This is a genomic window from Tenacibaculum sp. Bg11-29 (assembly GCF_002836595.1).
Classification (GTDB): Bacteria; Bacteroidota; Bacteroidia; order Flavobacteriales; family Flavobacteriaceae; genus Polaribacter.
This window is the reverse complement of the sequence record NZ_PJBB01000003.1, coordinates 1,576,374-1,807,059: the sequence shown is the minus strand read 5'-3', so window position 1 is coordinate 1,807,059 and position 230,686 is coordinate 1,576,374. Positions and strand designations below refer to the sequence as shown.

Sequence of the window (230,686 nt, the reverse complement as noted above, 5' to 3'; positions counted from 1 at the left end):
TAAAATTTCCGAAAATGATTTTCTTCAAAAATTCACAGGTATTATTGTGGCTGTAGAACAATCTGAAGAAAACTCACCTATAGAAAAAAATTCAAATATTACCCAAACTATTGTAGTAAGTGCATTAATATTATTAGCTTCATTTGTTGTTTATCAAAATACAACCTCTTTATTTACCCCTATCCATTTAATTTTATCGGTAATTGGTGTTGTAATTAGTATTGCTATCATAAAACAAGAATTAGGTTTAAAAACAACAATAGGTGATGCTTTTTGTTCTGGTACTGATGATAAAAAAGACTGTGATGCTGTATTAACTTCTAAAGGGGCAGAAATATTTAAAAACTATAAATTAAGTGATTTTAGTATTTTGTACTTTACTGGGTTAACTCTCTTGACTTTTCTTCAAGCTACTAACCCGACAATCTCATATACTATAAGTTTGATTGCAATCCCTGTTACCTTATACTCTTTATACTACCAATACGCTGTTATAAAAAAATGGTGTTTACTTTGTTTAAGTATTGTAGGAGTATTATGGTTACAAGCTTTAATTCCTGTAATTACAAATACTTATAACACTAATTTCATAATTACAGATGTCATTGTTTTTAGCTTAGTAGCATTAGCTAACTGGTTATCTTGGTACTACCTAAAACCTTTGTTTACTGATATTCATCAGTTAAAGAAAGAAAAAATTGAAAACGTAAAATTTAAAAGAAATTATACCTTATTTGATAGTTTATTACAAAAAGCTCCATTATTAAATACTCAAATAGAAAACTGTAAAGAAATAATTTTTGGAAACCCCAATTCGAACTTAGAAATTGTAATAGTAACCAACCCTTTTTGTGGACACTGTAAACCTGTTCATAAACATATTGATGAAATATTACACAGATATCATCAAAATGTAAAAATAATTACTCGTTTTACTATTAATGCAGACGATAAAGAGAATAATTTAGTTAAAGTAACTAGTAAATTACTAGAAATTCATGATAAAAAAGGAGAGGTTACATGCCTAGAAGCGATGTCTGAGATATATGAAGATGGAAACACAGATGCTTGGTTAAAAAAATGGGGAAATTGCAATAATGTAAACTACTATATTTCTGAATTAGAAAAAGGAAGTAACTGGTGTGCAGAAAATGCTATTAATTTTACTCCAGAAATATTAATAAACGGAAAATCTTTTCCAAAAGAATATAACAGAACAGATTTAATCTTTTTTATTGAAGAATTAGAAGAAAACAATCAACCATTGGTAATGGTCTAAATTTATAAAAACAAAGCCCTAAAAGGGCTTTGCATTTTTAAACAAAATTCTCTCGCGAAGAATAGACACAAAGGTGAGTGTCTCTAAATGTTCACCGCAAAAGTAATTATTAATATTATTATAATGAAAAAAACAATTTTAAATTTTGGTAAGGCTTTAAATAAAGCGGAACAACAGTCTATTAATGGAGGTAGAAAACAATGTGATTCAAATCACGATGGTGTATGTGAAGATTCTGGCAGGCATTGTGCTGAATTATACTGTAATTTTATGCCTTTTTAATAAATCATGAGAAAATCAATTCTAAACTTAGGTAAAGTTTTAAATAAAACAGAACAGAAAAAAATTAACGGTGGTAGGCCTACTTTTTGTGAAAATCATCAAGATTGCCCAGGTGGTTTTGGTTGTTGCTATGAACAAATGTTTTGTAGAACAAATGATTACTTTACGAACGGGTATTGTCATAACCAATAAAAAACATTTAAATAGTCCTATTTTTTCACATAAAAAACAATCTCTTATCAATATAGATTAGGTATGACAAAATAGACTACAATTAATATATGAAAAAATATATTTTGGACTTCTATAAAGTTTTTAAATAAAACAAACTGCAAAGTTCTAAAAAGGCCTTTGCAGTTTGAATAAAATTATTTCTTGTAAAGAATAGACGCATACGGTGGCTGTTTTTAAATATTCACTAAATAAACAATGTTAATAATTTAGTTATGAAAAAGTCAATTTTAAATATAGGTAAGGCTTTAAACAAAGCGGAGCAACAAACGATTAATGGTGGGTATGCCCCAGTGGGGTGCTATTATAATATTCAGTGTTTACATGAATATGGTAATGATGCCTTTTGTGATGACGGAGGTCATTGTGTAATTGGATAATTTTTCATTAAAAAATCGAAAAAATAAAGAGCTTAGTTTCTTTTAGTCGAATTTCATTATCAATAGTTTTAATAAAATAATAATAATTTTTGAAAAAATTTCCAAATTTCCAACAAACAGAAGCCAAAGACTGTGGACCTACTTGTATAAAGATCATATCCAAACACTATGGTAAAACAATTAACACCCAACAACTACGAAAACTAAGTGAAACCACTAGAGAAGGTAGTAGTTTACTAGGTTTAAGTGATGCCGTGGAATCTATGGGGTTCAAATCTTTAGGGATAAAATTATCATATAATAAACTGCAAGAAGCTCCATTACCATGTATACTACATTGGAATAAAAATCACTATGTAGTACTTTATAAAATTAAAAAAGACTCTATTTATATTTCCGATCCTGCTCATGGATTAATCTCTTTTACCAAAGCAGAGTTTATTCAATCTTGGATTGGTAACAATGCTAATGAAAATACAGAAGAAGGTATTGCTTTATTAGTAGAACCTACCCCTCGTTTTTATAATGAAGAATTTGAAGAAGATGAAAAATTTGGATTCTCTTTTATATTCAAATACTTATTCAAATACAAAAAATTTATAGTACAGCTTATTATAGGACTGCTTGCTGGAAGTTTATTGCAACTAATACTTCCGTTCTTAACACAAAGTATTGTGGATGTTGGTATTAAAAACCAAGATTTAAACTTTATATATTTAATCTTATTTGCTCAATTATTTTTGTTTGTTGGTAAAGCTTCTTTAGAAATTATTCGAAGTTGGATTTTACTGCACTTAAGTACTCGAATAAATATTTCATTAATCTCTGATTTTTTTATAAAATTAATGAAACTACCCATCTCCTATTTCGATGTAAGAATGACTGGAGATTTATTACAAAGAATTAATGATCATAAACGAATAGAACGAATATTAACTACTTCTTCTTTAACTGTTTTATTTTCTTTTTTCAACCTAATTATTTTCAGTTTAGTACTAGGCTATTATAGTTTACAAATTTTTGGAGTATTCGTTATTGGAAGTATTTTATACTTCGGATGGGTCTTATTTTTCTTCAAAAAAAGAAAAGAATTAGACTATAAACGATTCTCACAAGTAAGTCAAGAACAAAGTAAAGTAATTGAACTTATTAACGGAATGCAAGAAATTAAGCTACACAATGCCGAACGCCGAATGCGTTGGAACTGGGAATATGTACAAGCTCGATTATTTAAAGTAGCTACTAAAAGTTTAGCGTTAGAACAAACTCAAAGTGTAGGTTCTAATTTTATTAATGAACTAAAGAATATGTTCATAACTGTACTTTCTGCTAAGTTGGTGATTGACGGCGATATTACATTGGGTATGATGATGGCAATTAGTTATATCGTTGGGCAATTAAATGGCCCAATTACACAATTAATTAATTTCATGCGTGACGTACAAGATGCTCAAATATCTATTGATAGGCTTGGTGAAATTCATAATATGGAAGATGAAGAAAAACCTGGTGATGAAAAAATTACACATATTCCTGAAAATGCAGTTATAAAATTAAATAACATTTCATTTAGATATACGGGCGGATTAGAACCTGTGCTTAACGACTTATCTTTAGAAATACCAGCGAATAAAACCACAGCCATTGTTGGAGTTAGTGGTAGTGGAAAAACTACTTTAATGAAATTATTACTTGGGTTCTATCAAGTAGATAAAGGAGATATTATGGTAAATAATTTTAACCTGAAAAATATCTCTCAAAAAGAATGGAGAAGAAACTGTGGAGTCGTAATGCAAGAAGGATATATTTTCAATGATTCTATTGCTAAAAACATTGCCGTAGGTGAAGATTATGTTGATAAAGAAAAATTAGCACATGCTATAAATGTAGCTAATATAGCAGATTATATAGAAGGTCTCCCGCTTGGTTACAATACTAAAATAGGTAGTGAAGGTAACGGATTGAGTACTGGACAAAAACAACGACTACTTATTGCTAGGTCTGTATATAAAAATCCACGATTCTTGTTTTTTGACGAAGCTACTTCTGCCCTAGATGCTAATAATGAAAAGGTAATTATGGGAAAATTGAATGAGTTCTTCTCTGATAAAACAGCAGTTGTAATTGCTCACAGATTAAGTACAGTGAAAAATGCACATCAAATAGTGGTATTAGATAAAGGGAAAATTATCGAAAAGGGTACGCATGAAGAATTAATAAAACTAAAAGGAAGTTACCATCATCTAGTTAAAAATCAACTAGATTTAGGTAAATAAAATATATAAACGTCATTACGAGAAGAGAAGCGACGAAGTAATCTTATCAACACAAACAAGATTGCTTCATTTCATTCTCAATGACAAAAGCATTCTCTCGCGAGGAATAGACACAAACCTTGAGTGTCTTTAAATGATCAAGGGGTTAATCAAATTTAAATTATTTAAAAATGAAAAAATCAATTTTAAACTTAGGTAAATCTTTAAATAAAGCAGAACAAAAATCAATTAATGGTGGAATTGGACCTGTATGTAGATCAGGTTATTTTAACGATCAAGATACTTGTCGTAAAGGTTATCACCCTCACCCTATCTACGGTGCTGTTGCTTGCTGTAGAGATTAAGACTCTCACTTTAATAACAAATACCCCCTTTATTACCTTAAAATAATCAAGGATTTAATTAAACTATAACTATGAAAAAATCAATTTTAAACTTAGGTAAAACTTTAAATAAAGCGGAACAAAAAAACATTAATGGAAACGGTCCTATACCTAGTCTTAGAGTGTGTGAATGTTCGACCCCAGGAATCCCTGATTTCCTACCTTGCGACTGGAAACATCGTAGTATTTTTTGCGATGGGAAAATAAAAAACATATAAACAAAACCTTAAACTATTTAACAAATTAAGGTTTATTTAAAAAATAATCAATGAAAAAACAAATTTTAAACTTAGGAAAAACTTTAAATAGAGTAGAACAAAAAGAAATTAATGGTGGTTTTGGTTGTACCCAATTCCCTATAAGTTTATGTTTTGGTCCTATTCCAGGTTGCTTGCCTTGTAATCAAATACAAAATTATCCAGGCGCTGACAGATGTGTTATAATGGATATTAGTTGTGATTCTGGTGAAACTAATTAAAAAATTCACTCTTATTACCAATAATAAGAGGGGAATAATATTCCCCTCTATTACAATACTTTAAAAATATTACATGCCACAAAATAATCAAGAAATAGAAATACGAAGTGATGAGGTTCAAGAAATTTTGAGCCATGTACCAAATTGGATGATTCGATGGGGTAATACTTTATTTTTAGGCTTAATTTTAATGCTACTATTTATTACATGGTTTGTAAAATATCCTGATGTTATTTCTTCTGAGGTCATGGTAACAACCTCTTTTCCTCCTGAAAAAATATACGCTAAATCAACAGGTCAGTTTGAAGTATTCTTAACTAGTGAAGACAAAAATGTTTATGTAAATGAAATATTGGCTGTCATAGAAAATAGCGCTTCTTATAAAGACGTATTACTTTTAAAAAGTATTACAGATACAATAACATTTCACCATAATCAGTTTTCTTTCCCTATTGAAAAACTTCCGTTTCTTATTTTAGGAGACATTACCACTAGTTTTTCGCAGTTTGAAAACGACTATTCTGAATATATTTTAAATAACAAACTTACCCCATATAAATCGGAGACCTTTGCCAACAGAATGTCAGTAATTGAGGCAAAAGGGCGATTACAAATTCTATTATCACAAAAAAACCTTAACAGAAAAGAATTAGAATTTAAAGAAAAAGACCTTAACAGAAATAAAAAAATGTTTATGCAAGGGGTTATTTCAGCCAAAGAAAAAGAACAAAAAGAAATAGAGTTTTTACAATCTAAAAGATCTTACAAAGGTCTAGAAGCATCTATCTCTCAAATTAGAGAACTTATAAATAATTCTGCTAAAAACTTAGAAGGTACTTCAATTAAAAAAACTCAAAACGATACTCGTTTAAAAAAGAAAGCGATTCAATCGTTCCTATATTTAAAAAAAGCAATAAAAGATTGGGAAAAACAATATGCATTAACTTCATCTATTAATGGTAAAGTATCATTTTTATCATTTTGGAATAAAAGCCAAACTGTAAAAACAGGTGAATTAATCTTTATTATTATACCTACTAAAAACAATTCTTTTATAGGGAAAATTAAAGCGCCTGCTGCAAACTCGGGAAAAATAAAAAAAGGACAAAAAGTACAAATAAAACTTTTGAATTACCCTTCTGATGAATTTGGTGAATTAAACGGAAAAGTACTTTCTATCTCTCAAGTACCAAATTTAAAAGGTAATTACCTAATCGACGTTGAATTACCACAAGATTTAAAAACAACTTACGATAAAAAAATAGCTTTCAGACAAGAAATGAAAGGTACTGCTGATATCGTAACTGAAGATTTACGATTGATTGAACGTTTTTTCTATCAATTAAGAAACATCATTAAATAAAAAATTCTCTCTCAAAAAATAGACATAAACCTTGAATGTCTTTAAATGATCAAGGATTTAATCAAATTTAAATTATTTAAAAAATGAAAAAATCAATTTTAAACCTAGGTAAAGCTTTAAACAAAGTAGAGCAAAAAGAAATTAATGGTGGTATAAATCAATGCAATACTTATTCTGGTCCTATTTATTATGACGAAAATAATTGTGATGCTTTTAATGCTTTACCTTTATACCATCAAAAATGTGTTATGGTACATGTTTATTGTTTTCCAAGATAAAAACAAAAGAAGAAGCTTAATTAATATAAAACATAAAATCTAATTATTTAGATAAAACACTCTCGCGAAGAGTAGACACAAACCTTGAGTGTCTTTAAATAATCAAGGATTTAATCAAATTTAAATTATTTAAAAATGAAAAAATCAATTTTAAACTTAGGTAAAGCTTTAAATAAAGCGGAACAAAAAGAAATTAATGGAGGTATCGGATTTGGTTCTTGTACAGGAAGTGGTAGCAGATGTTGTGTACAAACCCCAAGGGGACAATTTTGCGATGCTGGTAGATGTACCCGACATGGTTGTCTTTGGTATTAATTTCCCAGTTTTTTTTTAAAAAAAACTTTTATAAAATTAAAGCGAACTTTTGTTCGCTTTTTTTTATAACTAATTATTTTTATTTGCACAAAAGGATTAAATTAGCAAGCTTGCTAAAAAAGTAAATTTAGCATTGTAAATTGTTACATTAATTTAAAAGCGTATGAGTATGAATGATGACAGAAAAATAAAAGAAAAATTACAACCAAAAACTTGGAATGAAATAAAAACAAACGATTCTTGGGCTATTTTTAAAATCATGGCAGAATTTGTTGAAGGCTATGAAAAATTAAGTAAAATTGGCCCTTGTGTATCGATTTTTGGTTCTGCTCGAACAAAACCGGGTGATAAATATTACGAATTAGCAGAAGAAGTTGCTTATAAATTAACTCAAAATGGTTTTGGTGTAATTACTGGTGGTGGTCCAGGAATTATGGAAGCAGGAAACAAAGGTGCAAACCGTGGCAAAGGTGTTTCTGTTGGTTTAAATATAGAATTACCTTTCGAACAACATGATAATCCTTGGATTGACCCAGGTAAGAGTTTAGATTTTGATTACTTTTTTGTTCGTAAAGTAATGTTTGTAAAATACTCTCAAGGCTTTGTAGTTATGCCTGGTGGTTTCGGAACTTTAGATGAATTATTTGAAGCAATCACTTTAATTCAAACAAATAAAATTGGTCGTTTCCCGATTGTTTTAGTTGGGAAAAAATTCTGGGGAGGTTTATTAGACTGGATTAAAAACACGTTAATTGAAGAAGGAAATATTAGTGAAAAAGATCTAAATTTATTTAGAGTTGTTGACACTGCTGATGAAGCTATAGATCATTTAAATAAATTCTATGCAAAGCATCAATTAAAACCAAACTTCTAAAATAATTACAATTAAAGCTTATTGAATAATATTCAATAAGCTTTAATCATTTTAACTTTGAGACACAAATTATTCTTTTTTTTATCTTTCACTTTTTTGTACTGTTATACACTAACAGCACAAACAAATACTATTGAAATAAAAGCAAAACTCGACGATAAAAACGACTTGCTTCTTATTCAACAAAAAACTGTTTTTTATAACACTTCTTCAGAAAATTTAAACTCAATATTTCTTCATAATTGGGCAAATAGTTATAAAGACAACGACACACCTTTAGGAAAACGCTTTATAGAAGATTACAATAAAAAATTTTACTTCTCAAAAAAAAAAGATAGAGGTTATTCAAAAATTCACAACCTATCTATAAACTACCAACAAGTTTCTTTTAAAGAAATAAAAAATAAATCAGATATAGTTGAAGTATCTCTAAATAAAACGCTAAAACCTAAAGACAGTTTAATTCTATCAACAACATACACTGTAAAAATTCCTAGTGCAAAATTTACAGGATACGGAAAAATAAAAAATGGTTATCATTTACGTTTCTGGCACATAGTTCCTACTATATATAAAGAAAAATGGCAGTTAATGAGTAATTTAAATCTTAATGATTTATATCAAGATCTAACTAACTATACAATAAGTATTGATGTTCCTAAAAAATATACAGTTGAGAGTAATTTATATCAATATAAAACAAAGGAAAAAAATATTATAAATTATCATTTAGTAGGAAAAAGAAAGAAAGATATTATTCTTCATGTTAATTCTCTTAATAAATTTATCTCTTTTAAAACAAAAAAGAAAGAAATAAAAACTAATGCTTATTTGAAAAGTATTCCCCGTGATACTACTTCAAAAATCATAAATAAACAAATTAAATTTATTGAAGGTTTCATAGGAAAACACCCACATACAGAGATATTTATTGATGCTACTACCATTAATAAAAACTCATTGCATGAAATATACGGTCTACCTTATTGGTTAAAACCTTTTCCTAAAAATTTTAGATGGGAAATTAATTTTTTTAAAGCTCTTACTAAAAAATATATTGATGATGTTTTAATATTAAATCAAAGAATAGATTACTGGCTTACGGATGGCTTAGAAACTTTTTTAATGATGAAATATATTAAAGAATACTACCCTAATACGACTATATTGGGAAAATATTCTAAATACTGGCCACTAAAAACATATAATATATCTAAACTAAAACAACTTGAAAAATATGCTTTTGTCTATCAATTTAGTGCACGTAAATTCTATGATCAATCCTTAACAACACCTTCAGATTCTCTTTCAAACTTTAATAGAAAAATTGTTAGTAAATATAAAGCAGGCTTAGGCTTATTATATCTTCAAGATTTTATAGGAGGAGATACTTTAGTTAAATCAGTAAAAGAGTTTTATTCAAAAAACCAATTAAAATTAAGTAACAGTAATAGTTTTAAAAAAACCCTTCAAAAAAACTCTTCAAAAGACTTAAAATGGTTTTTTAACGATTACATAAAAACAAATAAAAAAATTGATTATAAAATATCTAAAATAACTAGCACAAAAAACAAAGACTCTTTAGAAGTTACAATTAAAAACAAAAGAAATTTCTCATCTCCTATTGCTTTATATGGAATACAAAAACAGCAAATAAAATTTAAAACATGGGTTACAGGAACTGACTCTTCTAAAACAATTAAAATCAAAAAAGGTGATTTTAATAAACTCGCTTTAAATTATGAAAATAGCTACCCTGAATACAACTCGTTAGATAATTTTAGAAAAATAAACAATAACCTAATAAACAAACCACTTCAATTTAGATTTTTAAAGGATATAGAAAACCCATATTACAATCAATTATTTTACTATCCTGACTTTAAATACAACTTATATGATGGACTTATATTAGGCGTAAACATTCATAACAAATCTATTGTAAATCATAATTTCGAGTTTAGTTTAACACCAAATTACAGTACTAAAAGTAATAATTTCACCGGATCATATTCATTGGCTTACAATCATTTTTTTAATAAATCTAAAATTTATAAAATTCGATATGGTTTTGGTGGCAGCAATTTTCATCATGCTCCCGAACTTGAGTATAAAACTTTCTCTCCATTCATAAGCATTCTCTTTAGACGAAATACACTTCGTGACATTGGTTTGAAAACTTTTACCACTCGTTTGATTAGTATTAATAAGCAAACTAAACTGGGAGAGATTAAAACTAATAGAGACAAATACAATATTTTAAACTTACGGTATATCCACTACAAATTTGATGCTATTAACAGGATTCAATACGCTATAAATGCCGAATTTAACTCAAAATTTAGCAAAATAACAACCGATTTTCGTTTTCGTCGTTTTTTTGCAGAAGATAGAAGTTATGAATTTCGTTTTTTTGGTGGGGTTTTCTTATCTAATAAAACCGATGGAGATTATTTTAGTTTCGGACTAAATAGTGGTTCTGATTATTTATTTGAACAAAATTTATTTGGGCGATCAGAAAACAATGGCATCTTTAGTCAGCAATTTGTTGTTGGTCAAGGAGGCTTCAAGTCTAAATTCAATAGTCCTCAATTTTCAAACAGTCTAATAGCTTCATTAAACACAAGTGTTAGTGTTTGGAAATGGGCAGAAATATATAATGACTTTGCTTATTTAAAAAACAAAAAAAATTCTCCAAGGTTTTTTTATGAAAACGGAGTCCGGCTAAACTTCATTCCTAATATTTTTGAATTTTACTTACCTATATATACTAATGAAGGGTTTGAAGTTACAAAAGAAGCCTATCCTACAAAAATAAGATTTGTTATTACAACTAGTGTTGACAGAATTTACAATTTCATTAGAAGAGGCTTATTATAGATACTTCAACAAATCTTCTTTTTTCGCTCTTTTTTTGAAGAATATTCAATGAAAGTTGAAATTTTTAAATTTCAACTAAAAAAACTATCTTTGTGACTATCCCAAAATAGAGAACCATGACGCAAAAGACCGAAGTAACTAACACTCAACAACTTTCTTTTCAAGATTTCAAAAATGAAGTTTTAAACGACTATAGAGTTGCTCGAATAAGTAGAGAGTGTAGTTTGTTAGGACGTAGAGAAGTTTTAACAGGTAAAGCTAAATTCGGTATTTTTGGTGATGGTAAAGAAGTGCCACAATTAGCAATGGCAAAAGCTTTTAAAAATGGGGATTTTCGTTCTGGTTATTATAGAGATCAAACCTTTATGATGGCTATTGGTCAATTATCACCTCAACAATTTTTTGCAGGATTATATGGTCACTCAGATATTAATGCAGAACCAATGTCTGCTGGTCGTCAAATGGGTGGTCATTTCGCTACACATTCTTTAGATGAAAACGGGCAATGGAAAAATTTAACTGCTCAAAAAAACTCATCTGCTGATATTTCTCCAACTGCTGGTCAAATGCCACGTTTATTAGGTTTAGCACAGGCTTCTAAAATTTATAGAAATGTAAAAGGGTTAGAAAATTTTACTGATTTTTCTAATAAAGGAAACGAAGTCGCTTGGGGTACCATTGGTAATGCAAGTACTTCTGAAGGTTTATTTTTTGAAACTATTAATGCTGCTGGTGTTTTACAAGTACCGATGGTTATGAATGTTTGGGATGATGAGTATGGTATTTCTGTTCACGCCAAATATCAAACAACAAAAGAAAGTATTTCTGAAATTTTAAAAGGATTTCAAAAAGAAAATGATACTAACGGATATGAAATTTTTGTAGTTAATGGTTGGGATTATGTACAATTAGTAGATATTTATAATAAAGCTTCTAAAATTGCTAGAGAACAACACATACCTGTATTAATTCATGTAAAAGAATTAACACAACCACAAGGGCATTCTACTTCTGGATCTCACGAAAGATATAAATCTGCTGAACGTTTAAAATGGGAACAAGAATTTGATTGTCTTACTCAAATGCGTAAATGGATTTTAGAATTTGAATTAGAAGATGAAAACGGAGGTATTTTAAAGTTTATTGATTCAGAAGAAGAGTTAATAAAAATAGATAAAGAATCTAAAAAAGAAGTTAGTAAAGCTAAACGTGATGCATGGAGTGCATACTCAAATGAAATAAAATCTGAAGTTGCTATTGCTATAGATTTATTAGAAAAAGTAGCTCAGAAAAGTAATAACGGTTCTTTTATTACAAAATATAAGAATGATTTAGCCGCTATAGACGAACCTATCAGAAAAGATCTTTTAGTTGCTACTCGTAAAGCATTACGTTACTTAAAAGATGAAAAATTTGCAGAAAAAATAACATTGCAAAACTTTATTAAATTATCAATAGATAATGCGGCTGTTAAATTTTCTTCTCATTTATTAAGCGAAACAGCACTTGCTACCAAAAACGTACCTTCTGAAGTACCTACTTATGCTACCGAAAAAAAATTGGTCGATGCTCGTGTTATAATGCGTGACAATTTTGATGCTATTTTTAAAAAATATCCAGAGACTTTAATTTTTGGTGAAGATGCTGGTTATATAGGTGATGTAAATCAAGGTTTAGAAGGCTTACAAGAAAAATATGGTGAGTTAAGAGTTTCAGATACAGGTATTCGTGAAGCTACTATTTTAGGACAGGGTATTGGAATGGCAATGCGTGGTTTACGTCCGATTGCTGAGATTCAATACTTAGACTATTTATTGTATGCTTTGCAAATAATGAGTGATGATTTAGCAACACTTCGTTATCGTACTTTTGGTAAGCAAAAAGCACCGTTAATTATCCGTACACGAGGTCACCGCTTAGAAGGTATTTGGCATTCTGGTTCTCCTATGGGAGGAATTATAAATAATATACGTGGAATTCATGTTTTAGTTCCTAGAAACATGACTAAAGCTGCTGGTTTTTATAACACTTTATTAGAAGGTGATGACCCTGCTTTAGTTATTGAATGTTTAAACGGATATCGTTTAAAAGAAGAATTACCAACCAACTTAGGTGAGTTTAAAACTCCAATTGGTGTTGTAGAAACTATAAAAGAAGGAGCTGACCTTACTGTTATTTCTTACGGTTCTACTTTACGAATTATTGAAGAGGCTGCTAAAGATTTAACACAAGTTGGTATTGATATAGAAATTATAGATGCACAAAGTTTACTACCTTTTGATTTAAATCATGACACAGTAAAATCTGTAGCTAAAACAAATCGTTTATTAGTAGTTGATGAGGATGTTCCTGGTGGGGCTTCAGCTTATTTATTACAAGAAATTGTTGAAAATCAGAATGGGTACAAGCATTTAGATAGCAAACCTCAAACATTAACAGCAAAAGCACACAGGCCTTCTTATGGTACTGACGGAGATTATTTTTCTAAGCCTTCTGCTGAAGATATTTTCGAAAAAGTATACGAAATTATGAATGAAGCAAATCCTACAAAATTTAAAGACTTGTATTAAAAATACTATATAAAAACAAAAAAGCCTTTTAGAAAAAATTCTAAAAGGCTTTTTCGTTTTTATGTCTAAAATCTAAGACTTAGGCTCTTCTTCTACCTTAACATCCTTTACATCAATCTCTTTATTTCTTAACTCGTAATCTTTAATTTTACCTTCTATAATACTTACAAACTTAGAAGATGATAAATCTGGGTTACCAATCACTTCTTGTAATGCTTTGATTCTTTCTGTCATTGTTGATTTTTTGATTGCTGAACTCGCAAATTTTGCAGTTGCAATATCAATCTCATCATTTGTTATATTTGATGATTTTATCCAACCTTCTTCAACATACTCACCTTCTGCTCTTTTACCTTTTACCTTCATCCAATCACCCTGATTTTCTGTTACAGCTATAATATCCATTACACTGTACTTCTTTTCAGTTTTTGTTAGTAAATCTGGTCTTTTATAAACATTTGCTGATTCAAGCATAGCTCCAACCTTACCATTTACAGCTAAAAAGGTAGCTCTTGTCCACCCTTCTTTACCATCAGTTAACTTAACTTTATAATACTGTTTTTTTGATTTACTATCAGTAATTTCTTCTCCAGTAAAAGCTACTTTCTCTCCTAAACTCATTGAAGTTATCCACTTTCCTTTTGATGATGGAGTTTCTCTTATAGATAATTTATCTAATAAACAGATAGCACTTGTAGTTGGTGCTTTAACTTTTTCTGCTTGCTCACCTTTTTCTGTTATATTTTTTTCAGATTCGTTAGACTTACCTGTTTCTTTACATGCTGCAAACAAAGAGGATACTAAAACAATTGCAATAAATACTTTTTTCATTTTTTATTATTTTTTTTACAAATATATGAGTTTTATTAATATCTATTTAAAAGCACCTAATTGAAATCTCATTATATTTTCATTTGTTCAATAAGGTATTACTTAATCTGCTTTTTAAAAAAGTTTTTTTACAATTTATCGTTCCGTTTACGCGTATTTTCTCAAATCAATAACATAGTTACTACACGTATTTTAATTATTCCTATTCTAAAATTAAATAGAATTAATTACAATTTCTTTTAACGAACGCATTTTAACCAGTCTTTTTAATTTTTTTGATTTTGTTAGTTTCTCTTCTGCTTTGTTTTTTTCTGAATTAGTTGCTGTCTTTTTCGGCCATATATGAAACCCGCCTATCATAGTATCCCGAAAGCCTGCTTTCATCCTTTCAAACAAAGCTGCATCAATTCCTGGCGGCATTTGCACTATATTTTCCCAAACACCCCATATTCCTTGCTCGTCAATATCTCCATTATATTTTATCTGATGGGTTGCATAACGTTTTATCATTGCTACTTTAAATGTTTTTAAACAGTAATTACCTTTCCATGTATATGAGGCAATATCATCTGTTCCATTACCTGAGATAATTCCTTTTTTAAAGACTAAATTAATTTCCATTTTATGCTGTTCAGAAGATTTATTATAACAATAAAACCCCTCCCATTCTCCACTTGGTAAAAACTGGTGAGTTTCTGTTTCTTCTTTATTTTTATTAATCTTTAGCATATTATTCTTTTAAAAATTACAGAGGTAAGTAGATAGTTACTTATATTTTAATTGAAACATCTTGAGGAATGTTTGATTGAGCGTAGTCGAAACCTATTTATAACAAACTAATAGTTCTCGACTCCGCTCGAACTGATAATAAAAACCATACTAATTTAACTACCTACCTCTAAAAATTATATTACTTTAAACTGTGTAACAAAGTCATCTTTAATGTCTTTATAACTATTTGTACAATATATATGATTTATAGTTTCTTTTAATTCATCAAAACCATAGTTAAATTGTGCATGCGTTACATATAAAGAAACATTTAGTGCTCCTTGTTTTTTTAATTCTTCTGCTAAAAATTTAAACGTTCTACCTCCATCAGCTAAATCATCAACAATTAAACATTCTTTTCCCTTAACATCTCCCTGAATACTTATTACAGGTACTCCGTTTACTCTTACTTTATTTGACGGTACCAAATCTGCATTTAACTTCTCCGCAATTTCGTGAGTCGTTTTATAAGCACCTGCGTCTGGACTTATTAATATCGGACTTCCTATTTTAAAGTATGCTTTCTTAACGTATTCAAAATTCTTTAATTCTACTGAATTATTAATTAAAGCTAAACTTATTGAGCTGTGTGGATGCAATATTTCAACACTATCAAAATTTAGTGAGTTAATAAAATTGGCTATTATTTTTAAATCGAAAGATTCTCCAGTATTAAAACGCCTGTCTGATCGCTGACCAATTAAACAAGTAATTGTTAATATTGCTATCGCATTTTTATTTGTAACATTAACAGCGTCCCAAGCTTCTTTTACAGCTGCTATTCGAAATAAATCTTCGTAAGAATTTCCTCTAATTTTAATATGTAAATCTCCCGTTTCTATAATTTTAGCGGCAACTTGTCCGTCTTTAAACTTCTTTATTTCGTATTTCATCTATCAATCTTTTTAAATTTACATATGCTTCTTTTAAACCTGCTCTATCATCTAATAAAATATTATAGTATGGTTTTCGCGTATTCATTAACGGGTTCTCATTTATTAAATCATACGGTATTTTTCTGTTTTCTAAATCTATTTTTACTCTTTCTAAATCTTTTCCTTCATTTGCTGTAAACAAAATCATAGTAAACCCTAAAGATTTACACTCTTGTAATAATTTAATTATTGTGGTAAAATCGATTCCAACCTTATGATAATCGAACACCGTATTATCGTAATCAAAAGCGACAAAAAGACTTTTATGTGCTATATAATCTGTTTTTAACCGATTATAAAAATCAAAATCTAATACATTCATTTATATATTTTTTCATTAAAACTGTTTGCAATTTCTTCTAAATAGGAGCTATTTTCAATGTTATTTATCATAAACAAAGGAATCTCTTTTAAACCAAATCTCCCAGCCATAATACCAGCAGTAATTGATGCAATAGAATCTACATCACCACCTAATAAAACAGCTTTTTTTAATGCATCAAAAGCATTTGTGGCGTTTTTAAGAATATAAAGAACAGCACCCGTTGTAAATTTTGAATCTGAAGGAACTCCGTTTATCCCTGGTAAGAAATAAGGAGCTTCTATTGGTTGATTACCACATAAAATGGTTAATTCTTCAGCACTTAAATTTTCATAGACTCCTATTTTATTTACTTCTATCAAATAGCTTTTATATTCATCATTTAATATTACCTTATCAAAGCAATATTCTATAATATTTGCTGGATCACCTTTTTTAACGATTATATACTCTGATGCTCTAGCGATACATTGACTTGATAATATTGCGTTTATATTTGGGTGTGTAGCATTTGCATTTATTAAAGCATATTCATTTATTAAATTCTCATCTAATAACCCCAAAAAAACAGCTCTCATTGCAGGAGCATTACCAGGGTTAGGTCTATCTCTCTGAAAATCTCGAACCTCTTCTATTGTTTTGTATCCTGAATAATACCAACTCATAGATCCATGACCATTTCTTCCGTGCCCTTTAATTTCTATTCCCTTATCATACTCTTCTTTCCATTTCCGAACTAATAAATCTTCCGAAAACGGTTCTTTAGATATTAGGGCATTGATTAATCCAATAGTCATTTCTGTATCATCAGTATAATCCCATTCTTTATAATTTTTAGTAAAAATTTCCTTTTTCTCTTTAGCTACTTTTATCTGACCTCTAGCATTTACGAATCTAGAAAAATCAACATGCTCTCTTATCCAATTCCTATCCTGAAATTCTACACCTGCACCAAACGCATCACCAATAGCTGTACCAATAAGTATTTCCTTAATCATAAAAGTTATAGGTTTATATTATCTTCTAAATCAACCTTATTTAAGAAATTTGTTATCGCATCCTTCAATAATGTATTTGAATTACCATAACTCACTATTTTAACATCTAATGGAGCGTTTTTAAACTTATCTAGCACTTTAACTAACGATTCAACTATCCAATCTGTTTCATTACCAAATGCTCCACCGCCTACTAAAGTTAAAAAAACTTTATTGGAACTATACTTATTCATATTTATCATAGCCGCATACAAAGTAGCTTCGTATGTTGCTTCTAAAATTACTCTTGCGAAACTTTCCCAATAAAATGATTCAATATCAGAATAAGCAACTGGTAATGCTGAACAATACACTTGAGAAACAATTTGTTTTTCTTCTGCAATAGTCACTTCTGTATTCCATTGAATACCAACATTTAATTTCCCCTTTAAATATTCTCTTTCTTTTTGATTTAGCTTACCTAGTTGTTTATTTACATTTAAAAGCCCTTCTTGACTTAACAAAGCATATCCGTTACTCATTTTCCATAACAGTAAGTCTTCATTATTTAATTCTTCTCCTATATCACTTAAACAATCAATTTGATTTTCAGACGTTTGACCAACTTTACCATTAACTTTTGCAAAATAATTTCTATATATTGTTCCTGCTCCACAAGCAATAGCACATGCTGGCCCTTGTGTAAAGTCTCTTTCATAAATATCAACTCCTTTTTCAGGTGTAATATTTGGCCCAACCATTTCTAATAGATTAAACTGTGACGCTGCTTGAAAAAGCGCATTTTTATTATTCAAATCACAATGCAAATCTTGTACGTTTGTTACAATTTCAGATACTTTTATCTTACCTTTTAATTTGTTTTCGAATAATTTAGTTCTTAAATTCTCTAAAGAAACAACTTCTAACTCACCGAATTGAAAGGATTTATTATTTTTTTTTGAAATGATATTGTGCCCATCAATAAGTATATTATTCTTCACATTCTCATGTGAAATCTCTTTAAAACCTGTTAATTTTTCAAACCACATAAGCTCATTTTATACACTTTCATTTATACGTCCTCTAACATCTTGTAATGTTACCTCATTTAAAAAGGCACCGTCTTTATATATGATTTGCAACTCTCCTTGCGCTTCTTCTTCAACAGAAACTTGATCTACCAAAACATATTCATCATCAACCAAATCTACTTTTACCAATCCTTTTGCAGATTTCTTTATTCCGTCATCTGTAATTGGATCTTTAAAAATTTCTCTTCGTTCTCCGTTTACTACAACTGAAGTTGCTTTCATAGCAAATCCAAAAGTATCTCTTGTATTAAATTGATATGTAAAAGAACCAATACCTAAAACAACATTTGTAGATGCAAACCCTTTATCATGTAATCTTTTACATATTTGCTCTGCTCTTTCTGTTGTTATACTATCGCCATAAATAGCACCAATGTGCTTATCTAAAACTTTAAATCCTTCCTTATTTACTGTACCTCCAAAAATATCCCAAAGTAATTCTACTACTCCTTTTTCTTGTGGTGTTGTTCCGTTTATACTTTGATTTTCTCCACAAATAATGTCTACAGGATCTCCACTATCAGGTCTTATTACCAACTTACCATCTCTAGATAAAACCTCTTCTTTTAATTTTGGTAAATAATCGGTAAGCACTTTCCATAAATCCCAAGTATCACTTACTACAGATAATATTCCTGTTGGATATGTATTCATTAATGCTCTAAATGTACCTATTTCATCATCTTTTGTTCCAGCACACATTACAGAATGTTCTGTTGCGTTTACAGAGCCAACTACAAAGCCTTTTGCATTGTAATATTTACGTAATCCACTAATAACAGGAAGTGTGTCTGACCCCATAAAAACACTTGCATGTCCCATACCTGAAGATAAAGCACTTTGTAAACCTCCCATTCCTCTCATTGAAAAATCATGCCCTTGAAAATCTATAAAAGCGACATTTTCACTATCGGTTAATAATGCCCATTTTTTAAAGATTCGTTTATATAAAATAGCTATTGTAGCCGATGTCATTGGTTGCCATAGCATGGTAGATAATATAGTTTCTAAAAAATTGGTTATCCAATAAAAATCTTTGTGTGTATTTACAACAGTAAGCATAGGAACTCTAATTGGCACTTCTACTCCTTCTTGTAATGATTTAACTTTTATTGGTAAATATTGTAAATCGTGTAATTGTTCGTAATGAGTTACATCATATTCAGCTCCTAGGTATAAAGAAAGCTCTTCTTTAATTTCGTTACAAACCTCTTCTTTATTTTTCGAAAAGAAATTGTCTTTAAAATAATCGTGTAACCATTTAATAACATATTGCTGTCCGAAAGAAACAACTTTATCACATCCTTTAGGTGCATATTTATTACTTCTTGGTGTCCAATTAGAATAAACTTCTTCTGTTCCTTTTGGGTATTGTTGGTGGTGTCCTGTTTTATAACCGTCGGTTAATAATAATCCATTCATAGAAACAATGTTTTAGTTTGCGTAATTATGACACAAATATATAATGTATTTTAATTTTAAACTAATTTTATTTGCGTTATTTTAACACAAATTAATGAAATCACTGAATATAAGTAACTAAACCTCAAAAACAATTCCCTCTTTTTTAAGTTGAAAGTATCTTTTTTCATTAAATTGAAATAAATTTGCGGGCCTACCAGAGCCTTTTGATACTTTTTCATCAAGCTCATCAAGTACGTTTAATCCAATAATTTTCTTTCTAAAATTTCTTCTATCAACATCTCTACCTAAAAGAGTTGTGTATAATTTTTCTAAATCTGAAAACGGAAATTTTGCGTCGAGTAGTTCAAACCCCAAAGGTTCATAAGTAATTTTCCCTTGTAATCTTTCTATAGCAGCTTTCAGTATTTCTTTATGATCAAAAGATAAATCTGGTAATTCATCAATATTAAACCATTCAGCTTGTTCAGCATCAGTTGAAGCTTTTACTCTAAAAGCATTAGGCCGTACTAATCCAAAATAAGCAATTGATACTACTCTAGCTCTTGGATCTCTATCTGGTGACCCAAACGTATACAACTGCTCTAAATAGTTAATCTTTACACCTGTTTCCTCTTTAAGTTCTCTCTCTACAGCTTCTTCTAATGATTCTGTATTTAAAACAAAACCACCAGGTATCGCCCATTTGCCTTTAAAAGGTTCGTATTTTCTTTTTATAAGTAATATTGATATAACACCTGCTTCATAACCAAAAACAACTGCATCTACTGATAGTTTTATAGATTGCTCACTCATGTATATGTGTAATTTACACACAAAAATAGTTAAATTTATGCTCTCAACAAATGATTCCCTATTGCGCATTGTAAACAACGTTTTTCTGTACAGTAATTATTTTTAAGTTCTAATAAAGCTTGACTATCAAAAGCGCTGGTTATACCAATTTTTAAATCAGAAAACTTATCAATAATTGAATTCTTTTCTGGTTTAATTTGCTTAATTAATTTAAAGAAATCTTCTTCATTAACTTCTTCTCCCTTACTTTGTTTGTATACAAATTGTAAAGGTATAATGGTATTTATAAGTAATAAATCAACAAATGATTTTGTGAGTTTTTTCAATGTTTTTTTTGATTCAGTCTCAAACGTATAATGTTCTTTCCAAAAATCATTTACTTCAACTGAAAACAAACTATAAAAATCTTCTATTTTATTCAATTGCATTAATTTAGAAAACAAATTTTGATGTTTATGAAACAATGCCACTAACTGAGCAATTCGAATGGTTGGAAAATTTGTGGGACGCATTCTAAAAAACTGAAATAAATTATTCGAAATGGGTTCTAAATTATGTTTATGCTTTAAATAATCATACTCTTTTTTTAATTGAATGAAATATTCATTTTCTATATCCTTTTCTAAAAAACCTGCTTGACCAAATAATAAAGCAGAAAGCTCCTGTTCGTTAAAGCAAACTTTTCTTAGAGTAGAAAAACTAAACGATTGCACTAATTGTAGAAAAGCGTCTCCATTTATTTTTAATCCAAAATTTCTAGCTAATAATTGAAATAATACAGCTTCATAATCATTATTTGAGCGTGATAATAGTTCTTTTATTAAAACTGATTTATTTTCTAACCGTTCTACATACAATCGCTCTAACCAATTGTTCATTAAAAAAGAATCAACATTAACTATCTCCTTTTCACAAGGAATCCAACGTAATGTTTTATAAAATAAATTATGATAATTACCCAATAAATCTTCATTAACTAAACTCTTTAATTCAAGAGTTGGCATTGGTTTATTATTTTTCATAAACACCTCTGAATCATGGCACCAAACCACATGCAAAATCACCGCGTCGTAATTCTCATCATTTTCATGCTTATGTGCATACCAATCGGAAGAATTGATATGAATTTCAACATTACCAGCCCATAATTGATCGTTTATTTTTAACTGAGCGTTTAAAAAATCAGGACCTGAATTATTATTATGAGCTCCAGGTTTAATTATCTGAATGGTTTCATTTAATTCAGATTTCAAATTATTTACATCAAACAATTTGTATTGCCACATAAAATGTAGAAATTCTTCTTTCATAACCGTAAATTAGCAATTATTTTACGACTATCAAGATATGAAAAATATTTATAAATCACTTTTTATCAGCGGATTTCCCGTTTTTTCTTTAATTATTTTTATCAAAACAATTATAAATATTGATTTTAACATCAATGAAATAGGGCTCTTAATTTCATCTCTTACTGTTATTGTTTTCTTTTCAATGTTATTTATAAAACCAGTAGCAAGAACAACGAAAAATTTGCAATTCTACTCAACTTTTATTGTTATCGGTTTTCTTTTAAATCTTTTTAATTTCGAACAAAAATCGCTTCTTATAGCAGTAATTTTAACTTTAGGTTGGTTAGCATATTTAACTTGGTATTCTTCTTTTAACTTCAGAGACACTTCAATTTTAGATATAGGAAAAACACTTCCTAATTTTATTCTTAAGAACAACCAAGGAGAAGATATCTCAATAGATAATTTACCTGGTGATTTTAATATATTCATTTTTTACCGTGGAAATTGGTGTCCGCTTTGTATGGCTCAAATACAGGAAGTTGTAGACCAATACAAGGAAATAGAAAAACGAAATACTACTATGGTTTTAGTAAGTTCTCAACCTCACAAATACACTGAAAAATTAGCAAAAAAACATAAAGTCCCTTTTCAATTTTTAGTAGACAGCGATAATATTGTTGCGAAACAACTTGGTATTCTTCATAAAAACGGATTACCCGCAGGGTTTCAAGTTTTTGGTTACGACACTGATGTTGTTTTACCAACTGTTATTATTACTAACAAAAACAATAAAATTATTTTTGCCGATTTAACCGATAATTACCGAGTACGACCAGAACCAGAGACTTTTATTAAAGTTATAGACAACTATAACAATTAAATTTATTACCATAAATTTTTAAAATAGTTAAACATTAATTTTTCTTAAAAGCAATTGTAGTTTTGCTTTATAAATAATATAATAATAAAATGAATAGTATAGAAAGTTTACAATGGCGTTATGCTGTTAAAAAATTCGACGAAAATAAATCACTCTCAGAAATACAAATAAATACACTAAAAGAAGCTTTTAATTTAACTGCCACTTCTTACGGATTGCAACCTGTTAAAATGTTAGTAATTAAGAATAAAGAAATTCAACAAAAATTAGTTGAACATTCTTGGAATCAACCACAAGTACTACAAGCTTCACACGTATTAGTTTTATGTATTCCTAAAGAGTATACCATAAAAGATATAGATACTTATTTTTCATTAGTAAAAACTACTAGAAATACTCCTGATGAAATTTTAAATCCTTTTAAAGAAATGCTGATTTCTTCTATTGGTAACAAATCACAAGAGGAATTAAAAGTTTGGAATAAAAACCAAGCATATATAGCTTTAGGTAATTTAATGACAGTTGCCGCAAATGAACAAATAGATTCGTGCCCTATGGAAGGTTTTGTTCCTGAAAAATATGATGAAATTTTAGAATTAGATCAGCATAACTTAACGTCTGTTTTAGTATTACCTGTTGGTTTTAGAGCTGAAGATGATTATATGAAAGATTTAATAAAAGTTCGTAAAAAAACGGAAGAAGTTATTATTGAATTTTAGTGCTCTTTGTCAGTTTGAGTAGAGTAGAAAGATACCAACTCCCCTCAAACTGACATTTATTAAACTTATTACATTTAATTTATAATTACAAATTAGTACATTCGTAATTCATAATTAAACTGTATGCAACCACTACATATATTACTCCTTATTCTTGCCTATTTTGGTGTATTAATTCTTATTTCTTACATCACTGGTAAATCAGCAAACAACAACACTTTTTTTAAAGCAGATAATTCTTCTCCTTGGTATTTAGTTGCCTTTGGTATGATTGGCGCTTCATTATCTGGAGTTACTTTTATTTCGGTGCCTGGTTGGGTAGAAGGGCAACAGATGAGTTACATGCAAATGGTATTAGGCTATGTTGTTGGTTACGCCGTTATTGGTTTAGTTCTACTTCCTCTTTACTACCGATTAAACCTTACTTCTATTTATACCTATTTAGAAGATCGTTTTGGAAGATATTCGTATAAAACAGGCGCCTCTTTCTTTTTACTCTCAAGAACTGTTGGTGCAGCTTTTCGTTTATTTTTAGTAGCCAATGTATTACAGTTAATTCTGTTTGATGCATACGGAATTCCATTTTGGGTAACTGTAACGATAACTATTTTGTTAATTTGGTTATATACTTTTAAAGGAGGAATAAAAACAATTGTTTGGACAGATACCTTGCAAACCTTATTTATGTTGATTGCCGTAGGCGTTTGTATAGTCACTATTAAAGACGCAATGCAAATTGATAGTTTATTCTCATATATTTCAGAAAACAAATTATCTAAAATGTTCTTTTTTGAAGACCCTAAAGCTGGAAATTATTTCTGGAACAGATTCTTTTCTGGAGCATTTATAGCCATTGTAATGACAGGTTTAGACCAAGATATGATGCAAAAAAACTTAACTTGTCGTAATATAAAAGACGCCCAAAAGAATATTTTTTGGTTTACCATCGTTTTAGTGATCGTAAATTTTTTCTTTTTAGCTTTGGGAATATTATTAACTGATTATGCTGCTACAAATGGAATTGAAGCTCATAAAGATCAATTATTTCCGATGATTGCTATGAGTGGTGATTTAGGATTAGTTGCTTCATTATTCTTTTTACTTGGATTAATTGCGGCTGCATACTCAAGTGCAGACAGTGCTTTAACCTCTTTAACAACTTCGTTTAGTATTGATATTTTAGAAATTGACAAAAAAGAAGATAATCTAGAAAAAGAGAAAATTCGTAAAAAAATACATATCTTATTTTCATTTGTATTAATCGCTACTATTTTAATTTTTAAATATTTTATTGCAGATGCTAGTGTAATTGCTAAGATATTTCAATTTGCTGGGTACACATATGGTCCTTTACTAGGTTTATATGCCTTCGGCTTATTTACAAAATTAAAAGTAAAAGATAATTTAGTTCCTATAATTTGTATAGTCTCTCCTATTCTTACTTATTTAATAAGTCTTTTTAGTAAAGCGCAATTAAATTTCGATTTCGGCTTCTTTGTCTTAGTTCTTAACGGACTTATTACTTTCTTAGGATTATTAGCTATAAAACAACAAAAGGATGCCTAAAAAAGGGAAAGCAAAAAACACTGCCAATAAAGCGAAGCATACTCGTTTAATGAAGCAAAAAGAAAACAAGGTAAAACTTGAAAAACAGCAAAATAAAGAGCGTTTAAAAGCACTTGTTAAAAAAATAAATGAACAAAAAGAAAATGACAGCACAAAGTATAATTAATAAATTCGATTTAATAGAACATCCTGAAGGTGGTTTTTATAAAGAAACTTATAGAAGTGAAGGAATTATAGAAAACAAAAATTTAGTATCTAATTTTATAGGAGACAGAAATTATAGCACCTGTATATACTTTTTATTGACATCTGAAAAATTCTCGGCTTTTCATAAAATAAATCAAGATGAAATTTGGCATTTCTATAAAGGAACAACCTTAAAGTTACACATGATTTCCCCTAAAGGAGATTATTCGTTTATATTTATCGGAAACAATTTAAAAAACAACGAGGAACCACAATTTACAGTACCAGCGGGCTATTGGTTTGCTGCTGAAATTTTACAGGATAATTCTTATGCTTTTACAGGTTGCACTGTAGCTCCTGGTTTTGATTTCAAGGATTTTATTTTACCAAAAAGAGAAGAATTAACAACACTTTTCCCTCAACATATAGGTATTATTACGAAACTTACGCATCATTAAGTTCTTGTAAATTTATTTTTCTATTAATGTTTTGTTTTACTAATGTTGAATATTTAGTATCTATAAAAAATCAGAAATTAATCAAAAACATACAAAAATGGAATATTTTGATAAAATAAAGTGGAGTGTCATTTGGAATATTATTAAAGAAATTGTGCTACCTCACACAGGTACCTTAATTTTTAACACCTTTATCTTTTTATTTCTCGGCTTTTTTATATCACTTTTTTACATTGTCGTTCTACATAAAAAGAAGATTTTAAAAAGAAAACCAAAATATTATAATTGGGGAGTAAAGCTGTATATTCCAATGCTTATTATTGCGTTTCTATTTCTTTTTGGGCATATTGGTTTTATTACTGGTATATACAAGATTCTGAATGAAGAAAATAAAACTATCACATCTAGCATTTATAATAATATTCTTAAACTATCTTTTGAATCTGAAAAAAGTAAAAATGATTTTATTGTTAAATTACAGCAATCAGCAATAGAGGCTAAAGATGATTCCAATGCTCTGGTAGAATCTTTAAAAATAACAACAACAGCATATAACACAGGATATTCTGTTATCGATGATAATAAAAACAAAATAGCTGCCTTTCTAATTGATAAATATGGAAATGATATTTATAAAATAGCTGTCTACGGAATGCTTAATGTTGCTGGATCAAAAACGCATGTTACTATTAACAAGTCATTATCATATGAGGAATTTAGCACAGGAATGGATTTCTTATTAAATGTAGGATATAAAGACATTGAACAAGGAATAAAAGATAAATTAATAAAATGGTTTGATTATTTACTATACGATCAATATAAATCTTTGGTTTTGTTTCAGTTAATTTTATTACTCATTATTATCTGTCTGCCATTAATCGAATTCTTTATTTATAAAAAATGGGTAGCACCAAAATATTCTAACCAACGTATCGAAAAGGAATTACTACAACAGTAAGTATTTCTCAATAAAAGGTCTAAAATAGAAGGTAGACGAATTCTTAAATAAAGAAAGATTAACTCTTATCTTTAAATTTTAAAATATCAAACAGGTTGCCTTAATTTAATTTTTACCTGTAACAAGATTTGATAACAAGATATTCCGTAAAATGACTACAAAATTTCAAATGAAAAATAAACTTCTCTTAGTACTAACAATTAGTTATTTATTAATTTCTTGTAATAATACTACTGAAAAAACAATTGATAAAACCAGTAATGCATTACCAAACGGAAAACGTTTAATTGTAGAGAAGACAAATAAAGAAACCAAATCTATAGGTATTTTTAGTAAACATAATTACGGAACCTCACATCATTTTATTTATAAAGTATCAATAAAACCAGGAGATATTAATTGGAACGGAGGAACAGCAGAACCTAAACAGCTTGTTTTTAAGAATGATACAACCTACATACGTTACCTTAAAAAAAAGCGCATAAATATAAAGTATATTGACTCATTAGATGGTACTGTTAAGTATAAACATAAGTCAGAGATACACGTTTTTTTTCAAAAACATATAGATAATCGTTATTTTTTCAACCTTTTAGGTGATGATTATTGGGTAGATATTTCGTTAAATAATTACGAAGCTGTAAAAAAACTGGGTAATGAATACATTATACCTAATGACAATGAATATTCTTTAGATTCTGTTATCAAGTAATAAACCTATTAAATAATCTAAATTATTTCTGTGTAATATATGTTGCTATTTTTTAATACTTTTATAAAAAAATAGCGCCTAAAAGATGATTCAAATTAAAGAAATTTTTAGATTAAGATATTACTACATCATTACTATACTTTTATTTACAGCTTGTAGTCAAGCAAAAAAAACAACACCTAAAACTAATTTTTGCTCGAATATTCATCGAGATGAAAGCATTACTCTTTCTAAAGAACTAAAGGAATTTGAAAAGCTTATGCAAACAAAAACTGGTGTGTACGTTCTAGAAGATGGTAGTGGTTCAATGGTAGCTAGAGCTTGGTTAACTGAATATGCTGAAAAAACTATAGATATTCAATACTTTATTTTCTCAACAGATAATGTAGGACTTATTGCTTGTGATTACTTAATAAAAGCTGCTGATCGTGGAGTTAAAGTAAGAATTATTGTTGATGACATTATGGTTGATTCTGACATTCAAGACATTTTAACCTTTAATTCTCATAAGAATATTACTGTAAAAGTATATAATCCAGGTGTTAATTTAGGAAAGAATATTTTTGACAAGGTTCATAAATTTGCAACAGATTTTAGATCTGCAAATCAACGTATGCATAATAAAACATTTGTAGTTGACGGTAAGGTTGTAATTACAGGTGGTCGTAATATTGCTGATGAATATTTTGATTATGATCATGAATACAATTTTAGAGATCGTGATATTTTATTAATAGGTAAAGAGTCAGAAAAAGTTAACAAATCATTTGAACAGTTCTGGAACAGTCCGTTAAGTAAGAAGATTACTAGTATAATAAGTGACAAACCTGAAAATGTTTTATTAGAAAATAGGTTTGATAACTTACATGAGTATGCATGTAATCCCGCTAATTTTTGGCCACAAATAAGATCAAGAATAAAAAATCTACCTGCTACGTTTGCAACCATTAAGAACTCAGGGAAATTAACATGGTTAGATGATGTAAAATTTATTTCTGACAATCCTGGTAAAAATGATGGAAAGCATGGTTTAGAAGGTGGTGGTGTTTCAACCACAGCTTTAATTGATTTAGTTAAAAAAGCTAAATCATCTATAGATATACAAACACCCTATTTAATTACCACTAAATTAGCCCAAAATCTATTTAAAGAAGCTGTAGACAGAGGTGTTAAAATTAGAATACTTACCAATAGTTTGGCTTCAACAGATAATTTAGAAGCTTTTAGTAGTTATCAAACAGATAGAAAAAAACTACTAAAAACAGGTATTAGAATATTTGAATTTCGCCCAGATGCAGCAGAAAGAACAAAAATAATGACAGGTGAGTTACAAGAAAAACTAGATCACAAACCTACATTTGGTCTTCATGCAAAGTCTATGATTATCGATAAACAAATAACTGTTATTGGTACATTTAATCTTGATCCTAGGAGCGCTAATTTAAATACTGAATGTATTGCTATTGTTAATTCTAGTAAAGTCTCTAAAGGTGTACTAAAAGGCATGGAAATAGAGTTTAAACCTGAAAACTCATGGGAAACAACTTTAAATTTTAATCCAGACGCTGAAGTGGATAATTATAAACGTTTAAAAACCTGGACAAGAAAGATAATTCCAAAAGAAATATTATAACATACAAAAGGCCTCTATTATTAGCTATAATACAACATTCATAAAAAGAATAAATCCATTAAATCACTACTGAGAAACCTATACATATTAATTAATCTAAAGTTAGAGCACAAAAAAACCGAACGGATGTCGTTCGGTTTCTTTATTTTATAATTTAGATAATTATTAAATTCCGTAGAAAGATTTCATATTATCTTCAATATTTGAAGCTTTTTTAACAGCCTCATACATTTGATATGTTTTATTTTTTCTTTCGTTTACTAAACGTTTTCTAAAGCTATCATAATTAGGTAAAGCAGTTGGTAATTCTTTTGATGATACTTCAAAAGCAAATACTCCTTTATCTCCTACAACATTTTTTACTACAGCTTTCTCTTTCGAATTTAACATTGCTCCGATTACTTTCGGCTCATTACCAACACCAGATAATAAAGGTGAGTTTAAATTAACTGCTGTCGCATTTCTTACTGTTTGACTTACTGATTTTGCTATTTCAGCTAAAGTAGCTCCGCTAATTTTAGCTTCAATCATTTTAGCTTTCTTTTCGTTCACTAAAATAGGTCGAACTCCTGCAACTGCTTTTTCAACTGGCATTAAACCTTTTTCAGTTTTACCTGTTAAAACAGCTACAACATATCCTCCTTCAACATCAAAACGCTTAGAAGCTCCTTTGTTTATCTCTTTACCAAAAGACCAAGTAATAATCTCTCTTTCTTTACCAATACCTGGTACTGTTTCATCTAACGACTTTAAACCTATTGCAGGTTGAGAGGTTAATTTTTCATCTTTTACTATTGCATCAAAACTTTTACCTTTTGCTAATGCTAAAGCAAATGTTTCAGCATTTTGAAAAACAGTATTCTCTGTTGCTTCTGAAGCTTCAACCTTACGACCAAATGTTACTAATTTCACAACTGGTTGAAAATTATTTTGGTCCTCAATTTTAATAACATGAAATCCGAATTGAGTTTTAACAACTCCTAAATCCCCTTTTTTACCTTGAAATACAAAATCTCTAAATGAAGGCACCATTCTGTTATAACCAAACCAGTCGTAAAAACCTTCTTTCTCTACAGATCCTTTGTCTGAAGAAAATTCTTTTACTAAAGCTACAAATTTAGAATTATCAGCTTTTATAACAGTTAACAAACTATCTGCTGTAACTTTTGCTTCAGCTTCTGTTTTAGTTGGTTCATCTCCACTAGGACTTGCTCCTATAAAAGATATTAAAATATGACGTGCTTGGGCTGAATCAGGTAACTGACTAACCTCGGTAATTTTAGATAATTTAAATTGATCAGCATCCTTATAAGGTCCAAAAACATCACCTTCTTTACCACTAAATATTTCTTCAGCAATTACCTGTGGTACTTGCGATTTAAATTTAATGTTTTCATCTAAAGCGACATCAGAATCATTTTCTGCTAAAAACTCAGCGTAATCCGTTGCATTCTTTAATCCTTTTACCGATACATTACCAGAAGTAACAGCATCTTCAATTAATTTTGCAACTTCAGCTTTAATTGCCATTTCATCTTCAGTAGTTGCCTTAATATCAAACTTGACAAAATTAATGTCTCTTGATGCTTCTACTTGAAAATCTTGTTTGTGACTGTTAATGTAATTTTTAACATCACTATTTTTTATTACAACAGCGCTATCTGCTATTGATGTGTATGGTACATATACAAATTTAGCATTCACTTTTGTGTTCTCATTTAAATACTGTGCTTCACCTTCTTTTAAAGAAGCTCCTAAACCAGACGCTACTAAATTATCATAGGTAGTTTTTTCTATATTATTCTTTAATGAATTCATATAGTTTTGCCAAGCCTTCCATTCTTCTCCATTTACCTCTTTAATAGTAGCTAAATGTGCTTTAAGCTTATTTTTATCGAAAAGACCAGAAGATTGAAATCTTGCATCACCTTGTAAAGATGGAGATTCATATAACGCATTCATAATATCTGCATCACCTACAGTGATACCAGATTCTTCTAATTGTGTTTTATAAATTCTCTGCCTAATTAAATTGTTCCAAACAGTTTTTGCTGCTTGCATTTCAGAAACACTACTACCTGTTTGTGCTTTATAGGCATCTAAAGCTTCAGCAAATTCTTGACGAGAGATTGTTTCTCCGTTTACTTCACCAATTTCATTTACTTTACTTGCACTAAAAAAATCTGATATTGTAGAAGGGTCTAATACAAAAGCAAAAAGTGCTAAACCAATTACAAGAATTAAGAACATTGAGCGTTCTCTAATCTTCGATAAAATTGCCATACGTTATTTTATTTTATTAACAGTGTGCGAAAATACAATTTCACATTAAATAATGCAATATTTTTCAAGGCTGATTTTAAGGTAATTCACTTTATTTTAGAATAAAACACGTTTTATTCTTCTTTAGAAACGACTTTAAAGTGAAGATCATCTATTTTTGTTGCACTTACTTTTAAAATTTTAATTTGAAATTTATCAATCATTAAAACTTCATCTTGTGCAGGAATTGTCTCGGTATGATTAATAATAAAACCTCCTAAAGTTTCGTAAGCGTCTTCTTTTGGTATATTCAAATCATACTCCTCGTTTAAGTAATCTACTTCTAATCGTGCAGAGAAGTTAAACTCTTGATCATTTATTTTTTCTTCTAACAATTCTTGGTTATCATGTTCATCTTCAATTTCACCAAACAATTCTTCAACAATATCCTCAACAGTAACAATACCAGAAGTACCACCATACTCATCAACAACTAAAGCAATACTTTTTCTTTTTTTTATTAAACTGTTTAAAACATCGTTTATAATCATCGATTCAGGAACGAACTCTACAGGTAGTAATATTGATTTAATTGTTCTTGGTTTTTTAAATAATTCAAAAGAATTTACATATCCTAAAATATCGTCTAAAGAATTTTTATATACTAATATTTTAGACAACCCTGTTCCTATAAACTTCTCTTTAAGGCTACTTACAGACTCATGTAAATCGATCGCTACAACTTCTGTACGAGGCACCATAATTTCTCTCGCTTTTACTTTGTGAAACTCTAAAGCATTTTGAAAAATTTGAATTTCAGAATCTATTGTATCTTCCTCATTACCACCATCTAATTGTTGCAAAATATAATTCCCTAATTCTTCTTTACTGAATTCTGTTTTAGCTTCGTCTTCTTGTATTCTAAAAAACAGAAATAGAAAAAAGTTTGAAATTTTAGTGATAACCCATGTTATTCCATAAAATAACAGATAAAAAATATATGCAGGAACAACAAAAATTTTAAGTGTTTCATTTGCATAAATTCTAAATATTGTTTTTGGTAAAAACTCAGCAGTTACTAATATTATAAGTGTTGATAGTATTGTTTGTGTTAACAAACTTAAATCATCTAATAGGTAATTTACTACTGTAATATTTGTTGGCAATATTGTTTGAAATGAATTCATTAATAATTGCCCCATAAAATAACTGTATACTACCAAAGCAACATTATTACCAACTAACATTGTGGTAATAAATTTAGATGACTTTTCGGTAAGTATCGCTAAAATTTTAGGTAAAAATCCTTCTCTTTTTTTCTCTAACTCAATATGAAGTTTATTTGCTGAAACAAAAGCAATTTCCATACCTGAGAAGAAGGCTGAAAATAATATAGAAACAAAAATTATGATAATTTCAGATTGCATTAACGTTGCTGATTTCTTTTTTCTATTTTTCTTCTAAAGTGTCGTTTAAAAAAGAATATTAAACTAATAAAGATAGCAAATCCAAACATAATAAATGCTTCTTGCCTATCAGAATTCCATCTAAGAATTCCTTCAATAAAAAAAATAATCCCAATCACAAGGTATCCGTATTGTAAATATTTCCAAAATGTATTCATTATAATCCGTCTGCTTTAGTTTCTATATCTCCTGTTATATCTTTAGCAATCCATTTTTTTAAATTCTCTTTTGATTCAAAACCAAAACCATTAATAACACCATTAGGTGTTGTTAATCGAAAACCATCTTCAGTAAAAAAATAATGTTCTTTCTGATCCCAAAATAATTGGTTGGTTTCTAATTTTGTTTTTTCGCTGTGATTAAAGATAACCACATTCCCTCTAATCTCAGAAACTTTAGTTTTAGGATATGCTAATGCATAATTACCACTAACTGTAGTAGAATCTTTTCCTGTTTTATCTATTGAGACAATCTTAATTCCTTTTGGAAATTCATTATATGGATGTTCATTACGATTAGAAAAATCGTAAAAAATAGGCGCTTTTGTTTTTGACACTATCCTACCTGAGTCTTTTTTAATGTGATAAATATTTTTAGCTGTTCCTAAAGGTAAATTTTTATCTGCTAGGAAATCTCGCACTTCTTTTTTAGAATTAGTACAAGAAAAAAGCATTGCCACCATAAAGATGGTAGCAATGCTATTATATATATTTATTGAAAATTGTTTCATTCGATATTTTTAAGGAATACGAACAGTTTCTCCTATCCAACATCCAATTTTATGAGATGCTCCTGAAGAAACACCTTTTTGAAAAATTAATTTTTTCGATGGCATATTCTTTCTATAACTAGAAATATATCTTCCTGCTCCACAACCTGGATCTACTTTTTTAGCTTTTAAAGCTTTATTTAAAGCTGCTACGTATACCATTCTTTTTTCAAATTCATCACTACCACAAGAGTTTGCACTCTTTTGATATAAACTAGCTATAAATAAATATGCTTTACCCATGTTAGGGTTATATCTTAATGCTTCATAAGCTAAAGCTCTTGCTCTACTTCCTCTAGCATTTTGAGCTTCTCTTAATTTATACTTTGCCTTTTTAAATGGATCTGTTTCTAAATTAAATGCTTTTTTCTTCATTTCTGCAGCACCTCTTTTATCTCCATTTTTAACTAATACTCCAGCTAAGAAGTTATAAGCATCGGCTGATTGAGTTGCTTCAGCATAAGAATTTGCTAATTTTTCAAATAAAGGATCTGTTTGACAACCTTTATTATACATTCTAGATACTGCTCTTTTTAACCAAACACCATCCGTTTTATTCGCTTCAAAATCTCTAGTGTAAATTGGTATTAACCTTTCACATGTTGCTAATTTAGAAATCATCGCATCCAAACCTCCTTCAACCTGACCTAATGCAGAAGAATTAATCGTATATCCTTTTAATCTTTTGGCTTCTTTTAATCCTATTGTACCTAAAGAATCTTTCTCCTGTAATAAAGTTATTTTTTTACTGTAACCATCTAATTTTACTTGTACAGACTCCATTACATCATCATAAGTATCAAATACTTTTTGTGGATTGGTATCTTTATTTTCTTCTGTAACTGATTTAAAGTATCTAAAAATATTTTTTACTCCCATATCTTTAGGAGAAATATCATAAGCCTTCTTTAAAATAACAAAAATTTCAGCATCAGTAGCTAATTTATTTTTAACTAAATAAGTTGCGTAATCACTATGTGCTTTTGCAGCCCCTTTTGCTGGAAAATTTATTAGTCTAGTTTCATATATTTTTTTTGCTAAAACAGGATCTTTTAACTTACCAGCTACTTTTGCTCCAATTTTATAGATATTAACTGACAACTTAGGACAATTCTGAAGTAAGTACTCTAAATTTACTTTAGCTTCTTCAGATTTACCTGTGTTGGCATCTCCTTTAAAAAGATTATATTTTATATTACATTCTTGACTTGCTTGTGCATTTGCCCCCACGACAGCTACAAACAAAAATAGTCCTGTTAATATGTAAGTAATTTTCTTCATTTTGTCTCAGTTTTTATTAATCTATTCTTGTTTTTACAAACCATTTAATATCATTTAAAGATAAACTCATTCTAATATTAAAATAGTTTTCTTTTACTAAACTATTATTGGTTGTTCCTTTTTGCCCGTATTCAAATCCAATATTTACATTCGATAATTGTCTTGGCAATGGCAATCCTAATCCAACATTTATGCCAAAGTCTTTAACTTTAGTAAAATCATTACCAGCTTTTACTAGTAGTCCTGTATCTTCAAAACGTAAACCAGCCCTATAAGTAACTCTATCCCAGTAACTTGATATAGAATTCATCTTCGGAAGATAATAACCTCCTATTGAAAATTTACTTGAATCATCATATTTGTAAGTTCCTCCATTAGATATTAGTGAATTATTTGTACTTAATGCACTTTGAAATTGCTGATTAACTCCTACATACCATTTATTTTCTTTTCCTAAACCAAAACCGAAAATACTTTTCACAGGCATATTTATATCTCCATTAACTGTTCTATTAAATAATTCATCTCTTGGAACTTCATTTCCTGTTGATAATGATAATGAATACATTTTTTCGTTTCCTTTTGCAGAAAAATCACTTTGTAAAGTAATTGAAGCCCCTGTATGTAATTGCAACTTATTTTTTAACTCTCTGTTATATTGCGCTCCTAATTTAAATTGACCTCCTTTAATGTTAATCGTCTCCTCGTGCTTAGTAGCCAAAACAACATCTGTTCTTTGATTTAAAACACTATTTTCTAAATTACCAAAAACAAAACCAGCTTCTACACCTAAAGAAAGCCCTTTAGCAGCATACATACCAAAACTAGCATATATCTTATTAGTTCCTCCTTCTCCACTAAACAAAGTAATATTACTTGTATTTTCGTTATCCAACAAAGAATAACCTACTGATGAAAATGGTTGTAATCCTATTGATAAACCAGCCTTACTACCTATAGGAAATCCTAAGGATATATAACGCAAATTTGTTGACTTACCTGATTGAGAAGTATTCCCTTCTTTAAGAGTTAAAAAATTTAAACTTCCTCCAATAGCATAAGTTGCTGCTCTTAAGTTTGCATTTGCAGCAGGGTTTGTAAAATTTAAATGATATGTATCTTTTAAAGCGACACCAATACCTCCCATAGAAGCTTGTTCTACGGTTAAAGATTCAAAATTTTCTCCAATTCCAAAGTAAGAATAAGGTGATGCACTATTTTTTTGCGCTGTTATTGCTATTGTACTAAATACAAATACTCCTAATATAAACTTCTTAATCATTCGCTAAATTGTATGTCAAAACTGTATGTAATCCTTCCAAAACAAAATTTGGATGGGCAAATATGCCACTTTTTAATTGTTTAGCCAAGAAATATGTGTCTCCTCCTGTTAAAACTATTGTTAAATCCTTATACTTAGACTTATATTGATTAATAACCCCCGCTATTTCATTACATACACCGTTTATAACTCCAGAGTGTATTGACGTATTTGTATTAACTCCGATAAAACTAGAAATTTCTTTTGTTTCTAACAATGGTAATTTTGATGTAAAGCTATTTAATGCTTTATATCTCATTACTATCCCTGGTGATATTGCTCCTCCTAGATACTCTTTTTCTTTATTAACAAAATCAAAAGTCATACAAGTACCTGCATCAATAACTAAAACATTTTTATTTGGGTATTTTATTATTGCTGCTGAAATCAATGCTATTCGATCAACTCCTAATGTTTTTGGTGATTCGTATAAATTATTAAAAGGAACTTTAGTTTCACTATTCAGGAATATTGGATTCAATAAACGAACTAATTCTTGCTGCGTTTTATCTGAAAAAGTTACCACAGAAGAGATAATGGAAGCCGAAACAGAAAAATTATTCATTATTTTTTTTAATTCTGGTATAATTTTTAACCTCTTAAAAGTGAAAACTTCTTTAATTCTATTTAATTCAAAAACAGCTACTTTAACTCTAGTATTACCTACATCGATAATTAAATTCATATCTATATTTCTTAAAAAATCAAATTTACGTTACATTTTTTTAATAAAAATGTTTTGTATAATTAAAAATCCATTGTATATTTGCATCCGCTTAACGAAAGTAGCAAACTGGTGCCTTAGCTCAGTTGGTAGAGCAAAGGACTGAAAATCCTTGTGTCCCTGGTTCGATTCCTGGAGGCACCACAATAAAACTATTAATACTAGTTCTATTTGTTACTTTTAAAAAGCATTAATTGGTGCCTTAGCTCAGTTGGTAGAGCAAAGGACTGAAAATCCTTGTGTCCCTGGTTCGATTCCTGGAGGCACCACCATCAAAACTCGAACTTATGTTCGAGTTTTGTTTTTTATATCAGTTTATTAAATACAGAAAAGGAGCTATTATTTTAAATAATAGCTCCTTTTCTGTATTTAACTTAAAATATTATTTCAATTTAAACTTCATTTCTATAGGTAAATGATCAGAAGCTTGACCAAAATCGTTTAACACCCTACCATTTACATATTCGATTGACTTCTCTGTGTAAAAAATATAATCTATTCGCTCATATAAGTCTTTTGTATCAAAAGTATTTTCTGGATCATCAATATTAAAAGCTGCGTTTCCTATTCCATCTTCCTTAAGTAATTTTTGCACAACAGCATCTTTATCTCTTGCTTTTGAATTAAAATCGCCTAGTAATATTGTTGGATACTTGTTTTTGTACTCATTAAAAACTTTTAGAACATACTCAAACTGACGAGCACGTGTAGCTTTATCAAAAGCTTCTAAATGAATATTTATTACAATTACTTCTTTCCCCTCTAACACAACCTTAACAACCTGCAATAAGCGCTCTAAGTATAATGCATCTCTATAAAAAGGATTATCTGGTACTCGTTCTAAAACAATACGTTCGTAATCTTTTAATTTATATTTACTTAATATTGATTGGCCTGAAATAATTTTTCCGAAATGCATACTTGGTGGCCAATAAGGAAATGGCACATATCGTTCATCCCAATTTACACCTCTTGCAGCATAATTATATCCTAATTTCATAAATTCTTTTTCTTGATCTACTTCATAAGATCTCGATGCATTGTAATCAATCTCTTGAAATGCAATAATATCTGGATTCACCTTCTTAAGTTCTTCTTCTACTTTCTTTAAATTACCTTCAAATAATTTTTTTGATTTTGCTACGGGTAAATTATTTGTCATTCCACTTAAATAACCAACATTATAAGTAACAATACTATATACTGAATCATTATTTACTTTTACATAATTCTCATTTTCTACTAATTTAGAATACTCCGCTTCATTCATTGTTGGAGATGATGCCCAGAAAAAAAAGATTAAAACTGCTACTAAAATAAAAACTAGAAACTTCAATAAAAAGCCAATTATATTTTTCATAAAAAAATTAAAAAAATGTTAAAACTACTTTCAAATTTAAACTTTTTTAAATAAGCATAGTCATAGATGTATAAATAAAAACTTAAATATTATAAAAATGAAAAAAATAATAGCAGTATTAATTTTAGCAGTTGGTTTTACAGTAACAACTCAGGCACAAAAAGGAAAAAGAAATAAATTAGAAAAATTAACGGTAAAACAACAAACAGAATTAGCAGTTAAAAAAATGACTTTACAGTTAGATTTAACGACTACTCAACAACGTGAAATAAAACCTTTATTAGCTGAGAAAATTACACAACGTAAAATTATGCACGAAAAAAGGAAAGCCATGAAAGAGAACGGTGAAAAGCGAGTGAGATTATCTGCTGACGAACGTTTTAAAAGAGAAAGCAAAATACTTGATAACAAAATTGCTTTTAAAGCTGAAATGAAGCGCGTATTAAATAAGCAACAATATGAACGCTTTGAAAAAATGAGTGCTCGAAAAACACATAAAGCTAAAAAAAGAATGAAAAAAAAAAAACATAGAAAAGATTCTAAACAATAATAGTAATGGATTGATTTTGATTGAAACCTCAGTTTTGAAAACAAAACTGAGGTTTCTTATTTTATTCCTCTTCTTTAAACCAGCTTGAGTATTTCACATAATTATTAGCTATTCTATCTATTTCTCCTGAAATTAATTTTTTTGAAATATCTTTCACTTTTTTAGCAGGAACACCTGCATATATACTTCCGCTTTCTATCCTGGTATTTTTTGTTACTACTGCACCAGCAGCTACAATTGAATTTGACTCTACTACACAATCATCCATAATTATACTCCCCATACCTATTAAAACATTGTCATGTATTGTACAGCCATGAACTAATGCATTATGCCCTATAGATACGTTATTCCCAATCGTAGTAGGTGATTTTTGATAGGTTGCATGAATCACTGCACCGTCTTGAATATTCACCTTATTACCTATTTTAATGTAATGCACATCACCTCTTATGACTGTATTAAACCATACACTACATTCTTTACCCATTTGTACATCACCAACAATTGTTGCATTTTCTGCCACATAACAATCATCTGGAATTTGTGGTGACTTTCCGTTTACTGCTTTTATAATTTTCATCTGTTTATTACTATTTAAAATAAGATAATAAGTTTGCTTTCTTTGAAGAAGAAACCAGCACCTCTTTTCCGTTTGATAAGATTACGCTTCCTCCTTTTCCTTTTTTATATTTTACTACTTCGTTTACATTTACTAAATACGATTTATGAACCCTAGCAAAGGAACTTTCTTTTAAAAGGTCTTCAAAATGCTTTAATGTTTTACTTACCAACTTTTTAGTATTCTTAAAGTAAATTTCAGTATAGTTATCATCAGCCTTACAAAAAAGGATATCACTTATAGTAATAACCTCAAAACCGTCTTGTTGCGGAATTGTTATTTTACTTAAGCCCACACTACTTTTAGGCGTTAAAACAATATTTTCTAATTCTTTTTCTTTTTCTTTTATTTCTGTAACCAAACTTACCCCCTTAATTAATTCATCTATTGAAATTGGCTTTAACAAATAGTAAGTTGCTTGATTATTTAAAGCTTCAATCGCATAATGATCATAAGCGGTTACAAAAATGGTTTCAAATGTTTGAATCTCAATTTTTTCCAGCAAATCAAACCCACTTCCATAAGGCATTTCAACATCTAAAAACACCAAATCTAATTCGTTTTCTTCTATTAATTTTTGTCCCTCTTCAATATTACTTGCTTCTCCTAACAATTGAACAGTAGGACAGTATTTTGATATATAATTTCGTAAAATATCTCTACCAATAGCTTCATCTTCAATTATGATTGCTTTTAACTTCATAATTAATTTTTCTTTAAAATAAGTTCAACTTTAGTTCCGCTTCCATCTTCAAAAACATCAGAAACTGAAACCTTTATTTTTTCTTTATACATATTATTTAAAATAGCTATTCGATTTTGAATAGTACTCATTCCTTTCGACTTTTGTTTTAATTGATGTTTTGTTTTTATTTCTACAGATTTCTTACGCCCAACTCCATCATCTTGTACGCTAATTAGAATTGAATCAGCTGTTTTTTGGAATATAGCAATAGTTAAATTTCCTTTTTCCTTTTTATATCGAAGCCCATGCCAAATAGCATTTTCTATATATGGTTGCAATAACATAGGTGGTATGGAATAACTATTTAATTTAATTTGCTCATCTACAGATATACTATAATCAAACTTATCTTTAAATCGATTATGTTCTAATTTAACATACAATTCTAATAATTCAATTTCTTTTACTAGCGGAATAAAATCTTCATCTGAGTTCTCTAATACTGATCTCATTAAAACTGAAAATTCTGACAAATACCTATTAGCACTACGCTCATCATTAACTGCTATAAAATTATTAACTGAATTTAAAGCATTGAAAATAAAATGTGGATTCATTTGCGAACGCATCGATTTTAATGCCAATAAATTATTTGCCAATTTTTGTTGTTTATTCGTTCTAAACATAAAATAAGCCAATAAACTCATTAATACACAACCTGCAATAAGTGAATAAATAATGATTTTTTGCTGTTTGTTGCTTTCCTTAATTAATTGTTGATCTTTATAAGCTAAACTTATTTTACTATCTGTTAATTGTTTATCCTTTTCTAAACTTGTAATTCTACTTTGACTTTCTGATATTTTTTTCCCAAAACGTTTTACTTGCTGTATTTCTTGTTCCTTTTTAGAATACAATGTATCTACTAATTTCACAAAATCTTGATATGTTTCTAACGCCTTTGTATAATCTCCAACAGTAGCATAAACTTCTGAAAGTTTACGTGTTGCATCTTTCTCAATAATTAAATCTTCATTTTTATTAGCATCCTTTATACTCTTCTTTAAAAAAGGAATTGCTTCACTATATGATTCTTTTTGAATATATGCTGTTCCTATTTTATAATTAATCTTTTGAGAGGTTATTGAATCTACTAGTGATTCTTTCTCATCAACTTCCATAATAATATCATCAGCCTCTTCTAAACTCTCTTTACGTAATTTTATTTCTTCATCATATCTTGCTGATTTATTATAAAAATCAGCCACTTTTTGTTGTTCTTTTAAAGACCTTTTTTGATTTTCTTTTGATGCTAATTTTAATGAGTTTTTAAAATACCCATCAGCTTTTTGAACATTTCCTTGTGCTGCAAAAACCTGTGCTAACTTCGAATTTAAATCTGTTACCTTAGGGGTTACCTGATTACTTTTTGATATTTTTAAGGCTTTGCTGTAACTATCTTTTGCCTTTTTATAACTTTTTAAAGCCATAAAAACGTCTCCCAAACCTTCATGTGCTTTTAACTTTTCGTAATCACTTAACCTACTTTTTAAACTTTCTTGATAACTACCTTCACTTTCAGTATACTTTTTTAATAAAAATTGTGATTTAGCCAGTAGTAACCTAACACTTGAAGTTGAATTTTCTTTTAAAGAAATTTTATAATTCTCAACAGCCAAATCATATTGTTTCCAATAAAAATAAACATCTCCTAACTCCTTGTAAGTAATAGCTCTTCTATTTTTAGATGAAGCGTTTAATAGCATTTTTTCAATAGCTGCTAAGCTTTTATTAATGTCTTTTTTCTTGTAAAATTTTACTGAATCTAAATATTTAGGATATGAATCTTTTTTCTTTTGACGGTAAGAGCTAAATTTAGATACTCGCTTCTGTGTAAAGTCTTGTACTAAAACCTTAACATCTTCATTATCTTTAATTGTATAAAAAATAGTTTCAAAACCATCATGAGATACGACTAACTGATTTCCTGCTTTTGCTTTTACGATATACTTTCTATCTATATTAGAAAACTTAAAAACACGACCATTTACCTCTACAAGTGCATCTTTAATTGGTTGACTCGTATTATTATCAATAACTTCTACTTTCACAAAAAACTCTTGCCCCATTTCTTTAAAGTCTTGGGAGAAAACTGAAGAAAAGGCTAGTAAAAATACCGTTAATACTATTTTTAAAAAATTGTTCATATTTTATTTATTACTGTAAACATACATACAATAAATGAGTTCAGAAAATAGCTCTTCTTAAAAATCACGACTATTAAACACTTAAAAACAGCTCTCACTCATTTTACGAACAACTTTACTCATTCAACCTACCCGTTTCCTCATTATTGATTTTTTAAAAAGAAAGTTGGTAGTAGTTTTGATACCATAAATAACAAGATATGAAAGCAATACAAATTATAATCATTCTATTTTTATCATCTACAATTTTTGGTCAAACTATAAAAGACAATACTCCATTTATTGAAGTTACAGGAAAAGTTGAACTAGAGATAAGTCCAGATGAAATCTATTTAGATATTTCTTTAAAAGAAAGCATTAAAAATGGAAAAAAAACAACATTAGATAAGTTAGAAGATTGCTTAAAAGAAGAGTTAGAGATTATTGGAATACCTAAAGAGTGTTTATTTATTTCTGATATTAACTCGGTAATTGCTAAAACAGGATGGTGGACAAAAGAAATATTATCTACTGGTAAATATTCATTAAAAATAACCAGTCCAAAAAAACTTAAAGAAGCTTTTAAAATTTTTAAAAAACTTAAAATTACAGATGTTCGTATTACAAAAGCAACACATTCTAAATTAGATTTTTATAAAAAGAAAAATAGAATTGCAGCAATTAAAGCCGCAAAAGAAAAAGCTGACTATTTATTAAACGCAATAAATGCCAACACAGGAAAGCCTTTAAAAATAAATGAAACAAACCACGATTTACAAAATTTCGCACAATTAAACTATGTAAATAATTCACCTAACAGATACGAAAGCAGTATTTCAAAATCATATAAGAAAGGTATAGTTCAGTTTGAAAATATTAAACTAACGTCTTCTATCTATGTAATTTTTGAAATAAAATAAAACATTAAATACATTAATAACATAAAACAATAAATTATGAAAACTTATATATTAAAAGCACTATTCATTTTTACTATTCTAATTACTAAAATTGGATATTCAACTAATTCTGAAAACAAAACAAAAAAACAAACAACTAAAGTAGCTTTATTACTAGATACCAGCAGTAGTATGAGTGGGCTTATTAACCAAGCAAAAGCGCAATTATGGGAAATCATTAACGAATTATCGCACGCAAAATGTAATGGAGAAACACCAAAATTAGAAATTGCGTTATATGAATATGGTAACGACAAACTTTCTTCTAGTGAAGGTTATATTCGCCAAGCATTACAGTTTACCAGTAATTTAGATGATGTTTCAGAGCATTTATTCTCTTTAACTACTAATGGGGGAAGTGAATTCTGCGGACAAGTAATTCAAACGTCTATAAATGAATTAGAATGGGGAGGCAATAACAGTGATTTAAAAATGATTTTTATTGCAGGAAACGAACCTTTTACACAAGGTAAATTAAACTACAAAGATGCTATTACCAACGCTAAAGAAAAAGATATAACTGTTAACACTATTTTTTGTGGAGATTACAATCAAGGTGTTTCTGGGATGTGGCAAGATGGAGCTGTTTATGGTGGTGGAGATTATATGACTATTAATCATAATAAAAACATTGTTCATATTGTAACTCCTTATGACAGCAACATTCTTATTTTAAATAAAAAACTAAACAAAACATACATTCATTACGGAAATTCGGGGCATTCAAAATACAGTAATCAAGCAAAACAAGATGCTAATGCAGCAACTTTAGATGAAGTTGTAATTGTAAAACGTGCTATTAGTAAAAGCTCTAAACTATATAAAAATACTGAATGGGATTTGGTAGATGCTTCAGAAGAAAAAGAAATTGATTATAACACTTTAAAGAAAAAACAGTTACCTAAAAACTTACAAACTAAATCATCTAAAGAAATAAAAAAATATGTCGATGCTAAACGTAAAGAACGAATAGAGATTCAAGGTAAAATTCAAGAATTAAATAAAAAAAGAAAACAATACGTTACTAAGAAACAAAAAGAAAGTTCTAACAAAAATGAATTAGAAAGTGTAATGATTAAAGCGATAAAAAAACAAGCTAGAAAGAAAAAATATTCTTGGTAAAATTAAGCTATTAAAACTTCGTCATTACGAGCTAAGTAAATTAACATTCTTAATCGGGGGCACTTTTAAGTTAAAACTTCTCGTAATGACTTTTTTAATACTTAAAAATTACAACTTATAAATAGTATAAAAAAAGCTCGGGATTAATTTAATCCCGAGCTTTTTTTTTATTTTAATAACAAATCTTGTCCAACACTAATTTCATTCGTATTCAATCCATTTGCTCTTTTTAAATTCGCAACAGATATATTATGCCTTCTTGCTATTGAATACAACGTATCTCCCTTTTGTACTTTATAAGATTTAACCTTAATCTGGTTACCCTTATTTAGTTTTCTAGCGCCCATCCTGTCATAAACAGTCAAATTATATTTTTTAATAATCGTTATCAGTTTTTGCGGATACCTCTTATCAGTTGCATAACCAGCACGCCTTAAACCATAAGCCCAATCTTTATAATTCTGGTTTCCTAATTTAAATAAACTAGCATAGCGTTTTCTTGAAATTAAAAACTGCGAATGATCTTCATATGATGTTTCAGGGTATTTATACTTTCTAAAGCACTCCCCTTTTTCATCATCATCATGCGTAACACTTTTACCTTTCCATCCTTTATGACATTTTATACCAAAGTGATTGTTTGATCTTATTGCCAACTTACTTCTTCCACTACCCGATTCTAATACTCCTTGCGCTAAAGTTATACTTGCAGGAATGTTATGCTCATGCATTTTTTTAACAGCAATACGTGCAAATTTCTGAATGTATGCTACCGTATGATTTGAATTTGTTTTTAACGGTTTTTCTATTTGTTCTAATTGTGGTAACTCAGGATATACTTCTTCCTTTTCTTGAAGTACCACTTTTTTATGACTTCTATTTACTACATTTTTATTTGAACCACAGCTCACTATAAAAACAGCGCATGTTACTATATAAAAAACTAATCTTATTCTCATTAAACGTTTATTAAATCTTTATTTTTATTCTTTAACTTTTCATTTACTCCTGCAATCCCTTGTAAACCTCCTGTATGAATTACTAAAACTTTAGAATTTTCAGGAAACTCATTTCTTGCTATTTTATCTAAAATACCAAACATCATTTTTCCGGTATATATTGGATCTACCGAAAGCCCTGTTTGCTCTTTTAATTCATTTATAAAACGAATTAAATCCGTATTATATTTTCCATAACCTCCAAAATGGTACGTAGTATCTAAACACCAATTATCCTTTTTTGTTGCTAATTGCTGAATCTCTTTTGTTAGAAAATCACCTTTTAAAGCTGGGAATCCAATAATATTTTGATGTGTTTTTGCTGAATTTATTAAACCTGAAATTGTTCCTCCAGTTCCTATTGCGCAACAAATATAATCGAATTTATTATCTTCCTCAATTAAGATTTCTTCACAACCTTTTATCGCTAAATCATTAGTTCCTCCTTCTGGTACTAAATAAAAATCACCAAACTCTTCTTTTAATTCATTAATAAAATATTCAGAAGTTTTGTTTCTATATTTTTCTCTCGATACAAACTTAAACTGCATTCCACTTTTATTAGCTTCTCTTAGTGTTGCATTACTTGCTAATGTTTTGGCTACGTCTTTACCCAACTCATCTCCTCGAATAATTCCAATGGTTTTAAAACCAGATAAACTACCTGCTACAGCCGTTGCAACAATATGATTAGAAAACGCACCTCCAAAGGTTAACAATGTTTTTTTTTGTAAACTTTTAGCCTTTGCAATATTATATTTAAGTTTTCTAAATTTATTACCCGAAACAAACGGGTGAATTTCATCTTCTCTTTTTACAAACAGTGCCACTTTTTTTTCTTCTAAAATGGGAAGAAATATTTGTTCATTTTTTGTAACAAAAACTTGATTAAAAAAAGAATTATCAATAGTATTCAAGGTAGAAATTTTGTTTCGGTAAAAATACTAGAATTTTAAATGAATTAGCGATTATTCTAAACTTGATTTTCTAACAAAAAAACACGAACTTGGCTACGTATCCTTAGTTTATTACAAGACTAACAAATAACAATAATTAAAATAAATTCATATTCTTAAAACATGGATAATAAATTTAACATTGCAGTACTTATTGATGGTGATAATGCCCAACCAAAGTTACTAAAAGAGATAATTGAAGAAGTTTCTAAATATGGTAAAGCAACCATACGAAGAATATATGGTGATTGGACTAGCCAGCAAATGAATAGTTGGAAGGCAATTATTAACCAACATTCTATAAGTCCGATTCAAAAATTTTCTTACACTACTGGAAAAAACTCAACAGATGGTTCTTTAATAATAGATGCTATGGACATTTTACACGGAAAAAACATTGAAGGTTTTTGCATTGTTTCTAGTGACAGTGATTATACAGGACTTGCAAAAAGAATTAGAGAGCAAGGATTATTTGTAATGGGTATTGGCGAGAAAAAAACACCTGAAGCATTTGTAAAGTCGTGTGAAGTTTTCACTTATACCGAAAATATAAAAGACGAACAAAATGAAATAACAAAACTTAAATCAACAAAAGAAACAGCTAACAAGAAAGTTAAAGAGATAATAGAGAAAGTTAAATTATCTAAAGAAGATTTAAAAACAATAGATAAAGCTTTTGATATTTCAACTAACGAAGAAGAAAACGCCTACATTTCAACTTTAGGTGTAAATATTAGAAAAATAGATCCCAGTTTTGACCCAAGAAGTTATGGTTTTAAAAACCTCACTAAACTTTTTGAAAACATCGATAAATTTGAAGTTATAAAAAACGAAGTTCGTGGATTAAATCATCCTTTATTACGAATGAAATAAAAACACATTTAATGTAATTAACCTTTTCAAGGTTAACTTTTTAACAAAAAAATACAGATTTTAATTCTAAAAAAACGAAACTATATCCTTAATGTTGTAAAATATTAAAAACAACCTTAGATTTAAAAAATAAATTGTACAATTGATCTTAGTTTCCTTACTTAACATAGCAATATTACAAGGTATAGTTTTAGGTGCTATTCTTTTACGATCACCTTTTTTCAAAAATGAGACTAATAAATATTTGGCCTATGCTATTTTTACGCTTTCTATTTCTTTATTAAATTTTGTTCTTGACGAAACAGCAGCGTATATTTCTTATCCGCTTTTACGCTTTTTTGACATTATAGATTCAGCACTTTTATTTCCTGTTTTTATTTTTTTATATGTCAGTTATCAAGTTAATCATCAACTAAAATATTCTAAAAAATCATATTGCTTATTTCTTCCTTTTATACTCTCAATTATCTATAGTATAGCAGACGAATGTATCTCAGAAAATATACCTGTTAACAACTTCAATACGTTAACATTTATTAACAATCTGTTTGGTTTTATTATCTTTCTAATTACATTGTTCTTTATTCCCTTTATTTTATTTAAGACACTTAAATCCATTAAGTTTTCAACTAATAATCAAGAAAAAAAATGGCTAACATACTTGTGGCTTTTTGAAGTGTTTTTTTTAACATCGTGGTTAATTACTATTATTTTGAGTTTGTTTATTGAATCTGAAATATCCAACGCAATGCATATAATAGCTTTATTTACTACATTACTAATTCATTGGGTAGCTTACTTTGGAGTCTATAAATTTAAATTAGCCAACGATCAGCAAAAAATTAGACTCATACTTAATCTTAGAAACCAAAAAAAAACTTCTGTACCAATCTCTAAAACAACACAATTAAAACAAAAAGAACATTCAAAATCACCAGAATACAATAGCTATTTTAAAAAACTTGAGCTTCTTTGCGCTAATCAAAAAATTTATAGAGACAACACTTTAGATAGAAATAAAATAGCAGAAATGCTTGGAATTAGCCCGAGTTACATCTCACAAATCGTAAATTCAAGCACAGGTAATAATTTTACTACTTACATTAATCACTATCGTGTAGAAGATGTTAAACAGTTTATTTTAGACAAGGAATTTGAAAACTACAGTTTATTAGCAATTGGCTTAGAGTCTGGTTTTTCTTCAAAAACAACCTATTACAATTCTTTCAAAAAAATAACAAGTATAACACCAAATGCCTACCGAAAAAATCATCAGTAGGCATTTATGTATAATATATAAGTATTAAAACTTTAAAAACTAGAAACCTGTTCTTCTATTTTTTCCCAATCGCTCATTAAATTTTCAAGAGAAGCTTTTTTAGCTTTGTATTTTTCAAAGAAATTTGGTCGAGAAGAAACTTCATCATAGTTATTTGCCAACTCTAAATCTATTTTAGCAATTTCAGCTTCTAAATCAGCAATATCACGTTCAGTTTTAGAAAGTTTATTCTTAAGTTTTTTTAACTCTTTTTCTTGTTCTCTAGATAATTGATGTGCTTCTTTTTTATCCGTAGGTTTTTCAACTTTAACAACCGTTCTTTTCTCAGCCTCTCTAAGATTTTCCATTTTATGTTGTTCTAAGAAATAATCAATATCTCCTAAATACTCTTTAATTACTTTGTCTTTAAACCCATAAACTGTTGATGTTAAGCCTTGTAAAAAATCTCTATCATGAGAAACAACAATTAGCGTTCCATCAAAGTTTTTTAATGCCGTTTTTAATACAGTTTTAGAGGCAATATCTAAGTGATTTGTTGGCTCATCCATTACCAACACATTAAATGGTGATAGTAATAATTTACACAATGCTAAACGATTACGCTCTCCACCTGATAATATTTTCGCCTTTTTATCTACAGCATCTCCACCAAATAAAAATGACCCTAACATATCTCTAACACGCATTCTGTTACCATCTGAAGCTGCATCTTCCATAATTTCTAAAACAGTCTTTTCTGGCGGTAATTCTTCTGATTGGTTTTGTGCAAAATATCCAATCTCTACATTGTGCCCTAATTTTAGGTTTCCTATAAACGGAATTTCTCCTACCATCATTTTTGCTAACGTAGATTTTCCTTGACCATTTTGACCTACAAATGCGATTTTGCTATTACGCTCAATCATTAAGTCGACATCTTCTAAAACGTGCTTATCTCCGTAGCTTTTACATAAACCATCAGCTTCAACAATAATTTTACCTGGCTCTTTAGAAATGTTAAAACGAACATTCATTGCCGCATTATCATCTCCATCAACTTCAATAATCTGAACTTTATCAAGTTGCTTCATTAACGATTGCGCCATCGAAGCCTTACTTGCTTTTGCCTTAAATTTATTTATTAAGTGTTGCTTTTGCTTAATCTCTTTTTCTTGATTCTTTTGTGCTTGTAGCTGCTTTTCTTTAATTTCAGCTCTTAATACCAAAAACTGAGAATATGGTTTTTTATAATCATATATCTGACCCAAAGAAATTTCTATAGTCCTATTAGTTACATTATCTAAAAACATTTTATCGTGCGAAACTAACACAATTGCTCCTGAATACGATTTTAAAAAATTTTCTAACCAAATAATCGATTCAATATCTAAGTGATTCGTTGGCTCATCTAATAGTAAAATATCATTATCCTGTAATAATAACTTTGCTAATTCAATACGCATTCTCCAACCTCCAGAAAAAGTATTCGTTAATTTATCAAAATCTTCACGTTGAAAACCTAAACCTTGTAAAATTTTCTCAGTATCTCCTTGGTAATTGTATCCTCCTAAAAGTTCATAACGTTCAGTAAGGTCTGTTAGATCTACAATTAACTGGCTATATTCTTCACTTTCATAATCAGTTCTTGTAGCTAATTGATTGTTAATATGATCTAACTTTAACTCAATTTCTTTTATTTCAACAAAAGCTTGATACGCTTCTTCTAAAATAGTTCTTCCCTCTACAAAATCTATATCCTGACGTAAGAATCCCATACGAATATCTTTATCGAAAGCCATGGTACCACCACTGGTTTCAATATCTTTAGAAAGCACTTTTAATAGTGTAGATTTACCTGCACCGTTCTTACCTATCAAACCGATTCTATCCCCCTTGTTTAACTTAAATGTGATTCCTGAAAACAAATCAGATCCCATAAAAGAAACCGATAAATTGTGTACGTTTAACATATTTTTTTGCGTAATTTTGAACGACGCAAAGCTACTTAAATTATGATTAATAAAGGAACAAAGTTATATAGTGTTTTAAAAGGTAAATGTCCTCGTTGTCACGAAGGTGAATTCTTTAAACATAGCGTTACAATTAATCCAAAAAAAATCACGAAACTATATGATAATTGTCCAAAATGTAATTTAAAATACATGATGGAGCCTTCTTTTTTCTTTGGTGCTATGTATGTAAACTACGCCATAGCTGTAGCCTTATTTGTAGGAGTTTTTATTATTGCTAAAATGCTTTTTGGTTTAACCATATTACAAAGTTTTATAGCAATCGTAGTTGTTTCTTTCTTATTAACTCCTTTTAGCTTACGCCTATCTAGAATAATCTGGATAAATATGTTTATTAGTTTTCGTAAAGATTCTACCTTAAAAGAATAATTAAGCATCAAATCGTTTAATATCTATTTCCTTATCTAATTCTTCTCCATTTTCTAAATGGTTGAAAAGATTTTTAGCTATCGTTGGTCCAATCATAACCCCACGAGTTCCTAATCCATTTAAGACAATTAATGCTTTGTGATCAGGGTGTATACCTACCATAGGTCTCCTATCATTTACTGTTGGTCTAATTCCTGCTGTATGATCTGTTACCGTATAAGGAACAGTAATTACTTTTTTAAGTTTATCTTCTAATTCTTTTCTTGCTTCTTCTGTTGGATTACATGTTTTATCCGTCCAATTAAAGGTAGCACCGACTTTATATAAATCATTTCCTAAAGGCATTACAAAAGCACTAGATTTTAATAAAAAATCTATATTTAAATCAGGAGCATGTATTGTTATTGTTTCTCCTTTTGCTTCATTTAATGGTAAATGATTAAAGAATGGATTTTCAGTGATACCAAATCCTTCACTAAAAACAATTTTACTTGCATTTATATTTTTATAATTAACACCATCATCTGTGATATTTAATTCTGTATAATTAAATGTCTCTGAGATTAATATACCTGATTTATCAATATATTCTCTATATGATCTAACTAATAAAGCAGTATCTATTCTTCCAGTACCTGTAAGCTCTCCAAAACCCAATTCACCAATAACACCATCAATTTTTTCTTTACTTACAACTGGATTCATGTAATGAGATAAAGTTGGCTTATCTAAAGCTAAAAACCAATTATTCTCATCTCCAACGCTACTAAACGCCTTTTTAATTGAAAATTTATAATCTAGTTTTACGTTTAGCTTTTTTTCTAAGCTTTTATAGAAAGGTTCTGACGTTACTATTTGCTGATGCGCATTCCAAACAGCATTAAAACGCTTTAAAATTACAGGGTTATAGACACCTCCTGCAACTATAGATGAAGTTTGAGAATTATTTTCAAAAATAACAAATGATTTTTTTGCATTTAATAACTCTTCTGCAAAAGCAATTCCTGCTAAACCTAAACCTACTATAATATAATCTACGTTAGTTTTCATGGCCCAAAAGTAATATTTATTACAATAAAAAAGAGCTTGCAAAGCAAGCTCTTTTAAATCTTTTTATGAATATGATAATTAATAATTCCACATATCCATTTCTCTGTCACGTATTCCTTCTTTAACTCTATCAGCTTCTAATAATTGAAATAATGAATTACCTCGAACATAATCTTTAATAGATCTATCTCCATAAATATTTTCTTCTTTCATTATTGTCGAAGTAAATCTTCTAGCATTTAACAAGTTATCGTACGATAATGGTTGTGCAGAATTTATTGGATTAAATACTTTAGATGAATGTAACGTTTTTCTTGCATCTGGAAAAAATACCCAGAACAGTTCGTAAACAGCCTCTTTATCATCAATTTCTTCAACTCCCAATGTTTGAACATCAGGTCCCATTGGCGCTAAAGCCAACATACGGTACTTTAATTCTCCACCTCGTTTATCGAAATACCAAAGACCTTTAATTAAATACCCTTTAATATCAGTAGATTGAACAGAATAAGGATCCATGTTACCATAACCGTCATCACGCTCGTTATATGTTAATTGTTTAATTTGTTCCATTCCGATCTTAGTAGTAAAATAAGAATCACTATATACTTCTTTTATTTCACCTTTTTGAATACCTTTTAACAATGTATCAAATAACGAACGACGTGTTAAACCTGCATTTGTGGTATCAATTGGATAATAATAAGGTAAATTAATTTTTTGATTTAAATCAACGTATTCCCATACTACTTTAGACCATAACACATCTCTATCACTAATATAGCCATAAGGAAGTGGTTTGTCATCTTCTGAAGCAATTTGAGCTTCAGATTTAAACCCTATCTCTTCTACCTTCTTAGAATTTAAAAGGTTAGCTTGTGCACTTGCAGTACTTATAGTAGCAAGAGCAAATAAAACCATATAAAAACGCATCCAATTCATACTTTAAATTTTTTACTTATTAATTTGTAATTTCGATACTAACTGGTAATACTTTTCTAATCTTATAATTAGAACCAGAAACCGATGCTTTAATATCATAAATAGTAATTACATCATTTCTTCTAGCTTTACCTAGTGCTTGTTTTGCTCTAGCTGATAAAGTTCTACCATTAACAGGTATTGTTACCTGACCTGGCACTTTAATCTTAAAACTATGTACATTTAATTTTAAATCGAATAAAAAATCTGGTAAACCAGCAGCAACGCTAATTCTAGCTAAACTTGCTTTAGGCATTTTTACTGTACCATACTGACCTCTCACCATACCTACAGCTGGTGGTATGTCTTTAATTCTGTATTTTTTTGGTGTACTAATTTTACCTCCTCCTGGTAACGTTGCAGATACTCTAATAGTTACCTCACTTCCTTTACCTGGATACATTGCATATCTATCACCTTTAACTCTTTTTAAACCTGGTGCAGATGCAGAAACTTTATTTCCTGAAACTCCTGGTACAGATATTGTTAACGGGTTAGATAAACCACGATATACTACATTCATTTTATCAGCAGATACAACTGCTTGATTTGGCTTAGGAATTACTGAATAACCTCCTAATATAGGAATTGTAACTAAAGAATCATTTTCCATAAATTGGAATTCTCCTTTTAATTCTTTATCTCCTACTGTACCAGCTGGTCCATCTAAAATAACTTGTCCTGCTTGAATTTTGTCAGCTGGCATTTCTTCTCCGTTAAGAATAACTTTCTCAGCTGTTAAATTAGGGTCATTTTTTCCTAAAACGATTTTACCTGATAATTTCTCACCTGGGTAATATGCGTTTTTCTCAAAAACTACCATTGCTTCGTAATTCTTTAAAGATACTGCACTTTCTAATTCACCCTGTAATAAAGCGGTTAATGCATCAGCCTCAGTAGTTTTAATATCTGCCTGAATTTGTGTTAACTTAGTTAGTGATGCTATTAAAGGAAAACCTTCATAGTTGTATTTTAACCAGTCTATTTTTTTTCCGTCTTTATTCGTAACATCATTAGTACTAAAACGAGCTGAAACTACACTAGATAATTCTGACTCACCTAAAACACCTAAAGACTCTTCTCTAAATTGATTTACTTTGTCTACAAATTCTTTACCTTTTGGTGTAATTTTTCCGCTAGCGAAAAAATATTGATCTAAAAAACCAGACTTATCCATAGACTCATAAGCTTTCTTATCTTCTATTTCAGTAGTCATTTGAGTTTTTAAATCTCCGATATATGCAAAAAATTCATCTGCCATACCTCTAAGCTTATCAGTTTTCACTTTAGCTTCACCATATTGCTTTGCTTGCTCAGATGCTTTTAATGCTAAAATTTCATATGATGCATTATTTTTCTCGGTAGCTCTAGTATTAGATTCCGATAATTTCTCATTCATTAATCCAAATGCTGATAGAACTTCTTTACTCATGTTCATCGCTAACATCGAAATGAATACAAGGTACATTAAGTTTACCATCCTTTGCCTTGGTGACTGTTTTCCTCCTGCCATCTTAAATTAGTTTGTTTAGTTAATAAAAATTAGATAAACTAATTGATTATTTAGTTGACATAGCTGTTAACATTCCACCATATACTCCATTTAAAGAAGATAAGTTTGTTGCTAATGATTCCATTTGCTCTTGTAAACGTGTTGTATTTTCAACTAAAGCAGAGTTTATATCAGCTTGTTTCCCTGCGCTTTCAACTTGCGTAGCATACAATCCGTTTAAAGATTCTAATTTAGCAGCTGCCATTGACATTTGCTCGTTATATTGGTTTGTTGAAGATACAGTTGCCGATGTTGCAGTTAATCCTTCTGCTGCACCTTGGAAATTTTTAATACTATCTCCTAAACTAGAGATTAAAGTAGAATCTAACTTCGCTTCTTTTAAAATATCATCTAATTTTTGAGATAACATACTTTGTGCATCCTGTGGCGCTTCAATTCCACCTTTTTTCCCTGTAGATTCGCTTCCTGCTAATTCTGGATATACTTTTGACCAATCTAATTCTTCTTCAATAGGTTCAAATGCTGATATAGCAAAAATAATTGCTTCTACAACTAAACCTAATGTTAACATCACACCCCCTGTTAAAGGTCCGATTTTAAAGTGCATGATTTTAAATAAAGCTCCAAGTATTACTACTGATGCTCCTAAACCATAAGCCATGTTAAAAATTTTCTTAGTTGATTTTGATTGTGCCATTTTCTTTTATTTTTAGGGGATTAATATTTATTCTTAATTTACTTATTTATTTTTACTTGTACCTAGGAAATCTTGTACTGTTCTAAATCCAATGTAACTTCTTGCTGTATCTGCATATTCCCAATCACGAGAACTTACTTCTAGAAAATAAGCTACATCTTTCCATGAACCTCCACGGATAATTTTTCTACGATTTTCTTTTATCTCAACGTTAGGATTCATTGTTGACCCCATATAGTAAGACATTTGATTGTATGCTGTATTTGTCCATTCTGATACATTACCAGCCATATTAAACAAACCATATTCGTTTGGATTATAAGATTCTGCCTCAACAGTATATAATGCTCCATCAGCGGCATAATCTCCACGTACTGGTTTAAAGTTTGCTAAAAAGCAACCTCTATCACTTGTTGTACTTGGTCCACCCCAAGGGTATTTACCGAAATTTAAACCTCCACGAGCTGCATATTCCCATTCTGCTTCAGTTGGTAATCTAAATGAAGGAACTAATCCTAATTTTTTCTTAGATCGTTGGAAATTGTTTTTAGTTTGTGTTCTCCAATGACAAAAAGCCTTTGCTTGGTTCCAAGTAACTCCAACTACAGGGTAGTTTTCATAAGCCTTATGTGCAAAATACTCTTGATGCATTGGGTCATTATATGAGTAATTAAAATCCTTAATCCACACTGTGGTATCAGGGTATACATTAATTACTTCATCTTTCATAAAGTCTTTTCTATTTTTCCCTGTCTTAGCTGCTTGCTCATTATCAAACCAATAATATCTGTAGTTTAATAATTTTGTATTAAAGGTTCTTATTCCATTTAAAGACTCTTCTTTTTTAAGATATAAAGAATCCATTACTTCAACATAATCAGTATCAGGATATTCTTGTTGAACCCAAACAAGCTCTTCTTGCCAGTTTAATGGCTTTAAAGAATCTAGTCCTTCACCTAATTCATAATAGTTTTCACGCATATACTTTGCATATGGTGATTCGTTTACAGTATCTTTTGAAGCGAATGCATATAATTGAATACCTGATGCATTCTTACCTGCATTTGCTACATCATCTTCTCCTCCTCCAGAAAACTCAGCTTGATATGCTAATTTTGTTCTTGTTATAGAGTCTCTTACCCAAAAAACAAATTGCTTATACTCACTATTAGTAATTTCAGATTCATCCATATAAAATGGTTGTACTGTAACTGTTTTTGTTGGCGCGTTCATTGCCCCTAAAGGATCTTCATCTTGTTTTCCCATGGTAAACGAACCTCCAGGTATCTTAGCCATTCCATACGGTTTTTCTGCAAACCATTTTCTTTTTGACTTTTCTCCTATCAACTCACCTCTATCACCACTTGAACCACAAGCGTAAATTAGAGATATTAATAATGCAAACACTGTTATTTTTTTCATATTATTCTTTCTTATAAAAAGAGGGCGTAAACCTATTATTTTTTTCATTAAAAAACAATTACCTGATATATTTTTTTTAAAACTAAAAATTAATACACTATTATACAAGCTTTTGTAATGCTTTAAACCATCTATCTGGCATCTTATGCTTTAATGCTTGCTCATAATCTCTATAGTTACAAGGTATTAACGCATGTCTTTTGTGTTTATTATTCGAGATTAAATTTATTTCCATCCACCAACGACCACTTTTATCACTTTTATAAAAATTTATAGGATCATCATCACTTAAAAGTACCGTAAATTTCTGGTAACTTTCTTTTGTTACAAATGGATAATCTTTAGCCCTAGCATTAACACCTTCAATAAAATACCATATAACTTGAGCTATTAAACTTGCTGTTTGATAATTTGAATCGAACCTGCTACTATATTCATAGACACCAAAAGAAGTAACTTTGTCACTTATTCCTGCATATCTTGCTATCGCACAAATATCTTCTCCATAAAAACCATTAGGAGAAGCATTGTTATTTGCTGGGGCTTCACTTTGCCTCACACAACCAATATCTATACTAACTAGATCAGCATCTCTCATTATTGGTTCGACTAAAGTTACATCTTTTACTTCACCTAACCTAAAGGTATCAAAATATAATTTGTCTAACAAATCTATTTCTTCTTGTGAATTAAAATAAGTTTGGTAGCCTATATTACTATAATTAAACAAATTATTAGGCTGCTCCATAATAACTTTACTTAAAAATGAATTAGAAGATAACTCATCATCTATAGCGCCTAAATCAAAACGACTATCCACTGACACTAAATTTACAGTTTGTTCCAAAGAATCATATCCACGATAATTAGCATAAGTAATATCTTGACTACCTCCAATTATAACCGGAATTATTTTTCTTTTCAGTAAGTATTCAATTGTGTTTTGTACCGCAAAGTAAGTATCTTTAAGTGTACTTCCTTGCTCTATATTTCCTAAATCGGCTATTTTAGTATTCCAATTCCCAGGAAATAGTTCATATAGTTTTTCACGAATGTAATGCAGCTCTTCTCCACAACCTTCGTTGTTTTGAGCACCTCTACCATCTTTCACTCCTAAAATAGCAATATCCACTTCTGATAAATCAGGAAAGCCATTTTCTTCTGTATGTATATCAATATTTTGACCTAACGAAGAAACTGGTTGCGACATTAAATGCACAACCGTAGTATTTTTTATAGGGGTAAAAAAACTGAAATTCATCTTTAAAAGGGGATATTAAAGTGTTTGCAATATAGTAAACTATTTTTCTTCTGAAAGCAACTTTATTTCTTTTTTGTAACTTTCTTTTTAACTGTTTTCTTTTTTACAACTTTCTTCTTAGCTACTTTCTTTTTAGGTGTTTTAGCTTCAATTAACTTAACAGCCTCTTCTTTTGTCATTTTTTCAATTTCTGTAGTCTTAGGTAATTCAACCTTAATCTTACCTTTAATCACATTAAAACGACCCCAACGTGCTTTTTCTACCCTAATTTCAACATCTTCCCAATTATGAAGTACTTTATCTATTTCCTTTTGTTTTTTCGCTTCTATTAATTCAATAATATCATCATCAGAAAGATTATCAAAATCGTATTTCTTATTTACATTAATAAAAATTGAATTCCATTTTAAGAAAGGGCCAAAACGACCAACTCCTTTTTGTACAGGTAAATCTTCGTAATGATAAATTGGTGCATCTGCTTTTTGCTTTACTACAATTAACTCTTCAGCTCTCGCTAAATCAACCTCCATTGGGTTCTCACCTTTATCTAAAGAAACAAACATAGCTCCAAAACGAATATAAGGTCCGAAACGCCCATTAGAAACAATTACTTCTTCATCTTGAAAAGAGCCTAAAGTTTTTGGAAGCAAGAATAACTCTAAAGCTTCTTCCATCGTAATTGTACCTAAATGCTGATCTTTATTTAAACTTGCGAATACTTTTTCTTCATCTTCGGGGGCTCCAATTTGCGCTATTGGTCCGAATTTACCTAAACGAACTAAAACTGTTTTACCAGATTCTGGATGCTTCCCTAAAATACGCTCACCACTTTCTCTTTCAGCATTCTCCTGAACATCTGCTACTGTTTTATGAAAATCACCATAGAAGCCTTTTATCATTTCTATCCAATCTTCATCTCCTTCTGAAATATCATCAAAAGATGATTCTACTTTTGCAGTAAATCCAAAATCCAAAATGTTTGAAAAATTTGCAACTAAAAAATCGTTTACTATATTTCCTATATCTGTAGGAATTAATTTATTTTTATTTGATCCTGTTTTTTCAGTTAAAATCTGATTTTTTACAGCTCCTGCTGACAAAATCATTTGCTCATAACTTCTCTCTACACCTTCATCTTCCCCTTTTTCTACATAACCTCTTCTTTGAACTGTAGAAATTGTTGGTGCATAGGTAGATGGTCTACCAATACCTAATTCTTCTAATTGCTTTACCAAAGATGCTTCTGTAAAACGGTAAGGTGGACTTGTAAATCTTTGAGTTGCATTTATAAAAGTATACTCTAAATTCTCTCCAACTTTTAAATTTGGAAGCATTCCTGCTTGTTCTTCATCTTCATTATCATTTCCTTCTAAATACACTTTTAAGAAACCTTCAAACTTAATCATCTCACCATTTGCCGTGAATATTTTTGAGTTTTCAGAGTTTTCTATCTTAAAATTAGTTCTCTCTAATTGAGCATCACTCATTTGAGAAGCTAACGTTCTTTTCCAAATTAAATCATACAATCTATTTTGATCATACTCGCTATTAATAGAATGCATTTTCATGCTTGTAGGACGAATTGCTTCATGGGCCTCTTGAGCACCTTTTGCCTTCGTTTTAAAAACACGTTGCTTACTATATTCTGCTCCGTAATAATTAGTAATTTCTTCTTCAGCAGCATTTCTAGCATCTACAGATAAGTTTACACTATCTGTTCTCATATAAGTAATTAAACCTGCTTCATATAAACGCTGTGCAACTTGCATTGTTTTGGCAACAGGAAAACCTAATTTCCTAGATGCTTCTTGTTGTAATGTTGACGTTGTAAATGGTGCTGCTGGTGATTTTTTCGCTGGCTTTTTTGTTAATTCTGCTATTGAAAAATTAGCTTCTGCACACGACTTTAAGAAATCTTCTGCAGATTTTTTAGAGTCGAAGTTTTTTGGAATCGTAGCTTTAAAAGTTTTTCCTTCATTATTAGAAAACTCAGCAATTACTTTATAATGTGTTTCAGATGTAAATCCCTGAACACTTCTTTCTTTTTCAACAATTAATCTTACAGCAACAGATTGAACTCTACCTGCTGATAAACCTCCTTTTACTTTACGCCATAAAACTGGAGATAATTCATACCCAACAAGCCTATCTAAAACTCTACGTGCTTGTTGTGCATTTACCATATTGTAGTCTATATCTCTTGGATTTTCGACTGCTTTTAAAATGGCATTTTTTGTAATTTCATGAAAAACAATACGTTTTGTATTCTCATCCTTTAATTTTAGTTGCTCTTTTAAGTGCCATGCAATTGCTTCTCCTTCTCGATCCTCATCACTCGCTAACCAAACAGTTTCTGCTTTTTTAGCTAAAGCTCTTAACTTTTTAACAACTGGCTTTTTATCATCAGAAACAATATACTTCGGACTAAAATCTCCATCAACATCAATTCCTAACTCTTTAGATGGTAAATCTGCAATATGACCATAACTAGACTCTACTTGAAAATCTTTGCCTAAAAACTTTTCAATCGTTTTTGCCTTTGCAGGTGACTCAACTATAACTAAATTTTTTGCCATATCTCTCTTCAATTATCTTTTTCACATCATATAAATAATGATGCTTTTCAATTTGCAAAAGTAGAATCTTTTTTTTAAAAAAAAATTATTTGTTACACTTTACGCATAAAAACTATAATTATTTGATAATAATTTTATGCCAATTTGTCACCTACTATCTGTTTTGGTTGTATCTTTGCAATCGTTTTTAATATGAATATGGAGCACACTGAAAAGGTTATAGATGAACAAATACAAGGGCAAGCTCTTGTTACTAATAAGAAAAAAGAGAACACTAAAAAATTATTTATAGAAAGTTACGGTTGTCAAATGAACATGAACGACAGCGAAATAGTAGCTTCTATTTTAGCAGAACAAGGCTTTAATACCACGCAAGTTTTAGAAGAAGCTGATTTAGTTTTAGTAAATACTTGCTCTATCAGAGAAAAAGCTGAAACAACCATTCGTAAACGTTTACAAAAATACAATGCCGTTAAAAAAGTAAACCCAACTATGAAAGTTGGAGTTTTAGGTTGTATGGCAGAGCGTTTAAAAGAAAAATTTTTAGAAGAAGAAAAAATTGTTGATTTGGTTGTTGGACCAGATGCTTATAGAGATTTACCTAATTTATTAGAAGAAATTGATGCTGGTAGAGATGCTATAAATGTAATTTTATCAAAAGAAGAAACCTATGGTGATGTAGCTCCGGTTCGTTTGAATTCTAACGGAGTCTCAGCATTTGTATCTATTACCCGTGGATGTGACAATATGTGTACTTTTTGCGTTGTTCCGTTTACGCGAGGACGTGAAAGAAGTAGAGATCCAAAAAGTGTTTTAGAAGAAATTAAGTCGATGAGCGACCAAAATTTTAAAGAAATCACTTTATTAGGTCAAAATGTAGATAGCTATTTATGGTATGGTGGTGGATTGAAAAAAGATTTCAACAAAGCTTCTGAAATGGCGCAAGCTACCGCAGTAGATTTTTCTCAGTTATTAGATATGGCTGCAATTGAATTCCCTAAAATGAGATTCCGTTTTGCAACGTCTAACCCACAAGACATGAGCTTAGACGTTATTCATACAATGGCAAAACACAAAAACATTTGTAAATACCTTCATTTACCCGTGCAAAGTGGAAGTAATAATATGTTAAAAGCCATGAACCGTCAACACACCCGTGAAGAATACAAAGAATTGGTTGACAATATCTTTAGAATTATTCCAGAAATGTCTTTATCACAAGATATGATTGTTGGTTTTTGTGGAGAAACTGAACAAGATCATCAAGACACATTAGATCTAATGAGATATGTAAAATATGATTTTGGTTTTATGTTTGCATACTCTGAAAGGCCTGGAACTTTGGCTGCTAAAAAAATGCCAGACGATGTGCCATTTGACACAAAGAAAAGACGCTTACAAGAAATTATAGATTTACAACAAGAACACGCTCTATACAGAACACAACAACATTTAGGAAAAGTTGAAGAATTTTTAATTGAAGGAACTTCTAAAAAGAACCCGAATGAATGGAAAGCTAGAAACACACAGAATACAGTGGCTGTTTTCCCTAAAGAAAATTACAAGTTAGGTGAATTTGTTATGATAAAAATAGAAGACTGTACTTCTGCAACTTTAAAAGGAACTGTTATTGGATATTCAGATAATAATTAAAAAACAAGCTTCAAAGCAGCAAAACTTCAAAATATAAAACTCAAATTAGATCTTGAATTTGCTCATATTTTTACTTTGAAACTTTGTAACTATAAAAAAATGGAAAACCTACAAGCTATAAAACAACGTTTTGGTATTATCGGAAACGATATGCATTTAAACCGTGCTATCGAAAAAGCAATTCGTGTCGCTCCAACTGACATTTCAGTCTTAGTTACAGGAGAAAGCGGTGTAGGAAAAGAAAACATACCTAAGATAATTCATCAATTATCACACAGAAAGCATGCAAAATACATTGCAGTAAATTGTGGTGCTATTCCTGAAGGAACTATTGATAGTGAATTATTTGGTCATGAAAAAGGTGCTTTTACAGGAGCAACAGCTTCTCGTAAAGGATATTTTGAAGTTACTGATGGAGGTACTATTTTTTTAGATGAAGTAGGTGAATTACCATTAACTACACAAGTACGTTTATTGCGTGTTCTAGAAAATGGTGAGTTTATAAAAGTAGGATCATCTCAAGTGCAAAAAACTGATGTTCGTATTGTAGCTGCTACAAATGTAAATATGCAGCAAGCGATTTCTAAAGAAAAATTTAGAGAAGACTTATATTATCGTTTAAGTACTATTGAAATTGATTTACCCGCTTTACGTGATAGAAATGAAGATATTCATTTATTGTTTAGGAAATTCGCTTCAGATTTTGCTCAAAAATATAGAATGCCTACTATTCGACTAGATGAAAATGCTGTAAAAGTATTATTAAACTACCGTTTTCCAGGTAATATTCGTCAGTTAAGAAATTTAGCAGAACAGATTTCGGTTGTAGAAGAAAGTCGTTTAATTACAGTAGAAAAACTAATTCAATACCTTCCTAAAAACAAAGGGAATTTGCCTGCTGTTGTTGGAGAAAAATCTAGTAATTCAGATTTTGCCAACGAACGAGATATTATGTATAAAATCTTGTTTGACATGCGAAATGACATTAACGATCTAAAAAAACTAACGCTCGATTTAATGCAAAATGGGGACTCCGAACAAGTAAAAGAAGAAAACCATGGGCTAATAGAGCGAATTTATCAAAAACAAGAACAACCAGAATCTCAAAACATTGAGGTTGTTCAAATTCCGCAATCTTCTTCAGCTCAAAACAATTACGAATATGCTGAAACTATTGAAGAAGATGAAAATTTATCATTACAAGAAAAGGAAATTGAAATGATACGAAAATCTTTAGAAAAAAACAGCAATAAACGTAAGTTAGCTGCTAAAGAACTAGGAATCTCTGAACGAACATTATATAGAAAGATAAAACAGTACGATTTATAAAATCGTATATTACATTATAACACATGAATTGTTTATTTTTGATTTTATGAAAAAACTTTTTTATAGCCTTATTTTCATTACCACAACAATTATAATGATAAGTTGTGGAGCTTATTCGTTTACTGGTGGAAATACTGGAAAAGCAAAAACGATACAAATTGATTTTTTCCAAAATCAAGCCCCCTTAATAGAGCCTACTCTAAGCCAAAGATTTACACAAGATTTACGCGATTTATTTACACGTCAAACCAATTTAACATTAGTAAATTCTTCAGGTGATTTGCATTTTTCAGGTGAAATTACTGATTATAGAATTACACCAATGAGCGCAACTGCAAACCAAACAGCTGCACAAAACCGATTAACGATTACCGTAAATGTTATTTATGAAAATAGGTTAGAAGAAAAAGATAATTTTGAAAAAAGTTTTTCTTTTTACCATGATTATGCTGCTACCGAACAACTAACAAGTGTTGTATTAGATACAGCTTTAAAAGAAATTCTAGAAAGAATTACGCAAGATATTTTTAATGCTTCAGTTGCAAAATGGTAAAACGTTGAATAAAGAAAAATACATACAAATATTAAAAAAACCAGCATTTATTTCGCAAGAAAATAGCGCTGAGTTAAAAAATATTATTAAGTTACACCCTTATTTTCAATCAGCAAAAGCACTACATTTAAAAATATTAAAAGCTCAAGAAAGCTATAAATATAATAACGAATTAAAACTTACAGCAGCCCAAACTACAGATCGCACTGTTTTATTCGATTTTATTACCTCTAAGACTTTTAAGGAAGTTCCTGTTAAAAAAGAAGAGAAGATAAGTTTAAAAGAAATTCTTCTTCCTAACAAAAAACCAACGTTAGTTGCTACTATAAAAAAGGATTTAGCTATTGGAAAACCACTAGCATTTACCCAAGATGAATCCTTCTCTTTTAATCAATGGCTACAGCTCTCTTCTGAAACCACAATCACCAGAGATAAGCCTATAATTAAAGAAAAGTTATCACCGACTAAAAGCACTGGTAAAAATGCAATTATTGATCGTTTTATAGAAACATCACCGAAAATACCTAAACGAAGTAAAACAAGTCCTACAGAAGTTAAAGTTGTTGAAAAGAAACAAAACTCGCAATTAGCAACCGAAACATTAGCTAAAGTTTACCTTGAGCAAAAGAAATATGAAAGTGCTATACAAGCTTATAAAATATTAAGTTTGAAATATCCAGAAAAAAGTGGTTTCTTTGCAGACCAAATTAAAAGAATACAAATTTTACAAAAAAATAAATAATGACAACTTATACTCTACTTTTGGTGTTAATATTGATTGTTGCAATAGCATTAATCTTAATCGTAATGGTACAAAACCCTAAAGGTGGCGGATTATCTTCTTCTTTTGGAGGTGGTGGAGCTCAAAACATTGGTGGTGTACAAAATACTAATAGTTTTTTAGACAAAGCTACTTGGACTTTATCTATTGCAATGTTTGCCTTAATTTTAATAGCAAATTTTGCAATACCTAGAGGTAATACTGCTGATGCACCTCAATTAAATAGTGCCTTAGAAAATGTAGAAACTACTAGTCCTGCATCTACACCATCAGCAAACGATACAACAAAAGATAGCGTTAAGTAATCTTAGTTAATATAAATATAAAAAATGCCAACGTAAATGACACGTTGGCATTTTTTATATACATAATTTAAAGTTATTTAGAAAAATTGGCATAAAACTTCTAATGGCATAATTTCTGACTATTTTTATAACTCAAAACAAACACTTAATCATAATTTATATAAAATGGGATTAAACATAAAACCTTTAGCTGATAGAGTTCTTATAGAACCAGCTGCAGCAGAAACTACTACAGCATCAGGACTTATCATTCCTGATAATGCAAAAGAAAAACCTCAAAAAGGAACCGTTGTTGCCGCAGGAAACGGAACAAAAGACGAGCCTTTAACCGTTAAAGTTGGTGATACTGTTTTATACGGTAAATACGCCGGTACAGAATTAAAACATGAAGGAAGTGATTATTTAATCATGAGAGAAAGCGATATTTTCGCAATTATCTAAACTCCTTCTTCTGTTTTTAGCTTAAAAACACAATTAAAGTAATTAGTAAATTATTCATTTAGTTTAAACGAAAGTTTCAAAAACTAAAAGACAAAACATACATAAAATGGCAAAGGATATAAAATTTGATGTTGATGCTCGTGACGGTTTAAAACGTGGAGTTGATGCATTAGCAAATGCAGTAAAAGTAACATTAGGACCTAAAGGGCGTAATGTAATTATTTCTAAATCTTTCGGAGCACCACACGTAACTAAAGATGGTGTTACTGTAGCAAAAGAAATTGAACTTGAAGATCCTTTAGAGAACATGGGAGCTCAAATGGTAAAAGAAGTTGCTTCTAAAACGAACGATTTAGCTGGTGATGGTACTACAACAGCTACAGTATTAGCTCAGGCTATCGTTAAAGAAGGTTTAAAAAACGTTGCTGCAGGTGCAAATCCAATGGATTTAAAGCGCGGTATTGACAAAGCTGTTAAAGCAATTACTGCTGATTTAGCTAAGCAAGCTAAAAAAGTTGGTGATTCTTCAGAAAAAATACAACAAATTGCATCTATCTCTGCAAACAATGATAAAATTATTGGAGATTTAATTGCTACTGCTTTTGGTAAAGTTGGTAAAGAAGGTGTTATTACTGTTGAAGAAGCTAAAGGAATGGATACCTATGTAGACGTTGTAGAAGGTATGCAATTTGACAGAGGTTATTTATCTCCTTACTTTGTTACTGATGCTGATAAAATGGTTGCTGAATTAGACAATCCATATATTTTATTATTCGACAAAAAGATTTCTAACTTACAAGAAATTCTTCCAATATTAGAACCTGTTTCTCAATCAGGAAGACCTTTATTAATTATTGCTGAAGATGTTGACGGACAAGCATTAGCTACTTTAGTGGTAAATAAATTACGTGGTGGTTTAAAAATTGCTGCAGTAAAGGCTCCAGGATTTGGAGACCGCAGAAAAGCAATGTTAGAAGATATTTCTATCTTAACTGGTGGAACTGTAATTTCTGAAGAAAGAGGTTTTTCTTTAGAGAACGCAACTTTAGATTTATTAGGAACAGCTGAAACAGTTACTATTGATAAAGACAATACTACTATTGTTAATGGTTCTGGTGATGAAACACAAATTAAAGCACGTGTTAATCAAATTAAATCTCAAATTGAAACTACTACTTCTGATTACGATCGTGAAAAATTACAAGAACGTTTAGCTAAGTTAGCTGGCGGTGTTGCTGTTTTATATGTTGGTGCTGCTTCTGAAGTAGAAATGAAAGAAAAGAAAGATCGTGTTGATGATGCTTTACATGCAACTCGTGCAGCTGTAGAAGAAGGTATCGTTGCTGGTGGTGGTGTTGCTTTAGTTCGCGCTAAAAAAGTACTAGAAGCTATTGAAACTGAAAACTTAGACGAAACTACTGGTGTTCAAATTGTAAACAAAGCAATTGAATCTCCATTACGCACTATTGTTGAAAATGCAGGAGGAGAAGGTTCTGTAGTAATCAATAAAGTTTTAGAAGGTAAAAAGGATTTTGGTTATGATGCTAAATCTGAAGCATATGTAAATATGTTAGATGCTGGTATTATAGACCCTAAAAAAGTAACTCGTGTTGCTTTAGAGAATGCAGCTTCTGTAGCAGGTATGATCTTAACAACTGAATGTGCTTTAATAGATATTAAAGAAGATGCTCCTGCAATGCCTCCAATGGGTGGTGGAATGCCAGGAATGATGTAGTAACGAGTTATTACAAGTAAGTATAAAATTTATAAACCCCAAGAATAATCTTGGGGTTTTGTTTTAGTATTAATCTCTTACTAATCGAACAATTATTTTAATTACAACAAAGGCTATAAAAACATAAGTCCATACTGAGGTTTCACCTCCCTCTCCCCCATCATCGTTATCATAATCTTTATATCTTGCTTTAGCTATCGCTTTTTGTTCTTCTTTTGGATCAATTAAAAACTCATTACATTGATTTTCAAAAGTAGGTTTTCCACCTGTTAAAGAACATACGATACCAATATCGCTGAATTTTCTTTTTGTGCATACTTTACAATACTGCAATTTTTCGTTTAATTCCATAATTCACACCACTTTATTTTAGTTGCTAAAATACCGTTTTATGTCAAATTAATATTAAACAGGCTTAATCTATAATAACTCTAAACTATATTTTCCTTTCTACAACATAGTCTATCATTTGTTGCAATGAGCTTTTATATACTGATTCGGGGAAGTTTTCGAGTATTGCCAATGCCTTGTCTTTATACCCATGCATTTTAGTTGTAGCATATTCCAATCCGCCATTAGTATTTACAAAAGCAATAACTTCTTTTACTCGTTTTTTATTAGTGTTGTGCTTTTTTACAGAATTTATTAACCAAGACTTTTCCTTTTTAGAACAATTATTCAACGTATAAATTAACGGAAGTGTCATTTTTTGCTCTTTAATATCTATTCCTGTAGGCTTACCTATTTCATCTTCAGTATAATCAAATAAATCATCTTTAATTTGAAAAGCAATACCTATATATTCTCCAAATTTTCTCATTTTTTGAACAACCTCATTACTTGCTCCTACTGATGCTGCTCCAATACCACAACAAGCTGCGATTAAAGTTGCTGTTTTTTGGCGAATAATATCAAAGTAAATTTCTTCTGTAATATCTAGCTTACGTGCTTTTTCTATTTGAAGTAATTCTCCTTCACTCATTTCTCGTACAGCAATAGAAATTAGCTTTAAAATATCAAAATCTTCATTATCAATAGAGAGTAACAATCCTTTTGACAATAAAAAATCACCTACTAAAACAGCTATTTTATTTTTCCAAAGAGCATTTACCGAAAAGAAACCACGTCGACGATTACTATCATCAACCACGTCATCATGAACCAAAGTTGCCGTATGAATTAACTCTACCACAGAAGCTCCACGGTAAGTACGTTCATCAAATCCTCCGTCTGAAACCATTTTAGCCACCAAAAAAACAAACATTGGTCGCATTTGTTTTCCTTTTCGGCGAACTATGTAATAAGTAATTCTATTTAATAACGGAACTTTAGATAACATAGCATCTTTGAATTTTGTTTCAAAGAGTTCCATCTCATTCTTAATAGGAAGTTTTATTTGCTCTACTGGTTTCATTAATACTGAAGTAAATTCAAGTTAAAAGTAAAAGTAATTGTTTTCTTAAATATGAAACAACAAAAACACCATTTTATGTTGTTTTTATTGGAAAACTACTTTAATCTATGATTGGTTTATATTTACATAGCACCATAAAACATATAAATATGAATACAACAGAAAAACATTTAAAAACAAGAACTATTACTTTTGTAATTATCTTTATTGTATTTATATCTCTTGGCTACTTACTTATGGTCGATTTTAATCTGGCTTCATTTAGTAAATCTCAACCAAATTACCAAGTTAACAGATCTTGTTTAGGTAACCCTGTATTACTACCTTATGCATTTATTGGATTTCCTTTAATCATTTTTTTAGGTATTGTTGACGTTTTAACACTAACTATCTTAAAAAAAATAACTTTAAAAAAATTAATCATTAATTTTTTAATTTTATTATTCTCCTTTTTATTAACCTTAATCTTGCCTTGGTAATTAATTTAAACTAGTGCTTACTTTACTCATAAATATTAAATACATTTGAACTGCTTTAAATTAGAGAATCTATTTTAATTTAATATTAAAAACATCTTACTAAATAAATTACTATGCAAAACATTCATTTTCCTGTTAATTTTGAGTTTAAAACTTCTTCATTAGCTAATGATTTTACAGCTACTGACAGTAGTGGTAAAGCTATTGCTTATGTTCGTCAAAAAATGTTTAAACTTAAAGAAGATATTAGCGTATATGATAACGAAACAAAATCGAAAATAAACTACAAAATTAAAGCTGATAAATGGCTAGATTTTTCTACTGCTTATTCTTTTTCAAATGACAAAGGTTTAGAGTTTGGAAAAGTTGTAAGAAAAGGTTGGAAATCTATATGGAATGTCCACTATCAAATTATTGATCAACATCAGAAACAACAATATGTTATTAACGAAGAAAACCCTTGGGTAAAAGTTTTAGACTCTTTATTAGGTGAAATCCCTATTCTAAACTTTTTTACAGGATACTTTTTCAACCCTACCTACCTCGTTAAAGATATGCAAGGTAAAACCATTGTTAAACTTAAAAAACTAAAATCTTTCTTAGGTAAAAGCTTCGAAGTTTCTAAAGTTGGTGAATTAGATACTGACGATGATGACAGAGTAATGCTAGCCTTAATGATGTTTGTTTTACTAGAAAGAAGAAGAGGATAAAGACTTCTTATAGGATAAAAAAAGAGATGAATTAATTTATCTCTTTTTTTATCCTATCTTTTTTTTAAAGCTAGCTATTTACACCATAAGTTCCCTAATCTCTGTAAACGTCAAAATAGATCAATCTCTTTACCTAAAGATTTCTACTCATGAAAACCAACTTATTTTTCTGCTATTTTATATTCTTTTAATAACCACAATTATTACACAGGATAAACCCATGAATTTTCCTGATGATTTTGTTGATTCTTATGAAGGTGAAATTGTTATTAATAATAGTAAAGGTCACACAGAAATCCCTATAGAATTTCACTTAAAGAAAACTTCTATTACTAACAAATACGACTACATTATTGTATATAATAAACAACCTAGAAATTATACATTAATTGTTATTGATAAAAAAAAGGCATCTATAATATTGATGAAAATAATGGAATCCTTTTACCTGCTAAACTTCACAACAATATACTTTATAGCTTTTTTTAAGGTTCAAGGAAACTTTTTAAGTTCTCGATTAACTTTCCAAAAGGATTTATTAAATTTTGAAATATTATTTAGCGCCACAAAAAACAAAATTATTACAGGTCGCAATACATCTAAAAAAATACCCGAAGTAATTGGTTACCCAATAACAACAATTCAGAATGCTCTTTTAATTTAAAAGTAAATCACTATGCTTTATTTGCTAATTGACCACAAGCGGCATCAATATCTTTTCCACGAGAACGCCTAACATTTACGGTAATATCATGCATTTCTAAGTTAGAAATATAATTATTTATTGCCTCAGGGCTTGCTTGTTGAAACTCAACATCGCCAATAGGGTTGTATTCTATTAAGTTTACTTTACAAGGAACGTATTTACAAAATTGAATTAAAGCACTAATATCTTCTTTCCTATCGTTTATTCCTCCCCAAACTACATATTCATATGTAATCATTCTTTCAGTTTTCTCATACCAATATTCTAAAGCCTCTCTTAAGTCTTTTAAAGGAAAAGTAGCATTAAAAGGCATAATAGATGTACGAACCTCATCAATTGCAGAATGCAACGAAACAGCCAAGTTAAACTTCACCTCATCATCTGCCATTTTCTTTATTATTTTAGGCACACCTGAAGTAGAAACAGTTATACGTTTAGGAGACATACCTAAACCTTCTGGAGACGTAATTTTATCAATTGATTTAATTACGTTGTTATAATTCATTAAAGGCTCTCCCATCCCCATGAAAACAACATTAGAAAGCTTCTTATTGTAATACAATAGACTTTCTTTGTTGATCGCTGCTACCTGATCGAAAATTTCATCAGGATTCAGGTTTCGCATTCTTTTTAAACGTGAAGTTGCGCAAAACCTACAATCTAAACTACAACCAACTTGACTAGAAACACAAGCTGTAGTTCTTGTTTTTGTAGGTATTAAAACCGATTCAACAACTAAACCATCATGTAAACGAACAGCATTTTTTACGGTTCCATCTTTACTACGCTGCATTGTATCAACCTCAATATGGTTAATTACAAAGTTTTCATCCAACATTTTTCGTGTATCTTTCGATAAATTCGTCATATCATCGAACGAATGTGCCGATTTACTCCACAACCATTCATATATTTGATTACCACGAAATGCCTTATCTCCATTCTCTACAAAAAAATCACGTAATTGTTCTTTTGTTAATGCGCGTATGTCTTTTTTCTTAACTTCCATCAGGTGCAAAAATACATAAAACCTCACAAGTAATCTTGTGAGGTTTTATAAATCGTTTTATTATATATATTATAAAATCAACATCGCATCTCCATACGAATGAAATTTATATTTTTCTTTAATTGCTTCTTTGTAAGCTTCCATCATAAAATCATGACCTGCAAAAGCAGAAACGGTCATCATTAAAGTTGATTTAGGTGTATGAAAGTTAGTTATCATAGCGTTTGCAATACTAAAATCAAATGGAGGGAAAATAAATTTATTTGTCCACCCTTCAAATTCTTTTAATTTACGCTTAGAGGTAATTGATGATTCTGTTGCTCTCATAACAGTTGTACCAACAGCACATACTCTTTTCTTTTTTGCGATGGCATTATTTACCATATCTGCAGTAGCTTGAGTTACCTTAATTTTTTCAGAATCCATTTTATGCTTCGATAAATCTTCTACCTCAACTGGATTAAATGTACCTAACCCTACATGTAATGTAGTTTCAGCAAAATCTATTCCTTTAATCTCTAAACGTTTCATTAAATGTTTAGAAAAATGTAAACCTGCTGCTGGAGCTGCTACAGCACCTTCATGTTTTGCGTAAATTGTTTGGTAACGATCTTCGTCTGTTGCCTCAACGTCACGCTTTATATACTTAGGTAATGGTGTTTCTCCTAATTTCACCAATTTATCTCTAAACTCTTCGTAAGGCCCATCATATAAGAAACGTAATGTTCTACCACGTGATGTTGTATTATCAATAACTTCAGCTACTAAACTTTCGTCGTCTCCAAAGAATAATTTATTTCCTATTCTAATCTTTCTTGCTGGATCTACTAATACATCCCATAAACGATTTTCAGCATTTAATTCACGTAATAAAAATACTTCAATACGAGCTCCAGTTTTTTCTTTATTCCCGTACATACGAGCAGGAAAAACCTTTGTATTGTTTAACATCATTACATCACCTTCATCAAAATAATTGATTACATCTTTAAATAATTTATGTTCAATTTTTTGAGTATCTCTATGTAACACCATTAAACGTGCTTCATCTCTATGCTCTGAAGGATATTCTGCTAATAATTCTTCTGGTAATTCAAAACTAAAATTTGATAATTTCATTTATTTTTTTTTCTTACGTGGGCAAATATACGATTTGGAGATAGGCCTTGTCAAGTGATTCGCCTTTTATTTTACCTCAATAGTTTCTAAACCTACTTGTTGCATATCTTTCCAAAAGTTTCGATACGATTTAGTTACGACTTCTGCATGTAAAATAATGATTGGTATTTTTAATGCCAAAGGCGCAAATGCCATTGCCATTCTATGGTCATTATAGGTAGCAATTTTTATATTCTCATTTAGTTTCTCTGACTCCTTTAAGTGTAAACTTTCATTGGTAACATTAATTGTTGCTCCTAATTTAGTTAACTCTTCTTTTAGCGCCTCTAATCGATCAGTTTCTTTTATTTTTAAAGTATGAAGCCCTGATAAATCACAAGCTATTCCTAATCCAAAACAAGTTACTGCAATCGTTTGAGCAATATCAGGAGCGTTCTTTAAATCTTCAATTAAAACGGTTGAATTATGTTTTTCTTTTTTTGTTAAAACAATTGAATTTTCTTTAAAAGTAGTTGTTACTCCAAAATGTTCATAAATTTTAGCTAAACAACTATCTCCTTGTAAACTATCTTTTTTATAGGCTGATAATTTAACAGTAGCTCCTATTTGACTCAAAGCTATTAATGAATAAAAATAAGATGCTGAACTCCAATCTGACTCTACAACAATGTTTTGTTCTGAACTAACTTCTTGTGCTTGAATACTTATAATATTCTCATTAAATTTTGCAACAACACCTATTTGATGTAGTAGTTTTAATGTCATATTAATATAAGGAACTGAAGTAATTTTTCCTTTTAATTCAATTTCTAGTCCGTTTTTTAAACTCGGAGCAATTAACATTAATGCTGAAATATATTGACTACTTACATTTCCATCAATAGCAACTTTATCTTTTACTATTTTGCTTCCTGTAATTTTTATTGGTGGATACCCTTCTTTCTCTACATACTCAATAGTTGCTCCTAAATCACGAAGTGCATTTACCAAAATTTCAATAGGGCGATTATGCATTCGTTCTGACCCTTGTAATATTTTGGTTTTACCTTCTTGCGTTGCAAAAAAAGCTGTTAAAAAACGCATTGCTGTTCCTGCATGGCCAATATCAGCTATTTGGTTACTTGAAGATAGTGCTTCTTGTAAATGATGTGTATCGTCTGAATCTGATAGATTATTAATCGTTACATTAGTAAATAGTTGTTGTATTATTAACAATCTATTCGATTCACTTTTTGAACCAGAAATAATTACTTCTGAAGTAATTTTATGGTTTTTATTGGTTGTAAGTTGTAAGTTCATTGTTATTTAGTTTTTTAAAACTAATCTTTACTTTGTTTTTTTATTAACTACATATACTGCATATAAAATACTAACAGTTGCTTTAGTTAACCAAAAACGTTTCCATTTACCTTCTGAAAAATTAATCGTATTTACTATTTCAAAGTCTCCTGAAAACAAGGCTCCTCCACTATTTACTACTATTGAAAATAATGCGACAAAAACTAAAAAAGGAACACCAACTTTAAGTACATTGACCCAAAAACTTCCTTTCTTTATCTTTTTAAGTAAACTCATTTATTTTAGTTTTTCGTTGTTGTGATGACGATCGTGATCACGTTTTGTTTTTATATCTAATTTTTTATCAAAAGCTTCTTGAAGATTTATGCCTGTTTGATTTGCTAAACACAGTACTACAAACATAACATCGGCAAGTTCTTCTCCTAAATCTTTGTTTTTGTCACTCTCTTTTTCGCTCTGCTCTCCATAACGTCGAGCAATAATTCGCGCAACTTCTCCTACTTCTTCTGTTAATTGTGCCATGTTTGTTAATTCGTTAAAATAACGAACTCCATGGTTTTTTATCCAATTATCAACTTCTTTTTGAGCGTTTTGTATATCCATTTTTATTCCTATGTTTAAAATTCAAATATAAATATTTCTTTTGGGCTAATTTATTCGCCAAGGCGGATTTTTTCTATTCTTGCCTGCTTTAAACAAAATAATTTTATTGCCATCAGGATCTAACAAATGTGCTTCTCTCCATAACCATGTTTCATCTTTTGGTAATTGAGAAAACACAATTCCTTTATCTTGAAGTTCTTCAACTAATTTATCTAAATTTTCATCTTCAAAATATACTTTAATACAATCGCCTTTTGGTAATTCATCTACTTTATGAACAGAAAAAGTAGCATCACCATCTGGTACTTCAAAGCGAACATATCTAGGGCTTGCATCTACAATAAGATGCAAACCTAGTTTTATATAAAATATTGTTGATTCTTCTACATTTAAAGACGGGATTGTAATTTGATTTAAATTCATTTTTTTACCTTTTCTTGCTTAACAACTCTTGTTAAGATAAATAAAAAGAATAAGCCTATTACTGATATTAAGGTTACAATCCACCATGTTTTATCAAAGCCTAAAGCAGCTACCATTTGCATTCCTGAGTTGTGCCCAAAAATATGGGCTAAAGAAAATGCAATACTATAATATGCCATATACTCTCCTTGATTTCCTTTTTTAGCTCTCTCCATTACAAAGGCATTCGAAAACGGAAAAGCAATCATTTCTCCTATCGTCATAAATAACATTCCTACAATTAAAATACCTACCCAACCAGTTAAGTTTAATACTAAAAAACTTATTCCTGTTAAAAACAAACCAACGAACATTAAGCGTTCTTTTGAGTACTTACTTTCTTCTAACCATTTTATTAATGGCATTTCTAATAAGAAAATTAAAAATCCGTTTAATCCCATTAGTAAACCAATTTCTAGTTCCGATAAATGGTGTGCATCTTTATAATACAATGGTATTGTTGAAAAATATTGCAAGAACACAAATCCAAAAATAAACATCGCAACAAAAAACACCCAAAATGCCTTATCTGAAAATACAGAAACTGGATTCTCTACTTTTACCTCATCTAATACTTTCGCTTTTTTAGGATTCAATACTTTTACGAGTAATAATGTAGCTAAAATACAGGTAATACCATCTACCCAAAACAACCCACCATAACTTAACGAGGTTATGATAATCCCTCCTACTGCTGGCCCTGCAGAAAAACCTAAATTAATTGCTAAACGTATAAGTGTTACCGAACGTGTTTTATTTTCTGGTTTACTATAAGCACTTAAAGCCACAAACATTGCTGGTCTAAAAGTATCCGCCACCAACATTACTAAAAATATACCAATACAAAACCCGTAAAACGTAGTTACAAATTGTAACGCAATAAATAACAATCCTGTTAAGAACAAACTTGTTTTCATTACTTTATACGACCCTATTTTATCGGTTAACCTTCCTCCTAACCAAGATCCTAATACCGACCCTGCTCCGAAACAGCTCATAATCCAACCTACATCTTTTAAACTAAAATCTAAATCTTTGGTTAAATACAACGACAAAAACGGAATTACCATTGTACCTGCTCTATTTATTAATGTGATTAGAGCCAACCACCATACTTCTTTCGAGAGACCTTTAAAAGTATCTAAATAATTAAAATATAGTTTTTTCATAATATGTGTGGTTTAGTGGTTTTGAGTTTGATCTAAAAATAAAAAGCCCGACTGTGAAGTCGGGCTTTTTATAATTGATATATTTTATATTTAAATAATCATAATACATAAATAGCCCGACATGTACCGTATCTCACGGTCCATTTACATTGCTTATATGTATTAAAAATTGTCATTTTATCTTAATTGAAGTTGTAAACTTATAAAAAAAACATATACGCCTAACATTAAGGAATATATAAATTCATTTTTATACTCATTCTAAACAAGCGTAATCTCAATTTAGGTGCAACTTATTTGGCATAATCGATAAGAAAACTTTTTTAAAGAAACATTTAATCCATTCATCGATACAAAAAGGTTATTCAACTTTTAAAAAAATATTTTCTTTATTACTCAGGTATCTTTGGAGTATAAATGAAACATAAAGTAAATCTCTTCTAGCAAAAACAGAGGTCACTAAAAAGAAACATTTTTTAAAAAGGAGTATCAATATTTAAAAACCTTTGTGTAAAAAATTATTAAATCGCTAAACCTACTATTTTACGATTTTATACAAATTATTTTAATTAGCTAGTATCGTTTTTAAATGAAACTAGCATTATATTAAAAAGAATCCCCATTCTTTATCTTATTAGGTGCGAATGTAAACTGAGTAATTTTAGCTTGCATTCGTTACCTCTCCTTTATGTTATAAAATACACTCTCTACTAATTAACTCAACTTTATCTATCAATCTCAAATCTATTAAAAGGTTAAACATTACTTTATTTTAAAAAAGCTGTTATGCTTTTTAATAACGCTGGTCGTTTATATTCATTTTTGGTTCTTTACGTTAACCCAATAAAAAATTCTAGGTTCTAGTAACAAATAATATTTGATAGCATCTAAATAATTACCTATAAAACTATTTTTAAAATTTTTAAAAATTGCTTTAAAAGCTACATTTAATCCGTTTATCTATACAAAAAAGCCTCTCATCTTTAATATAAGTTTTTATTTAGGTTGTTGTAATATCTTTGAAGTATAAATGAAACATAAAGTAAATCTTGCCAAACAGATAAAGATCACTAAAAAGAAACATTTATTATAAAAACCTTTTGTGCAATTATATTTTATTGAATCGCTAAACATACTACTTTTCGATTTTATACAAAATTGGTTTACTTGGCGTAGCATCATTTTCAAATGGAGCTATCATTAAGTTTAAAAAATAACCCCGCCTTTTATATCATTAGGTACCAATGTAAACTCAGTAATTGTAGCTTACATTCGTAACCTTTCCTTAGTATTCCAAAAAGCATTATGTGCTAATAATTCATCTTTTCTTTACCTACTAATCACAAATCTATAAATAGATTTTAAATATTACTCTTTTAAAGAAAAGCAGTTCCTTTTCTAATAATCATACTGATTTACATACAAACTTTTCTTTATAAAGATAAGAACTCACACCTCTCCTACAAAACATAAAAAACTAATAAACAACACTTTAAACACCATTCCTTTTAAATTTAAAAACTGGTTTAATGGCTACATTTAATCCATTTATCTATACAAAAAAGCCTCTCATCTTTAATATAAGTTTTTATTTAGGTTGTTGTAATATCTTTGAAGTATAAATGAAACATAAAGTAAATCTTGCCAAACAGATAAAGATCACTAAAAAGAAACATTTATTATAAAAACCTTTTGTACAATTATATTTTATTAAATCGCTAAACCTACTACTTTTCGATTTTATACAAAATTGGTTTACTTGGCGTAGCATCGTTTTCAAATGGAGCTATCATTAAGTTTAAAAAATAATCCCCGTCTTTTATTTCATTAGGTACGAATGTAAACTCAGTAATTGTAGCTTGCATTCGTAACCTACCCTTAGTATTCCAAAAAGCATTGTGGGCTAATAATCCACCCTCATCTTTTTCTTGATCTACCGAAGGTAAATCTATTAATAAATGCTCAACATTACTTTCTTTTAAAAATATAGCTGCGGCTTCTAATAAATATGGCGGATTTGTATTTGAATATTTCGCCGATATTTTATTATCTGAATTTGGTAAAGTTCTAATTACTATTGCTTCTACACTCTTACCATTTAAAGCTTTTTCTAGTTGTTCTTTGGTAATAACAAAATCTCCATTTTTTAACTCTTTAGGCGTAATTGTTACCACCTCAGCTAAAAAGAAAAATCTATTTAAATTTTTATTAACAGAATACACTTCTTTGGTAATATGACCAACACACTCGGTATGTGTTATATGCGCATGCGGATTGAATGATATATTATTAAAATTAACATCTGCTCCTTCTGCTACACTACCTACCCAATCTCCTGACGTAACAGGTGAAATCTTTGGATCCTCTAAATACCATGCATTTACATTTTCTTTTGAAACATCTATTGCTATAGAAATATCTAAGGGTTTAGATAAATCTATTTGATATTTTTTTGATTTGTGTTGTATCTCTGCAATCATATTTTATTATTTAACTATAAATAATTCTGAAGCTAAACCATCTGCTAAAAACTTTCCTTTTGGAGTGGTTTTTAATACTCTATCTTCATTATATTTCGATAAAGAAGATACAGATTGCTTCGTTTCTCTCGCAATAACGAGTAAACCTTCATCTATAAACTTCTTTGACGAAATTACTAATTGTTCTCTAAATTCTTCAGCTACTTTATTTAATGAAACGCCCCAAATAGTTCGCAAACCAGTCATTAAATATTCATTAAACTGATCTTCTTTTGTTAGTTCTTCACTTTCATTCGGTAAATTACCTTCTTGAAGCTCTTTTATATATTTTGCGTTATTCGCTATATTCCAACTACGATGTGTTTTACTAAACGAATGTGCCGACGGACCAATACCGATGTACTTTTTACCCAACCAATAACTTGTATTATGTTTTGAAAAATAATCAGGCTTTCCAAAATTTGATATCTCGTAATGTACAAATCCGTTTTTAGCGGTTTCTGCTACCAAAATATCAAAATGCTCTTTTGCTTCGGTTTCATCTGGTGCGGGATATTTTCCGTTTTTCACAAAACTATCTAGTACCGTTTTAGGTTCAACTGTTAAGGCATAACTTGAAATATGATTCACGCCAAAATCAAACGCTATTTGTAAGTTCTCTTTCCAACGTTTGTTACTCATATTCGGAACACCATAAATTAAATCCACCGTAATATTATCAAAATAGCGAGTCGCCATAGACAAACATTCTTTTGCTTCTCTTGAATTATGCGCACGATTCATACTTTTTAAATCTTCTTCAAAAAAAGATTGTACACCAATACTTAATCTATTAATTGGTGATTTTGCTAATTCTAAAATTTTAGCTTCAGATAAATCATCTGGATTCGCTTCTAAAGTAATCTCAGGGTTTTCAATTACGGTATAATTCTGATGAATTGCTTTTAATAACGTTTCTATTTCTTCTTTTGACAGTAAAGAAGGTGTTCCTCCCCCGAAATAAATAGTTTCTATGGTTTCGTTTACTAATTCTTCTTTACGTAGCTCCAGCTCTTTTACCATGCACAACACCAACTCATCTTTCTTCTTTAAAGATGTTGAGAAGTGGAAATCGCAATAAAAACATGCTTGCTTGCAAAACGGTATGTGTAAATAGATTCCTGCCAAATTAGTTTAGTAAGTTTTTATCTTTTTTATAATGATAAATAAATTGCTCTACGTTTTCTTGTTCTGACGGTCTATTTCTCATTGAAAAAGACGCCCTATAATTAATATCTATTTTTTTTATTAATTCAGGTTTATGTTCTTCAATTCTTTTATAAACAAGGTCTACATCAATTAAAGTTGTCATATACTCGTAATTTTGTTTTTCTAAATCAATAAAAAAACCTGTAGTGGAAAAAGCGGGAAAGTTTCTTATTAATTTTAATATATTTTGAAAGCTTTTAGTATTATTATCGATGTATTTATTAAATGAATCTTTATCATTCTCTTCCCATAAAGACATCATCATTTTATAATGGGAATGCTCTTTTGTTAAATCGTAAAAAAAAGGAATAGGTTTGCCTAAATATTCTTCTTTTGTTTTACGTACAATCAACTTCTCTAATTCCTTTTTAATTGCTGTTTTTAATTCAATTGTCCTTGTAAAATAACACAAGTGGTAAAGACTTAACTTTTTTGCTAATTCAATAATACCTTCACTATTATTATTTTTATCTAAAATAGAAGCAATTAACTCTATCATTTTTAATAAGTAGGTCGACCCAAAAATATCTTTTTCTGTCTTTGGAAATAAATTTAAATTTGAAAATATGAAATCATAGAAAAACATATGATTTATACTATCTTCAATTATTAAGTCTTCTATAACACTGTAAAAACGATGAGCTTCTAAATTATATTTATCTCTCAAATCAATAAGAGCACTTTCTAACTCTTTTTCATTTTTATCAATTAGATATTGAAGTATTTTCCTGTTTTTTACAACAGAAACTTTTCCCTCCATATGATATGAAAAATATTTCTCAAAATGTTCTATAGAATTTACCCTTAAACCTTTTTGTCTTAATTTAACATAATCTACGTTTTTCTCCAGCCTTTGCTCTAATAAATCATCATATTCATCTGGAAATAATAACCTTATAATATTATTAGATTCTCCTGTGAGTATTTCATAGCTGTCTCCCAGACCCCCAGCTTCTCCAAAAAAATCAACAATTGTTATTGTTTTTTTCTCTGAATTAAGAAAATTATATTTTTTTATATAATTAAAAACATTGCTATATTTTACTTTTAGATACTCAATCCAAAGTAAATCTCTTAGATTAACTTCTTCGCCTATTGCAAAAGCACTCACAAAAAAACTATTAAGAACCCTTATTATTTCTCTACCGTTATTAAAATACGATACTCTAAAATCTCTTCCAATTTCTTTAAATTCTTCTTTTTTACTATCTAAGAAACCTAAATTTTTAATTATTATTTCAAGTTTTGTTTTGAAAAACTCTTTAAAATCTGTAGTTTCAATTTTTGGTAAATGAATTGGAATATTAATTATCTTTTCCAAAAACAACTCACCATCTTCACTACCTTCTCCATAACGTTGCCCAATTGCTTTAGCAACATGATCTTTATCTAAGGCTATGATATACACAAAATTACTAAAGTTGGCATTTAATTTTATCAGCTTTAAAATAGTATATATTTCTTCTTTATCAAGACGATCAATATCATCTATAAATACGACAATTTTATATTTAGAATTCTTTAGTTTAGTATTTATTGCTTCAATTAACTTATCTAAAGTTATATCCTTTTTCTTAAAAACATTTGCTAAAGAATAGATTATTCTTGTAGCTAATCCTACTTTTCCTTTTAGCTTTATTTTCTCTATGTAATTATAATACTCTGTTATTCTTTTAGCTATTTTTTGAACTTCAGTATCTTGTTCTACAAACATCATTTTTGAAAGCCCATTAAAAAAATCAAAAAGCATTCCATCTTCGGTACTATACCTCCAAGGATTAAAATGATATTTTAAAATTCCTTTTTGCCCTTCTACTTTTTCACCTAAATCAATTTGCTTTTCAACTAAATTTAAAAATGACGTTTTACCCTCACCCCATTTACCATAAATACCAATAGTTAAAGGTTCTGTATTATCTGAATTATTTTGAATTATCTTTTGAACTTTTTTAGCATAATGCCTAAAGTTGAAAAAGTCATCTTCATTTTTATCTATCGGGGAACTATTAATAAAACTCATCTTTTATCTATTTCTTAACTCTTTTTTCATTCTGCTTTACAAACGCTGCCCAACCTGTATAATTTTTACCGCCAACAACTCTACCTGAGTTGTAATGATGACAAACCGCTGCAGCTAAACCATCAGTTGCATCTAAGTTTTTAGGTAAGGTTTTTAAGTTTAATAACGATTTTAGCATTAACGCGACTTGTTCTTTACTAGATTTTCCGTTACCAGTAATTGCCATTTTTATTTTAAGTGGTGCATATTCTGTAACAGGAATATCACGTGATAATGCTGCTGCCATTGCCACACCTTGTGCACGCCCTAACTTTAGCATCGACTGTACGTTTTTACCAAAAAAAGGCGCTTCTAAAGCAACTTCATCTGGGTGATACGTATCTATTAATTCAATTGTACGCTCAAAAATTAATTTTAGTTTTATATAATGGTCGTCGTATTTTTTTAAAATCAATTCATTCATTTGAACGAATTCCATTTTTTTTCCTACAACTTTTATAATTCCAAACCCCATGATACTTGTACCTGGGTCAACACCTAATATGATTTTTTCTGTCTTCAAATTTTATTGTACTTTGTACAAACACAAAACTAATCAATTAAATCTTTTATGAGCGTATTTGGTTTACGTACTTCAAATCCTGCTTTTAACCGTTTCTTTTGGAAAAAACAATACAGTAGTAACTCTAAAGCAAAAATGTCAGTTGGTGGCATTATCTTAAAATCGCTTTTAATGTTATGTTTAGTTGTAGCTACAGCTTCTTATACTTGGCATTTGTTTTTTAACGCAGTAACTACTAAATGGTATACGGCTATCGGAATGTTTGTCGCTATTTTTTATAGTTTATTTATTTCTTTTAAACATAGTGCTGCTAAATACTTACTTCCTATCTATGCTTTAGCAAAAGGCTTTTTTTTAGGCGGAATTAGCGCTATTGCACATCAACGTTTTCCGAATTTACCTTTTCAAGCTATCGGAGTTACCTTGGTTACCTTTTTTGTTATGTTACTACTTTATAAATGGAAATTAATTCGTGTAACCAGAAAATTTAGAGCTATCATTATTACTGCCACAGCAAGTATTTTCATGTTTTATTTTATTGGATGGATTTTACGTTTTATAGGTATTAATGTTCCGTATTTATGGGGAACTTCTTGGTTTGCAATCGGGTTTAATGTTATTGCAGCAATTATTGCTTCTTTTAGTTTACTCCTCGATTTTTATTATATCGACAAGCAAGTTGGTCGCTACCCAAAGGAACGTGAATGGTTAGCTACTTGGGGATTATTAATTACCCTTGTTTGGTTGTATGTTGAAGTGTTACGATTAATGAAAAAATTAGCGATACGGTTTTAGTTTCATTCCGCAAAACCTAACTCTTATTCCAATAAATTACTTTCTTGTTACTTAATTAATAGTTAGCTCTTTTTTATTTCCTATTTTTCGAGAGTCTAATCAATAAAACTCACTATTATGGCAACCACTAAAATTTACAAAGGAACTCACTTTGGAAATGTTTCTAGCTCTACTAAAGCTAACACAAAAAAAACATTAAAAGAAAAGTCAGAGAGACCTTTGGCTCCTACCAATCTATCTGCTGTTGCAAATGGGACTGGAAACTCAACAAAAATAACTCTTGAGTGCACTATTTATGTATCTGAATCAAACATGCCTAAAAAAAATGGTAATGAAAACGATTATGCTAAAGAAATTGATTTTCAAATTTCTTATTCCGTTGACAATAACGATAAAGTAACAATCTATGTATCTAGAGATAATTCTTTTATTTCTTCATCTACTTTTTATGCCTATGTTGTACCTATTGGTTTCTCTCCTTCTGACATACCTAGATTAGGCGATAATTTTACTACAGTTGAAATTATTAATTGGGATGAAGATCCTGATGGTTCTCGAGGAACGGAGACAACAGTACAAAGACCTAGCTATTAGAAAACAAACAATATTAAAAAGAGTAGACCATTTTTTTAAGTAGTTTTGTATCCGACTAATCTTAAATAAATGACTGTTAAATACATTCAACTAGCTCTTCTACTCTTTTTTTATTCCCTATCTATTAAATCTCAAAAGAACAATTCTCAAAATTTTAAAAAATTAAAAGAAGAGATCACTAAGGTTTCAAATCAATTTGAATCTGATCTTCACTTTAAAAAGGCAAATATCTTTTTTGCCAAAAAAAAATGGGATTCCACGTTAATTTACACACAAAAACAACTTCTTGTAAGTAAAAATCAAACTCTAAAAAACTTCTCTCATTTTTTAAGAGGTTATAGTTTTGATAAAAAAAGAATATTTAAAGAAGCCGAAAACGAGTACAATCAAATTTCTAAAGAATTTAAACTATATGATTTGGTTGACACATATCTTGGATCATTAGCTTTAGAACAACGCAAATTTAAGAAAGCAATATCTCATTTTGAAGTTCTATTAGATTCTACTGAAAACGAATATAATATTAATAATAAAAGTTTTATAATTCATAACTTAGGACTATGCTATTTACATCTTAAGGAATTTGGAAAGGCAGAAAAATTCTTAAAAAAAAGTACAAACTTTCAAGAAATACAAAAAGACACCATTAAGCTAATCGGATGCTATGGGGATATGGCTACTTTACACTACGAACAGTATAAAGATAATTTAGCTATCCCTTATTTTGAAAAAGCTTATCAACTAGCAAAGCAAACAACTAATTTAGATTTAAAAAGATCTACTTCTAAAAATATGTCCGTTGTAGAAGAAAATCGTAAAAATTTTCAAAAAGCATTGATTTACAGGAAAGAAATGGAGCAATGGAAAGATTCTTTAAACGATCAAAATAGAATTTACGAAGTAGCTCAAAAAGAAAAAGAATTTGCTGTTAAGGAAAAACAAAAAGAGGTAAACATATTACAAGTTAAAAATGAACTACAAGCAACGCAACGTAACATCTTTTTATATGCTGCTATTGGTTTATTAGTACTTTTGGGTATTAGTTTTTATTTTTACAGAGAAAAAGTAAAACGAAATAAAATAATCGCCCTTCAAAAAGAAGATTTAGATATTTTAAACGCTACAAAAGACAAACTTTTCTCTATTGTTAGTCACGATTTACGTTCATCAGTAAATGCTTTAAAAACCAGTAATAGTGTTTTATTAGATAATTTAGCTTCTAAAAATATTGTCGCCCTCGGTAATTTATTGAAAAAAAATAGCGCTATTGTTAACGGAGCTTATGGTTTGTTAGATAATTTGTTGCATTGGGCATTGTCGCAAACCAAACAAGGGTATTTTGAAATAATGGCTACTCGTTTATTTTTTATGGTTGAGCAAATGGCATATAACTACAAACCATTAATGCTTGAGAAAAACATCCAGTTTGAAAACAAAGTACTAAAGAAAGCCATTGCTTTTGCCGATCAAGAATCATTAAAATTGATTATAAGAAACTTACTAGATAATGCCATAAAATTTTCTAATAAAGATGGAATCATCAAAGTATATTCAAGAAATGAGCAAGCAGATTATTGCGATTTAATTGTTGAAGATACAGGTATGGGAATGAGTAATAATACTCGTTTAAAACTTTTAGAAGATACATTACTTTTATCTAAAAAAGAACACGAAACAGTTATTGGAACCGGATTAGGATTGCAATTATGTAAAACAATGGTTAAAAAAAATAATGGTAAATTCTCTATAGAAAGTGAATTAGGCATAGGTACAAAAATGATTGTATCTTTACCTAAAAAACAAGATAATGGATAATGTTAATGTATTTATTATAGAAGACACACCTGCAGAAAGTGATCGTTTAATTAAAGTGCTAGAAGCCAACAATTATAACATTACAGGGGTTGCCCGAAATTTTAAAGAAGCATTAACTAAATTTTATCAAGTAAAGGTTGACATTGTTATTATAGATATTTTTTTAAATGGTGTCGCTGATGGTATTTCTTTTGCAGAAACAATTAGTATCATTCCTGAAGCGAGTAAACCTTTTGTTTTTTTAACGAGCTCAACAGATCGTGAAATTTTTAAAAGAGCAAAACTAACGCAACCTTTTAGTTATTTAATGAAACCTTTTAATGAACTAGAAGTACTATATGCCATAGAAATGGCAGTAGAAAAATTCTATGCGCAGACTGATGTTTTTTTAGATGACGAAGAAGATACTATTATAAGTGATGAATATTTATTTATAAAGAAAGGAAAATCTTTAAAAAAAGTAAGCATCTCTGATATTATTTATATTGAAGTAGAAGAAAAATATTGCAATATTATTACTGAAAAAGAAAAATTTGTAATCCTTATTTCATTAACAAAAATTCTAAAACTTTTAGATAACACTATATTTTATAGAACACACCGAAATTTTATTGTTAATATCGAAAAGATTATTGAAATTATTCCAGCAGATAATCTAATACTCTTACAAGGAAATTATAAAGCTACCCTTAGCGAAAAATATAAGAGTTTTTTAAAAAATGTACGTACCTTAAAATAAAAACGTTATCACGAGAAACGAAGTAATTTCTACACAACAAAACAAGAGCCTTAATAAATAGATTATTTCAATATATTGCATTTCTTTCGTACTAACGAAAGAACAATAAAAAACGTCATTACAAGGTACGAAGTAATCTTTCCAGAATAAAACAAGAGCCTTAATAAACAGATTACTGCAAGAATTTCTTTCCTTACAAGAACAGTTATAAAATCTCATACTCTTTTTTTCCTTTCTTATGGAAAAGAAGCTTCTCTTCGTTCCATTTTTTTTAATTCTCACCTATTCCTGAAGTAATTTTATATCAGAAATAAGACGCTAGCACATATTATTTCATTGTTTTTAAATAATTACAATTGTAGAAACCCAACCGTGTTTTCGGTAAATATTATAACTACACTTTACTATTTAACAACTAACCAAACTTATCTTTAAATGGAGCAGTAACCATTTTAAAAACGTGGCGGATTCCGAAAAGCCTTATGAGTAGGAAAACTAAAATTATTAATCATGTCAAAAACAATAAACATACTTAGCGTAATAGATGTAGAAACTATTTTACAACAAATACAAAACGGACGCTTAAAACCAGGAACTATGAGTAACCCAACTTATTTAGGTGCATGGAGTGCTTCTGATAATTATATATATATGATTACAGCCTTAGGTTTTATTGATACCGACTCAACCACTAGAGCGGGATCGGAATTAAGAGTAGATGCACGTATTGGAGATACCATTCAATGGGAATTAACATGTCCTGGTTCAGGATTACAACATAATGCTATTATAGCAAATGTTATTGTCGGAGATCAACCTTCTCCTCCTTCTTTAACACGTCCAGAAGAAAGATTAACCCTTAGAAAAATTTATGAACAAGCTAATAATGGCGGTTATCAATTAGTTCGTCAAAACGATTTTGTTTCAGATGTTTTAAATAACGGAATTACTCAATATTTTGTTGAATTTCAAATAATAAATACCACTGGTGAAAACCTAGGTTTCTTTAAATGGGATCCTTTTGTAAACGTAATGAGTGAAGATGCATATAAAGAAGCAAAAACTGCATTCTTAAAAAAGAAAGAAGCTGTATTAGCATAAAATCACCTCTTAAATTTAAACTAAAAAAACAAAATATTATGTCAACAACAATAAACACCGCAGTAGAAACAGTATATTTTAAAGGTACAATGGGCTTTGTTCCGAACCTTTTAGCAACGATCGTTAATTTTTCTTTATTAGTGCACCCAGAAGATCACACCGTAAGTGGAACTGTTACAATTAATGTAGGTACTGATAAAAAAACATACACAGGTAAAGTAACTGGAACTGTTTACTCAACTGGTTATAATGATATCGTTCGAGTACTAAGCTTAAATGGAAGTATTCCTTCTGATAACAAATTAACTCCACTTCAATTTCCTTTTGAAGCAAACATGGCCTTAAAAGCTGATTGGAGTGGTACTGGAGGTTTTTCTTTTCAAGGACAACACGAGGAAAAAGTACCTGTAACAGCAGATACCTTTAATTTATAAACCTAAAACAAAAGTTATGTCTACAAAAGTATTTCAATTATCAGCTTTAAGTCAAAATGATCCAGGAGCATCAGACGGGAGTGTATTAAGTTGTAAAATTATAGGAGTATGTAACGGAACATTACGTGAAGGCTCTTTTCCTGTAAATGAAAATGTTCAATTACCAATACCTCCAGGAGAAAATAAGTCAGCTCCAGCAACACCAACTTGGTTTTTAATACCAGAAAATGGTTTAGAAGGAAGTTTTACAATAGAGGTTTTTTCTCCAACAGATCCAACATACCCTAGTAAAACAATAGCTATTTCAGAAACAGATGTTAAAAACTGGGCTAAAGTGCCTTTTAATAACAGAGAAAATCAGATTTATCAAGACGGAGAATATGGTATTTTTGGCTTTGCTCAAGAAGGACCAATTTATACAATTACTGCAGGAGTTTTAAATCCTAGAAAAAACGGTAATTAATAACATGTGATAGTTCGTTTATATAATTTTAAACGTCATTTCAATTAAGGAATGATAAAAAATCAAATACTACTATTACAGTAAAAAACCTCAGATTTTAAAATCTGAGGTTTTTTTAATTTATTATAAAATGTCGTAATATATTACTCTTCGTACCCTAACATACCATCAATTGTATTTGCTGTTACCGAATGGTAGTTTGCTCGTGATTTCTTATAAATAGCCAATCCTTCAGTAACTTTGTTACTGTCTTTATAAGCTTTAAAAATAGTTGATACATACCAACGTCTACCAACACTTGTTAAGAAAGCCTCAATAGTAGTATCTACATTATTACCTCTATAATTATGTGTTATTGCTTTTTCAAACCAAACCATTGCTATGTATGAATTGGTTGAATTTGTTAAATTAAAAGTATTATCGATTATTGTTAATTGCTCAACTGTAATTTCTTTAGGGAAATTACGAACAAAATGTACCCATTCTTGCGTTGTCCAGTCTTTTGTTAAGACAGCCTCAATCTTATTTTTAGCTATAAATTCAGATAGTATTTTCTCTACACTACTAAATTTATCAGAAGTAATTATAGCTTGATTTTTTGGTACACCTGGTTTATAAATCCACTCTTTTGTATTAAATTCAATCTTATTTTTTTCTAAAAGATTCGTATTTAAATACGCTATAAATTTTTCTGTAGTCATTGTAGAAAAAGCATGCGTTTTAAAATAATTTTTCAAAAACACATCAAATTTTTCTCTACCTACAGTTTCTTCTAAAGTTCTAAGAAATAAGTATCCTTTATCATAAGCGATACTATTCATTCCGTCATCAGGATTACGACCTTTTAAATCAAGCTTTAACTTAGTATCATTAGGAGCATCTTTAAAACCTTCTAATTCATCTTCTAAATCTTGCCTCCCTATAAGTGCTAACATATTGGCTCTATCTTTACCATATAAAGCTTCCATAATACGTAGTTCAAAATAAACAGTAAATCCTTCGTTTAACCAGAAATCGTCCCAAGTAGCGTTTGTTACTAAATTACCTGACCACGAATGTGCTAATTCATGTGCTATTAAAGAAGTTAAACTCTTATCTCCTGCAATAACAGTAGGTGTCGCAAATGTTAAACGCGGGTTTTCCATTCCTCCAAAAGGAAAACTAGGAGGCAAAACAATAACATCAAACTGTTCCCAATCATAATCACCATATAAGTTTTCGGCAGCAGAAACCATTTTTTCCATGTCAGAGAACTCCTCATGAGCTTTGTCTAATACAGATTTTTCTGCATAAATACCTGTTCTTTTACTAACAGCTTTGTATTCTATATTTCCAACTGATAATGCTATTAAATATGGAGAAATAGCTTGTTTCATTTTAAAGTTATAAACGCCATCCGCTGTTTTAGTTTTTGGGTTTTCGGCACTCATTACAGCCATTAATGATGATGGTACTTTTACTGTTGCATTATAGGTAACTCTAACTTGTGGGCTATCTTGTATTGGTATCCAAGTACGTGTTAAAATAGCTTGTCCTTGTGTAAATAAAAACGGATCTGTTTTGTCTGCCGTTTGCTGCGGACTTAACCATTGTAAAGCTTCCGTTTTACTGGTGGTATTATAATTTACTGTTACCGTTTTTGTATTTGTAGTAATAGGAATTTTTAAAGCCTTACCTAGTTGTTTATTAAAATCTCCAAAAGAAAATTCAACTTTTTTTCCATCAGCTAATACACTATGAATTTCCAAAAATTTGGTATCTAATATAATCTCTGAAGCTTCATTATTTGTAATATTATATGTTGCGCTTCCTTTAATCTGTTTTGAATCGAAATCAACATCAATATCAAGATTTAGGTGTGTAACAACCGCTTCGTTAGGTTTAGAAAACGAGTGTGGTTCTTCTACATATTTTTTTACTTTTTTTTCCTCTTTCTTTAAATCTAAACAACTTGTTATACATATTAAGACTAAGAAACTTAATAAATTTATATTTTTCATGATGTGGTTTTGTGACACGAAAGTATTGTTATATTTTATAAGAATACTTTTATTGAATTAATATTTTCAATCCATTTTAAAATCAACCTTCAATAAAACAAGCTACATCGTTCCCCATAAACATTATAGCTGGCTTTAAAATACACTTATAAATATTATATAAAATTCGTTCCCTGTTTTCCCCTTCTTATGTATAAATTTTAGAGCCTCATTCCTTTTTTATAGAAATCTTCAACAAGCTAAACTACTTTTAAAAAAGAAAGCAAATAATACTTTTTATAACCTCAAAACTTACGAATATGAATGTATTAACAGTAAAATTCAAAAATGAAAGTAAACTACCTGATTCTGATGTATCTATTGGGTTTGTTCCCGGAGGAACTAATGCCTTTAATTTAAGTTACTCAGCTGGAAAAGATATTTTACCTCTAAATAAAACTAAAGAAAACGGTAATTGGTATAAATTAGAAGAACTACAAGATGGTGTTCAAATTGAAAACTTCAGTGGTCGTATTTACGTCTCTTACGGAGAAACATGGACGGTTTTAAAAGATGGTTACGAACCTGCTCAAAACATTACTGACCTTAATTTTTTTCTTAGGTACGATAAAATGGAATTAACCTTTAACGGTAAAGCTACTGATGTAGCAGATCTTACAAGTATTGACTATTGGAGTATTCCTATGAAATTAGAAACTTCTTATAAAAATACTTCAGTTCAAACTGATTTAGGTAATAAAAAAGGAGTTATATCAAGTCAAATATATAATGCCTTAAATATATTAACTACTCCACCAAAATCTGGGCAACCAAACGCAAAACCTGCTTTAGTTCCTGGTACATTTAAACAAAACACTGATCAACCTGGGTCTGGATTTGCTCGTATTATTGGCCCTTCTTCTTATCCACCAATTGGAGGAGTTCCAGTGATTCCATATAATCTTTTTAATGATTATTTAACTTTTTTAAATGAAAACTTCGGAAAAAATCCAATTGCAAACCCAATAGTAATTGAAGGGTTAGGTAATGGAATAATTGCTACTATTTCTGGGCATTTTAACGGAGTTGGTCCTAATGTACCTTCGTCTGGACCTAAAAGTGCTCAAGATTATAATTTAAAAGCTTCTATTGATACTGATTTGAATGTAACTTTAAAAGGTAAAATAGGTAGCACAGAAACTACAATGAAATTTACAAAAGCTAGTCTTATTAGCCCTATAGGTATTTATGGAGCGAATGCCGCGTTTTCTTTAAATAAAGGAAGTGAAGAGAACCCTGCTAATGATGTATATGGATGGATTACTGGTGATTTACTTGCTGGGTTTAATATAGGTGCCATAGGTTCAACCACTGAAATAAATAAAGAAAAAGTTGGTGCGATGAATAGTAGTGATTGGTTTAGTAAGGTACCTAACACAAAATTATTTTCGAACTTACAGAATAAAGCTACAAATTACAATCAATATGCGGCAGCTTTACAGCCATTATCTGATGCTTATAACTTTGCATATTCTGATCGTTTTTCAGCAGTTCAAATCTCTTTAAACCCTGCTACAGTTGATGAATTACAAATATCTTTTTTTAATGTAGAAACATTACTATAAAAGTAAATAGAAAAGCAGATTTTAAAAATCTGCTTTTCTATTATATTTCTAAAGATGTAAATTTAAATGTATTACCATCAAATAACCCTTTATCAGATAATTTTAAAGAAGGAATTACCAATAACGCCATAAATGATAAACTCATGTAAGGTGCACGTAACATACTTCCCATTTGTTTAGCCATTTCATCTAGTTCGGCATACGACTTACCTATCTCTTCAGCAGATTTATCACTCATAATTCCTGCCACAGGCAATGAAACTATTTTTTCTTCATGTTCAGTAACAGCACAAACCCCTCCTCTATTCTCAATTAATAAATTTACGGCTCTACAAATTGCTTGATCAGAAACCCCTACAGCTATAATATTATGCGAATCATGCCCTACAGAACTTGCTATAGCGCCTTCTTTTAATCCGAAATTTTTAATAAATGCAATTGAAGGTGCTGTATTTTTATAACGATTTACAACCGTCATTTTTAACACATCGTTTTGAGTGTTTGAAACTAAATTCCCATCTTTTATTAATGAATCTATTTCAATTTCATTCGTTACTAATTCTCCGTCTAAAGCTTCAATAACTCTAATTTTTTCTGCTGTAGATTTAAATTCAAAATCAGTAACGTTCTTTTTATCTGTATTAAAATTATTCAATACTTCAAAATCTACTGATTTCACAAAAGATCTTCCATTTTCAGCAACTAATTCACCGTTTATATACGTTTGTAAGACATTAAATTTTTCTAAACTATCAACAACAATAAAATCGGCATCATCTCCTTTTTCTAATAAACCAACATCTAAATTGTAATGTTTTACAGGGTTTAAACAAGCAGCTCTTAACACTTTAAAGATATCAATTCCTTTCGCTACTGCGCGTTCACATAACTGATTAATATGCCCTACTAATAAATCATCTGGATGCTTGTCATCTGAACAAAACATCATGTTTTCGAAATAATCAGGCAATAAATCTATTAATGCTTCGAAGTTTTTAGCAGCACTACCCTCACGAATAATCACTTTCATACCTTTTTGAAGCTTTTCTAAAGCTTCTTCATAGGTAAAGCATTCATGATCGGTTGTTATACCTGCCGATATATATTTAGTTACATCATCACCTCGTAAACCTGGTGCGTGCCCATCAATAGGTTTGTTATTGTTTTTTGCATGTTCAATCTTTTTTAATACTTCATCATCATCAAACAAAACACCTGGATAATTCATCATTTCAGCCAGATATTTAATATCCGGGTTTTCCATCATCAATTTTATGTCATCAGAATCAATTATTGCTCCTGCACTTTCAAAAGAAGTTGCTGGCACACACGATGGTGCTCCGAAATTAAATTTTAACGGAACTTTCTTTCCGTTTTCAATCATAAAATCTACGCCCTTTACTCCTAATACATTTGCTATTTCATGCGGATCAGAAACAGTTGCAACCGTACCATGAACAACTGCAATTTTCGCAAATTCTGAAGGTACTAGCATAGAGCTTTCTATATGAATATGAGCATCTACAAAACCAGGAAGAATATAATTTTCGGTAGTATGATTTATTGCTCGAATTTCTTTTATTTTCCCGTCTACAACTTCAACTTCTCCTTTATATATTCGTTTATTCTGTATATCAACTATATTTCCTTGTACAATCATCTTATTCATTTTAAAGTTACAAAAATAGGCAGTATTTGTGCAAAAAAAAAGCATCCTTTCGGATGCTTTTTTAAATTATTTTTTATCTGTAAAAGGATTATGAAATAGGCCCTCCAGCTAAAATTTCAGCATTTGCATTTTCTTCAAACTGTTTAAAGTTTTTTCTAAAAGAGTCTGCTAATTTGTGTGCTGTTTTATAATACTCTTCATCATTATTCCATGCTTGTCTTTGACTTAACATTTCTGTTGGAACACCTGAACATTTTCTTGGCTGTGCCAATCCGAATACAGAGTGTATATGATAGTTTTCTTTATTTACTTCACCTAAATCACCACTTAATGCTGCGTTAATCATAGCACGTGTATATTTAAGTTTCATTCTATGACCAATTCCATAAGGTCCTGCAGTCCATCCAGTATTTATTAACCAAACATTTACACCAGTTTCTTTCATTTTTTCGCTTAACATTTCTGCATAACGAGTTGGGTGTAATGGCATGAATGGTGCTCCGAAACAAGCTGAAAAACTTGGTAATGGTTCAGTAACTCCAGCTTCAGTTCCTGCAACTTTAGCAGTATAGCCTGAAATAAAGTGATATGCCGCTTGACCAGGTGTTAACCTAGAAATTGGAGGCAATACACCAAAAGCATCAGCTGTTAAGAAAAATATATTCTTAGGATTTTTACCTATAGATGGTGTTTGAATATTTTCAATATGGTCTATTGGGTAACTTACACGAGTATTTTGTGTAATTGATGTATTATGAAAATCTACATTTCCTTCAGCATCCATAACAACATTTTCAAGGATTGCTCCTTTTTTAATAGCTGCGTATATCTCTGGCTCTTTATCTTTAGAAAGATCGATTACTTTTGCATAACAACCTCCTTCAAAATTAAATACAGTATTTTCAGATGTCCAACCATGTTCATCGTCTCCAATTAAACTACGGTTAGGATCTGTAGATAACGTTGTTTTTCCTGTACCTGATAATCCGAAGAAAATAGCAGTATCACCTTCTTTCCCAATGTTTGCAGAACAGTGCATTGGTAATGTATTTTTAAATACAGGTAAAATAAAGTTTAATGCAGAAAAAATTCCTTTTTTGATTTCTCCAGTATAACCAGTTCCACCAATTAAAGCAATCTTTTTTCCGAAGTTTAAAATAGCAAAATTGTGTTGACGTGTTCCGTCAACTTCAGGATTTGCCATAAACCCAGGAGCATTAACTACTGTCCACTCAGGAGAAAAACCTTTTAATTCTTCTGCCGTTGGGCGTAAAAACATATTGTAAGCAAACATGTTACTCCAAGGATATTCATTTACGACTCTAATATTTAATTTATAGTCTTCATCTGCACATGCATAACTATCACGTACGAAAACTTCTTTATTAGAAAGGTAAGCTGTTACCTTATTATATAGTTTGTCAAATTTATCTGAATCGAAAGGTATGTTTATATCTCCCCACCAGATTTCATCCTTTGTTATATCGTCTTTAACGATAAAACGATCCATTGGTGAACGTCCAGTAAATTCACCAGTTTCAACAGCTAGTGCCCCTGAACTAGAATTTACTCCTTGTTTTTTTTCAATCGTTGTATCGTGTAATTCGTCTGATGTTAATTGATAACGAATCGTAGCTCCTTTAATTCCTAAGTTGTCTAACGATATCGTTTTCGTATCAAGATTTTTCATCTTAAATTAATTTAGTTGTGTTTAATTTGACACAAAAATAGTTCTTTTTGATTAAATTTATTAATCATTGAAAAAAATTATCAACTATTCTTTTTAATAACTTTTTTAAAAAACTGAAAAAACAGCACAGACCAACCTATTATTAACAAAAACCCTCCTAATGGAGTTACAAACCAAATTGATTTTGCTGGTACTTTTAATAAATGAATTACATAAATAGATCCCGAAAACAATATAATTCCCCCAATTAAAAAGAAACTAATCGTATTTTTTTGCTTCAAACTAAATTCTTTAAAGGTATTAGCAAAGAGTAGTAATAAAACATGAATGAATTGATATCTTACTGCTGTTTCAAAACTTTGCATCGCTTCTGGGGTTAATTTCGACTTCAGAGCATGTGCACCAAAGGCTCCAAGAACTACAGCGATAATTCCTAAGAGAGATGCTATTGTTAAATTTTTATACATTTATCTTGTTTTTGTTTAATTTTAAACTTTTTTAACGATATTGTGAGCTCAAATTTTAAGTTAACAAAAATACATTATAAATGAGAAACATATTAATTATTGGCGCTGGTAGATCGAGTTCATCTCTTATAAAATATTTACTAGATAAATCGACACAAGAAAACTTACAAATAACGATTGGTGATGTTTCAGTTAAAAATGCTAAAGCTATAATTAATAATCATAAAAATGCAACAGCTGTAGAGTTAGATGTTTTTAATGAAGCGCAACGTGTTAATGCTATAAAAAAAGCCGACATTGTTATTTCTATGCTTCCTGCACGTTTTCATATTGAGGTTGCTAAAGATTGTGTTACCCACAACAAACACATGGTTACAGCTTCTTATGTTTCTGATGAAATGAAAGCTTTAGATAAAGAAGCTAAAGCAAAAGGACTTGTTTTTATGAATGAGATTGGCTTAGATCCAGGAATAGATCATATGAGTGCCATGCAAATTATTGATAGAATTCATGATAATGGTGCTAAAATGCTATTATTTGAATCTTTTACTGGTGGATTAGTAGCTCCTGAAAGCGATACTAATTTATGGAACTATAAATTTACTTGGAATCCAAGAAACGTAGTTTTAGCAGGACAAGGTGGTGCAGCAATGTTTATTCAAGAAAATACTTATAAGTACATACCATATCATAAATTATTTAGAAGAACAGAATTTTTAGATATTGATGGTTACGGAAAATTTGAAGGCTATGCCAATCGTGATTCTTTAAAATACCGAAGTCTTTATAACCTAGAAAACATACCTACTATGTTCAGAGGTACTATTAGAAAAGTAGGTTTTTCTAGAGCTTGGAATGTTTTTGTTCAATTAGGAATGACTGACGATACTTACACTATTGAAGAATCAGAAAACATGAGCTATCGTGACTTTACAAACTTATTCTTAGCATACTCACCAAGTGATTCTGTAGAATTGAAATTTAGATCGTATTTAAAAATAGATCAAGATGATATTATGTGGGATAAATTTTTAGAATTAGACATCTTTAATCCTACTAAAATAATTGGATTAAAAAACGCTACTCCTGCTCAAATGTTGCAAAAAATACTTTCTGAAAAATGGACGCTTGAAGCTGATGATAAAGATATGATTGTTATGCAGCATAAGTTTGGATACGAACTAAATCAAGAAAAATACCAAATAGAAAGTAGTATGGTTATTAAAGGTGATGATCAAACATATACTGCAATGGCAAAAACAGTTGGTTTACCTGTTGCAATGGCTGCCTTAAAAATATTAAATAAAGAAATTACAACTCCTGGTGTTCAATTACCTATAAAAAAAGAAGTGTATGAACCTATTTTGAAAGAATTAGAAGAGTACGGAATTACATTTGCAGAAAAAAAAGCTCCCTATTTAGGATACAACCCCGAAACTATAAAAGGGTAAATGTAACTTTTTGAAAAAAACATTTCGTTAAATTAATTTAGGAGGCATCAGTAAACTGATGCCTCCTATTATTTTCTTCCTATTTAAGAAATAACTTGGTTTAAAATTCACTTTGCTCGAAATTCGCTTAGATAACAGATACAAAACCACTCATAATAAAATTAAAAAAATTAGCAATGAGAAAAGAGAGTTCAACAAATTTTATAAACAACCATACATTAGAAAATTATTGCAATGCTCATAAAATACTTTCACAAATTAGTGGAAGATGGAAACTCTCTATCATTTTTGCTTTATCTGAAAGTCAATTAAACTATTCTGATTTTAAAAAAAGATTACCAAACATAACAGACCGAATTCTAGCAAAACAGTTAAATGAACTGAAGAAAGATGAAATAATTGGAAATGAAAAAACTAAGTTAAAATCTGTCTATTTTCTAACAAAAAAAGGAAATGAAATGATGCGTATTTTAATCTCTTTCAAAAATTTCAACTCGAATTCTATTTAATTAAAAAACAACACGCTCTAAAAACTCTATCACCTCTCCGTTTGGACTATAAACAATACTATTCCGAACATTCAAATTCTTACTTTTATTACTTAAATCGATTGTCAAAACCCCCTCACTTAAATCTTTTGCTCCAGCGTTTATAGCTGAAATTCTTGCTTTTTCAGCATCTTTAACAACAAAACAAATATGCAAAATTGAGTTTTCTATAAATTCTTCCTCTTTATTTCTTTTTCTTCCTTGAGTGGGTATTTCAGCGTTTTTATCAAAAATTTCTATATAACTATTTATTTTAGAATTATAAAGCATACCCCCTCTTTCTAAATTATATTCAGGAAGTGACCAATCGTGAATTAAAGCAAAACCTAATTCTCTATAAAAATTAAGAGTAACTTGAAAATCTTGTGCTTTTATAGCATAGTGATGAAAAGCACTTATATTATCTGATAGCTTCATATTTTATTTTTAACAAAATTAGGACGTTAATCTCTAGAAAAAAAGGACTTACAAAATTGTTAGTTAATAAAATAATTATTCTATTCTACTATCTGAAATAGATAACTCATCACTTTAAAGTAATCTTATTATCTACAAATAATTTCTTGTTTTGTTTATAAAATATGTAGCTAATGTTACTTAATTATCTATAATTATAAATTATTTTTGTTTCTAAATTTATTTCTATATGGAAGACATGATATTTTATGATAGATTGCAGTTTGCATTCACTATCACATTTCACTACATATTCCCGCAATTAACAATGGGATTGTCTTTAATCATTGTTTATTTTAAATGGAAATACTTAAAAAACAAAGTAGAATCGTATAATAATGCTGCAAAATTTTTAATGAGCATTTTTGCCATTAATTTTACAATGGGCGTAGTTACAGGAATACCAATGGAGTTTCAATTTGGTACTAACTGGGCAAAATTTTCTGAACTTACAGGCTCCGTAATTGGCCAAACATTAGCCATGGAAGGAATGTTTTCATTCTTTTTAGAATCTTCTTTTTTAGCGCTATTTATTTTTGGTGAAAAATTAATGGGACAAAAACTACATTTCTTAACGGGTTTTTTAGTCTTTTTAGGTTCATGGGCTAGTGGTTGGTTTATCTTAGCTACTAACGCATGGATGCAACACCCTGTTGGTTATGAAATTTTAGAAAACGGAAAATTTGTATTAGAAAATTTCTCAGCTCTTTTTACCAACCCTTGGCTATTACCTGCTTTTTTACATAATCAAGTAGCCTCCGTTACCACCTCATCTTTTGTTGTTGCTAGTATTGGTGCCTTTTATATTCTAAGGAATAAAAATTTAAAATATGGTAAATTATTTTTAAAAACAGGCGTAATATTTGGCTTAGTATCAAGCTTACTACTAGCATTTCCTACAGGAGATTGGAATGCTAAAAACGTAGCGAAATATCAACCTGCATCTTTTGCTGCAATGGAGGGGATCTTTGAAACTGAAGAGGCTGGTGCCGAAATTGTTTTGATTGGACAACCTAATATGGTTGAAAAAAAATTAGATAATAAAATTGCTGTTCCTAACATACTAAGTTTTTTAACCTATCAAGAGTGGGATAAACAAATACCTGGAATGGATCAATTTAAAGAAGAGGAACTTCCCGACAATGTTCCTGCGCTTTATTACTCGTATCATATTATGGTTGGTTTGGGTACAATTTTTATAGCAATAATGAGCTTAGCTGTTTTCTTTTTATGGAGAAGGAAACTCTATACTCTAAAACCTTTATTGTGGGTTATAATGTTCTTAGTTCCATTTCCATATATTGCAAATATCACAGGCTGGTATACTGCCGAGCTAGGAAGACAACCATATTTAGTTTATGGCTTACTTAAAACAAGTGACGGAATTTCACCTACTGTTTCATCTGGTAATACTTTATTTACTCTTTTAGGTTTTGTTGCTTTATACATGCTACTTGGAGCACTATTTTTAGTATTAGTAGGTAAAACAATTCACCAAGGACCTAAACATCAAACACATTAATTATGGAAATATTTTGGTTTATAATAATTGCAATTGTTTTAGCTGTCTTTTTTATACTAGATGGATATGATTTCGGAGCAGGTATTATCCACTTGTTTATGGCTAAAACAGAAAAAGATAAAGAAGTAATTACTAAATCAGCTGGGTTATTTTGGGATTCTAATGAAGTTTGGCTTGTAGTTGCTGGCGGAATGCTTTTTATGGCCTTTCCAACATTTTATGCCTCAGTATTTAGCGGTTTTTACCTTCCTTTAATAATTGTACTCTGGCTAATTGTTTTCAGAGCCATTGGTTTAGAATTTAGAAGTCAGTTTAACTATCAAATGTGGAAAGATATTTGGGACAAATCATTTGGGGTTTCAAGCTTATTGCTAGCCTTGTTTTTTGGTATTGCCTTAGGAAACGTTGTTAGAGGTGTAAATTTAGGCGGTGTAGAAAATGGTATTTCACATTATGAAGGGCATTATTTTTTCTTACCGCTTTGGGATAGTAGTTTTAGTCCTCTTAGCGAAACCCCTGGTGTTATTGATTGGTTTACTATTGTTATAGGATTAATTGCAGTGGTTACCTTAGCTATTCATGGTGCTAATTGGATTGTTTTAAAAACAAATTCTTCGATTAATCAAAAGTTAAAAAAAACAGTTCTCAAGCTAAACATTGTGTTAGCAATATTAACAATATTTTCATTAGCCATTTGGCAAATTGTAAACCCTAATTCGTTAAACAATTTCACTAATAATCCATATTTATTAATATTCCCTATCATTTATTTAACAGGATTAATTGGATTGTTTTTTATAAAAAAAATGAATAAAGAAATATATCCTTTTGTATTCTCTACGTTATTAATCCTTGGCGGAATAACCTCTTCATTAGCCTCTATGTTTCCTGTAATTTTACCCTCTACAAATACTGTAAACGAATCATTAACCATATATAATACCGTTACAACTGCATATGGTTTATCTGTAGCAATGTATTGGGGTATTATTGGCTTTATCCTTCTTTTTGTATACATGATTATACAAAAGAAAATAATGGGCGGTAAAATAGACAAAATGGATTATGGTCATTAAATGTAAAGAAGTATGACAGCAACCTTAATGTCTCTAATTAGTATTCTTATTGGTATACTTGGAGCTAATATTACTGGACTCTATTTTAAAAAATATTCTTTTGGTCTTACAGGAAACACCATTGCAGGGGTTTTCGGGAGTGTATTCTTAAATAAATCATTCGGGCGATTAGGTTTTAGTCCTAAGTATATAATTGAGCTTAATAGTATTAACACTACCCTATTTATTATCAATATAATCGTGTCTTTTTTAGGTGGCATACTTGCTATTTTCTTAATTTACATGATAAAAAATAAGATGAATAAAACCTAGCCGTAATTTACTGCCTAAACATCTAAACGAACATAAAGTGAAATTCATTTATAGCGATCAGTAAATAATTACCTATATTTTAATTGGAACACTTTAAGGAATGTCTGGTTGAGCGCAGTCGAAACCTATTTTGACAGGCTAATAGTTCTAGACTGCGCTCGAACTGACAACAATAATTACATTAACCCACCTAAAAAACAAACACTTAACAACATATGTTTAACTACTAACCTCTATTCATTTATTTAAGAAAACATATTTAACCTTACTCGAAACTTATTTTCGAATAGCTTCGTCAATTATTGATATGACGAACTAAAACTCTACTTAATAAAGAAAGTTAAATACAATAAAAATTATTCGAATTTCATAATAAAATCATAACAAATGACAACCAACTTAATTGAATATATTAAACGTTATGTAGCTATTTCTGAAGGTGAAATTAACCTATTTAAATCCTATTTAAAACCAAGAGTTTTAAAGAAAAAAGAGTTTTTACTTAATGAAGGTCAAATTTGTAAATCGAGATATTTTATAACCAAAGGTTGTGTAAGACTATATTACATTAGTAACAAAGGAAACGAGCAAATTATACATTTCGGAATTGATAATTGGTGGATTACAGATTATGAGAGTTTAATAAACAAAACACCTTCTAATTTATACATTCAAGCAACAGAAAACACAACTCTTCTTGAACTAACCCAAGATAAATTTGATGAGCTATGTTTAAAATTACCACAAACTGAACAGTTATTTCGAAAAATAATGGAGAAAAGCTATATCGCTTCCCAAAAAAGAATTGAATACATGTTTAGCCTAACGGGAGAAGAATTATTTAATGATTTTATTGCTGCCAACCCTGATTTTACAAAAAGAGTACCTCAATACATGATTGCCTCCTATTTAGGCATGTCTCCTGAATTTGTTAGTAAGATAAAAAGAAAATAATTGCGCTTCTTAATCTTGATTAATATTTACCTTCTAACAATCGGTTAATTTTGCATTAAACCAATTTAAAATGAAAAAAATTATTTTAATCTGCATTATTAGTCTTAGCATTACTAGCTGCTCAAAGCAAAAAAAAAGTAATTCTAAAAAGATTAATACAACAGAAAATTTAACGCAAAATCACATTATGGAAAAAGTAATAGATAAAAATCTACCAACAATAGGTATACTTGTATTTGAAGGTGTAATAATTAATGAAGTAGTAGCCCCTTTAGATGTCTTTTCAAATCCGAATTCAGAAAACAAACACCTTTTTAACGTAATAACAATCGCTACCGAAAACAAAACCTACACCAGTGCTCATGGTTTAAAAATAACTCCTGATTATGTTATTGACAACATACCAAATTTAAAAGTTTTAGTAGTACCTAGCTCTTATAACCCAGCCGATCAAACATCTGACAAAAAATTAGTTAACTTTATAAAAGAACAAAATAAAACAACCGAATATATTGCAAGCCATTGTGCAGGCGCTTTTTTAATAGGTGAAACAGGAATAGCAGACGATAAAAAAATAGTAACTTACGTAACAGGCGGAGCGCAATTAAAAGCTGATTATCCTAAATTAAAAGTTGCTGATGACGCTACTACTTTAGTTGTTATAGATGGAAAATTTATTTCATCTAATGGAAGCTTAGTAAGCTATGTTGCTTCGTTTGATCTCTTAGAAAAGCTAACAAGTAAAGCGCATAGAAAATTTGTTGAGTCTTCAATTCTTTTTGACAGAATAAAGAAAAAATAAAATCTCTGACTAATAACGAAGAAATCACAAACTTTAATGATTTGTGCTTTCTTTGTATTTTCGTACTTACCCAAAAGTAGTACTAATTATCATAACTTTTACAACACCTTCGCTATAAAAAATAAAGACAATGACATTTAACGAAATTTGGAATAAGAATAAAAGTCATTTACTAAACTTTATTAAAACTAAGATTGATACGAAACACGTTGCAGAAGATATTTTACAGGAAGTTAGCCTTAAACTTTACGATAACTTAACTAAAAAAACGGTCATAAAAAACTATAAAAACTGGCTCTTTCAAGTTACTAGAAATAGCATTGTTGATTATTACAGAAAAAATAAAAAGCATACCGAAATAACTGTAAACACCTCAGAAACTAGTATCAATTCAAGCGCTTGTGTATGTGATTTATCAGAATTTGTAATTAAAAATTATTTACCTGAAAAATATAGCACACCGCTTTACTTAAGTGATATTGAACAAAAAAAGCAACAAGAAATAGCCGAAATACTAAATTTATCTTTAACAGCAACAAAATCGAGAATACAAAGGGGACGAAAAAAATTAAAAGAATTAATTACCAATTGTATTGATATATCCTACAATAAAAAAGGGCAAATTTCTGACTTTCAACTAAAAAACAACTGTGAACTACCACAAGAATTAAAAGATGAAATAAAAAGAATAAATTTAATGCCTTAAACCTGCGTCTTTTTACATATGCCATACGTCTACAAGAGAAAGTAAACAAATGAAACATAAAATAGTATCTTTAGCTGTAGTACCTTTCTTATTAATTTTAACAAGTTTTTTTTGTTATTTAACCATTACAAATCAATGGAATTTTGAAATAGCCTCCTTTTCTATTTTCTTATTCACTTTAATATATATTTTAATTTTAGAGCGAATTATTCCGTTGAAACAAAATTGGAACACCACTAAACAATCTATTTGGCCCGATATTAAACATTTTATATTTTCGGCAGCTATATTTGACGCTTTAGGAAAAATGATTGCAGTATCATTTGTTGTTTTTTTGCAAAAGAAATTATTTTTTCTAAATGATTTTTGGGATTCTGTACCTTTTCTTGCAACCTATGTTATTGCAAATTTAATTGGTGAATTTCTTCCGTATGTATACCATCGAGTTAGCCACATAGGTAATACGAATTCGTATTTAAGTACTTTTTTATGGAAAACACATGCTATTCATCATTTACCTTCCAGTTTAAATTGGTTTAAAACAAATTGGATTCACCCAGTGAATATGCTCTTAAATACGTTATTTAAAATGACACCTATTTTACTTTTAGGATTTAGTAAAGAAATTATTTTTCTGGTAGGCATTACTCATGTAGTAATTGCTTACATTTCTCATGCTAATATTAAAACACAAAAAAGTTTTATAGATTATATCATTGTAACCCCACAAATACATCATTTTCATCACAGTAAAAAACTAGAAGAAGCTAAAAATTTTAGTAATATATTTCCTTTTTGGGATTTACTATTTGGCACCTATTATAACAGAAAAGGAACCGTTGAAAAAGTTGGAATCGTAGAAAGTCACTCTATAGATTATCCTAAAAAAACCGAATATATTAAACAACTCACATTTCCTATAACCACCTTAAAAAACTGTTGTAAATAAAATTAAACGGTGTTAATTGGTACGATAGCAATTAACATCGTTTTTCGTTAATTCCTTCATCAAATAACTTGTATAATTACACTTCTTGTTGTTAATATTTATTTTATTAACTTTCTGTAAATTAACTGATTTAGCTTGACTGCTTCCTCTTTTACTTTTACTTTTGTGAAAAAAATAAAACCAACTAAGATTATATCCAATGATGAAAAATTTAATCATTTATAAAATTATTTTTTTACTTCTAATCCTTCAAGCTAATATTGTAAATGCCCAAAAAGTATTTAAAACTCCTTATGGTAGTAATAAAGCCGTTGGTAAATATGTTACCATAAATAAAGCTAAAATTTATTATGAAGAATATGGTAAAGGTGAGCCTTTACTAATAATACATAGCTGTGGTACCGATATTAAAGCAATGGAATATCAAATTAATTATTTTAAAGATAAATACAGAGTAATTACTGCCGACAGTAGAGGTCAAGGAAAATCTGAATTAAAAACAAGAAAATTAACCTACACTAAAATGGCTAAAGACTGGGAAGGTCTTATTAAGCATTTAAAGTTAGACTCAGTAAATATTCTTGGTTGGAGTGATGGCGGAATAACTGCTTTAAAAATAGCGATCCGTAACAAAACTAAGATTAAGAAAATAGTTACAATGGGCGTTAATTTAAGAATTGACAGTACTGCTGTTAACAATTGGGCTATAAAACAAGTTAAAGAAATGCGTAGTGAAACCTTAAAGATGATAAAAAAAGGTGATACGTCTAGAGACTGGAAAACTGAATTACAGCTAGATAATTTAATTTTAAACCAAAAAAGTTTAAGTCATGCTGATCTAAAAAAAATTAAATCAGAAGTTTTAGTTATTGTTGGTGATAGAGATATTATTAAAAACGAACACGCACTCGAAATATTTGATAATTTACAAAAAGGACAACTATGTATAATTCCTGGTTCTAACCACGGAACTCCTCGTAATAATTCAAAAATATTTAACGAAATTGCCAATAGGTTTCTTACCAAAAAATTTAGTTATCCAAAAAACAACTAATTACAACAAGAAATAACTTAAAAAAAAGAGGAACAGTTTTATAAAACTGTTCCTCTTTTTTTACATTTTTAAATAAAAATCTTTTGTAAGTTTTATATAGTCATCGGTATATTGGTGCCGTTCTTTCTCTATAATTAACACTTCGTTTTCAACCTCTTTTGCCTTAAAAGAAAACGCTAGTAAACTTCTTTTTATCTCAGTATTTTCATTGCCTTTTACATGGCAAGCCTTATTTAAAAATAAATTAGACTCCTTTGCTAATATCACAAAATTCTCTTCCTCTTTAAAAGGTATAATAACAGAGAACAATCCGTTTTCTGATAAAATTTCAGAAACTCCCTTTAATAATTCCTCAAAAGGTAGCGAAGAGGTAAAACGTGCTTTATTACGAGCTTCGTTTGCTGTTTCAAAATTATCGGTATAAAATGGCGGATTTGAAACAATAATATCATATTGCTCTTCTTCTTCAGCTATTTCTTTAGCAAATTCAACAAAAGAAGTATTATAACAAAACAAACGATCTCCCCAATCTGATTTTTCGAAATTATCAACTGTTTGCTCATAAGCATTCGCATCAATCTCTACAGCATCAATAGTCATCGCATCACTTCGCTGTGCTAACATTAACGAAATAACACCAGTGCCCGAACCAATATCTAAAATCGTATCTGGGTATGCTCCTAAAGAACACCAAGCACCTAACAAAACTGCATCTGTGCCAATTTTCATAGCCGTTTTATCTTGATGTACTGTAAACTCTTTAAACTTAAATGGTTTCATTTAGAAAAATCTTCCGATTATTTTATCTGCATTAAAAAATAAATACAAAATAACTATTAGCACTACTATTAAATATAATCCTTTTTTTGGTTGTGTTTTTTTCTTATTACCAAAACGTCTTTTAAATTCCATTTCTTATGCTACTATTAAATTACTGTTGTTATTAAAAACTATGCTAGTTTCGTTGCACGTAACATCTCTCTTTTTCCTGGAGGACCAGGTAAACGCTCTACCGTAAACCCAACAGCTTGCATTGCACGTCGCACACTGCCTTTTGCTGAATACGTTACTAATATTCCGTTTTCTTTTAAGGCTTCAAACATACGTTTAAATACTTCTTCTGTCCACAAATCTGGCTGATGTTCTGCTCCAAACGCATCAAAATATATTAAATCAAATTGTTCTTTATCATTAATATCCTTAAAAAATTGTTGTCGTTTTGTTAAGCTAAAATTTTGTGTAATTTCATGTTTTTCCTCCCAAGAAAGGGCATGCATTTTATTAAAAACGGCTTGCTCATTTTCAGCCTTTAACTCAGTAACATAATTTAATTTTAGTACTTCTTCTGCGACTACAGGATACGCTTCTACCCCAACATAATTTATTATTTTATTACTTTCTAAAAAAGTTATAAAACAATTTAAACCTGTACCGAAACCAATTTCTAAAATAGAAATTTCTTCTTTTTTTTGTAGTTCTAATCCGTTTTTTATAAAAACATGATATGCTTCTTGTATAGCGCCGTGTTTAGAGTGATACTGCTCATTCCAATCTGGTAAATGAATTGTTGTAGAGCCATCGGATGTAATAATTATTTCTCTTTTCAAATTAAGGTATTATCAGTTTTTTAATTCTTGGTATTGGCCCGGTACATCTATCTTTATGGCAAGCAATACATGCTGCTACTATTTTATTAAACTCTCTTTTTCGAGTATCTTTAGAAACCTGATTAAGATTTTTCTGTGCATCAATAAAAAAGGTTGCAAAAGTAGCAAACGTATCGTCTAAATCTGAAACATCAGTTAATTTTGCTGTATGTATTTTTAAATACGCTTTGTTAAAGTCTGTTATTTCTTTGCCTTCAATAATTTGCTTACGCACTTGCATGTTTCCTACATACATTAATCGCATTAAATTTGCCATTTCAGATGTCTTATACATCTTAAAAGAAGCAGGAATTTTGTCTATTATTTTTATTTGCCTTTTTGTTTTTTTAGCTTCGCAGCCCATCACTAAAAAACAAAAAAGTAATACTATACTTATATTATTTTTCATTTACTTTCGAAGCTAACAAAACACCATCAGCTAAAAATGAGTATGTAATCTTAGGTAATTTAATTTCAGCTATTTCTTCGTCTGATTTACCTGCATCTTTTGCATAATGCTGTAATTCTTTAACAGAAACTTCATTTTTAAAAGCTTTACCATTTAAAATAACTTCGCTACCCGCTGCATTAAAAGGCATAAAAAAAGCATAATCTTTAAATTTCACAAATGCTTTTTGATCATTCCCTAAAGATACTTTAATCCAACATCCTTTCTTTTGACAAACCTCATCTACTTCACCTACAAACTTCACATTAACGGTATCGTTAGTGTTCATGTTACCAAATATCTTAGCCATTTTTTGTTTGGTAATCGTATTTTCGTCTGAAATTTTTTCTCCAAAAGAAACAAATTCAGTTTTTAACATTTTCTCTTTTTCCTTTTTCGCTGTTTTACAAGCCATAAAAAACGCTCCTACAACCAAACATAATACTAGTATTCTTTTCATTTTCAAAATATTAAAATCAACGTATACACAAATATAATTATAATTAACGAAGTCGATACTTAAAACAAAAAATTATATAGCTAGTTTTAGTATCTTAGCATCGCTACAAAAACAGCGTTTTATGAACATAGAAATTCAATTAGCAGAGCAATCTAAAATAGATTCTGTAGATTTTAACAACTTATCTTTTGGTAGTGTTTTTTCTGATCACATGTTTGTTTGTGATTATATCGATGGAGAATGGAAAAACCCTTCTATTACACCTTATCAACCGATTTCATTAAACCCTTCTTCTAAAATTTTTCATTACGGACAATCGATCTTTGAAGGAATGAAAGCCTACAAAGATTCTGAAGAAAACACGATGTTGTTTCGTCCTTTAGATAATTGCAAGCGTTTAAATAAATCTGCTGAACGTTTAGTAATTCCTCAAATTCCTGAAGATATATTCATGAATGGTTTAAAAAAATTATTAGAAATTGATAACAAATGGATTCCTACAAATGAAGGGAGTTCTTTATATATCCGCCCTTTTATATTTGCTACAGGAGAAGGTTTTCACGCCTCACCGGCAGATTCTTATAAATTAATTATTTGTACTGCTCCTTCTGGTGCTTATTTCTCTGGAAAAATAAAAGTTTTAATTGAAGAAAAATATGCACGTGCAGCAAATGGTGGTGTTGGTTTTGCTAAAGCTGGTGGTAATTACGCAGCTCAGTTTTACCCAACTAAACTAGCTACAGAGAAAGGATATCAGCAAGTTATTTGGACTGATGACAATACCCACCAATATATTGAAGAAGCTGGTGCAATGAATATCTTCATTAGAATTAATGATACTTTAATAACAAGCCCAACAAGTGATCGTATTTTAGATGGTATTACTCGTAAGAGTATTCTTCAGATTGCAGAAGATGAAAATATACCTGTTGAAGTTCGAAAAATTACAGTTACTGAGGTTGTAGAAGCAGCTAAAAATGGTTCTTTAAAAGAAATGTTTGGAGCAGGAACTGCTGCTGTTATTTCTCCTATCTCTGGTTTTGGTTTTAAAGGAGAAGATTATAATATTCCTGAAATAGAAAATGGATATGCCACTAATTTAAAAAATCATATTACTGATATACAAACAAATAAGGCAGAAGACAAGCATAACTGGAGAGTTATAATTTAAGTTCTAAAAAAAAACTATCTTAGTAACTTAATAATCAATATTTTAAACTCCTACTTAAGGTAAATGAAAAATATTATACCCGCACTGTTATCAATAATTATAGGTTTTGCCTTATCTTTTTTTGGGTTAAGCACCTTTTTTAGTGATACTACAAAAACAACTCCGAAAGAAGTTATAGCTACAAAAAAAGAAACGCCAATAAAAGAAAAATCAGAAACACCTACTGAAGTCACAAAGACAGAGAACAATACTAAAAGTGTTGATACTAATGTAAATCTTACTAATATACAAGAGAATTTTAGTAATTGGAACACTTATCATAAAGAGAATATCGATTTAATGTCAACCTTTATTGCTCTTGATGATAAAGGGATTGTAATGGATAAGGGGATTTTCTTAACCTTATTACGAACTGGTGCATATATTTCTGTTAAATCAGAAAAAAAAGGAAAAACTCAATATCAACTAGTTGCTGTTAAAGAAAGTGCTGACGAAAAAATTAAAAAGGCAATTGTAAGTAAAGCTACCATTGCACACCACTACTTTAAAATGGAAGGAAAAAAACTTCCTAGCTATGATTTTGTAGATTTAGATGGAAATTCTCATAACAAAGAAGATACTAAAGGAAAAATAGTTGTTCTAAAATGCTGGTTTATTACCTGTAAGGTTTGTGTAGAAGAATTTCCAGAACTGAATGAATTAGTTGACAAATACAAAGACAATAATGTTGATTTCGTAAGTTTAGCCTTTGATGAAAAAGATAAACTTATTAAGTTTTTAGAAACCAAAACTTTTAAATATGTTACGATACCTAATCAGAAAAAATACATGTCTAAAAAATTAAAAGTAAAGCAATACCCTACACATCTTATTGTAGATTCTAGAGGTGTTATTATTAAAATGGTTAGTAATGTAAAAACCTTAACTTATGAACTAAATCGTATTTTAGGTAACTAATAAATTTTATAAATACCATAAAAAAAGTTCCTCTTTTAAAGAGGAACTTTTTTTATTGGTGTAAAATCTCATTTAAATTAGGCTTAAAATAATTAGGCCCTTTTAAAACCTTGCCATCTTCACGATAAATTGGCTTGCCGTCTTCGCCTAACTTACTCATATTACTTCGTTGAATTTCATTAAACACTTCTTCTATTTTATCTTGCATACCATGCTCGATAATTGTTCCGCACAAAATATACAACATGTCTCCTAAAGCATCAGCAACCTCAACTAAATCATTGTTTTTAGCAGCTTCTAAATACTCTTCATTTTCTTCTTTCATCAGCTCATAACGCAGCAATTTTCTATCTTCTGTTATAGCAACCGTTGGTTTGTCTTGAATATTTAATTTAAATGCTGAATGAAATTCATGTACTGCTTTTATTTTATTTTTCATTTTTATATAATTTGTAATGCTGTTTTAATTTTTTGAAAGTCAAAATTAGTCCAATCAACTATATGGCTTTTAATATTTTCTTGTTTAAAATCTATTAAATTCTTATTTCTAATTCCTAAAAAATGGATTCCTAAGTTTCTAGCTGTTTTTAAATCCCAAATTCCATCACCCACCGAAATAATGTTTTCAAATTCATTTACTTGAAAATATTCTCTTGCTTTATTAATTGCTGATTTTACGATATCCTCTCTAGTATAAATACTATTTGCGGATTCGACCAAAACTGGAACAAAATTAATAGTAGCTTGTTCTAACTTTATTAGTGCTGGTTTTAACAAAGAGCCTGTTGCAAAACAAATAGCATAATCTGTTTCTCTCATAAAAAAATCTACTACTTTTTTTGCTCCTTCAATTTCAACAGTTTCAGGTTCTTTTAAAAATAACGATGTCATTTTATCTTCAAAATCAGCAATAAAAGAGATCTCAAAATCCTTCTCGAAATTCGTTTCAAAATTTTGTTTTAAAATATAACTATCTGTTACATTTTTATAGCTTTTCCAATTCTTATTAATTTCTGTAATTCCAAAATTAATCATTGTATTTACAAAAGCTGTTTGATGTTGATTTTCGCTCTTCGTTAAGGTATCATCAATATCAAAAACTATTAAATTTTTCTTTTTCATCTAAGTCGCTATTTTTAATAATTGAGCAGGAACAATCTTTAAAACCCAAGCTATAAATCTCCATCTTTTAGATATATAAGCAGCTCTTTTCTTTTTATTAATTGCCGAGTATATTTGTTTTGTCGCTTTTTCTAAGGTAACCATCCAGAAAACCCCATCACCTAAAGCCATTGCTGTATCTATAAAACCAGGACGAATGTCTGTTACATAGACTTTCTTTGATTTAATTGTTTTTGTTTTGATATATAAACTTTCTAAATACGATTTTTGGTATGCCTTAGATGCAAAATATGAAGGTGCTTCTCTGTTACCTCGAAGCGAAGCTATTGATGAAATACCTACTAGGTGTCCAAATTGTTGTTTCTCAAACAAATTATAAGCTAAATCATATACTTTAGTTGCCCCTACTACATTTGTCTGTATTGTTTTATTCTCAATATCCCACTCTAGTTCAGTATTTACCTCGCCTACTCCTGATGAATGTATAACTAAGTGAACTTCGCCTAATTCTCTTACTATTTCATTAAAAACAATTTCAACCTCACCAACTTGTTGAATGTCATTTTTCTTTATAATAATTTGATTAGGATATTGCGCTTTTAATTCTTTGAGTTTAGCTAACCTTCTTCCTGTAATTGCTACTATAAAATTATCTTTTACTAATAATTCAGTTAATTTTTTTCCGATACCTGATGTAGCTCCAAAAACAATTGCCGTTTTAGTTTTATTCATTATAAATCATTCTTTAACTTTGCTAAAAATACAATTTTATGCTTATTCCTATCGCTGCAAAAATGTTTACTCCTGGAAGAATTGTTTTTGCTAGCTTATTTGTTATTGCTTTTATAGTTTTAATGATATACAGTTATAAAAAAGATGCAAAAAACAACAGCAAACATTATAAAAATGGCGCTATTTATGTAGCTGTCGGAATTATAACACTTATAGCTTTGTTATTTATTTCTAAATTTTTAATTAAAGGTTAATTTATCAATTCAACTTCACTTAATTTTCCGTGATCTAAAACAGTAAAGCCGTCTTCATTAAAATGAGATGAAGGGCTATACTTCATATTTATTTCTAGCTTCGAGAAATCATATGATGTTGCCTGATACACACTCTGCCCAAAAGATTCTTCATGATACTTAAGTAATATATATACTTTCGCATCCAACTTTTCTATTTCTTCATTTGAATATTTATGTAACGGACTTTCTTCACCTACTTCATGTACAACCGTCCAAACTGTTGGTAAGTACATTATTTTATCTCGTTCTAACTTTAATTCATGAAATGCTCTTTGATAGCGACCTTCTTTGTTTTTTTCATTTATTGATAACGTAACTTTAATTTCGGGTTCTATCATAATTGTTTTTCGATTATTCATTAATCGAAACATCAATGCCCTATGCTCTTTAAAATCTCTTAGTATTAAATTATCACTAAAACGAATTGCTGCTTTTGGTTTTGCAAATCTACCGTACAATAACCCTGTAATAAATGAAAAAGATAACAAGCCTAACATTGCTTGAAAAGCAGCTATTAAATTAGCTGTAATTCCTTTTGGAGCGATACCACCATAACCAACGGTTGTTAATGTTTGCGCACTAAAGAAAAAACCATTTAAAAAATCACCAAAAAAATTCCCAGTTGATGGTGTTATTTGTTCTATACCGATTAAAGTATACACAAAACCGAAAAGTATATTTAAAAAAGTATATCCTATAAAAACATAAAGAAAAAATCGACTCCACGACATTTCAACGAAATAAGTATATAAATCATCTACATTAAACTTTTTATTTACATGTATTACATTCGAACTTCCGTCTTTATTAATAATCCCTCTAACATTTTCATGAGAATTAAACCCAAAACCTGGGTCTTTAGTTTTTCTTGCCATCGTATTAATTTACTTTATAAAAATACAAAAACCGATGCTAAATAGCATCGGTTTTATAATTCAATTAAACTTCTTATTTAGTTTTTAACTGGTAAAAAACTATGGTTTCTAGCATAAAACTTCATTTGTTCTTCAAAAGTTTTAGGCTGTGTAACTTTTATATCAGTTATAGTTCCGTTTGCATCAGTAACCGGCACTAAAACAGGATTTACAAATCCGCTATAAGCCGCATCAGGAAATTTCTCATTTCGCTGTTTTACTTCTTTATGAATATCTTGATTTACTTTAACACCATAACCTTCAACTAAGGCTTTTGCAGCTTCAAAATCTCCTTCAGATTTAATTCTTTGTGCTTCTTTTAACAAACGTCCAAAAATTTCACGAAGCTTCATGTAATCATTTACAACAAAGTATGTTTTACCTTCTTTAGTAACCTGTTCTATTACATTATCTTTCTTTCCTTGCTCAAAAGACCAAGCAGATACCCATTGGCGGTTTACCATATGATCTTCTTCAATATCATCACCTAAATTAATTCGAATTAACTGCGTCATTAAACCGTTTCTAATATAACCATCATAAGCAGCTTTTCCTACTTTTTCCCAATCGCTCACTAAACCTAATTCTTGTAATTTAGGATCCATTAAATAATACAAACCAACTAAATCTGCTCTACCCTCTTCCATCGTAGATGCATAGTTTTTTAATGTTTCTTTTGGCTGCCCTACTCCTTCGTTTATCTTACCTGAAGCATGACCGATTACCTCATGTAAAGCGGTATGTAATTTATCTGCTAATTTACCGTACTCAAGTTCTAAAGCTATTTCTTCATCATCATGAGCAAACTCTTTTAAACGTCCTGATCCACCTGCACTATTGTAAGCTCCAATAATATTTCCTAATGAAACTGATTTTGATCCATGTTCTTGACGAATCCAATTATTATTTGGTAAATTTACTCCAATTGGTGTACTTGGCGATGCATCTCCTGCTTCACCTGCCACATTAACTGTTTTATAAGAAACACCTACCACATTCTTCTTTTTATGAGCTGGCAATAATGGAGCGTTATCCTCAAACCATTGTACGTTCTCCGATAAAACTTTCATCTTTTTAGACATATCAAAGTCTTTAATCTGCACTACAGTCTCATAAGAACCTCTATATCCTTTTGGGTCATTGTAAACTTCAATAAAACCATTTATCCAATCAATATTTCCTTCAGTAGAAGTAGCCCATGCAATGCAATATTTATCCCATACATCTAAACTACCTGTTTTATAATATTCTATTAATAAACCTAAAGCTATTCCTTGCTTTTCATTCTCTGCAACATCCTGAGCTTTCTCTAGCCAAAAAATTATAGTGTCAATTGCTTTACCATACATACCACAAGATTTCCAAACCTTTTCTACTAACTTTCCGTTTTCACGTACTAACTTAGAGTTTAATCCTGCTTCGATTGGTTGTTTTTCAGGACCTTTGTATGCTGTCTTATAAAAAGCTTCAACATCTTTACTCGTAATATCTGGCCCATAAAAGTTTATTGCTGATGCCAATACATTATCTACCCCTGCCTTCTTATTTACTTTTTTAGCATCTTTATCATTAAAAATAACATCTAAAGCTTCTGTTGATAAGGTAGTATTTGTATCCTTTAATAATCCTATTAAATACTCTTTAGAAAAAGTAGGCTTAATTTTATCATTAGAGTAATGGTGGTGAATTCCGTTTGAAAACCAAACACGTTTTAAATAAGTTGTGAAATTCTTAAAATCATTACTAGCGCTGTCTCCTTTATATTCGTTATTTATTTTTTCTAAAGCAGCTCTAATTTCAAGGTTGTGACGGTAGTTTTGATCCCACATAATATCACGACCTGCTAACCCTGCTTGCGTTAAATAATAAACTAATTCTTTTTCTTTTAATGTTAATTCTTCAAAACCAGGTATCTGATACCTTAACACCTTGATGTCAGCAAATTGCTCAACCTCGTGGTTAAATTTAGATTCCTCTTTAACCTCTTGCTTTACCTCTTGTTTTTGGTCTTTTTTACTCTCAACCCCACAAGAAACTAATACACTAACCGCTGCCGCAGTAAAAAGCATTTGTTTAAATTTCATTTTTATTATTTTAAATTGATTTTTCTGCTGATAAATGTACGAATTTTAAACTTCGTTATACCTAAAACAATCAGTTGTATGGTCATTTACCATCCCCATAGATTGCATATAAGCATAAATTACTGTAGACCCAACAAACTTAAATCCTCGTTTTTTTAAGTCTTTTGATATTTTATCAGACAAAGCTGTTGTAGCAGGAACTTCTTCTCGTTTATTAAAATGATTTACAATCGGTTTTCCGTCTGTATAACTCCAAAAGAATTTTGAAAAAGAGCCAAACTCTTTTTGAACATCCATAAAAAGTTTTGCATTTGTAATAGCACTTCTTATTTTTAATTTATTCCTTATAATCCCTGCATCCATAAGCAACTCTTCATACTTGCCCTCTCCATAGTTTGCTATTTTCTTATAATCGAAATTATTAAATGCTTTTTTAAAGTTTTCTCTTTTTTTTAAAATAGTTATCCAACTTAATCCTGCTTGAAAAGTTTCTAAAATCAAAAACTCAAATAATTCTGTATCATCAAAAGTTGGAACTCCCCATTCATTATCATGATACTCAATATACAAAGGGTCATTACTTACCCAAAAACATCTTTTCTTCATTTTTGCCTATTTAAAAATGAAAATTACTATTAAACAAGTTAAAAATCTATGAAAAATGGAATATTTTTTAGAACTTGTATGTTTACAAACTTTACCAATTATGAAAGCTTTAAAATATATTTTGATTTCTATTCTTTTTATAACTTTATTTTATGCTTGCGGTACAGCTCCTTTAAAAAGCAGTACGAATACTAAAGAACAACCTGTTGTTATTAAAAATGATAGCTTAGCTTATGAAATTATTATTTTTGATATTGGCTTTACCACTTATTTAAACACAATTGCAAAACCTGTTGGATATCATTCTGAAAGTTATTTAGAAAATAGAAATAGACGCTATGTTCCTATTTGGAATTCAAGAGTTAATAATTCTTTTAACTACGACAATAACATTTACGAGAACGTTATTGACTATAACTCACATATTAATTACGGCTACGAGGTAAATTACAAGCTTTTTAATTATTTTGAATTTGCACAACGTAAATATAGAATGGTATTACAATAATATTTTAAACTTCTAGTAAAACTGTATATTTGCTTAAAAAATTAACAGTATAATATGAAGTTTTTACGAAATTTACTAGCCTCTACTCTTGGCTTTTTTATAGCCCTCTTTTTAATATTTTTATTTTTTATAGCTATTGCTTCAATAATAGGATCTGAAGATGAAATTATTGTGAAATCAAATTCGATTTTAGAATTAGATTTATCTACTCCTATAAAAGATTACGCTCCAAAAGAAGATAACCCTTTTGCAGAAAAATTAGGATTAACTGACAATAAGTTAGCTTTAAATAAGATAATTAACGCTATTGAAAATGCAAAAACAGACACAAAAATTAAAGGTATTAGCATTAAAACTACTTATATAAATGCAGGTGTTGCACAAACGCAAGCTATTAGAGCAAAAATTGAAGATTTTAAAGAAAGTGGGAAATTCGTTTATGCATATAACGATGTGTATTCACAAAAAAACTACTACTTAAGTTCTGTTGCCGATAGTTTATTTTTAAATCCTGTTGGAGCAATAGATTTTAAAGGCTTATCTACTGAGGTATTATATTATAAAGACTTTGAAGATAAATATGGTGTTAAAATGGAGGTAATTCGTCATGGTAAATACAAAAGTGCGGTTGAACCATATTTAACTAATAAAATGAGTGATGCCAATCGAGAACAAACAACGTCTCTTTTAAAATCTATTTGGTCTGAAATTACTGGAGCTATTAGTAAAAGTAGAAACATTTCTATTGAACAATTAAATTTAATTGCGGATAATGCTAATGGTAGAAACGCTGCACTTTCGAAAGAAAACAACTTAATTGATGGTATTATTTATGAAGATGAATACAAAGAAAAACTAGCGTTACATACTGATAAAAAAATAAATACTATTTCTTTAGAAGACTATATTAATTCTGGAAAAGGAAGAATTTCTTCTACTGCCAAGAATAAAATTGCAGTTATTTATGCACAAGGTCAAATAATGTATGCTGAAGGAAATGAAAACATAATTGGACAAGGTATTATAAACAAAGCGATACGTAAAGCTAGAAAAGATAAAAATGTAAAAGCTATTGTATTACGAGTAAACTCTCCAGGCGGTAGTGCCTTAGCTTCTGAATTAATTTGGCGTGAGTTAGAATTGGCTAAAAAAGACAAACCTTTGGTTGTTTCTATGGGTAACTTAGCTGCTTCTGGTGGTTATTATATTGCTTGTAATGCTAATAAAATTGTAGCTGAACCTACAACTATTACAGGTTCTATAGGTGTTTTTGGGGCAATTCCTAACTTTAATAAGTTTGCTAGTGATATTGGTATTAACGCAGAACAAGTATCAACAAACAACAACCCTAATTATAGTGTTTTTGAACCTATGAATGATAAATTTTATAATGTAACCAAAGAAGGTGTTGAACACATATACACTACTTTTGTAAACCGTGTTGCAACAGGTCGTAATATGACTTTTGAGCAGGTAAATGAAATTGCTCAAGGTAGAGTTTGGACAGGTAAAGAGGCTCTTAAAAATGGATTAGTAGATAAACTAGGTAACTTAAATGATGCGATTGTTATAGCTGCTGAACTGGCTAATATTGAGTCTTATAAAACACGTAATTACCCAACTTATAAAAAAGAACTAAAGGATGTTTTAAAATTCTCACCTTTTGTAAAAGCATCTAAAGAAGAAATTTTAAAAGAGGCTTTAGGTGATGAAAATTATCAATTATATAATAACATCAATCAAATAAAAAATCTAAAAGGAATTCAAGCTAGAATGCCTTTTATTCTTCAAATAAAATAAGTTCAATAAAAAAGCCTTGACAATGTCAAGGCTTTTTTATTATAAAATTTTCTGATTATTTTACAATCCGAAACTTTCTTTTATTTTATCTACATAATCTAATTTCTCCCAAGTAAACGTTTCTACTTCTTGAGAAACTGTTTCACCCATTGGATTAGAAAAAGTAACTGTTTTCTTTTCTGATTTTCTTCCCATATGACCATATGCAGCAGTTTCAGAATAAATAGGTGTTCTTAATTTTAAACGCTGCTCTATAAAGTATGGACGCATATCAAAAATAGTTTCTACTATTTTACTTATTTCTCCATCTGTTTTATCAATTGTTGCTGTACCATATGTGTCTACGTTAATACTTGTTGGTTTTGCAACACCAATAGCATAAGAAACTTGCACTAAAATTTCTTTACATAAACCTGCAGCTACTAAATTCTTAGCAATATGACGAGTAGCATAAGCGCCAGAACGATCTACCTTAGAAGGATCCTTTCCAGAAAAAGCTCCACCTCCGTGTGCTCCTTTTCCTCCATAAGTATCTACAATAATTTTACGCCCTGTTAAACCTGTATCTCCATGAGGCCCTCCAATTACGAAAACACCTGTTGGGTTAATATGGTACGTAATACTATCTGTAAATAATTGTTGAATATGAACTGGTAATTTAGCCACTACTCTAGGAATTAGTATTTCTACAATATCCTTTTTTATCTTGGCTAACATTACATCATCATTCTTATCAAAATCATCATGTTGTGTAGAAATAACAATCGCATCAATTCTTTGCGGTACATTATCATCAGAATATTCAATAGTTACTTGAGATTTAGCATCTGGTCGTAAATAAGTAATATCCTTATTTTCTCTACGTAATTCAGCTAATTCAATTAACAAACGATGTGACAACTCCAATGCTAAAGGCATATAGTTTTCAGTCTCATCAGTTGCGTAACCAAACATCATTCCTTGATCTCCTGCTCCTTGATCTTCTGGATTTGCTCTTACAACACCCTGATTAATATCTGGTGACTGCTCATGAATTGCAGAAAAAACTCCACATGAACTACCATCAAACATATACTCACTTTTGGTATATCCGATTTTATTAATTACATCTCTTGCAATTTTTTGAACGTCTAAATATGTTTTAGACTTTACTTCTCCTGCTAACACTACTTGACCTGTAGTAACTAATGTTTCACAAGCAACTTTTGATTCTGAATCGAAAGCTAAAAAATTATCTATCAAAGCATCTGAAATTTGATCAGCTACTTTATCTGGGTGTCCTTCAGAAACACTTTCTGAGGTAAATAAATATGACATAAAACTTCTTTTTTAAATTAAATAAAAGAAAAACTTGGATTGCTTTGTCGTGTAAAGGAGTAGATAATTACTGCTTTAGCATTTTATTATGAACTTATGTTCAATGAGGTTGCAATCAGTCAAATTTTTCCTCAAATATTATGATGCGAAGTTATATATAATTTTACACACATAAAAACAAACTTGTAAGGAAATAGAAACTATTGATACTATGATAGTAAAAAGTAATTTTAGTGAAATTGTATTCGTGAAATTTTTGATTACTTTTGTATAACAGAAAGCGAGACATTAACTTAATTAAAATATAATAATATGGCTTTAGAAATTACAGATGCAAATTTCGATGAATTAGTATTAAAATCAGATAAACCAGTATTAGTTGACTTTTGGGCAGCATGGTGTGGACCTTGTAGAATGGTTGGACCAATTGTAGATGAAATTCATACTGAATACGATGGTAAAGCCGTTGTTGGTAAGGTTGATGTTGACAATAACCAAGAATTTGCAGCTAAGTATGGTGTAAGAAACATACCTACTGTATTAATATTTAAAAATGGTGAAGTTGTAGACAAACAAGTTGGTGCAGCTCCTAAAAAAGCATATACAGATAAAATTGATGCTGCTTTATAAATAGCACAATTCTAATATATTTTTAAAAAAGGTTTGGCTACGGTTAAACCTTTTTTTATTTTTAGAACTTAAACCTATTTATATGAAACAAATACTTGTTATTTTTCTTTTTACGATCTTACTAACTTCTTGTCAGGAAAAAAAACATTCAGAAATTCTAATTAAAAAAGGAATTTCATATGAGTTAGCAACTTATAGAAAACTACAAGTCACTGATGTAAAATACAAGTTAACTTTTAATATTCCTGAAGCAAAATCAGAGATAATTTCAAGTAAATTAAAACTATCTGTTACAATTAATGACCTTACAAATAACTTGATTCTTGATTTTAATGAACAAAAATCAAATATTAAATCAGTTATCGTTAATAATAAAAGCATTGAAGTTCTTCATACTAAAGAACACCTTATTATTAACAAAAAGCATATAATAAAAGGAGATAACTTCATCGAGATTGATTTTAATGCTGGTGAAATGTCATTAAACAGAAGCGATGATTTTTTATATACTTTACTAGTTCCTGATAGAGCCAGCACACTATTTCCTTGCTTTGACCAACCAGATATTAAAGCTAATTATACATTAACTATTACCGCACCAAAAGACTGGAAAGTTCTTTGCGGGGCATTTGAAACCACACAAGTTGATAAAGACAATTTTATTGAACATAATTTTAAGGAGTCTGATAAAATGAGTACCTATTTATTTTCTTTTGTAGCAGGAAAATTTAACGAAGCAGTTAAAAACCCTGGTGCTTTTGATATGCGCTTTTTGTATAGAGAAAACAATAAAAATAAAATAGAAGAAAATATTGGTGAAATATTTAACATCCATCAAAAATCTATTGATTATCTAGAAGAATACACTGCTTACAAATTTCCTTTTCAAAAAATGGATTTCGCCACCATTCCTCCTTTTCAGTATGGAGGAATGGAGCATGTTGGCGCAATACAATACAGAGAATCTTCTTTGTTTTTAGATAAAAACGCAACACAAAACAAAAAATTAAGAAGAGCTAAATTAATTGCCCATGAAACATCTCACATGTGGTTTGGTAATTTAGTTACCATGAAGTGGTTTAATGACGTTTGGATGAAAGAAGTATTTGCGAATTTTATAGCAGATAAAATAATGAATCCTGTATTCCCAGAAATAAATCACAACTTACAATTTACAATGGCGCACTACCCTAGCGCTTATTCAGAAGATAGAACACAAGGAACAAATGCAATACGACAAGATTTAGATAATCTCAAAAATGCAGGTTCTTTATATGGTCGAATCATCTACAATAAAGCTCCAATTATGATGCGTCAGCTAGAAGCCATCATCGGTAAAGAAGCTTTTAAAGAAGGTATGCAATCATACATTAAAAAATATGCTAATGGAAATGCCGATTGGAGTGAATTAGTTGCTATTCTTGATGAAAAATCACCAAAAGACATAAAAAAGTGGAGTGAGGTTTGGGTTAACAAATCTGGAAGGCCAATTATTTCTGACGCTATTAAATATAAAGACAATAAAATTACTTCTTTTAAAATTTATCAAAAAGCTGAAGATAACACCAATAAATTATGGTCACAAACCTTTAACGTCGGTTTTGTGTATGAAAAGGAAATAAAAACATTTAAAGTTAACTTATCTGATAAAGAGTTTGCTTTTAATAATGTAATTGGTTTAGAAAAACCAAAAACTATTATTTACAATTATGATGGTTTTGGGTACGGTATTTTCCCTATTGACAAAACCAATATTGAATTTTATAGAAATATTAAAGATGACCTAGCAAGAGGTTATACATATATTAATTTATATGAAAACTTTTTAAATAAAAAGGTAGCTTCTAAAGAAGCTTTTAATACCTTTTTAAATGGAATACTAGCTGAAAAGAATGAGTTAATAGCTAATTACCTCTCTGGCAGAATTAAGACTATTTATTGGTCTTTTTTAGACAAAGAAGAAAAAATAAATACTCAAGAAGAATTAGAAAAAAAAGTACTGAGCTTGTTAAATTCAGATATTTCTAAAAATTTAAAAAGAACGATTTTTGGACTATACCGTTCAATCGCTATTTCTAAAGAAGGAAAACAAACACTCTATTTATTATGGAAGAAAGAAAAGGAAATAAAAAACCTGTATATAAGTGAAAATGATTTTACCAGCTTAGCCTCTCTATTAGCCATATACAAACACCCAAAAACTTCTGAAATACTTACAGAGCAATTAACTAGAATTAACAATCCAGATAAATTAAAACGTTTTAAATGGCTACTACCTACCTTATCTAACAATGAAGTAACAAGAGATGCATTTATGATTAGTCTATTACAAAAAGAAAATAGAGAGAAAGAATCTTGGGTACAAGGAGCTCTAAACAATATACACCACCCTCTAAGACAAACATCAGCAATAAAACATTTTAAATCTTGTTTAGATATTTTAGAAGAAGTGCAATTAACTGGAGACATTTTCTTCCCAAAAGGATGGCTAAGTAGCTCTGTTGGTAAATACAACTCTAAAGAAGCTTTTATTATTTTACAACGCTTTTTTAAAGAAAACCCAAACTACAACCCAATTCTTAAAATGAAGCTGCTACAAACAGTTGATAATTTAACTAGGGCTCAAGAAATAAAAAAATAATGGATATAGAAAAACATGCTATTGGTAACATTGAATTACTAGCAAAACAAGTTGTAGAAGGTTTTATAACAGGTATGCATAAAAGTCCTTTTCATGGTTTTTCTGTAGAATTTTCTGAACACAAGTTATATAATAAAGGAGAAAGCACTCGTCACATAGATTGGAAGTTATTCGCTAAAACAGAAAAACTATATATAAAAAAATATGAAGAAGAAACTAATTTAAGATGTCATTTAATTATCGACAATTCTGCTTCTATGCACTACCCTATTATTAAAAACCAAGCATTCAATAATTTAAATAAAATTGGTTTTTCGGCAGTTGCTGCTGCTTCTTTAATGGAAATTTTAAAAAAACAACGAGATGCAGTAGGATTAAGTATTTATTCTGATACTTATGAATATTATGCTCCTGAAAAAGGAAGTGACCGTCATCGAAAAATGTTATTAAATCAATTAGACGGTTTAATTCGCTCTAATTCTAAAGCAACAACAGAAACACATCAATACCTACATGAAATAGCTGAGAACATTCATCGACGTTCCTTAATCTTTTTATTTACCGATATGTTTCAAACCACTAAGAATGAAGATGAGCTTTTTGATGCTTTAAGGCATTTAAAATTTAACAAACACGAGGTCATATTGTTTCATACCTATGATAAAAAGACAGAATTTTTATTCGATTTTGACAACAAACCAAAAAAATTCGTAGATATTGAAACAAAAGAAGAAATAAATTTACATGCCCATAATGTTCAACAAGACTACACTAAACTAAGTAAAAACTTCTTCAATAACTTAAAAAACAAATGCTTACAATACAAAATAGATTATATTCCTGTAGATATAAATGAAGGTTATGATAAAATACTAACAGCTTACCTTGTTCGCAGACAAAAAAATTACAATTAATTTCTTTTTTATTTTAAAAAAGTATCTATATTTGCACTCGCTTAGAGTAACGGTCTGGTAGTTCAGCTGGTTAGAATACCTGCCTGTCACGCAGGGGGTCGCGGGTTCGAGTCCCGTCCAGACCGCAAATTATCTAAGCGAAAAATAGTGCTATATATAGCAACGGTCTGGTAGTTCAGCTGGTTAGAATACCTGCCTGTCACGCAGGGGGTCGCGGGTTCGAGTCCCGTCCAGACCGCAAAATATATATAAGTAAAACACATTGCTACAAGCAACGGTCTGGTAGTTCAGCTGGTTAGAATACCTGCCTGTCACGCAGGGGGTCGCGGGTTCGAGTCCCGTCCAGACCGCAAAAAGCTTCTCATTTATTTGAGAAGCTTTTTTAGTTAAAATAATTAACTTCTTTTTAAATTAACATTAACAACTCGTTTAAAAGCTTCCCTCCTTTTTTTTCTACATTCGCATATTGTTAGTATTTTGATATACAATAAGATAAAACACACATAAATGAAGAAAATTTTATTACTCGCCTTACTCCTGGCTTTTAACTACAATACCATAGCGCAAACTATTAATTTAGAAACTCCCTTGCCAAGAGAACAAAGTATAAGAAAAGGAGTCTTAAAAAATGGTTTAACCTATTATATTCATAAAACAAGTATTACAAAAAACGTTGCTAGTTATTATATAATACAAAATGTAGGCTCTGTTTTAGAAAAAGATAATCAACAAGGATTAGCACACTTTTTAGAACATATGGCCTTTAACGGAACTAAAGATTTTCCAGGAAAAGGAATTTTAAATAAAATGCAAGAACATGGCCTTGTTTTTAGCGAAGATATTAATGCTTACACCTCTTTTGATGAAACTGTTTATAGGATAAACAATATACCTACATCTCCTGAATTGATAAACACAGGGCTATCTATTTTACATAATTGGTCTAATTACTTATCTTTAACTGAAAAAGAAATTGATTCAGAAAGAGGCGTTGTTAAAGAAGAATGGCGAACTCGCCAAAATGGTGATATGCGTGTAACCAAACAAACGATTGGCACAATGTTTAACAATGCTATATATTCAAAACGTTTACCTATTGGTAAAATGGATATTATAGAAAATTTTAAATATAAAGCTTTACGTGATTTCTATCATGACTGGTATAGAACAGATTTACAAGCTATAGCCATTATTGGCGATGTAAATGTCGATGAAATTGAAGCCAAAATAAAAACACTTTTCTCTACTATTCCTGCTGTAAAAAAACCTATCAAACGTACAAATACTCGCATTCCTGACAACAAAGAACTTATTTATGATATTGCAATGGATAAAGAAGTTACTTCTTCTAATATTTCCTTCGCTATTCGTCATAATAAATCTTTGAAAGACGAAACTATTTCAGATTTAAAAGAGAGTCTTTTAAATAACATGGTAACATCAATTATCTCTACAAGATTAAATGAGATTAATCAAAAAGCTGAATCACCTCTTTTATTTGCATCTGTTCGTTATGGTAGTTTCTCTAGAATGAACAATCAATTTAGCGCTCATATCGTACCTAAACCAAATATGCAACATAAGGGGTTCAAATTAGTAATTTCAGAAATTAACAGAGCTGTAAAATTTGGGTTTACTAAGGCTGAAATAACTAGAATTATTACTCAATACACAAGTTCTTACGAAAATCAGATTGCAGGGCTTGATAATAGAAGTCACCAACAAATTGTAGGAGGAATTAAGGCTAATTACTTAGAAAACTCTCAAATTACTGATATAAAAAAGGAATTTGAAATTGCTAAGTTGCTTTTCAGTAAATTAACTCAAAAAGAACTATTATCTCAAATACAAAAACTATATACTAACAATAACAGGTCTATAATTGTTACAGGAGTTAAAGGCAATAAAAATTTAACAAAAGAAGATGCTATTAAAATTATAAATACTGTTGAGAATGATAAAACATTAGAAGGGTACACAGAAGAAACGAATACAAAACCCTTAATGTCTGGTGTCAATTTAGTTTCTGGATCTATTACTTCAGAAAAAGAAAACAAAGAAATTGGCTCTACAATATTCACATTAAGTAATGGAATTAAAGTGCATTATAAATTCACTGACAAAAACAAAAACGATGTACAATTAAGTGCTGTTAGTTACGGAGGACAATCTTTATTAGATGATAAAGACTTACCTTCAACAGCATTACTAGCTAATATTATTCAAATGTCTGGTTTAGGTGAATTCTCTGCAATAGACTTACCAAAAATTTTAGCAGGTAAAAGTGCAATTTCAGAAGCAAGTATAGGTAATCTAAATGAAAATGTATCAGGTTCTTCTTCGACAAAAGATGTAGAAACAATGATGCAACTAGTTAATTTACGTTTTACAAAACCTCGTTTCGATAAAACTTCTTATGATGTTTTAATGCAACAAATAGATGCCTTTTTAATAAGGAAAAGTGAGCGAATTGAATCTAAAATGCAAGATAGCATAACTACTATTTTATATGGTAAAAATCACCCTACAAAGCGCTTATTTGATGAGAAATTAATATCTGAAATCTCTTTTGATAAAATGAAAAACATCTACACAAGTAGATTTGGTAATGCTGGAGATTTTATTTTCTTTATAGTAGGTGATGTAAAAAAAGAAATAATAAAACCTTTATTAGAAAAATATATTGCTAGTATACCAACAACAGATAAAAAAGAAAATTGGAAAAACAACTCAGTAAACTGGATAAACAATACAATAGACAAGGATGTGTATTTAGAAATGAAAGATCCTAAGACTTCTGTTTTTATAGCTATTAAAAACGACATGAAGTATTCTATAAAAAACTCAATACTAATGTCAGTAATTGGAGATATACTACAATTACGTTATACAGAATCCTTAAGAGAAGAAGAAGGAGGCACTTATGGAGCTACCGCGATAGGCTCTATTTCTAAAAGACCTATTCAAGAAGCTGTAATATCTGTAGATTTTAACTGTAATCCCGACCTTGCTGAAAAACTAATCGCTATTGTTCATAAAGAAATTAAAGCACTTGAAAAAGGGGATATTCGACAAGCAGATTTAGATAAAACACTTGCAAACTTTTTAAAATCTAGAGAAGAAAGCAAAAACTACAACAGCTTTCAAATGAACCTATTAAAAAACTTAGTACTAGAAGGCTACAATATCAACGATCCTAAGAACTATGAAGATATTGTAAAATCAATAACGATTGAGGATTTAAAAAATATAACAAAAAAATTATTGAAAAATAAAAAATCTTACGAGATTGTTTTTAAATCTAAAAAATAAAAACTAAGAACACCTCTAAACTGAGGTGTTTTTTATATCATCGTATTTATGTAGTTTGAAATAAATTAAGAATCTTAATTGAACCTTCATTTATATTCGAAAAATCTAAAAAAATACTGTTTACTATTTTTAAAATAATTGTTTTTTGTATAAAAACTTGTTTTTCTCATTTTAATCTTTAGATTTGTCATGTACAACAAAAACAAAAATGATGTTACAGAATATTTGGCAAGGTTTCTATTTTTACTTTTATTTTTTTAATAAGAGCTGAGACTTTATACCATATTTTTAACTAACAAATATAAATTATAAAGCCTCGACATATCGAGGCTTTTTTTTTGGACTAAAATGAAACAAACAACAATTGCAATACAAGGAGCAGAAGGCTCAAACCACCATAAGGTAGCACGAGATTTTTACGGAAAAGATGTTCCGCTAAAAGAATGCTTGTCTTTTGACTCACTGGTTGATAGCCTATTAGACAAAACAGCCAATAAAGGCATCATGGCTATAGAAAACACAATTGCAGGCTCTATAATTCCTAATTACGCATTAATTGACAATCATAATTTGCATATTATTGGTGAAGAGTATTTAAATATTCACCATCACCTAATGGCACTCCCTAATCAAAAAATTGCAGATATTAAAGAAGTTTGTTCACATCCAATGGCATTATTACAATGCAAAGAATTTTTTAAAAACTATAAGCACATAAAATTAATAGAAGATGTTGATACAGCTGAAGTAGCTAAAAGAATTTCACAGAATCAATTAAAAGGGGTTGCCGCTATTGCGCCAAAAATTGCCGCAGATATTTTTAACTTAGAAATAATCGAAGACGAGATTCAAACGATAAAAGACAATGCTACTCGATTCGTAATTGTACAAACCGAAATCCCTTATAACGGTATTGATCAAATAAATAAAGCTTCGCTAAAATTTCAATTAGATCATAAAAGAGGAAGTTTAGCTACTATTTTAAATGTACTTAGTGATTGTAAAATGAATTTAACCAAAATACAATCATTACCTGTTATAGAATCACCTTGGAAATATTCATTTTTTGTTGATGTAACTTTTGAAGAATATAAAGATTACGAAAAAGCAATAGCTATTATAGAAATAATGGCCTCTGAATTAAAAGTATTAGGAACATACAAAAACGGAAGAAAATGATTCAATCAGCAAAAAGATTAGATACCGTACAAGAATACTACTTCTCTAAAAAATTAAGAGAAGTTAGAGAGCTAGCAGCCTCAGGAAAACCAATTATAAATATGGGTATTGGAAGCCCTGATTTACAGCCTCCAACAAAAGTAATTACAGCAATTCAGCAAAGTTTTAATGATGCTGTAGCTCATAAATACCAAAGTTACCAAGGGTTACCAGAATTAAGAAACGCTATTGCTGAATTTTATGAGCAAAAATTTAATGTTATAGCAAATCCTACTAACGAAATACTCCCTTTAATGGGGAGTAAAGAAGGCATTATGCATATTTCTATGGCCTTTTTAAACGAAGGCGATCAAGTTTTAATTCCTAATCCAGGGTACCCAACCTATACTTCTGTTACAGAATTAGTTGGTGCAGAACCTTTATTTTATGAATTAGAAGAAACTAATAATTGGCAACCAAATATTAAAGCTTTAGAAACATTAGATTTAACTAAAGTAAAAATAATGTGGGTAAATTACCCCCATATGCCAACAGGTACCAATGCTTTAAAAGAAACATTCGAAAAACTAATCGCTTTTGGTAAAAAACATCAAATACTAATTATAAACGACAATCCATATAGCTTTATTTTAAACAACAATCCGTTGAGTATTTTACAAGTTGATGGGGCTAAAGATGTTGCTTTAGAATTAAATTCAATGAGTAAAACCTTTAACATGGCAGGATGGCGTGTTGGAATGGTTTTAGGTAACAGTACTTACATTAATGAAATTTTAAAAGTAAAAAGTAATATGGATTCTGGAATGTTTTACGGAATTCAGAAAGGAGCAATTGAAGCGCTACAGTTATCAGATGACTGGTTTAATCAACAAAATAAAATATACGAAGAAAGAAGATCTTTAATATTTAAGCTAGCTGATAAATTAAATTGCACATATAATCAAGATTCTACAGGACTGTTCGTTTGGGCGAAAATTCCAATAGGAAAAACATCTGAAGAAGTTACGGATGCTATTTTATACGACAAAGATATTTTTATTACACCAGGAACTGTTTTTGGTAGTCAAGGGGAGGGATATATTCGATTTTCATTATGTGTCTCAAAAGAAGTAATTAATAATGCTATCAACAGATTTTAGATGAACGTATTTGTAATAGGAATTGGATTGATTGGAGGTAGTATGGTCTTAGATATTAAACAAAAATATCCTAAAGCTGTTATTTATGGAATTGACAACAATAAAGATCATTTAGAGAAAGCAATTGAATTAGGTGTTATTGACATAAGAGCTACACTTGAAGATTTAGATAAAGCAGAAATTGTTATTGTTTCAATTCCGGTTGATGTTCAATTAAAGGTTATACCAAAAGTACTTGATTTAGTTTCTGATGAAGCATTGGTTTTCGACGTAGGATCTACTAAAGAAGATATTTGTAAAATTTTAGAAAATCATCCGAAAAGAAGAAATTATTTAGCAGCACACCCAATTGCAGGAACTGAGTTTTCTGGACCAACTGCTGCACACAATAATCTATTTCATAAAAAAACAAATATTATTTGTGAAGTAGAGAAAACAGCTTTTAAATTACAAGAAAAAGCGTTAGATATTTTTGCGAAATTAGGAATGCGTATTCGTTATATGGATGCAAAATCACATGATAAACATATAGCCTACGTATCACATTTATCACATATTAGTGCTTTTATGCTTGGTAAAACAGTTATTGAAAAAGAAAAAAACGAACGAGATATTTTTGACATGGCTGGTAGTGGGTTTGCCTCTACAGTACGTTTAGCAAAAAGTTCGCCAGCAATGTGGGCTCCTATTTTTGAACAAAACAAAACCAATGTAATTGAAACATTAAACGAATATATACATAATCTTCAGCAATTTAAAGAACTGATGATACAAAATGATTTTACTAAAATTCATAATGAAATGGAAAGTACAAATCACATTAAACAAATATTAAACGGCATAAAATAAAAGCCACAACAAGTAGAAAAATGGAAAATACAAAAGAATTAAAAACATGGTTGGATGATATGAAGCTTGCGCATCCACTAGTAATAGCAGGGCCTTGTAGTGCAGAAACCGAAGAGCAGGTTTTAAAAATTGCACACGAGTTAAAAGATTCTGATGTAAATTATTTCCGTGCGGGAATTTGGAAACCAAGAACGCGTCCAGGAAATTTCGAAGGTGTAGGTGCCTTAGGTTTAAAGTGGTTGCAAAAAGTAAAAGCAGAAACAGGAATGAAAACTTGTACTGAAGTCGCAAATGCTGCACACGTAAAATTAGCCTTAGAGCATGATGTTGATTTATTATGGATCGGAGCACGCTCTACAGTATCACCTTTTATCATGCAAGAAATTGCAGATGCTTTACAAGGAACAGATAAAATTGTACTGGTAAAAAATCCTGTAAACCCAGATTTAGCATTGTGGCTAGGTGGTATTGAAAGATTGTACACTGCCGGAATTAAAAATTTAGGAGCAATTCATAGAGGTTTTTCTACGTATGAGAAATCTAAATACAGAAATATTCCAGAATGGCAATTAGCTATTGAATTTCAAAATAGATTTCCAGATTTACCATTAATTTGTGATCCTTCTCATATTACTGGTAACAGAGAAATGATTTTTGATGTTTCTCAGACTGCTTTAGACTTAAATTTTGATGGTTTAATGATAGAAACTCATTTCGATCCAGACAACGCTTGGTCTGATGCTGCCCAACAAGTAACTCCTGATTCATTAAAACAAATCATGGAAGACTTAAAAATAAGAAAAGAAACAGAAACTGATTCTACTTACAGAGAGTCTTTAGATAATTTAAGAGCTCAAATAAATGTTGTTGATGGTCAACTAATAGAAATGTTAGGAAAAAGAATGACTGTTGCAGATAAAATTGGACTACTTAAAAAAGAGAAAAACGTTGCTGTTTTACAATCTAGACGTTGGAATGAAATTCTTGGCAACATGATTTTAGAAGGTGAAAGCAAAGGGTTAAGTGAAGAATTTGTTTTAAAAATGTTTAAAGCCATTCACCAAGAATCTATCAATCATCAAGAAAAAATAATCAAAGGATAATAAAATAACATTTTTTATTATACAATAATGAAGAAGGTTGCTTTTACGCAACCTTTTTTATTTATTATTTTTTTGTATTTTCATACAACCAAACTTATACTAAAATGCCCCCAATAAACACTATTGATGACGTAATTGAAACTTTACAAAAAATCATTAACGATACTCTTAAAAACAAAAGTACTTTAGGCTATTTTGCTACTCTTTATCTTAAAGTTACTCAAAAAGTTAAAGACGGAATCTTAAATAACTTCTTTGAGGATAATGTGAGAATGGAAAAGTTAGATGTAATTTTTGCTAAAAGATACATTAAAGCATACTATGATTATCAGAATAACCAACCTATAAGCGAATCATGGAACAAAGCGTTTAGCATTTCTACTCAATACTGGCCAACCGTTTTGCAACATTTACTTGTTGGTATGAATGCACACATCAACTTAGATTTAGGTGTTGCTGCTGCTCAAGTTTCTGAAGGAAAACCTATAGAAAATCTTAAAGGTGACTTCAATAAAATAAACGTGATTCTATCTTCATTAGTAGATGAAATTGAACAAGATTTAAGCACCATCTGGCCTTTTTTAAAAAAAATATTAAAATTCACTCATAAAATAGATACTTTTTTAATTGATTTCAGCATGAAACTAGCAAGAGATGGCGCTTGGAGTTTTGCTGTAAAATTGGCTTCTAAAACAGAAAACGATAAATTACAATTAATCAAAGAAAGAGATCAAAAAGTAGCACAGAAAGCAACTACTATAAATAATCTTGGTTTAATTCCTGAAATTCTATTTATGATAGTTAGAGTTGGTGAAAGAGGCTCTATTCCTGATAAAATAACTGACTTAGCACAAAAATAATTTTATTTACATTCATTTTTTATTCTCATCTTTGTTGCCATGACAGGAACGGTATATAAATCTACAGGAAGTTGGTATTTAGTAAAGCATGAACAAGTTTTATACAAATGCCGTATTAAAGGAAAATTCCGATTAAAAGGTATTAAAAGCACCAATCCTATCGCTGTTGGAGATAAAGTTGATTTTGATTTAGAAACCAACAATAATGAAGAAACTGGGGTTATCAATAATATTCATGAACGCGAAAATTTCATCGTTCGTAAATCTGTTAATTTATCAAAGCAAACTCATATTATTGCTTCTAATATTGATCAGGTTTTTTTATTAATTACGATTAACAACCCTCCTACTTTCACCACTTTTATAGATCGTTTCTTGGTATCTACAAGAGCGTATAGAATAGACACTATTTTAGTATTTAACAAAATAGATTCTTACGAAATAGAAGAGCGTGGTGAAATTTTATACTTAAAAGACATCTATGAAACTATAGGTTATAGATGTATAGAAGTTTCAGCAAAAGAAAATACAAATGTTGATCATATTAAAAAAATGATGTTAGATAAAACATCAATGTTTGTAGGTCATTCTGGAGTTGGAAAAACTACTTTAGTTAATGCGATTGATGCTAATTTAAACCTAAAAACAAAAGAAATTTCTGACCAACATAATCAAGGAAAACATACTACTACATTTGCAGAAATGTTCGATTTAAACCTCGAAAGTTCAAATGATGCAAGAATTATTGACACTCCGGGTATTAAAGGTTTTGGTGTTGTTGATATTGACAAAGAAGAACTAGGAGATTATTTTCCAGAGTTCTTCGCTTTAAAACAAGATTGTAAGTTTAATAATTGTATTCATGTTAACGAACCAAAGTGTGCGGTAAAAGACGCTTTAGAAGAAGATACTGTCTCGTGGTCTCGTTATAAAAGTTATTTACAAATTTTAGAAGGTGAAGAAGAACATTACCGAACTGATATTTGGGAAAAAGATCAAGAATAAATGAAAGCTGTTATTCAAAGAGTATCTAAGGCAAGTGTAACTATTAATAACGAAAAAGTTGCTAACATTAAAAGCGGACTATTAATTCTTCTTGGAATTGTAAATGAAGATACGCTAGAAGATATTAATTGGTTATCAAAAAAAATAACAAATCTTCGTATATTTAATGATGAAAACGGAGTAATGAGTACTTCTTTGCTTCAATCTGATGGAGAAGTAATTATTGTAAGTCAATTTACATTACAAGCCTCAACAAAAAAAGGTAATAGACCAAGTTATATTAAGGCTGCAAAGCCTGATATTTCAATTCCTTTATATGAACAATTTGTTAATCAATTTGAAATAAACTTAGGTAAAAAAGTACAAACAGGTGAGTTTGGAGCAGATATGAAAGTTGAGCTTATAAACGATGGGCCTGTAACTATTATTATTGATACTAAAAATAAGGTTTAAAACTTTATTTATGAAATTTATTGATATACATACTCATAATAACACGAATAGTGATTCAGTTTTATCTATTATAAACTCCTACCCTACCTCAATTAATTTCAGCCTTCCTTTCTCTATAGGAATTCATCCGTGGTACATAAAAGAAGAAACAATTAATGAGGAAGTTCTTTTTATAAAAGAAAAGCTATTATTAAAAGAATGTTATGCTATTGGAGAATGTGGTTTAGATAAATTGTCAGATGTAGATTACGCTATTCAATTAGCAGTTTTTAGAAAGCACATTAAACTATCTGAAGCACATAAGAAACCTTTAATTGTACATTGTGTAAAATCATTTCAAGATATATTACGTTTAAAAAAAGAATTAAGACCTATCCGAAAATGGATAATTCATGGTTTCCATAAAAATGAACAAATTGCTTCAGATTTAATAAAAAACGGATGCTTTTTATCCTTTGGAAAATCGTTAATAACCTCAACTAAGTTACAAGAAGTGTTTTTTAAGACTCCTTTAAATAAAATATTTTTGGAAACTGATGACTCTCTAATTGATATTGCTACTATTTATCAAAAAGCGAGTATCCTAAAAAATATTACAATCAACGAATTAAAAATAAACATACATCAAAATTTTAATAATATATTTATAACATGAGCTGGTTAGAAAGAACAGAATTACTAGTTAAAAAAGAAGGTATTGAAAAACTTCATAAAGCTAACATTTTAATTGTTGGTTTAGGTGGTGTTGGTTCTTTTGCTGCAGAGTTTATAGCAAGAGCTGGTGTTGGAAAAATGACTATTGTTGATGGTGATGTTTTTGATGAAACAAATAAAAATCGTCAGTTACCTGCACTGAATAGCACAATAGGTAAATCAAAAGTGTCCGTAATTGCTGATAGAATTAAAGATATAAATCCAAATATTGATTTGAAAGTACTAGAAGAGTTTTTATCACCTGACAGGGCATTTGAATTAGTTAGCAAAGAATATGATTATGTGTTAGATTGTATTGATAGTATTACTCCTAAAATTAATTTAATTGTTGCTGCTAGAAGAAAAAAAGTAAAATTAATTAGTGCGATGGGTGCAGGCGGAAAATTAGATGCAAGTAAAGTTGTTGTAAAAGACATTAGTAAAACTAAGAACTGTAGAATGGCTCGCGCTGTTAAAAAAAGATTAAAAGAATTAAACGTTAATAAAGGAGTTGCTGCTGTTTACTCAGAAGAAGTTCAAATTCCAGAAAGTTTACAACTCACAGACGGGAGCAACTTTAAAAAGTCTTTTTATGGGACCATTAGCTATATGCCTGCTGCTTTTGGCTTACAAGCAAGTTCTTTTGTTATTAATAAAATTTTAACAAGAGAATAATTTCCAAGGAAAATATATTTTATATATATTTGTTCTAAATAAAAATCAACCTTTAAAACAAATCATAATGAAAAAATCAATTTTAGCTATTGCTCTTATTGCAATTACCGCTGTTTCTTGTAAAACAGAAAAAAATAAAGTAACTGCTAACGAAGAAGTAAAAGATATTAAGAAAGTAGAAAATGTAATTAATTCTTACAAAGCAAATATTACTGAATCTACAGTTACTTGGAAAGGTAATAAACCAACAGGTTCTCATAACGGCGTTGTTAGTATAGCAAATGGATTATTTGACATTGAAAATGGTGTTCTTAAATCAGGTGAATTTGTAATTGATATGAAATCGATTACCAACACAGATATGGAAGCTGGTAAAGGAAAGGAAGATTTAGAAGGCCATTTAAAAGCAGGAGACTTTTTTGATGTTGAAAAATTCCCTACTGCTAAATTTGAAATAGCTAGCTCTGAAACAAAAGAAGGAAAACTACACGTAACTGGAAATTTAACTCTTAGAGGAACAACTAAAAGTATTACGATACCTGCTACAGTAACTGAAAACGAAGGGGTTGCTACATTTAAAAGTGATGTTTTTAGTATTGACAGAACTGATTTTGGTGTTACTTATAAATCTAAGAAAATTGATGCTGCTTTAAAAGATAAATTCATTAACGATTTAATGGAAATCTCATTTAATATTAAAGCTAAGAAATAATCTTAAATCTTTAAATAAAAGAAGGGTTGACAATGTCAACCCTTTTTTTATGCTTTTATAAATTCGTCTACCTCAAATAGCTCTTTAAAGTGTTTTAATATTCTTTCTTTTACTTCTTCTTCATTTATTTTTCTTCCCAGCTCTGCTTCCATTGACGTTACAGCTTTACCTCTAATTCCGCAAGGAATAATATTATCAAAATAACCTAGGTTTACATTTACATTTAAAGCAAAACCATGCATAGTAACCCATCTACTAGCACGAATTCCCATGGCACATATTTTTCTAGCAAATGGAGTTCCTACACTTAACCAAACACCTGTTTCACCATCGCTTCGCTCTCCTTTTAATCCATACTCAGCAATTGTTAATATAATTGACTCTTCTAATAATCGTAAATACTTATGTATATCAGTAAAAAAATTTTCTAAATCTATAATAGGGTAACCAACTATTTGTCCAGGTCCATGATATGTAATATCTCCTCCTCTGTTTATTTTATAAAAAGTTGCATTCTTTTCTTTTAATTTCTCTTCATTCAACAATAAATTACTGATATCACCTGATTTACCTAATGTATATACATGCGGGTGTTCAACAAATAAAAAATGATTAGGGGTTATAATTTCTTTACTACTATTTCTTTTTTCTCTCTTTAAAGAAACTACCTCATCTAATAACTGAGTTTGATAATCCCACGTTTCTTTATAATCTTTTTGTCCTAAATCGCTGACTGTTATTTTTTTATTCATAAATTTGCATTCTAACAATATCCCCCAAAGGTAGGGAAAAATAGCCTTAGACTGTTATATTTTACACCTATTAACTAGACACTTATGATTAAAAAAACCTTTCTTTTATTACTATTAATGCTTACACTTTTCTCAAGTAATTCATTTTCTCAGAACTACTGGAACAGTACAAGTAGAAAAAATATTAATTCTCAAAAAAATAAAATTTTAAGCAGAGGAAACACACCACAAGAATACGTTTTGGCTTCCTTAAACTTAAATAGTTTTAAAAATCACTTAAATTTAAAGTCAAAAAATAGTAAAAGCATAATTGCTTTACCAAATTCAGATGGAAAACTAAAAAGGTTTACGATAAAAGAAACTTCATATTTAGCTGCAGATTTAGCTGCTAAATTCCCAATGATTAAGACCTATTCTGCTCAAGGAGTTGATGATCCAACTGCGGTAGCAAAAATCAGTATAGGTATTGATGGGTTGCATGCAATTATCTTGTCAGGAAATGAGGGCACCACATATATTGACCCTTTTACCAAGAATAGAAAAGAATATATTATTTATAAAAGAAAGCATTTAAAATCAAATGAAAATGATTTTAGATGTGAAATAGAAAATTCTGTTAAAGAAATTATATCAACTCCTTCTTTAAATAGAAATGCTAATGATGGTAAATTAAGAACTTATAAAATTGCAATTGCTTGTACAGGTGAATATTCTCAATTTCATTTAAATAGACAAAATATTGATCAATCAGCAACTGATGCTGAAAAAAAAGCAGCTATTTTATCTGCTATGAACACAACTATGGCTCGTGTGAACGGAATTTACGAAAGAGACTTAGCTATGAGAATGATTATTGTAAGTGATAATGAAAAGTTAATATTTTTAGATGCTACGACTGATGGATTAACTAATGATGATTCTTATGCTTTAATTGAAGAAAGTCAACAAAAATGTGATAATATAATTGGCGATGCAAATTACGATATTGGTCATACTTTTAGTACTGGTGGAGGTGGACTAGCATCTCAAGGATTATGTGTTTCAGGAGTAAAAGGAAAAGGTATTACTGGTAATGGACAACCTATTTCTGACCCTTTTGACATTGATTATGTTGCGCATGAAATAGGTCATCAACTTGGTGCTGGTCATACTTTTAATGGAACAGCAGGTAATTGTGGAGGTAACATAGGTGCTACATCTGTAGAACCAGGAAGTGGTACAACAATAATGGCATATGCGGGTATTTGTTCCCCTCAAAATGTACAAAATAATAGTGATGATTATTTTCATGCTATAAGTATTGCTCAAATGTGGAATCATATTCAGTCAAATCCTGGCTGTGCTACAATAACCGACACAGGTAATGCTGCTCCAACTGCAAATGCGGGTACAGATTTTAGCATTCCTAAGTCTACTCCTTTTGTTTTAAAAGGAACTGCTACTGATGATCAAAATGTTTCTAGCTTAACGTATAATTGGGAACAAATTGACACAGAGAGTGCCCCTGTGCCACTTGTTTCAACAACTACTAAAGGCCCTGCCTTTAGATCATTACCCTCAACTTCGTCTCCTAATAGATATTTCCCAACTTTACCTAATGTTATAAATGATAGTTCAAATGAATGGGAAGTTCTTCCTTCAGTTGCCAGAGAACTTAACTTTTCACTTACTGTAAGAGATAATAACTCTGGAGGAGGTAGTTCTGCAAGAGACGACATAGAAGTTACAGTAACTGATGCTGAGCCATTCATTGTAAATGTTCCTAACTCAAATGTTTCATGGGGAACAGGATCTACCCAGACAATTACATGGAATAAAGGAACTACTGATATCGCTCCTATTAACTGTACTAAAGTAAATATTAAACTTTCAACTGATGGTGGTTTAACTTTTCCTATTTTAATTAAAGGGGATACTCCTAACGATGGAACAGAAGAAATTACAATACCAAATAATGCTACTTCTTCTGCAAGAATAATGGTAGAAGCTGCTGATAATATTTTTTACAATGTAAATACATCTAACTTTTCGATATTACCTAATCCTGATTTTACTATTACAAATACAACAGGTGATTTATCGATTTGTAATAAAGCTGTTAACAAACAAATTTTCGCAATTGATTATAAAACTTTAATAGGGTTTAATGAGAATGTGATTTTTACGGTTACTGGTACACCTACTAATTCAACTTTTACACTTACCCCTTCTACAACAACAACAAGCGGAATTATCAATTTAACTGTTAGTAACCTAAATAATAGTGTTATTGGTGATTACACAATGAAAGTAACAGCAACGTCTGCTTCAATTACTAAAAACATAGATATCCTTTTTAATATAAACGACAATCTTTGTAAATCTATAGGAAATACTGATTCTCAAATTAGCACTACTCTTGTTAACTTTGGGGAAATAAATAATACATCTACTAAAACTACTGGTTACTCAGATTACAAATCAATTACGACTGAAGTTATAAAAGGAAATAAATATACTTTAAAAACTTCAGCTAATACTGATGGTAATAAAACTGTAAAAACTTTTGCATGGATAGATTGGAATCAAAACTGTCTATTTGACGCAGAGGAACAATATGATTTAGGAGAAACAATTAATAAAAACGGAGCGACAAGTAAAAGTGGTTTAGAGATTACAATACCTACAACTGCATTTATAGGAACAACTACCTTAAGAGTATCATCTAAATTAACTAGCATAGGTGATCCAAAGTCATGTGAATTAAATTTCAATGGAGAAGTTGAAGATTATACAATAACTATTACTCCTACTTATACTTTTACAAATACAACAGGTCATTTATCTATTTGTAATAAAGCTGTTAATGAACTAAGTTACACTTTAGATTATAAAACTTTTAATGATTTTAATGAAGATGTTAGTTTCTCAGTTACAGGAACCCCTGCAAATACCACCAGTGTATTTGACCCAACTTCGTCAAATGGAAGTGGTTCTATTAATTTAACTCTTTCAAACTTAAATAATGCAACTGTAGGTGACTATACAATGTCAGTTACCGCAACCTCAGCTTCTATTACTAAATCAGTTGATATTCTTTTTAACGTTAATGATAATATTTGTAAATCTTCAGGTAATTTAGAATCACAAATAAGTCTTACTAATGTAAAATTTGGAGAAATAGATAATACTTCAACAAAATCAACTGGATATTCTGATTTTAGATCAATATCTACAGGTGTAGTAAGAGGAGAAAACTATGATTTAAATACAATTATTAATACAGACGGAGACAATACTGTAAAAACATATGCTTGGATTGACTGGAATCAAAATTGTTTATTTGATGCAAACGAGACTTATGATTTAACATCAAACACTAGCGCTATAACTATTCCGGAAGATGCTATACTTGGTTCAACAATATTACGTATTTCTGTAAAATTGAATGAATTTTCACAATCATGTAAATCTAATTTCAATGGAGAAGTTGAAGATTATACAATAAACGTTGAAGAAAGTTTTGCAACAAACACTACTTTATTTACTGATTTAAAAATAGGTAAAGTACCATTACCTTTAAATGAAAAACTAACAGTTCAGTTTAAAGTAAAAGTTAAAGATTTAATTACAATTCGATTATTTAATTTAACCGGTCGACTAATAGATACTCAAACCTTCTCGACAGTTTCAAGTAGATTTAATAAAGAAATTCAATTTACAAAAGTAAGTTCAGGAATGTACTTTATTCAAATTGAAAATGGAGGGCAGATAAAAACAAAAAAAATAATCATTAAATAAAAAAATGATTCACATAAAAAAGCGAGCTATTAAGCTCGCTTTTTTTTTGTGAATATAATTCAAAAACTACAAGTTATACTTTACTGTAAACATTGCTATTCTTGGCTGAATTGCATAAGTTGAATTACTTACATAAATATCGTTACTACTATTTTGATTCAATCCATTTGAATTTAACAAATTGGTTGCGCTTAATTTATATTCCCATTTACTATCTTTTTTCTGATACGTTAAATCAGCTCTTAAAAATCCGTATTCATCTATTGTTTCCCCTTGATTAACAACTTTATTAAAAGTGTATTTAGAAGTAAATATAAACTCCTTTAAAAGAAAAATATCTAAATTAGCATAAGGACTGTGAGTTGTAAACGTATTTTTAATTCCCCCAATATCAGAATTATTAATTGAGACATTATAACCTACATCAAAATTTGGTGATTTTTTAAAGTTCGTGCTAAATTTTGAAGTATATGACTGTGAAAATGTTTTTGTTAATCGATTAGAAACTACATTTGTTTGGCGGTTCGAAATCAAACTATTCGCTTTAGAGAGTGAAACATTAGCACCTACACGAACTTTAAATTTTCTAAAACTCTTTTGAAAATTTGCCCTTACTGAAATCGTTTCATCTGGAAAAGCTGAGTTAACAGATGTTCTCACACTATTTACATCGATAAATTGCGTATTGCTTTTTATTACATCAGTACGTTTACTATAATTTATTATTCCATAAACATTGGTGTAATTAAACATATTAAAACTAAAATAGTTTAAGTTCACATTGTGATATAAGGAATTTTCTAGCTCTCTATTTCCTGAATACAAGCTATTATAATTGTTAAACACATATCCTTCTGCTAACTGATTTACATCGGTAAAACTAGTTTGCATACTATATGTTAATCGTAAGGTTTCAGATTTTTTTAAACTTATTTTAATTGAAGCATCAGGCAATATTTTTGTGAAACTATTTTTCAATTCAGAACCTAACTGTGTATTTTTAGATACATAATTATGAACAGTAAACCCTTGATTAAAAGTAAAAACTCCTGTTATAAACTTGTAATGTAAACCCGCATAAACATCTCTAAATGTAAAATCTACATTATTGATCGTACTAGGTTGGGCTATTATACTTTTATTACCTCCTAAAATCTCAAAAATATCTGAATTAAATTGTTGATTACTTTGCGTCGTACCTAGAGTAATGTTTAAATTACTTTTAGGGTTTATCACATAAAAATAATCTAGTTTAGCATCAAATTTATTGGTTTTTATTCTTTTATTTTGCCCTAGGTTATACGGACTTGCATTTACATCTGCTCCTATTAAATTTGCAAAAGACAATTTTTCTAATTCTGCATTGTAAAAAGGATCTTCATCTTGCCATAAGTGCAGCGCTTCAAAAGCAAAAATATTTTTTTCATTTAAAGTATAATAATACTTCAAGTTCTGATTGATAGAAAACGGACTCTGCTCTGAAATTTGATTAATTGGCACTATTTCATCTGTCGCATTCAAGTACGTTCTTGACGATAATGTATTTTGGAATTGTTTTTGTTTCGAAATTTTAGCAAAAACATCATAATCAAACTGATTATTACTGTTTGGCTTGTAACTTAAACTTATTTTAAACAATCCCAAATCACTAATCTGATTGGTTGTGTTTTGAGTTTTTTCTGTATCAATATATTTTACTGATGAAGGGTTATTTACATCATATGCAGGTAAGTTATTTTTATCTATCCCTGCATTCGAGTATACACGATTTGTAGCCTCTTCCATATCAGTTTCATTTCCTGAATAAATTGCAAACCCACTTAAATCCCATGTTTTCTTAGGTGAATAACTAAAGTTAGCCGCTCCAAATTTAGATTCAATTTCTTTTGCCCTATTATTCTTCATCGTTAAAAAAGAAATATCACTAGAACCTACATTAAAATTTGTTCCATTACTTTCACTTAATCCTCTAACCCCCCCCGTAAACTTAAAATAATCTCTCCTTGTAAAAGATACCTCACCGATATCATTTATATCTGTTATAATGTTTACACTGTATTTTGGATTGTAATAAAATAATTTTGGTGTTACAATATATCTATTGTTTGTCATTCCTACTCCTAAACCAGCAGTTACCTCACCAAACCAAAAATTTTTCTTTCCTTCTTTTAGTTTGATATTAATTACAATGTTGTCTTCATTATCGGTTACACTACTCATTTGACCAACTTCACTATGATTTTTTAAAACCTGAATCTTATCAATTGCATCAGCAGGAATATTTTTGGTTGCTATTTTAGTATCACCATCAAAAAAATCTTTTCCTTCAACCATAATCTTCTTTACCGCTTTCCCTTCTACTTCAATTTCACCATCATCATTTACTTCAACTCCTGGAAGATTTTCTAATATATCTCCTAATTTTTTTTCAGTACCATTTTTAAAGCTATCAGCATTGTAAACAATCGTATCTCCCTTTATAGTTACGGGCATCTTGTAAGTAATATTTACCTCATCTAAGCTATCATCTTTTTTTAGACTAATGTTTTTTATGATATCGATTTCACCTGTTTTTACAATAACATCAGAAGTTCTAAATCCGATGTAACTCATCTTAATACTATAGGTAGCATTTTTTTTAAGATTAAGTTTAAAGTTACCTTTTGAATCTGTAAAACCATAAGAGTCTAGTTTTTTTGTAACGGTATTAATAGCAATTGCATTTGCCATTTCTAAAGGAACTCCAATACTATCTTTAACAACTCCTTTTAGTGTTATTTGGGCATTGGTTATCCATGTAGTCAATAAAAAGACTATCAATAATGTGTTTTTCATGTATAAATGTGTGTGATTTTATTTTCTTATTATTTAAAAAAGACCTCTTCCTCCATTTCTTTTACCTCCTTTAAAAACGCTCTTTCATTTCTTCCATTTTCACTTTCATGATATCGGTATATTCTTTTCTAGTAACTTTTTTTCCTCTTTCTGGTTTTCTTATTTCAATCTTCTCTGACGGATTCATTGTAATTTTCGAACACAAAACAGTTGTTCTTCCTTCATTAACTTCTAAAATCAACCCTGGTACCCCCCGTAATTCCCAGGACCATTACTAACAGGTACTTGCGGAATATATCAAGCAGTAACGACTATTTATTTTTTAACTTTTGTTGAATCTTTTCTCGCTTCATTACGTTTAGGTCTTCACGTGCTTCTCCAATCAAAAGCATTGTTTTTCTTTACTAGAGTTGCTTTATAACACGTATGTTTCATTTCCTTATTCTAAATTATATTTTCGACATCTTCAGAAATTAAAGACTTTTGTCCAAAATATTCTGTTGCTTTCACCATCTGAAAACTCACTGAATATGTGCGTTATACTTGTGCTAACATCGACTAATATTTCTTGTTCTTTGTAAACAGATTCTTCTCTTATAAAACTTAAAACAAAAGTTTTCCCAACATACTTTTCATACGCTACTTTATTTTTTTCACTACTAAGACGTGTCTCAACCTCCAAAATCATTATCTATAGTTGTTTTGACTTGTATATTACCTTACTTTGAAAATTAGCTTATGAAAAAAATGTAGTAGCTGCACATAGAAAAAAAGGTTGTAAACTTTTTTATTTTATAACACTTAATTACAATTGTGTGTTAAGTTTTGGAAAATAAAAAGGTTTAATACTACCCTTGTATTTGAATACTAAATGAATTTCCATCTTTGTTTTTACGCTTACTCTTAAAACGTTCTATCATCTCTTTTGAATGTTTACCCATAATTTCATCAAACTTTTTTTGTGTTACTTTTTTCCCTTTTGAAGGTTCTTTAATTTGAATTTTATCTGATGGATTAAGTATTATTTCAGAACAAACAATTGTTAATTTCCCATCTTGAATTTCTAAAATTAACCCTGGTAATCCCCAAAAACCTTCAGGACCATTGCTAACCAGAATCTGAGTGGTATACCAAGCTGTTGTAATTATCGATGTTTTTTCTTTTTTTTCTTCCTTTTTTCCATCTGTCATAGAAAAACTTATTCTTTCTTCTTCTCTACTTTTTGTAGCCTTATAACAAGTATAATTTCCTATATTTTTAGTTTCTCCTGACATTTCCCAACCAAAATCTTCTAGTTTATCTTTTATTAAAAAACGTTTTCCGCTAATTTCAGTTTTATTTATATATTGTTTCGTTGCAATGTTTTTATATAAAACATCTGTTCCTCCTCCACTTCCTGCTATTACCATCTTAAACCCTCCAGAGCTAGTTTGTGGTGCTGATAGTTTTTTATTTTGCGTATACGTAGATTCTGATTTACTAAAATTCAACGTATAAGTTTGTTGGAACTGTTTTCTTAATTGCTCTTGTATTTTCTTTTGCATATCTGACTTTGGAGCACCTTTTCTTACATCCATTTTAAAGTCTACTTTTCTAAAAGTTTTATAAGTAGCTTTTCCTTGAAAATTTTGAGCGTAAATTGTTGTTACTAAAAACAACATTATTAAAAATATACCTTTTTTCATTTTTATAATTTTTCTATTACTTTGATTACCTTTTTAGCAATTTCAATTGTTCCTTCTAGATCTGATAAACTTCCTTTTATCTCAAAACTATGTATGTTATTGTTCTTTACATTAAACCCTAGAATTATTTTTTTATCTTTATTTATGTTTTCATTGAAAACATCTTTAATATCATTCCAATTAATACTTTTCAGTTCTTCAACAGAAAATCTTAAAGAATTTATGTTGCTTTCTTTTATTTCTGCTGTTGTAATATTTTCCTGAGAGGAAATAACACCCGATATGCATACTAATAAAATGGTAATATTTTTTTTCATGGTTTCTCTATTTATATTTTACAATACAAAGATGAATATAGAAATTATCCTTTAAAGTTAACTAGTGTTAACTAGTGTTAAGCTGCTATTTTAATTACACTTAACTGACTATCTTTGAATTATGAAGAACCGAAAATATCGTTTGATTTTATATTTTATTACAATAACTATACTTGCCACAATTATCATACAATTGTATTGGAATTATAAAAATTACGCAGAAAATAAAAGACAAGTAACCAATGAGATTCAATTGAGTTTAGATAATGCTGTAGAAGAATATTATTCATCTTTAGCTAAAAATGATTTCTTAACAATAATAAACCCAAAAAACAATTATAGTCATGAAAAATCATTTAAAAATAGCTATGTTGGTGAAATTTTAAACAAAAAAACAAAAAAAAAATCTAAAAAAGAAAAGCCTAGAGTTACCATTAACAATTTTAAATTTAGCTCGGGAGACATGTCTAAAAGGCAAATAGATTCTATGATGAATTCAGCTAAAGAGTTTAATTTAGAGATCGATTCGTTAAGTAACAAAAAAGAAGATTCAACTATAATAGTTACTCAAAAAGGATATAATATTAAAACTGAAATAAAATATTTTAGAGGAAAAAGAGCAGCAGACAGTTTAAAATTTTTCACATATTTAAAACCTATATTTATTTCATTTCTGGATCAATCTGTTGAATATAAAAAAATAGATTCTTTAATTAAAAACCAATTAAAGCAAAAAAAAATTGATTTAAAAACAAGTTTTCATCATTTAAAAAATGATACACTTTTTCATGAAACAAAAAATTCTTTATTGAATTCTGATATATTTTCTGTAAGCTCCAAATCAACTTTTGTTAAAAAAAATGAAGCTTTCAAATTAATCTATAACAATCCAAATATTGAAACTTTAAAAAGAAGTTCTACAGGCATTCTGTTATCACTTTTACTGTCTCTTGCAGTTATTTCTAGTTTATTTTATTTATTAAAAATCATCAATCAACAAAAAGAATTAGCAGAAATTAAAAACGATCTAATCAGTAATATCACTCATGAATTTAAAACACCAATTACAACTATTTCAACTGCAATTGAAGCTATCGAAAGTTTTAACATGATTAATGATAAAGAGAAAACTAAAAAATACCTTTCAATTTCTTCTGGTCAGTTAAAGAAACTACAGCTAATGGTGGAGAAATTATTAGAAACTGCAACTTTAGATAGTGAAAACCTACTATTAAAAAAAGAACCCATTAATTTAATTGACTTGACCGATAAGCTTACTAAAAAACATCAATTAATTACGCCAAACAAAACTATTGAATTTTCAAGCAATATTACAGGGTTAGAAAAAAACATTGATCCTTTTCATTTTGAAAATGCTATTTCAAATTTGATTGATAATGCCATAAAATATGGGGGTAATAATATAGAAATCAATATTAATTCTGTTTTAAATAATTTAGAAATTTCTATAGCTGATAATGGAAAAGGAATTGAAAAAAATCAACAAGAAAAAATATTTGAAAAATTTTATCGGGTTCCAAAAGGAAATACACATGACGTAAAAGGTTTTGGAATTGGTTTATACTACACAAAAAAAATTATTGAAAAACATAATGGATCTATTTCTTTATTTTCTAATTCTAAGCAAACAGCTTTTAAAATAACATTACTTGATGACTAAAAAAATAAAAGTTTTATTAGCTGAAGATGAACCTAGTTTAGGACAAATTATAAAAGAAAGTTTAGAAACTAGAAATTTTGAAGTTTCTCATGCGTTAAATGGAGAAGAAGCTTATCATTTATATCAAAAAGAACAGCCCGAAATTTTAGTTTTAGATGTGATGATGCCAAAAAAAGATGGTTTTACATTAGCCAAAGAAATTCGGCAAGAAAACAAACATATTCCTATTATTTTTTTAACAGCAAAATCACAAACTAAAGATGTTTTAGAAGGATTTGAACATGGAGGAAATGACTATTTAAAGAAACCTTTTTCTATGGAAGAGTTAATTGTTCGTATTCATTCTTTATTAAATAGGAATCAGTTAAAAATAAGTTCCGAAAAAATAGTTATTGGTAATTTTATATTTAATCACAACAAACAAGCGTTATTTTTTAATTCAAAATCTGAATTACTAACTCATAGAGAGTCTGAATTACTCTTCCATCTTTTTAAAAATAAAAATGAGATACTAGACAGATCTTTTATCCTTAAAAAGCTATGGGGTAATGATGATTTCTTTAATGCAAGAAGTATGGACGTGTTTATTTCTAAACTAAGAAAAAAGTTAAAAAAAGATGAATCAATTCAAATAGTTAACATTCGTGGCTATGGTTATAAATTGATTTGTTAAAACCTTTTGAAATCCCTTTTTTTATGTAATTTTACAGTCTTGAAATTTAAAAACTATGCATGTAGCAATTGCCGGAAATATTGGCGCAGGTAAAACCACTTTAACCCAATTATTAGCAAAACATTATAACTGGGACCCTCATTTTGAATCTGTTGATGAAAATCCTTATTTAGATGATTTTTATGGAGAAATGGAAAGATGGTCTTTTAACCTACAAGTTTTCTTTTTAAATAGCCGCTTTCGTCAAGTTTTAGAATTAAGAAAATCTGGTAAAAAAATAATTCAAGACAGAACAATTTACGAAGATGCTCATATTTTTGCTCCTAACTTACACGCAATGGGCTTAATGACAAATCGTGATTATAGTAACTATTCATCATTATTCGAGTTAATGGAAAATTTGGTAACTCCACCAGATTTATTAATATATTTACGTGCTGATATTTCTACACTTGTAGGTCAAATACACAAACGTGGTCGTGAATACGAAAACTCAATTAGTATTGATTATTTAAGCCGATTAAACGAGCGCTACGAAGCTTGGGTTAGTAAATATACTAAAGGAAAGTTGTTAATTATTGATGTTGACAATTTAGATTTCGTTAAAAATCAAGAAGATTTAGGCTCTATTATTGATCGAATAGATGCTCAAATTAATGGTTTATTTTAAAATATTTTGTAATTTTTTTCATATTCTTATTACATTAACCTAACAGTACTCTTTCTTATATCCATCTGTTCTCTATAGCTATTCAATTTCACTTATTAAGTTATTTTCAGAAACCTTAGCTAGCGTTATAATATTAAGATACAAAATTAATATCTTAACCCGTATTTCATTAATAAAAAGCCAGCTAATTAAGCTTTATTACTCGATATTTAATTGAAGGCTTTTTGTGAATATACACAACCCATCTGACTATATTTCAAGAACTTAACACCTCCCTAGTCAAAAATTATCTGACACTATTATTAAGAAACTCTTTACATTGTTTTTAATATAGGTTTTATCTAAAAATAGTTTGTAGAAAATTGCCTTTTATCTGTTTTTGAATATAAATAATTAAAAATTCTAAAACCTATTCAATTGAGACAGATAATAAAATGTAATTACTTCAATTCCAATCATTATTGATGTTCTTTTTGAAAGGTTTCTTAAAAGGAATTTACCAACAATCTTATTATATTCTTTACAGAATCAATCAACAGTACAAAATATTTCTGTAATTTTAGGGAAGATTAACATATATATCCCCCGTTATTATAAAATGTCTAAGTATACGCTGATACGATTACTATTTGTAACTCTATTTGTATTTAATATTGGTTGTACCAATCAATCTAAACTAACAAATAACCAAGAAATTAAACTCTCTTATGAATGTTTTATTGATTACCATAACGCCTACAGTATACAAAAATTAGAAAAAATTCCATTTAAATATCTCTGTGATATTAACTTCCCTTTTTTTAATGGCAGTATATGGATTAAAATAAAACTAAGTAATCTATCTTATCAAAAAAAAGAGCTTGTTATTTTTAATAACGATATTATTAACAGGAGCTACAAATTTTATCAACTCGACACGAATAATAATAAAATTTATTTTACAGAAACGAATACTAGTAATGATAATCGTTCATTTAACTTTTCTAAACCTAACTTCAAAGTTACTTTAGCTCCCAATGAGGAATCTGTTTTTTTTATTCACGCTCAAAGTGACGGAAGAGCTATACGAGCAACTCCCTTAATAAAATCTCTCCCTGAATTTATTAAAACAGTTCGTAACGAAACCATTAAAAATATTTTCTTCTTCGGGGTTATTTTTATCATTCTTCTCATAAATATTTTTTATTGGACTCTTTTCAAAAAGAAAGTTTACTTATTTTATACATGTTATATCTTTTTCACCTCTCTATTTTACCTTGGTTTTGATGGTTATCTTTTTAATATTGGTCTTCCTTTATTTATAGTAGAACAACTAATTTTTGTTTTATTAAAATGTATGATTTTATTTCTTCTTTTATTTAGTGCTAATTTTTTAAATATTAATCACTCACACCCTAAATCCTACAAATTTTTAAAAAACAACTCTGCTCTATTAATGCTAGTAATATTAAGCTATCAAATATTATTTTGTACTAAAGAAATAGGTAAAATACACTTTATAGAGTTTGTTTTTGGGCTTCTATGGTTATCCTTACTAATTGTAATGATAATTACAGCTTCTAAAAAACAGAAAATGCAAACTCGTTATTATCTTATTGCAATGTTATTTGTTCTTTTTTTTGTTTTTATAGGTATTTTAAATATTTATTTTGCAACTGAAACAACTGGTAAATTTTACTTCAAAATTGGTACTACCATCGAATTTATAATCTTTACCTACACTACCGCAAAAATATTAGGTAAGAATAATGGTAAAACTTCATTATATGCACATCAAAAAGAGTTATTACAAAAGTCAAATAACGAATTACAATCAAAACTGATTAAAGCAAATAACAACCGCATTCAAAAATCAGATTTTCTAAGTATTTTTAAATTACTTGAATCAAATATAACTCGAGAAGAAGAGTGGGTCTCTTTTAAAAATAAATTTCAAGAGTTTAATCCTGATTTTTTCACAAACCTTTATGAAAAACACCCCAATTTAACTAAAACTGAAATTAGACTACTTACACTCGTAAAAATAGGTTTCACCCAAAAAGAAATCTCTAATATTTTATTTATTGCAGAAAGTAGTGTTAAAAAAGCCAAACAGCGAGTTAGAAAAAAAATTATTCTTTGTTCAAAAATTACCCTCACTAATTACTTAGCTACTTTTTAATTAAAATAAACCCCTTAAAAACAGGAGCTTTAATCATTTGTCTCCTCATTTGTCTCCCCTCCAAAATAAGATAAAATGGAAGTTTTTTTATAGGTTTGACAGTAAATAACCAAAAAAATTATTGAATACACTTCTTATTATAAAATTGTATTAAGTTAAGTGTAATAGATTATTGAACACATAATAATAGGCAGCCGAAAACACTATTATGTTAAAAAAACTGAAGAGTAGGTATCAATTAAAAGCTAAATAAATGCTACAAAAAACTTATTAATATAATATTTCTTAAAAATTTAAACCAATCTTAAAAATAAAAACATGAAAACTGTAAATCTATTTAAATCTCTAACTAGAGAAAAATTACAAACTATTAAAGGTGGTATAATTACTACTTCAAAACACACCACCGTTGTTGATCTAGGAAATGAAGACGATGAAGATGATGATGAAGGTGGTTGTTACTATAACAGGGCTTGCTACTGGAAAAACAAACACTAGTATTATGCCTTAATTATTAAAGACTGGTATTAACTAAATAATAACCCTATTTTATAACTTAAAGAAAATGAAAACTGTAAATCTATTTGAATCTCTAACTAGAGAAAAATTACAAACTATTAAAGGTGGTACAATTGCTACTTCAAAACACACTACCGTTGTTGATATAGAAGAGGAAGACGATGAAGATGATGATGAAGGTGGTGTTACTATGACAGGGCTTGCTACAGGAAAAACAAGTCCTATTATTAAAACTTAATTATTAAAGACTGGTATTAACTAAATACTAACCCTATTTTATAACTTAAAAAAAAGAAAATGAAAACTGTAAATCTATTTGAATCTCTAACTAGAGAAAAACTACAAACTATTAAAGGTGGTACAATTGCTACTTCAAAATACACTTCTATTGTCGACATAGATAATGAGGATGATGAGGATGATGAAGATGGTGGTATTACTATAACAGGGCTTGCTACAGGAAAAACAAGTCCTATTATTAAACCTTAATTATTAAAGACTGGTATTAACTAAATACTAACCCTATTTTATAACTTAAAACAAGAAAATGAAAACTGTAAATCTATTTGAATCTCTAACTAGAGAAAAGTTACAAACTATTAAAGGTGGTACAATTGCTACTTCAAAACACACTACTGTTGTTGATCTAGAGAATGAAGACGATGAAGACGATGATGAAGGTGGTGTTACTATAACAGGGCTTGCTACTGGAAAAACAAACACCAGTATTATGCCTTAAATATTAAAGACTGGTATTGACTAAATACTAACCCTATTTTATAACTTAAAACAAAAAAATGAAAACTGTAAATCTATTTGAATCTCTAACTAGAGAAAAGTTACAAACTATTAAAGGTGGTACAATTGCTACTTCAAAACACACTTCTATTGTTGATATAGATGATGAGGATGAAGAGGATGCGGATGATGATGAGATCACTGCTCCTATTGGTAGTATTACCATTCGAAAAACAAAACCTTAAAGTAAAAAAACCTGAGTTTTATACATTATTATAATTAAAATAATATTCAACAACATAAGGTTTCGAAATAATCAGTTGTATACTAGAATTTTACAACTAATTATAGGATCAAAAATATATTAATTTAAAAATATTAACATGAAATTTAGAATCATCTACCTTTTTGCTTTTATTGGATTTTTAGCATGTACAACAGAAGACAGTTTAGAAGAAATTAGTGAAAAAGAAATGCAAATTTTTAAAAAAACATCTTCTCTAGAGAAAAACAAAAAATCTCCTTGGTACTCCCCTACCATATCTGGTTGTGGAGAAGGATTCAAGGTTACAATACAAACGGGAACTGGTGGAAATGCTCCCTTAGATCAATTATTTTATTATCAAATATTTTTAGCTGATACTTACCCTGGAGGACCAATAGTAGATTCAGGAGCAATCTCTGGAGGAGAAAACACCAATTGGGTTTTAGAGCCATGTACAGAATATGTATTTGTTTTTTATAATACTTTTTCGTCTCCAACTATACCTGTAACAGGTATTTCAGATGGTTGTGGGGGAATATTTATTTGCTAGATAACTCAAAATAAATAATAACCTCATAGCAATTATAATTACTGTACAAGATATTTATAATTGATATAAGTATATCATAAACAATTTATTTTTCAAAAAAAAACAGACACCCATAATCAGTAATTAAATGTTATTACAAAAACTATAGGTAGCCGAAAATATAGTTTTTATTGATACAATAATTAAGAGTAGGCAATAAAATTAAATAATTATATTATGATTTCTTTTAAAAAATTTGAAAACAAAAAAACAGACCTAAGTAAAATTACTGGAGGGCTTCCTAACTATGAAGTAACTTCTGGTGTTGACAATGAAACAGGTGAAGATACTTCTGACTTAGTTGGAAGATGTTTTGGATCAAACCCCAATAATGGTACTTATGTTGATGCTAGTTACAGAAGAAGGTAATTCCTTTTCAATTATTAACCACCGTATAATACGGTGGTTTTATTAGTATAATAAATACTTAAATGCTTAAAAAAAAAGTAAAAAATCCAAAAATACTGATTATATCTTCTGAAGAAGATACTAATTTTAAAGCTATAACCGAATGGCTAATGCATTACAAAGCTGATTTCTTTTGTATTAACACCTATAAAGATACAGTAAGTATTCATGATTATGATATGCAAACACAAGCCCTATCTTTACTAATAGAAGAAAATGAAAAGGAATATATTTTAAATTTTAAAAAATTACAAACCGTATTTATACGAAATGGAATACTCAATTTTAAAATCAACCCTGTTTCTAATAATTCAATAAAAGATTCAATATTAGATTATATTCATTATTACGAACGTTCACTTAATGAATTTCTTGAATATCATTTTTGCACAAAATATAATGTAATAGGGTTATGGGGTGATGCCTTTATAAACAAACTTATTGTATTAGAACAAGCAAAAAAGATAGGTTTTAAGATTCCTGATACATACTTAAAAACAGAAATGAATACCTTAAATGATGAAACCTCTTATATTTCTAAGACACTTGCAGCACCGCTGATAACAGAATCTGAAACACAAAAATTCTTAACCTACACTGCAAGATTAGATAAATTATTATTTCCTGAAAAAATTATGACTTCGCTTATTCAAAAAGAAATTAAAAAATTATTTGAAATAAGAGTTTTCGTTTTTTTAAAGAAGGTGTATGCTATGGCTATTTTCTCTCAAATGAACAAAGAATCTGTTGTTGATTACCGTGTTTATAACAATGATAAACCATACTTAGACGAGCCATATATTATTCCAAACTCCCTAAAAGAAAAGTTATTTAATTTAATGGATGTTTTAAAATTAAATACTGGATCATTTGATTTTATGTACACAGAATCTGGTGAATACTATTTTTTAGAAGTAAACCCCGTTGGTCAATTCGGATATTTAGGAAAGGTTTGCGGTGTAGATTTAAATAAAGTAATTGCTGAAGAAATTATAGACTTATGAAAAACAAAAAGGAATATATAAAAATTATGAGGAAATATAAATTTCCTGCTGATGTTTTAAATGTTGGTGCTTTTTTAAAGAAAAGTAAGAAAAAAAAAGAAAGAAAATATTTCTACTCAGAAATAAGCAGAGCAAATTGGAGTTCTTTTATAGCTCCTACAAAAAAAATAATTTAACCATGTACGGAATTTCAACAGGTATAACAATAACCAAAGGACACAAACAAAGTATACTTGCTAATTTCAAAAATGGAGACATGTTTCATTTAGATAATAATGAGATAACCGAAATTGACAAATTAATAACACAACGTTTTTTTAAAAAAAAAGACATATCTATCGAATTATTTATTTTTTTATCAGAAAATAGAATGATTTATAAAATTCAACAAGGCATTGAACAACACTTTCCTAAACAAAAACAGATATATGAATCTAAACATAAAATTGAGTACCTAACGCTAACTTATTCAAATATTACCTATTTAAACAAAACTATTCAAATATGTAATACCCTTAAAATACCTAGCCTACTCATTCAAGTAAACGATAATATAATTGATCTGTTAGAAAAATTAATAGAAAAAAAAACCTATCCAGAATCAGTAACAATAATAACTAATAATAAATCCATTTTAGCTAGAAAAAACCTTTTTAGAATATTAATTACTGAAGAAAACCTTGGTTCGTTTACAAACAGAGATACTATTGATTTAAATTACCCTCTATTTATAGAATCTCATTCTTATCATAACTATTTTAATAAAAAAATCCATATCACTTTTAATGGTGAGATTAAAAACACTCCTGAATCACCTGAATCATTTGCAAACCTTAAAGAAAAAGATTTTACAGAAAAAATTTCAAAAGCAATTATTAGTAAAAAATTTCAAAAATACTGGAAAGTACATAAAGATATATGTGATGTTTGTAAAAATTGTGAATTCAGATACATGTGTGTAGATAATAGAATTCCACAGCAACGAAAATTAAATGAATGGTACCACAAAACGGAATGTAATTATAATCCATTTATTGCAAAATGGAAAAAAGAAAAAGGATATAAATCTCTTGAAAAAACAGGAGTTATAAGTAATCATAATAAGTTTTTCATAAGTCATTTAGAAAAAAAGACTTGCTAAAAAACTTATTCTAACCCTCTTTTAAATTCACTTAATAAAATAGCCGTTGCTGTAGCAACATTTAAACTTTCTGTTTGTTGATTTTCTCCAAATCGTGGTATTGTTAACTTATGCTTTACTATTTCTGATACTTCGTTTGAAATACCGTTTGCTTCGTTACCCATAACAAGGATTGCTTTTTCAGGCAGCGATACTTTATATACATTACTACCCTCCATATCTGCGGTATAAACAGGTAACTTAGTATTTGATAAAAACTCTGGTAAATCAACATAAGAAATATTAACTCTTGTTAAAGACCCCATAGTAGATTGCACAACTTTTTGATTATAACAATCAACTGTATTCTTCGAGCAAACCAATTCTGAAATACCAAACCAATCACACAAACGAATAATGGTTCCTAAATTACCGGGATCATTCACTTCATCTAAAGCTACAGTAAAGTTATCTTTATTTACATTAATCTTTTCAGGTATTTTAAACAACCCTAAAACTTTATTAGGATTCTTTAATGTGCTAATTTTTTTTAATTCCAAATCTGTAATAACTGTAAAATCTACCTCGCTAAGTGCTAAAAAAGATTCATCTGTAGTAAAAATATGTGATACTTTAATAGTAGAACTTAACAACTCCATTATTACCTTTATCCCTTCAGCTACAAATAAATTATGCTTCTGTCTATACTTTTTTTGCTGTAAACTTGTTATTAACTTCAGGTTGTTTTTAGATAAACTCATTATTATTTTTTTAACACATTATAACCACTAAAAAACAGTATTTTTGATATTTAAAACACGAGCCGTAAAGTTAATGAAAAAACTTTCTTCCTTCTTTTTATTAGTAATATTATTCAGTTCGTGTAGTACGATAAAATATGTAAAAGAAAATGAATTATTGCTATCAAAAAACACTATTTATGTTGATAGTATAAAAAATTCAAATGAAAGTATTACTGAATTCTTACTACAACAGCCTAATGCTAAAGCTTTAGGTATACCACTATCTTTATATTTTTATAACCTAGGAAATCCTGATGCTCCAGAAACCCCAAGTGAATGGGGTAAAAAACATTTAAAAGCCTATTCTTTTTTTAAAAAAACATTTTCAGAAAAACAAAGTATTTCTGTTGCTAAAACTTTTATTGGCTTAAATCAATGGTTTTTAAATAGCGGTCAGGCACCGATTATTATTAATGATAAAAAGACAAAAAAAACAGTAGCTAGTCTAACTTCCTATTTCCTAACAGAAGGTTATTTCAAATCAAAAATCACTTCAAAAAAGGACACTATTGGTAAAAGAAAAGGAGAAATATCTTATTTTATTACTAAAGGAAAACCTTCTTTTTTAGGCACTATTAATTCTAAAATATCTTCTCCTGTATTAAATTCTTTATACAGCCAATCAAAACAAAAAAGTTTTCTTAAATCTGGTAACCAATATAAAGATGGTAACTTCATTAAAGAAGCAAACCGTTTAGTAAAATTATTTAGAAACAAAGGAATATATCATTTTAATGAAAATTATATTTCATTTGAAATTGATACACTTATAAACTATGAAAAAACAGCTGTTGAAATTAACATTTCAGACAGAGTTATTCCTTTTAAAATTCAAAAAATAAAAAAGATTAATATTTATACTGATTACACTTATAATAAAAGAGATTCAGTTCATAATGATACAATGCAATATAAAGGCTTTAATTTTTATGCTCACAAAAAATTAAAATACAATCCAAAATACTTATCTCAATCATTATTTATTAAACCTAACACAGTTTATAGTGATTCCTTAAAGAATTTAACAAGAACACACCTAAGAGGTTTAAAAAACTTTAAATCAACCTCTATTCGTTATAATGAATTAAGTGACGATGAACTAGAAGCTAATATATTTTTAACACCTATTGAAAAATACACTTTAGGTTTTGATACAGAATTATCTCGCTCAAATATTCGTAATTTTGATGTTTCTTTAAAGTTTTCTTTAATAAATAGAAATACATTTAAAGGTTCTGAAATTTTTAAACTCTCAACTTTCGGTTCTTATTTTAATTCAAACAACGGTCCTGGGTGGGAAATTGGTGCTGACGTTTCTTTAGAGGTTCCTCGTTTTATGGCTCCTTTCGGTTTACATAAGTTTGTTCCTAAAAGAATGTCTCCTAGAACAAAATTTTTCGTTGGTGGGGGGATTCAGAAAAATATAGGTTTAGATAAGCAAAACATCTCTGTTGGTTTAGATTACAAATGGAATTTCAACAAAAAAAAATCTATCCAATTAGAATTATTTAATACTCAATATATTCGAAACTTAAATGTTGAAAATTATTTTAATGTTTACTCTTCAGAATATTCAAAGCTAAAAGAAGTAGATAACGCAACTACTACATATACACTCCCCTCTAGTGATTCTCCAAATGTTTTGCAATTTATGAGGAATGTTATTAATGATAGTTCTTTTGCTACTACGAATCCTTTAGAGTACCGAAGTAATCTTAACATTTTTAATAGATATAACATTATTACTTCTGATTTTTTAATTCCAGAAATCGCATATAGCTTCACATACAACAATCAAGAAAACATTAAAGATGCTAATTTTTCTTTTTTAAAACTGAGAATTGCCAACTCTGGAAATGTTATGGGTCTATTATCAAAAAAAATAAATAGTAGAGGTCAAAAAACTGTTTTTAAAATACCTATTGCCCAATATTTCAAAACCGACATTGAATATAAAAAGTATTGGAACTTAGGTAACAATACTGTATTAGCTCATAGAACTTTTTTAGGTGCCATTATTACTTACGATAAATCAAGTATTCCTTTTTCTCGTAGTTATTTTGCTGGAGGATCAAATGACATTAGGGCTTGGAGAACTTACGACTTAGGGCCAGGAGCTCGACAACCTGGATTAGAGTATAATATTGGTAGTTTAAAATTTTTATCAAGTTTCGAATACCGATTTGATTTATTAGGTTCTTTAAAAGGGGCTTTATTTGTTGATGCTGGTAATATTTGGGACATTACCAATTCTCAATACATAGAAGAATCTTCTAAATTTAAAAACATTAAATCATTAACCAATATGGCAGTTGGTGCTGGTTTTGGTTTTAGATATGACTTTAAGTTTTTAATTGCCCGATTAGACCTAGGCTTAAAAGTACATGAACCTTACCTAAATAATAATAAATGGTTTAAAAACTTTAATTTCTCTAGTTCTGTTTTAAATATTGGTATTAACTACCCTTTCTAACTACAACGTTATCGCTAAAAATTATCGCATTTTTGCTAAAAAAGTGTAAATTTGTCGTTCAAAACAACCATTAACTAAAAATTAAATAATGATAAAAGCTGGAGTCGCAACTGGAAAAGAAGTTCAAGAAATATTTCAATTAGCTAAAGATAAAAACTTCGCTTTACCCGCTGTGAATGTTGTAGGTTCTAGTACGGTAAACACTGTTTTAGAAACCGCAAAAGAATTAAACGCTCCTGTAATTATTCAATTTTCTAATGGAGGAGCACAATTCAATGCTGGAAAAGGATTATCAAATGAAAACCATAAAGCTGCTATAGTTGGAGCTGTTGCTGGAGCAAAACACGTTCATTTATTAGCAGAGGCCTATGGTATACCTGTAATTCTACACACAGATCATGCAGCTAAAAAATTATTACCTTGGATTGATGGTTTACTAGATGCTAGTGAGCAATTTTACAAAGAAACAGGAAAATCTCTTTATAGCTCTCATATGATTGACTTATCAGAAGAGCCTATTGAAGAAAATATTGAGATTTGTAAAGCATATTTAGCTCGTATGAGTAAAATAGGAATGACTTTAGAAATTGAATTAGGTATTACTGGAGGTGAAGAAGATGGTGTTGACAACTCTGATGTAGACGTTTCTAAGTTATATACTCAACCCGAAGAAGTAGCTTTTGCTTATGAAGAATTAATGAAAGTAAGCGATCAATTTACAATTGCTGCTGCTTTTGGTAATGTTCATGGTGTTTACAAGCCAGGTAACGTAAAATTAACTCCAAAAATTTTAAAGAACTCTCAAGAATACATCTCAGAGAAGTACAATGTTCCTAACAATTCAATTGATTTTGTTTTTCACGGAGGATCAGGTTCTACTTTAGAAGAAATTAGAGAGGCTATTGGGTATGGTGTTATTAAAATGAATATAGATACTGACTTACAGTATGCTTTTACAGAAGGGGCACGTGATTATATATTAGAGAAAAAAGAATATTTAGCTAGTCAAATTGGAAACCCTGACGGAGCAGATCAACCAAATAAAAAATACTATGACCCTCGTAAATGGTTACGAGAAGGTGAATTAACTTTTAAAGCGCGTTTAAAAAAGGCTTTTGAAGATTTAAATAATGTAAACACACTATAAGAACTCTAATTTTAGAGTAACGAAGCACTTAGAACCTTCTAAGTGCTTTTTTTTATTTATAAAAAGTAAAGTTCATAAAAATAATTTACATTTGTCGTCACCCCTTCTCATTAATATGAATGAGTTAATCAATAATAAACAACAAAATATAAACTAAACTATGGCTTGGTTTAAACGTAAAGACAAGGGTATTCAAACCCCAACAGAAGAAAAAAAAGACACACCTAAAGGCTTATGGTATAAAACACCAAGCGGTAAGGTAATTGATACTGAAGAACTAAAAAAGAACTTATATGTAAGTCCAGAAGATGGATATCATGTTCGTATTGGAAGTCATGAGTATTTTGAACTTTTTTTTGATGATAATAAATTTAAAGAATTAAACTCTAAACTAACATCAAAGGATCCTTTAAAGTTCGAAGACACTAAAAAATACCCAGATCGTTTAAAAGCTGCTCAGAAAAAAACAGGTTTAAAAGACGCTGTTCGTACAGCTGTAGGAAAATCTAATGGTAAAGACATTGTTGTTGCTTCTATGGATTTTGCTTTTATCGGTGGATCAATGGGAAGTGTTGTAGGTGAAAAAATAGCCAGAGCTATTGACTATTCTATTAAAAACAAACTTCCTTTCTTAATGGTTTCAAAATCTGGAGGTGCACGTATGATGGAGGCTTCTTTATCATTAATGCAATTGGTAAAAACTTCTGCAAAATTAGCGCAATTAGCAGATGCTAAAATTCCATATATATCATTATGTACTGATCCAACAACAGGAGGAACGACAGCTTCGTTTGCAATGCTAGGTGATATTAATATCGCTGAACCAAATGCTTTAATTGCTTTTGCTGGACCACGTGTTGTTAAAGATACTACTGGTAAAGAACTACCTGAAGGTTTCCAACGTTCTGAATTTGTTTTAGAACATGGATTCTTAGATGGAATCTACGAGCGTAAAAACTTAAAAAAACAAATAAATTTATATATAGATTTGATACAAAATCAACCTATAAGAGCATAAATTTAAGAGCCAGCATTTGCTGGCTTTTTTGTTTCATTTACGTAACAAAAAACACGTATTCCTATACATTTCAAATTAAAAATTATTTGTACATTTGCAGCTTCGATGAATAGCTCATTGATGTACATAAAAATCATTTAAATAATATTGGAATGTATTTAACAAAAGAAGTAAAAGAAGGATTATTCGAAAAACACGGTAAAGGTAAAGCTGATACTGGTACTTCGGAAGGACAAATCGCATTGTTCACTTTTAGAATCAACCACTTAACAGAGCACTTAAAAAAGAATCGTAAAGATTTTAACACAGAGCGTTCATTAGTAAAGATGGTAGGTAAACGTAGAAGTTTACTAGATTACTTAAAGAAAACTGAAATCAACAGATATCGTGCGATTATCATAGAATTAGGAATTAGAAAATAATTCTTACAAAAAAGAGGCTCTATAAACGTGCCTCTTTTTTTTTTAAAAAAAATTCATTTCTATCTAACTAATAGAAATTTATATAAAAAACTCAAAATTTTTAACAACAATTTTGAATTTCCATTGCAACAACAAACAATAACAACACAACAACAAACAATTTAAAAATTTAGAATTAAAATTTATGATTCCAAAAGTATTTAGAGAGGTCATTGACCTTGGAGATGGAAGAACCATCTCATTAGAAACCGGTAAATTAGCAAAACAAGCACACGGTTCGGTTGTTGTTCAAATGGGAAAAGCAATGTTGTTATGTACAGTAGTATCTAACTATAAACAAAGTCCTGTAGATTTTTTACCTTTAACGGTAGACTATAGAGAAAAATTTGCTGCCGCAGGAAGATATCCTGGAGGATTCTTTAAAAGAGAAGCAAGACCAAGTGATGGAGAAGTATTAACAATGCGTTTAGTAGACCGTGTTTTACGTCCATTATTTCCAAAAGATTACCATTCAGAAGTACAAGTAATGATCCAATTAATGTCTCATGATGAAGATGTTATGCCAGATGCATTAGCAGGTTTAGCAGCATCAGCAGCTATTCAATTATCTGATTTCCCTTTCGAATGCCCTATTTCTGAAGCACGTGTTGCAAGAGTAAATGGTGAATTCGTTATCAATCCAAATAGAGCACAATTAGCTGAATCTGACATCGATATGATGATTGGAGCTTCTGCAGATTCTGTAATGATGGTTGAAGGTGAAATGGATGAAATTTCTGAAGAAGAAATGGCAGACGCAATTAAATTTGCTCACGAATCTATTAAGATTCAATGTGCTGCTCAAGTTCGTTTAGCTGAAGCTTTCGGTAAGAAAGAAACTAGAGAATACGAAGGAGAAAGAGAAGACGAAGAATTAGCTGTAAAAATAAATGACTTTTGTTACGACAAATGTTATGCAATTGCTAAAAAAGGAACTTCTAAAGCAGAACGTTCAGCTGCTTTTTCTGAAGTAAAAGAAGAATTAAAAGCTTCATTCACAGAAGAAGAATTAGCAGAATATGGTGATTTAGTTGGGAAATATTTCAACAAATCTCAAAAAGTAGCAATCCGTGAATTAACTTTATCGGAAGGTTTACGTTTAGATGGTCGTAAGACTGATGAAATCAGACCAATTTGGTGTGAGGTAGATTATTTACCATCAACACATGGTTCTTCAATTTTTACTCGTGGAGAAACTCAAGCATTAGCTACTGTTACTTTAGGTACATCAAGAGATGCTAATAAAATAGATATGCCATCTTACGAAGGTGAAGAGAACTTCTATTTACACTATAACTTCCCTCCTTTTTGTACAGGTGAAGCAAGACCATTAAGAGGAACTTCAAGAAGAGAAGTTGGTCATGGTAACTTAGCCCAACGTGGATTAAAAGGAATGATTCCAGATGATTGTCCTTATACAGTAAGAGTTGTATCTGAAGTTTTAGAATCTAACGGTTCTTCTTCAATGGCTACTGTTTGTGCTGGTACAATGGCTTTAATGGATGCAGGTGTTAAAATGACAAGACCTGTTTCTGGTATTGCAATGGGATTAATTTCTGACGGAGATCGTTACGCAGTTTTATCTGATATTTTAGGTGATGAAGATCACTTAGGAGATATGGACTTTAAAGTAACTGGTACTTCTGAAGGAATTACTGCTTGTCAAATGGATATTAAAGTAAAAGGGTTAGGTTACGAAATTTTAGTGAATGCACTAAAACAAGCTCGTGATGGTCGTTTACATATTTTAGGGAAATTAACTGATACTATTTCTTCTGCAAACGAAGAGGTTAAAGAGCATGCTCCTAAAATGATTAACAGACGTATTCCTAATGATATGATTGGTGCATTTATTGGGCCAGGAGGTAAACATATTCAAGAATTACAGAAAGAAACAGGAACTACTATTGTAATTACTGAAGACGCTGTAACTGAAGAAGGAATTATCGAAATTTTAGGAACAGATCCAGCAGGAATTGAGCAAGTTATTACTCGTATCGAGTCAATGTTGTTTAAGCCGCAAGTTGGTAGCGCTTACGAAGTAAAAGTAATTAAAATGCTAGATTTTGGTGCTGTTGTAGAATATGCAGAAGCTCCAGGAAACGAAGTTTTATTACACGTTAGTGAATTAGCTTGGGAACGTACAGAAAATGTATCTGATGTAGTTAACATGGGAGATGTTTTTGATGTGAAGTACTTTGGTCAAGACCCTAGAACTCGTAAAGAAAAAGTTTCTCGTAAAGCATTGTTGCCAAAACCAGAAGGTTATGTAGCAAGACCACCTAGAGATGACAAACGTTCTGGTGGACGTGATAACAGAAGCAGAGATAATCGTCGTGACGATAGAAAGCCTAGAGAAGACAGAAAACCTAGAGAAGAGAAAAAAGAAGATTAAATAATATTTTTCTTATAAATTCAAAAAAGGCAACCAAATGGTTGCCTTTTTTTTATTCAAAAGTTATTACTGAAAAAAAAGTTATCCTTCTTACTAAAGAATTTGTTATTAGATCATCCCCAATAACCTATCATAAACTTTACTTTAAAAGAGGATACACTATATAAACAAGAACACACTATTATACCCTACTTTATTTAAAATTTTTAAAATCACTAACCTAATCAATTTTCTAAATAATTCTTTTTTAAAGCATACTTGGTTAAACCTGCAATATTTCTAACATTTAATTTAATCATTAGATTTTTTCTATAACTCTCTATTGTATGCTTACTCAAAAATAATTTATTTGCTATTTCTTGTGTTGTAAACTCTTGAGCAATAAAAGTAATTACCTGTTTTTCTCTTTCAGTTAATTTTACACCTTCTTCTTTTTTCTTTGATAATCTATTCTCTAAATAAATTTCTTTTATCTCTCTTGAAAAATATTTTTCTCCATTTAAAATTGTTCGAATAGCCTTAGATAGCTCTTCTTTTTCTGCATTTTTAGGTACATAACCATCTACATCATCGTTTATTAAAGTATCTATCATTTTAGCATTCAAATGCATACTAACTACTAATGTTTTAACAGCCTCTTTTCTTTCTTTAATTGCCTTATTTAAGGCTATACCATCAATCTTAGGCATCGTAATGTCTGTAATAACAAGGTCTATTTTTTTATCCTTATTATTTTCCATGTACTTTAAAACTTCTTCTCCATCTTTACCCGTGAATAAAATATGATATTCTTTTATAGATTCAAAAATACTTTGTAGACCATCTAAGAACATTTTATGATCGTCTACTATAATTAAATTATACTTCATATTTATTATCTATTTCTATGTTAATAATAGTTCCTCTTCCTTTTCTAGAATCAATTAGTAATTGTCCATGTATTTTATCTAACCTACTCTTTATGTTAGTATACCCCAAACCTTCTTTTTGTTCTGAAGGATTAAACCCTATTCCGTTATCTTCAAAAAGAATATTTAGTATTTGTAAGTCAGACAAACTTATACTTAGCTCCATAAATGATGCATTTGCATGTTTAAGAGTATTTGTAATTAATTCTTGAATAATTTTAAACACTTCTGATTTTACCTCTTCAGGTAACTCATCTATTTTTTGTTTTGGGTATATAGTTAAAGATGTAGTTATATCACTTGAATTTCCAATATTATTTAAATATGTTTCAATTGTATCACAAAACTTACTATCATCTTTCTTTTTAGGAATCAGTGAGTGAGAGATATTTCTTACCTCTTTATAAGTATCGTCTATTTGAATACGAACCTTTTTTATATGATCTATATTAGAAACTTTAGGACTACCTAACTGAAGTTTAATAGCCGCTAAATTACCTCCAATACTATCGTGTAATTCTTGCGCTATTCTTTCTCTTTCTATATCTCTTCCTTCAATATTTGCTTTAATTAGTTCTAATTCTTTTTCTTTATATAATGTTGTTACTTTTTGTTGGTTTATCTCTTTCTCTTTTTTATTTAACTCACTTTGAGCTTGAAGCCTTAAATAATAATTAATTAATAACCCAACTACAGCTACAAGGATAATTAAAAAAGATATTAAAATATATTTTTTGTTGCTTTTTTCAGTTTTTAAATTAACTTCTTGTATCTCTTGATCTTTTTTTAGTAAAACAATCTCTTTTTCTTTTTTTATAGTTTCGTATTTAACTTCTAACTCATTAATTTTTTCTTCTTTTTCTAATTTACTAATAGAATCTTTTATTTTAAAGTACTTTGAATTATGATAAAAAGCTTCTTTGTAATTTAATTGTTCTAACGCTATTATTTTTAGTTTTTTATAAAGCTCTTGTTGCTGTCCTAATAATTTTAATTCTAAAGCATCATTAAGTGCAATACTGTAAACTAAACGGGCATTTTTATAATCTTTTAAGTATATCATTATATTACCAATACCAATACTTGCTTCAATTTTTATTTGATGAAACCCTTCTTTGTCACTAATTGCTATTACTTCTCTATAAAGTTTTTTTGCTTTCTTTATTTTTTTTTGCTTTTGTGCATTATTAGCTAAGCTTAAAAGAATTGACGACCTAGCTTGTATATTATCATCTGCTAAACTCATGTTATATGCCTTTTTAAGAAAATTATTAGAAGCCTTATAATCTTTAAGTTCTCCATAAATCATTCCTATATTTATATAACTACCGTATATAATTTCCTTATCTTCAGTATAGGTTAAACATTCTTTAAAAGCACTTAACGCTTTTAAAGAATTCTTATCATTATAATACACCAAAGCTAACCCATGTGTATTAGCATAATAAGAATATTTTTCATTAAATTTCTGAGCTTCTTCGATACCTTTTATATACCACTTCTTACTTTCACTGAGTAAGCCTTTTTTACTATAATTTTTTCCTAAAAGATTATAAATAGTTGATTTTCGTTTAGACTTTAAAGAATCCCCTCCTTCTGTATTATAACTGAGAGATTGTTTTGCGTAAATTATTGAAGAATCTATAGCTACTTTTCTATTAAAGTAGTATGCTAATATCATACTACTATTCATTAAAGCATATTTAGATTTAGTAGTTTTTTTTAAATCTTTAGCGATTATATATGCTTTTTCTTTTTCATTATTATTTAACAGATAAATAGCCTCATAAATAATTTCTTTTTCACTCTTTATTCCGTTTTCATTTAATCGATCTGTTTGACAAACACATACTTTCGTAAATAAAAATGAACATACTACAAAACACCTAAAGATAAATTTAACCATAATCAAAAATAGTCATTTATATAAATATATAAAATCACTCTGTAAAAATATAACTGTAATAAAGATCAAAAAACTTTATTAGAAACAAATGAATTCCTAGATGCTTTTTGTTTCTTTGCTGTCTATATATTATGTAATTGAAAATACAGAGAACAACATATTTTTCTTTAGGCACCAATGAAGGTGATAAGCTAAGTAATTTACAGGAAGCGATAAATTTAATTTACCAAGAAATTGGAGTTATTTTAAAAATTGCATCAGTTTATAAAACCCCTTCTTATGGTTTTACTGGTAATAATTTTTACAATACTTGTATTAAAGTATCTACACATCTTCCTCCTGAGCAATTAATTTCAAAATTATTATCTATTGAAAAAAAGATAGGTAGAATTCGAACCAACAGTAATGAATATTCTAATAGAGTTATTGATATTGACATTTTACTTTTTGATGATGAAATTATTTTTTCAGAAAACCTTATCGTACCTCATCCACGAATGTTAGAGCGTAAATTTGTTTTAGTTCCCTTAACTGAAATTGCCAAAAAATTAAATCATCCAATAGAAAAAAAATCTATCTCGTCTTGTTTAGAAAACTGTTCAGATAATTCAATTATTTCTGTACTTGAAGAGCAACTTATAAGACCTATTCCTATTACTGAAAAATATAATTATATTGCTATTGAAGGAAATATTGGGGCAGGAAAAACGTCATTAGCTAAAATGATGTCTGACGAGTTTAACACAAAAACGGTGTTAGAGCGTTTTGCTGACAATCCTTTTTTACCAAAATTCTATGAAGATAACGAACGCTATGCTTTCCCTTTAGAAATGAGCTTTTTAGCTGACAGATATCAACAATTAACAGATGACTTAGCACAATTTGATTTATTTAAAAATTTTATAGTTTCTGATTATTATATTTTTAAATCATTAATTTTTGCACAAATTACCTTGCAAAAAGATGAGTATAAATTATACAGAAAAATGTTCGATTTGATGTATAAAGAAATCACTAAACCCGATTTATATATTTATTTATACCAAAATACTGAACGTTTATTAAAAAACATAAAAAAAAGAGGAAGAGATTACGAGCAAAACATAGAAGCTGATTATTTGCAAAAAATACATGATGGATACATTAATTTCATTAAAACACAACCTAATCTAAACATCTTAATTATTGATGTATCTGATTTAGACTTTGTAAAAAACAATGAAGATTATCAATTTATAATTAATGAGATTAAAAATTACAACGCATAAAAAAAGCAGCTTAAAAGCTGCTTTTTTTATTTTTTCAATTCTAATTTCTCTGCAAAGTAATCACAAAAATCTCGCATGGTAGCACTCATTTTCTCATCATTAGTAGCTTTCTCAAATGACCCTGCCATAGACACTAATGTTTGATGATAAAACTGTTTCATTTCATCTACAGGCATATCTTTCGTCCACAAATCCATACGTAAAGTGTCTTTTTTCTTATGATCCCAAACAGATAACATTATAGCCTTAGAAGCCTCACCGTTAATTCCACCATCTTCTGCATTCCATGTAATTTTTTCAGGTATTTTATTTTCGTCTAAGCCTACTTTAAATATTATTTTCGAAGTATGTTCTATCGCCATTATCTCTTTGGTTTATATTTTGAGTTTTTGAAGATTTCCTCTTCACTTGTTTGTAATAACTGCTGCAAAGATACATCATTCTTTTGCATGTACGAACGTACTATTTGCCAACCAACCCATTCACCCAAACCACCTGGTGATTGATTATCTTGCTCCATATAAAACTTAGAAAAAGGAGCAACATCTAAAAAACGTTTATCAAGCTCTTTACTTGTACTATATAACATGTTTTTTTCAATAAAATATTTCCAAATTGATTCTTCATTTTTTTCTACCCAATCAAACTTAATCTTTGTATAACCAATTTTTATTTTGTCAGATACCTTAGGTAAATATGCATCAAGTAAATACATTTTCTTACCTTTATAAATCATTTTATCTATAAAACTTCGTTGTTTCACAGGGAAAAAATGCGCATTTATTATTGATTCTGCCACATCTACAATAATATGTTCTTTCTCATTATTCTGTTTTATATAAGCAGGATAATCATTATAAAATCTGTGCTCTTTACCTAGGTAAGCATCTAAAGAAATCAACAACAAGCTATCTGCATATACAATTCGATTATCATAATCAATATTTGTTAGCATGGTTATTACTCTCGGGCTTTTAAATTTAGGGTTATAATACTTTAAATGCTTAAAAAAAGAAGTTAATTCCCCCCTTAAATCATCTAGCGTATTATATACTTTTTGTGTTTCTTCATACAATTCTATTTCATCTTTATTTTTAAGTTTATTTACCCAAACACTGTCGGGTTGAGATGGAAATAAAAATAGATATTTCTTTTTCGTTTTTTCTAAGTTTTCTGGTTTCGTATTATAAAAATCGATATCAAAACGATCTATAACCGTGTTAACCTTAATATTAGACACATCAACTTCTAAATTAAAAGCAACCTCTTTTTTACAAGAATTTAACCCTAAAACTAAAACACAAAGTGTTAAAAATTTTCTCATGAACTTTAGTATATTTACATTCAATTTTTACAACGCCGAAATTACTAAAATAGTTTATATGAATATTATATAAACTCTTATAAAATATATTTGATTATGAATACACCCAAAGTTTCAGAACACATTGTACAATGGTTAAAAGACTATGCAACCAACTCAGGAGTTAAGGGGTTTGTAGTCGGTATTTCTGGTGGTATTGATAGTGCTGTAACCTCAACTTTATGTGCAAAAACCGGTTTACCTACTTTATGTATTGAACTACCTATTCATCAAGCAGAAAGCCAAGTAAATAGAGCAAATGAACATATTAAACAATTAAAACAGCGTTTTAGTAATGTTTCTGAAGCTGAAGTAAATTTAACAACCACCTTTGAAGATTTTAAAATGGTAGTTCCTAAAATTGAATCATCTGCAAAAACAGCTTTAGCTTTAGCTAATACTCGAGCTCGTTTACGTATGACAACGCTATATTATTTTGCAGGGTTACATAGTTTATTAGTTGCCGGAACAGGTAATAAAGTAGAAGATTTCGGTGTAGGTTTTTACACTAAATATGGTGATGGAGGAGTTGATTTAAGTCCAATAGCCGATTTGGTTAAATCTGAGGTTTTTTCTTTAGGCGAATACTTAGAAGTACCTAAATCTATTCAAAAAGCGCAGCCAACAGATGGTTTGTTTGGTGATAGCAGAACTGATGAAGAACAAATTGGAGCTTCTTATGATGAATTAGAATGGGCTATGAAAATGCAAATCGCAGGGAAAACAAATATTGATTTTTCTGATAGAAAATTAGAAGTATTTAAAATATACACACGCCTCAACCGAATTAATCAACATAAGATGATCCCTATTCCTGTTTGTGAAGTACCTAGTAACTTAAAGTAAATTTACTAACATCATTTGACGTTTAATTTTTTGGTATGCTTGCTTTTTGTATCCGTTAGATATTCTAAAAGGCAAAATTATAAATAGTCTTAATAACTCGAAAAATTGTAGCACTTTTTTCATAATTGTTTTTCTTTCTTTTTTCGGAACAAAATTACAAAAAAAAATACAATTATAAAATTTTGTTAAATTTATATATATTAAACTACACGGTTTAATTTTTCAAAAAGACGCTTTTTTAAATCAGTGTAATTTGATATTTCTTCTAAGTCTAACGCTACGTTTTGTGTTTGAACTTCGTGTATTATCTCTTTTATTTTTTCTTCTATTAAAACCCTTCTAATATTTAGTATGGCATCAGATACCAATTTAGGAAGTATTTTTTTTGTTTCTGTAACAAATATTTCTTTTCGCTCCCAATCACTTAAAGAGTACTTTTCTTCATCCATTAAAATATTAGTAACTAAACTAGATATATCTTGATTTTCATGCATAATCAATTGATCTATCGAAATTTTTTCATTTTGATTTAATTGATGAACTAATTGATAATACGTTAATTTAAAGATTTCATTAGCAAACTCAATTTCATCTTCTTGTAAATTTAAATACAACTCGTTTGACACTGTATTCTGGTACTCCTCCTTTTCTATAACAGTACGACCTTTATCATCTACACCATCTACCCAATTTACAAACTCAACCATTTCATTGCCATACAGCAATAATATTCTGATAATTTCTTTTTCAAGAATATTTAGTTGATCAATTTTTTGACGTCCTTTTTTACCACCTTTCACAAGTCCCATTGAAGATTTTTCTTCCTTATGAGAATACTCTCTTGATGGTTGATTTAAATTACGATTTTGACTATCTTTATTAGATTTGACTAATCCTTTATTTAGTAATTGCGCCAATTCACTAAACAAAACACGTTCAGAGATATCCATAATACGAGCACATTCTTGCACGTATACTTCTCTTTGAATACCATCAGGTATTTTAGAGATACTAGTAACAATATCGCGAATTAAGCCTGCTTTCTTAACAGGATCATTCGCTGCCTCTTTCATTAATAAAGACACTTTAAACTCAATAAAATCTTGTGATTTTTCTTCTAAAAATTCTTTTAACTCTTTTGTTGAATGCGATTTGGCAAAACTATCAGGGTCTTCTCCTTCTGGAAAAGAAACAACTTTTACATTCATTCCTTGTTCTAGAATTAAATCAATACCTCTTATAGAAGCTCTAATTCCAGCTGCATCACCATCAAACAGCACAGTAATATTTTTGGTTAAACGATTTACTAATCTAATCTGATCAGAAGTTAGTGCAGTACCTGAAGATGCAACTACATTTTCTATTCCTGATTGATAAAAAGAAATTACATCTGTATATCCTTCAACTAAATAACAGTTATCTTGTTTTGCTATTTCTTTCTTTGCATGATAAATTCCGTATAAAATTTTACTTTTATGGTAAATATCACTTTCTGGTGAGTTTAAATATTTTGCTGCTTTTTTATCATTGGTAAGTATTCTACCTCCAAAACCCAAAATACGTCCGGACATACTGTGTATTGGAAATAATACACGTCCCTTAAATCGATCGAATTTTTTAAGTTGTGGCCCTCCTTCTTTTACAATTGTTAACCCTGTAGATTTTAAATACTTTAAATCATAACCTTTGGCTAATGCAGCATCTGTAAAATTACTCCACTCATCTTTACAATATCCTAAATCGAATTTTTCTATAATATCCTCCCTAAAACCTCTTTCTTTGAAATAAGACAATCCTATTGCTCTTCCTTTTTGAGTGTTCATTAGCACATCATGAAAGTAATCTTTAGCAAATTTAGATGCTAAAAACATACTCTCTCTCTCGTTCATCTGCTCTTTTTGCTCGTCAGACTGCTCAGTTTCTTCTATTTCAATATTATATTTTTTAGCTAACCACTTTATAGCCTCAGGATATGTATAATGCTCATGTTCCATTAAAAAAGAAACAGCATTTCCTCCTTTACCAGTACTAAAGTCTTTCCAAATTTGTTTTACAGGTGACACCATAAAAGATGGAGTTCGTTCGTCTGTAAATGGGCTTAAGCCCTTAAAACTACTTCCTGATTTTTTAAGTTGTACAAACTCCCCTATTACTTCCTCTACTTGGGATGCTTCAAATACTTTTTCTATTGTTTGTTGCGTTATCATATAATGTAAAATACAGCCTACAAATATACTCGTTTAGATGCTCTTTTATCAAAAATAAATATCTTAACCTTTTATTTGTTAAAAACATATAAATATCTAGTTTTGTTAAAATTTTTTATCATGAAAAAAACTGTATCCCACTTTCTTTTATTTTTATTAACCTTTAACATATTTTCTCAGGAAACCATTGATATTAAAGACATTGGTCTTGAAGAATGTTTGATTGATTTGGACATCGATTCTAATGGTTTAAATGGAAATATTTTGGTGAGTGATGCCAAATATGTCATTAATTTAAATATTAATGATCCAATAACAAATAAGTTATTGCCTAACGTACATTCTAAAATTAAAAATTTGGGAGGTCTTGAACACTTTCCTAACTTAAAACGTTTGGATTGTTTTGGAAACGAGATTACACAAATAGACTTATCTAAAAGTACATCTATCACTTTTTTAAATTGTAGTGAAAATAAAATAGAACGTTTAGATCTTAGTAATAATACTGAATTAGTATATGTAAGCTGTGACGGTAATAAGTTAAATTCTTTAATTATTGGAGATAATCCTAACCTTAAAAGTTTATACACTAGTTTTAATGAACTAACAACTTTAAATGTTAAGTCTTGTACTAAGCTAGAAAGCTTAGATACAACAGGAAATCAAATGAATAGTATTATCGTAAATGACACACAATTGAATAAAATACCAGAAGGATGGTATAAAGATGAAAATGTTGTTTACACAAAAAATGCGAATAGTATAAAAAGTATTCATGAAGAAAATGTTAAAGAAGAAAGCAAACCTGTTACAACTGTTCAATCAGAAACTAAAGCACCACAACCTGTAATAAACAACCAACCTAAAGAAAGTGCTGCTAATTATTATGAAAAATTTCAACTTTCTGTTGTTTCTGAGTATGACAAATTAGTACTAGCTGCTAATCATACACAAAGTAAAAAGAATGAATTACAACAGAAATACAGCTTAAACCCTAAACAACTTTCACAGTGGATAACTAAGTATTCAAACTTACTAACTACAAACAAGATCATTGTTAAAGGAGTCGATGTAGGAGCTCCTCAAAAATATACTGCTACTTATTATTCAAAATTTAAAAAATCTGCAGTAGATGAATATGAGAAAGCAATACTCAATCCTACTTATTTACAAAGTAAAAAAGTAGAAGTTCAGAAAAAATACAATTTAAATTCTCAACAATTTACTGAATGGATTAACCTACTTGGTAACACTGCTTTTAAAATTAAAACTATCCAATCATCAGAAAGTACTGAGAACTATTACGATAAATTTAAAAAATCTGTTGTTCGCGAGTATGAAGCTTTAGTTTTAAACACGACACATATACAAAAGAAAAAGAGAGATGTACAACAAAAATATAGTATAACAGCTGCTCAGCTTATCGAATGGATTAATAAGCATAGTAAAGTTAAGAAGCATTAAAACCTTCTTATTACTACATAAAAAAGCATCACATTTTAATAAAATATGATGCTTTTTATTTTACTTCTTATTGAATATTATGAAGCTGCTCTTAACTTCTTTAAAGCTGACTTTGTAATTTTAGCTTCTGCATATTCTCTTGTTACTTTTAATTCTTTTTCATCAGAACTAGGCATCTCAAACATTGCATCGGTTAAAATTGCTTCACATAACGAACGTAATCCACGAGCTCCTAACTTATACTCTACTGCTTTATCAACAATAAACTGTAAAGCTCCTTCTGTTAAAGTAAATTCAACATCATCCATAGCAAATAACTTCGTGTACTGCTTAATAATAGAATTTTTAGGTTCTGTTAATATTGCTCGTAATGTTTTTGCATCTAACGGATTCATAAAACTCAATACTGGTAAACGACCAATAATTTCAGGAATTAACCCAAAAGATTTTAAATCAGATGGAATAATGTATTGTAATAAATTACTTTCATCAACACTATCTTCATCAATTGATGCGCTATAACCAACTGCTTGCATATTTAAACGCTTACTTATGATTCTATCAATTCCTGAAAAAGCACCACCAGCGATAAATAAAATATCTTTAGTATTTACTTCAATGAATTTTTGATCTGGATGTTTTCTTCCTCCTTTAGGAGCTACATTTACAACCGACCCTTCTAAAAGTTTTAATAAAGCCTGTTGAACACCTTCTCCTGACACATCACGAGTAATTGATGGGTTATCACCTTTACGAGCTATTTTATCAATCTCATCGATAAAAACAATTCCTCGCTCAGCTTTGTCAACCTCATAATCTGCTGCTTGTAGTAAACGACTTAAAATACTCTCTACATCTTCACCTACATATCCTGCTTGTGTTAAAACAGTTGCATCAACAATAGAAAATGGCACATTTAGCATCTTCGCAATTGTACGAGCTATTAATGTTTTACCTGTACCTGTTTCTCCTACTAAAATGATATTTGATTTTTCAATCTCTACCTCATCTTCATCGTCTTTCGTCTGTAACAATCGCTTATAGTGATTGTATACAGCGACAGACATACCTCTTTTAGTTTCTGTTTGCCCTATGATGTATTCATCTAAAAAAGCTTTAATTTCTTTTGGTTTATTTAAGGTTAAATCTTTAGACAAACCATCTGTTTTAGCTTCTGCAACTTCCTCTTCTACAATTCCGTGAGCTTGTTCAATACATTTATCACAAATATGCGCATCCATACCAGCGATTAATAAATCGGTTTCTGGTTTTTTACGCCCACAAAAGGAACATTCTAAGTTTTCTTCTTTCGACATTATACTAACTTGTTATTCTTAACTATCACGAAAATTAAAATGATAAAGTTACCTTTCTAATTAATAGAAAGATTGCTTCATTTTGTTCGCAATGATAGTATTGTATTATTTTCTTTTTAAAATTTCATCTACCATTCCGTAAGCTTTCGCTTCGTCTGCCTTCATCCAATAATCTCTATCAGAATCTTCTTGTACTTTCTCGAAGGTTTGCCCTGAATGATCTGCAATGATATCGTATAATTCAGTTTTTAACTTTCCTATTTCTTTTACTGTAATCTCCATATCTGATGCTTGCCCTTGCGCACCACCCATTGGTTGGTGAATCATGATACGTGAATGCGGTAAAGCAGAACGTTTTCCTTTTGCTCCTGCACACATTAAAACAGCTCCCATAGATGCTGCCATACCAGTACAAATTGTTGCTACATCTGGCTTAATAAACTGCATTGTATCGTAAATACCTAAACCTGCATAAACCCCACCTCCTGGAGAATTAATATAAATTGAAATATCTTTATTCGCATCTACACTTTCTAAAAACAATAATTGTGCTTGAATTACATTAGCTACTTGATCATTAACACCAGTACCTAAAAAGATAATTCTATCCATCATTAAACGAGAAAAAACATCCATTTGAGTAATGTTCATCTGACGTTCTTCCATAATATATGGCGTTAAACTACTTGTAATTTTACCTAAATATGTACTGTTTATACCGTGTTGCTTTGTTGCGTATTTTTCGAATTCTTTTCCGTAATCCATTTTAAAAATGTTTTTTGGGTTATAATTGTGTAAATATAAGAACTATTTAGTTATTATACAGCTACCATTTGCAGCAAAAAAAACCTGAATCTACATTCAGGTTTTTAAATCATAATCAGTTAATAAACTGTTATTTATATACTTCTTTAATAAAATCTTCGTAAGAAAGCTCTTTTGAATCAAAACTCATGTTCTCTTTATAAAAAGCTAATAATTTTTGGCTAATTAATTGAGATTGTAATTTTTGAGCTTCTTCTTGATTTTGTAAAACTCTACCAGCGATATCATCTAACTCTTTCTCTTCTGGATTCATATTACCAAACTGAGCCATTTGCGAACGGATGAATCCTTTTGCGTAGTCTACTAATTCAGGATAATCGATTTTAACATCGTTATCTTTCATAATCTTTCCTTCGATTAACTGATAACGTAATCCTTTTTCAGATTTATTATACTCTTCAATAGCTTCCTCTGCTGTTAATTGTTTTTCACCAGCAGTTTGTAACCATTTTTGTAAAAACGTTGTTGGTAAATCGAATTTTGTATTTTCTACTAAGTTCTCAGTAATTGCGTTTAACAATTGTTGATCTCCTTGTTGTTGAAATTGCTTTTCAGCATCTTCTTTAATTTTATCTTTTAATTCAGATACAGTATTTACACTTCCGTCTGCAAATAACTTGTCAAATAATTCTTTATCTAACTCAGCTGCTTCGGTTTTAGTAACTTCTTCAATAGTAAAAGAAACAACAATATCTAAATCATGAATCTCATCATGAGAAACACCTAAAACCTGTTGTAATTTGTGCTCATCTTCAAATAAGTTTTTTGTTTTTAACTCTAAAACCTCTCCTACTTTAGCACCAACAAACTTTTTTAAGTTTGTTTTACCTTTAATATCTTTTACAGAAACTGTAGCTTTCTTGCTTATTTCTTTTTCTTCGTTTACAAAAGTACCAGTTACATTAGCATCATCATTCGCTTCATCGATAGGTGATACTTTACCATAACGAGTTTGAATGTTTTCTACTTCTTTATCAATTAACTCGTCTGTTGCAACTATGTTATATTGAGTAACTTTATTTTTAGGCTTTAAGTTGATATCAAACTCAGGAGCTAATCCTAATTCGAATTCAAAAGAAAACTTTTCAGCATCCCAGTTAAATTCGTTTTCTATTCTTGGTAACGGGTTACCTAAAATATCTAACTTCTCTTCTGCTAAAAATTTATTTAAAGACTCTTGTAAAAGTTTGTTTACTTCATCAATCATTATCGATTTTCCGTATTGCTTTTTTACCATTCCCATTGGTACTTGACCTTTTCTAAATCCTGGAATGTTCGCCGTTTTACGGTAATCGTTTAATTGTTTTGTTACTTTAGCTTGATAATCTTCAGCAACTATATCAATTTTTACCACTGCGTTTAACGCATCTACGTTTTCTTTTGTAATATTCATCTTAAAATCTGTTTCTTTAAAATCGGGTGCAAAATTAGGATATTTTTACCTTTTTTGCAAAGGGTTTAACTCTTTCGTTTTCAGTTATTTTTTGTCTTCTTTTAATAGCGAAAACAAAAACGACCTAAATACTGACAATAGCACACTAAATAAAAGTGCAGTAAAAAATCCGCTAACTGCAAAACCTGTAATTAGGTTACCTGCTAACAATATAATTATTGCATTGATAACAAATAAAAATAACCCTAAGGTTACAATAGTTGCTGGCAACGTAAAAAACACTAATAACGGACGAACAAACATGTTTAATAACGATATTGTTACTGCTACTATAACTGCTGTTACATAACTGTTAATTGTAATACCTGGTAATACATTTGCTAGTATAATAACCGCTAATGCGGTTAATAAGATTTTTAAAAATGTTTTCATTTATTTACTTTTAATTAACCATTACAAGAAATAAAGCTACAAATAAATCTTTTATTTAATACAAAAACTACTTTGCTTCTCTTGCAATAATACTCTAATTAAAGCGATAACCATACCAAATAAAAAATACTGAAATTTTGGCAGATTGTTTAAAAATTCATCTTGATTATTAACTCGTTTTTAAATAACTTAGCTAACTACTGATATAAAGGATTAAAACTAGATATATCAATAATATTGTAACACATTACTCCAAAAATATAAAATTGAAAATATACGGTATAGGCGGACTTGGTGCTGACAAAAGAGTATTTGATTTTCTAACTCTAGATTTTGAGTTTATCCCTATAAATTGGATAACACCTGATAAAAATGAGTCTATCAAAAACTACTCTAAAAGATTGAGCAATGTAATTGATACTAAAAATGATTTTTGTTTAATTGGAGTAAGTTTCGGTGGATTAATAGCTACAGAAATAGGTAAAATATTAAACCCTAAAATAACTATTCTGATTTCGTCTGCTCATACCAAAAATGAATTGAGACCAATATTTAGATTGTTTGGTAAAACAAAATTAATTAAACTAATACCAACTTCTCTATTTTACCCTCCAAGGTTAATCGCTAAATATTTATTCGGAGCAAAGAATAATAAATTACTAAATGATATTTTAGATGATACTGATTTAAATTTTGTGAAATGGGCGGTTACTAAATTAATTAACTGGAAAAATATAACTCAACAGAAAAATGTCTTTAAAATCAATGGAACAAAAGATAAATTGATTCCTCCAAGAGGAAATACTAAAATGGAATTAATTGACAAAGGAGAACATTTCATGGTTGTTGACAGAGCAAATGAAATAAGTAAAATAGTAAATGATAAGATAAATATGCTACAGCACTATACCATACAGAGCAAATAGGGCGATTAGTCTTTAATCAAAAAATTATTATCTATTTATAAGATCACTAAATCTTTTGGTTTGTGGTTAAACTAAAAATAACCACTTATTTTCTACCCTACTTGCCATATATCTAATGTCAGAAATCATTACAAACCGAAATAATTATTCTCTAAACACATTATTTCTTTATTACTACAAAAAAATTATTTATTTGTTAAGACCCAAAGTTCTACCTCTTCAGCACCTCGCCAATGTTGGTCTCTTTTTGTTTTCTCAGAAGCTGTTTTTACAGTTCTTTTTAAACATCTTTCTAATTGAAACCTTCCTCCTTTTATTAGTTCTTGTTCTATCGGATGAACTTTTGCTACGTTAGTTATTTGAGCTAAATTTGAAAATATAATTACAAGTTTTCCTTCTGGTAACAATCTTTTTTTTGCTTCAACAAAGAAGTCTGGAAATAAATTTTTATCGTAATAAATAGCTCTATCATTTCTGTCTAAATCATGAGATGCTGGCAACCAAGGTGGATTAAATACAATTAACTCAGTCTGCTTATCCCATTTACCAAAAAGATTCCCAAAATCTAATTCTATTTTTCGAGATAACTTAGTATCTCCCATAGATTCAGTTAATCCTACAATTGCATTAGGGTTTGTATCTGTACCAAAAACCTTTTGAAAACCATGTTTTATCATTTGAAAAGAAAGTACACCACTTCCAACACCAACATCAATTGCAGATTTCTTAGCCCCTTCATAACGTTTCAACCAATTATCAAAAAGTACCAAATGATCAAAACGAGTAGGGAAATAAACACCATAATATGGATGTATTTTATTTCGAAGTACTGGTATCGTTATTCCATTTTTATACCACTGCCAAGCGCTATTTAACCCTTGAACTTTAGGAAAGGGTAATAATAAACTACTAGTTTCTGGATATAATTTTTCTAACCAACCAATAGAAGGTGATTTTTTTACTATCAATTTATGATCAACAATTTCTATTAAAATAAGATTAGATAGTTTACGGAACTCTGATCGAAATTCACGTTGCTCTTGAAAAGACTTGTTAGGTTGTCTTCTTTTAAGATATAGATGCAACTCCTTAATAAGAGACATTCCATTACTATAAAACTCCGTTATCAATACTGATTTTCCAGATTCTAATATTTTAATTGTGCGTTTAACATCTGTATTACGATTAAATAACTCCAATTCACCTTCAGGTAAAATAGGTTCTGGTTTATATACATTTATATCTGTAGTCATCGATTATTTTTTATAAAAATTGAAACGGATTGCAGAGTAATCACATTAGCAAAGCGAAAGATTAAAATCACTATTTGATAGTCATTTACGAGTAATCAGGCATTAATTGACTACTAAAATTTCATTAATTAAAACAATAACTTAAAAAATTCAGCTATTCGCTATAGTTACGCGAAGAAGTAATTAACATATAAATAACACTGCGGCAAAGATACCTTTTTTAAGAATCTTTACAGAGGCAATACTAGAGTAATATCTCATAACATTTAATTTAAATAACTTACTAAAAACATTGAAATTGTAATGCCTACATAAAGAGTACTACTGACAACGCCTAAACCTCATGCTTTCTTGGTGATATATAAGAAGTTCGTTATATTTACAATTAACAGCTAAATACATAAACCAAAGGTTCTTTTACCTTTGCACTCATGGTATTTAGCTAAACGATAGCAGCAATTAAATGATTCATCCGCTCTAGACAACATATTGAAGAAATAATTAGCCTTACTGATGAGGAGTTTGATTTTGTTTTGAGTCATTTTGATCAAATAAAAAAACGTAAGCATCAATTTTTAGTACAAGAGGAAGATTTGGGTAAAAGGCTGTCTAAAACCTACTTTTTTGATGATAATGGCAAAGAACATATTCTACAGTTTGCCATGGAAAATTGATGGACTTCCGATTATGAGGCTTTCACAAACCAAACAAAAGCCAAAACCTCTATAGATTATCTTTAAGATACTGAATTGTTATATATCACTTTCGAAAATCGAGAAAAATTGACTTCTGAGATGCATAAAATTGAACGATTTTGGGCTAAAAAAATAAAACAGGCAGAATAGCACTTCAAAATAGGATACTATCTTTATTAAAAAATTCCACCAAGGAACGATATGATCTACTATTGGAACAGTATCCACAACTTTTTTAACGCGTTTCTAAAGAACTAATAGCATCTTAACTAGGTATTTACAGAGAAACACAAAGCAGGCTAAGTTCATAAAATTACTCCCTTCCATATTTTTTTATTCCCACTTTTGTGATCTATGTCACACTTAAAGAGTGATATACCTCCTTCCTATTTATACAGGTTCACAGCACCTTTGTACGGTAATTAATTTAACAAAACAGTTATGCCATACATTAATATTAGAGTTACTGACGAACAAGTAACACAAGAACAAAAACGTCAATTAATAGAAGGTACTACACAACTAGTCGTTGACATACTTAACAAAAACCCAAAAACAACCTATGTAATTATTGATGAAATACCTATCGAAAATTGGGGTGTAAATGGGAAGCAATATTTAGGAACTAAAAAATAATAAAAGACATGAAAAACAAAACAGTAATTATTACAGGAGCATCATCTGGAATAGGAAAAGCAATTGCAAAATATTTTATCGAAAGAGATAGTAACGTTGTTATGAACTCTTCCAATGAAGAAAATTTAAGGAATACCTATGAAGAGCTTGGCGCTCCTTTAAATGCTGCGTATTTCGCAGGAGACATTAGCAAACAATCCACAGGACAGCAACTTATGACTTTGGCCTTAAAAAAATTCAACTCAATAGATGTTTTGATCAACAACGCGGGGATATTTGCTCCAAAACCATTTTTAGATGTTGAAGAAAACGATTTAGACCTTTATTGGAATGTAAATTTAAAAGGAACCTATTTTACAACTCAAGCTGCAATTCCTCAGATGATAAAGCAAGGAAAAGGTTCTATCATTAATATAGGAACGGTTCTAGTGGATCATGCCATTGATGGATTCCCAGCAACAGCACCACTTACAAGTAAAGGAGCTGTTCATGCCCTGACTAGGCAATTAGCAGCAGAATTTGGGAAAGACAACATCAAGGTCAATACCATTGCTCCAGGAATCATTAGGAGTCCGTTACAAGGAAAAATGGGTATTGAAGATGCCGATAGTTTAGCGAAACTACATTTATTAAACAGAATAGGTGAAGCAAATGAAATTGCTGAAGCAGCTTACTATTTAGCAACTGCAGAATTTGTTACAGGAGAAACAATTAATGTGGCTGGTGGACATACTATCGGACACACGATCTAATTATTAAAATAAAATAGTAAACAAAATGAAAAATTTACATAAAAACGTATTGATAGGTATATTGACCTTACTTTCTAGTATTGGTTATTCCCAAAATCTAAAAAACACTAAAATTCTATTTGTGGTAACCTCACACGATAAATTAGGTGACACTGGTAAAAAAACTGGACTTTGGATAGAAGAATTTGCAACGCCATACTATTATTTAACTGATCTAGGTGTGAACGTTGACATTGCATCTCCAAAAGGTGGGCTGCCTCCAATTGACCCGAAGAGTACCTCAGCCGATTTTCAAACTGAAGCAACGAAGCGATACTATAATGATAAGAAAACGCAAAAGAAGTTTAGCAAAACACAAAAGTTGTCTAAAATGAACCATAACGATTATGACGCAGTATTCTATCCTGGAGGACATGGTCCACTTTGGGATTTGTCTACAGACAAAAACTCAATTCAATTAATAGAATCTTTTTACAATAATAACAAGCCAATTGCTTTTGTATGTCATGCACCTGCTGCGCTTAAAAATGTAAAGAGCAAAAATGGAGAACCCTTGATAAAAGGAAAAAAAGTGACGGGATTTACGAATAGTGAAGAGGCCGCTGTTGGACTCACCAATGTAGTTCCATTTTTAATTGAAGACATGTTGAAACAGAATGGCGCCATTTATAAAAAAGGAGCTGATTGGCCTTCTTTTGCAACAACAGATGGCTTATTGATTTCAGGGCAAAACCCTCAATCATCACATTTGGTAGCTCAAAAATTAGTAGAACAAATCCAAAATAAATAATTATGTACGATAATCATTCAAACGAAATAAAAAAAAATGTTTCAGATTATTTTGAGGGAATTTATACTGGTGACGTAAGTAAACTAATAGATGTTTTTTATCCAAAAGCATTACTGTTTGGGGATATCAACGGTGCTCCTTATTTTAAAACTGCAACAGCATATATTGATGGGGTCAAAAACAGAAAAAGCCCTAAAGATCTAGGCCAAGTTTTCAAAATGAAAATACTTTCCATAGAGATATTGGGTAACAATGCCATTGTAAAGGCACAATTACCGATGTTAGGCTATAATTATTTCGACTTCTTGTCTTTTACTAAAATTAATAGTGATTGGAAAATTGTAAATAAGCTTTTCACTCATCTAGAGTAAATAGTTACTTACTTAAAACGTATAAAAGCAATAGCGGTTCGGAGTTAAATCCTTACCGCTATTTCATTTTAATTAAGTATCTTGTAAACTAAGACTAGTACTCTTACATCAAAATTTAGCGAAAACTAAAAATTAATAACTGTAATTTTTATTTAAATGAGACTGCTTTCGTTTCAAACTTCCATTATATAACGACTCTATTTTAACTTTGATTATTACTTTCTTTATATAAGCAGGTAATGTATTTCTTACTTCTTCATCTTCTGAAAAAAAAAATAAAATACTTGTCTTTACTTGTTTATTAAGTGTCTGATTTATGTAAGCTAAACCTACTTCTTTTACCGCTTTTTTATTTATTTTAGCTTGTAACAACATTTTTTCTTTACCCGTTAATAACCAAGTTGGGTTTATTTCAGGAAAATAATTTAGATTTTTGTTTAACACACTATTATTAAACGACACTTTTCTTCTGATTGCAATACCTATAGAGTTTTTAGAAACACTACCCCCTCCTTAAAACACCTGAAAATAAATCACTTACAAAAACTACTTACTCCATTATTTTGCATATATCATCCATAAAAATTAACTATTTACTAAAAAAAAAATGCTTGTAATATTGTCAGTGTATTTACACCACTTAAAAAAAATAATTTGGATATAAAATCTCTAAAAAAACACTCTTATTTTTATCTATAAGAGTACTACCTTCCTTTCAATCAATAACTGCTATAATTTGTTTATCTACAAGCATACTATTCACTTATTATTTTACTTGCTATGGTAATGACTTTCTTTTTTTTTAAAAACTATACCCCCTTAAATACTACGTAAAAACCAACATAATTATTCTTTTAAAAAAGCATACACAAATAAAACAAACACACCTACACAATACATATTTGCTATACTTTTTATTTTTAAATATAATGTAAAAAATAATTAACAAACTCTTTAGTTAAAATGAGTTAAAAAAGTTAAAGTTCTAACAAAAGGGCATTTACACATCTAAAAATGTTTTTAATTTACTTCAAATAAACACTTTTAAATTATGAAAAAAATACTATTAGCAGCATTAATTACTTTTTTAGGATTTGTAAACATGAATGCTCAAAACATCCAATTTGGAGTAAAAGGGGGGCTTAATTTTGCAGATATTAGAAGTAACAATGCCAACAATGCAAAAACTGTAACTGCTTTTAATTTTGGAGCTATGGCTGAAATTTCAATTACAGATAAATTTTCCTTTCAACCAGAATTATTTTTTTCTGGCCGAGGATTTAGCATTGGAGATGATGTAGTTGCTTTAAATTACCTAAGCTTACCTTTAATGGCTAAATATTATGCTACAAAAAGATTTAGTTTAGAAGTTGGACCACAAGTTGGTTATTTACTTTCTGCTAAAAGAGAAAGCAACGATATTAAAAGCAACTTTAAAGATGTAGATTTTGGCGTTAATATGGGAATTGGATACAAATTAGATAACGGTCTTAATTTTGGAGCACGCTATAACCTAGGCTTATCCAACATTAACAACATAGACAACACTAATGATAAAATTAAGAGCGGTGTATTTCAACTTTCAGTTGGTTACTTTTTCTAAAGCTCTAAATAATTAAAACCGAAGTAAATTTGCTTCGGTTTTAATTATTTTATTTAATAAAAGCAATAACTTCAGTGTAAAAACTCACTGGATTTTCAGCATGCAACCAATGCCCTGCATTTGTTATTAATTTAATAGTAGAATTCGGAAAATGTGCCTCAATAATCGGCTCTTCATTCACAGAAATATAACCTGAGTTCTCACCTTTTAGAAATAAGGTATTACCTTCAAAAACGGTAAAAGAAGGCAATGCCTCTCCTACTTCATCATTATTTTCAGTTAATGACTTTAAATTAAAACGAAACGCTAACTCGTCTTTCGTTTTTCTATATACACTTTTTAACAAGAACTGTCGTATACCAACTTCTGAAATCAATTCAGACAATTTCCCATCAATCAATTTACGTGAATTTTGTATAGTAAAATCCACTGAATTCAATGCCTTTAAAATATCATGATGATGTGGTGGATACATTCTTGGAGAAATATCTGCTACAATTAATTTATCTACTAATTCTGCATATTCGGTAGCAAACAACATTACTGTTTTCCCCCCCATAGAATGCCCAAGTAAATGAACTTTTTCTAATTGATAATGTATTATGTAATCATATAGATCAGCAACCATTAACTCATAATCAAACTCATCAGAATGAAAACTACGACCATGATTACGTTGATCTATTAAATGTACTTCAAAACCATCTTTCGCTAAAGAATTTGCATGAGTTTTCCAATTATCACCCATACCAAAATACCCGTGTAAAATTAACAACGGTTTTCCTTCACCTACAATTCTTGAATGTAAAATTTGCATATTATCCTAATCTGTGCAAATACATATTCACCACATTCTCCAATCCTAAATACAATGATTCTGAAATAAGTGCATGCCCAATAGAAACTTCCGCTAAATTCGGTATACTCTCTTTAAAAAACTTAATATTCTCTAAACTTAAATCATGACCTGCATTAATACCCAAACCTAAATCATGCGCTAAAATAGCTGCTTCAACATAAGGTTTTACACCCATTTCATTACCTAAACTATACTGTATAGCAAACTCTTCTGTATATAATTCAATTCTATCTGCTCCCGTTTTTGCAGCAGCTTCAATCAGTTTTAAATCGGCATCTATAAAAATTGATGTTCTAATTCCGTTATTTTTAAACTCTGAAATCACTTCTTTTAAGTAAGATTGATTTGCAACTGTATCCCAACCTGCATTAGAAGTTAACGTATCAACACTATCAGGAACCAATGTTACTTGAGTAGGTTTTATTTCTAAAACCATTTTCATAAACTTATCAATAGGATTTCCTTCAATATTATATTCCGTAGTAACGATTGATTTTAAATCATACGCATCCTGATAACGAATATGACGTTCATCTGGTCTTGGATGAATTGTAATCCCCTCAGCTCCAAACCCCTCAATATCGGTAGCTACACTTAATAAATTAGGCGTGTTTCCTCCTCTAGAATTGCGCAACGTCGCAATTTTATTAATATTTACACTTAACTTAGTCATCTCATAAAATTAAGATACAAAGATAATCCATTAAAACATTTTAAACTATATTCGTAGTAATGAATATCAACGACTTTATATTAGAAGAAATAAAAGCACTTACACTAAACGACACTGTAAGATGTGCTCAGCAAGTATGTGAAAATTTACCAATTACACATATCCCGATTGTTGAAGGCGGAAAATTAATTGGATGCTTACCAGAAAGTGATATCCAAACAATTGAAGACAAAGATAAAAAACTGAGTGAGTACTCCTATTTATTAGATATTTTCTACTCTAATAATAAAACCACTTTATTAGATTTAATAGTTCTGTTTGCTGACAATGATTGTAATTTAATACCTGTTTTAAACGAGGAAATGAATTATGCTGGTTACTACGAACTAAGTGACGTTTTAGATGCTTTTGCCGACAGTCCTTTTTTGCATAATGAGAGTGAAACTCTAATTATAGGCAAAAATAAAAGTGATTATTCTATAGGGCAAATTGCACAGATAGTTGAAACCAATGGAGCCAAATTGTTAGGACTTTATATTTCTTCTGAAAACCAAGACAATATTCAAGTTACTCTAAAAATAATAACTCAAGAAATAAACGAAGTAATTCAAACTTTTCGTAGATACGACTATCATGTTGTTACACAACATGAAGATGATTTTTACTTAGAAGAGTTAAAAGACAGAGCCGCTTATTTGAGAAAGTACTTAGACATGTAATTTACACCTCCATAACCAAATATTATTAATAGTGAAAAAAGTAGCGATATACGGTCAAGCTTATAACATTTCAGCCGAAAAGGAAATTAAAATATTATTATCGGTCTTAGAGAAAAACAATATCGTTGTTTTTTTTGAAAAAGAGTTTTATGATTTATTAACCGAAAACAACTCCCTTAAAAAAAAGCATCCTACTTTTACTCATTTCAAAGATTTATCAAACTCTTTTGACATGATGTTTTCAATTGGAGGAGACGGAACGGTTTTAAGAGCCGTAACCTACATTCGCAATTTAAACATTCCTATTATAGGGATAAACACAGGTAGATTAGGTTTTTTAGCAACAGTTCAAAAAGATCAAATAGAAGAAGCTATTCATTTATTATTAAAAAATAAATATACTATTCAAGACAGATCTTTATTACAAATAGAAACAACTCCACAAACTGACGCCTTTGATGAACTAGACTTTGCTTTAAATGAAATAACTATTGCTCGTAGAAATACTACATCAATGATAGGCGTAAGAACATACCTAAACAAAGAATACCTAACAAACTACTGGGCAGATGGATTAATTATATCAACTCCAACAGGTTCAACAGGGTATTCTTTAAGCTGCAACGGCCCTGTAATATTACCAGATTCTAAAAGTTTTGTTATTACACCAATCGCACCACACAACCTAAATGCGAGGCCAATGGTTATACCTGACAAAACCCTAATTCAACTAGAGGTTAGCGCTCGTGAAAAAGACTTCCTAATTTCGTTAGACTCTCGAATTACAACTGTTCCTGAAGGAACCAAAATCAAGATAAAAAAAGCAAATTTCTCAATAAAAAGTATCTTATTACAAAATCAATCACATTTAAAGACTTTGAGAAGTAAACTTTTATGGGGAGAAGACACCCGTAATGAATCTTTATAATCAAACTCATCACAATAAATCACTAAAAAAAAAGTTAATCAAAAAGATAGATTATTAACTTTTTAAAGCAAATTGATTTTCCTATATTTGCACGCCATTTTTACAATGAAAAACAAAATCCTATTCATATTATTTGCTATTATAGCAATTACTTTACAATCACAAACTCACGAAATTGGTATCTTCGCTGGGGGTACTAATTATATAGGTGATGTTGGTAGAACAAACTACATTTACCCTAATAAATTAGGAGGTGGTATTGTTTATAAATACAACTTAAATCCTAGAATAGCCTTAAGAGGTACTTATACTTACATTCCCGTTTCTGGAAATGATGAAAATTCAGAAAACTTATTTCGTCAAGATAGAGGTTATCAATTTACAAATAACATACATGAGTTTGCTGCAGGCCTAGAATTTAACTTCTTTGATTATAACATTAGTAATTACAAAACAACATTCACTCCATATATATTAGCAGAAATTGCTGCTTTTAATTACAGTAGTCCAACGGAAAGGACATCTCCAAATACGATTCGTTTAAAAAATAAATTTTCTTATTCTTTACCTATAGGAGTTGGTATTAAAGGCCGATTAGATGACCACTTAGCAATTGCATTTGAAGCAGGCGTTCGTTTAACGCTAATAGATGATCTAGATTTCACTACAGATAAAATAAATAGTTTAAACTTTGGAGGAACAGGAAATGACTGGTATATGTTTACTGGTTTTTCTATCGTTTACTCCTTCGGAAGACCTCCTTGTTACAAAGGATTAGCAGAATAAATATGGAAGATAAGCTACAGAGCATTGACTTACAAAAAGTTCCTAATCATATTGCTATCATTATGGATGGTAATGGTCGATGGGCAAAAGGAAAAGGAATGCAACGTATTTTTGGGCACAGAAATGCATTAACTGCTATTAGAGAAACTGCTGATACAGCTTCTGAAATAGGAGTGAAATTTATTACTCTTTATGCTTTCTCTACTGAAAACTGGAACAGACCAAAGCTAGAAGTAGATGCTTTAATGAGCTTATTGGTTAGTACTTTGAAAAAAGAACTTCCAGACTTTCAACGCAAAAATGTTAAGATAAACGCTATTGGCAACATAAGTAGTTTACCTAAAAACGCTCAAAAAGTATTAGCTAGCGTTATTGAACAAACAAAAAACAATACAAAAATCACTTTAACATTTGCTTTAAGTTACGGTTCAAGAGAAGAAATTGTTAACGCCTTCAAAAACATATCTAAAAAAGTTGTTAATAAAGAGCTAGATATTGAAAAAATAGACGAAAAAATTATAAATAACCATTTATATACATTTAATTTGCCCGACGTTGATTTAATGATACGTACAAGTGGGGAACAAAGAATCAGTAATTTTTTACTTTGGCAACTAGCATATGCTGAATTATATTTTACAGAAATATTATGGCCAGACTTTAGAAGGGAAAACCTTTTTGATGCCGTAATAGATTATCAAAACAGAGAGAGAAGATTTGGAAAAACAAGTGAACAGATTGAGACCAATGAATAAATATTCTTATTTAGCAGTATTTTTAATCGCCTTTTTATCGGCGAACATACAAGCACAAAATACAACAATTAAAGACAGTACTAGTAATAATATTATTTCCTATAAAAAAGGAGAGCAATATATACTTGGTGGAATTACAGTAACTGGCTTACAAAAATTTAGTGAACAAACTATAAGAGTTTATACAGGATTGGTTGATGGGCAACCCATAAAATTACCTGGAGATAAACTTACCAGTGCTATTAAAAAACTTTATGAAAGTAAACAATTTAGTGAAGTAGATGTTTATCTTTCCAAAAAGGATGATCAAACAGTATATCTTTTATTTGATGTTACTGAGTTACCACAATTAACAGATATTTCTGTTTCGGGGTTAAGTAAATCAAAAGCAAAAGATTTAAAAAAAGAAACAGAATTAAAAAAAGGTGCTATGGTTACCGACAATTTAATCGTAACCACTAGAAATTACATTAAAAAAAAATATACCGATAAAGGTTTTCTCAAAACTAAAGTCTCACTAACCACAAAGCAAGACACTTCTGACGTTAACACCGTTAGTATGGACATCTTTGTTGACAAAGGAGCTCGTATAAAAATTAAAGAAATTAATTTTATTGGTAATAAAGCTATGTCGAATAGTGTTTTACGTGGTGTAATGAAAAACACTAAGCGTAAAATTTTTGGTCGTTTTTGGAAATCATCAAAATATATTTTAGATGATTACAAAGCTGATTTAGAAAGTATTTTAGAGAAATATAGTGAGAATGGCTATCGAGATGCACGTGTTTTATCTGATAAACTAACTTGGAATGATGATAATACAATTAATCTTGAAATAGCTTTAGAAGAAGGTCGTCAATACCGTTTTGATGATATTAAATTCGTAGGAAACAAAAAATACTCAGACCAATTCTTACACAGATTACTACGAATTGATAAAGGAGATATATACAATGGAAAAGTTTTGAAAGAACGTGTTTCTGGTGACGGAACCCCTTCTTCTCAAGATATTCAAACATTATACCACAACAATGGCTATTTATTCTCTCAAATAAACGCTGTTGAAACTAAAGTTAATAATGATTCTATTACAGTAGAAGTACGTATTCGTGAAGATGATCCTGCTACAATTAAAAAAGTAACAGTAACTGGTAATGAGAAAACGAATGACCATGTAATTTTCAGAGAATTGCGTGTAAAACCAGGTGATTTATTTAGTCGTAAAAATATTATAAGGTCTATACGTGAAATTGGGCAATTAGGTTTTTTCGATGCAAACGTAACCCCGGATGTTAAACCCGATTATCAAAATAAAACTGCTGACATTGATTTCTCTGTAGTAGAAAAAGGAGGAAGTCAAATTGAACTACAAGGTGGTTATGGTGGAGGATCTTTCATTGGTACCTTAGGTTTATCTTTTAATAATTTTTCTATTAGAAATATCTTTAACAAAGAAGCATACAAACCATTACCAATGGGTGATGGCCAAAAACTATCTCTTAGATTGCAAGCAAGTAGAACTTATAACACTTATAGCTTTTCTTTTACAGAACCTTGGTTGGGTGGAAAAACACCACAATCGTTATCGTTTTCAGTTTACCTTTCTAATCAATACAGGTATGATTTTACAACAAATTCTGTTGATAAAAACCAGAGTTTAAGTATTCTAGGAGCTTCTATCGGTTTAGGTAAACGTTTAAAGTCGCCTGATGATTACTTTTCTTTATCTCAAAATATAAGTTACCAAAAAATTGATTTACAAAATTATGGGTACCGTGTTGGTTCATCTACTGATGTAATTAGTGATGGTAATTTAAATAATTTAGCCTATAGTATTGCTTTAAGCCGTAACTCTACAGGACCTAGTTTAATATTCCCTTCTTATGGTTCGGAATTCACTGTTAAAGCAAAAGCTACATTTCCTTATTCTTTAGTAAACGGAAAAGACTATACAGAGCCTGATTTCCCTACTAACGAAGAAAGACAAATATATTTGTCTGATAAATACAAATGGCTAGAGTATTATAAAATATCTGCAAAAGGAAAATGGTATACATCATTATCAACAAATAATAAATTAGTCTTAATGTCTAATTTTGAAATGGGTTATTTAGGATCATATAACAGTAAATTAGGCCTAACTCCTGTTGAAAGGTACTTTGTTGGAGGTGATGGAATTGCGCAAGGACAATTAGACGGTAGAGAAACTGTTGGTTTAAGAGGTTATGAAAATAATAGAATATCATCAACTGATGGTGGTTCTATTTACAATAAATTCCAAATGGAATTACGTTATTCTATAACAGATAAACCCTCTGCTTCAATTTATACTTTAGGTTTTTTAGAAGCGGGTAATTCTTATGACAATTTTAGCGACTTTAATCCGTTTAAATTAAAACGTTCTGCTGGATTGGGTGTTCGTATATTTATGCCTGCATTTGGTTTATTAGGTATCGATTTCGCTCATGGCTTTGATCCTTTACCTGGGCAATCTCAAAAATCTGGTTGGCAAACACATTTTATTATTGGAAGACAGTTCTAAAAAACATTACATTTGTGATGTGTCTAGTTTTTTGGCACGGTTTTTTCTAAACACATTATAGCAAGATGAAAAAAAGCATTTTATCAATCGTTCTTTTACTTATTACTAGTATCACTGTTGCCCAAAAAAGTCAACGAATAGCATATATTGACATGGAGTACATTCTTCAAAATATTCCTGAATATTTAGAAGCTCAAAACTCTTTAGGTGCTAAAGTTGAAAAATGGAAAACTAAATTAGATAAAGAAGCTCGAGCTATAGAAGTTATAAAAACAGATTTAAGTAATGAAAAAGCAATTTTAACAAAAGATTTAGTTGAAGAACGTGAAGAAGACATTACTATAAAGCAAGAATCTTTAAGAAGGTTAGAATCTTTATACTTTGGCCCTAAAGGAGATATGTATAACTTAAGACGACAATTGGTAAAACCAATTCAAGATCAAGTTTACAACGCTATTCAAACTATTGCTTCTAGAAAAAAGTATGATTTTGTATTTGATAAATCTGGAGATTTAGTAATGCTATATTCAAACAAAAAACACGATATTAGCGACCTTGTTGTAAAAATGATAAATATTGATCAAAAAAAGCAACAGAAGAAAGATAAGATCGCTGCTAAAAAAGAATTGCTTAAAAATGAAGGTTTAACTGATGCTCAAAAAGAACAAATAGCTAAGAAGAAAGCTGTAAGAGAAAAAAAGAAAAATGATAGGTTATCCAGAGTTAAAAGAATTGAAGAAAAAAGAAAAGCGAAGCTAGAAGAGAGAGCTAATATTAGAAAGCTGTTGAAAGAAAAAAAAGACGCACTAAGAAAATCTCAAGAAGAAGCGAAAAAGAAAGCTGCAATAAAAGAGAGTAAATAAATCAAGAATAGAGAGTATAAATTAAATTAAAACAAAGATGAAACATTTTAAAACCTTATTATTAGTTGCTATTTTCACAATTGGATTAGGTGGTATTGCAAACGCACAAAAAACAGCACATATAAACACAGATTTATTATTATCTGAAATGCCTGCTACAAAGGCTATGAAATCTGAATTAGAAAAACTAAGCAAGACTTATCGTGATGATATTGAAGCTATGTACAAAAAATTAGATGCTAAATTTAAAAAGTATGATGCTGAAGGTAAAAGTCAAACACAAGAAGTAAATCAAAAAAGAGCTGCTGAAGTTCAACAAGATAAAGTAAGAATTCAAAAAGCTGAACAAACTGCTAGTCAGCAAATGCAAAAGAAATACCAAGAAAAAACAATTCCTCTTTTAAAGAAAGCTGAAGATGCTATTAAAGCAGTTGCTGCTGAAAAAGGAATTATCTATGTATTTGATGCTTCTCCAGGAAAAGGATTAATCGTTTATGACAAAGGAGAAAATATCTTAAGTGCTGTAAAAGCAAAATTAGGATTCTAATAAAACCTGAAAAATATTTTATAAAAATCCTGCTGAATTCAGCAGGATTTTTATTTTTGCTATATATGATTAAAAAACAGCAACAACCTATAGGTATTTTTGACTCTGGTATTGGAGGTACATCTATTTGGAAAGAAATTCATGCCTTACTACCAAACGAAAGTACTATTTACTTATCTGATAGTAAAAATGCACCATATGGTCAAAAATCGAAAAATGAAATTCTAAATTTATCCATAAAAAACACAGAATTTTTAATAAACGAAGGCTGTAAGATAATAGTAGTTGCTTGTAATACAGCAACTACAAATGCGATTGAATACTTAAGAAAAAACTACGATATTTCTTTTATAGGTATTGAGCCCGCAATTAAAGCTGCGTCTCTAAAGACTAAAACAAAAAACATAGGCATACTCGCTACTAAAGGAACTCTTAATAGTACTTTGTTTGAAAAGACATCAGCTACCATTAATAGCAATATTCTTATTATAGAACAAATTGGTAATGGCCTAGTTGAACTTATTGAAACAGGAAAAATGTATTCAATAGAAATGACTAAACTATTAGAAGAATATTTAAGTTTAATGGTTTCTTCTAAATGTGATTGTATTGTATTAGGATGTACCCATTACCCATATTTGATTCCACAAATAAAAAATATTGTTGGGGAAAATGTCAAAATCATTGATTCAGGAGAAGCCGTAGCAAAACAGACAAAAAAAATTCTAACTGAAAACAAATTAATTTCTAATTCAGAAAAAAATACAACGAACACTTTTTACATCAATAAGGAAAAAAATATTTTGAACCTTATTCTAAAAGAATACAAAACAGCTATTATTAAAAATATAGACTTTTAGAAACTCCCATTAATATTCGGGCAAGCAGAAGCTCTACGTTTTCTACATAAAATATCCATACCAAAAGATACTTGATGAAAACCACCGTTAGAAAAAACAACATCTCCGCTTTGCTGCGTATAAGTATATGCAAACATTAGTTTCTTATAATTTAAACCAATAATTGGTGTAATATAATTAGCATCACCAAAAACACTACTATCTAAACTTCTTCTATAAGATAAAGCAGCCCAAAGTTGTGTTGTTCTAAACTTTTTATAAACTTTAAAATTAAGGTCACCTATTTTCTCTCCTGTTTCTGCTTTATATTGTAGCATTAATGACGGTTCGAATTGAAACTTATCTTCTTCTCCAAAAAAGTAACCCGCTCCAAAAATATAATTTCTTAAATTGAGTGATTCATAATTAGAGTTTACATTATTTTTTGCAGAAAGTAATATATTCTTTATCGTTAAATACGATGAAAAACCTTTAAAATGGTATGCCATTCCAAAATCGGCATTAAAATAAAAATCACTTTCAATTACCTGACTAACATCTCCCCCTCCAAAAGTTCTCTGATCTACTTCATTCTGTACCATTGCCATTGAAAGTCCGAATGATAATTGGTTAAACAAATTCTCGTTCCCCATATCTAAATGATATGTATAACTACCTTGTAACCCTTTTTGAGAGTGATAACCATTACGGTCATTAAATAATATAAATCCATACCCTGCATTAGAATTTTCATGAACTTTTGCATGAAAACTTACTGTCTGCAATGACGGAGCATCTTTTACACCAATCCATTGTTGACGCGCGGTAAAACGTATCTTCCCACAATCACCTATTCCAGCAGCAGCTGGATGCAATAAATAAACATTATCAGACAAATAATCTGCGTAGATAGGTAATGTTTCTTGCGCAGATATATTTAGTATTAATAAAAAAGAAAATAGTGTTGTAATATTTCTCATAATTTTGTTTGATAAAATAGCTGTCAAATATAGACAAGTGAAGCAAGAAAGCCTATACCTTTTAAAAAAAGTAGATATATATTAACATCTTAATTATTCAATCTATAATTTGAAGGTGTTATCTTCTTTAATTCCTTAAACTTTCTATTAAAGTTAGATATATTTTTAAATCCAGATCTTTCTGACACATCAATAACTGAATAGTCTTTATTTTGTAGTAATCTACATGCATTTTCTACTCTAAGCTCATTTAAAAAAGTAAAAAAAGTTTTATTCGTTCTTTGTTTAAAATATCTGCAAAAAGCATTAGATGTCATATTTGCTATCTCTGCTATATCGTCTAGTTCTATTTTTTTATTAAAATTTTGCAATGTATAATCCATTATGTTTCGCATTCGCTTACCTTCATTATCAGTATACTTTTTTTCGTAAACAAACGATGAAAGAGATTCTACCTTAGAACTTGAAATAACTGTTAACATTTTAATAAAAACAGTAAACTTCACTAAATCCCTACTTTTTTGTAATTTTAAAAAAAGCTTTGTTATTTTTACTTTATTATTTACTATTCTAAAACTATTCTTGGATTTACTAAAAAAAGGTGCTATTTCTTTAAATTCATCCAATTCAAAAAAAGTTTCGCCAAATGATTTTTTAGTAAAAAAAAGCGAGATCATTGATGATTTTTTTATTACTGAATTATCACTTTTAAAAACATGGGGCTGTCTACTTCCTATTACTAGAATATCATTAGAATGGTATTCATTAACAGTATCACCAACAATTAAAGTACCTTCACCTTTAATAATATAACACAACTGTACTTCTTCGTGCTCATGATACTTATCATAAAAAAAAGCACCAATATCTTCTTGATAAATCAGTCCTAAATTTTTAGTTTTTGGTATTTTAAATGGTAAAACCTTCATAGAAATAGGTAATATTTTAAACAAATCTATGATATATTAACACTATTTATACTATAAATAAACATTAAGGATAATATAGTACATGCTATGGTTAAAAAACAAACAAGAAACTCAATAAATCAACTATAACTTTGCCTTAAAAAAACAAACAATGAGTACTATACAATGGAATGGTGTTATGCCAGCAGTTACAACTAAATTTACAGATAACGACACATTAGATTTAGTAAATTTTGAACTAAACATTAAAGCACAGTTAAACGCAGGTGTTAGCGGTATTATTTTGGGAGGAACACTTGGTGAAGCTAGTACACTTACTGATGATGAAAAAAGAGTAATCGTAAGAAAAGCTGTAGAAGTTGTTAATGATCAAGTGCCAGTAATAATGAATATTGCAGAGCAAACGACAGTTGCAGCTATCGACACAGCTAGAAAAGCAAAGGAAGACGGAGCGTTAGGTTTAATGATGTTACCTCCGATGCGATATAAAGCTGACAATAGAGAAACTACTACCTACTTTAAAAAAGTAGCGAACAGTACTACATTACCAATTATGGTATACAACAACCCAGTTGATTACGGTATTGAGGTTACTTTAGACATGTTTGAAGAATTATTACGTGATTGTCCAAACATTCAAGCAGTAAAAGAATCTACAAGAGACTTATCTAACATTACTCGTATTAAAAATCGCTTTGGAGATCGTTTAGCTATCTTATCAGGAGTTGACACTTTAGCTTTAGAAAGTATTTTTATGGGTGCTGATGGATGGGTTGCTGGTTTAGTTTGTGCATTTCCGGCAGAAACAGTAGCTATTTTTAACTTAGCAAAAGCAGGAAGAACTAAAGAAGCTATAGAAATTTACCGTTGGTTCTTACCTTTATTAGAGCTAGACATTAACTCTAAATTAGTTCAAAATATTAAATTGGCAGAGGTCGCTACAGGTATTGGTACAGAGAATGTACGTGAGCCACGTTTACCTTTAATTGGAGAAGAAAGAGAAAGAGTTTTAGCTATTATTGAAAATGGATTAAAAACGAGGCCTACTTTACCTGAATATAAAGAATTAGCTCTAATGGATTAATCTTAAATTTAAGGTTAATTATGTTTTTATAAGGTACAACTTAATAGATTATTGCTTTAATTTTTAGGCAATGATTTTACAAGTTTCAACAAAATGTATAAATCTCATTAAATGTAAAACACATTTAAAAAAATAAATCTAATGATTACAGGAAAAAATTATATAGGAAATCAATTAAAGGCTGAGGGAACTACCACTCATAAAACTGTAAACCCAAAGTTAAACACACAAAACTCAACACCTTTTTACCAAGCAACTTTAAATGAAGTTAACGAAGCTGTAGCGTTAGCTGATAGTGCCTTTAAAGTATATAGAAATATACCTGGGGAGCAAAGAGCTGCTTTTTTAAATGCAATAGCAGATGAAATACTAGCTTTAGATACAGAATTAACTGACATGTATATGTCTGAATCTGGTCTACCAGAAGGAAGAGCGCAAGGAGAAAGAGGTAGAACCATTGGTCAATTAAGAGCTTTTGCTGACTTAATTTTAAAAGATGAATGGAGAAACGTTACCATTGATGAAGCAATTCCAACAAGGCAACCATTACCTAAATCAGATATTAGAAAAACATCAATTCCAATAGGACCTGTTGTTGTATTTGCTGCAAGTAATTTTCCATTAGCTTTTTCAACAGCTGGTGGTGATACAGCAAGTGCCTTAGCATCAGGTTGTCCAGTAATTGTAAAATCACATGCAATGCACTCTGGAACAGGTGAATTGGTAGCATCAGCTATTATTAAAGCTGCTGAAAAAACAGGAATGCCAAATGGTGTATTTTCAAACATTACCGGAAGCGGAAGAGTTGTTGGTACAGCATTAGTTAAGCACCCTAAAGTAAAAGCTGTTGGTTTTACAGGGAGTATTGCTGGTGGTAGAGCTCTTTATAACTTAGCTGCAGAAAGAAATGAACCAATTCCAGTATTTGCAGAAATGGGAAGTATCAACCCTGTAATAGTAATGCCAAATGTAATTGAAAAAAAATCTGCTGAAACAGCAACTACTTATGCTGGTTCAATAACTGTGGGAACAGGACAATTTTGTACTAACCCAGGTTTATTATTAACACTTGCTGGTGATAAAACAGATGCTTTTATTAAAGATTTAGCCGAAAAAACGGTGGCAATTGCACCACAGTGTATGTTACACCCAAACATTAAAGATGGTTTTGTATCAAACGGTAAAATAGTAACCTCGCAACCAGGTGTAGAAATAGTAGGTCAAATAACAAATAATATTGAAGCTAACTTTGCTGCCTCAACTATATGTACGGTATCAGGATCAGACTTTTTAACAAACCCAAAAATGCATACCGAAGTTTTTGGACCTTTTTCTTTAGTTGTTAAAGCAAAAGACCAAGCCGAGTTGGTAGAAGTTATTGATAGCTTAGAAGGACAATTAACAGGAACAGTATTAGCTGAAAAAGAAGACTTCACTGAGTTACCTGTAATAGCAGATGCTTTACAAGCAAAAGTAGGTAGAATTATTTTTAACGGAGTGCCAACAGGTGTAGAAGTCTGTGAATCAATGACACACGGTGGACCATACCCGGCTTCATCAGACGCTAGGTTTACAGCCGTTGGTTTAGGTGCTATAAAAAGATGGATAAGACCTTTTAGTTTTCAAGATTGGCCAACTGAATTGTTACCAACTGAACTAAGAAATTAGAATTTCATCTGTTATTAATAATAAATTCAGAAAGCAATAAATACAATAATAGGAATTAACAATTTCTTTAAAAAAGGGAATAATTGAAAACTTTTTTACCTACACTAAAGAAATTGAAAAAAAATGCTGACTTCGTTTTCTTGATTAGAGAATTTTTTGAAGGGTTTTTTATAAGAAAGAATACAAGTCAGCTATTTAATTTAATATGAGAAAAACTTTTTTTTGTGTAGATGCACACACTTGCGGAAATCCTGTAAGAGTTGTTGCCGGTGGTGGACCTAATTTAATTGGATCAAACATGAGTGAAAAACGTCAGCATTTTTTAAAAGAATATGACTGGATTCGTAAAGGATTAATGTTTGAACCTCGTGGTCACGATATGATGAGCGGTAGTATTTTATTTCCTCCTCACAATCCAGAAAACGATTTTGCTATTTTATTTATTGAAACTTCTGGTTGTTTACCAATGTGTGGACACGGAACAATTGGAACCATTACTATTGCAATTGAAGAAGGGTTAATTACGCCTAAAATTCCAGGGAAAATTAAAATGGAAGCACCTGCTGGTTTAGTAAATATTGAATATGGACAAACAGGTAAAAAAGTAGATTGGGTAAGATTAACTAATGTAAAAAGTTATTTAGCAGCAGAAAATTTAACCATTGATTGTCCTGAATTAGGTAAAATTACTTTTGATGTTGCCTATGGTGGTAATTATTATGCTATTGTAGATCCTCAGAAGAATTTTTCTGGAGTACATGATTTTACTGCAAGTAAAATAATTCAATATTCTCAAGTTGTTAGAAATCGTATTAATGAGAAATATCCAGATATGTTTATTCATCCAGAAAATGATACCATTAAAGATGTAACTCATATGTTATGGACAGGTAATCCGATTGACCCAACTTCTTCAGGTAGAAATGCTGTTTATTATGGAGACAAAGCCATCGACAGGAGCCCTTGTGGAACAGGTACTTCTGCACGACTAGCACAATTATACGCCAAAGGAAAACTAAAAGTAAATGAAGAATTTATTCACGAAAGTTTTATTGGTAGTAAGTTTATCGGTAGAGTAGAAAAAGAAACTACTTTAGATGGTAAAATGGCAATTATTCCTAGTATTCAAGGCTGGGCTAAAGTATTTGGTTACAATAATATTCTTATCGATGATGAAGACGATCCATATGCTTATGGATTTCAGGTAATCTAAACTTAAAACAACTACCTTTCAATCAAAAAAATTGAAAATAGACAAATACGAAATTATAAAGAATCATTGCTATACCGATCTTGTTTATCAAAGAATAAACAAGAAACTAGGTGTAGCTTTTTCTAGATATAAAAGTCAAGTTCTTATAAAGAAAGTATTAGAAGATACTGCTATAGATAATTATAAGAAGTTAGGAAAGAATTTTTATATCTCCAATATAAAACACAACATAAAAATTACAATTAACTCTAACACATTTAGAGTTATAACTGTAGATAGAATCATTAAAGAGTAAGTATAAAACAATATATTAAATGTCGAAAGAAGTAGTAATTATTGGTGGAGGAATTATAGGTTTATGTTCAGCTTATTACCTTCAGAAAGAAGGTCATAAAGTTACAGTAATTGATAAATCAGATTTTTCAAGTGGTGCCTCTTATGTAAACGCAGGTTATATAACACCGAGTCATATTGTTTCTTTAGCAGCTCCAGGAATGATTAACAAAGGAATTAAATGGATGTTTGATTCAAAAAGTCCTTTTTCTGTAAAGCCTCGTTTAGATTATGATTTTTTAAAATGGACTTGGCTATTTAAAAAAGCATCTACCAAAGAGAAAGTTGAAAATTCTATTAAAACCATAAAAGATATTAATGTTTTAAGTAGGGAATTATATCAAGATATAAAAAACTCTAATGATTTCGATTTCTTTTATAAACACAAAGGCTTATTAATGTGCTATCAAACAGATAAAGCTGGTGAAGAAGAATGGACTACTGGAAAAAGAGCTATACAAGAAGGTTTAAAAGTTGAAAATTTAACGAAAGAGCAAGTACTAAAACTAGAACCGAATGCTGGTTTAAATATAAAAGGAGCTGTGTATTACCATACAGATGCACATATGACTCCAAATGAATTTATGCCACAATTAAAATCTTATTTAGAAAAAAAGGGCGCTACCATTTTATCTAATGAAGAAGTAATAGATATAAATGTAAAAAGCGATAAAGTAACATCAATAAGAACCAATAAACAAGAATTAATTGCTGATGAAATCGTTGTAGCAACAGGTTCTTGGTCACAAAATTTATTAAAAAAATTAAACACAACGGTACCTGTTCAAGCTGGTAAAGGCTATAGAATTAATGTAAAAAAAGAAACCGGAATTACAATACCTGCAATTTTAATGGAAGCTAAAGTTGCTGTAACTCCTATGAATGGTTTTACGCGTTTTGCTGGTACTATGGAAGTTGATAAAATAAATAACAAAATAAACCGTGTTAGAGTAAATGCAATAGCCAAAGCTAGTGAAGTTTTTTATGATGGTTTAAAAATTGAACAAAAAGAAATTGATGATGTAGCTTGCGGTTTAAGGCCATGTTCTCCTGATGGCTTACCTTATATTGGACGTTTATCTAAAGTTAAAAACGTGACTATTGCTACTGGACACGCTATGATGGGGTGGAGCTTGGGCCCTGCTACAGGTAAATTAATTTCAGAAATTATTTCTGATAAAAAAACAAGTTTAGATTTACAACCCTTTCACGTAGAAAGGTATTCATAATCTTACATTACCTACAAGCATCTAAAAAAATAATTAAACATATCTTTAAGAAAATATGCGTTACGACCAAATAAACAACTCTTTATTTATAGAAAACAGAAAACGTTTCATCTCTCAAATGAAACCAAACACTATTGCTATCTTAGTATCTAATGATGTAAAGCATAACAATGCTGATGATGTAATGGGGTTTGCTCAGAATAATGACCTGTTTTATTTATCTGGAATTGATCAAGAAGAAACAATTTTAGTATTATATCCTGATGCTTATAAAGAAGAGAATCGTGCCGTTTTATTTGTAAAAGAAACAAATGAACAAATTAAAATTTGGGATGGTGAAAAACTAACAAAAGAGCAAGCTATTGAGGTTTCTGGAATTGATAGAATAGAATGGTCTAGTAATTTTGAAATGACTTTACAATACATGGCTTTTGAAGCTGATGGATTTTATTTAGGTCATAATGAACATCTAAAACGTGCTACTAAAGATCAAGAAACACAACAAAACAGAATGATAAAATGGTGTAAAGAAAAATATCCTTTACACGAATATTATAGAGCTGCAAAAATTACTCGCAGTTTAAGACCTGTCAAGTCAGATAAAGAAATTCAATTAGTGCAAAAAGCCGCCGACATAAGTATAAATTCTTTTGTATCGGTTTTAAAAGCTTGTAAAGCTACTATGAAAGAGTATGAACTAGAGGCTGAACTAGCTTATAATTTAGTTAAATCTGGCGCCTCCCATCATGCCTTTCAACCGATCGTTGCTTCTGGTAAAAATGCTTGTGCACTGCATTACAACACAAATGATTCAACTTGTAATGATGGCGAAATGATTTTACTTGATTTCGGAATTTGTTATGCTAATTATAATAGTGACACTACGCGATGCTTTCCTGTTAATGGAAAATTTTCTAAAAGACAAGCTGCAGTTTACACCGCCGTTTTACACTGTTTAAAAGAAGGTAGTAAATTATTAAAGCCTGGTATTTTACCGATTGATTATGAAAAAAACATGGCTAATTTAGTAGAAAATGAGTTAATAAAACTAAACTTATTAGATACTAATGACGTTGCCAACCAAAACCCTAAGAAACCTTTATATAAAAAATATTTTATGCACGGAACAGCCCATTATTTGGGCTTAGATGTACATGATGTTGGGTTATATTCCCGCCCATTTGAAGCAGGCATGGTTTTAACTTGTGAACCTGGAATTTACATTCCTGAAGAAGGAATTGGTTGCCGACTTGAAGATGATTACCTGATTACTGAAAACGGAAATATAAATTTAACAGCTGCAATGCCTATAGAAATTAAAGATATTGAAGCATTAATGAATAATTAAAAAAATATTAAATGAATACATTCGGAATTGGAGGTTCTACCATAGAAGCAGAATTAAATGCTATAACTCCAAATACACACTTAGTTGTCCCTATTCAAAAAGAAGAATTTCAATATAGAATAAACAAAGCTTGTAAATTGATGAAAAGTCAAAACAAACAAGCAATGTATTTACATGCTGGAACTAATTTATTTTATTTCACAGGAATGAAATGGAGTTCTAGTGAACGAATGGTTGGTGCCATTTTATTTCAAAATGGAAGCCTTCATTTTATCGCTCCTGAGTTTGAGAAAGGAACTATTTTAGACTTCATGTTGATAAGCGGTAGAGTTAATTGCTGGGAAGAACATGAAAGCCCATACGAACTATTTGCTAAAATTTTAGTTGATAATAATGTAACCGAAGGAGCTATTTTTATGGATGAGGCAACACCTTTTTTTATTATTGATGGAATAAATAAAGTAGCAGCATACACATTAGAAGATGCAAAATCAATTACAGCTGGTTGCAGAATGATAAAATCTGACGCTGAAATTGCCATTATGCAACATGCTATGAACATTACATTAGAGGTTCAAAAAGCAGCAGCAAGAATTTTACGTGTTGGTATATCTGCTAAAGAGGTTACTGATTTTATTCATAATGCACATATTAAGTATGGAATTCCTTCTGGGTCGTATTTTTGTATCGTTTTATTTGGTGTTGACTCTTCATTTCCACACGGTGTAAAATCTCCAAAAAATTTAGAAGAGAACGAAATTGTTCTTATAGACACTGGCTGTCAATTAAACGACTATATTTCAGATATTACTAGAACTTATGTTTTTGGTAAAGCAAATGATTTGCAAAAATCTATTTGGAATATTGAAAAGGAAACACAACAAGCAGCTTTTAATGCAGCTAAATTAGGTAATACATGTGAAGATATTGATAATGCAGCAAGAGTTGTATTAGAATCTCATAATTTAGGTCCTGATTATAAATTACCAGGGTTACCACATAGAGTTGGTCATGGAATTGGGTTAGGAATTCATGAATGGCCATACATTGTTAGAAACGATAAAACTATTTTAGCTTCAGGAATGACTTTTAGTAATGAACCTATGATTTGTGTACCTAACGAATTTGGAATTCGTCATGAAGATCATATTATGATGACCGAAGAAGGCCCTGAATGGTTTACAAAGCCTATGTATTCTATCGAAGATCCATTTGGCATAAATCAAAATAATTGAATATTATAAAATAGCTAGTAAAGCTAGAATAAATGCAGCTTTTTAAACAATAATAAAACGCTAGATAAACTAAACATATTATGAAACTAATTCGCTTTTTCTATTTTTTATTTTTTACATTATTATTTATAGGCTGTAAAACCACAGAAACAACTGAAAAATCATCCTCAAAAACAACAACTTTTCAAAAAATAGCAGCTATAAAGAATGTAGTGAGCATTGAAAAAAGGGATATAGTAAGCCATTTCGATGAAAACTATGAAATATGGTTTGAGCAACCAGTTGATCATAATGATTTATCAAAAGGTACTTTTAAACAACGTGTTTTTTTAGGTTTTGAAAATCCTACACAACCAGTAATTGTAGAACTTCGTGGTTATGGAATAGGCCGAGAAACTGCTGGGGAGTTAGCAAAACATTATAATGCGAATCAATTAAGTATTGAGCATCGTTACTTTAATAATTCGCGACCTAAAAAAATAGATTGGAACACACTTACTGTTGAAAATGCAGCTAAAGATCAAGCTATTATTATTGACGCTATTAGAAATGCTTTATATCCAAATACAAAGTTTATATCTACTGGAATATCTAAAGGTTGCCAAACAACCATGGCACATCGTAGATACTTTCCTAAAAACGTAGATGCTTGTGTTTGTTATGTTGGCCCTTTAAACTATAAACGTGAAGACCCTAGAGTTTATGAATTTTTAAAAACGGTAGGAACAAAAGAAGATAGAGAAAATATTAAAGCTTTTCAAGAACTTTGTTTTGAAAATAGGGAAGCTCTTTTAGATAAAATGAAAATCGCAGCCAAGGAAAAAGGATTAACTTGGGAATTTGGAGCTGAAAAAGCAATTAATTATACTATTTTAGAGTATTCTTTTTCTTTTTGGCAATGGGGAAACAGTGTTGATAGTATACCTACTAAAAACATTTCTATAGATGACATCTATAAACATCTTATTAGTGTATCTGGTTATGGTTTTTTTGAAGAAAAGTCAGTTGATGGTTTACAACCTTATTTTTGGGCTGCTTTAACAGAACAAGGAATTTATGGTTACGAAACTGCTCCTTTTAAAAAATACTTCAATAATGAATCAAAAATTTACAAATTTGATTGGGCTTTTCCTGAAGGCATTTCAAAAGAGTATAATTTAAAGCCAATGCAAGAGGTTAAAAATTTCCTTGATAATTCAGCCGAAAAAATGCTTTTTATTTACGGAGAATACGACACTTGGAGTTCTACCGCCGTTGAATTAAGTACTGATGCAAAAAAGAGAGAGTTATATAAATTTGTAAAACCTAAAGGGAGTCATACAACTCGTGTTGAAAGTTTTAATACTGAAAACAAGAAAAAGATTTATGATATTATTGATCGTTGGTTAGAAAAAAAATAACAACCACCGTTTAAATATTAAATAATTAAAAACCTTTATCTAAAACGGCAATTAAACTGTCATTTTAGATAAAGGCTTTTTTATAATCCTTATTTTTTGGGCTTAACTTTAAATATTAAAAAAACCAAAGCTCACCTTTTAATTACCTAAGTATAAAACCGTCTTTCATTGGGTCGTTTGGATCAATCAAAAAAGTTTGTATTCCTGTAATGTGTGCTGTTCCTTCTACTTCTGGAATAACAGCATTGTATGCCCCATAACGTTCTTCCGAAACAACTGAGCCTTTAAAAACAGCTCCTGTTATACTTTCAATTGTCATAGTTTCTCCATATTTAATTTCATCTCTTTTTTTATGAATAGCCATTCTACCTGAAACACCAGATCCTGTAGGGCAACGATCTACTTCTCCTTCAGCAAAAATGCATACATTTTTACTATCATTTCCTGAGGCTTGTTTTTTATTATCTATAAAAATAGTTCCATATAAAAAACTTAAATCTTCTTCTAATGGATGCGTAATTTCTTTATCTGTATTCATAACAGCATGTTTAATTTTCATACCATTAGCAATTAACGCTCGATAGGAATCGGTACTTAAATCAAAGTCAAAATTATTCTTAGCCATATCTATATAAGCATAAAAAGCACCACCATAAGCTAAATCGTATGTTACAGTTCCTACCCCATCAACCTCAACAGCTCTATCTAAACCTACAACAAAACTTGGCACACAATGAAAACGTACACCTGTTACTTTGCCGCCTTCTACGTTAGCAAAAGATGTTATCCTTCCACAAGGAGCATCTATCTTTAAAATATTTTCACCTTCTTTAACACTAATCCAATTCATTTCTACTGCCAATGTAGATATAGCAATAATAGCATGACCACACATGGTTGAATACCCTTCGTTATGTAAAAATATAATTCCAAAGTCTCCCTCATCGTCATTTGGTGGTAATAAAATACATCCATACATATCTGGATGACCTCGTGGTTCAAACATTAATGCCGTTCTTAAATGATCAAAATTATCTTTACAATAACGTCTGTAATCTAAAACATTGTTTCCTTTCAATTTAGGAAATCCGTCTACTATAACACGTAAAGGTTCTCCTCCTGTATGCATATCAATAGTCTTGATTTGCAGCCAATCTTCCTTTGCTGTAAAATCAGTATTTGACAGTATGTTTTTATATGTGCTACTCATTTGAATATTTGTTATAATAGTAATTTGCTGCCGCTAAATCTTCTAAAGCATGACCTACAGATTTAAAAACAGTAATTTCTTCCTCATTTTTTCTTCCAGTTTTTTTACATGAACATAGTTCAAATAAATCTGCTCTAATATTTTCTTCTTTTAATGTTCCGTTTTGTAATGGAATGAAAATATCGCCACTTTCTTTTAATCCTCCTTGAAAAGTATCAATATAAACAGCTGCTTTTACTATTGTTTCATCATCAGCCTCTCTCATATCTTTTTTATAAGCTCCTACCAAATCAATGTGCTGCCCTGGTTTTAAATATTTACCTAATACTAAAGGTGCTTTAGACAATGTTGCACAAGAAATAATAGATACTTCTGCTATTTTCTCTTCAATAGTTTTTACAGCGGTAATTGTAAAATTTTCATTTTTAAGTGTATCACAAATAGCTTGCGCTTTACTAAAATCACGTCCCCAAATAAAAACATTTTTAATTGGTCGTACTGAGGCATGTGCTTTAATTAAATTAGTAGATAAAGCTCCTGTACCTATCATTAATAGAGAAGAAGCATCTTTTCTTGACAAAAATGAGGAAGCTAAAGCTGAAGCTGCTGCAGTACGTTTTACCGTTAAGTTCTTGGCTTCTAATATTGCTTTAACGGTACCTCTAACGGCATCTAAATAAATATAAGTTCCGTTAATAGCCGGTAAATCGAATTTACTATTTTCTGGACTTACAGTAACTATTTTTACTCCTGCATTTTTACTAGGTGTCCATGCAGGCATCAACAATAACGTAGAATCGACATTTACTTCTGGGTTTGCAAAATCATGATGATGACGCATAGGAACAATCGTGTCTTCCGAAGAAAAAGAAATTTTTAATTCAGAAATCAATTCTATAAAATTGGTATTATTTTCTATAAAATCACTGTCTATTTGAATAATTTTTTTCATTCTCAAAAATAAGGATTTAGAAAAAAAGATATCGTAGACTAACTAAATATATAGCAATATATGTACTAAATTAGTTAAAATAGTATCACTTAAAATACAAATACACGAATAACAAGTTAATATAAAACTACAACAAATAGTTTATCAGCAAATTATTAACAAAAAAAAACACTTTAGTAAGTTTACTAAAGTGTTTTTTTGATGTCAAACTATTTTTAAAAATTAGCGATCCCTTTTTCTAACCAATTATAATATTCATCTACATTTGGTGTGTAAGATGCTGGATCTATTAAATTAGATTCATCATGCGCCATTAATACATAAAATGGCTGGGAGTTTGCTTTGTATTTTATGGTTTGTAATTCACTCCATTTTTGCCCAATATACTTTAACTTCTTTCCTGGGTTTAATTTAGAATCAACAATCTCATCATCATCTAAAGCTCTTTTATCATCAACATATAATGATATTAATACAACCTTATTTTTTAAGACGTTTAACACTTTAGGTTTTACCCAAACATTTTGTTCCATTTTACGACAATTCACACAAGCATGCCCTGTAAAATCTATCATTACTGGTTTTCCTACTTTTTTAGCATACGCCAATCCTTTGTCATAATCATGAAAAGAAATAATATCATGAGGAGGCATTAAATGTGCTCCTTCTGGCAAACCACTATGACTACCAGCTTCTTTATCTGAAACAGTAATAGTACTTTGTTTTGTATATCCTACACCGTATGGTGATTCACTATAACTCTGTGGTGGTGGAAAGGCGCTAATTAAATTTAAAGGTGCTCCCCATAAACCTGGCAACATATAAATTGTGAATGCTCCTACTATTAAACCTAAACTTAACCTTCCTACAGAAATGTGTTTTTGTGGACTATCGTGAGGTAATTGAACTTTACCTAATAAATACAGCGTTAATGCTCCGAATATTGCAATCCAAATAGCTATAAATACTTCTCTTTCTAATAAATGTAATTGTAAAACTAAATCGGCATTCGATAAGAATTTAAAAGCAAAAGCTAATTCTAAGAACCCTAATACTACTTTCACAGTATTTAACCAACCTCCTGATTTTGGTAATGAATTTAACCAACCAGGGAAAGCTGCAAACAATGCAAAAGGTAAAGCTATTGCAGATGAAAAACCTAGCATACCAATAATAGGTGCTAAACCTCCAACTGAAGCTGAAAGAACTATTATATTACCAACAAATGGGCCAGTACATGAAAAAGATACAATTGCTAAAGCTAATGCCATAAAAAAGATTCCAATTAAACCTCCTTTATCAGCTTTACTATCTATTTTATTTGCCCATGAACTTGGAAGCATAATTTCAAAAGCTCCTAAAAATGACAACCCAAATATGATTAGTACAATAAAGAAAATAATATTGAAAGTAACACTTGTTGAAAATTCATTAATTGCGCTTGCTCCAAAAACACCAACAACAGCAGTACCTAGCAGAACATATATCGCAATAATAGATATCCCGTAAATAATTGCATTTTTTATTCCTTGTGATTTGTTTTTACTCTGTTTTGTAAAAAAGCTTACCGTCATTGGAATTAGGGGAAATACACATGGCGTAAATAAAGCTATAAAACCAGCTCCTAATCCTAATAAAAATATAGCCCAAAGCCCTTTACCTTCTGTTTTATTGTCAGTATCATCATCCGTCTTAGCGACATCAGAAGTAGTTTTCTTTTTTAATACACTTTTAGTTAAATCAAAAACTAAATCAATTTCTTTTGGAGGTAAACATTGTTCATCGGTACAAGCAATAAACTCAACAAAAGCTTCAAGTTCTTTAACATCTCCGCTAACCAATTCTATTTCTTGTTCAAAAACAGCTTTATGAGCGAATGACTTTATATTCATTCCTTCCTCATTAAAAAGTTTTGTAAACTTAACTTTCCCTTTTGGTTCTTTAGTATTGCCTAATATTTTAACAGCTCCTCCGTTATCGTCATAAGTAAAGGTTGTTGCTATTGGCCCTCCTTTTGGTACTTCTTGTGAATATAAACTCCACCCTTGCTCAATAGTAGCTTTGGTTATTAGTTTAAATTTTGATTCTGATATTTTTTCGACAGATGTTTTCCACGTAATAGGGTTAAATATCTGGCTGTTTGCTGTTAAGTTTATAACTAAACTTAACAGTAATATGAATATTTTTTTCATCTAATTTATAAGGGAGAATTTAATTAATTTTAAAAGATAAATCTATTTCTTTTGGTGGCAAGCAATTTTCACCTGAACAAACCATATACTCAACAGTTCCGTTTATCGTAAATTTCTCATTCGTTTTTAACCTTACTCGTTGTGTAAAAACCGCTTTATTATCAAAGTATTTAATACGCATTTGAAATATCTCATCATCAACGACATGCCCTTCCTCCTCTTTTGTATTTCCTTTTTTTAAATACCGTTTATCTCCTGAAAAAGAAAACGATGTAGGTATTGGTCCTCCTGTAGGAATCTCTTGAGAATACAGATGCCAATCGCTATCTAAAGTTGCTGTTGCTATTAACTCACTTTCTTTCTCTGATATCTTTTTTACTGAGGTAGTCCATTTTATAGGATTATGTATTTGTCCATAGGCAACAAAGCTCGCCACAAGTAGTAAAATTGTTATTAATTTCTTCATTATTATGTAATTAATTAATAAGGTTGTTCTTTTTTTGGCAAAAATAGCATCTTTCTTTGTTAAATCGTGTTTCATTACAAAAAGTTTAGCTCTTTTAACTTTTAAACAACAACAAATCTACTGATATACTAACAGTTACGCAACTTTCACATTACAATTACTTTTTTTAAAAAATATATTATTCTTGATTTTTTTATTTATTCTATACATTTATTCTAAAAAAAAGTATAAAAACATTGATTAGCTTCTTAATTTAGCCAATTAAAATAATCTTTTATTAAAAAAGATAAAATAAAAAAGCTCTTTTAACGTATAAAAAATGCAGACAACTAAACTTAATACTCAAAGTATATTACCTCTTACTTGCTCTAGATCAGGAACATGCTGTTTTGGAAAATCTGTAATGCTTAACCCATGGGAATTATTAAATTTTAGTAAAGAGAAAAAAATTACTTCGAGAGAGTTTCGCGATCTTTATTGCGAGTTTGGTGGTATTCGATTGCGTTTTGACGGAAAAGAAGATAAAAATGGACAAAAAGCATGTAATCAATATGTAGATAATGTTGGCTGTAGTGTACACCAAGGTCGTCCATTAGCTTGTCGTTTGTATCCTTTAGGTCGTCAAATACAATTTAATAAAGCACACTATATATATGAAGGTAATAAATTTCCTTGTTTAAATGACTGTTCTGAAGTTTTAGAATTACCTAAACTTAGTGTTGGTGAATACCTTAAAGGGCAGGAAGCTGATTTATTTGAAAAAGCACAAGATGAATACTTAATCGTAATGCAAAACATTGCCGATATTGCTTTTGAATTACTTTTAGATTCTGGTTTAGCTGAATCTGGAGACACAAAAACACTTGCTACTTGGAGGGTTATAGGAGATGAGTCCCCTGAGCTAGTATCTGAAAGAATAGGTGAAGATTGGATGAATTATTTAATGACTCCTACTATTGACACGACTAATAATCCTATTACTTTTGCTCAAAAACACAATAATTTACTGCAACTAAAAGCGCAAGAAGAGTTCGGAAACTTACAAACTTTTAACGAACTTCATGATGCTTCTGTTTTAATGGTTGGTGTGGCATTACATTTAGCAAGAGGTTTAGGTGCTGATGTAAAGGGAATTTCTGAGCATTGGATAGAAATTGCAAAAAATAACGGAGCTAAAGAATAGTATTTAATTGAGAAAACAACTTTGTTTATTAAGGATATTCCCACAATATACTTACTACATATTTTGTAGTTAACTACAAAATATGTAGCTTTGTAAAAAAAAGAATGAACACACCTAAACCTGGAGAACCTGTAAGGGGTTCTAAATCTGGAAAACCAATAATGGCTCTTTTTGATTTATTAGGAAGAAATTGGGCAATGAATATTCTTTGGCACCTAAAGGAAAATCAAAAATCATTTAGTGAGTTAGAGAAATTATGTGACGGAATATCTCCTACAACATTAAATACTAGGTTAAAAGAACTTCAAAAAACTTTTATTATCGAAAAGGTTGTTGATGGATACAAACTAACAGATATGGGTGAAGAGTTATTCAATCTTTTTAATCCAATAAGAAAATGGTCAGAAAAATGGGCCAAAAATTTTTAACTAAATACTAAAAATATGTTTTTAATTAATTTTAATTTTATAAAACCTATAGATGAAGTAAATTCTTTTACAGAACTGCATAGAGAATATGTTTCTAATTTATATAAAACAGGCCTTTTTATATTTGGAGGATCTAAAGATCCTCGTAATGGTGGAGTTGTTATTGCAAATTCTAATTCAGAGAAAGAGCTTTGTGATATTTTAGAAAAAGATCCTTTAATTATTCAAAAAGTCGCAGAATATAGCTTAACAAAGTTTACTCCTTTAATGAGTATCGAAAAGCTGGACTTTTTATTAAGCAAGTAAGAAACACCTGACACTTTAATGCTAAAATTATTCAGATTTACAATGAGAGTGAGACAAAATAAAAAAGGTAATGATTCTCAGAATAATATCTTTCTAAAATAAAACTAAACTATCATATAAATTTACTTAGTATATTGTGTACAATAAAAAAATAAATAATGAACCTAAAAGAGGAATCTAAATCTATAGAGAATTATTTTTCACCTAAGATTATTACAACGGTTAATGATCAATACGTGAAATTAGCAAAAATAAAAGGAGAAGATATTCCTTGGCATAATCACGAAAATGAAGATGAGTTATTTTATATATCAGAAGGTTCTTTATTAATGGAAATTGAAAACCAACCAAGTTTCATAATGGATAAAGGAGATTTATTTGTTGTTAAAAAAGGTGTTAACCACAGAGTATCTTCAGAAAATGAATGTCTAATTATGCTTATTGAAAGTAAAACAACCAAACATACCGGAACTACTGAGTCATCTATTACAAAATCAATAGACGATCAAAAATATTAATCACAAAAAAAGAGCTTACCAAATGGTAAACTCTTTTTTATTTTTATAAATATCTGCTACTATTCTAAAGCACCTAAATAACGTTCTGCATCTAAAGCTGCCATACAACCCGTACCAGCTGCTGTTACTGCTTGACGATATTCTTTATCTTGTATATCACCAGCTGCAAAAACTCCAGGTAAGTTTGTTTTTGTAGATTTTCCTTTTGTAATTAAATAACCAACGTCATCCATATCTAAAACACCTTTAAATAAATCAGAATTCGGTTTATGTCCAATAGCAATGAAAGCACCTGTTACGGCAATTTCTTTCTTATCACCTGATTGATTATTTACAACACGAACACCTTCAACCACATCTTTACCTAAAACCTCATCTAATTCCGTATTAAATAAAACCTCTATGTTAGCTGTTTTTTCAACCCTGTGTTGCATTGCTTTTGAAGCTCTCATATGATCTTTTCTAACTAATATTGTAACCTTGCTACAAATATTAGCTAAATACGTTGCTTCCTCTGCAGCTGTATCACCAGCACCAACAACAATTACATCTTGTCCTTTATAAAAGAAACCGTCACAAGTAGCACAAGCCGAAACTCCACCACCTATTAAACGCTGTTCACTTTCTAATCCTAAATATTTTGCTGTTGCACCTGTAGAAATAATTATAGTCTCAGCTTCAATCTCTATAGATTCATCAACTATTACTTTATGAATCCCTCCTACTTCTGTACTTAAATCAACTTTAGTTACCATTCCAAAACGAACTTCCGTACCAAAACGCTCAGCTTGTTTTTGTAAATCGTTCATCATTGCTGTTCCGTCAGTTCCGTTTGGATATCCTGGATAATTATCTACCTCTGTAGTTGTAGTTAATTGTCCACCCATTTGCATTCCTGTATACATAATAGGTTTCATATCTGCTCTTGCAGCGTAAATTGCAGCGGTATATCCTGCTGGTCCTGAACCAATAATCAAACATTTAATTTTTTCTGCCATCGTCTAAAATTTTTTGGAGTTACAAATGTAATTTTTTTTTACATCTATTGTCTTTTTTTGATATATATTTTGATTATTAGACGATAAACAAAAATTATCTTACCTACTTAAAAAAAAGTTTTTTTTATTGCTTCATATACATATATTTTATCTATATTTGCACCCCGATAACTATTCGGGGTGTAGCGTAGCCCGGTCATCGCGCCTCGTTTGGGACGAGGAGGTCGCAGGTTCGAATCCTGCCACCCCGACTAAAAGACTTAAGATTTTTCTTAAGTCTTTTTTGTTTTCGGTAGTTTCCTTTTCTTATTTACTTAAGTTTTATGTAAATTCGTAACTATGAAAACACTACAACAATGGTTTGATGAATATGCTGTTAGTCATCAAAATGAAACAAATATTTCGATACACTTTATATGCGTTCCTGCTATATTTTTTAGCATCGTAGGTATATTTATGAGTATTCCTTCTCAACTTTTAAACAACTTAATTAAAATCTATAATCCGTTAATAATAAACTGGGCAACTGTTGTGCTTGTTTTCTTTTTACTATTCTACTTACGTTTATCATTTTCTATGTTCATTAAAATGTTAGTTTTCTCAATTCTTTGCATTATTGGAAATTATTACTTAAGCATATACTTGCCTCTGTTATACACTTCAATAGCTATTTTTATAATCGCATGGATTGGGCAATTTTATGGTCATAAAGTAGAAGGAGCAAAACCTTCTTTCATAAAAGATTTACAGTTTCTTTTAATTGGTCCTGCTTGGGTAATCAAAAAAATATTTAAATAACTGTACTCTAACTTTTAATCTATTATCATTAATAAATAATAAAGGATTTTATCTAAAATAGTGTTTATGGAATTACTTTTTTTAGGCTTAATAAGCGGAACTGTTATCTCTTATTTTATTTTTCAAAAATTTTCTTCAACAAGTAAAAAACACTTGACAGAAAAACAATCCGTCATCTTATTAGATAAGATTAAAAGAGTATCTAAATTGATTACCATAGAAGGTGAGTTTGCCGAAATATATCATCACGAAAATTCTAAAGAAAAATTCTTAGGCTTATTTTCTAGTAAAAAAAAGGCAATTATTTTAATCAATGCTAAAGTGCATATTGGTTTCGATTTTAGAAAAATTAAAATGCATACCGATACTAAGAATAAATCATTGATTTTATCTGACTTCCCTCAACCAGAAGTTTTTTCAGTAGAACCAAACATACGTTTTTACGATATTCAAAACGGATTGCTAAATAAATTTAGCTCAGAAGACTTAACAGAAGTTAATAAAGAAGCTAAAGAACATATTCTTCAAAAAATTCCCGAGAGTAATTTAATGCAAACTGCCAATAAAGAAGCACTAGAAGCTATTTCTCTTATGGAAAATTTAGTTGAAACTATTGGTTGGAAATTAGATTTTTCTGCTTTAGAATTATCAGCTTCAAGCCAAAAACCTATAGAATAACAAGAATTAATGAGTGACTACTATACATCATTTAAATTACTATTAGTTTCTTCTATTTCTTTATTTTTATTTCATTTTATAGACAGTAATAATTATCTAAAATCACTTCAAATAAAATTCGATAAATCTGGAATACATAGAGGGTTTGATTTTTTTATATTTACAAGTATTACTAAATACTTTTTCTTATTACTTGGCGTAGTTGCTATTATATTTTTAATTTCAAAAACCTTTAATATCAAAAACAAATGCATATAGAGCAATTCAGAAATTATTGTATCACTAAAAAAGGAGTTACCGAACATTTTCCATTTGATGATGTTACTTTAGTTTTTAAGGTAATGAATAAAATGTTTGCTTTAAGCGGGCTTAATAGTTGGGAACAGAATGAAGCAAAAGTCAACCTAAAATGTGACCCTGAAAAAGCTTTAGAATTAAGAAGCGAATACGATAGTATTAACCCTGGTTGGCACATGAATAAAAAACACTGGAACACCCTTATTTTAAATAATGATGTTTCTGACAAAATAGCTTTTGAATTAATTGATCATTCTTATGAATTAATTGTAAAAGGATTAACAAAAAAATTACGAGAAGAATTAAAATCAATGTAAAATGTTAAAATCTGACCTTAGAAAACTATATACAAACAAAAGGATTGCACTTACTGAATCTGAAAAAGAAAAACTCGAAGAAAATATTTACCAGCAAATTTTAAAATTTGATTTTAGTAAGATAAACAATGTTCACTTGTTTCTATCGATGAAAAAATTTAATGAAATTGACACACAACCAATTATCGATTTTTTTAGAAAAAATGGAAAAAAAATAATTGTAAGCCAATGTAATTTCAAAGACAACTCACTGTCTCATTTTTACCTAGAAGAAAACACAAAGCTACATTTAAACAAATTTGGTGTTCCTGAACCTATAGAAGCTGAAGAGGTTGCTGTTACAAAAATTGACTTAGTTTTCGTACCCATGCTCATTTCTGATAAAAAAAAATACCGTGTTGGTTACGGAAAAGGATTTTATGATCGTTTTTTGGCTGCTTGCAGAAAAGATGTAAAAACCATTGGCCTTAATTTTTTCCCTCCTATAACAAATATAAAAGACACACACGAATTTGACATTCCGCTTGATGATGTTCTTTATCCTAAATAAAAAACCCCGCTATTAAGCGGGATTTTTATATCTATTATTTCAATAAACTACCCGTTCATAGAAATTAAAAATTCATCGTTATTTTTAGAAACTCTTATTCTGTCATTAATAAATGTCATTGCCTCAACAGGGTTCATATCTGCTAAATATTTACGTAACACCCACATACGCTGTACTGTTTTCTCGTCTAATAATAAATCATCACGACGTGTACTCGATTTAATTAAATCAATCGCTGGGTAAATTCTACGGTTAGAAATATTACGATCTAACTGTAACTCCATGTTACCAGTACCTTTAAACTCTTCAAAGATTACTTCATCCATTTTAGAACCTGTTTCAGTAAGCGCAGTTGCAATAATGGTTAACGAACCTCCATTTTCAATATTACGAGCTGCTCCAAAGAAACGTTTTGGCTTATGTAATGCATTCGCATCAATACCACCTGATAATATTTTACCTGATGCTGGCGCAACAGTATTATAAGCTCTTGCTAAACGAGTAATTGAATCTAATAAAATTACGACATCATGACCACATTCTACTAAACGTTTTGCTTTTTCTAAAACAATATTTGCAACACGTACATGCTTATCTGCTGGTTCATCAAAAGTAGATGCAACTACCTCTCCACGAACATTACGTTTCATATCGGTAACCTCCTCTGGTCTTTCATCAATTAATAAAACGATCTGATATACCTCAGGATGATTTGCTGCTATAGCATTTGCAACATCCTTTAATAACATTGTTTTACCTGTTTTCGGTTGTGAAACGATCATACCACGCTGTCCTTTACCAATAGGAGAGAATATATCAATAATTCTTGTCGATAAAGAGCTTCCCTTTTCTGCTAAATTAAATTTCTCTTCAGAAAACAATGGCGTTAAGTGCTCAAACGACACGCGATCACGAACAATATTTGGATTTAATCCATTTATTTTCGAAACTCTAATTAAAGGAAAGTACTTTTCTCCTTCTTTTGGCGGACGTACATTACCTAAAACAGTATCTCCTGTTTTTAATCCAAAAAGTTTTATTTGTGATTGAGATACGTAGATATCATCTGGTGATGATAAATAATTATAATCTGATGAACGTAAAAACCCATATCCATCAGGCATCATTTCTAATACACCTTCACTTTCTATAATTCCATCAAATTCAAAATCAGGATCTCTATACTTATTTCCACTTTTATTATGTGACTTATTTGTATTCTGATTTTTATGTTGAGGTTTTTTACCCTCTACCTCTTTTCTTGGTCTTGGAACTTGCTTTTTAGCTTCAACTTCTTGTCTAGGGGTTGGAACTTGTTTCTTCGCTTCAACTTCTTGTCTAGGAGTTGGAACTTGTTTCTTAGCTTCAACTTCTTGTCTAGGGGTTGGAACTTGTTTCTTAGCCTCAACTTTCTTTTTTGGAGTTGCAACTTGTTTTTTAGCCTCAACCTCTTTTCTTGGCCTTGGCCTTGGTCTTTTAACCTCTACCTGTTGTTCTACTTCAGTAACAACTTCTGTTTTATTGTCTTCAGATTTCTCAACAGTCTCAACAGTCTCAACCTCTTTCTCTACAACCTTTTCAGCGACTTCTGTCTTTTCTTCCTTAGCTTCAACCTTCACCTTATCAGCAATCTTTACCTCTGGCTGTTTTTCGGTTTCTTCTGTTTTTGCTATTCTCTTCCTCTTAGCTTTTTCTTCAATAGGTTTAGCTTCATTTGCACTAGACTCTGCTTGTGCATCTAAAATTTTATAAACTAAATCTAATTTTTTTAACTGACTTACCTTCGCTAAACCTATAGTTTTGGCTATTGCTAATAAATCCGTTAATTTTTTAGTTTTTAATTCCGAAATCTCGAACATTCGTAAAAATAATTAAGTTATATAATTCTTTATGAATAAAAGAATTTGATTGTATTAAGTTTTTTTTGATTGTAATTACATATGAGCTATACAATTACGACTTGTGCAGTTACTTACTGCTACAAATATATACAAATAATTTAACTTGTAATATTTCTTTTTAAAAAAAGAAATATTACATTTGCAATCTAATAAAAAACATGATACAAAGAAAACAATCTATATATTTATTTATTGCAGTAATTATTTCTGCTGGTCTAACTTTTATTTTTAGTATTTGGACAAGCTCACAGAATAATACACCAATATTTATTGTAGATTTGTTTTCAGGAGTTTCTATTTTAGAAAAAATAACTCCTGTATTATTTTATATTTCAGCTTTATTATCTTTTGTAACTATATTTTTATTTAAAAATCGTCAGTTACAATTTGTCTTAGGGCGATTAAACATATTGATAAACCTTTTTTTATTAGGAATATTGATATATCTATCACAAACATTACCTGGAGAATCTTTAGCTTCTGAGAAAGGTATTGGGATGATTTTTCCTATCATTGTTATTTTGTTATTAGTTTTAGCAAATAAAGCAATTAAAAAGGATGAAGATCTTGTAAAATCTGTAGATAGATTACGATAAACCTAACATCTTAGTATATTTAGTGCGAAAAAAACCGAGATTTTTATCTCGGTTTTCTATTTTTGTAACTCACTTGTTTGCTACACTTCAAAACACCAAATGTTAAAGGAATGTTAAAGAAAATAGGGTTATCCCTATCTTCTTTAGGGTTACCCCTAAGACATAACTAGGGGTATTGGGTATTGTACACATTCCTTTTATACTATAAATTTGTAAACGCTAAGACACATGAATAACAAGATAAAAGTTCACATAGCCGATGACCATAAAATCTTAATAGATGGAGTTATCGCCTTATTAAACACTGAAGATTGCTTTGAAATTGAAGGCTATTCTTTAACAGGAAAGCAAGTAGTAGATTGGTCTACTAAAAACAAAGCAGATGTATTAGTTCTTGATATAAACATGCCAGAAATGGACGGTATAGAAGTTTTAAAAACATTTAAACAACGTAATTTAAAAATTAAAACAATTATACTTTCTAGTTTAAGCGATCCTAAATTAGTACAGGAGATGATATTACTAGGAGCAAATGGTTTTGTAGACAAAGCATGTGCTAGTGATCATATTATAGATGCTATAAAAAATGTTCACGTCGGAACACAGTATTTTAGTGACGATATAAAAAGTAAGTTATTAGAATTATATGTTAACAATGCTAAAACTGAAGATTCAGAACTTGCTCATGGTGATTTAACAGAAAGAGAAGTAGAAGTTTTGAAACAAATAGCTTTGGAAAAAAGCTCTAGTGAAATAGCAAAACATCTATTAGTAAGTATAAAAACGGTTGAAACATATCGTAAGAGTTTATATAAAAAATTAAAAGTAAAAAACGTAGTAGGTTTGGCGATGTACGCTGTAAAAAACAATATAATATAAAGTATAGAAACCCTTCAAAAACAGTTTTCCTTACCCCCCTAATTAAAGAAAACGTCCCCCGTAATCTATACATTATTAAAAGTGCATCGCTAATAACTACTAAATAAAAATATTAAAACATAAAAACAGCGATGTACGTGTTAGCAATAACATTAATAGATTCTTTAATTTTGTTCTCATAGTCCGTATAATTATAATAGTCCCCCGACACTATTCTATTAAGTGCATCGCTTTTTACAATTTATTAAAAACTTAAAAACTTAAATAATGTATAAAATAGCCCCATTTTTTCTATTATTGACTATTGTTTTTACATCATGTTCTTCTAATCAAGTAGAAACACTTAGTAATCCGCAAGAAAAACTATTACAATCATACACGCTTAAAAGAGATGTTAACGGAGCATATTCAATTGATTTTAACACTACAAATAATACGGATGTAGTTACTGTTAAAAACAAATCAAATGATATTATTTTATCTGAAGTAAATCGTAAAACAGCAAGTAATCATAGTAACAAATTCTCCATAGAAAACGATCAGCTAAAAATTGGTTTTCTAGATGAAAATAGAGGTAAAAGAACACGCATCTCTGTTGAAGATGATAACATTACATTAGCTAAAGGAGGCGTTACTGAATTTTTAAACTCATATAATATAACAAAAAAAGAAGACGGCACATTTTTACTTAACTTTAAAGTGAATGATAATGTTACTACAACATTTGTTTACAATGAAGATAAACAAGCGTACGAAGTTCATTTATCTAATGGTAAATCAAAACAAAAAAATTTTTCAAGAACAATTAACACACCTTCTGCTAATCTAATAAGATTAGATTTTGTAAACCATAAGTACTCTGGAAGATCAACTCAATTAGCATCTATAAGAAAGCCAAGAGTAGAAATAATAGTAGATTAATTATCTTTGTTATATGTATTCAAAATTAGTATCTATAGTATTTCTTATTTTTTTTGTTAGAATCGGGTTTTCAGTTACATTATTCACTAATAATAAAGACTACAAGACAAAACGCAGAAATAACTTAACTAAAAAAGATTCAGTCTTACAGGATTCAATTTATCAGATAGCTTATAAAAATTATAGTAAAGGTAAATACCCAGAAGCTTTAAAACTGGCTCTCACTCTACATAACGAAAATTCAAAAAAACAGGAATTTAACTATAAATACACTGAGCTTTTAGGTGATATTTACAATAAAACATTAAACCTAAAATTATCCTTAAAATACTTTAAGACATCCTTATCTTATTTAAACAATAAAAACAGACATAATGATATTAATTTAGATAAAACACAATACTTAAATTTACTAGCAAAAAACTACTTAAAAGTAGGCTCTATTTATCTAAAAATTTACAAAAATTTAAAACACAAGCAAGAAAGAAACTTAACATATCTTAAATTACTTGAAGAGGGTGTTACTAAAAAATACGTTGATAAAAACAATGTTCCAAAGGGGATTAAAATATTCAAAGACAGTGCTTTATATTTTTTTTCAGAACTAGATAAGACTCCTTCTATCAATAATGAAATCATCAACTATAAAGCTAGCTCTCATGTTAATTTATCAGCATTATATCAAATAGACTCAATGTATTCTGAATCAAAATATTTTGCATTAAAAGCCATTGATCTATATAAAGAAAAAAATAACATAATCAAATTAGCAAAAGCACAGAGCAATCTTGGAAATGTATACCTATTAATAGGAGAATTTAAAAAAGCAAAAGAAACTTATATAAGCGGAATAGATGTATTAAAAAAAGACAATTCTCAAACAGCAACCAAACTAAAAGCAAATTTATATTACAATCTTGCTTGGGCAATGAGAAATTTAAAAGATTATAAGGCTTATGATTATCAAGAGATCTCTTTTGAATTTGAAGATGTTTTAAAAGAAAAGAATATTAGTCAAATTATAAAAAAAATTGAAGCCAATCATCAGGAAAATCTCGAACAACAGAAAGTAAACTTGGTAACTGAACAACGAAAACTTAAAGAAGCTCAACAAAGTAAAACTACATTACTCTTTGCTGCATTAAGCTTACTCGTAATTATTATTTCTGGTGTTATTGTTTATAATTATAAATTACGTCAAAAAAACCTACAATTAAAACTATCAGAAAACAACTTACTACAACAACAAAGTATAGAAAAAATAAAATCAGACGCACATACAAAAATATTAAATGCCACTATAGATGGTAAAGAAACTGAAAGAAAGCAAATAGCAGAAACATTACACGATAATGTTAGTGCACTATTATCATCTGCAAACATGCATTTAAGTGCCACTAAAAAGCAACTTAAAGATAGTGCACCTTTAGAAATTGAGAAAACTCAAGCCATAATATTAGAAGCATCACAAAAAGTTAGAGACTTATCTCACAACCTTATTTCTTCTATCTTATTAAAATTTGGTTTAGAATACGCCTTAAAAGATGCCGCTAAAAAATACTCAAATAGTCAATTAAAATTTGAAGTTTCCGCACATAATATAAATAGATACAATCAAGAATTTGAGATAAAAATATTCAATATCATTCAAGAACTTGCTAATAACATATTAAAACACAGCAAAGCTAATTACGCACAAATAACCATTAAACAAGAAAAGAATCAACTAACCATTCTTGTTAATGATGATGGGGTAGGATTTTCCACCTCATCATTTTCTATAAATGATGGTATTGGGTTAAATCAAATAGAAGCTAGGCTTAAAATGATGGAAGGAAAACTTTCTATAAACTCAAAAAAGAACAAAGGCTCTAAAATTTCTATTATTATTCCTATTCAAGAACAAAAACAGTCTAAACTATCATCGGTGAGCTAACTCTATCACCTCCATATTGGTAATTTCACCTTTATTTAATTCAAAACGAAGCATTGTCCTTATTTTATGAAATCCGTGTTTCCCTGCAGCCCCGGGATTTAAATGAAGTAATTTAAATTTCTCGTCATATTGCACTTTTAATATATGAGAATGACCACTAATAAAAATTTTTGGTGAATTATTTTTCAACTCTTCTCGCACTCTTGGTTTATAAGCATTCGGGTACCCCCCAATATGAGTAATCCAAACAGAAACACCTTCAAGTGTAAATTTATTATCCAAAGGAAATTCAGACCTAGCATCCTTATCGTCAATATTACCATAAACTGCTCTTAAGGTTTTATATTCTTTAAGAGTATCAGTAACTTTTAAATCACCAATATCTCCAGCGTGCCAAACCTCATCTGCTTGTTTTACAAATTTTAATATTTGATCATCAATAAAACTATGTGTATCTGAAAGAAGTAATATTTTTTTCATCAATGCAAAACTAATAAAATAGTTATTAAAAATCAGATAGACAATGCAACATTATTGATCTAAAAAAGGAGAATTGAAATAAGATTGAGAACTTCTATTACCTAATTAGAAGATAAATCTAAAAAGACAATACGGTTACTAATTATATATTAGCCTATGTTTATAAATTTACTATTATCATTCTTTTTATTAAAACATTATTAATCTAAAGATATTTATTCAAATAGCACTAACAACCCAACCTATAATTTCATAATTTAGCCATTTAAATCCCATCATTCTTTGAGGTATTTTATTGAATTAGCTTATAGAGGAACAAATTATCATGGTTGGCAAATACAACCTGACGCAATTTCGGTACAAGAAAAAATAAACAATGCACTCAGTACTATTTTAAGACAACAAATCGTTATTACAGGTGCTGGCAGAACAGATGCTGGTGTACACGCATCACAAATGTTTGCTCATTTTGATACAACTATAACTTTATCTGAAAACTTTGCTTTTAGATTAAATTCAATTTTATCAGACGATATTGTAATATTTACTGTTAAATTAGTACACAATGATGCACATGCTAGGTTTGATGCTAATAGTAGGTCTTATGAGTATAAGATATGGCTTGGTCGAAATCCATTTTTATTAGATAGCTCTTGGCAATTGTATAATCAACAGCTTAATATTCAACTAATGAATCAAGCCGCGATGATTTTATATGAATATGAAGATTTTGAATGTTTTTCGAAAGTAAAAACAGGTGTTCATACTTTTAATTGCAAAATAACGAGTGCATTATGGGTTTTGAATGGTAATGAATTAATATTTCATATTAGTGCGAATCGATTTTTAAGAAACATGGTTAGAGCTATTGTTGGTACCCTTATCGATATTGGAACTGGTAAAACCACAATCGATGACTTTAAAAACATTATAAAAAGCAAAAACAGAAGTAATGCAGGAACTTCTGTTCCGGCAAAAGGATTATTTTTAACAAAAGTAGAATACGATTATATATAGTGAGTAAAACAACAGGAAAAGCATTTGATATTAAAATTTTTGTGAGACTTATGAGTTTTGCAAAACAATACCGTACTCGGTTTATTATAGCAACAACGTCAACTATACTATTAGCGCTCTTTGCAGTATTGAGTCCTATTTTACTAATGGAAGCAATAGAAGATTTTGTTACTCATAAAGATTTAACAAGACTATTGTATTACACAATAGCAATGCTAATTGTTTTACTAATACAAGTCGTATTTCAATTTAGTTTTATTTACTATGCTAACTGGGTAGGCCAGCACATTATTAGAGATATTAGAGCTAAAACTTTTAGAAAAATTTTGAGTTTTAAAATGAGTTATTTAGATAATTCATCTGTTGGTAAACTCGTTACTAGAGTTGTTTCTGACATCGAGACAATTGCTAATTTTTTTACACAAGGTGTTTTTATGATTATTAGTGATATCTTAAAAATGATTCTTGTTATTATTGTAATGCTTTATACTAATTGGAAACTAGCTTTCATTGCGTTGGTAACTTTACCTATTTTAATTTATGCCACAAAGATATTTCAGATAGCTATAAAATCTACTTTTCAAGAAGTTAGAAATCAAGTATCAAATCTTAACGGGTTCGTACAAGAAAGAGTTACAGGAATGAATATTGTACAACTTTTTAATCGTGAAAAGATAGAGTATAAAAACTTTGTTAATATTAATGATAAACACAAGAAAGCACACGTAAAAACTGTTTGGTATTACTCTATTTTTTTTCCTATTGCTGAAATACTATCATCAATAGCAATTGGTTTAATTGTATGGTTCGGCGGAATTCAAGTTATAGAAGGTGAAGCAACAAACATTGCTGTTATTATTGGTTTTATAAAAATGGCTCAGATGTTATTTAGACCACTACGTCAAATTGCTGATAAATTTAATCAATTACAAATGGGTATTGTAGCTGGTGAGCGGGTTTTTAATGTAATTGATACAGAAAGTTCAATTAGCAAGAACGGAACAATAACTACCCAATCTCTACAAGGAAACATTTGTTTTAAAGATGTTCATTTTAGTTATATTGAAGGTGAAGAAGTTTTAAAAGGAATTAGCTTTAATGTTAAAGAAGGAAATACGATTGCCATTGTTGGAGCTACAGGTGCAGGAAAATCAACTATCATTAATTTAATAAACCGTTTTTATGAAATAAATAGTGGTACTATTTACGTTGATGACATCCCTGTAGAAAACTACGAAATAAACTCTTTAAGAAAAAAAATTGCGATTGTTTTACAAGATGTATTTCTTTTTTCTGATACTATTTTCAACAACATATCTCTAAAAAACAAAAATATATCTCTCGACGAAGTTAAAGAAGCAGCAAAAAAAATTGGTGTTCATGATTTTATTATGACATTACCCAACAATTATTACTACAACGTTAAAGAGCGCGGCGCAATGCTCTCATCAGGTCAACGTCAGCTAATAGCCTTTTTACGCGCTTACCTTAGTAAGCCTAGTATTTTAATTTTAGACGAAGCTACATCATCTATAGATACACATTCTGAGCAGATGATTCAACATGCCACTGATGAAATTACTAGAAACAGAACTTCAATTGTAATTGCACATCGATTAACAACAATTAAAAAAGCAAATACTATTATTGTTATGGATAAAGGTAAAATTGTTGAACAAGGAAATCATAATGAGCTATTAAATAAAGAATTTGGTTATTATAAAAACCTCTATGAGAAACAATTTAACGCTAAAATTACTTCGTAAATAATTTTTTTAGAAGGTTCATTATAATACATTTGTACTAATCAATCTATAAATTAAAAAATCATAAAACGATGAAAAAAGTAATTTTAACTATGTGTGTTGCTGGTGCTTTATTAGCAACTTCTTGTAAAAACGAAAAAGAAGGAGCTAAAGATGTAAAAGATACGACTGTTGAAGCTGTTGAAAAAGCTACTGAAGCAACTACTGAAGCTGCAACTAAAGTTGTAGAAGGTGCAGAAAAAGCTACTGAAGCTGTTGCTGAAGGTGCTGAAGCTGTAAAATCTGCAATCGAAGGAATAACTATTCCTGAATTTAAAGATCCTAAAGTTGGAGCATACTTACAGTCTTATACTGAGTACGCGAAATCTTATATCGACGCTAACGGAAGTGTTTCTGAAATCACTAAATTAGCTCCTAAAGGTGCTGAATTAGCTACTAAAATGAGTGCAATCGCTGGTTCTTTAGATGCTGAAAGCGCTGTTAAATTTAGCAATGTAATGACTGCTATTCAATCTAAAATGGCACCTGCTGCTAAATAATTTTAGATTTTTATAAAATTAAAAAGCTCGCAATTGCGAGCTTTTTTTATGCCGTTAAATCTTTTTCTAGTTTTGTAAATAAATCTTCTGGTGTTTTATACAAAACAAACTCACCATCTTTTATATATGATATTTCTCCGGTTTCTTCAGAAACCAATAAACAGATTGCATCTGTTTTTTCTGTTACACCAATAGCTGCCCTGTGTCTTAAACCATAACGTGATGGTATTTTTGTGCTATCAGAAATTGGCAAAACCACACGTGTTGCTACTATATAATTATCCCGAATTACAGTTGCACCATCATGAAGCGGACTATTTTTATAAAATATACTTTCTAAAATCGCTTCATTTACTAAAGCATCCATCTTATCACCATTATTAATTAAAAAATCGAGGTTATTTGTCTTCTCTATCACCAACAAAGCTCCTGTTTTCGTTTTAGACATGCTTATACAGGCTTTTAAAACTGTTTCAATGTCAATCTCTGAATTGATTTCAGTTTTTAAAAATTTTAATTGATTTAAAAAACCCCGTTGTGTAGAGAAATTAGTTGTTCCTATCATTAATAAAAACTTTCTTATCTCTTGCTGAAACACAATAATTAAAGCAATAACTCCTCCTGATAATAAGTACCCCAAAATACCACTTAACATCTCCATATTAAGTGTCTGGGTAATTTTCCAAATAATAAAAATAAAAGCAATCCCTATAACAATATTAATTGCCACAGTTCCTTTTAACAACTTATATATATAATACAACAATACAGCTACTAAAATAATATCAAGTACATCCAAAAACGAAAAATCGATAAAATCTAAATTCATTAATTATTTGAAGTTTTAGTAAAAGTAATCATTTTGCAGTAACTTTTGAAACAATCTTAATTGCTTCAACAGCTTCTTTTACATCATGAACTCTTAAAATACTGGTACCATTTAACAACGCAATTGTATTTGCTACTGTCGTTGCATTTAAAGCCTCTTTTGGCGAAATATCTAGTAATTTATGTAGCATAGATTTCCTGGAAATCCCCGTTAAAATAGGTGCTTCTAAATTTTTAAAAAGTGACAATTTTTGTAACAATTCGTAATTATGCGCTATTGTTTTTCCAAAACCAAAACCAACATCAATTACAACATCGTTTACTTTTAATTGGCGGAGTTTGAATAATTGCTCTGCAAAAAACGAGATTACTTCAGTAACCACATCTTTATAAATTGGATTTAGCTGCATATTCTGAGGTTCTCCTTGCATATGCATCATAATATAAGGCACTTGTAATTTTGCAATTAGATTAAACATTTCTTCATCCATTTTCCCTCCTGAAATATCATTAATCAATGCCGCACCTACCCTAATCGATTCTTCAGCAACGCTACTTCTAAAAGTATCAACTGAAATAATAATATCCGGAAAATTATTTACTAGTAATTCAACTACAGGTATAATCCTCTTTAATTCATCCTCTTCTGAAATATGTTTAGCTCCTGGCCGTGATGAGTAAGCTCCTACATCAATAAAAGTAGCACCTTCATCTAACATTTTTTTAGCTTGAACAAAAATTTCGTCTTCATTTTTATACTTGCCTCCGTCAAAAAAAGAATCTGGAGTAATATTTAAAATACCCATCACTTTAGGTGTAGAAAGATCTATTAAACTTCCTTTACAATTAATCGTCATCATAATAAATTTCCAAGTAAAAATAAACGAAAAGCTTGTAATATTTACTATTTTTGGACAAATACTTTTAAATAAAAAAGATGCAGAACACATCCAAACAATATGATGTCGTAATAGAAGAATGTAGGAGTTTGTTTATTAAAAAAATGAGCGATTATGGTAGTGCATGGAGAATATTAAGACTCCCATCACTAACTGATCAAATATTTATAAAAGCGCAGCGCATACGTCAGCTACAAGAAAATACAGAACGTAAAATTGATGAAGGAGAAAAATCAGAATTTATAGGAATCATCAACTACTCTATAATGGCACTTATTCAATTAGAACTTGGTGTTGCTGAGCAGCCAGATTTAAATGTAAATGATGCTACTTCTTTATACAACACACACATAAAGATTACCAAAGAATTAATGGAGAACAAAAACCATGACTATGGAGAAGCTTGGAGAGACATGAGAATTTCTTCTTTAACAGATTTAATTCTTCAAAAACTACTTAGAGTCAAACAGATTGAAGATAACCAAGGAAAAACATTAGTTTCTGAAGGAATTGATGCAAATTACCAAGATATGATTAATTATGCTATTTTTGCATTAATTCATCATTCAGAATTAGATAGTTAACTTTAAACCCCAACATATGATTTTAAAAATATTAACACACATATCAAGAGTATTAGTAGGTTTGTTATTCATTTATTCAGGATTTGTAAAATTAATTGACCCTATTGGTTCTCAGTACAAATTTCAAGAGTATTTTAGTGAAGATGTTTTAAATATGGAATTCCTAATTCCTTATACCTTACCATTTGCTATACTTTTAATTATAATCGAACTTGTTTTAGGAGTTATGCTTTTAGTTGGTTACAAACCTAAATTAACTGTATGGAGTTTATGTAGCTTAAACTTAATATTCTTATTCTTAACATGGTACTCATACGTTTACAACAAAGTTACTGATTGCGGATGCTTTGGAGATGCAGTAAAATTAACACCAAAAGAAACTTTTTACAAGAATGTAATATTTATGGTATTTATAATAATCCTTATTTTAGGATTAAAACACATAAAGCCGTTAATATCAAATAAAATTGGAGCTATAAAAACTTACGCAACAGTATTTATATCTTTATTTATAACCTATTATGTTTTACATCATTTACCTATTATCGATTTTAGAGCCTATTCAGTAGGAACAGACATTGTAAAAGCGATGGAATATACTGAAGATGGAGAAATTGGACCTATTCATGATTTTGAAATAGGAACAGAAAATGGTGATCAGTTAGAAGAAATGATAAGCAAAGATAAAGCTATGCTAATTCTAATAACTACTCTTGAAAAAGCTAATAAAGAAGGACTTATAGAAATTTCTAAAACCGCTACTAAAGCCAAATTAAAAGGTTACAGCATATACATACTAACATCAGATATTATGATGGCTGATGTAATTTATGACAACAACACAAAAAAGCTAGATGCTTTTAAAAGCAAATACAATTTGCCTTACACTTTCGGTAGCTGTGATGAAAAGGCTATTAAAACTGCAATAAGAGCAAACCCAGGGATTATAACTGTTGAAAAAGGAGTTATAGCTGGTAAATGGAACTGGACAGATACTGATGATGTTACTTTAAAGTAACCAAACAGTATTTTTAAATAATAAAACCTCGCAAATTTGCGAGGTTTTATTATTTTAGCACAAATATGAAACAATTAATACTCGTTTTTATTGGTGGTGGATTTGGGAGCGCTTTAAGATTCCTTATTGGAAAACTTTTAAATAATACTCAAACAGGTATTCCTTATGGTACTTTTACAGCAAACATTTTAGGTAGTTTGCTTATTGGTATAATTTTAGGACTAGCTGCTAAAAACGAAACCCTAACACAAAACCACACGTTGTTATTAGCTACAGGTTTTTGTGGAGGTTTTACAACATTCTCAACCTTTGCTTACGAAAATCATATCTTTTTGAAATCAGGAGACTTTGCTTCTTTTGCCTTTTACACAATTATTAGTTTTGTTTTAGGCTTTTTAGCAGTTTTTGCAGGAATCTATCTAATTAAATTTATTTAAAACATGAATCACACAACTCAATATAATTCAGAAGACAAATACGTTATTATAACTTTAAATAACGGTAAAGTCAATGCGATATCACATGAAGTAATAGACTCTTTAAATTTATTATTAGACAAAGCCGAACAAGAAGAAAAAGTTGTTATTTTCACAGGGCAATCAGGAATGTTTTCTGCTGGATATGATTTAAAAAGCATGACAGCATCCCCAGAATCTGCTTTAGATCTAGTAACAAAAGGATCTAGATTATCACACAGAATGCTATCTTTTCCTTATCCAATAATTATTGCCTGTTCAGGTCATGCAATAGCCAAAGGTGCTTTTTTATTACTTTCTGGAGATTATAGAATTGGTACTGAAGGTGATTTTAAAATAGGCTTAAACGAAGTAATGATAGGAATGACAATGCACAATGCTGGTATCGAAATAGCTAAGGGACGCTTAGCCCCTGTTTATTTTGAACGAAGTGTAAACAATTCAGAAATCTACAACCCTAAAGATGCTATTACTGCTGGTTTTTTAGATAAAATTGTTACTGAAAATCAACTATTACCTACAGCTATTAAAACCGCTTTAATGTTTTCTAAATTAAACAAAAAAGCGCATGCAGCTACTAAATTAAAGGTTAGAAAAAACTATTTAAGCGATTTAAAGAAAGCAATAGATTTAGACA

The 230,686-nt window shown here is 29.6% G+C and carries 228 protein-coding genes, 6 tRNA genes and 1 pseudogene (2 of these 235 only partly in view); 145 read left to right on the top strand and 90 right to left on the bottom strand.

What is annotated here, in order from left to right:
* The 14 genes from CXF68_RS08170 to CXF68_RS08115 form a co-directional block, all read left to right on the top strand.
* Window positions 1-1,279, top strand: the 3' portion of a protein-coding gene (locus tag CXF68_RS08170) for a vitamin K epoxide reductase family protein (RefSeq protein WP_101043892.1). Its footprint begins 308 nt before the window's first position; only the last 1,279 of its 1,587 coding nucleotides appear in the window; the start codon falls outside the window, past its left edge; its stop codon occupies window positions 1,277-1,279.
* 123 nt (window positions 1,280-1,402) lie between these two features.
* Complete coding sequence (locus tag CXF68_RS08165) at window positions 1,403-1,561, top strand: hypothetical protein (RefSeq protein ID WP_157821878.1); 159 nt, start codon at window positions 1,403-1,405, stop codon at window positions 1,559-1,561.
* A gap of 6 nt (window positions 1,562-1,567) precedes the next feature.
* The gene (locus CXF68_RS08160) at window positions 1,568-1,753 is read left to right on the top strand and encodes a hypothetical protein (protein ID WP_101043890.1); all 186 of its coding nucleotides are present in this window, start codon (window positions 1,568-1,570) and stop codon (window positions 1,751-1,753) included.
* Between the two features lie 254 nt (window positions 1,754-2,007).
* Window positions 2,008-2,172: a hypothetical protein gene (locus CXF68_RS20515; RefSeq protein ID WP_157821877.1), complete on the top strand. Its 165-nt coding sequence runs from the start codon at window positions 2,008-2,010 to the stop codon at window positions 2,170-2,172.
* 89 nt (window positions 2,173-2,261) lie between these two features.
* Entirely contained in the window at window positions 2,262-4,448 is a 2,187-nt protein-coding gene (locus CXF68_RS08155) for a peptidase domain-containing ABC transporter (protein ID WP_101043889.1), read from the top strand.
* Between the two features lie 170 nt (window positions 4,449-4,618).
* Window positions 4,619-4,792, top strand: coding sequence for a hypothetical protein (locus CXF68_RS20510; RefSeq protein ID WP_157821876.1), 174 nt, complete (start codon window positions 4,619-4,621; stop codon window positions 4,790-4,792).
* A gap of 71 nt (window positions 4,793-4,863) precedes the next feature.
* Complete coding sequence (locus tag CXF68_RS20505) at window positions 4,864-5,049, top strand: hypothetical protein (protein ID WP_157821875.1); 186 nt, start codon at window positions 4,864-4,866, stop codon at window positions 5,047-5,049.
* A gap of 50 nt (window positions 5,050-5,099) precedes the next feature.
* Window positions 5,100-5,309: a hypothetical protein gene (locus CXF68_RS08145; RefSeq protein WP_101043887.1), complete on the top strand. Its 210-nt coding sequence runs from the start codon at window positions 5,100-5,102 to the stop codon at window positions 5,307-5,309.
* 73 nt (window positions 5,310-5,382) lie between these two features.
* The gene (locus CXF68_RS08140) at window positions 5,383-6,672 is read left to right on the top strand and encodes an HlyD family secretion protein (RefSeq protein ID WP_101043886.1); all 1,290 of its coding nucleotides are present in this window, start codon (window positions 5,383-5,385) and stop codon (window positions 6,670-6,672) included.
* Window positions 6,673-6,755: 83 nt separating this feature from the next.
* Entirely contained in the window at window positions 6,756-6,950 is a 195-nt protein-coding gene (locus CXF68_RS08135; RefSeq protein WP_101043885.1) for a hypothetical protein, read from the top strand.
* Window positions 6,951-7,085: 135 nt separating this feature from the next.
* A complete protein-coding gene (locus tag CXF68_RS08130) occupies window positions 7,086-7,265 on the top strand; it encodes a hypothetical protein (protein ID WP_101043884.1) in 180 nt (59 codons plus the stop codon).
* Window positions 7,266-7,434: 169 nt separating this feature from the next.
* Window positions 7,435-8,139: a TIGR00730 family Rossman fold protein gene (locus tag CXF68_RS08125; RefSeq protein WP_101047416.1), complete on the top strand. Its 705-nt coding sequence runs from the start codon at window positions 7,435-7,437 to the stop codon at window positions 8,137-8,139.
* Window positions 8,140-8,235: 96 nt separating this feature from the next.
* Entirely contained in the window at window positions 8,236-11,019 is a 2,784-nt protein-coding gene (locus tag CXF68_RS08120; protein WP_101043883.1) for an aminopeptidase, read from the top strand.
* A 116-nt stretch (window positions 11,020-11,135) separates the two neighbouring features.
* A complete protein-coding gene (locus tag CXF68_RS08115) occupies window positions 11,136-13,589 on the top strand; it encodes a thiamine pyrophosphate-dependent enzyme (RefSeq protein ID WP_101043882.1) in 2,454 nt (817 codons plus the stop codon).
* Between the two features lie 72 nt (window positions 13,590-13,661).
* Here the strand turns inward: CXF68_RS08115 and CXF68_RS08110 are convergent, their stop codons facing one another.
* The 9 genes from CXF68_RS08110 to CXF68_RS08070 form a co-directional block, all read right to left on the bottom strand.
* On the bottom strand, window positions 13,662-14,420 hold the full coding sequence (locus CXF68_RS08110; RefSeq protein ID WP_101043881.1) for an SH3 domain-containing protein: 759 nt from the start codon (window positions 14,418-14,420) through the stop codon (window positions 13,662-13,664).
* Between the two features lie 213 nt (window positions 14,421-14,633).
* Window positions 14,634-15,149, bottom strand: coding sequence for a hypothetical protein (locus CXF68_RS08105; RefSeq protein WP_101043880.1), 516 nt, complete (start codon window positions 15,147-15,149; stop codon window positions 14,634-14,636).
* 176 nt (window positions 15,150-15,325) lie between these two features.
* Window positions 15,326-16,084 (bottom strand): phosphoribosyltransferase family protein, encoded by a 759-nt coding sequence (locus CXF68_RS08100; protein WP_101043879.1) that lies wholly within the window; start codon window positions 16,082-16,084, stop codon window positions 15,326-15,328.
* Window positions 16,059-16,448, bottom strand: a complete 390-nt coding sequence (locus tag CXF68_RS08095) for a hypothetical protein (protein WP_101043878.1) — start codon at window positions 16,446-16,448, stop codon at window positions 16,059-16,061. Before CXF68_RS08095 ends, CXF68_RS08100 begins: the two co-directional genes overlap by 26 nt.
* Entirely contained in the window at window positions 16,445-17,446 is a 1,002-nt protein-coding gene (locus tag CXF68_RS08090; RefSeq protein ID WP_101043877.1) for an ADP-ribosylglycohydrolase family protein, read from the bottom strand. The genes CXF68_RS08095 and CXF68_RS08090 overlap by 4 nt, the downstream gene beginning before the upstream one ends.
* A 5-nt stretch (window positions 17,447-17,451) precedes the next feature.
* Window positions 17,452-18,474 (bottom strand): hypothetical protein, encoded by a 1,023-nt coding sequence (locus CXF68_RS08085; protein WP_101043876.1) that lies wholly within the window; start codon window positions 18,472-18,474, stop codon window positions 17,452-17,454.
* A 9-nt stretch (window positions 18,475-18,483) separates the two neighbouring features.
* Window positions 18,484-19,938, bottom strand: a complete 1,455-nt coding sequence (locus CXF68_RS08080) for a nicotinate phosphoribosyltransferase (protein ID WP_101043875.1) — start codon at window positions 19,936-19,938, stop codon at window positions 18,484-18,486.
* A 117-nt stretch (window positions 19,939-20,055) separates the two neighbouring features.
* Complete coding sequence (locus tag CXF68_RS08075) at window positions 20,056-20,733, bottom strand: NUDIX domain-containing protein (protein WP_101043874.1); 678 nt, start codon at window positions 20,731-20,733, stop codon at window positions 20,056-20,058.
* Between the two features lie 35 nt (window positions 20,734-20,768).
* A complete protein-coding gene (locus CXF68_RS08070; protein WP_101043873.1) occupies window positions 20,769-22,043 on the bottom strand; it encodes a DUF2851 family protein in 1,275 nt (424 codons plus the stop codon).
* A 37-nt stretch (window positions 22,044-22,080) separates the two neighbouring features.
* Between CXF68_RS08070 and CXF68_RS08065 the strand changes: the two genes are divergently transcribed.
* The 8 genes from CXF68_RS08065 to CXF68_RS08035 all read left to right on the top strand — a co-directional run bounded on the left by CXF68_RS08065 (window position 22,081) and on the right by CXF68_RS08035 (window position 29,143).
* A complete protein-coding gene (locus tag CXF68_RS08065; RefSeq protein ID WP_101043872.1) occupies window positions 22,081-22,908 on the top strand; it encodes a peroxiredoxin in 828 nt (275 codons plus the stop codon).
* Window positions 22,909-22,997: 89 nt separating this feature from the next.
* A complete protein-coding gene (locus CXF68_RS08060) occupies window positions 22,998-23,627 on the top strand; it encodes an NAD(P)H-dependent oxidoreductase (protein ID WP_101043871.1) in 630 nt (209 codons plus the stop codon).
* A 123-nt stretch (window positions 23,628-23,750) separates the two neighbouring features.
* A complete protein-coding gene (locus CXF68_RS08055) occupies window positions 23,751-25,193 on the top strand; it encodes a sodium:solute symporter (RefSeq protein WP_101043870.1) in 1,443 nt (480 codons plus the stop codon).
* On the top strand, window positions 25,186-25,359 hold the full coding sequence (locus CXF68_RS20820) for a hypothetical protein (RefSeq protein WP_198553771.1): 174 nt from the start codon (window positions 25,186-25,188) through the stop codon (window positions 25,357-25,359). Before CXF68_RS08055 ends, CXF68_RS20820 begins: the two co-directional genes overlap by 8 nt.
* The gene (locus tag CXF68_RS08050; RefSeq protein WP_232771626.1) at window positions 25,322-25,837 is read left to right on the top strand and encodes a cupin domain-containing protein; all 516 of its coding nucleotides are present in this window, start codon (window positions 25,322-25,324) and stop codon (window positions 25,835-25,837) included. The genes CXF68_RS20820 and CXF68_RS08050 overlap by 38 nt, the downstream gene beginning before the upstream one ends.
* A gap of 97 nt (window positions 25,838-25,934) precedes the next feature.
* A complete protein-coding gene (locus CXF68_RS08045) occupies window positions 25,935-26,798 on the top strand; it encodes a hypothetical protein (protein ID WP_101043868.1) in 864 nt (287 codons plus the stop codon).
* Between the two features lie 169 nt (window positions 26,799-26,967).
* Window positions 26,968-27,510: a hypothetical protein gene (locus CXF68_RS08040; RefSeq protein ID WP_198553770.1), complete on the top strand. Its 543-nt coding sequence runs from the start codon at window positions 26,968-26,970 to the stop codon at window positions 27,508-27,510.
* Between the two features lie 85 nt (window positions 27,511-27,595).
* Window positions 27,596-29,143 carry a phospholipase D family protein gene (locus CXF68_RS08035; RefSeq protein ID WP_101043866.1) on the top strand — a complete coding sequence of 516 codons (1,548 nt, stop codon included), beginning with the start codon at window positions 27,596-27,598 and terminating at the stop codon, window positions 29,141-29,143.
* Between the two features lie 165 nt (window positions 29,144-29,308).
* Here CXF68_RS08035 and CXF68_RS08030 read toward each other — a convergent pair whose 3' ends face one another.
* The 7 genes from CXF68_RS08030 to CXF68_RS08000 form a co-directional block, all read right to left on the bottom strand.
* Entirely contained in the window at window positions 29,309-31,426 is a 2,118-nt protein-coding gene (locus CXF68_RS08030) for a peptidylprolyl isomerase (protein WP_101043865.1), read from the bottom strand.
* Between the two features lie 113 nt (window positions 31,427-31,539).
* The gene (locus CXF68_RS08025; protein ID WP_101043864.1) at window positions 31,540-32,832 is read right to left on the bottom strand and encodes a hemolysin family protein; all 1,293 of its coding nucleotides are present in this window, start codon (window positions 32,830-32,832) and stop codon (window positions 31,540-31,542) included.
* Entirely contained in the window at window positions 32,832-33,029 is a 198-nt protein-coding gene (locus CXF68_RS08020) for a hypothetical protein (RefSeq protein WP_101043863.1), read from the bottom strand. Before CXF68_RS08020 ends, CXF68_RS08025 begins: the two co-directional genes overlap by 1 nt.
* Window positions 33,029-33,601 (bottom strand): LPS export ABC transporter periplasmic protein LptC, encoded by a 573-nt coding sequence (gene lptC, locus CXF68_RS08015; RefSeq protein WP_232771625.1) that lies wholly within the window; start codon window positions 33,599-33,601, stop codon window positions 33,029-33,031. The genes CXF68_RS08020 and lptC overlap by 1 nt, the downstream gene beginning before the upstream one ends.
* 9 nt (window positions 33,602-33,610) lie before the next feature.
* On the bottom strand, window positions 33,611-34,921 hold the full coding sequence (locus CXF68_RS08010) for a hypothetical protein (protein WP_101043862.1): 1,311 nt from the start codon (window positions 34,919-34,921) through the stop codon (window positions 33,611-33,613).
* A gap of 16 nt (window positions 34,922-34,937) precedes the next feature.
* Complete coding sequence (locus CXF68_RS08005) at window positions 34,938-36,203, bottom strand: hypothetical protein (RefSeq protein ID WP_101043861.1); 1,266 nt, start codon at window positions 36,201-36,203, stop codon at window positions 34,938-34,940.
* Window positions 36,196-36,927 (bottom strand): type III pantothenate kinase, encoded by a 732-nt coding sequence (locus tag CXF68_RS08000; RefSeq protein WP_101043860.1) that lies wholly within the window; start codon window positions 36,925-36,927, stop codon window positions 36,196-36,198. The genes CXF68_RS08005 and CXF68_RS08000 overlap by 8 nt, the downstream gene beginning before the upstream one ends.
* A 110-nt stretch (window positions 36,928-37,037) precedes the next feature.
* Here CXF68_RS08000 and CXF68_RS07995 point away from each other — a divergent pair.
* Together CXF68_RS07995 and CXF68_RS07990 are read left to right on the top strand one after the other, a co-directional pair.
* A tRNA-Phe gene (locus CXF68_RS07995) sits at window positions 37,038-37,110 on the top strand.
* Between the two features lie 52 nt (window positions 37,111-37,162).
* Window positions 37,163-37,238 (top strand) — tRNA-Phe (locus CXF68_RS07990).
* Window positions 37,239-37,348: 110 nt separating this feature from the next.
* On the opposite strand, the gene CXF68_RS07985 is transcribed toward CXF68_RS07990, so the two are convergent.
* Window positions 37,349-38,326, bottom strand: coding sequence for an endonuclease/exonuclease/phosphatase family protein (locus CXF68_RS07985; RefSeq protein ID WP_101043859.1), 978 nt, complete (start codon window positions 38,324-38,326; stop codon window positions 37,349-37,351).
* A gap of 97 nt (window positions 38,327-38,423) precedes the next feature.
* Here CXF68_RS07985 and CXF68_RS07980 point away from each other — a divergent pair, with 97 nt between their 5' ends.
* Window positions 38,424-38,876 (top strand): hypothetical protein, encoded by a 453-nt coding sequence (locus CXF68_RS07980; protein WP_101043858.1) that lies wholly within the window; start codon window positions 38,424-38,426, stop codon window positions 38,874-38,876.
* Between the two features lie 61 nt (window positions 38,877-38,937).
* Here CXF68_RS07980 and CXF68_RS07975 read toward each other — a convergent pair whose 3' ends face one another.
* Genes CXF68_RS07975 through CXF68_RS07965 form a run of 3 tightly spaced genes read right to left on the bottom strand, consistent with a single transcriptional unit; the run spans window position 38,938 to window position 42,390 of the window.
* Entirely contained in the window at window positions 38,938-39,459 is a 522-nt protein-coding gene (locus tag CXF68_RS07975; protein WP_101043857.1) for a gamma carbonic anhydrase family protein, read from the bottom strand.
* Window positions 39,460-39,469: 10 nt separating this feature from the next.
* On the bottom strand, window positions 39,470-40,201 hold the full coding sequence (locus CXF68_RS07970; RefSeq protein WP_101043856.1) for a LytTR family DNA-binding domain-containing protein: 732 nt from the start codon (window positions 40,199-40,201) through the stop codon (window positions 39,470-39,472).
* 2 nt (window positions 40,202-40,203) lie between these two features.
* Complete coding sequence (locus CXF68_RS07965; protein ID WP_101043855.1) at window positions 40,204-42,390, bottom strand: histidine kinase; 2,187 nt, start codon at window positions 42,388-42,390, stop codon at window positions 40,204-40,206.
* A 200-nt stretch (window positions 42,391-42,590) separates the two neighbouring features.
* On the opposite strand from CXF68_RS07965, the gene CXF68_RS07960 reads away from it, so the two are divergent.
* Window positions 42,591-43,289 (top strand): SIMPL domain-containing protein, encoded by a 699-nt coding sequence (locus CXF68_RS07960; RefSeq protein ID WP_101043854.1) that lies wholly within the window; start codon window positions 42,591-42,593, stop codon window positions 43,287-43,289.
* Between the two features lie 36 nt (window positions 43,290-43,325).
* Window positions 43,326-44,450 carry a vWA domain-containing protein gene (locus CXF68_RS07955; RefSeq protein WP_101043853.1) on the top strand — a complete coding sequence of 375 codons (1,125 nt, stop codon included), beginning with the start codon at window positions 43,326-43,328 and terminating at the stop codon, window positions 44,448-44,450.
* Window positions 44,451-44,617: 167 nt separating this feature from the next.
* Here the strand turns inward: CXF68_RS07955 and CXF68_RS07950 are convergent, their stop codons facing one another.
* Together CXF68_RS07950 and CXF68_RS07945 are read right to left on the bottom strand one after the other, a co-directional pair.
* Window positions 44,618-45,409, bottom strand: coding sequence for a glucosaminidase domain-containing protein (locus CXF68_RS07950; protein WP_101043852.1), 792 nt, complete (start codon window positions 45,407-45,409; stop codon window positions 44,618-44,620).
* Complete coding sequence (locus CXF68_RS07945; RefSeq protein ID WP_101043851.1) at window positions 45,409-46,365, bottom strand: 1-aminocyclopropane-1-carboxylate deaminase/D-cysteine desulfhydrase; 957 nt, start codon at window positions 46,363-46,365, stop codon at window positions 45,409-45,411. The genes CXF68_RS07950 and CXF68_RS07945 overlap by 1 nt, the downstream gene beginning before the upstream one ends.
* 162 nt (window positions 46,366-46,527) lie before the next feature.
* On the opposite strand from CXF68_RS07945, the gene CXF68_RS07940 reads away from it, so the two are divergent.
* Entirely contained in the window at window positions 46,528-47,277 is a 750-nt protein-coding gene (locus CXF68_RS07940; protein ID WP_101043850.1) for an NYN domain-containing protein, read from the top strand.
* A gap of 142 nt (window positions 47,278-47,419) precedes the next feature.
* Window positions 47,420-48,556: a helix-turn-helix domain-containing protein gene (locus tag CXF68_RS07935; protein ID WP_101043849.1), complete on the top strand. Its 1,137-nt coding sequence runs from the start codon at window positions 47,420-47,422 to the stop codon at window positions 48,554-48,556.
* A 32-nt stretch (window positions 48,557-48,588) separates the two neighbouring features.
* Here CXF68_RS07935 and CXF68_RS07930 read toward each other — a convergent pair whose 3' ends face one another.
* Window positions 48,589-50,505, bottom strand: coding sequence for an ABC-F family ATP-binding cassette domain-containing protein (locus tag CXF68_RS07930; protein ID WP_101043848.1), 1,917 nt, complete (start codon window positions 50,503-50,505; stop codon window positions 48,589-48,591).
* 42 nt (window positions 50,506-50,547) lie between these two features.
* Here CXF68_RS07930 and CXF68_RS07925 point away from each other — a divergent pair, with 42 nt between their 5' ends.
* Window positions 50,548-50,934 carry a DUF983 domain-containing protein gene (locus tag CXF68_RS07925; protein ID WP_101043847.1) on the top strand — a complete coding sequence of 129 codons (387 nt, stop codon included), beginning with the start codon at window positions 50,548-50,550 and terminating at the stop codon, window positions 50,932-50,934.
* On the opposite strand, the gene CXF68_RS07920 is transcribed toward CXF68_RS07925, so the two are convergent.
* The 7 genes from CXF68_RS07920 to topA all read right to left on the bottom strand — a co-directional run bounded on the left by CXF68_RS07920 (window position 50,935) and on the right by topA (window position 60,434).
* The gene (locus CXF68_RS07920) at window positions 50,935-51,984 is read right to left on the bottom strand and encodes an FAD-binding oxidoreductase (protein WP_101043846.1); all 1,050 of its coding nucleotides are present in this window, start codon (window positions 51,982-51,984) and stop codon (window positions 50,935-50,937) included.
* Window positions 51,985-52,062: 78 nt separating this feature from the next.
* Window positions 52,063-52,926 (bottom strand): gliding motility protein GldN, encoded by an 864-nt coding sequence (gldN, locus tag CXF68_RS07915; protein WP_101043845.1) that lies wholly within the window; start codon window positions 52,924-52,926, stop codon window positions 52,063-52,065.
* 19 nt (window positions 52,927-52,945) lie between these two features.
* Window positions 52,946-54,478 carry a gliding motility protein GldM gene (gene gldM / locus CXF68_RS07910; RefSeq protein ID WP_101043844.1) on the bottom strand — a complete coding sequence of 511 codons (1,533 nt, stop codon included), beginning with the start codon at window positions 54,476-54,478 and terminating at the stop codon, window positions 52,946-52,948.
* Window positions 54,479-54,524: 46 nt separating this feature from the next.
* Window positions 54,525-55,175, bottom strand: a complete 651-nt coding sequence (gene gldL / locus CXF68_RS07905; protein WP_101043843.1) for a gliding motility protein GldL — start codon at window positions 55,173-55,175, stop codon at window positions 54,525-54,527.
* 42 nt (window positions 55,176-55,217) lie between these two features.
* Window positions 55,218-56,597 (bottom strand): gliding motility lipoprotein GldK, encoded by a 1,380-nt coding sequence (gldK, locus tag CXF68_RS07900; RefSeq protein ID WP_101047412.1) that lies wholly within the window; start codon window positions 56,595-56,597, stop codon window positions 55,218-55,220.
* Between the two features lie 100 nt (window positions 56,598-56,697).
* Window positions 56,698-57,858 (bottom strand): formimidoylglutamase, encoded by a 1,161-nt coding sequence (locus tag CXF68_RS07895; RefSeq protein ID WP_101043842.1) that lies wholly within the window; start codon window positions 57,856-57,858, stop codon window positions 56,698-56,700.
* 62 nt (window positions 57,859-57,920) lie between these two features.
* Window positions 57,921-60,434, bottom strand: coding sequence for a type I DNA topoisomerase (gene topA, locus CXF68_RS07890; protein ID WP_101043841.1), 2,514 nt, complete (start codon window positions 60,432-60,434; stop codon window positions 57,921-57,923).
* A gap of 198 nt (window positions 60,435-60,632) precedes the next feature.
* Here topA and miaB point away from each other — a divergent pair, with 198 nt between their 5' ends.
* From miaB to groL, 7 genes are all read left to right on the top strand, one after another.
* Entirely contained in the window at window positions 60,633-62,087 is a 1,455-nt protein-coding gene (miaB, locus tag CXF68_RS07885; protein WP_101043840.1) for a tRNA (N6-isopentenyl adenosine(37)-C2)-methylthiotransferase MiaB, read from the top strand.
* A 99-nt stretch (window positions 62,088-62,186) separates the two neighbouring features.
* The gene (locus tag CXF68_RS07880; RefSeq protein ID WP_101043839.1) at window positions 62,187-63,416 is read left to right on the top strand and encodes a sigma 54-interacting transcriptional regulator; all 1,230 of its coding nucleotides are present in this window, start codon (window positions 62,187-62,189) and stop codon (window positions 63,414-63,416) included.
* Window positions 63,417-63,462: 46 nt separating this feature from the next.
* Window positions 63,463-63,969, top strand: coding sequence for an LptE family protein (locus CXF68_RS07875; protein WP_101043838.1), 507 nt, complete (start codon window positions 63,463-63,465; stop codon window positions 63,967-63,969).
* Between the two features lie 4 nt (window positions 63,970-63,973).
* A complete protein-coding gene (locus tag CXF68_RS07870) occupies window positions 63,974-64,711 on the top strand; it encodes a hypothetical protein (protein ID WP_101047410.1) in 738 nt (245 codons plus the stop codon).
* Window positions 64,711-65,055: a preprotein translocase subunit SecG gene (secG, locus tag CXF68_RS07865; protein ID WP_101043837.1), complete on the top strand. Its 345-nt coding sequence runs from the start codon at window positions 64,711-64,713 to the stop codon at window positions 65,053-65,055. Before CXF68_RS07870 ends, secG begins: the two co-directional genes overlap by 1 nt.
* Window positions 65,056-65,220: 165 nt before the next feature.
* Window positions 65,221-65,496 (top strand): co-chaperone GroES, encoded by a 276-nt coding sequence (groES, locus tag CXF68_RS07860; RefSeq protein WP_028887844.1) that lies wholly within the window; start codon window positions 65,221-65,223, stop codon window positions 65,494-65,496.
* Window positions 65,497-65,602: 106 nt separating this feature from the next.
* Complete coding sequence (gene groL, locus CXF68_RS07855; RefSeq protein ID WP_101043836.1) at window positions 65,603-67,231, top strand: chaperonin GroEL; 1,629 nt, start codon at window positions 65,603-65,605, stop codon at window positions 67,229-67,231.
* A 69-nt stretch (window positions 67,232-67,300) separates the two neighbouring features.
* On the opposite strand, the gene CXF68_RS07850 is transcribed toward groL, so the two are convergent.
* Entirely contained in the window at window positions 67,301-67,582 is a 282-nt protein-coding gene (locus CXF68_RS07850; RefSeq protein WP_101043835.1) for a hypothetical protein, read from the bottom strand.
* Between the two features lie 85 nt (window positions 67,583-67,667).
* Complete coding sequence (locus tag CXF68_RS07845; protein ID WP_101043834.1) at window positions 67,668-68,645, bottom strand: polyprenyl synthetase family protein; 978 nt, start codon at window positions 68,643-68,645, stop codon at window positions 67,668-67,670.
* Window positions 68,646-68,794: 149 nt separating this feature from the next.
* On the opposite strand from CXF68_RS07845, the gene CXF68_RS07840 reads away from it, so the two are divergent.
* The 3 genes from CXF68_RS07840 (at window position 68,795) to CXF68_RS07830 (ending at window position 70,498) form a co-directional block, all read left to right on the top strand.
* Window positions 68,795-69,124, top strand: coding sequence for a hypothetical protein (locus CXF68_RS07840; RefSeq protein WP_157821872.1), 330 nt, complete (start codon window positions 68,795-68,797; stop codon window positions 69,122-69,124).
* Between the two features lie 113 nt (window positions 69,125-69,237).
* Window positions 69,238-69,834 carry a hypothetical protein gene (locus CXF68_RS07835; RefSeq protein WP_101043832.1) on the top strand — a complete coding sequence of 199 codons (597 nt, stop codon included), beginning with the start codon at window positions 69,238-69,240 and terminating at the stop codon, window positions 69,832-69,834.
* A gap of 220 nt (window positions 69,835-70,054) precedes the next feature.
* Window positions 70,055-70,498, top strand: a complete 444-nt coding sequence (locus CXF68_RS07830) for a hypothetical protein (protein ID WP_101043831.1) — start codon at window positions 70,055-70,057, stop codon at window positions 70,496-70,498.
* A gap of 10 nt (window positions 70,499-70,508) precedes the next feature.
* On the opposite strand, the gene rlmN is transcribed toward CXF68_RS07830, so the two are convergent.
* The 12 genes and pseudogenes from rlmN to ruvC all read right to left on the bottom strand — a co-directional run bounded on the left by rlmN (window position 70,509) and on the right by ruvC (window position 82,511).
* Complete coding sequence (gene rlmN / locus CXF68_RS07825; protein ID WP_101043830.1) at window positions 70,509-71,549, bottom strand: 23S rRNA (adenine(2503)-C(2))-methyltransferase RlmN; 1,041 nt, start codon at window positions 71,547-71,549, stop codon at window positions 70,509-70,511.
* A gap of 69 nt (window positions 71,550-71,618) precedes the next feature.
* Window positions 71,619-72,668, bottom strand: coding sequence for a tRNA preQ1(34) S-adenosylmethionine ribosyltransferase-isomerase QueA (gene queA / locus CXF68_RS07820; RefSeq protein ID WP_101043829.1), 1,050 nt, complete (start codon window positions 72,666-72,668; stop codon window positions 71,619-71,621).
* A 66-nt stretch (window positions 72,669-72,734) separates the two neighbouring features.
* A complete protein-coding gene (locus CXF68_RS07815; RefSeq protein ID WP_101043828.1) occupies window positions 72,735-73,967 on the bottom strand; it encodes a 3-phosphoshikimate 1-carboxyvinyltransferase in 1,233 nt (410 codons plus the stop codon).
* Between the two features lie 27 nt (window positions 73,968-73,994).
* Complete coding sequence (locus CXF68_RS07810) at window positions 73,995-74,243, bottom strand: hypothetical protein (protein ID WP_101043827.1); 249 nt, start codon at window positions 74,241-74,243, stop codon at window positions 73,995-73,997.
* Window positions 74,244-74,570 (bottom strand): nucleotide pyrophosphohydrolase, encoded by a 327-nt coding sequence (locus CXF68_RS07805; RefSeq protein WP_028887855.1) that lies wholly within the window; start codon window positions 74,568-74,570, stop codon window positions 74,244-74,246. It lies immediately after the preceding gene.
* 45 nt (window positions 74,571-74,615) lie between these two features.
* A complete protein-coding gene (locus CXF68_RS07800) occupies window positions 74,616-74,993 on the bottom strand; it encodes a VOC family protein (protein WP_101043826.1) in 378 nt (125 codons plus the stop codon).
* Complete coding sequence (locus tag CXF68_RS07795; protein WP_101043825.1) at window positions 74,990-76,201, bottom strand: MFS transporter; 1,212 nt, start codon at window positions 76,199-76,201, stop codon at window positions 74,990-74,992. Before CXF68_RS07795 ends, CXF68_RS07800 begins: the two co-directional genes overlap by 4 nt.
* Before the next feature lie 1,135 nt (window positions 76,202-77,336).
* Window positions 77,337-77,521 (bottom strand): annotated as a pseudogene (locus CXF68_RS20960) (cyclase family protein); the annotation flags it as partial.
* Between the two features lie 407 nt (window positions 77,522-77,928).
* A complete protein-coding gene (locus tag CXF68_RS07785; RefSeq protein ID WP_101043824.1) occupies window positions 77,929-78,681 on the bottom strand; it encodes a cyclase family protein in 753 nt (250 codons plus the stop codon).
* Between the two features lie 6 nt (window positions 78,682-78,687).
* Window positions 78,688-79,848 carry a radical SAM family heme chaperone HemW gene (hemW, locus tag CXF68_RS07780; RefSeq protein ID WP_101043823.1) on the bottom strand — a complete coding sequence of 387 codons (1,161 nt, stop codon included), beginning with the start codon at window positions 79,846-79,848 and terminating at the stop codon, window positions 78,688-78,690.
* A 1-nt stretch (window position 79,849) separates the two neighbouring features.
* Window positions 79,850-81,949: a P-loop NTPase fold protein gene (locus CXF68_RS07775; protein WP_101043822.1), complete on the bottom strand. Its 2,100-nt coding sequence runs from the start codon at window positions 81,947-81,949 to the stop codon at window positions 79,850-79,852.
* Between the two features lie 7 nt (window positions 81,950-81,956).
* Complete coding sequence (gene ruvC, locus CXF68_RS07770; protein ID WP_101043821.1) at window positions 81,957-82,511, bottom strand: crossover junction endodeoxyribonuclease RuvC; 555 nt, start codon at window positions 82,509-82,511, stop codon at window positions 81,957-81,959.
* 48 nt (window positions 82,512-82,559) lie between these two features.
* Between ruvC and CXF68_RS07765 the strand changes: the two genes are divergently transcribed.
* The 7 genes from CXF68_RS07765 to CXF68_RS07735 all read left to right on the top strand — a co-directional run bounded on the left by CXF68_RS07765 (window position 82,560) and on the right by CXF68_RS07735 (window position 88,452).
* Window positions 82,560-83,306 carry a Bax inhibitor-1/YccA family protein gene (locus CXF68_RS07765; protein WP_101043820.1) on the top strand — a complete coding sequence of 249 codons (747 nt, stop codon included), beginning with the start codon at window positions 82,560-82,562 and terminating at the stop codon, window positions 83,304-83,306.
* Between the two features lie 117 nt (window positions 83,307-83,423).
* On the top strand, window positions 83,424-83,900 hold the full coding sequence (locus tag CXF68_RS07760) for a hypothetical protein (RefSeq protein ID WP_101043819.1): 477 nt from the start codon (window positions 83,424-83,426) through the stop codon (window positions 83,898-83,900).
* A 69-nt stretch (window positions 83,901-83,969) separates the two neighbouring features.
* Window positions 83,970-85,715, top strand: a complete 1,746-nt coding sequence (locus CXF68_RS07755) for an ATP-binding protein (RefSeq protein WP_101043818.1) — start codon at window positions 83,970-83,972, stop codon at window positions 85,713-85,715.
* The gene (locus CXF68_RS07750; protein WP_101043817.1) at window positions 85,708-86,454 is read left to right on the top strand and encodes a LytTR family DNA-binding domain-containing protein; all 747 of its coding nucleotides are present in this window, start codon (window positions 85,708-85,710) and stop codon (window positions 86,452-86,454) included. The genes CXF68_RS07755 and CXF68_RS07750 overlap by 8 nt, the downstream gene beginning before the upstream one ends.
* 510 nt (window positions 86,455-86,964) lie before the next feature.
* Window positions 86,965-87,555 carry an AidA/PixA family protein gene (locus tag CXF68_RS07745; protein WP_101043816.1) on the top strand — a complete coding sequence of 197 codons (591 nt, stop codon included), beginning with the start codon at window positions 86,965-86,967 and terminating at the stop codon, window positions 87,553-87,555.
* A 38-nt stretch (window positions 87,556-87,593) separates the two neighbouring features.
* Window positions 87,594-87,989, top strand: coding sequence for a DUF1842 domain-containing protein (locus CXF68_RS07740; protein WP_101043815.1), 396 nt, complete (start codon window positions 87,594-87,596; stop codon window positions 87,987-87,989).
* 16 nt (window positions 87,990-88,005) lie between these two features.
* On the top strand, window positions 88,006-88,452 hold the full coding sequence (locus tag CXF68_RS07735) for a hypothetical protein (protein WP_101043814.1): 447 nt from the start codon (window positions 88,006-88,008) through the stop codon (window positions 88,450-88,452).
* A 143-nt stretch (window positions 88,453-88,595) separates the two neighbouring features.
* On the opposite strand, the gene CXF68_RS07730 is transcribed toward CXF68_RS07735, so the two are convergent.
* Window positions 88,596-90,452: a hydrolase/aminopeptidase gene (locus CXF68_RS07730; RefSeq protein ID WP_101043813.1), complete on the bottom strand. Its 1,857-nt coding sequence runs from the start codon at window positions 90,450-90,452 to the stop codon at window positions 88,596-88,598.
* Between the two features lie 299 nt (window positions 90,453-90,751).
* Between CXF68_RS07730 and CXF68_RS07725 the strand changes: the two genes are divergently transcribed.
* Window positions 90,752-92,056: a beta-1,3-glucanase family protein gene (locus tag CXF68_RS07725; protein ID WP_101043812.1), complete on the top strand. Its 1,305-nt coding sequence runs from the start codon at window positions 90,752-90,754 to the stop codon at window positions 92,054-92,056.
* A 40-nt stretch (window positions 92,057-92,096) separates the two neighbouring features.
* Here CXF68_RS07725 and ade read toward each other — a convergent pair whose 3' ends face one another.
* From ade to CXF68_RS07710, 3 genes are all read right to left on the bottom strand, one after another.
* The gene (gene ade / locus CXF68_RS07720; RefSeq protein WP_101047408.1) at window positions 92,097-93,716 is read right to left on the bottom strand and encodes an adenine deaminase; all 1,620 of its coding nucleotides are present in this window, start codon (window positions 93,714-93,716) and stop codon (window positions 92,097-92,099) included.
* Between the two features lie 97 nt (window positions 93,717-93,813).
* Complete coding sequence (gene pckA / locus CXF68_RS07715) at window positions 93,814-95,415, bottom strand: phosphoenolpyruvate carboxykinase (ATP) (RefSeq protein ID WP_101043811.1); 1,602 nt, start codon at window positions 95,413-95,415, stop codon at window positions 93,814-93,816.
* Window positions 95,416-95,495: 80 nt separating this feature from the next.
* Window positions 95,496-95,882, bottom strand: a complete 387-nt coding sequence (locus CXF68_RS07710; protein WP_101043810.1) for a DUF423 domain-containing protein — start codon at window positions 95,880-95,882, stop codon at window positions 95,496-95,498.
* A gap of 80 nt (window positions 95,883-95,962) precedes the next feature.
* Here CXF68_RS07710 and CXF68_RS07705 point away from each other — a divergent pair, with 80 nt between their 5' ends.
* Both CXF68_RS07705 and CXF68_RS07700 read left to right on the top strand, forming a co-directional pair.
* Window positions 95,963-97,333 carry a saccharopine dehydrogenase family protein gene (locus CXF68_RS07705; protein ID WP_101043809.1) on the top strand — a complete coding sequence of 457 codons (1,371 nt, stop codon included), beginning with the start codon at window positions 95,963-95,965 and terminating at the stop codon, window positions 97,331-97,333.
* 176 nt (window positions 97,334-97,509) lie between these two features.
* The gene (locus tag CXF68_RS07700) at window positions 97,510-97,842 is read left to right on the top strand and encodes a helix-turn-helix domain-containing protein (protein WP_101043808.1); all 333 of its coding nucleotides are present in this window, start codon (window positions 97,510-97,512) and stop codon (window positions 97,840-97,842) included.
* Here the strand turns inward: CXF68_RS07700 and CXF68_RS07695 are convergent, their stop codons facing one another.
* The gene (locus CXF68_RS07695) at window positions 97,843-98,298 is read right to left on the bottom strand and encodes a VOC family protein (protein WP_101043807.1); all 456 of its coding nucleotides are present in this window, start codon (window positions 98,296-98,298) and stop codon (window positions 97,843-97,845) included.
* A gap of 229 nt (window positions 98,299-98,527) precedes the next feature.
* Between CXF68_RS07695 and CXF68_RS07690 the strand changes: the two genes are divergently transcribed.
* The 8 genes from CXF68_RS07690 (at window position 98,528) to CXF68_RS07650 (ending at window position 105,712) form a co-directional block, all read left to right on the top strand.
* Window positions 98,528-99,859 (top strand): cytochrome ubiquinol oxidase subunit I, encoded by a 1,332-nt coding sequence (locus CXF68_RS07690; RefSeq protein ID WP_101043806.1) that lies wholly within the window; start codon window positions 98,528-98,530, stop codon window positions 99,857-99,859.
* Between the two features lie 2 nt (window positions 99,860-99,861).
* Window positions 99,862-100,935, top strand: a complete 1,074-nt coding sequence (gene cydB, locus CXF68_RS07685) for a cytochrome d ubiquinol oxidase subunit II (protein WP_101043805.1) — start codon at window positions 99,862-99,864, stop codon at window positions 100,933-100,935.
* Between the two features lie 12 nt (window positions 100,936-100,947).
* On the top strand, window positions 100,948-101,247 hold the full coding sequence (locus CXF68_RS07680) for a hypothetical protein (RefSeq protein WP_101043804.1): 300 nt from the start codon (window positions 100,948-100,950) through the stop codon (window positions 101,245-101,247).
* A 387-nt stretch (window positions 101,248-101,634) separates the two neighbouring features.
* A complete protein-coding gene (locus CXF68_RS07675; protein WP_101043803.1) occupies window positions 101,635-102,201 on the top strand; it encodes a Crp/Fnr family transcriptional regulator in 567 nt (188 codons plus the stop codon).
* A gap of 187 nt (window positions 102,202-102,388) precedes the next feature.
* A complete protein-coding gene (locus CXF68_RS07670; RefSeq protein ID WP_198553769.1) occupies window positions 102,389-103,003 on the top strand; it encodes a DJ-1/PfpI family protein in 615 nt (204 codons plus the stop codon).
* A gap of 130 nt (window positions 103,004-103,133) precedes the next feature.
* A complete protein-coding gene (locus tag CXF68_RS07665) occupies window positions 103,134-103,709 on the top strand; it encodes a sigma-70 family RNA polymerase sigma factor (RefSeq protein ID WP_101043801.1) in 576 nt (191 codons plus the stop codon).
* 49 nt (window positions 103,710-103,758) lie between these two features.
* On the top strand, window positions 103,759-104,658 hold the full coding sequence (locus tag CXF68_RS07660) for a sterol desaturase family protein (protein ID WP_101043800.1): 900 nt from the start codon (window positions 103,759-103,761) through the stop codon (window positions 104,656-104,658).
* A gap of 199 nt (window positions 104,659-104,857) precedes the next feature.
* On the top strand, window positions 104,858-105,712 hold the full coding sequence (locus CXF68_RS07650; RefSeq protein WP_101043798.1) for an alpha/beta fold hydrolase: 855 nt from the start codon (window positions 104,858-104,860) through the stop codon (window positions 105,710-105,712).
* A gap of 60 nt (window positions 105,713-105,772) precedes the next feature.
* On the opposite strand, the gene CXF68_RS07645 is transcribed toward CXF68_RS07650, so the two are convergent.
* The 4 genes from CXF68_RS07645 to CXF68_RS07630 form a co-directional block, all read right to left on the bottom strand.
* The gene (locus CXF68_RS07645) at window positions 105,773-106,492 is read right to left on the bottom strand and encodes a tRNA1(Val) (adenine(37)-N6)-methyltransferase (protein ID WP_101043797.1); all 720 of its coding nucleotides are present in this window, start codon (window positions 106,490-106,492) and stop codon (window positions 105,773-105,775) included.
* 170 nt (window positions 106,493-106,662) lie between these two features.
* Window positions 106,663-107,319, bottom strand: coding sequence for a tRNA (5-methylaminomethyl-2-thiouridine)(34)-methyltransferase MnmD (gene mnmD / locus CXF68_RS07640; protein ID WP_101043796.1), 657 nt, complete (start codon window positions 107,317-107,319; stop codon window positions 106,663-106,665).
* Window position 107,320: 1 nt separating this feature from the next.
* Complete coding sequence (locus tag CXF68_RS07635) at window positions 107,321-107,767, bottom strand: hypothetical protein (RefSeq protein ID WP_101043795.1); 447 nt, start codon at window positions 107,765-107,767, stop codon at window positions 107,321-107,323.
* Window positions 107,757-108,266, bottom strand: coding sequence for a DUF4920 domain-containing protein (locus CXF68_RS07630; protein ID WP_101043794.1), 510 nt, complete (start codon window positions 108,264-108,266; stop codon window positions 107,757-107,759). The genes CXF68_RS07635 and CXF68_RS07630 overlap by 11 nt, the downstream gene beginning before the upstream one ends.
* A gap of 121 nt (window positions 108,267-108,387) precedes the next feature.
* Between CXF68_RS07630 and CXF68_RS07625 the strand changes: the two genes are divergently transcribed.
* Window positions 108,388-109,437, top strand: a complete 1,050-nt coding sequence (locus tag CXF68_RS07625; protein ID WP_101043793.1) for a branched-chain amino acid aminotransferase — start codon at window positions 108,388-108,390, stop codon at window positions 109,435-109,437.
* A gap of 63 nt (window positions 109,438-109,500) precedes the next feature.
* Window positions 109,501-110,394: a TlpA disulfide reductase family protein gene (locus CXF68_RS07620; protein ID WP_101043792.1), complete on the top strand. Its 894-nt coding sequence runs from the start codon at window positions 109,501-109,503 to the stop codon at window positions 110,392-110,394.
* A gap of 52 nt (window positions 110,395-110,446) precedes the next feature.
* Here CXF68_RS07620 and CXF68_RS07615 read toward each other — a convergent pair whose 3' ends face one another.
* The 3 genes from CXF68_RS07615 to CXF68_RS07605 are packed head-to-tail and all read right to left on the bottom strand — an operon-like array spanning window position 110,447 to window position 112,248.
* Window positions 110,447-110,833 carry a nucleoside triphosphate pyrophosphohydrolase family protein gene (locus CXF68_RS07615; protein WP_101043791.1) on the bottom strand — a complete coding sequence of 129 codons (387 nt, stop codon included), beginning with the start codon at window positions 110,831-110,833 and terminating at the stop codon, window positions 110,447-110,449.
* Between the two features lie 2 nt (window positions 110,834-110,835).
* A complete protein-coding gene (locus tag CXF68_RS07610; RefSeq protein WP_101043790.1) occupies window positions 110,836-111,516 on the bottom strand; it encodes an HAD family hydrolase in 681 nt (226 codons plus the stop codon).
* A complete protein-coding gene (locus CXF68_RS07605) occupies window positions 111,517-112,248 on the bottom strand; it encodes an SDR family NAD(P)-dependent oxidoreductase (RefSeq protein WP_101043789.1) in 732 nt (243 codons plus the stop codon).
* Window positions 112,249-112,286: 38 nt separating this feature from the next.
* Between CXF68_RS07605 and CXF68_RS07600 the strand changes: the two genes are divergently transcribed.
* Window positions 112,287-112,502 (top strand): hypothetical protein, encoded by a 216-nt coding sequence (locus tag CXF68_RS07600; RefSeq protein WP_232771624.1) that lies wholly within the window; start codon window positions 112,287-112,289, stop codon window positions 112,500-112,502.
* Here the strand turns inward: CXF68_RS07600 and CXF68_RS07595 are convergent.
* The 3 genes from CXF68_RS07595 to CXF68_RS07585 all read right to left on the bottom strand — a co-directional run bounded on the left by CXF68_RS07595 (window position 112,499) and on the right by CXF68_RS07585 (window position 116,148).
* Window positions 112,499-113,419, bottom strand: coding sequence for an ion channel (locus CXF68_RS07595; protein WP_101043788.1), 921 nt, complete (start codon window positions 113,417-113,419; stop codon window positions 112,499-112,501). The two genes, CXF68_RS07600 and CXF68_RS07595, sit on opposite strands and share 4 nt — an antisense overlap.
* A 77-nt stretch (window positions 113,420-113,496) precedes the next feature.
* On the bottom strand, window positions 113,497-115,542 hold the full coding sequence (locus tag CXF68_RS07590) for a dihydrofolate reductase (protein ID WP_101043787.1): 2,046 nt from the start codon (window positions 115,540-115,542) through the stop codon (window positions 113,497-113,499).
* A 45-nt stretch (window positions 115,543-115,587) separates the two neighbouring features.
* The gene (locus CXF68_RS07585) at window positions 115,588-116,148 is read right to left on the bottom strand and encodes a DNA-3-methyladenine glycosylase I (protein ID WP_101043786.1); all 561 of its coding nucleotides are present in this window, start codon (window positions 116,146-116,148) and stop codon (window positions 115,588-115,590) included.
* Between the two features lie 55 nt (window positions 116,149-116,203).
* On the opposite strand from CXF68_RS07585, the gene CXF68_RS07580 reads away from it, so the two are divergent.
* Together CXF68_RS07580 and sppA are read left to right on the top strand one after the other, a co-directional pair.
* Window positions 116,204-116,656, top strand: coding sequence for a DUF6146 family protein (locus CXF68_RS07580; RefSeq protein ID WP_232771623.1), 453 nt, complete (start codon window positions 116,204-116,206; stop codon window positions 116,654-116,656).
* A gap of 54 nt (window positions 116,657-116,710) precedes the next feature.
* On the top strand, window positions 116,711-118,456 hold the full coding sequence (gene sppA / locus CXF68_RS07575; RefSeq protein WP_101043785.1) for a signal peptide peptidase SppA: 1,746 nt from the start codon (window positions 116,711-116,713) through the stop codon (window positions 118,454-118,456).
* Between the two features lie 60 nt (window positions 118,457-118,516).
* On the opposite strand, the gene metK is transcribed toward sppA, so the two are convergent.
* Window positions 118,517-119,773: a methionine adenosyltransferase gene (metK, locus tag CXF68_RS07570; protein WP_101043784.1), complete on the bottom strand. Its 1,257-nt coding sequence runs from the start codon at window positions 119,771-119,773 to the stop codon at window positions 118,517-118,519.
* A 312-nt stretch (window positions 119,774-120,085) separates the two neighbouring features.
* Between metK and trxA the strand changes: the two genes are divergently transcribed.
* The 17 genes from trxA (at window position 120,086) to CXF68_RS07485 (ending at window position 135,938) form a co-directional block, all read left to right on the top strand.
* The gene (gene trxA / locus CXF68_RS07565; RefSeq protein WP_028887897.1) at window positions 120,086-120,403 is read left to right on the top strand and encodes a thioredoxin; all 318 of its coding nucleotides are present in this window, start codon (window positions 120,086-120,088) and stop codon (window positions 120,401-120,403) included.
* Between the two features lie 82 nt (window positions 120,404-120,485).
* Window positions 120,486-123,044, top strand: a complete 2,559-nt coding sequence (locus CXF68_RS07560; RefSeq protein WP_101043783.1) for a M1 family aminopeptidase — start codon at window positions 120,486-120,488, stop codon at window positions 123,042-123,044.
* Entirely contained in the window at window positions 123,044-123,958 is a 915-nt protein-coding gene (locus tag CXF68_RS07555; RefSeq protein WP_101043782.1) for a DUF58 domain-containing protein, read from the top strand. Before CXF68_RS07560 ends, CXF68_RS07555 begins: the two co-directional genes overlap by 1 nt.
* 51 nt (window positions 123,959-124,009) lie before the next feature.
* Window positions 124,010-124,083, top strand: a tRNA-Asp gene (locus CXF68_RS07550).
* Between the two features lie 39 nt (window positions 124,084-124,122).
* Window positions 124,123-124,196 (top strand) — tRNA-Asp (locus CXF68_RS07545).
* 38 nt (window positions 124,197-124,234) lie between these two features.
* A tRNA-Asp gene (locus tag CXF68_RS07540) sits at window positions 124,235-124,308 on the top strand.
* A 157-nt stretch (window positions 124,309-124,465) separates the two neighbouring features.
* Window positions 124,466-127,270: a pitrilysin family protein gene (locus tag CXF68_RS07535; protein WP_101043781.1), complete on the top strand. Its 2,805-nt coding sequence runs from the start codon at window positions 124,466-124,468 to the stop codon at window positions 127,268-127,270.
* 348 nt (window positions 127,271-127,618) lie between these two features.
* On the top strand, window positions 127,619-128,449 hold the full coding sequence (locus tag CXF68_RS07530) for a prephenate dehydratase (RefSeq protein WP_101043780.1): 831 nt from the start codon (window positions 127,619-127,621) through the stop codon (window positions 128,447-128,449).
* Window positions 128,446-129,588, top strand: coding sequence for a pyridoxal phosphate-dependent aminotransferase (locus CXF68_RS07525; protein ID WP_101043779.1), 1,143 nt, complete (start codon window positions 128,446-128,448; stop codon window positions 129,586-129,588). Before CXF68_RS07530 ends, CXF68_RS07525 begins: the two co-directional genes overlap by 4 nt.
* Window positions 129,589-130,437, top strand: coding sequence for a prephenate dehydrogenase (locus tag CXF68_RS07520; protein WP_101043778.1), 849 nt, complete (start codon window positions 129,589-129,591; stop codon window positions 130,435-130,437).
* Between the two features lie 20 nt (window positions 130,438-130,457).
* Window positions 130,458-131,540, top strand: coding sequence for a bifunctional 3-deoxy-7-phosphoheptulonate synthase/chorismate mutase type II (locus CXF68_RS07515; RefSeq protein ID WP_101043777.1), 1,083 nt, complete (start codon window positions 130,458-130,460; stop codon window positions 131,538-131,540).
* 104 nt (window positions 131,541-131,644) lie between these two features.
* Window positions 131,645-132,400, top strand: coding sequence for a DUF5995 family protein (locus tag CXF68_RS07510; protein ID WP_101043776.1), 756 nt, complete (start codon window positions 131,645-131,647; stop codon window positions 132,398-132,400).
* A 39-nt stretch (window positions 132,401-132,439) separates the two neighbouring features.
* Window positions 132,440-133,405: a ribosome small subunit-dependent GTPase A gene (gene rsgA, locus CXF68_RS07505; RefSeq protein ID WP_101043775.1), complete on the top strand. Its 966-nt coding sequence runs from the start codon at window positions 132,440-132,442 to the stop codon at window positions 133,403-133,405.
* Window positions 133,406-133,858, top strand: a complete 453-nt coding sequence (dtd, locus tag CXF68_RS07500; RefSeq protein WP_101043774.1) for a D-aminoacyl-tRNA deacylase — start codon at window positions 133,406-133,408, stop codon at window positions 133,856-133,858.
* Between the two features lie 10 nt (window positions 133,859-133,868).
* Window positions 133,869-134,513 (top strand): TatD family hydrolase, encoded by a 645-nt coding sequence (locus CXF68_RS07495; RefSeq protein WP_157821871.1) that lies wholly within the window; start codon window positions 133,869-133,871, stop codon window positions 134,511-134,513.
* Window positions 134,510-135,226, top strand: coding sequence for a ThiF family adenylyltransferase (locus CXF68_RS07490; protein WP_101043772.1), 717 nt, complete (start codon window positions 134,510-134,512; stop codon window positions 135,224-135,226). Before CXF68_RS07495 ends, CXF68_RS07490 begins: the two co-directional genes overlap by 4 nt.
* Window positions 135,227-135,293: 67 nt before the next feature.
* Window positions 135,294-135,938 (top strand): YceI family protein, encoded by a 645-nt coding sequence (locus CXF68_RS07485; RefSeq protein ID WP_101043771.1) that lies wholly within the window; start codon window positions 135,294-135,296, stop codon window positions 135,936-135,938.
* A gap of 47 nt (window positions 135,939-135,985) precedes the next feature.
* Here the strand turns inward: CXF68_RS07485 and lipB are convergent, their stop codons facing one another.
* Window positions 135,986-136,690, bottom strand: a complete 705-nt coding sequence (gene lipB / locus CXF68_RS07480; protein WP_101043770.1) for a lipoyl(octanoyl) transferase LipB — start codon at window positions 136,688-136,690, stop codon at window positions 135,986-135,988.
* 84 nt (window positions 136,691-136,774) lie between these two features.
* Between lipB and CXF68_RS07475 the strand changes: the two genes are divergently transcribed.
* Window positions 136,775-140,470, top strand: coding sequence for a GEVED domain-containing protein (locus CXF68_RS07475; protein WP_101043769.1), 3,696 nt, complete (start codon window positions 136,775-136,777; stop codon window positions 140,468-140,470).
* Between the two features lie 66 nt (window positions 140,471-140,536).
* On the opposite strand, the gene CXF68_RS07470 is transcribed toward CXF68_RS07475, so the two are convergent.
* From CXF68_RS07470 to CXF68_RS07455, 4 genes are all read right to left on the bottom strand, one after another.
* Window positions 140,537-143,305 (bottom strand): carboxypeptidase-like regulatory domain-containing protein, encoded by a 2,769-nt coding sequence (locus CXF68_RS07470; protein ID WP_101043768.1) that lies wholly within the window; start codon window positions 143,303-143,305, stop codon window positions 140,537-140,539.
* Between the two features lie 466 nt (window positions 143,306-143,771).
* Window positions 143,772-143,993, bottom strand: coding sequence for a hypothetical protein (locus CXF68_RS20815; protein ID WP_101043767.1), 222 nt, complete (start codon window positions 143,991-143,993; stop codon window positions 143,772-143,774).
* Window positions 143,994-144,153: 160 nt separating this feature from the next.
* Window positions 144,154-144,990 carry a GLPGLI family protein gene (locus CXF68_RS07460; RefSeq protein ID WP_101043766.1) on the bottom strand — a complete coding sequence of 279 codons (837 nt, stop codon included), beginning with the start codon at window positions 144,988-144,990 and terminating at the stop codon, window positions 144,154-144,156.
* Between the two features lie 2 nt (window positions 144,991-144,992).
* Window positions 144,993-145,307, bottom strand: coding sequence for a hypothetical protein (locus tag CXF68_RS07455; protein ID WP_101043765.1), 315 nt, complete (start codon window positions 145,305-145,307; stop codon window positions 144,993-144,995).
* 121 nt (window positions 145,308-145,428) lie between these two features.
* On the opposite strand from CXF68_RS07455, the gene CXF68_RS07450 reads away from it, so the two are divergent.
* The 14 genes from CXF68_RS07450 to CXF68_RS07385 all read left to right on the top strand — a co-directional run bounded on the left by CXF68_RS07450 (window position 145,429) and on the right by CXF68_RS07385 (window position 155,156).
* Window positions 145,429-146,988 carry a sensor histidine kinase KdpD gene (locus CXF68_RS07450; protein ID WP_101043764.1) on the top strand — a complete coding sequence of 520 codons (1,560 nt, stop codon included), beginning with the start codon at window positions 145,429-145,431 and terminating at the stop codon, window positions 146,986-146,988.
* Complete coding sequence (locus CXF68_RS07445) at window positions 146,981-147,661, top strand: response regulator transcription factor (RefSeq protein ID WP_101043763.1); 681 nt, start codon at window positions 146,981-146,983, stop codon at window positions 147,659-147,661. The genes CXF68_RS07450 and CXF68_RS07445 overlap by 8 nt, the downstream gene beginning before the upstream one ends.
* Window positions 147,662-147,716: 55 nt before the next feature.
* A complete protein-coding gene (locus CXF68_RS07440) occupies window positions 147,717-148,331 on the top strand; it encodes a deoxynucleoside kinase (RefSeq protein WP_101043762.1) in 615 nt (204 codons plus the stop codon).
* 598 nt (window positions 148,332-148,929) lie between these two features.
* Window positions 148,930-150,492, top strand: coding sequence for a 7TM diverse intracellular signaling domain-containing protein (locus CXF68_RS07435; protein ID WP_101043761.1), 1,563 nt, complete (start codon window positions 148,930-148,932; stop codon window positions 150,490-150,492).
* 318 nt (window positions 150,493-150,810) lie between these two features.
* Window positions 150,811-150,990, top strand: coding sequence for a hypothetical protein (locus tag CXF68_RS07430; protein ID WP_101043760.1), 180 nt, complete (start codon window positions 150,811-150,813; stop codon window positions 150,988-150,990).
* A gap of 67 nt (window positions 150,991-151,057) precedes the next feature.
* Entirely contained in the window at window positions 151,058-151,249 is a 192-nt protein-coding gene (locus CXF68_RS07425; protein ID WP_101043759.1) for a hypothetical protein, read from the top strand.
* Window positions 151,250-151,308: 59 nt separating this feature from the next.
* Entirely contained in the window at window positions 151,309-151,500 is a 192-nt protein-coding gene (locus tag CXF68_RS07420; RefSeq protein WP_101043758.1) for a ComC/BlpC family leader-containing pheromone/bacteriocin, read from the top strand.
* 58 nt (window positions 151,501-151,558) lie between these two features.
* Window positions 151,559-151,750 (top strand): hypothetical protein, encoded by a 192-nt coding sequence (locus CXF68_RS07415; RefSeq protein WP_101043757.1) that lies wholly within the window; start codon window positions 151,559-151,561, stop codon window positions 151,748-151,750.
* A gap of 58 nt (window positions 151,751-151,808) precedes the next feature.
* Window positions 151,809-151,994 (top strand): hypothetical protein, encoded by a 186-nt coding sequence (locus CXF68_RS07410; protein WP_101043756.1) that lies wholly within the window; start codon window positions 151,809-151,811, stop codon window positions 151,992-151,994.
* A 138-nt stretch (window positions 151,995-152,132) separates the two neighbouring features.
* Window positions 152,133-152,564 carry a hypothetical protein gene (locus CXF68_RS07405; RefSeq protein ID WP_101043755.1) on the top strand — a complete coding sequence of 144 codons (432 nt, stop codon included), beginning with the start codon at window positions 152,133-152,135 and terminating at the stop codon, window positions 152,562-152,564.
* A 216-nt stretch (window positions 152,565-152,780) separates the two neighbouring features.
* Window positions 152,781-152,972: a hypothetical protein gene (locus CXF68_RS07400; protein WP_101043754.1), complete on the top strand. Its 192-nt coding sequence runs from the start codon at window positions 152,781-152,783 to the stop codon at window positions 152,970-152,972.
* Between the two features lie 62 nt (window positions 152,973-153,034).
* Window positions 153,035-154,015, top strand: coding sequence for a hypothetical protein (locus tag CXF68_RS07395; protein WP_101043753.1), 981 nt, complete (start codon window positions 153,035-153,037; stop codon window positions 154,013-154,015).
* Between the two features lie 26 nt (window positions 154,016-154,041).
* Window positions 154,042-154,191 carry a hypothetical protein gene (locus tag CXF68_RS07390; protein WP_198553768.1) on the top strand — a complete coding sequence of 50 codons (150 nt, stop codon included), beginning with the start codon at window positions 154,042-154,044 and terminating at the stop codon, window positions 154,189-154,191.
* Between the two features lie 2 nt (window positions 154,192-154,193).
* Complete coding sequence (locus CXF68_RS07385; RefSeq protein ID WP_101043751.1) at window positions 154,194-155,156, top strand: hypothetical protein; 963 nt, start codon at window positions 154,194-154,196, stop codon at window positions 155,154-155,156.
* A gap of 5 nt (window positions 155,157-155,161) precedes the next feature.
* Here the strand turns inward: CXF68_RS07385 and CXF68_RS07380 are convergent, their stop codons facing one another.
* On the bottom strand, window positions 155,162-155,896 hold the full coding sequence (locus tag CXF68_RS07380; RefSeq protein ID WP_101043750.1) for an RNA methyltransferase: 735 nt from the start codon (window positions 155,894-155,896) through the stop codon (window positions 155,162-155,164).
* Between the two features lie 73 nt (window positions 155,897-155,969).
* On the opposite strand from CXF68_RS07380, the gene CXF68_RS07375 reads away from it, so the two are divergent.
* The 5 genes from CXF68_RS07375 to CXF68_RS07355 all read left to right on the top strand — a co-directional run bounded on the left by CXF68_RS07375 (window position 155,970) and on the right by CXF68_RS07355 (window position 163,432).
* Entirely contained in the window at window positions 155,970-158,411 is a 2,442-nt protein-coding gene (locus CXF68_RS07375; RefSeq protein ID WP_101043749.1) for a BamA/TamA family outer membrane protein, read from the top strand.
* Window positions 158,412-158,499: 88 nt separating this feature from the next.
* Window positions 158,500-159,558: a class II fructose-bisphosphate aldolase gene (fbaA, locus tag CXF68_RS07370; RefSeq protein WP_101043748.1), complete on the top strand. Its 1,059-nt coding sequence runs from the start codon at window positions 158,500-158,502 to the stop codon at window positions 159,556-159,558.
* 160 nt (window positions 159,559-159,718) lie between these two features.
* On the top strand, window positions 159,719-160,576 hold the full coding sequence (gene accD, locus CXF68_RS07365) for an acetyl-CoA carboxylase, carboxyltransferase subunit beta (protein ID WP_101043747.1): 858 nt from the start codon (window positions 159,719-159,721) through the stop codon (window positions 160,574-160,576).
* Between the two features lie 152 nt (window positions 160,577-160,728).
* The gene (gene rpsO, locus CXF68_RS07360; protein ID WP_101043746.1) at window positions 160,729-160,998 is read left to right on the top strand and encodes a 30S ribosomal protein S15; all 270 of its coding nucleotides are present in this window, start codon (window positions 160,729-160,731) and stop codon (window positions 160,996-160,998) included.
* A gap of 184 nt (window positions 160,999-161,182) precedes the next feature.
* Window positions 161,183-163,432, top strand: a complete 2,250-nt coding sequence (locus tag CXF68_RS07355) for a polyribonucleotide nucleotidyltransferase (protein ID WP_101043745.1) — start codon at window positions 161,183-161,185, stop codon at window positions 163,430-163,432.
* A 224-nt stretch (window positions 163,433-163,656) separates the two neighbouring features.
* Here the strand turns inward: CXF68_RS07355 and CXF68_RS07350 are convergent, their stop codons facing one another.
* Both CXF68_RS07350 and CXF68_RS07345 read right to left on the bottom strand, forming a co-directional pair.
* Window positions 163,657-164,301, bottom strand: a complete 645-nt coding sequence (locus CXF68_RS07350) for a response regulator transcription factor (RefSeq protein ID WP_101043744.1) — start codon at window positions 164,299-164,301, stop codon at window positions 163,657-163,659.
* On the bottom strand, window positions 164,291-166,246 hold the full coding sequence (locus CXF68_RS07345; protein ID WP_101043743.1) for a tetratricopeptide repeat-containing sensor histidine kinase: 1,956 nt from the start codon (window positions 166,244-166,246) through the stop codon (window positions 164,291-164,293). Before CXF68_RS07345 ends, CXF68_RS07350 begins: the two co-directional genes overlap by 11 nt.
* Window positions 166,247-166,383: 137 nt before the next feature.
* Here CXF68_RS07345 and folK point away from each other — a divergent pair, with 137 nt between their 5' ends.
* A complete protein-coding gene (gene folK / locus CXF68_RS07340) occupies window positions 166,384-167,514 on the top strand; it encodes a 2-amino-4-hydroxy-6-hydroxymethyldihydropteridine diphosphokinase (protein WP_101043742.1) in 1,131 nt (376 codons plus the stop codon).
* A 26-nt stretch (window positions 167,515-167,540) separates the two neighbouring features.
* Here folK and gldC read toward each other — a convergent pair whose 3' ends face one another.
* Together gldC and gldB are read right to left on the bottom strand one after the other, a co-directional pair.
* On the bottom strand, window positions 167,541-167,876 hold the full coding sequence (gene gldC, locus CXF68_RS07335; protein WP_101043741.1) for a gliding motility protein GldC: 336 nt from the start codon (window positions 167,874-167,876) through the stop codon (window positions 167,541-167,543).
* Entirely contained in the window at window positions 167,876-168,838 is a 963-nt protein-coding gene (gene gldB / locus CXF68_RS07330; RefSeq protein ID WP_101043740.1) for a gliding motility lipoprotein GldB, read from the bottom strand. Before gldB ends, gldC begins: the two co-directional genes overlap by 1 nt.
* A gap of 96 nt (window positions 168,839-168,934) precedes the next feature.
* Between gldB and nadE the strand changes: the two genes are divergently transcribed.
* Entirely contained in the window at window positions 168,935-169,723 is a 789-nt protein-coding gene (gene nadE / locus CXF68_RS07325; RefSeq protein ID WP_101043739.1) for an NAD(+) synthase, read from the top strand.
* A gap of 200 nt (window positions 169,724-169,923) precedes the next feature.
* Here the strand turns inward: nadE and dnaG are convergent, their stop codons facing one another.
* Window positions 169,924-171,930 carry a DNA primase gene (dnaG, locus tag CXF68_RS07320; RefSeq protein ID WP_101043738.1) on the bottom strand — a complete coding sequence of 669 codons (2,007 nt, stop codon included), beginning with the start codon at window positions 171,928-171,930 and terminating at the stop codon, window positions 169,924-169,926.
* A 120-nt stretch (window positions 171,931-172,050) separates the two neighbouring features.
* On the opposite strand from dnaG, the gene CXF68_RS07315 reads away from it, so the two are divergent.
* Window positions 172,051-173,394 carry a leucine-rich repeat domain-containing protein gene (locus tag CXF68_RS07315; protein ID WP_101043737.1) on the top strand — a complete coding sequence of 448 codons (1,344 nt, stop codon included), beginning with the start codon at window positions 172,051-172,053 and terminating at the stop codon, window positions 173,392-173,394.
* A gap of 77 nt (window positions 173,395-173,471) precedes the next feature.
* Here CXF68_RS07315 and clpX read toward each other — a convergent pair whose 3' ends face one another.
* From clpX to CXF68_RS07295, 4 genes are all read right to left on the bottom strand, one after another.
* A complete protein-coding gene (gene clpX, locus CXF68_RS07310) occupies window positions 173,472-174,710 on the bottom strand; it encodes an ATP-dependent Clp protease ATP-binding subunit ClpX (protein ID WP_101043736.1) in 1,239 nt (412 codons plus the stop codon).
* A 105-nt stretch (window positions 174,711-174,815) separates the two neighbouring features.
* On the bottom strand, window positions 174,816-175,475 hold the full coding sequence (clpP, locus tag CXF68_RS07305; RefSeq protein WP_101043735.1) for an ATP-dependent Clp endopeptidase proteolytic subunit ClpP: 660 nt from the start codon (window positions 175,473-175,475) through the stop codon (window positions 174,816-174,818).
* Window positions 175,476-175,605: 130 nt separating this feature from the next.
* Window positions 175,606-176,928, bottom strand: a complete 1,323-nt coding sequence (gene tig / locus CXF68_RS07300; RefSeq protein ID WP_101043734.1) for a trigger factor — start codon at window positions 176,926-176,928, stop codon at window positions 175,606-175,608.
* Between the two features lie 84 nt (window positions 176,929-177,012).
* Complete coding sequence (locus CXF68_RS07295; protein WP_101043732.1) at window positions 177,013-177,360, bottom strand: phage holin family protein; 348 nt, start codon at window positions 177,358-177,360, stop codon at window positions 177,013-177,015.
* A gap of 266 nt (window positions 177,361-177,626) precedes the next feature.
* Here CXF68_RS07295 and CXF68_RS07290 point away from each other — a divergent pair, with 266 nt between their 5' ends.
* The gene (locus CXF68_RS07290; protein ID WP_101043730.1) at window positions 177,627-178,286 is read left to right on the top strand and encodes an alpha/beta hydrolase; all 660 of its coding nucleotides are present in this window, start codon (window positions 177,627-177,629) and stop codon (window positions 178,284-178,286) included.
* Window positions 178,287-178,471: 185 nt separating this feature from the next.
* On the opposite strand, the gene CXF68_RS07285 is transcribed toward CXF68_RS07290, so the two are convergent.
* The gene (locus tag CXF68_RS07285) at window positions 178,472-179,539 is read right to left on the bottom strand and encodes a methyltransferase (protein WP_101043728.1); all 1,068 of its coding nucleotides are present in this window, start codon (window positions 179,537-179,539) and stop codon (window positions 178,472-178,474) included.
* A gap of 1,136 nt (window positions 179,540-180,675) precedes the next feature.
* Between CXF68_RS07285 and CXF68_RS07275 the strand changes: the two genes are divergently transcribed.
* From CXF68_RS07275 to CXF68_RS07260, 4 genes are read left to right on the top strand one after another with little or no spacing between them, the layout of a single operon-like run.
* Complete coding sequence (locus tag CXF68_RS07275; protein ID WP_101043726.1) at window positions 180,676-180,870, top strand: 4-oxalocrotonate tautomerase family protein; 195 nt, start codon at window positions 180,676-180,678, stop codon at window positions 180,868-180,870.
* 8 nt (window positions 180,871-180,878) lie between these two features.
* Window positions 180,879-181,622 carry an SDR family NAD(P)-dependent oxidoreductase gene (locus tag CXF68_RS07270; protein ID WP_101043724.1) on the top strand — a complete coding sequence of 248 codons (744 nt, stop codon included), beginning with the start codon at window positions 180,879-180,881 and terminating at the stop codon, window positions 181,620-181,622.
* Between the two features lie 49 nt (window positions 181,623-181,671).
* Window positions 181,672-182,412 carry a type 1 glutamine amidotransferase domain-containing protein gene (locus CXF68_RS07265; protein WP_369800483.1) on the top strand — a complete coding sequence of 247 codons (741 nt, stop codon included), beginning with the start codon at window positions 181,672-181,674 and terminating at the stop codon, window positions 182,410-182,412.
* A gap of 2 nt (window positions 182,413-182,414) precedes the next feature.
* Window positions 182,415-182,783: a nuclear transport factor 2 family protein gene (locus tag CXF68_RS07260; RefSeq protein ID WP_101043720.1), complete on the top strand. Its 369-nt coding sequence runs from the start codon at window positions 182,415-182,417 to the stop codon at window positions 182,781-182,783.
* 132 nt (window positions 182,784-182,915) lie between these two features.
* Here CXF68_RS07260 and CXF68_RS07255 read toward each other — a convergent pair whose 3' ends face one another.
* Window positions 182,916-183,227, bottom strand: a complete 312-nt coding sequence (locus CXF68_RS07255; RefSeq protein ID WP_101043718.1) for a hypothetical protein — start codon at window positions 183,225-183,227, stop codon at window positions 182,916-182,918.
* Window positions 183,228-183,834: 607 nt separating this feature from the next.
* Between CXF68_RS07255 and CXF68_RS07250 the strand changes: the two genes are divergently transcribed.
* Window positions 183,835-184,386, top strand: a complete 552-nt coding sequence (locus tag CXF68_RS07250; protein ID WP_101043716.1) for a porin family protein — start codon at window positions 183,835-183,837, stop codon at window positions 184,384-184,386.
* Between the two features lie 49 nt (window positions 184,387-184,435).
* Here CXF68_RS07250 and CXF68_RS07245 read toward each other — a convergent pair whose 3' ends face one another.
* Both CXF68_RS07245 and CXF68_RS07240 read right to left on the bottom strand, forming a co-directional pair.
* Window positions 184,436-185,203, bottom strand: a complete 768-nt coding sequence (locus CXF68_RS07245; RefSeq protein WP_101043714.1) for an alpha/beta fold hydrolase — start codon at window positions 185,201-185,203, stop codon at window positions 184,436-184,438.
* 1 nt (window position 185,204) lies between these two features.
* Window positions 185,205-185,918, bottom strand: a complete 714-nt coding sequence (locus CXF68_RS07240; protein WP_101043712.1) for a pyridoxine 5'-phosphate synthase — start codon at window positions 185,916-185,918, stop codon at window positions 185,205-185,207.
* A 59-nt stretch (window positions 185,919-185,977) separates the two neighbouring features.
* On the opposite strand from CXF68_RS07240, the gene CXF68_RS07235 reads away from it, so the two are divergent.
* From CXF68_RS07235 to murI, 8 genes are all read left to right on the top strand, one after another.
* On the top strand, window positions 185,978-186,637 hold the full coding sequence (locus CXF68_RS07235; RefSeq protein ID WP_101043710.1) for a CBS domain-containing protein: 660 nt from the start codon (window positions 185,978-185,980) through the stop codon (window positions 186,635-186,637).
* 31 nt (window positions 186,638-186,668) lie between these two features.
* Entirely contained in the window at window positions 186,669-187,565 is an 897-nt protein-coding gene (locus tag CXF68_RS07230; RefSeq protein WP_198553767.1) for an NAD kinase, read from the top strand.
* 105 nt (window positions 187,566-187,670) lie between these two features.
* Entirely contained in the window at window positions 187,671-188,351 is a 681-nt protein-coding gene (locus CXF68_RS07225; protein ID WP_101043706.1) for a DUF6089 family protein, read from the top strand.
* A gap of 2 nt (window positions 188,352-188,353) precedes the next feature.
* Window positions 188,354-189,106 (top strand): isoprenyl transferase, encoded by a 753-nt coding sequence (locus CXF68_RS07220; RefSeq protein WP_101043704.1) that lies wholly within the window; start codon window positions 188,354-188,356, stop codon window positions 189,104-189,106.
* Window positions 189,099-191,648 (top strand): outer membrane protein assembly factor BamA, encoded by a 2,550-nt coding sequence (gene bamA / locus CXF68_RS07215; RefSeq protein WP_101043702.1) that lies wholly within the window; start codon window positions 189,099-189,101, stop codon window positions 191,646-191,648. The genes CXF68_RS07220 and bamA overlap by 8 nt, the downstream gene beginning before the upstream one ends.
* A 65-nt stretch (window positions 191,649-191,713) precedes the next feature.
* Window positions 191,714-192,511 (top strand): OmpH family outer membrane protein, encoded by a 798-nt coding sequence (locus tag CXF68_RS07210; RefSeq protein WP_101043700.1) that lies wholly within the window; start codon window positions 191,714-191,716, stop codon window positions 192,509-192,511.
* A gap of 37 nt (window positions 192,512-192,548) precedes the next feature.
* The gene (locus tag CXF68_RS07205; protein ID WP_101043698.1) at window positions 192,549-193,058 is read left to right on the top strand and encodes an OmpH family outer membrane protein; all 510 of its coding nucleotides are present in this window, start codon (window positions 192,549-192,551) and stop codon (window positions 193,056-193,058) included.
* Between the two features lie 65 nt (window positions 193,059-193,123).
* Window positions 193,124-193,918: a glutamate racemase gene (gene murI, locus CXF68_RS07200; RefSeq protein ID WP_101043696.1), complete on the top strand. Its 795-nt coding sequence runs from the start codon at window positions 193,124-193,126 to the stop codon at window positions 193,916-193,918.
* On the opposite strand, the gene CXF68_RS07195 is transcribed toward murI, so the two are convergent.
* The gene (locus CXF68_RS07195; protein ID WP_101043694.1) at window positions 193,915-194,877 is read right to left on the bottom strand and encodes a type IX secretion system membrane protein PorP/SprF; all 963 of its coding nucleotides are present in this window, start codon (window positions 194,875-194,877) and stop codon (window positions 193,915-193,917) included. The genes murI and CXF68_RS07195 overlap by 4 nt on opposite strands.
* A gap of 89 nt (window positions 194,878-194,966) precedes the next feature.
* The gene (locus tag CXF68_RS07190) at window positions 194,967-195,830 is read right to left on the bottom strand and encodes an AraC family transcriptional regulator (protein WP_369800480.1); all 864 of its coding nucleotides are present in this window, start codon (window positions 195,828-195,830) and stop codon (window positions 194,967-194,969) included.
* A gap of 127 nt (window positions 195,831-195,957) precedes the next feature.
* Between CXF68_RS07190 and CXF68_RS07185 the strand changes: the two genes are divergently transcribed.
* The 8 genes from CXF68_RS07185 to CXF68_RS07150 all read left to right on the top strand — a co-directional run bounded on the left by CXF68_RS07185 (window position 195,958) and on the right by CXF68_RS07150 (window position 205,316).
* Window positions 195,958-196,890, top strand: coding sequence for a dihydrodipicolinate synthase family protein (locus CXF68_RS07185; protein ID WP_101043690.1), 933 nt, complete (start codon window positions 195,958-195,960; stop codon window positions 196,888-196,890).
* 141 nt (window positions 196,891-197,031) lie between these two features.
* Window positions 197,032-198,558, top strand: coding sequence for an aldehyde dehydrogenase (NADP(+)) (locus CXF68_RS07180; RefSeq protein WP_101043688.1), 1,527 nt, complete (start codon window positions 197,032-197,034; stop codon window positions 198,556-198,558).
* Between the two features lie 205 nt (window positions 198,559-198,763).
* Window positions 198,764-199,771, top strand: coding sequence for a 4-hydroxyproline epimerase (locus CXF68_RS07175; protein WP_101043687.1), 1,008 nt, complete (start codon window positions 198,764-198,766; stop codon window positions 199,769-199,771).
* A 31-nt stretch (window positions 199,772-199,802) separates the two neighbouring features.
* Complete coding sequence (locus tag CXF68_RS07170; protein ID WP_198553766.1) at window positions 199,803-200,066, top strand: DUF3781 domain-containing protein; 264 nt, start codon at window positions 199,803-199,805, stop codon at window positions 200,064-200,066.
* A gap of 19 nt (window positions 200,067-200,085) precedes the next feature.
* The gene (locus CXF68_RS07165; RefSeq protein ID WP_101043685.1) at window positions 200,086-201,333 is read left to right on the top strand and encodes an FAD-binding oxidoreductase; all 1,248 of its coding nucleotides are present in this window, start codon (window positions 200,086-200,088) and stop codon (window positions 201,331-201,333) included.
* Window positions 201,334-201,388: 55 nt separating this feature from the next.
* Complete coding sequence (locus CXF68_RS07160; protein WP_101043683.1) at window positions 201,389-202,681, top strand: aminopeptidase P N-terminal domain-containing protein; 1,293 nt, start codon at window positions 201,389-201,391, stop codon at window positions 202,679-202,681.
* 11 nt (window positions 202,682-202,692) lie between these two features.
* Window positions 202,693-203,916, top strand: coding sequence for a Xaa-Pro peptidase family protein (locus CXF68_RS07155; RefSeq protein WP_101043681.1), 1,224 nt, complete (start codon window positions 202,693-202,695; stop codon window positions 203,914-203,916).
* A gap of 80 nt (window positions 203,917-203,996) precedes the next feature.
* Window positions 203,997-205,316 (top strand): S28 family serine protease, encoded by a 1,320-nt coding sequence (locus CXF68_RS07150; RefSeq protein WP_101043680.1) that lies wholly within the window; start codon window positions 203,997-203,999, stop codon window positions 205,314-205,316.
* A 142-nt stretch (window positions 205,317-205,458) separates the two neighbouring features.
* On the opposite strand, the gene CXF68_RS07145 is transcribed toward CXF68_RS07150, so the two are convergent.
* From CXF68_RS07145 to CXF68_RS07130, 4 genes are all read right to left on the bottom strand, one after another.
* Window positions 205,459-206,526 (bottom strand): proline racemase family protein, encoded by a 1,068-nt coding sequence (locus CXF68_RS07145; protein WP_101043678.1) that lies wholly within the window; start codon window positions 206,524-206,526, stop codon window positions 205,459-205,461.
* Window positions 206,519-207,478, bottom strand: coding sequence for an ornithine cyclodeaminase family protein (locus CXF68_RS07140; protein ID WP_101043676.1), 960 nt, complete (start codon window positions 207,476-207,478; stop codon window positions 206,519-206,521). The genes CXF68_RS07145 and CXF68_RS07140 overlap by 8 nt, the downstream gene beginning before the upstream one ends.
* A 215-nt stretch (window positions 207,479-207,693) precedes the next feature.
* Complete coding sequence (locus tag CXF68_RS07135; protein ID WP_101043675.1) at window positions 207,694-209,670, bottom strand: protein-disulfide reductase DsbD; 1,977 nt, start codon at window positions 209,668-209,670, stop codon at window positions 207,694-207,696.
* 19 nt (window positions 209,671-209,689) lie between these two features.
* Window positions 209,690-210,211 (bottom strand): protein-disulfide reductase DsbD domain-containing protein, encoded by a 522-nt coding sequence (locus CXF68_RS07130; RefSeq protein ID WP_232771622.1) that lies wholly within the window; start codon window positions 210,209-210,211, stop codon window positions 209,690-209,692.
* A gap of 244 nt (window positions 210,212-210,455) precedes the next feature.
* Here CXF68_RS07130 and CXF68_RS07125 point away from each other — a divergent pair, with 244 nt between their 5' ends.
* The 4 genes from CXF68_RS07125 (at window position 210,456) to CXF68_RS07110 (ending at window position 212,571) form a co-directional block, all read left to right on the top strand.
* On the top strand, window positions 210,456-211,319 hold the full coding sequence (locus tag CXF68_RS07125; protein WP_101043673.1) for a YkgJ family cysteine cluster protein: 864 nt from the start codon (window positions 210,456-210,458) through the stop codon (window positions 211,317-211,319).
* Between the two features lie 104 nt (window positions 211,320-211,423).
* Window positions 211,424-211,747 carry a helix-turn-helix domain-containing protein gene (locus tag CXF68_RS07120; RefSeq protein WP_101043671.1) on the top strand — a complete coding sequence of 108 codons (324 nt, stop codon included), beginning with the start codon at window positions 211,424-211,426 and terminating at the stop codon, window positions 211,745-211,747.
* A gap of 15 nt (window positions 211,748-211,762) precedes the next feature.
* The gene (locus CXF68_RS07115; protein ID WP_101043669.1) at window positions 211,763-212,053 is read left to right on the top strand and encodes a YciI family protein; all 291 of its coding nucleotides are present in this window, start codon (window positions 211,763-211,765) and stop codon (window positions 212,051-212,053) included.
* 158 nt (window positions 212,054-212,211) lie between these two features.
* Complete coding sequence (locus CXF68_RS07110) at window positions 212,212-212,571, top strand: cupin domain-containing protein (protein WP_101043668.1); 360 nt, start codon at window positions 212,212-212,214, stop codon at window positions 212,569-212,571.
* A gap of 59 nt (window positions 212,572-212,630) precedes the next feature.
* Here the strand turns inward: CXF68_RS07110 and trxB are convergent, their stop codons facing one another.
* Window positions 212,631-213,569, bottom strand: coding sequence for a thioredoxin-disulfide reductase (gene trxB, locus CXF68_RS07105; RefSeq protein WP_101043666.1), 939 nt, complete (start codon window positions 213,567-213,569; stop codon window positions 212,631-212,633).
* Between the two features lie 176 nt (window positions 213,570-213,745).
* On the opposite strand from trxB, the gene CXF68_RS07100 reads away from it, so the two are divergent.
* The 5 genes from CXF68_RS07100 to CXF68_RS07080 all read left to right on the top strand — a co-directional run bounded on the left by CXF68_RS07100 (window position 213,746) and on the right by CXF68_RS07080 (window position 216,209).
* Window positions 213,746-213,820 (top strand) — tRNA-Pro (locus tag CXF68_RS07100).
* Window positions 213,821-213,908: 88 nt separating this feature from the next.
* The gene (locus tag CXF68_RS07095; protein WP_101043664.1) at window positions 213,909-214,367 is read left to right on the top strand and encodes a DUF962 domain-containing protein; all 459 of its coding nucleotides are present in this window, start codon (window positions 213,909-213,911) and stop codon (window positions 214,365-214,367) included.
* A 66-nt stretch (window positions 214,368-214,433) separates the two neighbouring features.
* The gene (locus tag CXF68_RS07090; RefSeq protein ID WP_101043662.1) at window positions 214,434-215,045 is read left to right on the top strand and encodes a DUF4230 domain-containing protein; all 612 of its coding nucleotides are present in this window, start codon (window positions 214,434-214,436) and stop codon (window positions 215,043-215,045) included.
* Between the two features lie 248 nt (window positions 215,046-215,293).
* Complete coding sequence (locus tag CXF68_RS07085) at window positions 215,294-215,659, top strand: MmcQ/YjbR family DNA-binding protein (RefSeq protein WP_101043660.1); 366 nt, start codon at window positions 215,294-215,296, stop codon at window positions 215,657-215,659.
* A 1-nt stretch (window position 215,660) separates the two neighbouring features.
* Window positions 215,661-216,209 carry a 5-formyltetrahydrofolate cyclo-ligase gene (locus CXF68_RS07080; protein ID WP_101043658.1) on the top strand — a complete coding sequence of 183 codons (549 nt, stop codon included), beginning with the start codon at window positions 215,661-215,663 and terminating at the stop codon, window positions 216,207-216,209.
* A gap of 47 nt (window positions 216,210-216,256) precedes the next feature.
* Here CXF68_RS07080 and rho read toward each other — a convergent pair whose 3' ends face one another.
* Window positions 216,257-218,068 (bottom strand): transcription termination factor Rho, encoded by a 1,812-nt coding sequence (gene rho / locus CXF68_RS07075; RefSeq protein ID WP_101043656.1) that lies wholly within the window; start codon window positions 218,066-218,068, stop codon window positions 216,257-216,259.
* 200 nt (window positions 218,069-218,268) lie between these two features.
* Between rho and CXF68_RS07070 the strand changes: the two genes are divergently transcribed.
* The 4 genes from CXF68_RS07070 (at window position 218,269) to CXF68_RS07055 (ending at window position 222,442) form a co-directional block, all read left to right on the top strand.
* On the top strand, window positions 218,269-218,706 hold the full coding sequence (locus tag CXF68_RS07070; RefSeq protein ID WP_101043655.1) for a DUF4293 domain-containing protein: 438 nt from the start codon (window positions 218,269-218,271) through the stop codon (window positions 218,704-218,706).
* Window positions 218,707-218,934: 228 nt separating this feature from the next.
* A complete protein-coding gene (locus tag CXF68_RS07065) occupies window positions 218,935-219,585 on the top strand; it encodes a response regulator transcription factor (protein ID WP_101043653.1) in 651 nt (216 codons plus the stop codon).
* Window positions 219,586-219,852: 267 nt separating this feature from the next.
* On the top strand, window positions 219,853-220,506 hold the full coding sequence (locus CXF68_RS07060) for a hypothetical protein (RefSeq protein WP_101043651.1): 654 nt from the start codon (window positions 219,853-219,855) through the stop codon (window positions 220,504-220,506).
* Window positions 220,507-220,519: 13 nt separating this feature from the next.
* Window positions 220,520-222,442 carry a sensor histidine kinase gene (locus CXF68_RS07055; protein WP_101043650.1) on the top strand — a complete coding sequence of 641 codons (1,923 nt, stop codon included), beginning with the start codon at window positions 220,520-220,522 and terminating at the stop codon, window positions 222,440-222,442.
* Here CXF68_RS07055 and CXF68_RS07050 read toward each other — a convergent pair.
* On the bottom strand, window positions 222,428-222,922 hold the full coding sequence (locus CXF68_RS07050) for a metallophosphoesterase (RefSeq protein ID WP_101043648.1): 495 nt from the start codon (window positions 222,920-222,922) through the stop codon (window positions 222,428-222,430). The genes CXF68_RS07055 and CXF68_RS07050 overlap by 15 nt on opposite strands.
* 282 nt (window positions 222,923-223,204) lie before the next feature.
* On the opposite strand from CXF68_RS07050, the gene truA reads away from it, so the two are divergent.
* From truA to CXF68_RS07035, 3 genes are all read left to right on the top strand, one after another.
* Window positions 223,205-223,939, top strand: a complete 735-nt coding sequence (gene truA, locus CXF68_RS07045; protein ID WP_101043646.1) for a tRNA pseudouridine(38-40) synthase TruA — start codon at window positions 223,205-223,207, stop codon at window positions 223,937-223,939.
* Between the two features lie 50 nt (window positions 223,940-223,989).
* Window positions 223,990-225,705 (top strand): ABC transporter ATP-binding protein, encoded by a 1,716-nt coding sequence (locus CXF68_RS07040; RefSeq protein WP_369800479.1) that lies wholly within the window; start codon window positions 223,990-223,992, stop codon window positions 225,703-225,705.
* 71 nt (window positions 225,706-225,776) lie between these two features.
* A complete protein-coding gene (locus CXF68_RS07035) occupies window positions 225,777-226,244 on the top strand; it encodes a hypothetical protein (RefSeq protein WP_101043642.1) in 468 nt (155 codons plus the stop codon).
* 46 nt (window positions 226,245-226,290) lie between these two features.
* Here the strand turns inward: CXF68_RS07035 and cdaA are convergent, their stop codons facing one another.
* Together cdaA and folP are read right to left on the bottom strand one after the other, a co-directional pair.
* The gene (gene cdaA / locus CXF68_RS07030; protein WP_101043640.1) at window positions 226,291-227,073 is read right to left on the bottom strand and encodes a diadenylate cyclase CdaA; all 783 of its coding nucleotides are present in this window, start codon (window positions 227,071-227,073) and stop codon (window positions 226,291-226,293) included.
* A gap of 28 nt (window positions 227,074-227,101) precedes the next feature.
* Window positions 227,102-227,929, bottom strand: a complete 828-nt coding sequence (folP, locus tag CXF68_RS07025) for a dihydropteroate synthase (RefSeq protein ID WP_101047398.1) — start codon at window positions 227,927-227,929, stop codon at window positions 227,102-227,104.
* An 80-nt stretch (window positions 227,930-228,009) separates the two neighbouring features.
* Between folP and CXF68_RS07020 the strand changes: the two genes are divergently transcribed.
* The 4 genes from CXF68_RS07020 to CXF68_RS07005 form a co-directional block, all read left to right on the top strand.
* On the top strand, window positions 228,010-228,555 hold the full coding sequence (locus CXF68_RS07020) for a DUF1599 domain-containing protein (protein WP_101043638.1): 546 nt from the start codon (window positions 228,010-228,012) through the stop codon (window positions 228,553-228,555).
* Window positions 228,556-228,571: 16 nt separating this feature from the next.
* Entirely contained in the window at window positions 228,572-229,573 is a 1,002-nt protein-coding gene (locus tag CXF68_RS07015) for a MauE/DoxX family redox-associated membrane protein (protein ID WP_101043636.1), read from the top strand.
* Between the two features lie 65 nt (window positions 229,574-229,638).
* On the top strand, window positions 229,639-230,010 hold the full coding sequence (gene crcB / locus CXF68_RS07010) for a fluoride efflux transporter CrcB (RefSeq protein WP_101043634.1): 372 nt from the start codon (window positions 229,639-229,641) through the stop codon (window positions 230,008-230,010).
* Between the two features lie 3 nt (window positions 230,011-230,013).
* Window positions 230,014-230,686, top strand: partial view of a crotonase/enoyl-CoA hydratase family protein gene (locus CXF68_RS07005; protein WP_101043632.1) — the 5' portion only. Its footprint extends 35 nt past the window's final position; the window shows 673 of its 708 coding nt (coding positions 1-673); its start codon is at window positions 230,014-230,016; the stop codon falls past the right edge of the window.

Bases quoted from the DNA above. Each gene is read 5' to 3' on its own strand.
- CXF68_RS08165 (WP_157821878.1), top strand. From the start codon at position 1,403: ATGAAAAAAACAATTTTAAATTTTGGTAAGGCTTTAAATAAAGCGGAA.
- CXF68_RS08160 (WP_101043890.1), top strand. From the start codon at position 1,568: ATGAGAAAATCAATTCTAAACTTAGGTAAAGTTTTAAATAAAACAGAA.
- CXF68_RS20515 (WP_157821877.1), top strand. From the start codon at position 2,008: ATGAAAAAGTCAATTTTAAATATAGGTAAGGCTTTAAACAAAGCGGAG.
- CXF68_RS20510 (WP_157821876.1), top strand. From the start codon at position 4,619: ATGAAAAAATCAATTTTAAACTTAGGTAAATCTTTAAATAAAGCAGAA.
- CXF68_RS20505 (WP_157821875.1), top strand. From the start codon at position 4,864: ATGAAAAAATCAATTTTAAACTTAGGTAAAACTTTAAATAAAGCGGAA.
- CXF68_RS08145 (WP_101043887.1), top strand. From the start codon at position 5,100: ATGAAAAAACAAATTTTAAACTTAGGAAAAACTTTAAATAGAGTAGAA.
- CXF68_RS08140 (WP_101043886.1), top strand. From the start codon at position 5,383: ATGCCACAAAATAATCAAGAAATAGAAATACGAAGTGATGAGGTTCAA.
- CXF68_RS08135 (WP_101043885.1), top strand. From the start codon at position 6,756: ATGAAAAAATCAATTTTAAACCTAGGTAAAGCTTTAAACAAAGTAGAG.
- CXF68_RS08130 (WP_101043884.1), top strand. From the start codon at position 7,086: ATGAAAAAATCAATTTTAAACTTAGGTAAAGCTTTAAATAAAGCGGAA.
- CXF68_RS08125 (WP_101047416.1), top strand. From the start codon at position 7,435: ATGAATGATGACAGAAAAATAAAAGAAAAATTACAACCAAAAACTTGG.
- CXF68_RS08115 (WP_101043882.1), top strand. From the start codon at position 11,136: ATGACGCAAAAGACCGAAGTAACTAACACTCAACAACTTTCTTTTCAA.
- CXF68_RS08110 (WP_101043881.1), bottom strand. From the start codon at position 14,420: ATGAAAAAAGTATTTATTGCAATTGTTTTAGTATCCTCTTTGTTTGCA.
- CXF68_RS08105 (WP_101043880.1), bottom strand. From the start codon at position 15,149: ATGCTAAAGATTAATAAAAATAAAGAAGAAACAGAAACTCACCAGTTT.
- CXF68_RS08100 (WP_101043879.1), bottom strand. From the start codon at position 16,084: ATGAAATACGAAATAAAGAAGTTTAAAGACGGACAAGTTGCCGCTAAA.
- CXF68_RS08095 (WP_101043878.1), bottom strand. From the start codon at position 16,448: ATGAATGTATTAGATTTTGATTTTTATAATCGGTTAAAAACAGATTAT.
- CXF68_RS08090 (WP_101043877.1), bottom strand. From the start codon at position 17,446: ATGATTAAGGAAATACTTATTGGTACAGCTATTGGTGATGCGTTTGGT.
- CXF68_RS08085 (WP_101043876.1), bottom strand. From the start codon at position 18,474: ATGTGGTTTGAAAAATTAACAGGTTTTAAAGAGATTTCACATGAGAAT.
- CXF68_RS08080 (WP_101043875.1), bottom strand. From the start codon at position 19,938: ATGAATGGATTATTATTAACCGACGGTTATAAAACAGGACACCACCAA.
- CXF68_RS08075 (WP_101043874.1), bottom strand. From the start codon at position 20,733: ATGAGTGAGCAATCTATAAAACTATCAGTAGATGCAGTTGTTTTTGGT.
- CXF68_RS08070 (WP_101043873.1), bottom strand. From the start codon at position 22,043: ATGAAAGAAGAATTTCTACATTTTATGTGGCAATACAAATTGTTTGAT.
- CXF68_RS08065 (WP_101043872.1), top strand. From the start codon at position 22,081: ATGAAAAATATTTATAAATCACTTTTTATCAGCGGATTTCCCGTTTTT.
- CXF68_RS08060 (WP_101043871.1), top strand. From the start codon at position 22,998: ATGAATAGTATAGAAAGTTTACAATGGCGTTATGCTGTTAAAAAATTC.
- CXF68_RS08055 (WP_101043870.1), top strand. From the start codon at position 23,751: ATGCAACCACTACATATATTACTCCTTATTCTTGCCTATTTTGGTGTA.
- CXF68_RS20820 (WP_198553771.1), top strand. From the start codon at position 25,186: ATGCCTAAAAAAGGGAAAGCAAAAAACACTGCCAATAAAGCGAAGCAT.
- CXF68_RS08050 (WP_232771626.1), top strand. From the start codon at position 25,322: ATGAACAAAAAGAAAATGACAGCACAAAGTATAATTAATAAATTCGAT.
- CXF68_RS08045 (WP_101043868.1), top strand. From the start codon at position 25,935: ATGGAATATTTTGATAAAATAAAGTGGAGTGTCATTTGGAATATTATT.
- CXF68_RS08040 (WP_198553770.1), top strand. From the start codon at position 26,968: ATGAAAAATAAACTTCTCTTAGTACTAACAATTAGTTATTTATTAATT.
- CXF68_RS08035 (WP_101043866.1), top strand. From the start codon at position 27,596: ATGATTCAAATTAAAGAAATTTTTAGATTAAGATATTACTACATCATT.
- CXF68_RS08030 (WP_101043865.1), bottom strand. From the start codon at position 31,426: ATGGCAATTTTATCGAAGATTAGAGAACGCTCAATGTTCTTAATTCTT.
- CXF68_RS08025 (WP_101043864.1), bottom strand. From the start codon at position 32,832: ATGCAATCTGAAATTATCATAATTTTTGTTTCTATATTATTTTCAGCC.
- CXF68_RS08020 (WP_101043863.1), bottom strand. From the start codon at position 33,029: ATGAATACATTTTGGAAATATTTACAATACGGATACCTTGTGATTGGG.
- lptC (WP_232771625.1), bottom strand. From the start codon at position 33,601: ATGAAACAATTTTCAATAAATATATATAATAGCATTGCTACCATCTTT.
- CXF68_RS08010 (WP_101043862.1), bottom strand. From the start codon at position 34,921: ATGAAGAAAATTACTTACATATTAACAGGACTATTTTTGTTTGTAGCT.
- CXF68_RS08005 (WP_101043861.1), bottom strand. From the start codon at position 36,203: ATGATTAAGAAGTTTATATTAGGAGTATTTGTATTTAGTACAATAGCA.
- CXF68_RS08000 (WP_101043860.1), bottom strand. From the start codon at position 36,927: ATGAATTTAATTATCGATGTAGGTAATACTAGAGTTAAAGTAGCTGTT.
- CXF68_RS07985 (WP_101043859.1), bottom strand. From the start codon at position 38,326: ATGAAAAATATAATTGGCTTTTTATTGAAGTTTCTAGTTTTTATTTTA.
- CXF68_RS07980 (WP_101043858.1), top strand. From the start codon at position 38,424: ATGAAAAAAATAATAGCAGTATTAATTTTAGCAGTTGGTTTTACAGTA.
- CXF68_RS07975 (WP_101043857.1), bottom strand. From the start codon at position 39,459: ATGAAAATTATAAAAGCAGTAAACGGAAAGTCACCACAAATTCCAGAT.
- CXF68_RS07970 (WP_101043856.1), bottom strand. From the start codon at position 40,201: ATGAAGTTAAAAGCAATCATAATTGAAGATGAAGCTATTGGTAGAGAT.
- CXF68_RS07965 (WP_101043855.1), bottom strand. From the start codon at position 42,390: ATGAACAATTTTTTAAAAATAGTATTAACGGTATTTTTACTAGCCTTT.
- CXF68_RS07960 (WP_101043854.1), top strand. From the start codon at position 42,591: ATGAAAGCAATACAAATTATAATCATTCTATTTTTATCATCTACAATT.
- CXF68_RS07955 (WP_101043853.1), top strand. From the start codon at position 43,326: ATGAAAACTTATATATTAAAAGCACTATTCATTTTTACTATTCTAATT.
- CXF68_RS07950 (WP_101043852.1), bottom strand. From the start codon at position 45,409: ATGAGAATAAGATTAGTTTTTTATATAGTAACATGCGCTGTTTTTATA.
- CXF68_RS07940 (WP_101043850.1), top strand. From the start codon at position 46,528: ATGGATAATAAATTTAACATTGCAGTACTTATTGATGGTGATAATGCC.
- CXF68_RS07930 (WP_101043848.1), bottom strand. From the start codon at position 50,505: ATGTTAAACGTACACAATTTATCGGTTTCTTTTATGGGATCTGATTTG.
- CXF68_RS07925 (WP_101043847.1), top strand. From the start codon at position 50,548: ATGATTAATAAAGGAACAAAGTTATATAGTGTTTTAAAAGGTAAATGT.
- CXF68_RS07920 (WP_101043846.1), bottom strand. From the start codon at position 51,984: ATGAAAACTAACGTAGATTATATTATAGTAGGTTTAGGTTTAGCAGGA.
- gldN (WP_101043845.1), bottom strand. From the start codon at position 52,926: ATGAATTGGATGCGTTTTTATATGGTTTTATTTGCTCTTGCTACTATA.
- gldM (WP_101043844.1), bottom strand. From the start codon at position 54,478: ATGGCAGGAGGAAAACAGTCACCAAGGCAAAGGATGGTAAACTTAATG.
- gldL (WP_101043843.1), bottom strand. From the start codon at position 55,175: ATGGCACAATCAAAATCAACTAAGAAAATTTTTAACATGGCTTATGGT.
- gldK (WP_101047412.1), bottom strand. From the start codon at position 56,597: ATGAAAAAAATAACAGTGTTTGCATTATTAATATCTCTAATTTACGCT.
- CXF68_RS07895 (WP_101043842.1), bottom strand. From the start codon at position 57,858: ATGAATTTCAGTTTTTTTACCCCTATAAAAAATACTACGGTTGTGCAT.
- topA (WP_101043841.1), bottom strand. From the start codon at position 60,434: ATGGCAAAAAATTTAGTTATAGTTGAGTCACCTGCAAAGGCAAAAACG.
- miaB (WP_101043840.1), top strand. From the start codon at position 60,633: ATGGAGCACACTGAAAAGGTTATAGATGAACAAATACAAGGGCAAGCT.
- CXF68_RS07880 (WP_101043839.1), top strand. From the start codon at position 62,187: ATGGAAAACCTACAAGCTATAAAACAACGTTTTGGTATTATCGGAAAC.
- CXF68_RS07875 (WP_101043838.1), top strand. From the start codon at position 63,463: ATGAAAAAACTTTTTTATAGCCTTATTTTCATTACCACAACAATTATA.
- secG (WP_101043837.1), top strand. From the start codon at position 64,711: ATGACAACTTATACTCTACTTTTGGTGTTAATATTGATTGTTGCAATA.
- groES (WP_028887844.1), top strand. From the start codon at position 65,221: ATGGGATTAAACATAAAACCTTTAGCTGATAGAGTTCTTATAGAACCA.
- groL (WP_101043836.1), top strand. From the start codon at position 65,603: ATGGCAAAGGATATAAAATTTGATGTTGATGCTCGTGACGGTTTAAAA.
- CXF68_RS07850 (WP_101043835.1), bottom strand. From the start codon at position 67,582: ATGGAATTAAACGAAAAATTGCAGTATTGTAAAGTATGCACAAAAAGA.
- CXF68_RS07845 (WP_101043834.1), bottom strand. From the start codon at position 68,645: ATGAAACCAGTAGAGCAAATAAAACTTCCTATTAAGAATGAGATGGAA.
- CXF68_RS07840 (WP_157821872.1), top strand. From the start codon at position 68,795: ATGAATACAACAGAAAAACATTTAAAAACAAGAACTATTACTTTTGTA.
- CXF68_RS07835 (WP_101043832.1), top strand. From the start codon at position 69,238: ATGCAAAACATTCATTTTCCTGTTAATTTTGAGTTTAAAACTTCTTCA.
- CXF68_RS07830 (WP_101043831.1), top strand. From the start codon at position 70,055: ATGAATTTTCCTGATGATTTTGTTGATTCTTATGAAGGTGAAATTGTT.
- rlmN (WP_101043830.1), bottom strand. From the start codon at position 71,549: ATGGAAGTTAAGAAAAAAGACATACGCGCATTAACAAAAGAACAATTA.
- queA (WP_101043829.1), bottom strand. From the start codon at position 72,668: ATGAAATTATCAAATTTTAGTTTTGAATTACCAGAAGAATTATTAGCA.
- CXF68_RS07815 (WP_101043828.1), bottom strand. From the start codon at position 73,967: ATGAACTTACAACTTACAACCAATAAAAACCATAAAATTACTTCAGAA.
- CXF68_RS07810 (WP_101043827.1), bottom strand. From the start codon at position 74,243: ATGAGTTTACTTAAAAAGATAAAGAAAGGAAGTTTTTGGGTCAATGTA.
- CXF68_RS07805 (WP_028887855.1), bottom strand. From the start codon at position 74,570: ATGGATATACAAAACGCTCAAAAAGAAGTTGATAATTGGATAAAAAAC.
- CXF68_RS07800 (WP_101043826.1), bottom strand. From the start codon at position 74,993: ATGAATTTAAATCAAATTACAATCCCGTCTTTAAATGTAGAAGAATCA.
- CXF68_RS07795 (WP_101043825.1), bottom strand. From the start codon at position 76,201: ATGAAAAAACTATATTTTAATTATTTAGATACTTTTAAAGGTCTCTCG.
- CXF68_RS07785 (WP_101043824.1), bottom strand. From the start codon at position 78,681: ATGATTGCAGAGATACAACACAAATCAAAAAAATATCAAATAGATTTA.
- CXF68_RS07775 (WP_101043822.1), bottom strand. From the start codon at position 81,949: ATGAGTTTTATTAATAGTTCCCCGATAGATAAAAATGAAGATGACTTT.
- CXF68_RS07765 (WP_101043820.1), top strand. From the start codon at position 82,560: ATGAGCGTATTTGGTTTACGTACTTCAAATCCTGCTTTTAACCGTTTC.
- CXF68_RS07760 (WP_101043819.1), top strand. From the start codon at position 83,424: ATGGCAACCACTAAAATTTACAAAGGAACTCACTTTGGAAATGTTTCT.
- CXF68_RS07755 (WP_101043818.1), top strand. From the start codon at position 83,970: ATGACTGTTAAATACATTCAACTAGCTCTTCTACTCTTTTTTTATTCC.
- CXF68_RS07750 (WP_101043817.1), top strand. From the start codon at position 85,708: ATGGATAATGTTAATGTATTTATTATAGAAGACACACCTGCAGAAAGT.
- CXF68_RS07745 (WP_101043816.1), top strand. From the start codon at position 86,965: ATGTCAAAAACAATAAACATACTTAGCGTAATAGATGTAGAAACTATT.
- CXF68_RS07740 (WP_101043815.1), top strand. From the start codon at position 87,594: ATGTCAACAACAATAAACACCGCAGTAGAAACAGTATATTTTAAAGGT.
- CXF68_RS07735 (WP_101043814.1), top strand. From the start codon at position 88,006: ATGTCTACAAAAGTATTTCAATTATCAGCTTTAAGTCAAAATGATCCA.
- CXF68_RS07730 (WP_101043813.1), bottom strand. From the start codon at position 90,452: ATGAAAAATATAAATTTATTAAGTTTCTTAGTCTTAATATGTATAACA.
- CXF68_RS07725 (WP_101043812.1), top strand. From the start codon at position 90,752: ATGAATGTATTAACAGTAAAATTCAAAAATGAAAGTAAACTACCTGAT.
- ade (WP_101047408.1), bottom strand. From the start codon at position 93,716: ATGATTGTACAAGGAAATATAGTTGATATACAGAATAAACGAATATAT.
- pckA (WP_101043811.1), bottom strand. From the start codon at position 95,415: ATGAAAAATCTTGATACGAAAACGATATCGTTAGACAACTTAGGAATT.
- CXF68_RS07710 (WP_101043810.1), bottom strand. From the start codon at position 95,882: ATGTATAAAAATTTAACAATAGCATCTCTCTTAGGAATTATCGCTGTA.
- CXF68_RS07705 (WP_101043809.1), top strand. From the start codon at position 95,963: ATGAGAAACATATTAATTATTGGCGCTGGTAGATCGAGTTCATCTCTT.
- CXF68_RS07700 (WP_101043808.1), top strand. From the start codon at position 97,510: ATGAGAAAAGAGAGTTCAACAAATTTTATAAACAACCATACATTAGAA.
- CXF68_RS07695 (WP_101043807.1), bottom strand. From the start codon at position 98,298: ATGAAGCTATCAGATAATATAAGTGCTTTTCATCACTATGCTATAAAA.
- CXF68_RS07690 (WP_101043806.1), top strand. From the start codon at position 98,528: ATGGAAGACATGATATTTTATGATAGATTGCAGTTTGCATTCACTATC.
- cydB (WP_101043805.1), top strand. From the start codon at position 99,862: ATGGAAATATTTTGGTTTATAATAATTGCAATTGTTTTAGCTGTCTTT.
- CXF68_RS07680 (WP_101043804.1), top strand. From the start codon at position 100,948: ATGACAGCAACCTTAATGTCTCTAATTAGTATTCTTATTGGTATACTT.
- CXF68_RS07675 (WP_101043803.1), top strand. From the start codon at position 101,635: ATGACAACCAACTTAATTGAATATATTAAACGTTATGTAGCTATTTCT.
- CXF68_RS07670 (WP_198553769.1), top strand. From the start codon at position 102,389: ATGGAAAAAGTAATAGATAAAAATCTACCAACAATAGGTATACTTGTA.
- CXF68_RS07665 (WP_101043801.1), top strand. From the start codon at position 103,134: ATGACATTTAACGAAATTTGGAATAAGAATAAAAGTCATTTACTAAAC.
- CXF68_RS07660 (WP_101043800.1), top strand. From the start codon at position 103,759: ATGAAACATAAAATAGTATCTTTAGCTGTAGTACCTTTCTTATTAATT.
- CXF68_RS07650 (WP_101043798.1), top strand. From the start codon at position 104,858: ATGATGAAAAATTTAATCATTTATAAAATTATTTTTTTACTTCTAATC.
- CXF68_RS07645 (WP_101043797.1), bottom strand. From the start codon at position 106,492: ATGAAACCATTTAAGTTTAAAGAGTTTACAGTACATCAAGATAAAACG.
- CXF68_RS07635 (WP_101043795.1), bottom strand. From the start codon at position 107,767: ATGAAAAATAATATAAGTATAGTATTACTTTTTTGTTTTTTAGTGATG.
- CXF68_RS07630 (WP_101043794.1), bottom strand. From the start codon at position 108,266: ATGAAAAGAATACTAGTATTATGTTTGGTTGTAGGAGCGTTTTTTATG.
- CXF68_RS07625 (WP_101043793.1), top strand. From the start codon at position 108,388: ATGAACATAGAAATTCAATTAGCAGAGCAATCTAAAATAGATTCTGTA.
- CXF68_RS07620 (WP_101043792.1), top strand. From the start codon at position 109,501: ATGAAAAATATTATACCCGCACTGTTATCAATAATTATAGGTTTTGCC.
- CXF68_RS07615 (WP_101043791.1), bottom strand. From the start codon at position 110,833: ATGAAAAATAAAATAAAAGCAGTACATGAATTTCATTCAGCATTTAAA.
- CXF68_RS07610 (WP_101043790.1), bottom strand. From the start codon at position 111,516: ATGAAAAAGAAAAATTTAATAGTTTTTGATATTGATGATACCTTAACG.
- CXF68_RS07605 (WP_101043789.1), bottom strand. From the start codon at position 112,248: ATGAATAAAACTAAAACGGCAATTGTTTTTGGAGCTACATCAGGTATC.
- CXF68_RS07600 (WP_232771624.1), top strand. From the start codon at position 112,287: ATGCTTATTCCTATCGCTGCAAAAATGTTTACTCCTGGAAGAATTGTT.
- CXF68_RS07595 (WP_101043788.1), bottom strand. From the start codon at position 113,419: ATGGCAAGAAAAACTAAAGACCCAGGTTTTGGGTTTAATTCTCATGAA.
- CXF68_RS07590 (WP_101043787.1), bottom strand. From the start codon at position 115,542: ATGAAATTTAAACAAATGCTTTTTACTGCGGCAGCGGTTAGTGTATTA.
- CXF68_RS07585 (WP_101043786.1), bottom strand. From the start codon at position 116,148: ATGAAGAAAAGATGTTTTTGGGTAAGTAATGACCCTTTGTATATTGAG.
- CXF68_RS07580 (WP_232771623.1), top strand. From the start codon at position 116,204: ATGGAATATTTTTTAGAACTTGTATGTTTACAAACTTTACCAATTATG.
- sppA (WP_101043785.1), top strand. From the start codon at position 116,711: ATGAAGTTTTTACGAAATTTACTAGCCTCTACTCTTGGCTTTTTTATA.
- metK (WP_101043784.1), bottom strand. From the start codon at position 119,773: ATGTCATATTTATTTACCTCAGAAAGTGTTTCTGAAGGACACCCAGAT.
- trxA (WP_028887897.1), top strand. From the start codon at position 120,086: ATGGCTTTAGAAATTACAGATGCAAATTTCGATGAATTAGTATTAAAA.
- CXF68_RS07560 (WP_101043783.1), top strand. From the start codon at position 120,486: ATGAAACAAATACTTGTTATTTTTCTTTTTACGATCTTACTAACTTCT.
- CXF68_RS07555 (WP_101043782.1), top strand. From the start codon at position 123,044: ATGGATATAGAAAAACATGCTATTGGTAACATTGAATTACTAGCAAAA.
- CXF68_RS07535 (WP_101043781.1), top strand. From the start codon at position 124,466: ATGAAGAAAATTTTATTACTCGCCTTACTCCTGGCTTTTAACTACAAT.
- CXF68_RS07530 (WP_101043780.1), top strand. From the start codon at position 127,619: ATGAAACAAACAACAATTGCAATACAAGGAGCAGAAGGCTCAAACCAC.
- CXF68_RS07525 (WP_101043779.1), top strand. From the start codon at position 128,446: ATGATTCAATCAGCAAAAAGATTAGATACCGTACAAGAATACTACTTC.
- CXF68_RS07520 (WP_101043778.1), top strand. From the start codon at position 129,589: ATGAACGTATTTGTAATAGGAATTGGATTGATTGGAGGTAGTATGGTC.
- CXF68_RS07515 (WP_101043777.1), top strand. From the start codon at position 130,458: ATGGAAAATACAAAAGAATTAAAAACATGGTTGGATGATATGAAGCTT.
- CXF68_RS07510 (WP_101043776.1), top strand. From the start codon at position 131,645: ATGCCCCCAATAAACACTATTGATGACGTAATTGAAACTTTACAAAAA.
- rsgA (WP_101043775.1), top strand. From the start codon at position 132,440: ATGACAGGAACGGTATATAAATCTACAGGAAGTTGGTATTTAGTAAAG.
- dtd (WP_101043774.1), top strand. From the start codon at position 133,406: ATGAAAGCTGTTATTCAAAGAGTATCTAAGGCAAGTGTAACTATTAAT.
- CXF68_RS07495 (WP_157821871.1), top strand. From the start codon at position 133,869: ATGAAATTTATTGATATACATACTCATAATAACACGAATAGTGATTCA.
- CXF68_RS07490 (WP_101043772.1), top strand. From the start codon at position 134,510: ATGAGCTGGTTAGAAAGAACAGAATTACTAGTTAAAAAAGAAGGTATT.
- CXF68_RS07485 (WP_101043771.1), top strand. From the start codon at position 135,294: ATGAAAAAATCAATTTTAGCTATTGCTCTTATTGCAATTACCGCTGTT.
- lipB (WP_101043770.1), bottom strand. From the start codon at position 136,690: ATGAATAAAAAAATAACAGTCAGCGATTTAGGACAAAAAGATTATAAA.
- CXF68_RS07475 (WP_101043769.1), top strand. From the start codon at position 136,775: ATGATTAAAAAAACCTTTCTTTTATTACTATTAATGCTTACACTTTTC.
- CXF68_RS07470 (WP_101043768.1), bottom strand. From the start codon at position 143,305: ATGAAAAACACATTATTGATAGTCTTTTTATTGACTACATGGATAACC.
- CXF68_RS20815 (WP_101043767.1), bottom strand. From the start codon at position 143,993: ATGATTTTGGAGGTTGAGACACGTCTTAGTAGTGAAAAAAATAAAGTA.
- CXF68_RS07460 (WP_101043766.1), bottom strand. From the start codon at position 144,990: ATGAAAAAAGGTATATTTTTAATAATGTTGTTTTTAGTAACAACAATT.
- CXF68_RS07455 (WP_101043765.1), bottom strand. From the start codon at position 145,307: ATGAAAAAAAATATTACCATTTTATTAGTATGCATATCGGGTGTTATT.
- CXF68_RS07450 (WP_101043764.1), top strand. From the start codon at position 145,429: ATGAAGAACCGAAAATATCGTTTGATTTTATATTTTATTACAATAACT.
- CXF68_RS07445 (WP_101043763.1), top strand. From the start codon at position 146,981: ATGACTAAAAAAATAAAAGTTTTATTAGCTGAAGATGAACCTAGTTTA.
- CXF68_RS07440 (WP_101043762.1), top strand. From the start codon at position 147,717: ATGCATGTAGCAATTGCCGGAAATATTGGCGCAGGTAAAACCACTTTA.
- CXF68_RS07435 (WP_101043761.1), top strand. From the start codon at position 148,930: ATGTCTAAGTATACGCTGATACGATTACTATTTGTAACTCTATTTGTA.
- CXF68_RS07430 (WP_101043760.1), top strand. From the start codon at position 150,811: ATGAAAACTGTAAATCTATTTAAATCTCTAACTAGAGAAAAATTACAA.
- CXF68_RS07425 (WP_101043759.1), top strand. From the start codon at position 151,058: ATGAAAACTGTAAATCTATTTGAATCTCTAACTAGAGAAAAATTACAA.
- CXF68_RS07420 (WP_101043758.1), top strand. From the start codon at position 151,309: ATGAAAACTGTAAATCTATTTGAATCTCTAACTAGAGAAAAACTACAA.
- CXF68_RS07415 (WP_101043757.1), top strand. From the start codon at position 151,559: ATGAAAACTGTAAATCTATTTGAATCTCTAACTAGAGAAAAGTTACAA.
- CXF68_RS07410 (WP_101043756.1), top strand. From the start codon at position 151,809: ATGAAAACTGTAAATCTATTTGAATCTCTAACTAGAGAAAAGTTACAA.
- CXF68_RS07405 (WP_101043755.1), top strand. From the start codon at position 152,133: ATGAAATTTAGAATCATCTACCTTTTTGCTTTTATTGGATTTTTAGCA.
- CXF68_RS07400 (WP_101043754.1), top strand. From the start codon at position 152,781: ATGATTTCTTTTAAAAAATTTGAAAACAAAAAAACAGACCTAAGTAAA.
- CXF68_RS07395 (WP_101043753.1), top strand. From the start codon at position 153,035: ATGCTTAAAAAAAAAGTAAAAAATCCAAAAATACTGATTATATCTTCT.
- CXF68_RS07390 (WP_198553768.1), top strand. From the start codon at position 154,042: ATGAGGAAATATAAATTTCCTGCTGATGTTTTAAATGTTGGTGCTTTT.
- CXF68_RS07385 (WP_101043751.1), top strand. From the start codon at position 154,194: ATGTACGGAATTTCAACAGGTATAACAATAACCAAAGGACACAAACAA.
- CXF68_RS07380 (WP_101043750.1), bottom strand. From the start codon at position 155,896: ATGAGTTTATCTAAAAACAACCTGAAGTTAATAACAAGTTTACAGCAA.
- CXF68_RS07375 (WP_101043749.1), top strand. From the start codon at position 155,970: ATGAAAAAACTTTCTTCCTTCTTTTTATTAGTAATATTATTCAGTTCG.
- fbaA (WP_101043748.1), top strand. From the start codon at position 158,500: ATGATAAAAGCTGGAGTCGCAACTGGAAAAGAAGTTCAAGAAATATTT.
- accD (WP_101043747.1), top strand. From the start codon at position 159,719: ATGGCTTGGTTTAAACGTAAAGACAAGGGTATTCAAACCCCAACAGAA.
- rpsO (WP_101043746.1), top strand. From the start codon at position 160,729: ATGTATTTAACAAAAGAAGTAAAAGAAGGATTATTCGAAAAACACGGT.
- CXF68_RS07355 (WP_101043745.1), top strand. From the start codon at position 161,183: ATGATTCCAAAAGTATTTAGAGAGGTCATTGACCTTGGAGATGGAAGA.
- CXF68_RS07350 (WP_101043744.1), bottom strand. From the start codon at position 164,301: ATGAAGTATAATTTAATTATAGTAGACGATCATAAAATGTTCTTAGAT.
- CXF68_RS07345 (WP_101043743.1), bottom strand. From the start codon at position 166,246: ATGGTTAAATTTATCTTTAGGTGTTTTGTAGTATGTTCATTTTTATTT.
- gldC (WP_101043741.1), bottom strand. From the start codon at position 167,876: ATGGCGATAGAACATACTTCGAAAATAATATTTAAAGTAGGCTTAGAC.
- gldB (WP_101043740.1), bottom strand. From the start codon at position 168,838: ATGAGAAAATTTTTAACACTTTGTGTTTTAGTTTTAGGGTTAAATTCT.
- nadE (WP_101043739.1), top strand. From the start codon at position 168,935: ATGAATACACCCAAAGTTTCAGAACACATTGTACAATGGTTAAAAGAC.
- dnaG (WP_101043738.1), bottom strand. From the start codon at position 171,930: ATGATAACGCAACAAACAATAGAAAAAGTATTTGAAGCATCCCAAGTA.
- CXF68_RS07315 (WP_101043737.1), top strand. From the start codon at position 172,051: ATGAAAAAAACTGTATCCCACTTTCTTTTATTTTTATTAACCTTTAAC.
- clpX (WP_101043736.1), bottom strand. From the start codon at position 174,710: ATGTCGAAAGAAGAAAACTTAGAATGTTCCTTTTGTGGGCGTAAAAAA.
- clpP (WP_101043735.1), bottom strand. From the start codon at position 175,475: ATGGATTACGGAAAAGAATTCGAAAAATACGCAACAAAGCAACACGGT.
- tig (WP_101043734.1), bottom strand. From the start codon at position 176,928: ATGAATATTACAAAAGAAAACGTAGATGCGTTAAACGCAGTGGTAAAA.
- CXF68_RS07295 (WP_101043732.1), bottom strand. From the start codon at position 177,360: ATGAAAACATTTTTAAAAATCTTATTAACCGCATTAGCGGTTATTATA.
- CXF68_RS07285 (WP_101043728.1), bottom strand. From the start codon at position 179,539: ATGACTACAGATATAAATGTATATAAACCAGAACCTATTTTACCTGAA.
- CXF68_RS07275 (WP_101043726.1), top strand. From the start codon at position 180,676: ATGCCATACATTAATATTAGAGTTACTGACGAACAAGTAACACAAGAA.
- CXF68_RS07270 (WP_101043724.1), top strand. From the start codon at position 180,879: ATGAAAAACAAAACAGTAATTATTACAGGAGCATCATCTGGAATAGGA.
- CXF68_RS07260 (WP_101043720.1), top strand. From the start codon at position 182,415: ATGTACGATAATCATTCAAACGAAATAAAAAAAAATGTTTCAGATTAT.
- CXF68_RS07250 (WP_101043716.1), top strand. From the start codon at position 183,835: ATGAAAAAAATACTATTAGCAGCATTAATTACTTTTTTAGGATTTGTA.
- CXF68_RS07245 (WP_101043714.1), bottom strand. From the start codon at position 185,203: ATGCAAATTTTACATTCAAGAATTGTAGGTGAAGGAAAACCGTTGTTA.
- CXF68_RS07240 (WP_101043712.1), bottom strand. From the start codon at position 185,918: ATGACTAAGTTAAGTGTAAATATTAATAAAATTGCGACGTTGCGCAAT.
- CXF68_RS07235 (WP_101043710.1), top strand. From the start codon at position 185,978: ATGAATATCAACGACTTTATATTAGAAGAAATAAAAGCACTTACACTA.
- CXF68_RS07225 (WP_101043706.1), top strand. From the start codon at position 187,671: ATGAAAAACAAAATCCTATTCATATTATTTGCTATTATAGCAATTACT.
- CXF68_RS07220 (WP_101043704.1), top strand. From the start codon at position 188,354: ATGGAAGATAAGCTACAGAGCATTGACTTACAAAAAGTTCCTAATCAT.
- bamA (WP_101043702.1), top strand. From the start codon at position 189,099: ATGAATAAATATTCTTATTTAGCAGTATTTTTAATCGCCTTTTTATCG.
- CXF68_RS07210 (WP_101043700.1), top strand. From the start codon at position 191,714: ATGAAAAAAAGCATTTTATCAATCGTTCTTTTACTTATTACTAGTATC.
- CXF68_RS07205 (WP_101043698.1), top strand. From the start codon at position 192,549: ATGAAACATTTTAAAACCTTATTATTAGTTGCTATTTTCACAATTGGA.
- murI (WP_101043696.1), top strand. From the start codon at position 193,124: ATGATTAAAAAACAGCAACAACCTATAGGTATTTTTGACTCTGGTATT.
- CXF68_RS07195 (WP_101043694.1), bottom strand. From the start codon at position 194,877: ATGAGAAATATTACAACACTATTTTCTTTTTTATTAATACTAAATATA.
- CXF68_RS07185 (WP_101043690.1), top strand. From the start codon at position 195,958: ATGAGTACTATACAATGGAATGGTGTTATGCCAGCAGTTACAACTAAA.
- CXF68_RS07180 (WP_101043688.1), top strand. From the start codon at position 197,032: ATGATTACAGGAAAAAATTATATAGGAAATCAATTAAAGGCTGAGGGA.
- CXF68_RS07175 (WP_101043687.1), top strand. From the start codon at position 198,764: ATGAGAAAAACTTTTTTTTGTGTAGATGCACACACTTGCGGAAATCCT.
- CXF68_RS07165 (WP_101043685.1), top strand. From the start codon at position 200,086: ATGTCGAAAGAAGTAGTAATTATTGGTGGAGGAATTATAGGTTTATGT.
- CXF68_RS07160 (WP_101043683.1), top strand. From the start codon at position 201,389: ATGCGTTACGACCAAATAAACAACTCTTTATTTATAGAAAACAGAAAA.
- CXF68_RS07155 (WP_101043681.1), top strand. From the start codon at position 202,693: ATGAATACATTCGGAATTGGAGGTTCTACCATAGAAGCAGAATTAAAT.
- CXF68_RS07150 (WP_101043680.1), top strand. From the start codon at position 203,997: ATGAAACTAATTCGCTTTTTCTATTTTTTATTTTTTACATTATTATTT.
- CXF68_RS07145 (WP_101043678.1), bottom strand. From the start codon at position 206,526: ATGAGTAGCACATATAAAAACATACTGTCAAATACTGATTTTACAGCA.
- CXF68_RS07140 (WP_101043676.1), bottom strand. From the start codon at position 207,478: ATGAAAAAAATTATTCAAATAGACAGTGATTTTATAGAAAATAATACC.
- CXF68_RS07135 (WP_101043675.1), bottom strand. From the start codon at position 209,670: ATGAAAAAAATATTCATATTACTGTTAAGTTTAGTTATAAACTTAACA.
- CXF68_RS07130 (WP_232771622.1), bottom strand. From the start codon at position 210,211: ATGAAACACGATTTAACAAAGAAAGATGCTATTTTTGCCAAAAAAAGA.
- CXF68_RS07125 (WP_101043673.1), top strand. From the start codon at position 210,456: ATGCAGACAACTAAACTTAATACTCAAAGTATATTACCTCTTACTTGC.
- CXF68_RS07120 (WP_101043671.1), top strand. From the start codon at position 211,424: ATGAACACACCTAAACCTGGAGAACCTGTAAGGGGTTCTAAATCTGGA.
- CXF68_RS07115 (WP_101043669.1), top strand. From the start codon at position 211,763: ATGTTTTTAATTAATTTTAATTTTATAAAACCTATAGATGAAGTAAAT.
- CXF68_RS07110 (WP_101043668.1), top strand. From the start codon at position 212,212: ATGAACCTAAAAGAGGAATCTAAATCTATAGAGAATTATTTTTCACCT.
- trxB (WP_101043666.1), bottom strand. From the start codon at position 213,569: ATGGCAGAAAAAATTAAATGTTTGATTATTGGTTCAGGACCAGCAGGA.
- CXF68_RS07095 (WP_101043664.1), top strand. From the start codon at position 213,909: ATGAAAACACTACAACAATGGTTTGATGAATATGCTGTTAGTCATCAA.
- CXF68_RS07090 (WP_101043662.1), top strand. From the start codon at position 214,434: ATGGAATTACTTTTTTTAGGCTTAATAAGCGGAACTGTTATCTCTTAT.
- CXF68_RS07085 (WP_101043660.1), top strand. From the start codon at position 215,294: ATGCATATAGAGCAATTCAGAAATTATTGTATCACTAAAAAAGGAGTT.
- CXF68_RS07080 (WP_101043658.1), top strand. From the start codon at position 215,661: ATGTTAAAATCTGACCTTAGAAAACTATATACAAACAAAAGGATTGCA.
- rho (WP_101043656.1), bottom strand. From the start codon at position 218,068: ATGTTCGAGATTTCGGAATTAAAAACTAAAAAATTAACGGATTTATTA.
- CXF68_RS07070 (WP_101043655.1), top strand. From the start codon at position 218,269: ATGATACAAAGAAAACAATCTATATATTTATTTATTGCAGTAATTATT.
- CXF68_RS07065 (WP_101043653.1), top strand. From the start codon at position 218,935: ATGAATAACAAGATAAAAGTTCACATAGCCGATGACCATAAAATCTTA.
- CXF68_RS07060 (WP_101043651.1), top strand. From the start codon at position 219,853: ATGTATAAAATAGCCCCATTTTTTCTATTATTGACTATTGTTTTTACA.
- CXF68_RS07055 (WP_101043650.1), top strand. From the start codon at position 220,520: ATGTATTCAAAATTAGTATCTATAGTATTTCTTATTTTTTTTGTTAGA.
- CXF68_RS07050 (WP_101043648.1), bottom strand. From the start codon at position 222,922: ATGAAAAAAATATTACTTCTTTCAGATACACATAGTTTTATTGATGAT.
- CXF68_RS07040 (WP_369800479.1), top strand. From the start codon at position 223,990: ATGAGTTTTGCAAAACAATACCGTACTCGGTTTATTATAGCAACAACG.
- CXF68_RS07035 (WP_101043642.1), top strand. From the start codon at position 225,777: ATGAAAAAAGTAATTTTAACTATGTGTGTTGCTGGTGCTTTATTAGCA.
- cdaA (WP_101043640.1), bottom strand. From the start codon at position 227,073: ATGAATTTAGATTTTATCGATTTTTCGTTTTTGGATGTACTTGATATT.
- folP (WP_101047398.1), bottom strand. From the start codon at position 227,929: ATGACGATTAATTGTAAAGGAAGTTTAATAGATCTTTCTACACCTAAA.
- CXF68_RS07020 (WP_101043638.1), top strand. From the start codon at position 228,010: ATGCAGAACACATCCAAACAATATGATGTCGTAATAGAAGAATGTAGG.
- CXF68_RS07015 (WP_101043636.1), top strand. From the start codon at position 228,572: ATGATTTTAAAAATATTAACACACATATCAAGAGTATTAGTAGGTTTG.
- crcB (WP_101043634.1), top strand. From the start codon at position 229,639: ATGAAACAATTAATACTCGTTTTTATTGGTGGTGGATTTGGGAGCGCT.